Below are 230686 nucleotides of genomic sequence, written 5' to 3'. Positions count from 1 at the left end.
TGCAGATTATCATGTACATACAGAATTCAGTGACGATTCTGTTTATCCAATGGAAGATGTGATCCGAGATGCTGTACAGATGGGAATGGAAGAAATCTGTATCACAGATCATGTAGATTACGGAGTAAAAAAAGACTGGGATCAGGGGGAGATCAGCTACCGGATGGGTGAACCCATAGCCAATGTAGATTATCCCAGATATATGGAAAAAATTCAGCAGATGAAAGAGAACTGGGGAGATAAAATCCGGATACGCATCGGCATGGAATTTGGAGTACAGAGGCATACGGTTCCAGAATTTGAAAGTCTTTTTCAAAGATATCCCTTTGACTTTATTATCCTGTCCATTCATCAGGTAGAAGATAAAGAATTCTGGACCCAGGATTTTCAGAAAGGAAAGACTCAGGAGGAGTATAACCTGGGATATTATGAGGAACTTCTGGCTGTAATAAAGAAGTACAAAAATTACAGCGTACTGGGCCATATGGACCTGATCGCAAGGTACGATGAGGCGGGAATCTACCCTTTTGAAAAAATAAAACCCATAGTAGAAAAAATTCTGAGGATTGTCATTGCTGAGGGAAAGGGGATTGAGATTAATACTTCTTCTCACAGATACGGGCTGCAGGATACCATGCCTTCCACAGACATCCTGAAGCTTTATCGTGACCTGGGCGGAAAAATCCTGACCATCGGCAGTGACAGCCACAGACCGGAACAGCTTGGCGCATATATCAAAGAGACAAAAGAGCTTCTGAGGGACCTGGGATTTCGGTATTTCTGCACTTATGAAGGCATGAGTCCCATTTACCACAGTCTGTAATGTCCGACTCTTTTTAGAAATAAACTATCTGGGTGAGGAGCAGGAGAAGATAAAAATGGAATGACAGAAATACTTTTCGATGTTATAATTTTTTTAGAAAGGGGGCAAAAGGATGGAGTTGAGAAGTGTACGGCATGATAAAGCTTTGCGTTTGGCAGAGCAGAAAATACTTTGTTCCAGGCTTGCCCGCTATGTGAAAGAATTGTATATCTATGGCAGTGCCGCCCGTGGAGCAGAAAAATGGAACAGTGATATTGATCTTCTGCTTGTTCTTGATCCTGAGAAAAAAGGAAATCGTGAAATCAAAAGAGAAATCATATATTTAAAAGGCAGCATAACAGAAGAAGATATAGATGCGCCAGAGATAGATCTGAAGGTTGTGTTTGGAGATGATTGGAAAAAAAGCAGCCAGACTTATTATAGAAATATTTTGCAGGAAGGAAAACAAATATGGCAAAAGATCTGAAGACATATTATGATTTCGCAGATAATAATTTTAATTTTTTAATAGCAGCATATGAACAGGGTTTAGTAGGAAATGCCATGGGAGCAATGGCACAGGAAACATGCGAAAAATATTTAAAACATATCATTGAAGAGTATATTGTTCCAAATGATTCCAACGAAAATGCAAAAAAGACAGAGTTATTAAGGACCCATAACTTAACAAAACTTTCTAAATATATTTTAAGCTATCTGCCGGATATAAAATTAGACCGTCAGTCCTTGAACCTTGTTAATGGATTGTATTTTACTACAAGATATCCGGGAGATGAAAGCATTGTAGTAGAAAAAGAAGATATTGAGGAGTATGTGGAAGCTGTAAAAAAATGCAAAAAAGCAGTGGATGAGTTCATTCAGAGCAGAGAATAGCTGAAAAGTGAAAAGCATTGACAATAAATTTATATTCCGTTACTCTGTACATAGAGTTGCCGGCGGCTCTCACTATTGATAAAGGAGAGTTTATTATGAATCATTTAAGATTTAAAGGGCACCACTATGAAATCGGTTTTCGGTGGGGTTCTCTGCTGGCAGGTTACGGAAATTATATTTTAGATCAGGTGCCTTTTCCTATTACAGAAGAGAGGATAGCTTTTGGAAGGCAGTGCCGTCCCGTTTATGAGAAGTTTTTCCCGGAAATACTGGAAGAAATCCGGGGACTTTCAGAAGGGCAGAAAAGCAGCTCTGAAAAGATTCAGGCAGTGTTGTTCAGTATGTATGCCATGCCTCCGGCAGAACACTGTTCCTGCTTTGCGGTATCCAGCAAGGAGCAGTTATTCCTTGGACGGAACAGTGATTTTCTGACGGAAATTGAAGAATTCAATAAAAATGTGGTTTACGATTTTACCTCAGATTCCTATGGATTTAACGGTAATACAACGGCCTTCCTGGAAATGGAAGACGGAATAAATGAAAGGGGACTGGCTGTGGGCATGACCTCTGTATTTTCAAAACATATACAGCCAGGAATGAATTCCGGCATGCTCCTTCGCTTTTTCCTGGAAAAATGCAGTACTGTAGATGAAGTTATAAAATGGCTGTACAAAATTCCTATTGCTTCAGCACAGACCTTTACAGTAGCTGACCTGACGGGAGATATCTCTGTGATTGAGTGCTGTGCAGATGGTATCCATATACGGAAACCAGAAGAGGAGCGGCCTTATGTATGCACGGTCAACCGTTTTCATTCGCCGGAGCTGGAAAAATGGAATACAGGGGAAGTGGACGATTGGCTTTCTTCGCAGAGATATGAGACCATGGAGAAAACTTTAAGCCGGGAAGCTCCGCAGATGGATATTTCTATTGCAAAAGAACTTTTGTCAGGGAAAAAAGGTTTTATCTGTCAGTATGACAGAGACACAGGAAAGGATACGGTCTGGTCTGTAATCTATGACCTGAAGCATCACAAAATATACAGGGCAGAAGGAAATCCGGCAAGATGCGTATACCAGGAAGATCAAAGGGTAGTGTTTCAACCCAACAAACAATAGACAGCACCTTTGGCAAACTGCCTGTTGTTATGAAAGATGTATTGTAGGCTGCTGTCAGGGCAGCGTAAAGAGAGGGCTATCAGTATTTGACTGATAGTCTTCTTTTACTATGGCACTGATTATTTGTGAGAGGAAGCTTGAAAATTACGGGGAATAGGATTGAAATAAACTGCGGCCTGGTCGCATGGCTTTTTTCGGAAAAGAAATCAGAAAAAGAAACATGACATACTGTTGTCACGGATATCATGGTATACTTTAGGAAAACAGCAGAGAATCAGGATTTGGGAAAAGAGGTGAGAGCATGAAAATTGACCGTATGATCGGGATTCTGTCAATCCTGCTCCAGCAGGAAAAGGTTACGGCTCCATATCTGGCGGAAAAGTTTGAGGTATCCAGACGGACGATAAATCGAGATATAGAGGATTTATGCAGGGCAGGCATACCTGTTCAGACTGTCCAGGGGCCAAAGGGCGGGATTTCCATAATGGAAGGCTATAAATTAGACAATACCCTGCTGACCTCTTCGGATATGCAGGAAATCCTGGCAGGACTGCGGAGCCTGGACAGCGTCAGCGGAACAAAACATTTTGCCCAGCTCATGGAAAAACTGTCGGCAGGCTCTTCTGCCCTTATACCGGGAGGGCAGAACATCCTGATCGACCTATCCTCCTGGTACAAGGATTCGCTGACTCCTAAAATCGCAGAGATACGAAAAGCCATGGACCACTGCCGGCTGCTGTGTTTCCGTTACTTTGCTCCAAAAGGAGAGACCAGAAGATGTATAGAGCCCTATTACCTGATCTTCCAATGGGCAAGCTGGTATGTGTGGGGATATTGTCAAGACCGGAAGGACTACCGGCTGTTTAAACTGAATCGTATGGAAAGCCTGGAGATAAAAGAAGAATTCCAGAAACGTTCTGCACCTCTGCCAGACCTTCGCAATGAAAGAATATTTCCAGGGGGCATCCAGGTAAAGGCTCTTTTTGAACCTTCCTGCAAATGGCGGCTGGTGGAAGAGTTTGGCCCAGGGTGTTTCGCGGAGCAGCCAGACGGAAGACTGCTGTTTCGGGCAGATTATACAGATAAAGAAAATCTTGTTACCTGGCTCCTCACTTTCCGGGAGCAGGTGGTTTTGCTGGAGCCTGAGGAAATCCGCAGTGAAATCCTGGATTCTTTAAAAGGTATGCTGAAGAAATATAGAACTGGATTCGATACCATGTAGGAGGAAAAGCAATGGCGTTTGATTACAAAAAGGAATACAAAGAATTTTATCTGCCCCCGAAGAAACCTCAGATCATAGAAATTCCACCTATGAATTTTCTGGCGGTCCACGGCCAGGGAAATCCTAATGAAGAGGGCGGTGCCTATAAAAAATCCATTGGACTTCTCTATGGAGTGGCCTATACCATTAAGATGAGTAAAATGGGCAGCCATAAGATGGCAGGTTATTTTGATTATGTGGTTCCACCTCTGGAAGGCTTCTGGTGGCAGGAAGGCAAAGAGGGAATCGATTATACAAGAAAGGAAGATTTTCAATGGATTTCTCTGATCCGGCTGCCAGAATTTGTTACAGAAGAGGAATTTCAATGGGCATTAAAAGAGGCCGAAGAAAAGAAGAAACAGGATTTTTCAAAGGTAGAATTCTTTACCTATGACGAGGGGCTATGTGTTCAGTGTATGCACATAGGCCCCTATGACAATGAACCCGAGACCCTTGAAAAAATGAAGGACCATGCCCGGGAACAAGGATATGAGCCGGACTTTTCCCAGGGGAGATTTCACCATGAGATTTATCTCAGCGACGTGCGCAGGTGTAAGCCTGAGAACCTGAAAACCGTCATCCGGCAGCCAGTTTTAAAATCAGTACAGTGAAAAAAGATTTATTTCACAGGTGTCAGGGCTGCAAAAGCAGCGATAAATTCCAGTACGGTAAAAAGCAGAAACCAGAATCCGGTAAAAGCCCAGATGCAGTACTTCTTTGGAATGGGATTTGCTTTCAGCCATGCCCGGATAGAATCTTTCTTTTTATAAAGGAATATGCAGGCGATTACCGTGAAGACTCCCATTGTGCCGTAGCTTATGAGATTGGCCGCCGCTTCCGGCAGGCCTTCGGTGAACCGGCTAAGCAAGTCGGAAAATACCAGGTTGTTCAGGATATGTAAGAGAATCGACCAGACGATGGAATATTCCATAGCCAGATAGCCGAAAATCAATCCTGCTGCAGCAGCAAAAAATATCTGAGCCAGGTTTCCATGCATGATGCCGAAGAGCAGGGATGAGAAAAGTATGGCAAAGAAGGAGCCGTACTTTTCCAGTCTCCGCATAACAAAGCCCCGGTATATAAGTTCTTCTGCCACGGGTCCGGCAATTCCTACATATAAAAACATAGACAGAGTGGATGAAGTTCCTGTAGCTGCCGCCGCAGACTCTGCCATGGAATAGCCAAACAGATGGAAGAGCTCCTCCATTCCTACGGAGGCAATGGAAGAAAGAAGCTGCACCATCATAAATACAGAGAGAAGCCCCAGGAAAACCAGCGGCCTTATTTTCTTTTTGGAACGGAAAATTTCCCGGTGAGTACCGGCTTTTCTTTCCCATAGGAAGTAGAGGACTACACCTACCAGGACCCCTGCAATACTGGAGACGCCGGAGGAGCCGATACGTTCCATAAAGGAGGCTTCGGCCTGGGCGGTAGGCTCCAGATCAGGAAACTGAAGGAGAAATCCTACACTCTGAAAAATTGTAAAGAGTAAGACTACTCCTATAAGGATCAGATTATAAAATAATACCCGCCGGGCCACTTTTCCAGTTTCTTTTTTAACCATCTTTCTCTGGATTTTTTCGTCTGAATTTTTCAGATCTAAATTTTCATTCATAAACATACTCCCTTCATTCTTTTGAGATAAGGATAAAGGAAAAATTTTGTCCTCAGTATTTTTTTGTTGTGAACTGCCAGAATTTTGTTGTGAATGACAAGAGGCTGTATTTAAAAGGACCTCCAGACGAAAGGTTTTTTCTTCTGCCTGGGATAAAATCTCTGTATGAATGCCGCCCTGGTACTTTTCTGCCGTCTGTCGGATATTGGAAAGGCCAATTCCCTGATGATACTGGGGATTTTTAGAAGTTTTGCCTTCTTTTGGAAGAGAAAACTCTTCCGGTACAGGATTTTCAAAAACCAGGCAGAGAAGACTGCCCTGGTTTTGGATCCCAATATGAATCCAGGGAGCAGAAAGTCCGGTCTCTTCCAGAGATTCCAGAGCATTGTCCAGGGCATTGGCAAAAATTGTGCAGATATCTATGGGCTGAAGGACAGCCTTTGGAGAAATCTTTCCGTCGGCTGTAATGGAAAATCCTTTTTCAGCGGCAATGCGGGCTTTTTCCCAGCAGATGGCATCTGCCAGAGGATTCCCAAGAGATATCTCTCCGGCCTTTTTGGACAAACCGGCGTTCAGCTTTTCAAGGTAAGCTTCCAATTCTTCTTTTTCTCCTCTGGAAAGAAGGTCCTGGATACAAAACAGGTGATTTTTCATGTCATGGCGGATACGGCGTACCATATCCTGTTCCTGCTGGCGGGCCTGGAAATAGCGAAGCTCTGCCTGAAGATAATACTCATTTTCCAGAGCTTTTTGCTCATAGTATCTTTTCTGGTTTCCCTGGAGGACCAGAAATAAGATGGAGAGATCCAGGAGAAGAGTGCTGATTCCTCCTGCCAGAAGAAAGGTCAATCCCTCTTCCTGAACTGTAAAAATATCACGGAAGGAAAGCAGCATAATGACCAGGACCAGAAGAAAAAGACCGGAGCAATTCAGGAGCCGCTTTTCCCATGGACTTAAGGTACGGCTGCCTCCGTTTTCTTCCAATTGTTTTCGCCATTTTTTGCCTGCAAAATAGAAAACAAGCAGCAGGATCCACACAAGAATATCTTCCAGTGGATACCATTCAGAGGTTGTCTCCAAGTCATAGTGTCCTGTAAGAAGCGGGATAAGAACAAGAAATAAAAATATGGAAAAAACAAATCCAAGTATGGGAAATAACAGAAAGATGCCCCGGATGCGTCTGGTTTCCCTGGTAAGGAATATATAGATAAAGAACAGGAAAATTACAGTCAGCAAGAGAAAGCCGTCCGTAATACCGAAGACTTTATCCAATATTCCATAAAAAAAGGATATGAAAATTGTGATACCCCAGAAAAGCTGCCGATTTTTTGAGGAAGAAAACCCTTTTTCCAGATAAATGTATCGGGCAAAAAGGCAGAGAATTAAAATAAGCTGTATAAGCCCCAGAGCACTGCTGAAAATTTTCAATATAATCATAATCCCTCCTCCTTGGTTTTCCAGGCGGCTCTTCCGGCCATACTGTGGATAATAGCCTCTTTTAAGGCTTCTCTGCGGTTGCGGCTGACAGGAAGGACTGCCTGATCTTCCATAGTTACAGCCTTGCCTGTGTAAGAAATTATTTTTTGAAGATTCACCACATAACTGCGGTGGATCTGACAGAACATGGAAGAAGGGAGGAGAGGGAGAATCTCTTTCAGCTTTTTGCGGATTAAATGGGATTCATTTGCCGTGACAAGAGAAAGATAAATATTTTCACTTTTTATATAGAGAATATCCCCTATAGGCAGAAATAATTCTCTGCCGTCTTTTGTAACCAGGATTCGCTTTTGGTCCTGAGTTTCTGCCTCCAGATCAGTCAGGGCCCGATAGAGACGGTCCTGTTCCACAGGCTTTGCAAGGAAACGGAAGGCATTCAGTTCATAGCCGTCCATAGCCAGGTCCCGGTGGCTGGTGAGAAAAATCACCGGAAGGTTCCGGTTCAGCAGTCGGAGCCTTCTGGTGGTTTCCATACCGTCTATTCCAGGCATTTCAATATCCATAAAGACACAGAAAAAACCATAAGGATCTGCACAGACAGCTTCCAGTAAGGCTTCACCTGAAGAAAAAACTTCTATCAGAACATCAAGGCTGCGGTAGTACCTGTCCAGCTCTTCTTTTATTTGTCTTTGAAAAATAAGGTCATCATCGCATACCGCTATTTTCATTTTCTTTCCCTCATACTGTACTTGTCGGTTAACTTTGTGTTCATCATTGTATCACAGCAAGAGACAAAAGAAAACTATCTCAAAAGCATTTCATAGGTAAAGCCTTTCACAGCTTTTTTAAGAAGCAGCCAGGCCAGTCCTATACATAAAAAGCTCAGAATCAGAAGAATCCAGGCGTTGAGAAGCATTACTCCCGTAAACTGTCCTGCTATGAGCAGGAGCACCGGCATGATCAGGAAAACTGCTCCCTGCTGAGACTCTTCCATGGTCCGGGCCTTGGCAGAACCTCTTACGATAAGAGTCACTGCTATGAGAGAAACTCCGGGAGAGAGGAGAGCCAGGAGGATCAGCCAGTTTATCTTTGGCAAAAGAAAACTTCCAAAAAGAAACAGGATTTCCGCTTCTACCACGATGGTCATGACAAGAAAGGAAAATAAGGATACCAGCATACTCAGAAGAAAGGAGGCCAGGACCTTGGAGCGGAAAATCTGATGTAGAGTCAGGGGGCTGTAGAGCAGAGTTTCCAGAGTATGTTTTTCTTTTTCGCCTACAAAGGAGCTGGCCGCCATGATGGAAGAGGCCATAATAGGGATGATGAGAAAAAACACGGGAAGTATATAGTTAAAAATCAAGTCCATCAGGAGCAGGGATGTACTGTCCGAACCTGGGGATACGGGCAGCAGTTTCAGCATCGCCTGAATGTCCGGATCATCGGGCACAAAATAAGCGCTAAGTACAAAAACGCTGGGAAGAAATATAGTAAGGACCAGAGGCACGATCAGAAGAGAAATAAAAAGACGGCGGTTACTGGCAACACTCTGAAAATCCTTTTTAATAACGGCCTGCATAGCTTTGTTCATTTCCGCTCCTCCTTGTTGTTGGCAGTCAGTGAAAAATAGATATCTTCTAAAGAGGGAAATTTTGTTTCTACAGAATAAATGTCCCCGCCGCTTTCCACGATCTGGCGGATGAGAATTGGGACCTCTTCCTTAGATAAAATTTCTTTTTCGTATCTCATCTCTCCGATTTTGCGAAAAGCTGCAGTTTCCGGGATATTTGCAGCAGAGATCTGAAGAAGGGCTCCCTGCCGGACCTGTTTTTGCAGCTCTTCCAGAGTACCCAGGGCCAATAGTTTTCCCTCTTCAATAAGTCCGTACCGGGTGCAGAGTTCCTGGGCATATCGGAGCTGGTGAGTACAGAGAAAAACTGTGGTACCTTCTTCCCGGGCAAGATTCCGGATGAGAGAATTTACGCTCTGGGCGCTTTCCGGGTCAAGGCCGGAAGTGGGTTCGTCCAGAAAGAGGACCTGAGGATCATGGATAAGAGCTCTGGCCAGGGACAGTCTCTGACGCATACCTGTGGAATAGGTGGCCAGAGGCTGCTTGGCTGCCTCCCAAAGGCCAAGACGCTCAAGAAGATTCCGGGCCCGGTCTTTTCCCTCCTGGGGAGAAAGATTAAAAACCGAGGCGTAAAACAGCAGATTTTCCAGGCCCGTAAGATGGTCGTACATCTGGGCGTGCTCCGTAACTACGCCTGTCAGGGAATGAGTTTTCTCAGGTTCTTTGGAAGGATCATATCCCATGACCAGGCAGGACCCTTCTGTAGGGGTAAGAATCCCGGTAAGAAGTTTTACGGTAGTGGTTTTTCCAGCTCCGTTTGGCCCTAAAAATCCAAAGACCTCTCCGGCCCCAAGGGAAAGGCTCATGTGACATAAGGCCTGTTTTCCTCCGGGATAGGTTTTTGAAAGATTGTCTGAAAGAATCCTTTCCATATTAATTTTCCTCCTATTTTTCCTTTAGCTTCTGGATCATTTCCAAAAAACATGGCTCCTCTAAAAGTGAAGCAAAGGCAGGATTATCTGCCAAAGCCTGAACGATGCTGCTGCGGATGACAGCTTCATTTCTCGGGGGATAATCGCCCAGAACCGAGGTCTGCCGGAACCATTCATCCAGCAGATAGAAATATTTGTCCCCATGGAGCTTCAGAGGATAGATTTCCCCTGCAGCCAGACGGGTATACCTATTTAACGTCTCCAGTGCCTTTTCTTTTTCACCTGCAATAAGGAAGCCCTGGGCCATGGTAATATAGCAGGAAAGCAGGAACCCCGGATGCAGTTCATCCAGATGAAAAGAATCACAGAGATTCTGAAGCCTTCTGCAGCTTTCTTTTACAGCTTCGGGATTATCTGAACACAGGCTGATATAAGATGACATTTGATTTACAAGGGACAGAAGAGCTCTGTAAATACCAATCTGCAAGACTCGTTTGGCTTCTTTTACATTTCCACTCATCTGCCATGCAGAAGCCAGAAGAGGTTCAAAAGGACCAGTTATCTCTGCGTCTGACAGATTGGGGGAAAGAAGGTCCAGGACCTCTTTGGGACGGCGGCAAAGGAGCAGGCAATAAGCTTCCATCTGCACTGCACCGCTTATAAGGCCGGGCTCTTCAGCCTGGGTTTTCACATTCTTAAAAAGTTCTGTGGCTTCTCTGAGGAGAGCGTTTTTAATCTCCTGGGAAGGTGTCAGATTTATATGATTGACCCAGAGAACACCGATCTGGAAGAGAAAAGGATAGCAGGAACTGTATCTTCTGATATATTCTCTGCACTGCTCCAGAACTTCTGAAAAAGGAAGGACGGTGAAAGCTTCTGACAGGCGGCAGTAGATCTGGCGTATTTCTTCCCGGCTAAGCTGAGGTTCATATCCCATAAGCTCATCGATGGTAATATCAAAAAAAGAGGCCAGTCGGGGAAGAAGCTGGATGTCGGGATAGGCAGCTTCGGTTTCCCATTTGGAGACGGCGGCTTTTGAAACACCCAGAAACCGGGCCAGCTCTTCCTGTGTAATTTCTCTTTGACGGCGGTTTTCTATCAGAACCTGGCCAAGATGTATTTCTTTCATAGGCTTTACCCCCGAATTTTCTTATCTTTTGCAATATATTTTACATGGAAACTCCAGCAGCTGCAATGGAGCAGAATTCAATTTTGGTAGAAAAAATCAACTGACAGGAAACTTCAGAAGAAAAATCGGCGGAAAAGGTATTGTATTATAATAGGATAATTTTGAAATACAATAATTATTTATCGAAAAACAATAAAAATATCTTGTAAAACAGCAGAGAGTGTGATATCCTAATGAAGGAATCAGAAAGAATCATAAGGAGGAATAAAGTATGAAGTGGAATGACGACAAAAGCCTGCTCCTTACCAGAGTCTGTGTATGGCTCAGTGCTGTAGCCCTGGTACTTCTCTGTGTAAGCGCACCCTGGCTTTTTTCCTGGTTTATTCAGAAGAGGCTGATCCTGCCGCCTCAGAGCAGGGATTACTTCCTGGTGACTACCTATACAGTAGCGGTTCCGGCAGCCATCGCTCTCTATATGATGAACCGGCTTCTGGCAAATATTCGGAAGGAGGAAGTATTTACAGAGAAGAATACCAGATACCTTCGGGGAATGTCCTGGTGCTGTCTGGCTGCAGGCCTGATTTTCCTGGTAAGCAGCTTTTATTATCTCCCTTTCTTTGCACTCTGTGCCGCCGCTGTATTTATGGCTCTGATCCTGCGGGTGATCAAAAATGTCTTTGCCCAGGCGGAAGAGATCAAGAAAGAAAACGACTATACTATATAGAGAGGAAGGATGGCTATGCCTATTATCGTAAATCTGGATGTTATGATGGCAAAAAGGAAAGTCAGTGCCGGCGATCTGGCGAAAGCCATAGGGATTACTCCGGCCAATCTTTCCATATTAAAGAACGGCAAAGCAAAAGCAGTGAGGTTTACGACTCTGGAGGCTTTGTGCCGGGAACTGAACTGTCAGCCGGGAGATATTCTGGAATATGTTCCGGAAGAAGGGAGTGACTGAATATGGAAAATCAGGAAACAAGAAGCACTGTGAACAAAGAGATGCTTTTTCTGGAGGAAGTAAAACCTGTGGTGGAAAAGCTTCCTGCTGACCGATGGGATAAGATTTTTGCAGGGATTTACCTTCTTCTGGGAATCATTATGTGGAACTGTCTGGGCATGGAAAATTTCACCAGAGGACTGTCTATGTTTTCTGTATTGTATGTAGTTACGGTTCTGGTTTACCTCAGACTGAAAAAGATACCAATGACCGGAGAAAAGATTTTTTGGACACTGATCCTTCTGGGAATCAGTCTTCCTTATAGCTTTTACAGTATCTTTGATTTTGGTCAGACCCTGATGATCTTTGTTACAGCCGCATACTGGACACTGGCTGTAACGGAGGGCCTGCTGTGGAAAGGAAGGACCTCTTCCTGGGTTCTGCTGGATGGATGGAACGGTCTGATCGCCCTTCCTGTTCTGAATTTTTTCTGCCAGATCCGGCTGATCTTCCAATCCTTTTCCAATAAAAAGGAAGATAAGAAAGACTGGAGAATGGTCCTTCTGGGGGTGGTCATATCCATTCCGGCCCTGCTGATCATTATCCCGATCCTGTCCCAGGCAGATATGGGATTCCGGAATCTGGTTTCCGGTGTGCTGGAAGCCTTAGGAGAAGATATGTGGGCTTTTTTGGGACGATGTATTGTAGGAATCCTTCTGGGATCTCTTATGTTCGGCACACTCTATGGAGGCGTTTATAAGCGGCATGTAGGGGAAGAGGAATGTATCAGATTTCATGAAGAATCTGGCAGGGTTTTCCGGTTTGTACCTGATACGGCGGTCCTTACTTTTGGGGTTATGGTTTCAGCAGTCTATGTCCTGTTCATAAGTCTTCAGACAAAATATCTGTTTTCCGCCTTTTTCGGCATCCTGCCAGAGGCCTACACTTATTCAGAGTACGCCCGTCAGGGATTCTTTGAACTCTGTGTCATTGCCCTTTTAAATGCCAGTTTTCTCATTGCCATGAACGGCTGTGCGAAAACTCCCCGGAAAGACAGCAGAGGACTGATACTGGAAAATCTGATCCTGGGGGCCTTAACCCTTCTCCTTCTTACTACAGCGGCCAGTAAGCTGGGTATGTATATAGTTGCCTATGGATTCACAGTGAAGAGATGTATTTCTCTGGTCTTTTTGATCTGGCTTTTCCTGGTTTTCATTCTGGTCCTCTGTTACCAGAAAAAAGAAATCCCTCTGGTGCGGTGGTCTGTTTTTACAGGAGCGGTACTGTTTACTCTTCTGTGTGTACTGCCTGTGGAACAGCTTGTAGCTCTGATTCCTTATCATCCGGTTTCATAATGGAATTTTACAGAGCTGTGCTTGTTTCCAGGAGAAAAAAGAGCTAATATGGAACCATAACCAGAAAATTATCTTTTTAGGAGTCTTTTATAATTGTATTTTTTTAAGTACAATTTTTGAAAAAGAATTTTAGAAAGTGTTGACTGAAGAAAGGAAAAGTGATAGGAAAGGAGAAAAACTGTAAGTTTTCTACGTATAAATATGAAGAATAATCGAGTGAAGATCAAGATCCAGCAAATATATGCAGGTCTGAGGCCTTCTGAACAGAAGGTGGCAGATTATATCCTGGAATACGAGGGAAAGGCCAGCAAGCTGCTGATGGAGACCCTGGCACAGGAAACCGGGGTCAGTCAGCCTACAGTCATACGTTTTGTAAAAGCGGCTGGATACGAGGGTTTTAAGGACTTTAAGTATGCCCTTGTACAGGAAGAAGCAAAGGAACAGCCTGAAGACAGTGATAAAATCAGCCTGTATGGTTTTCAACTGTCGAAAAAAGACCAGCTGGAGGATGTTCCGGGAAAGATAGTGACCACCTCTATAGATATGCTGGAAGAAACGCTGAAAAATATTTCCATGAAAGAATATAAAAGGGCTGTGGAAGCAGTTCTGGGGGCAGAGAATATTGTGATATACAGCGTGGAAAACTCTGTATGCACCGCCAATGACCTGCTGACAAAGCTTACCTATCTGGGACTGAACTGCAGGATTTACGGAGATTATTATCTTCAGAATGTCAGTGCAGTTAATCTCACCATAAAGGACCTGGCTATCGGGATTTCTTATTCCGGATGTTCCAGACATACAGTAGAAATGCTGGCACTGGCCCAAAAGGCAGGAGCCACGACCCTGGCGCTGACTAATTTTGAAAATTCTCTTCTGGCAAAATATGCAGACATTGTCCTATGTGCCAGCAACCGGCAGTTTCTATATGGAGATACTATATTTTCCAGGATTACCCAGATTGCTCTGGTTGACATGATTTATGCAGGAGTCCTGAACAGGGATTATGACAGATGCTCCAAAAAACTGAATAAGACCAGTTCTATTGTGAACAAAAGGGCTTATGGAGAAAATGAAGAAGTCTTGTAGAAAATCTACAGGGCTTCTTTTTTGCTTTTACCTGGCCTTTACATAGAGTTCACTCTGGCTTGATTGAAAGCCGTTTTTTTTTCACTTTATAATACAAACTGCCAGGGGGAAAAAACCTGGTCACAAAACGAAATACTTCACTCTCTTTGGGAGTGTCAGGTGGAAACATAGTGGTCAGTGAAGAAAGGAGAAAAGTATCTATGCTGGAACTGAGACATATTAAGAAATCATATGACAATGTAACAATTCTGGAAGACATTAATCTGAAAATACAGGACGGTGAGATCGTATCTATCCTGGGACCTTCCGGATGCGGAAAAACAACTTTACTGAATCTGGTGCTGGGACTTACTCCGGCAGACCAGGGACAGATTCTTTTTGACGGAAAAGATATTACCAAAGTACCTATGGAAGAGAGAGGATTTAATATTGTATTTCAGGACTATGCTCTGTTTCCAAATCTGAACGTATACAAAAATATTACTTATGGACTGCGGAATAAACCGGATATTTCCACAAAAGAAGAAGTTGATGAATTTATCGAACTTCTTGGATTGAAAGAACATCTGAATAAAAAAATCGACCAGCTTTCCGGAGGTCAGAAACAGCGTGTGGCTCTGGCAAGGACTATGGTAATGAAACCAAAGATCCTGCTTCTGGATGAGCCCTTAAGCGCACTGGACGGTGTGATCAAAGAATCTATTAAAGAAAAGATCAAAGAAATCGCCAGAGACTTCCATTTGACTACTATTATTGTAACCCATGATCCTGAAGAGGCTCTTACCTTGTCCGATAAGGTGCTGATCGTAAACCAGGGACATATTTCTCAGTATGGAGCGCCGGAAGAGATCATTACAGCTCCTTCCAATAACTTTGTTAAGGAATTTATCCTGAATCAGCTGGAAATCAAGAGCAACAATATTTTCGCCCTGTTTCATCAGGATCTGACCAGAAACGCACAGGCGGTATAAGAAAATGATCAGAAAAGAAAGAGAAATAAAAGTAATTTATGTTTTGGTACTTGCTATTTTTGCAGTATTTCTTGCCATTCCCATAGTAAGGCTCCTGCTGGAGTCTTTCCTGGGAGAGGCGGGAGCAGGAATCAGCAACTATGTGGAGGTCCTGACAGGACGAGGCTTTCTGCAGGCTCTGGGAAACAGTGTGGCAGTCTCCATTTCCAGTGCTTTGATTGCCACTATACTTGCTTTTTTTATGGCTTATAGTATACAGTATACAAATTTGCCTGGAAAATTTAAAGCAATAATCCGCACTCTGGCAGTGCTGCCCATGCTTCTTCCTACGATTACTTATGGTTTTGCCATTATTTATTCCTTTGGAAAGCAGGGACTGCTTACGAAACTTTTCGACAGACAGCTATTTGACATCTATGGATTTAACGGACTGCTTTTCGGATATGTGATTTATACCCTGCCTATATCCTTTATGCTGATTTTGAATACCATGGGATTTATTGACAAGAAGTTTATGATCGTATCCAGAGTCATGGGAGATAAGCCTGTTCAGACCTTCTGGCAGACTATTATCCGCCCGCTTCTGGGAACTCTGGCGGCCTCGATGGTACAGTGCTTCTTCCTCTGTTTTACAGACTACGGTATTCCTGCCTCTGTAGGGGGAGAATACGAGGTGGTGGCTACGGTCCTCTATAATGAAATGCTGGGAAGTATCCCTAATTTTAACCGAGGTGCAGTAGTAGCCATGATGATGCTGATCCCTTCGGTTGTGAGTATTGCTCTTCTGAAATATCTGGAGCGGTACAATGTGAGATATACAAAGATTTCTCAGATTGAAATGAAGAAAAACAGACTGAGAGACGGAATCTGCGGTGCAGGCTCAGCATTTATCATCCTGTGTATCCTGGCAATCTTTGCAGTAATCTTTGTGGTGCCTCTGGTTCAGGAATGGCCATACCAGATCAGCTTTACCCTGGAACATGTACAGGCGGTGCTCAATGATCAGAGCCTTTTCGGAGTATATCAGAATTCCCTTTTTGTAGCTTTCTGTACAGCTCTTCTGGGACTGCTGGTTACCTATGGAGCGGCTCTTGCAACAGCCCGAAGCGGACTGAACAGCAAACTGAAAGGTGTCATAGACGCCATAGCTTTGATCACAAATACAATCCCCGGAATGGTTATCGGTATTGCCTTTATGTTTATCTTTTCAGGAACAGCTCTTCAGAATACATTCTTCCTCATCATTTTATGTAATGTGGTACATTTTTTCTCTACCCCTTATCTGATGATGCGGAATTCTCTGTCCAAGCTGAACAGTTCCTGGGAGACTACAGCTTCCTTAATGGGAGACACCTGGATCAAAACTATCGTAAGAATTGTTACGCCTAATATGACCTCTACAATCTTAGAGGTATTCAGCTACTATTTTGTAAACGCCATGGTAACCGTCAGTGCCGTAATCTTTATCGCAGGTGCCAGGACCATGGTTATCACGACTAAGATCAAAGAACTGCAGTATTATACCAAGTTTAACGAAGTGTTTGTACTGTCCCTGTTTATCCTGGGAACAAACTTGATTGTCAAAGGAATTCTGGGATATGTAATAAAAAGAAAAGAAGGAAAAAAGGAGAAATAAAAATATGAAAGCGAAAAAAGTATCAGTAATTCTTATGGCAGCGGCAAAGACCTGACAAAGCCTGAGTACAAAGATCTGATATCTGTAACAGATATTAAAAGTTCATCAACAGCATGGCTGCTGATCCAGGCTCTGGTAAGTGAATATGGAGATGACGGAGCCAAAGAAGTTCTGTCCGGCATCTACGAAAACGCAGGCCCTCATATTGAATCCTCCGGCTCTGCTCCTCTGAAAAAGGTTCGTGCAGGAGAGGTAGCTGCAGGCTTCGGTCTCCGTCAGCAGGCAGTTGCAGACAAAGCAGAGGGACTTCCTGTAGACTTTGTAGACCCGACAGAAGGAAATTTTTCACTTACAGAGTCTGTAGCAGTAGTGGATAAAGGAGAAGACACCAATCCTCTGGCTCAGGAGATGGCAGAATGCATCATTACCAAGGGAAGAGCGGAACTTCAGAAATACTATCCAAACGCGATTTATGAAGGTGAGACCACCGATGAAGCCAATAGCTCTGCAAATCCCAAGACTTTCCCAGAACCACTTACTCTGGATCTTCTGGAAAAACACCAGGAACTGTCTGAGAGCTGCAAATAATTTTTGAAAGCTGTCACATTATGTACAATCAAGAATATTTATACATTTTATGCGAATCTGTCGAGAATAGCTTAAAAATTTAAAATGTGATATAAGGAGAAGAAAAAAATGCCAAACTATAAACTGCTGACACCGGGTCCTCTGACTACTACGGATACGGTAAAAAAAGAAATGCTTTTTGACCACTGCACATGGGATGATGACTATAAGAAAATCACCCTTTCTATACGGGAAAAACTGTTGAAGCTTGCACATGTCAGCGAACCGGAATACACAGTAGTCCTTATGCAGGGAAGCGGGACTTTCGGTGTGGAGTCAGTGCTTACCAGTGTCATCGGAAAAGAGGATACCCTTCTCATCGCGGCAAACGGAGCTTATGGAGAGAGAATGGGAGATATTGCAGAGCATGCGGGAATTTCTTATCTGATGTATAAGGAAGAGTATGATCAGATTCCTTCCGGAGAAAAAATCGGAGAAATCCTGAAAGAACATCCGGAGATCACCCATGTCTCTATGGTGCACAGTGAGACCACCTCTGGTATTTTAAATGATATTGCATCTGTTGGAAAAGTGGTAAAGGCAGCGGGAAAAACCTTTATTGTAGATGCCATGTCCAGCTTTGGCGGAGTCGATATTCCTGTCGGAGAGCTGGGAATTGATTTCATTATCAGCAGCGCTAATAAATGTATTCAGGGCGTTCCGGGATTTTCCTTTATTATCTGCAACAGGGAAAAACTCATGGAAAGCAAAGGAAAGGCCAGAAGCCTGTCTCTGGACCTTTACGACCAGTGGGAAACTATGAATAAAGATGGAAAATGGAGATTTACCTCTCCTACCCATGTGGTTCTGGCTTTCGCCCAGGCCTTAAAGGAAATGGAAGAAGAGGGAGGCATTCCTGCCAGAGCGAAACGCTATGAGGAAAATAACAGGCTGCTGATCCAGAAGATGGCCCAGATGGGGATTTATCCGTACATCGGCAGTGAGCATCAGGGACCTATCATTACCACATTCCTGTATCCAGAACATCATAATTTCTCTTTCCAGGAAATGTACCAGTATATTAAGGACAGAGGCTATGCCATTTATCCGGGAAAGGTAACCGATGCAGACACCTTCCGCATTGGAAATATCGGTGAAATCTACAAAGAAGATATAGAGAAACTCTGCAGCATCATCAAAGAATTTTTGGAGGAGAAATAAGGTTATGAAATTCGATGGAATTATTTTTGACTGGGCAGGAACAACAGTGGATTACGGATGTTTTGCTCCTGTAAAAGCGTTTATTGAGGCCTTTGAGCAGTTTGGCATTACCCCTACCCTGGAAGAAGTAAGAAAACCTATGGGAATGCTGAAGATCGATCACGTAAGGACTATGCTGTCCATGGACCGGATCTCCAGACTCTGGGAAGAAAAACAGGGTAGAAAATGGACAGAGGAAGACGTCCAGAGGGTTTACGAACTCAGTGAGAGCAAGATCCTGGAAATCGTACATAACTATGCAGAGCCCAAGCCTTATGTAGTAGAAACTGTAAAAAAATTAAGAGAGATGGGGCTGAAGATCGGTTCCACTACAGGCTACACCGATGAAATGATGGCCCTGGTAGTGCCAAAGGCTGCAGAGCTGGGATATTCTCCCGACTGCTGGTTCAGCCCGGACTCTACAAATAAAAAGGGCAGACCCTACCCCTACATGATCTTTCGGAACATGGAAAAGCTGGAGTTAAAGGATGTATCCAGAGTCATGAAAGTGGGAGACACAGTTTCCGATATCCTGGAGGGAAAGAACGCAGGACTGGTAACTGTGGGAATCCTGGAGGGAAGTTCTGTGATGGGACTGACTCAGGAAGAATACGAGGCACTGTCACCGGAAGAGCGGGAAGCAGCAGATAAAAAAGCAGAGCAGACCTATCTGGAAGCAGGAGCTGATTACGTAGTGAGAGATGTGCGGGGAGTCCTGGATTTCATAAAATAAACCATCGGGGGAAATTATACGAAAACAAAGAAAAATAATTCTTGCAGTCCTTTTTGCAAATCAGTATGATAGAGTGATGAGATACTGTAAAGGAGGACTGCAAGAATCATGAAAGAAAAAGCAAGCAACAGAATCCACTATTATGAAAATCCCCAGGGACCGGTGATCGGTACCTGCAGCGATAAGGTCATCCAGAAGGATGGCCTGTATTTCCGTGATATTAACGGAGATGGAAAATTAAATACATATAAAGACTGGAGAAAAACTCCCCAAGAGAGAGCCCAGGCTCTGGCAGAAGAACTGTCTGCAGAGGAAAAAATCGGTCTTCTTTTCCTGAATTCCTGGAAGATGGGAATGGAGCAGGAGGATAAAGATTTTGTAGATGAGACAGGGCTTCTGGATGAAAAACCGGTGGAGAAAGGCTCCTCTATTTTCGCTACAGCTTCCACAGTGGGAACCACAGAAACGATCAAAGACTGGAAGGTACGTACCTTTATTTTAAGAAGCAATCCAAAGCCAGATGAGCTGGCAGACTGGATCAACGAGATGAACAGCCTGGCAGAAGAAGGGGAACATTTTATTCCGGTCATGGTGGTATCTAACTCCAGAAATGAGAACGGCGAGGTAGTCTTTGGCATGAATGATGCCTCCGGTGTATTTGCCGCCTGGCCTGGAACCATGGGGATCGCCGCTGCAGTAAAAGGAGACGGGCTCCATATTATTGATGATTTTGCTGACTGTATCCGGAGAGAATGGGATGCAGTTGGTATGAAAAAAGGATATATGTATATGGCGGACTGTGCCACAGACCCCAGATGGCAGAGAACTTACGGTACTTTCGGAGAGGATTCCAAGCTGATCAAAGAGATTTTTGAGCGGCTGATCCCCGGAGTACAGGGAAGCCAGGAAGGACTGACTCCAGATGGCGTGGCTATGACGGTGAAACATTTCCCGGGAGGAAGCGCCAGGGAGAATGGCTTTGACCCTCATTATCGTCAGGGACAGTGGAATGTTTATCAGACAGAAAACAGCCTGGAGACTTACCACATTCCTCCTTTTGAGGCAGCCATTGAGAAAAATGCCGCTTCTATCATGCCTTACTATGCGAAACCTTCCAGAGAGAAGAGTGCAGACCAGTATGACCTTCAGGGAAATCCTATTGAATGGAAACCAGTGGGATTTGCCTTTAACGATTATTTTATCCAGGAACTTCTGAAAAAGCAGATGGGATTTAAGGGCTATATCAACAGTGATTCCGGAATTGTTCAGAACATGGCCTGGGGCGTGGAAGAGCTGGAAGTCTGCGAAAGAGTGGCGCTGGCCGTTCATGCTGGAGTAGATATTATCAGCGGCTCTTATGATATCGAGGCTGCAAAGGAAGCCTACAGAAGAGGAAAAGAAGGCTATTATACCACTCAGGGACATAAGGTTCCGGAAGGCTATACAGTAGAGCAGGTGACTCTTTCCGACCAGGCTTTGACCCAGGCGGCAGCTCATACTCTCAAAGAGAAATTCGAGCTGGGTCTTTTTGAAAATCCATACAGAAATCCTGAGAAAGCAGTGGAAATAGTAGCTACAAAGAAGGACTGGGACAATGCGGCAGATGTACACAGAAAGTCAGTGGTTCTTCTGAAAAATCAGGAAGTCCTGCCTCTGACCGAGGAAAAAACAGCAGGCAAAAAGGTATATGCACAGTGCTTTAACAAGAAGGAAGAGGACGGCATAAACGCTACAAAAGAGCTGAAGAAAATGCTGGAAAAAGAGAAGGGGATCACTCTTACAGATAAGCCGGAAGAGGCAGATTATGCCCTGCTGTTCCTTACCCCAAGCTCAGGAGAATACTTTAATGCCACTCCCGGATATCTGGAGCTGGAAATCTGCGACGGCAAAGAAGTATGTGACGTAGATGAGGAGGGAAGACCTGCCCAGACTACCCATAAAGAGACCACTCTTTTCGGGGCAGGAAGGATTCCTGAAATCGCGAAAGCGGTCCATGACAGAGGCGGAAAAGTGATCGCCAATATTAACTTTACTCTGGCCTGGGAGGTAGGAAGCGTAGAACCATATACAGACAGTCTTCTGGCTGGTTTCGACACTTATCCATGGGCTGTGCTGGATGTGATCTTCGGCAGATTTTCACCGACGGGAAAGATGCCTATCACCCTGCCAAAGGACGATTCTGTTCTTGCAATAAATGCAGAAGGCGTATGTATTTCACCAAATGATGTTCCAGGCTATGACAAGGATAAATACATGCCTGAGAACATGAAAGATGAGAATGGAAAGGCCTATGCCTACAGAGACAGCACAGGAAATTACTATGAGCTGAACTTTGGCCTGCATTATTAAAAAAACTGTTGACAAAATCCTGTTCAGGGCATAGAATGATACCAACAAAAGCAAAACCGTTGAGAAAGAGGAGTAAGCTTTAAAAGAAATCACAGAGAGCGGCAGGTGGTGAGATTGCCGTATGGATTTTTCTGCTGAATGGACTTTCGAGGGCAGTCCGAAATGAAAAGAGTAGGCGCTGCCGGGAACCGAACCCGTTATCAATCAGGAGCGTATGTTAGTACGTGAGAAAGTGGGCGAACTGCCAAATTGAGTGGTACCGCGATAATAAAGATTTTTATTACCGTCTCAAGTCGTAAATTGACTTGAGGCGGTTTCTTTGTTTTACAGATCAGTTTGGAGAACTTTTCTCTAAAACAAAAAAGTTCCTCAGGGACTTTATATACCGGGATTTGCTTTTGAAATCATGAATAAAGGAGACAGAAAAAATGAAAAAAAGAGTATTAGCAGTGATTTTAGGGGCAATGATGACAACAGCAGGACTGACAGGCTGCGGTGGAGACACAGGAAGTTCTGAAAGCGCCAGTGAAGGCCAGGAGATGTACACCATAGGAATTTCCCAGTTTGCAGAGCATGGTTCTCTGGACAACTGCAGAGAAGGCTTTATCCAGGGTCTGGAAGAAGAGGGGCTTGTAGAAGGAGAAAATCTGGTGATTAAGGTAAACAATGCAGATTCTGATACAGCAACTGCCGCTCAGATTGCTGATACCTTTGTAGCAGATAAGGTAGATCTGATCTGCGCTATCGCTACTCCAAGCGCTCAGGCAGCTTATAACTCCGCCAGAAATTCAGAGATTCCTGTAGTCTATACGGCAGTGACCAATCCAGAAGAAGCCCAGCTTGCAGATGATGAGGGAATGCCTGTAGGCGCAGTAACCGGAACCAGCGACCAGCTTCCCGTACAGGCCCAGCTGGAAATGATAAGAGAGCTTCTTCCGGAGGCCAAGACCATTGGTATTCTCTATACTACCAGCGAAGCCAACTCTGCCTATAGTATCAGCCAGTATGAAAAATACGCCGAAGAATATGGTTTTACTCTGGAGACCGCAGGCGTTACCAATACCTCAGAGGTTTCTCTGGCAGCGGCCAGTCTTTTGGACAAAGTAGACTGCCTTACAAATCTGACAGACAATACAGTAGTCAGTGCTCTTCCTACAGTCCTGGATCAGGCTAACGAGAAAAACATTCCGGTATTTGGCAGTGAGATTGAACAGGTGAAACTGGGATGTCTGGCAGCCGAAGGCCTGGACTATGTGAACCTTGGAGTTGAAACAGGAAAAATGGCAGCCCAGATTTTAAAAGGCGAGGCACAGGCAGAAGACATGGAATATGAGCTTCTCACAGACAGCAGCCTGTATATCAACCAGGCAGTGGCTGAAAACCTGGGAATCACCATTCCGGATGAAATGCTTGAAAATGCAGAAGAGACCTTTACGGAAATCTCTCAGGAATAGCCGGCAGGCAGAAATTTAAGGAGGCATCGAAATGGATTTTGCATTAAGTATATTGGAACAGGGGCTGATCTACGGGATCCTGGCCCTGGGCATTTACATTACCTATAAGATCCTGGATTTTCCAGATCTGACTGTAGATGGAAGCTTTCCCCTGGGGTCGGCGGTGACAGCAGCCCTTCTTACAAAAGGAGTGAATCCCTACCTTTCACTTTTGATTTCTTTCCTGGCAGGAGTCCTGGCAGGAACCTGTACTGGACTGATCCACGTAAAAGGTAAGGTGAGGGATCTTCTCTCCGGAATCATTATGATGACGGCTCTGTATACAGTAAATCTGGTAATCGCAGGAAGCAATAATGTACCTCTTTTCGCCCAGGAAACCATATTCAGCAACTCTTTCCTGGAAGGCATTACAGGAGGAAATATTCCGGATTATACGGTGATATTTCTGATCCTTCTGGTAGCGGTGGTCAGCAAACTCCTTCTGGATTTTTACCTGAAAACCAGATCTGGCTACCTTTTGCGGGCAGTAGGGGATAATGAGGTTTTAGTGACTTCTCTGGCAAAGGATAAGGGGAATGTAAAAATCCTGGGACTGGCTATTTCCAATGGTCTGGTAGCCCTGGCAGGCTCTGTATTCTGCCAGCAGCAGGGAGTCTTTGATATCTCCTCAGGCACTGGTTCCATGGTCATCGGACTTGCCAGTGTTATAGTGGGAACCAGCCTCTACCGGGTTTTTACAAAGCTGAAACCCTTCCGGAAAAAAAGCTATATCAAGGTGACTACCTTTGTATTTCTGGGAGCAGTTTTATATAAAGCCTGTACAGGTCTGGCTATCCGGTACTTTATGCCCCAGTCTATGAAGATGATCTCAGCCCTGTTCCTGCTGGCAGTGCTTCTTCTCATGCTGGTATTTGATAATATGGATAAAAAGAAGGTGAAGAAAAATGCTTGAGCTGCGTCATATTCATAAATATTATAATCCGGGAACCATTAGCGAGATGTGCCTTTTCCAGGATTTTAATCTGGAGATACAGAAGGGAGAATTCGTTTCTGTAGTAGGCAGCAACGGCTCGGGAAAAACTTCTATGCTGAACCTTATCTGTGGCAGCATCGGCCTGGATGAGGGACAGATTTTAATAGATGGGAAGGACATTACAAGGCAGAAAGAATATAAACGGCTGAAACGGATAGGCCGGGTTTATCAGAATCCTGCCATGGGTACCTGTCCGGAAATGACCATACTGGAAAATCTTTCCATGGCAGACTGTAAAGGAGGATTTTTCGGTCTTCAGAGAGGTACAGATAAGAAACGGATTCCTTATTATCAGGAACTCCTTTCTCAGCTGGGACTGGGGCTGGAGGATAAACTCTATGCAAAGGTAGGAACCCTCTCCGGCGGACAGCGTCAGGCTATGTCCTTACTTATGTCTGCCATGACGCCTATTGATTTTTTGATTCTGGATGAGCATACAGCAGCTCTTGACCCCAAGACGGCGGATCTGATCATGGAGCTGACAGAAAAAATTGTACGGGAGAAAGAACTGACTACCATTATGGTGACCCATAATCTGCGGTATGCTGTGGAATATGGAGACAGACTTCTGATGATGCATCAGGGAAAAACAGTCATGGACATTTCCGGAGAGAAAAAGAAAAACCTCCAGGTGGAGGATATTTTGGATAAATTTAATACCATCAGTATCGAGTGCGGAAACTGAAAGGATTTTGTATAAAATCACGAATCTGAAATACTGGCTTGAAACCAACCATATATTGTGCTAACATTATTGAGGTTAACAAAATCTAGTGGAGGTTGAGCACATGACAACAGAAGAGTGGCTGGGCAGTGAGAACCAGCTGGGAATGGACATCTGGACCAGAAAATACCGAAACAACGGCGAGGATTTTGAAAGCTGGGTCCAGAGGATCAGCGGCGGAAATGAAGAAATAGGGAAGTATATTAAAGAAAAGAAATTTTTATTTGGGGGAAGAATTTTATCTAACAGAGGACTGAACAAACAGGGAAGGAAGGTTACTTATTCCAACTGTTATGTGATCGCTCCTCCTGAAGATAATATTGAAAGTATATTTGACTGCGCAAAAAAACTGGCACGGACTTACAGTTACGGCGGAGGCTGCGGAATCGATATTTCCAAGTTGAGCCCAAGGGGAGCCAAGATCAATAATGCAGCAAAGGAGACCAGCGGAGCCGTATCCTTTATGGAACTGTATTCTCTGGTAACAGGGCTTATCGGACAAAACGGCAGGAGAGGAGCTTTGATGATTTCTATCGACTGCTCCCATCCAGATGTGCCGGAGTTTATTGAACTGAAAACCGACCTGGAGAAGGTGACAAAAGCAAATATTTCCATCAGAGTCCATGAGGATTTTATGGAGGCTGTTAAGAAAAATCAGGAGTATACCCTTCATTATACCAGGGAAACTACCGGAGAAGTCATTGAGAAGAAAGTAAATGCCAGAGAACTTTTCCGCAGGATTACAGAGACAAACTGGGATTATGCAGAGCCGGGAGCTTTGTTCTGGGACAGGATCACAAGCTGGAATCTTTTAAGCAATACGAAAGAGTTTTCCTATGCAGGAGTGAATCCATGTGCAGAAGAGCCGCTTCCTGCAGGAGGCAGCTGTCTTCTGGGAAGTGTGAACCTGGCAGAATTTGTTCAGAATCCTTTTACGGAGGAAGCATTTTTTGATTTTGAAGGGTTAAAAGAGTGTGTGGGCGCTTCTGTCCGTGCATTAAATGAGGTTCTGGAGGAGGGCCTTCCTCTTCATCCTCTGGAGGAGCAGAGGGAAAGCGTAGAGCAGTGGAGACAGATCGGTCTGGGCATTATGGGACTGGCTGACGCCCTTCTGAAGCTGGGTCTGACTTACGGAGAAGAGGATGCTGTGGGAATGTGTGATAAGATCGGCTTTGCCATGGCAGACACAGCCATTGCAGCTTCTGCAAAACTGGCAAAAGAAAAGGGAGCTTTTCCAAAGTGCAATGTAGATGAAATCATGTCTACACCTTTCTTCCTGGCAAATACTACAGAGAAAACCAGAGAACTGGTGAATAAATATGGTCTGAGAAACTCTCAGCTTCTTACCATTGCCCCTACAGGCACACTTTCTACCATGCTGGGAATTTCCGGAGGGATTGAGCCTGTATATGCCAATTACTATGTGCGCAAGACAGAATCTCTCCATGGCACCGATGTATACTACAAGGTTTACACAAAGATAGTAGAAGACTATATGAAGCAGCATAATCTGAAAGAAGACAAAGAACTGCCGGACTACTTTGTTACAGCTATGACATTGGATTACCGTCAGAGGATTGATATGCAGTCCATATGGCAGAAACACATCGATGCTTCTATCAGCTCTACGGTAAACGTACCCAACAGCTTTACAGTAGAGGAGACGGAAAGCCTTTATCTTTACGCCTATGAGCAGGGGCTGAAAGGCATCACCATTTTCCGTGACGGCTGTAAGAGAGTTGGCATCCTGAATACAGAGCAGAAGGAAGAAAAGAAAGAAAAGAAAATAACTGCCGGGGAAGGCCTGAAGAGAGGCGAAATCCTTCTGGTAACTGATGACGTGGTAGGCAAGAAGAGAAAATTGATGACCGGCTGTGGAAGCCTTCACTGTATTGCTCTTTTTGACCCTCATACAGGAGCTCTTTTGGAAACCTATCTGAGCAAAGGATCTACCGGGGGCTGCAATAACTTCATGGTAGGACTTTCCAGAATGATCTCGATCAGCGCAAGAGGCGGCATCGACATCGAAACGATTGTAGACCAGTTAAATTCCAGCGGTTCTTGTCCTTCCTATACTGCAAGGAGAGTGACCAGAAAGGATACCAGCAAGGGAGCATGCTGTCCTATGGCTGTAGGAAATGCCCTTATGGATATGTACAAGGAAATGCAGGAAGAGCTGAGTCAGAAGGAACAGGGAAAGGATTCCATTAAGCCTAAAAAAGCTCCAAAACCTAAGGCAGTAACTCCTGTGGAGGAAACAGATAAGATGTACTGTCCAGAATGCGGAGAACCTCTGGTTTTTGAGGAAGGCTGCAATATCTGCAAAAACTGCGGATGGAGCAAATGCCACTAACAGGAGGAGAGAAAATGCGGCTGGAAAAAGTACAGAAGGTTTTGAAAGAAAAGAAATTTCCATATAAATATGCGGAGGAAGACGGCTGCGGAAGCATAAATTTTGAATACAGGGGAGTCGTATATCATATCTGGGAATTTCAGGACAACGGCCAATGGGGAGCTGAGACGAATGTCCGTATAGTCGGACGTCATGAGGATATTCTGGGAGACTATGAAGAAGAGATCATAAAGCTGATCAGCGGCTGGAATTAGACCAGGGAAAGCAGGCAGAGCATGAAAGAAAATAAGTATGATAATTCGGTGTTTTTTCAGAAATACAGTGAGATGAGCCGTTCAAAATACGGCCTTCAGGGAGCCGGGGAATGGCAGGAATTCCAGAAGATGATGCCGGATTTTTCAGACAAAGAGGTGCTGGATCTGGGCTGCGGCTATGGATGGCACTGTGCCTATGCAGCGGAAAAAGGCGCCAAGAGAGTGCTTGGGATAGACCTTTCTGAAAAAATGCTTCAGAAAGCCGAGAAAATCAACAGTCACCAAAAGATTACCTATAAAAGAGGAGCCATGGAAGACTTGGAACTTCCGGAGAGTTCTTTTGACATTGTGCTCAGTTCTCTGGCCTTTCACTACGTCAAAGATTTTCCGGCCCTTGTAAAGAAGATCAGCAGCTGGCTGAGACCGGAGGGAATCTTTATTTTTTCTGTGGAGCATCCGGTATTTACTGCTTATGGATCCCAGGATTGGTATTATGATGATAGGGGAGAAATCATTCACTTTCCTGTAGATAATTATTACTATGAGGGAAAACGGGAAGCACTGTTCCTGGGAGAAAAGGTTATAAAATATCACAGAACCCTGACTACCTACGTAAATTCCTTACTGCAAAACGGATTTATGCTGGAAGGTCTGGTGGAGCCTGCTCCACCGGAAAATATGCTGGAGCTTCCGGGGATGAAAGACGAAATGCGCCGGCCCATGATGCTGCTGGTCCGGACAGTAAAACAAAAATAGATTTTTATATAACAAGGAGTGTCCAATGTCACCAGAGATGATGTTGAACACTCCCTTTTCATTTCTAAAAACTTTACAGTTTAATACCACCGTATCATAAATGACAAGATTCTGGAAGACAGCTCTTACAGAAAAAATTAACAAGTGTCTTGTCACATGTAAAAACATGGTGTATAATTTCTGTTAAAATTGTGTTAACAGGAGGGACAGGGATGGAGTCCATAAAAGAAGAAATAGAGAAGTTGAAGAAGGAAAAAAGAGCCATTATCCTAGCTCATTATTATGTGCCTGGAGAGGTTCAGGAAATCGCCGATTATATAGGAGATTCCTATTTCCTGAGTAAAAAAGCCAGGGAGACAGAAGCAGAAATGATTCTTTTTGCAGGTGTGTCTTTTATGGGAGAAAGCGCCAAAATTCTGAATCCGGAAAGAACTGTGCTGCTTCCAGATGCCCAGGCAGACTGTCCTATGGCTCACATGGCTTCCAGGGAGAAGATCAGGGAAATGCGGGAAAAGTATGAGGAACTGGCTGTGGTCTGCTACATTAATTCCACTGCAGAACTTAAAACGATGTCCGATGTATGTGTCACTTCTTCCAATGCTGTAGACATTGTAAAAAAACTGCCAAATAAAAATATTTTCTTTATACCTGACGGCAATCTGGGGGCTTATGTGGCAGCTCAGGTGCCTGAAAAAAATATTATAGTCAATGAGGGATATTGCCCTGTGCACAGAGAAATCCAGGAAGAGGATGTAAAAAATGCAAGGAAAGAACATCCTAAGGCCTCTGTACTGGTACATCCGGAATGTGTTTCAGAAGTGGTCCGTACTGCGGACTTTGTGGGGAGCACTTCGGAGATTATCCAATATGCCTGCCAGTCAGAAGAAAAAGAATTCCTGATAGGTACAGAGGAAGGCGTGCTCTGGGATTTGGAGAAAAAATGTCCCGAAAAAGCCTTCTATCCGGTAAAACCAGGCCAGTGCTGTCTGGATATGAAAAAAGTTACCCTGGAGAAGGTAAGAGATGCTCTGAAAGAAGAAAAATACCAGGTTTCCCTGGAGCCGGAGACCATGGAAAAGGCCAGAAGACCTCTGGACAAAATGCTGGAACTGGGAAAATAGGAGGAAAAACATGGAGACGAAAAATGCAGATATACTGATTGTTGGAACAGGAGCCAGCGGACTTTTTGCCGCTCTCCATATTCCAGAGAATCTTCAGGTGCTGATGATCACCAAAGGTCAGGTGAAAGAAAGCGATTCTTTTCTGGCCCAGGGGGGAATCTGTGTGCTGAGAGACGAAGAGGATTATGATAGCTTTATGGAAGACACTTTAAAGGCAGGCCATTATGAAAACCGCCGTGAATCTGTGGACATTATGATCCGCTCTTCCAGGAATGTGATCCGGGAGCTGATTGAATACGGAGTGGACTTTGCCAGAAAAGACGGGGAGCTGGATTATACCAGAGAGGGCTGCCACTCTAAACCCAGAATTCTCTTCCACGAGGATATTACAGGAGAAGAAATCACCAGCAAGCTGTTAAAAGCAGTGCAGGCCCTGCCTAATGTGGAAATACTGGAGCAGGTTACTATGCTGGATATGATCGAAAAAGAGAATACCTGCCTGGGGATCATAGCGAAAACGGAAGAAGGAGAACATCTGGGAATTCAGGCCCGATATACCATTTTTGCAACGGGAGGAATCGGCGGGCTCTACCGTCATTCTACAAATTATCCACATCTGACAGGAGATGCACTTGCTGTTGCCATGCGCCATGGGGTAGAATTAGAACATATTGATTATATCCAGATTCATCCTACCACGCTGTATTCTCAGAAGCCTGGACGGAGATTCCTGATTTCTGAATCTGTGCGGGGAGAAGGGGCTAAGCTTTATAATGCCAAGGGAGAACGTTTTGCCAATGAGGTGCTGCCCAGAGATCTGCTTACCGCCAAGATACAGGAACAGATGAAAAAGGACGGGAAGCCCTATGTATGGCTGGATATGACCGTTCTGGGAGAAAAGGTGATCCTGAACCATTTCCCTCACATCTATGAAAGATGTCTGGAAGAAGGCTATGATGTGACAAAAGACTGGATACCGGTAGTTCCAGCCCAGCATTACTTTATGGGAGGCATCCATGTGGACAGCAGCAGCAAAACTACCATGGAACATCTTTATGCTGTGGGAGAGACCAGCTGCAATGGTGTCCACGGAGCTAATCGCCTGGCGAGCAACTCTCTTTTAGAGAGTCTGGTATTTGCCCAACGGGCGGCCCAGGATATTGGAGAAAAATGGCAGTCTGAAGGGGAACAGGAAAAGGACTTTGCTGAACTTCTTCAGAAAACAGAAAAATGTATCTGCAAACAGGAGAAAAACCTGGCAGATACCTATAAACAGGAAGTATTAGGAGAAATTGAAAGGGAGAGACAGGCAAAATGAATGAGATAACTATGAAATTAAATGCAGACCGTCTGATCCGGATGGCCCTTGAGGAGGACATTACCAGTGAGGACATTACCACTAATTCGGTTATGAGAAAGAAAGAGACAGGAGAGGTCCAGCTTCTGTGCAAAGAAGATGGAGTCATTGCCGGACTCTGGGTTTTTGAGCGGGTATTCACCCTTCTGGATGAGAACACAGAGACAGAATTCTATGTAAAAGACGGCGATAAAGTGAAAAAAGGACAGCTGCTGGGAATGGTGAGAGGAGATATCCGGGTTCTTCTTTCCGGAGAACGGACTGCACTGAATTATCTTCAAAGAATGAGCGGCATTGCTACCTACACCAGACAGATTGCCGATATGCTGGAAGGAAGCAAAACAAAACTATTGGATACCAGGAAAACTACTCCCAATATGCGTATTTTCGAGAAATATGCGGTAAAAACAGGAGGAGGCTACAACCACAGATATAATCTGTCTGACGGTATTTTACTGAAAGATAATCATATCGGAGCAGCAGGAAGCGTGAAAAAGGCTGTGGAGATGGCAAAAGAGTATGCTCCTTTTGTAAGGAAGATTGAGGTAGAGACCGAAAATCTGGATATGGTAAAGGAGGCTCTGGAGGCAGGGGCAGATATTATTATGCTGGACAATATGTCTCCGGAAATGATGAGAGAAGCGGTAGAACTTATAGACGGCAGGGCCCAGACCGAGTGTTCAGGCAATGTAACAAGAGAAAACATTGAAAAACTGGTTTCCATAGGAGTAGATTATATTTCCAGCGGGGCTCTGACCCATTCTGCGCCGATTTTAGACCTTTCCTTAAAGAACCTTCATGTAGTATAATAGAGACAGAAAATCAGGCGTACATAGATTTCATAAAAAGTATTCCTGGATATAGGAGGAGATGACAGGTCAGATGGCAGGAGAAAAACGGAGACAGGAAATTTTAAGATACATAGAAGAAAGCGAAAAGCCGGTATCCGGGCAGAAACTGGCAGAAATCTTTCATGTGAGCAGACAGGTGATCGTCCAGGATATCGCCCTGCTGAGAGCCGGTGATAAAGAAATTTTCTCCACCAACAGAGGATATATCTGCAGGGAAAAGAAAAGAGCAGTGAGGATTTTCCGGGTTTTCCATTCAGATGAACGGATAGAAGAAGAATTGAACCTGATTGTGGACTGGGGCGGAAAGGTAGAAGATGTATTTGTAGACCACGAAGTCTATGGAGAGCTTCGGGCGCCTCTCAATATCAGTTCCAGAATGCAGGTCCGGAAATTTCTGGAAGAAATCCGAAGCGGGAAATCCCGTCCCCTGAAGAATATTACCTCTGGATATCACTGTCATACTGTCTGGGCAGACAGCGAGGAAGTACTGGACAGAATTCAGGAAAGCCTGAAAGAGGCAGGAATCTTAAGCAGGTAAGCCTGACAGTTTTGCATTTCTTGCTTTACTGAGAAAGGAGAAGGATTATGGGAAAAAGGGTGATCACTATCAGCCGTGAATTTGGCAGTGGAGGAAGAACTATCGGAAAGAAAACTGCAGATCGTCTTGGAATTCCCTATTATGACAAGGAATTGATCAGGAAGATTGCAGAGGAAACAGGATTCTGCCAGGAGTTCGTGGAAAAACAGGGAGAGGAGGCGTCAAGCTCTAACTGGTTTTTCTACAGTCTTACTCAGGGTCAGGCCATGGGACCAAACGGAATGTCCATGGCAGACTATCTCTGGTCTGTCCAGTATGATATCATCCGGAAGTTGGCGGAGAAGGAACCATGTGTGATCGTAGGCAGATGTGGAGACTATGTATTGGAGGACAGAGAGGACTGCCTCCATGTATTTGTCCATGCGCCTTTGGAATTTAAGAAGGAAAGGATCATCCGCCTCTATGGGGAAAGAGAAGAGAAACCAGAGAAAAGGCTGGAGGAAAAAGATAAAAAGCGAAAGCTTTACTACCAGCATTATACAGGGAGAACCTGGGGGATGGTTCAGAACTATCACCTGTGTCTGGACAGCAGCCTGATCGGGATTGACAATTGCGTGGACATTATAGAAAAACTGGCGAAAGGAATTTAGACAAAAACATGACAGATGTAGTGATCAGAATGGCAAAGCCCCAGGAGGCCCAGCTTCTGGCAGAAATAGAAGGAATCTGCTTTCCTCCTCTGGAGGCGGCTTCCCCCGCCCAGATTGAAGAGAGAATGAAGGCTTTTCCGGAAAATTTTGTGGTGGCAGAGGCAGAAGGGCAACCTATAGGATTCATTAATGGAGGCACGACAGATAAACCATGTCTTCCTGATGAGATGTATCATGATGTAAGTCTTCACAATTCCCAGGGGGCCTATCAGACAGTGTTTGGCCTGAATGTACTCCCTGCATACAGACATCAGGGAATCGCAGGAAAACTGGTGGAGTATTTTGCAGAGCTGGCCCGGAAAAGGGGAAAGAAAGGTGTGATCCTTACCTGTAAGGAAAGGCTGATCGGTTTTTATGAAAGCCATGGATTTCAGTGCTTCGGTGTGGCGGATTCTTCCCACGGAGGAGCCAGATGGTATGAAATGAGAAGGATATTCTAAAGAAACAAAAGCCGGACAGGCTTGGGGAAAACGATAAATTTTCCCACAGACCTGCCCGGTTTTTGTTTGTAAAAATTTAGAATTCACGGGTGATATTTTTCAGCCACTTATAGCTTTTGTAATGCCGGTATACAAAGGGAAGCTTTACAAATTCATCTGTGCAGATGAGAAAATATACCCACATAGGCGGCAGCTTAAGAATAAAAGCGGAAAGAAAGCCCAGGGGAACTGCATATACCCACATGTCAATAAAGTCACAGATAAATCCCCATCGAGAATCTCCTCCAGCCCGGAAAATACCGCTGATGACAGCAGAATTCATAGCCTGTCCTATAACATAATACATGTTTATAAAAAGCATGATATTCAAATATCCCTGGGATACAGCACTCAGATCAGACATATTCATAAACACAGGACGGAGAAGAAAGATCAGGATACCTCCGGCATTGGCAATACCAAAGCAGAGCACGGTTCCCAGATTTCTAGCTACCACTACTACGGCGTTTGCCGCTACCATGTCGCTTCCCAGGTGTCCCATGATCACCGAGTACATAGAAAAGGCGACTCCCCAGGACACTTCTATTGTTGGGGAACAACGGATCAGACTAAGATTGTCCCGGGGAGGATTGTAATTTTAAAGAAAACGTGATACCCTGATGTTGATAATTAAAGAAAGCAGGAAAAATCGATGCGTTACAAAAAACCACAGTTTTATGACAGCTTCCATTGTATTGCAGGCAGATGTCCGGATACCTGCTGTGCAGGATGGCAGATTTTGATAGATGAAGAATCTCTGGAAAAATATAGCAGTGTAGAAGGCCGCTTCGGCACCCGGCTTTTAAACTCAATTGATTGGTATCAGGGGGCTTTTGAACAGTATAATAAAAGATGCAGTTTTTTGAATGATGAGAATCTGTGTGAGCTCTATCAGGAACTGGGCCCAGAGGCTTTGTGCCAGACCTGTCGGATGTATCCCAGACATGTGGAAGAATTTGAGGACCTGAGAGAATATTCCCTTTCTCTTTCCTGTCCGGAGGCGGCCAGGATCATGTTGTCTACAGAAGAAAAAACAAAATTTATAGAGACAGAAGATACTTTGGAAGAGGAAGAGGATTATGAGGATTTTGATCTGCTGCTGTTTGACAGGCTGGAAGAAGCCAGAGACCTTATTTTTTCCATGATCCAGAACAGAACTTTGTATTTTTCTAAAAGGATGGCCGTTCTTCTGAGATTTTCATATGAAATACAGGAAGTCCTGGATAAGGGGGAACTTTTTGAACTGAATCTGGAAGACTGTATGAACAGAGCTCTGGAGAAAGAAGAGTGGGAGAGTCTTGAGGCCAGATTTAATAATATGAAGGATATGGCTAAAGATTTGGAAAAACTGGAAGTGCTCCGGGAAGACTGGGGGAAAGAGCTTGCAAATCTCCAGCACCGGCTTTATGATAAAGGAGAAGTGGCTTATAAGGAGATTCAGAAAGAATTCTTTGAAAACTTGAAATATGCAGGGAAGGAACAGGTCTGGGATATATGGGGAGAACAGATACTGGTCTTCTTTGTCTATACCTATTTCTGTGGAGGGGTATATGACGATATGATTTATACGAAGGCTGTTCTGGCAGTTTTCTCTGTACTGTGGATCAGGGAGATTATCATGGAGAGATGTTATGAACAGGGAAGGCTTCCGGAACTGGAACTAGTCTGCCAGGCTGCCTGGCAGTTTGCCAGAGAAATTGAGCATTCAGATGAGAATCTGAATCTTCTGGAAGAGTTTTTTGACGGCTCTGAACGTTATATGCCGGAGAATCTCATACCGGGTATAGTTTATCATTTATAAAAAGGAGAAAATCTATGAGCGAAGAAAAACCTTATTGGGAAGGGAAAAAGTATTCTTTTTTCAGTCATAAAGAATGTGAATATTTTCCATGTCATAAAACGAATGACCCGGAAAACTTTAACTGTCTGTTCTGCTACTGTCCTCTGTATGCTCTGGGAGATAAGTGCGGAGGAAACTTTAAATATACAGAAAAGGGCGTAAAGGATTGTACAGACTGCCTTCTGCCCCACAAAAGAAAAAATTTCGGTTATATCATGAGTAAATATAAGGAGATTATGGAGCTGGCGAAGGCAAATCATGAAAAGTAATCTAAGCTTACCTATGATTTATATCTTTGATAAGAGGGATTATCTGAGATAGATCCTCACATACATAGTCGCAAAATGGCAGGAGTTCTTCGGTATAAGGTGTCAGATCCGGTACCATACAGGAGATGCCTCCCGCAGCTCTTGCGGCTTTCAGACCATTGATGCTGTCTTCTACGATCAGGCAGTTTTCAGGCGGTATCTGGAGGGCTCGGGCGGCTTTCAGGAAAATATCAGGTTCCGGCTTGCAGGCAGCTACCTCGTTGCCACATACAGAGGCAGTGATAAAAGAAGTGATTCCGGCCAGTTCCCAGTAATGGGAAGCAGTATTGCGGTCTGTAGAGGTAGCCACAGCAGCAGGAAGTCCTTCTTCTTTTAAGAAAGCCAAAAGTTCTTTCAGGCCCTTCTTTTCCGGAATAGAATACTTATCAATATATTCTTTGGTATACTGGCTGCGGATCTGACGTCCCCTGTTATAGTCTACTGTGCCATGGTACCATTTTTCGAATAGGGCAGCACTTCTGTCCCGGGAACTTCCTCTCATCTGGCGCAGATGTTCTTCTGTGATAGTAAACCCCATTTCTCTGCCAGCTTTCATCCATCCCTCTTTCATCAGTCGTTCTGTGTCAAAAAGAACACCATCCATATCAAAAATAACAGCCTTTATCATTGAAATTTCTTTCCTTTCGTCATATATATTTTTCCAGTTTGTTTCAAAATTCATTTTACCATGGAAAAAAAGGAAAGTCTATTGGCGAAAAAGGAAGTGACGGGAGCAGAAGAACATGGTAAAATACCGAAATAGGAATCTAACAGGAAGAAATATGCAGATTTGGAGTTAATGAAATGAAAATCATTATATCACCGGCAAAGAAGATGAATAGGAAAGAAGAGGAGCTTGACAGGCTTACCAGACCTGTATTTTACGAAGAGGCCTGCTGTTTAAGAGAAAAGATGAAGACTATGGATTTCGGCTCTCTGAAAACTCTCTGGAACTGTAACGATAAAATCGCAGAGGAGAACCTGGAACGTCTGAGGCTTTATGAGATGGATAAGAATCTGACAGGGGCGGTGATCGCCTATGAAGGAATCCAGTATCAGTATATGGCGCCTCAGGTGTTTACAGAGCGTCAATGGGAGTATATAAAAGGACATCTGCGGATTCTGTCCGGACTCTATGGACTTCTGGGACCCCAGGACGGGGTAATCCCCTATCGGCTGGAAATGCAGGCAAAGCTGCAGATAGGAGAACACAAAGACCTGTATAGCTTTTGGGGAGACAGATTGTATCGGGAGCTGACAAGAGAGGACCGGACAATCCTGAATCTGGCATCTAAGGAGTACAGCAAAGCCATAGAAAAATATCTGGAGAAAGATGTTCGGTATATCACCTGCATTTTCGGGGAACATATTCAGGGAAAGATCAAAGTAAAAGCCACGAAAGCAAAAATGGCCAGAGGAGAAATGGTCCGCTGGCTTTCAGAAAATCAGATCGAAGAGCCGGAAGAAATTAAAAATTTCCATAGCTTAAACTATGTATTCCGGGAAGAATATTCCTCTGAGAGAGAGTTTGTCTTCCTGGAAAAGGAGGAAGTTCAATGAAAAAGGAAACAGAAGTAAGAGAAATCATAGAATACTATGCCGGTCAGAAAGAGGCAAAATCCCAGGAAAACCTTACAGCTATGCTTCGGGAAATCCAGGAGACAGAAGGATGGATCCCTGCAGAGGCTTGCAGCATAGCAGCAGAAAAGATAGGAATCAAAGAAAGTATGCTGGCCTGTATCATAAAACTGTACCCCAGTTTAAAATCTGCACCCTATGTCCATGAGATTCTTTTGTGCACAGGGGAACGATGCCAAAGAAAAGACAGTCTGGAGCTTCTGGCAGCTGTAAAAGAAAAGCTGCAGACAGATAAAGAGGGATTATCTAAAGATAAAAGGATTCTTCTGACCACTCGGAATTGTCTGAAAAAGTGCAGCACTTCTCCTAATATTTACGTGGATAAAGTCCATTATCCCAATATGACAAAAGACAAACTATTGAAACTGATCGATAAATTGAGACAGGAGTAGGAAGATGAATTATCAAGGAATATTATTTGACCTGGATGGAACCCTGACAGCCTCAGGAGAGGGGATTACGAAATCTGTACAATATGCCCTGGAGAAAATGGGAAAGCCGGAGCTTGGAGAAGATCTGAAGAAACTGGAAGTTTTTGTTGGCCCGCCTCTTCTGGAACAGTTTATGGTGTATGCCGGGTTTTGTGAGGAGGAGGCAAAAGAAGCCGTTCGGTATTACCGGGAACGGTATAATGTCACAGGAATTTTTGAAAATAAGCCATATCCCGGAATAGAGGAATTGCTGGGAGCTCTGAAAAAGCAGGGACTTATTCTGGCGGTGGCCTCTTCTAAGCCGGCTCCAATGGTAAAGATCGTTTTAGAGCATTTTCATCTGGATACATATTTTGACGTTATCAGAGGCAGCGATATCAGCCGGCCCAAAATGACAAAGGCAGAGGTAATCCTTCAGGTATTGGGGGAAATGGGATATGGGGATAAAAAAGATCAGGTCATTATGGTAGGTGACCGGCATTACGATGTTCTTGGCGCAAAAGAGACTGGACTTTCCTGCATTGGAGTGACTTATGGGTACGGGACCCGGGAAGAGCTTTTAGAGGCAGGAGCTATACAGACAGCGGACAGTGCCTGGGAACTGGAGAAAATCCTGCTGCATCGTCCGGCAGGCGACCAGAAAAATCCCGAAGAATGAGCCATCGGGGGATCTGACTGAAAAATCAATGGAAAAAGGCTGGTGTAATTTGCAGACAGAAAAATCTGTGGAAATTACACCAGCCTTAGCTGTTCTAATAAAAAATGTTTTTTCGGAATGGACCTAAAAAGACTCTGTTTCGGAAGTTTTCTTCAAAGCCGGGGAAACCTGTGCCAGAATGATCGCTCCGAACATCAGTAAACAGCCTGCAATTTCCCTGGGAGTAAGAGCCTGTCCAAGGAGGATCCAGCCAGCCAGTACAGAAACTACAGATTCCAGGCTGAGGATCAGAGAAGCGATGGTAGGGTCGGTGCCTTTCTGACCGATGATCTGCAGGGTGTAGGCAATTCCGCTGGAAAATACACCGCCGTAAACAATGGGCAGCCAGGCAGCCAGGATTTCTGAGAGAGACGGCTTCTCAAAAAGAAACATCAGCACAGAGGAAAGGAGAGCGCTTACAAAAAACTGTATGCAGGACAGTTTCACTCCGCTGACCCTGTCCGTAAAATGGTCGATCACCAGTATGTGCAGGGCAAAACAAAGAGAGCAGAGCAGGACCAGCAGATCTCCCTGTCCCAGAGAAAAACTGCCCTGCATACACAGCAGATACAGCCCTGCAAGGGCAATGGCTACACTGATCCATATCTGAAAAGAAACCTGTTTTTTAAGGAATATTCCCAATATGGGTACTAAAATAATATATAAAGCAGTAATAAACCCGGCTTTTGCTACAGTAGTATACTGAATCCCGACCTGTTGGAGGGTGGTAGAAAGAAACAGCATAAAGCCGCAGAGTACACCGCCTATGAGCACATCTTGGGGCCGGTCCACAGTATGTCCGTGGGTTCGGTCCGCCTTTTTTCTCCCTCCGAAAAGAAATACACAGGGAACCAGTACAATACCGCCCAGTAAAGAACGGACGGCATTAAAAGTATAGGGACCGATGTAGTCCATGGCCACGCTCTGGGCTACAAAGGCGACTCCCCATATAAGAGCTGTTAAAAACAGCAGGATAAAATTTTTAGAATGTTTCGCTGACATAATATAAGTCTCCAAAATGGTGTAATAAATTTTTCAGGGCTGTCACATTAAATATTCACGATTTTTGTTTAATGGGGCAGCCCTGAGATTGTAATCTTACTTCAGCATTTTGTGATATTCCTGGAGAGATTTTAAAGGTGAAGCCTCTTTATTCAGCACTGCGTGGATTCCTTTGGCGCTGGCCAGAGCCGCAGACATAGTAGTGATATATGGAATTCGTTTATTAATCGCAGTTTTCCGCAGATAAGAGTCATCATATTTACTCTGTTTGCCAGCAGGTGTATTGACGATCAGATCGATCTGTCCGTTCACCATGGCATCATAGATATTGGGACGGCCCTCCTGGAGTTTCTTCAATGCTTTGCATGGAACGCCGTTTTCATTGAAGTAACCGGCGCATCCTTCTGTAGAAACAATTTCAAATCCCAGCTCATGAAGCTGTCTGGCTACGGTAAGAGCGTCGGGACGGTCTTTTTTGTTTACGCTGACAAGAGCAGTTCCGCCCAGAGGAAGCTTGGCATTTGCAGCTTCTTCCGCCTTGTAATAGGCCATTCCGAAGGATTCTCCCAGACCCAGAACTTCTCCTGTGGAACGCATTTCCGGCCCAAGAAGAGGGTCTACCTCCGGGAACATATTAAATGGGAAGACGGCTTCCTTAACTCCATAGTAAGGATGCTCTTTTTCTTCGTATTTTGTCACATCAGGACGAGTGCCGGTAAGTTCGTAGGTCATTAATTTTGTTGCAATATTTGCCATATTGATATTGCAGACTTTGGATACCAGAGGAACTGTACGAGAGGCTCTTGGGTTGGCTTCCAGAACATAGACTTTGCCTTCACAGATAGCATACTGCATGTTCATCAGTCCCACAACGCCCATTTCGCAGGCAATGGCAGTGGTATATTTCCGGATCAGGTCTTTGTGCTCTTCTGAAATCTCTACGGAAGGAATTACACAGGCAGAGTCTCCGGAGTGGATGCCGGCCTGCTCAATGTGCTGCATAACTGTAGGAACAAAAGCGTGTGCACCGTCAGAGATGGCGTCGGTTTCACATTCCAGAGCATTCTGAAGGAATTTATCCATAAGGATGGGACGTTCCGGTGTTACATTAATAGCAGCGGCCATGTAGTCTTTCAGCATATCGTCGTCATAGACTACCTCCATACCTCTTCCTCCAAGGACATAGGAAGGACGCACCATCATAGGATAACCGATGCGGTGGGCGATCTCCAAAGCTTCCTCTACATTTACTGCCATTCCGGATTCCGGCATAGGAATCTCCAGTTTCTGCATCATAGCATTGAACTGGTCTCTGTCCTCAGCCATGTCGATAACTGCCGGAGAGGTTCCCAGAATATGCGCTCCTCGTTTTTCCAGCTCTGCTGCAATATTCAGAGGCGTCTGTCCGCCGAACTGAACGATAATGCCCAGAGGTTTTTCTTTGTTATAGATAGACATAACATCTTCTACAGTAAGAGGCTCAAAGTAGAGTTTATCTGAAGTATCATAGTCTGTAGATACGGTTTCCGGATTACAGTTTACCATGATGGTCTCAAAGCCCAGCTCACGGAGAGTAAAGGCTGCGTGAACACAGCAGTAATCGAACTCGATACCCTGGCCGATACGGTTTGGACCGCCGCCCAGAACCATAACTTTACGTCCTTCGGAAACTGTGGCTTTGTCTTCTCCGATATAGGTAGAGTAATAGTAGGAAGCAGGCTCCTTTACAGCACTTACAGGAACTGCATCCCAGCGCTGGGAAAGTCCCAGTGATTCTCTCCGTTTAAACAGTTCCCATTCCTCTGTGTGAAGGAGCTGAGCCAGATATTTGTCGGAGAATCCGTCTTTCTTTGCCCGGATCAGCAGCTGGTCAGGCAGTTCTTTATCCTGGTATTTCAGAATTTCTTCTTCCAGGTCTACCAGCTCTTTCATCTGCTCCAGGAACCACATTTTGATATGAGTCATATCGTGGAGTTTTTCAAGAGAAGCCCCTTTCCGGATGGCTTCGTACAGAAGAAACTGGCGTTCGCTGGTAGGCTCTGCCAGTCTCCGGTACAGCTCATCCAGGGAAAGGCTGTTAAAATCTGAGGCAAAGCCCAGTCCGTAGCGGCCTTTTTCCAGAGAGCGGATGGCTTTCTGAAGAGCCTCTTTGTAGTTTTTACCGATGGACATTACTTCGCCTACGGCTTTCATCTGTGTGCCGAGCTTATCCTGGGAACCTTTAAATTTCTCAAAGGCCCAGCGGGCAAACTTGATAACCACGTAATCCCCTGAGGGTTTGTATTTGTCCAGAGTTCCCTCTTTCCAGTAAGGAATCTCATCAAGTGTCAGACCGGCGGCCAGAAGGGCAGATACATAGGCGATAGGGAAGCCTGTAGCCTTGCTGGCAAGGGCAGAGGAGCGGGAAGTTCTGGGATTGATCTCAATGATAATGATACGTCCGCTCTTGGGGTCGTGGGCAAACTGTACGTTGGTACCGCCGATAACGCCGATGGATTCTACAATAGCATGAGCCTGCTTTTCCAGCTCATCCTGGACTTCCTGGGAGATCGTCAGCATAGGAGCGGCACAGAAAGAGTCTCCTGTATGAACACCCATAGGGTCAATGTTTTCAATAAAGCAGACAGAAATCTTCTGCCCCTTTGCGTCACGGACAACCTCTACTTCCAGCTCTTCCCAGCCGATAACAGATTCTTCGATGAGAATCTGGTTTACCATAGAAGCAGCGATACCTCTGGCAGCTACTTTACGCAGCTCTTCTTCGTTGTAGACGATTCCGCCTCCGGTTCCACCCATAGTATAGGCAGGACGGATTACACAGGGATAGCCAAGCTGGCCGGCAATCTTCACGGCTTCTTCTACAGAATAAGCAGGAGCGCTCCGGGCCATTTCAATGCCCAGTTTATTCATGGTATTCTTAAATTCGATACGGTCTTCCCCCCGGCTGATGGCATCGACCTGAACACCGATGACTTCTACGTTATATTTGTCCAGTACGCCGGCATGATATAATTCTTCACAGAGATTCAGGCCGGATTGCCCGCCCAGATTTGGAAGAAGGGCATCAGGCCGTTCTTTTGCGATGATCTCTGTCAGGCGGTCTACATTCAGAGGCTCGATATAAGTTACATCTGCAGTAGAGGGATCGGTCATAATGGTGGCCGGATTGGAATTGACCAGCACAATTTCATAGCCAAGGCTCTTTAAGGCTTTGCAGGCCTGGGTGCCAGAATAGTCGAATTCGCAGGCCTGTCCGATAATGATTGGGCCGGAACCGATGATCAAGACTTTGTGGATATCATTTCTCTTTGGCATAAAATCCTCCTAATATATAAAATTTTTGTAAAACCTATTCACAATGCAAGTATATCACAGTGACAGAAGGAGAAGCAATAAAAGAAGAAATAAAAATCAACCAGAAAGGTTTTCCTTTACCATGACAGAACTTTTTGATATACTGGCCTAAACGTTAATAATTTTCCGATAAATTTTAGAAATTGTTGGAAAAATCATACCAAGGAGGACAGATATGATTGAGGTAAAGAATCTTACCAAGTACTATAAAGGAAGCCATCAGGCAGCGGTGAAAGACGCTTCCCTTACTGCAATGCCCGGTGAAATTACTATACTTCTGGGACCTAATGGTGCTGGAAAGTCTACAACGATCAAGAGTATTGTAAATCTTCTGAGCTATAAAGGGGAAATTCTCATCTGCGGCTGCCCAAACAACAGCCTGGAAGCAAAACAACAATTTGGCTATATTCCGGAGGTTCCGGTACTCTATGACCTTCTTACTGTAGATGAGAGTATTGAATTTATTGGAAAGGCATATCGCCTGGAGAACTATAAAGAGACGGGAGAAAAATATCTGGAGCAGTTTCAGCTGACAGAACAGAGAAATAAACTTGCAAAAGAGCTGAGTAAAGGTATGAAGCAGAAACTGAGCATGATCCTGGCCCTGCTGACGGAGCCCAAGGCGCTCCTGGTAGACGAGCCTATGGTAGGACTTGACCCTGCCAGTATCGAAGAAGTGCTGCAGCTTCTGGTAGAGCTGAAAAATCAGGGCACCTCTATATTGATCAGCACCCATATCATTGATGTGGTCAATGATATCTGGGACTGCGCCTATATTATGAATCACGGGGAGATCATCCGCCGGATCCACAGAGGCGAGGAAGGCAGCGAAACACTGAAACAGATTTTCTTTGAAGCTACAGCGGAGGAAGAATAAATGAGGTCACTGCTATTTCTATCTTTTTTAAAAATGAAGGGAGCAGTCCGGAATCAATTCCGAACCCCGGCTTCTGCACTGATCACGATTTTATTGATCCTTCTTTACGGCGGCCTGGTGATCATGGCTTTTGCTGCATCTTCAGACAATCCAATGGCAAAAGGAACTCTGGACACAAATTCAGCCCTTCTTATAGGCATCGGTATGACCGCTCTTTTTGCTTTTACGGTTATGCTGAACAAAAGAAAGGCTCTGGTATTTGACACAGATGCGTACTACCTTTTCGCTGGTCCCTATACCAGAAAACAGGTGAACGGCTATATCATGCTCCAGTCTCTCAGACAGGGAGTGCTCTACAGCCTTTTAGGATGCTACATGATCGCCATGTTTTCCATGACGGGATATTTTACCATACCCTATTTTCTGGTATGTTTTGTAGTTTTGACCCTGATGCTTTTCTTCTTTCTTCTCCTCACAGATTACATTTATATGTGGGGACTGGTGGACGCAAAATATAAAAAATGGAATTATCTGCCTTTGGCTGTGGCCGTGGTCTGTACGGCGCTGGTATTTTTCTGGTCTGTGTATCAGTCAAACTACGATTTGAAAAACGGATTTTTTATATTTGCAGCCAGCCGGGAATTTTATCTGGTTCCTTTCTTTGGATGGGCGAAGTGGGCCATAGATGGCTATCTCCACAGTCAGTATCTTTTTACCCTTGGAGGAACCGGACTTCTTCTTGCCTGCTGTCTGATCATTGTGGTATTCTTTTTAAGATTTGACAAAGACATTACAGAGCAGGCAGTAGCAGATGCAGAGGAAGCCAGTGCCTTCTTGAGAAGAGCCAAAGAAAACGGCGGAAGGGCAAGGATTGAGGATGGAAAAGTAAAAAGGGTGAAAGGAGAATTTGCACCCGGAGCGAAAGCCATTCTTTCCAAAAACATGCTGATCATGCGAAAAACAGGCAATTTTCTGAGAAAGCAGGACGCAGCAGTTATTGTGATGTATTTCGTGATCAGTCTGATCGTTCTTCCAGATAACGTTTTTTATATGTTCTGCTATATGATGATCATCTGGCTGTTTACCCTGATCCAGGACTCTGATCTTCTCCGGGATTTGAACAACTATCAGATTTACCTGATTCCGGACAGTCCCTTAAAGAAACTGGTCTATGCCATGATCCCGGCCTATCTGAAAATCGGCATTATCATGAGCGTTTCTGTAATTTTTGCAGGGATCTTTACCAGAATGGCGCCGTTGGATATTTTTCAGTATCTGATCATGCTTCTGGGCTACAGTCTGATCTTTGTGGCGGGAACAGTGCTGTCTGTAAGGATTTTAAGGAGCCGGGCCAATGTGATGCTGGAATCCTTCCTGCGTATGCTGATCATCCTTGTGGCGGCAGTGCCTTCCCTGATCCTTGGAATGCTGATCATTCTACTGACAGGCATGTACCGGGAGCCTGCTCTGATGATGGCTGTCTTTACCGTGATCAGCCTGGTTATGAATATTTTGGTATCTTTGGTGATCATAATTGCATGCCAGGGCATGATGAACGGAAGAGAAGTATAAAAGAAAAGAGGAAAAAGAGATGTTAAATTCCAAAGAAGAGATCCGCATAGAGCAGGCTGTGGTACATATTATGGACCCTGGACTTGGAATGCCGGTGCTGTCTGATACGCTTCTGGACCTTGGCTCCGATCTGGCAGATTTCCTGAAAGCCCATATTTACAAGATCGATACCAGCGACGATGTGAAAAACTGCAGTTTTTTGGAAGACTCCCAGATTTTTCTCCTGGTGGAAGAGTGGGAACAGGAGAAATTCCTGGAGATTTCCCAAAAGATCGCAGGCCAGCTTTATCCTATTATGAATCAGAATATCGATATTCCCGGAGCAGACTTGCTGGTGGCAGAGTACAGCGTAGAAAAGCACAGATATCTGGCTCTTTTGAAAATGAATTATAAAACTTCCTATACCCATCTGACCAATTCAGACCCCTGGGGAAACAATAACGATATCATCCAGCAAAAGGCCATTCTCCCAGGAGAGACTCAGAAGCTTACAGAGGCGGCTCTTATTGACCTGGATTCTCCCCAGTATCTGCGGGTGGCGGAGAAAAAATATGAGGTAAATGGGGTAAAGACCAATTATTTTTCCAAAATGTTCCTGAAATGTTCCGCCTCTCTTTCCTCTAAGTCCAAGTTATCTATTGTAAGCAAGGCTGTGGCGGATGTACAGAAAAAATACTTTAGTGAGTCAGAGCAGTTTGAAGTACAGATGGAGACAAAAAGCATTCTGAATCGGGAATTTGCAGAGCAGGGAGGCTTCCAGGTTCCGGAGGTGGTAGATAAGATTTTCAAAGACCATCCGGATATGAAGGAAGAAGTCCATGAAAAGCTGGAAAAATATCATTTGAATGAAGCTGCGGTAGAACCCCAGAATCCGGCCACTACCAAGAAATATATGACTCAGCGTCTTCTGACAGACACTGGCATTGAACTGAAGATTCCTATGGAAGAATATAATAATAAGGACAGGATTGAATTTATAACCAATGCAGATGGGACCATTTCTCTTCTGATAAAAAATATCGGAAGTATTGAAAGCAGATAAAGAGACGTGTTATAATGGGATTCGTCTAAAATTACAAGAAGAGGTAAAGAAAAATGGAAAGAGAAAGATTTTCTTCCCGCATTGGTTTTATCCTGATTTCCGCAGGATGTGCCATTGGTCTGGGAAATGTCTGGCGTTTCCCTTACATCACAGGTAAGTATGGCGGTGCGGCTTTTGTGCTGATCTACCTGTTTTTTCTGATTGTAATGGGCCTTCCTATTATGGTCATGGAATTTTCAGTGGGACGTGCCAGTCAGAAAAGTATTGCCCTGTCTTTTAATGTTCTGGAAAAGAAGGGAACAAAGTGGCATCTCTACCGTTACGTGGGAATCGCAGGAAATTATCTGCTGATGATGTTCTATACGACTATCGGCGGATGGATGCTGGTTTATTTCTTTAAGATGCTGAAGGGAGACTTTGTAGGGCTGGATGCAGAGGGAGTCAGCCAGACTTTCACGAATCTTACTACAGACCTGCCGACTATGCTGATCTGGATGCTGATCATCGTGGTCCTGGGATTTCTTGTGTGCTCTATGGGCCTTCAGAGCGGTGTGGAGAGGATTAATAAGTCTATGATGGTGGTCCTTTTTCTCCTGATGGTGGTGCTGGCTGTGAATTCCAGTCTTCTGCCTGGAGCTTCTGAAGGACTGAAGTTCTATCTTCTTCCTGACTTTGGAAAGTTGACAGATTACCCCATATCAGAGGTTATATTTGCAGCTATGGGCCAGGCCTTTTTTACATTGAGCTGCGGTATCGGCGCCCTGGCTATTTTCGGAAGTTATATTGGCAAGGAGAGAAAGCTTACAGGAGAAGCCATAAATATCCTGATACTGGATACTTGTGTTGCTCTGATCGCAGGACTGATTATTTTCCCTGCATGCTCTGCCTATGGGATTGATCCGGGAGAGGGACCGGGCCTGGTTTTTGTCACCCTTCCAAATGTATTTAATCATATGACAGGGGGCAGGATCTGGGGCTCCATGTTCTTCCTGTTTATGACATTTGCGGCGCTGACTACGATTATTGCTGTATTTCAGAATATTATTTCCTGTGCCACAGATCTCTGGGGCTGGAGTCTTAAGAAAGCTACGATCATCAATGGAATTGCCATTGCAGTGCTTTCTCTGCCCTGCATCTTTGGCTTTACTATCTGGAGCGACTTTACCATACTGGGCAAGAACATACTGGATTTCGAAGACTTCCTGGTAAGCAATAATATCCTGCCTTTAGGCTCACTGGTTTATCTGCTGTTCTGCGTTACCAAATGTGGATGGGGATGGGATAACTTTATCAAAGAGGCCAATACAGGAAAGGGCATCAGTTTTCCAAAAAAACTGAAGGTTTATTTTAAATTTATCCTGCCTATCATTATCCTGTATATCTTCTTCCAGGGATACTGGAGTCTTTTACAGACTTTGTGACAGGGTAAGGAAAATCTAAGGATTATCTTACATAAGAAAAGCGGAGACTGCCTTATAAAACTTTACTTTGGTTTTATGAGGCAGCCTCTTTTTTACAGAACATTTGAATTTCAGAAAATTTTCTTGAAATTATATACTTTTCCCGGTATACTAAAGAAAAGCGTCAGAAATTGCATTTGTGTGTGATGCAGCAGGACACTAAAGTAAGATAAAGGAGCTTGAAAAATGAAGAGAATATTGCTGAAATTAAGCGGAGAAGCTCTGGCAGGACCGAAAAAAACGGGCTTTGACGAGGATACAGTGATGGAAGTGGCAAAGCAGGTGAAGGTCCTGGTGGACGAAGGTATCCAGGTAGGGATCGTCATCGGAGGCGGAAATTTCTGGAGAGGACGGACCAGTGAGAATATTGACCGTACCAAGGCAGATCAGATCGGAATGCTTGCTACAGTCATGAATTGTATCTACGTTTCAGAAATCTTTCGTGCCGCAGGTATGAAGACCAGTGTGCTTACACCTTTTGAATGTGGTTCTTTTACAAAGCTTTTTTCAAAAGACAGGGCAAATAAATATTTTGAGCGGAATATGGTGGTGTTCATGGCCGGAGGAACCGGACATCCCTATTTCTCCACAGATACGGCAACTGTTCTTCGGGCTATTGAGATAGAGGCGGATACAATTTTCCTGGCAAAAGCTGTGGACGGCGTATATGACAGCGATCCGAAGCTGAATCCTGAGGCAAAGAAATATGATGAGATCAGTATTCAGGAAGTCATTGACAAGAAGCTGGCGGTTATGGATATGACGGCATCCATTATGTGTATGGAAAATAAAATGCCTATGCTGGTGTTTGGCCTTAACGAGGAAAACAGCATTGTAAATACTGCCCATGGCAGCTTCACCGGTACAAAGGTGCTGGTATAGCAGTTCTTTGGAGGGGAAGGTTCTGGAAAGAGTAATAAAGATCAGGAGGAAATGATTATGGCAACAGATGAGAGAATACAGAAATATGAAGACAAAATGCAGAAAACTCTGGATGGACTTGTAAAGGAGTTTTCAACCATCCGTGCAGGAAGAGCAAATCCGCATATTTTAGATAAAATTACCGTAGACTATTATGGAAGTCCTACACCTCTTCAGCAGGTAGCCAATATTATGGTGCCGGAGGCAAGGATGATTCAGATACAGCCATGGGAATCTTCCCTTATCAAGGAAATTCAGAAAGCCATTCTGGCATCTGACCTGGGACTGAATCCGAACAATGACGGAAAAGTAATCCGTTTAGTCCTGCCGGAACTTACAGAGGAGCGCAGGAAAGAGCTGGTAAAAGATGTGAAGAAAAAAGGAGAGGCTGCAAAAGTAGCTGTCCGCAACGTTCGGAGAGATGCTAATGATACCTTTAAAAAACTGGCAAAACAGGACGTATCGGAAGATGAGATCAAGGAGCTGGAAGGAAAAATCCAGAAGTCTACAGACAAATATGTAAAAGAAATTGATAAAGCAGTGGAAGAAAAATCCAAAGAGATCATGACTGTATAAAAAACAGTAGAAGGGGCACATACAAAGAATGGGTATTGTGCCTCTTTTATGCGTAGGAGGAGAAAATTATGGTGGTTCCCAGACATGTGGCTATTATTTTGGACGGAAACGGACGCTGGGCTAAGGCGAAAGGAATGCCTCGAAGCTATGGCCATATTAAAGGATGTGATAACCTGGAAAAGGTCTGTACCGTAGCAAAGGAACTCGGAATTAAATATCTTACAGTATATGCATTTTCTACAGAGAACTGGAAGCGTTCAAAAGAGGAAGTAGACGGGCTGATGAAGCTGTTCCGGAATTATATGAAAAAGTGCATTAAGATTTCCAGGGACAATAAAATGCGGGTGCGGGTTATCGGAGACCCAAGAGCCTTCGACCAGGATCTTCAGGATAAGATTCGGGAATTGGAGGAATATTCCAGTCAGTTTGATGAGCTGTATTTCCAGATTGCTCTCAATTATGGAAGCAGGGATGAGATTACAAGAGCCGTCCGGCATATGGCAGAGGACGTAAAAGAAGGGAAGCTGGCTCCTGAGGCTATTACCGAGGATACGGTTTCAGGGTATCTTGATACCAGAGGCCTGCCGGACCCGGATCTGCTCATCCGCACCAGCGGGGAGGAGCGTTTGTCTAACTTCCTTATGTGGCAGCTGGCCTACACAGAATTTTACTTTACGGATGTTGCGTGGCCGGATTTCGACAGAGGGGAATTTGTGAAAGCCATAGAGAAATACAATAAGAGAGACCGCAGATTTGGCGGTGTAAAGGAGGACTGACATGTTCTGGACAAGGCTTTTTAGCGGTATTATCCTGGTGATCATAGCTGCCGCTTCTATAGCGGCAGGGGATGTGGTGCTTTTTACTGTACTGCTGGCGGTTTCCATCATCGGGATGAGTGAACTTTACCGGGTTATGGGAGTTCATCAAAAGGGATTCGGCCCTCTGGAAATCGCAGGATATGCGGGAGCCGTAGGATATTATCTTACTCTGTTATGGCGTCAGGGAGAAGAGGTTTCTCTTGTAATCCTGCTTTTTGCCCTGGTGCTGATCATGTGTGTCTATGTGTTTACTTATCCCAAGTACCAGGCAGAGCAGATCATGGCTGCTACGTTTGGAATTATATATGTGGCAGTAATGCTGTCCTACATCTACAAGACCAGAAACCTGGAAGGAGGCGTATGGCTGGTAGTTCTGATTTTTTTAAGCTCCTGGGGCAGCGATACCTGTGCCTATTGCGTGGGAAGACTCATAGGCAGACACAAGATGGCTCCTGTGTTAAGTCCTAAAAAATCTGTAGAAGGAGCTGTGGGAGGCGTGGCAGGCGCTGCCCTCTTAGGGGCAGTGTATGCTTTGATCATTGCCGGTGTAAATCCAGCCCAGGGACATACGCCTTGGATGTATGCCCTAATCTGTGCTATAGGGGCGCTGATCTCTATGGTAGGGGATTTGGCTGCTTCCGCTATTAAACGCAACAAAGATATTAAAGATTACGGAACACTGATCCCCGGTCACGGCGGAATCCTGGATCGGTTTGACAGTGTGATTTTTACCGCGCCATTTATTTATTTTCTGGCGAAGGTACTGATTTAAAGGGGATAAAATTATGACAAAGATCGCAGTATTGGGTTCTACTGGCTCTATTGGAACCCAGACTCTGGATATTGTAAGTAAAAATGAAGATCTGCAGGTGGCAGGACTTGCCGCAGGAAAGAATATTGAACTTCTGGAGCAGCAGATCAGGACCTTTAAACCCAGGCTTGCTGCAGTAGGAGATCCGGCTCTTGCAAAGGAGCTGGCAGTCCAGGTAAAAGATACGGACTGCAGGGTAGTCGGCGGTATGGAAGGACTGATCGAACTGGCAGTTATGGAAGAGACCGACATTTTGGTGACAGCTATTGTGGGAATGATCGGCATCCGTCCGACTATAGAAGCAATCTGTGCCAGGAAGGATATTGCTCTGGCAAACAAGGAGACATTGGTTACTGCAGGACATATCATCATGCCTCTGGCAGAGAAAAAAGGGGTAAAAATTTATCCTGTGGACAGTGAACACAGTGCCATTTACCAGTGCCTTCATGGAGAAAAATCAGAGAGTATCCAGAAGCTCCTGATCACAGCCTCAGGAGGACCTTTCCGGGGAAAGAAACGGGATGAGCTGGAAAATGTCCGGGTGGAAGATGCTCTGAAACATCCTAACTGGGCTATGGGACATAAGATTACCATTGATTCCGCAACTCTGGTAAATAAAGGTCTGGAGGTGATGGAGGCAAAGTGGCTCTTTGGCGTGGATCTGGATCAGATTCAGGTGGTGGTCCAGCCTCAGAGTGTGATCCATTCCATGGTAGAATTTACAGATGGCAGCGTTATGGCCCAGCTTGGCACGCCGGATATGCGTCTGCCGATTCAGTATGCTCTGTACCGGGGAGAGAGAAGATTCCTGGACGATGAGAGGCTGGACTTTACAAAATTGGGCTCCATTACTTTTGAAGCTCCTGACACAGAGACCTTTAAAGGACTGCCTCTTGCCATAAAAGCTTCAAAAGAAGGGGGCTCTATGCCCACTGTGTTTAATGCAGCCAACGAAAAAGCTGTGGCACTGTTTCTTGAACGAAAAATCGCTTTTCTGGATATTTACAGGATTATTGAGGAAGCTATGGAGAGACATAAAGTGGTTGCGGATCCGGGGATAGAAGAAATCCTGAATATTGAGCAGGAAATTTACAGGTGGATCGAAGGCAGGTGGTAAATTGAGGATTCTTATTGCGATTTTAGTATTTTCTGTAATTGTGATTTTCCATGAGCTGGGACATTTTCTACTGGCTAAGAGAAACGGTATTACAGTTACAGAATTTTCTCTGGGTATGGGGCCAAGACTCCTTTCTACGGTAAAGGGGGAGACCCGATACTCTCTGAAGCTCTTTCCTATTGGAGGCTCCTGCATGATGGTAGGAGAGGATGACGATGACAACAGCCAGGGGTCTTTTAACCGGGCCTCTGTCTGGGCAAGGATTTCCGTGGTGGCTGCAGGGCCGATCTTCAACTTTATTCTGGCCTTTATCTTTGCCATGATCATTACCAGCGTCATTGGCTATGATCCATCCAGGGTCCTTCAGGTAGAGGAAGGCTCTCCGGCCCAGGAGGCAGGGCTTCAGGAAGGAGATGTGATCACAAAATTTCAGGGGAAACACATTTCCATCGGAAGAGATCTGGAATTATATTTGACCCTTCACGGACTTCAAGATGAAAATATTACCCTTACCTATGAGCGGGATGGGGAAGAACATGAGATTTCCTATACTGCAGACAGTCAGACCAGCTACCTGCTGGGATTTTATTATATGCCGGAAGGGGAGCCGGAGATTACCCAGGTAATGGTGGACGGCTCCATGATGGATGCCGGTGTTCAGGCAGGAGATATTGTCCGGGAGATTAATGGAGTAGAAATCAAAACCAGCCAGGATCTGCAGGATTATATCAGTGAGAATCCTCTGGATGGTTCGGAGATTACCCTTGGCATTGAGCGAAACGGAGAAATCCGCCAGATATCCGTGACGCCCAGGATGACGAAACAGGTGGACACCGGGTTTGTCTATAATTTATACCGGGAAAAAACCAATTTCCTGGGAGTGATCAAATACAGTGCTGTAGAAGTGCGGTACTGGATCACCAGCACCGTTGAAAGCCTTGCAATGCTGATAAAAGGCCAGTTCACTGTCAACGATCTGTCAGGCCCTGTGGGAATCATTGATGTGATCGGAGACTCTTATGAGGAGGCTAAGTCAGAGGGAACTGTAATGGTGTGGATGCAGATGCTCTACTGGGCAATCCTCCTCTCAGCCAATTTAGGTGTGATGAACCTTCTGCCTATTCCGGCACTGGACGGAGGAAGACTTGTTTTTCTCATCATCGAAGCCATACGGAAGAAACGGATCAATCCCAATGTGGAAGGAATGGTGCATTTCGCAGGCTTTGTCCTCTTGATGCTTTTGATGGTTTTCGTTATGTTCAACGATATTCGCAGAATCTAAAAATTTTGTAAAATTTTCACAGAAATTTATTGTGAAATCTGTAGGAAATGTGAATTGACGAATCAAAGAATGCCCCTTTATAATGTCCCTATAATAAAAGAGCGGATATTATAGGATAGTGTGTAACTGAAAAGGCATGAACTATCTGTTTTTGAGTATACAAAATACTCAGACAGAAAAGTTTATGCCTTCTTTTTTTACCCATTCTTTCCAGTATTAGTATCCGGAATGAAAGGAGAATGAAATGAAGGACAAGATTTTTGGCGTATTGCAGAGAGTGGGCAGGAGTTTTATGCTTCCTATCGCCATTCTGCCAGTGGCTGGGCTTTTGCTGGGAATCGGAAGCTCTCTGACTAACGCAACCACCATTGAAACCTATGGACTGGAAGGGATTTTAGGGGATGGAACCCTTCTGAATGCCTTGCTGACTATTATGAGCCAGGCAGGAAATGTAATTTTTGACAATCTACCCCTGATTTTTGCAGTAGGCGTTGCCATTGGAATGGCAAAAAAAGAAAAAGAAGTAGCGGCCCTGGCCTCTATGATTTCTTTTTTTGTCATGCATACTACCATTTCCGCTGTGCTTCAGGTACAGGGGCAGATTCTGGAAGACGGTTCTATTGCATCTTCCGTACTGCCTGGAACCATTGCAGAGGTCTGCGGTATTCCTACTTTGCAGATGGGTGTTTTCGGAGGCATTATCGTAGGCCTGGGAGTGGCGGCTCTCCATAACCGCTTTTACAAGATCCAGCTGCCCAATGCCCTTTCCTTTTTTGGTGGTTCCAGATTTGTGCCCATTATTTCTACGGTAGTTTATCTCTTTGTGGGTATTGCTATGTATTTTGTATGGCCGGTGGTGCAGAATGGGATCTACGCCCTGGGAGGACTGGTTACAGGAACCGGCTATCTGGGAACGCTGATCTTCGGTATTATTAAGAGAGCTTTGATTCCATTTGGACTCCATCACGTATTTTATCTTCCTTTCTGGCAGACAGCCGTGGGAGGAACTATGGAAGTGGCAGGACAGCTGGTACAGGGAGGACAGAATATTTTCTTTGCTCAGCTGGCAGATCCAAGTACTGTACATTTTAGTGCAGATGCTACCAGATACTTCTCCGGAGAGTTTATTTTCATGATCTTCGGTCTTCCGGGAGCGGCACTTGCCATGTACCGCTGTGCGAAACCAGAGAAGAAAAAACAGGCGGGAGGTCTTCTTCTCTCTGCGGCTCTGACCTGTATGCTTACAGGAATCACTGAGCCTCTGGAGTTTTCTTTCCTTTTTGTGGCGCCGATCCTCTTTGTAGTCCAGGTAATATTGGCCGGTGCAGCTTATATGATCGCACACATTTTAAATATTGCCGTGGGACTTACCTTTTCCGGCGGCTTTATCGATCTGTTTATCTTCGGAATCCTCCAGGGAAATGAGAAGACCGACTGGATGCGGATCATACCGGTGGGAATTATTTACTTTATTTTGTACTTTGTGATTTTCTCTTTCCTGATCAAAAAACTGGATCTGAAAACTCCGGGAAGAGAGGATACAGAGGAGACAAAATTATACACAAAAGCAGACTATAAGGCCAGACAGGAGGGAGGCAGCCAGAGTTCCGGACAGGCTCTGAGCCTGGAAGATGAAAAGAGTATGCTGATCACCAGAGGGTTAGGCGGCAAGAAAAATATTTCCGATGTGGATTGCTGCGCTACAAGACTGAGGTGTACAGTTGTTGATCCGGAGAAAGTAAATGAGTCCATTTTGAAGCAGACAGGACCATCCGGCATTATTAAAAAAGGCCAGGGAATCCAGATCATCTATGGACCCTCTGTGTCCGTGATCAAGTCCAATCTGGAAGAATATTTGGCAGGAGCCCCTGAGGAAGAAGCATTTTATGAAGAGGCAGCTTCCACAGAGCCAGTATCACAACCTGTGGAAAAGGAAGAAGGTCAAGAGAAAGAGTTCCCTAAGAAATCAGGAGCTGTAAGAAAGCTCTGTTCACCTTTTAATGGGAGAGCTGCATCTATTACAGAGACTCCCGATGAAGCTTTCGCAGAAAAAATGATGGGAGACGGCTATGTGGTATTTCCAAGTGAAGGCGTGGTCTATGCTCCGGAAGATTGTGAGATAAGCTTTGTCTTTCCGTCTAAACACGCACTAGGCCTGCGAACCGAAGATGGTCTGGAATATCTGCTCCATATCGGTGTGGATACAGTAAAATTAGAAGGAAAAGGTTTTGAAGTCTTTGTTCAGGAAAATGACAAAGTGAAAAAAGGTGACAAACTCATGGAGTTTGATATAGAATATATAAAAGAGCATGCAAAATCCGAAGCCTGCATAGGAGTCTTCACCAGCCTGGAAGAGGGACAGGAGATTGTGATGAAGGCAGAGGGAGAAATAAGAGCTTTGGATGAAATCGCAGAGATCACAGGTTTTTAAGCCTAAGCTGCCGTAGCCTGGTTCTGGATATAGAGTATGGAAAAGAAAGGGAGCTGCATGGAATGTTTCGGATCATAAAAGTACTGAATAATAACAGCATTCTCGTACTGAGCAATGAGACAAAAAGAGAATATATACTTATGGGCAGCGGCATTGGCTTCGGAAAAATGCCCGGCCAGCAGATAGAATCTGTTAAGGGAGCAAAAGTCTATTCTCTGGTGACCAGAAAGAAAAAACAGTCTGCCTTGAAAGCGGTGAACGCTATTGAGCCGGTATTTCTGGAGATTTCCGGACAGATTATTGACCTGGCGGAAGAAGAGTTTTCTCAGGTGAACCGGGATATTCTTCTGGCTATGGCAGACCATATTGCCCTGGCAGCTAAACGTGCCAGGGAAAACATGCAGTTTCCCAATCCTTTTACCAAAGATATCCAAATGCTTTTCTCCAAAGAATTCCAGGTAGCACTGAAGGGACGGGAGATTATTCAGTCAAAAGCAGGGGTGACAATCTCTGAGGATGAAGTGGGACTGATTGCCCTTCACATCCATGCAGGGCTGTCAGACGAAATGGTTTCGGAAACTCTGGAGACTACCAGGATCATAGATAAATGTATTTCGATTATTGAGGAGCATTTTCACATGGATGTTCCAAAAGATTCTCTGGCCTATGCGCGTATGATGAGCCATCTGTATTATATGGCTGCCAGAGCCAGAAAAAATGAGCCTTTGAAGATTGATATGAACGATTATATCTACGAGAAATATCCCCGCACGGGAAAGGCTGCGGAGCTGGTATGTGCCTATATGGGAAAAGAGATGAAGAAAGAAATCCAGAAAGAGGAGATTGGATTTCTGGCGATACATATACAGAGGATTCTGGGAGAATAAGACCTGTAATAGAATTCTGAGTTTTTAAAATTATTCTTGAATTTCATAATAAAAGTGATATACTAAAAACATGCAGATATAGTTCATTGGTAGAACGTCAGCTTCCCAAGCTGAAGAGGCGGGTTCGATTCCCGTTATCTGCTTGTTTTTATGTGCAAAATTAAGAATGACAACAATCAGCAAAGCAATGCCTATGATTAATTTTAATTATGAGAGCATGTCCCTAGTTTTCTAAGTAACTATACTATTCAATATCATATCCCAAAAACGCCTGGCCGAATCCGGAAGCAAAGCCTTTTTGCGGCAGACCAAGGCAATCTGAGAGTATAGTGTTTTTTCTTTTAAAGTTTTGACTGCTATTTTCGGTTCAGATGGAGAAGAAAAGAATTCTGGTATTCCAGAGGCTGGGAGAAGTCCAACTCCCATTCCCATGTAGGCCAAAGCCAGAGTCGTCTGAGCATCGTCATTGCAGCAGATGATCCGGGGAGATATCCCTTCAGCTTCAAAGCGCATTTTCAGCATTTTTTCCCAGCGGCGGTAAAAAATAAATGGAACATTTTCCAATTCCCTTAGAGTAAGAGACTCTTTTTCAGGGTCAGGAAAGAAAGAGGGGATTCCCACAGCCAGAAATGGCTCTTTTTTTATGTATAGAATATTCAGTTCAGATTTTGGAAAAGGTGTTCTGACCAGAGCCAGGTCCAGCTGACCGTTTTGAAGCTGGTCCAGAAGCTGATAGGTATTAGCACTGTATATTTCATACCGGATATTGGGATACTTTTCCCAGAAGCTTTGTACCCATTGAGGAAAAAGCTGATCTTTTACAGAGGAAATTACTCCGATGCGCAGGGTGCCTGCCGCGCCTTCCTGGAAATCGGCCATTTCTGTTACAGCAGCATCGCACATACCCAGTATCCGAAGAGCCCGCTCGTAGAAATGGTGGCCAGCTTCGGTAAGATGGAGGCGTTTTCCTTCCCGGGTGAAAAGGGGACATCTCAGCTCTTCTTCCAAAAGCTTCAGCTGAGCGGTAAGCGGGGGCTGAGTCATATTTAAACGTTTGGCGGCACCGGTGAGAGTGCCTTCTTCTACAATAGCGGTAAAGTACCGAAGCTGACGGATATCCATAAAAACCTCCTGTATACTGATATCTAAATTCCCCAAATATTAAAAGTATAGAAATTCTGATATTATATGTTTTTTATATAATAATACCATAAAATTAATATTTTTCAAATAAGGATAGAAGAGATATACTGGTACAGAAAGAGAGAAAGGAGGTTGTGTGAAAATGAAATATTTGAAGGTCTATTTAAAAGATTATAAGAGAGACAGTATTCTGGCCCCGTTGTTTAAAATGCTGGAAGCTATGTTCGATCTGCTGGTTCCTGTAGTAGTGGCGCATATTATCAATGTAGGTATTGTCAATCAGGACCGGGGTGACATTTTAATGTGCTGCGGCATCCTGGTACTCATGGCTATAGTGGGATTATGCTGCAGCTTTACAGCTCAGTATTTTGCAGCCAGAGCGGCCATTGGAAGTGCTACGGGACTGAGACACATGCTGTTCGCTCATATTCAGAAACTGGGATTTTCTGAGATGGACACCATAGGGTCCAGCACTCTGATCACCAGAATGACCAGTGATATCAACCAGGTGCAGAACGGACTAAATCTGTTCCTGCGGCTTTTTCTGCGAAGCCCCTTTATTGTCTTTGGAGCAATGGTCATGGCCTTTACCATTAATGTGAGGCTGGCCCTTATTTTTGTGGTGACCATTCCGGTTCTTTCCGTGATCATTTTTGGACTGATGGGTCTCACTTCACCCCTATACAAAAAAGTACAGGGAAAGCTGGATGTGATCACTGGAAATGCCAGGGAAAACCTGTCCGGCGTCCGGGTGATCCGGGCTTTTGGCCGGGAAAAAGAGGAATCAGAAAAGTTTTCCCAGGCTAACCACGAGCTGGTAAAAGAGCAGCTTTTTGTGGGAAGGATTTCTGCATTGATGAATCCTCTGACCTATTCTGTCGTAAATATAGGGATTATTGCCATTCTCTGGGCCGGTTCCCGCTCTGTAGAAAGCGGCGTGCTGATGAGCGGAGATATTGTGGCTCTGGTAAACTATATGAGCCAGATTTTGGTGGAGCTGGTGAAGCTGGCAAATCTGATCGTTACCATAAGCCGGGCTATGGCCAGCCTGGGCCGTGTGGAACAGGTCCTTGATACGAAAACTGTCATGGAGTTTCCGGAGAGTACAAAAAGAGGGGAAACTATCAGTCCAAATAAAACAGAGGAAGCAGTGTCCTTTGCCCATGTCAGCCTTTCTTATGCTCAGGCAGGGGAGGAAAGTCTCAGCGATATCAGCTTTTCTGTAAAGAGAGGTGAGACTATTGGTATTATCGGAGGAACGGGCAGCGGAAAATCCAGTCTGGTTCATCTGATCCCAAGGTTTTACGATGCTACTTCCGGTCAGATATTCCTTCTGGGCCGACCTATTCAGAAATGGGACAGGGAGGAGCTCCGGAAGAAAGTGGGAATCGTTATGCAGAAAGTACAGGTGTTTTCCGGAACTATCCGGTCCAACCTTCTTATGGGAAATGAAGGTGCCTCGGAAGAAGAGATGTGGCAGGCTTTGAGAATCGCACAGGCAGAAGAATTTGTCAGGAAAAAAAGTGACGGTTTGGACGAGACTGTGGAACAAGGGGGGAGAAATCTCTCAGGAGGACAGCGGCAGCGGCTGACCATTGCCAGAGCCCTTGTAAGAAGACCGGAAATCCTGATCTTGGATGACAGCTCCAGCGCACTGGACTATGCCACAGATGCAGCTCTTCGGAAAGACCTGAAGAGTCTGCCTTCAGATGTTACGGTCTTTTTGGTTTCTCAGCGTACATCCAGCATCCGCCATGCAGATCATATCCTGGTACTGGAAGATGGCAAAGCAGCAGGCTGGGGGACCCATGAAGAACTTTTGGAATCCTGCGAAATCTACAGAGAAATCTATGAAAGCCAGTATGGGAAAGGGGGAAGGGCGGTATGAAACAGAAAAAAACATTTGTCCGAGTACTACGCCGTATCCGGCCCTACAGTTTTTTCGTAATCCTCAGTATTCTCTGTGGGGCGGTCAGCGTAGCTGCCCAGCTTCTGGTGCCGATTTTCTGCGGTGATGCGATTGACTACATGCTGGGAATCGGAAGAGTAGATTTTGAAGCTATTGAAAGACTGATCCTTTCTATCATAGGGGTAACTGCCCTTTCTGCTGTCGCCCAGTGGGTTCTGGCCGCCTGCAACAACCGGGTGACGTTTTGCGTGTCCAGAGATTTGAGAAATGAGGCAGTAGAGAAAATACAAAAACTTCCTCTGTCTTATCTGGACGCTCATCCTTCCGGAGATCTGGTCAGCAGGATCATTGCCGATGTAGATACCTTTGCTGATGGTCTTTTAATGGGATTTACCCAGTTCTTTACCGGAATCCTGACGATCCTGGGAAGCCTGGGGATTATGCTTTTTTTGAATCCCGGGATTACGGCTATAGTTGTGCTTTTAACGCCTTTAAGCCTTTTTGTGGCAGGTTTTATTGCAAAGAAAACCTATAAATATTTTGGAATACAGGCAAAAGTCCGGGGAGAGCAGACAGCACTGATCAATGAAATGGTGGAAGGGCAAAAGGTGGTTCAGGCTTTCGGATATGAAGACAAGAGTCTGGAGGAATTTGACCATGTCAATGAACGGCTTCGGGAAGTCAGTGTGAAAGCTGTATTTTTTTCCAGCCTTACAAATCCCAGTACAAGACTGGTAAATAACATTGTTTATGCAGGCGTGGGCCTTGCCAGTGCTATGATCGCTATATCCGGCGGAATTACAGTTGGTGAGCTCAGTATATTTTTAAGCTATGCCAGCCAGTATGCTAAGCCCTTTAATGAAATTTCGGGAGTAGTTGCCGAGATGCAGAATGCTCTGGCCTGCGCGGCCCGTATTTTTGAATTAACAGATGTGCCCGATGAAGTGCCGGACAGAGAAGGAGCGGCAGAATTCCAGAGTAAGGGACAGCTCAGCCTTTCTCATGTGTTTTTCAGCTATGACCCGGACAAGCCTCTGATCGAAGATTTAAACCTGGAGGTAAAGCAGGGACAGAGGATTGCCATTGTGGGACCTACAGGCTGCGGCAAAACCACCCTTATCAATCTTCTTATGCGATTTTATGACGTTCAGGAGGGAAGCATAAAAATCGATGGGAGAGATATCCGGGATATGACACGCCATTCCCTGCGTCAGAATTTCGGTATGGTCCTTCAGGACACCTGGCTGAAAGCGGGAACTATCCGGGAGAATATTGCATATGGAAAACCAGAGGCATCCATGGAAGAAGTGGTAGAGGCTGCCAGGGCTGCTCATGCTCACAGCTTTATACGAAGATTGCCTGAGGGGTATGATACGGTCATCAATGAAAACGGGGGAAATCTCAGTCAGGGACAGAAGCAGCTTCTGTGCATTGCCAGAGTCATGCTCTGTCTGCCGCCTATGCTGATCCTGGACGAAGCCACCAGTAATATTGACACCAGGACAGAAATACGTATACAGGAAGCCTTTGCCAGGATGATGAAAGGACGTACCAGTTTTCTGGTAGCCCACCGCCTTTCTACAATACGGGAAGCAGATGTGATCCTTGTGATGAAAGATGGACATATATTAGAAAAAGGTACTCACGAGTCCCTTATGGCTGAACATGGATTCTATGAAAAGCTTTATAACAGCCAGTTTGGAGGATGAGAAAAAGAGAAGGCCTTTCGGGAAGTATGAGGGGATACTTTCCCGGAGGCCTTCCTTTTTTGTTATGCAGAATGGAGACAGTATTTCAGACCAGCTCTGCAATCCTGGAGACACCCACAAAAATTTCCTGAATCTCATACCAGGTGGGATAATCTACTACACCAGTGGCAGGAAGATTAAAGACTCTCTGAAACTCCCGTACCGCATTTTGTGTAGCCTCTCCGTAAATGCCATCGGCTGCTATGGCAGGCAGAGCAGGATAAGAACCGGCAATGGTGTTGAGCTGTTCCTGAATCTGCCGGACTTTATTGCCGGAAGAACCAATGTCCAGAGGAGCCCCCGGCCAGGAAGCCGGAATCCCGGAAATTTCTTCGGCAGTGTTGATATACATGTTGTCTCCGTAAAAATCCCGAAGGATTTCAATGGCAGTATAGCCCTGGTCTCCAAGATATTTGGAACCCCACTGAGTCATCCACCCAGGGCATTGGACTCTCTGACCGTCACAGTACTGGGTAAGAATAGGCTGTCGAACCCCAGGCCGTGAGAGGTAGTTGTCAAAAAGCTCGTCAACAACTTCAGAAATACTTTCAAAAAGATTTCGCCCATACATCCATTTGTGATCAAAGGCAGTAGAAGAGGTAATGGTAAAATCATAACCTTTATTTCTGTACCATTCAGTATAGACACGATTCAAAGTAAAAGACATAATGGCCAGTACATTTGCCCGGATGGTATCTTTTGGCCAGGTGGCATAGATTTCGCTGCATGCCACATTTTTGATGTAATCTCTGTAACGTACGAAATAATTTTGTGCGGAGGTATTGTCCGGAGTACCGTCATGAACCACCACAGTTTCCGGAATTACTACCCGGCTGAGAACGATCTCGCCGGAAGTGTCCATAGGTTTTATTTCATCTTCTGGAATTTTTTCTGGATAATTGCCAAAAAGTGTATGGGCAGGAATTACAATATCCTGGAAATTTTCCCCGGGAGCGGCAGGCCGGAGAAAGGCCTGCTGGGTAGCAGTGGAATCAGGGAGGATTTCTGCACCGGAAATTTCCAGGTCTTCATATCCTTCTTTGGAAATGCGGAAAGTATACTCTGCATAAGGCTGATACTCAGAGGGGGCCATGCTGTATTCCAGAGGGGGAGCGGGCAGAATCAGCTCTGGAATCTGTCCGCTGGAATCTGTATTTACCTCCTCGATCACAGAGTCAGGATCTCCACTGTAAGAAATGGAGACCGAGGCATCATCTATGGGCTGGTTCCTGTCTGCTGTAAGTACGGAAAGCCGGAGCTTGCCCTGATCTGTGCGCTCAACTGTCTGAGCTGCTTTCAGTGAGAAAACATTCATAAGAAACCTCGGAAAATGTCATTGATTTATTATATGAGGCAGAAAAGAATTTGTGCCTTTTATGAGAGGCAAATTATTAAGAGGATTTCCCTGAAAGTGTTGAAAAAAAGTAGAAACAGCGATAAAATATCAGTAAATTCAGAAAATCGTAAATACACAGGAGGATATTACATGGCAAAATATGTAATGGCATTGGATGCAGGGACTACCAGTAACAGATGTATTCTGTTCAATAAAAAAGGGGAAATCATAAGCTTTGCTCAGAAAGAATTTACCCAGTATTTTCCAAAACCAGGCTGGGTAGAACATGACGCCAATGAGATATGGTCTAATCAGCTTGGGGTGGCTGTAGAGGCTATGCAGAAAGCAGGCGCAGAGGCAGCGGATATTGTAGCTATAGGAATTACAAATCAAAGAGAAACTGCAATTGTATGGGATAAAAATACAGGAGAGCCTATCTATCACGCCATTGTATGGCAGTGCAGGAGGACTTCTGAATACTGTGATTCTCTTAAGGAGAAGGGGCTTACAGAAGAATATCGGAAAAAAACTGGTCTGATCATTGACGCCTATTTCTCAGGAACAAAAGTAAAATGGATTTTGGACCATGTAGACGGGGCCAGAGAAAGGGCCAGAAAAGGAGAACTCCTTTTTGGAACTGTAGAGACCTGGCTGATCTGGAAGATGACTAAGGGAGAAGCGCATGTTACAGATTATTCCAATGCTTCCAGGACCATGCTTTTTAATATTAATACTCTGGATTGGGATGATGATATCCTGAAAGAGCTGGATATCCCCAGAGAGATGCTGCCTCAGGTGAAGCCTTCCAGCTGCATATACGGCACAGCGGACAGCAGCTTTTTGGGCGGTCCCATTCCTATTGGCGGAGCAGCAGGAGACCAGCAGTCCGCTCTTTTTGGACAGACTTGTTTCGAAAAAGGAGACGCAAAGAATACTTATGGTACAGGCTGCTTCCTTCTGATGAATACAGGCGAGAGGCCGGTATTTTCTGAAAACGGGCTGGTTACTACCATTGCCTGGGGATTGGACGGGAAGATTACCTATGCACTGGAAGGCTCTGTTTTCGTGGCAGGAGCTGTGATCCAGTGGCTCAGAGATGAGCTGCGGCTCATTGACTCTGCAGAAGACTCTGAGTATATGGCCAGGAAGGTAAAAGATACCCACGGCTGTTATGTAGTGCCGGCATTTACCGGACTGGGAGCGCCTTATTGGGATCAGTATGCCAGAGGAACTATTGTAGGACTGACCAGAGGAGTAAATAAATGTCACATTATCCGGGCTACCCTGGAGTCTCTGGCTTATCAGGTCCACGATGTTATCGAGGCTATGAGAGCAGATTCCGGCATTGAACTGAATTCTCTGAAAGTAGACGGTGGGGCCAGCGCCAATAACTTCATCATGCAGGCTCAGGCAGATATGATCCAGGTTCCTGTAAAGCGTCCGGTATGTGTAGAGACTACAGCTATGGGGGCCGCTTACCTGGCAGGCCTGGCAGTTGGTTACTGGAACAGTCCCAAGGAGATTATCAGCAACTGGGAGATTGACCGTGCGTTTATGCCGGAGATTTCTGTGGAAGAACGGGATAAAAAGGCAAAGGGATGGAAAAAAGCAGTAAAATGCGCCTTCGGATGGGCAAAAGAAGAGGATGATTGATATGAAGATCAGAAATATGAGAGTAAACCATCTGAAAAATCCCTTGGGATATGAGTGTGAATATCCGGTCTTTTCCTGGATTGTACAAAATGCAAAAGGAAAGCGGCAGGAAAAGGCCAGAATGGAAATCGCCATGGATCGGGAAATGAAAAAGGTGGTTTACGACAGCGGCTGGAAACGGGAGATCAACAGCCGGGGTTTCTGCCCAAATGTGCAGATCAGCCCCAGGACCAGATATTACTGGCGGATAAAAGTTCTCACAGACAGAAGAGAAAAGCTCACCAGTCCGGTGTCCTGGTTCGAGACGGGAAAGATGGAGGAGCTGTGGCAGGGGCAGTGGATCAGTGCGGATTTTAACAAAAAGAATCCGGATATCCATCCTCTTTTTCAGAAAAAGTTTCAGGTACCGGAAGATCTGGCGGAAGCCAGAATTTACATCTGCGGACTGGGTCTTTTTGAGGCCTGGGTAAATGGTGAAAAAGTGTCAGAGGAATATCTTGCTCCTTTTTATACAGACTATCACAACTGGATACAATATGTGACCTATGATATTACCCCTTTGCTGAAAAAAGGCGGGGAAAACGCTTTAGGCGTGGCCCTGGGAAACGGCTGGTATAAAGGCAGATTCAGCTATGAAAAAGACATGAGCAGTCTTTACGGAAAAAATTTCCAGCTTCTGGCAGAGATACGTCTGGAAACAGAAAAAGGAAAAGAAATCGTGGTATCTACAGATGAGACCTGGGAATGTGCCCCTTCTCCTGTAAAGGAAAGCGGAATTTATGATGGAGAAGTTTATGACGCCAGATTAGAGACAGATCATTTTGGTACGGTTTCCTGCACCCTGCCCTGTCAGGCTGTAAAGGGTCCTGGAATCCAGGTTCCTTTGAAGGACAGGCTCAGTCCTCCGCTCCTGATTACAGAGAGGATTCAGGAGCCCAGGAAGATTTTGACTCCGGCAGGAGAGACAGTACTGGATTTTGGCCAGGAGATTACCGGGTGGGTGGAATTTCTCTGTCAGGAAGAGGAGGGCAGAGAAGTAAAACTCCAGTACGGAGAAGTCCTTCAGGACGGCTGCTTCTACAGGGAGAATCTTCGCACTGCAAAAGCAGAGATGACCTATATTTCCTCCGGAGAAAAGAGATGGGTGCGGTCTCATTTTACTTTTTATGGTTTTCGATATGTGAAAGTAACAGGAATGACGGAAGTAGAACCACGGAATTTCGCAGCCTGTGTGATTCATTCCGCTATTGAAAGAACAGGGAATATCCAGACTTCCTCTGAAAAAGTGAACCGGCTTTTTGAAAATACTGTCTGGGGCCAGAGGGGGAATTTCCTGGATGTACCTACAGATTGTCCACAGAGAGACGAGCGGCTGGGATGGACAGGAGATGCCCAGGCTTTCTGTGCTACGGCTTCTTTCCACATGGAAACGCCGGCTTTCTATAGAAAGTATCTTTATGATATGAAACTGGATCAGAAAGCTTATAAGGGTGGGGTTCCCCATGTTGTGCCTGACGTGCTGGGACAGGTGCAAAGGATCAAGAATAACGGCGAGAATCCAGAAATCCAGGATGGAGAATGGACTACATATGGTTCCTGTGCCTGGGGAGACGCGGCCTGTATCATCCCCTGGACTTTGTATAAGTTTTATGGAGATGAGATTCTTCTGGCAGAACAATATCCAGTTATGAGAGACTGGGTAGATTATATTCTCAGGGTTGATGAAGAACAGTGCGGAGGAAAACGGCTTTGGAGCACAGGTTTTCATTTTGCTGACTGGCTTGCCTTGGATAATCCGGACAAAACCAGCAGCTTCGGAGGAACGGACAATACTTATGTGGCAACGGCTTTTTACTATTATTCCGCTTTGTTGACGGCTAAAGCGGCCTATGTCCTGGGAATACGCCAGGATGCCAGGGACTACAGGCAGCTTGCCAGGGAGATTAAAAATGCTTTCCGCAGAGAATATTTTAGTGATAGGGGAGAACTTACTGTAAGAACCCAGACTGCCATGGTACTGGCCCTTTATTTTGGACTGGCCCCAAAGAACAGCAGAAAAAAGATTGCCGGAGAGTTAAAAAAGAACATCCGGGACCATGGCATGCACCTTACTACAGGTTTTGTGGGCACCTGTTATCTGTGCCTTGTACTTTCCGAGTGTGGAATGGACCAGGAGGCATACAGCCTGCTTCTTCAGGAAGAGTATCCTGGATGGCTCTATGAAGTGAATATGGGGGCTACTACAGTATGGGAAAGATGGAACTCTATTCTTCCCGATGGACATATCAGCGACACTGGGATGAACAGTCTGAACCACTATGCCTATGGAGTGATCGCAGAGTGGATGTACCGCTGTATGTGCGGTCTGAATCCGGTAGAAAAGAATCCTGGATTCCGAAGAGCAGTGATCGCACCAAAGCCAGACAGGAGACTGCGTTTTGCAAGATGTTCTTATGATTCAGCCAGCGGCCTTTATGAGTCCGGATGGGAATGGAAAAAAGAAGGCATTCTTTTCCAGATAAGAGTTCCTTTTGATGCCAAAGCCAGATTTATCCTTCCCTATTCCGGGAAAAAAGCATATCTCAACGGCAGACGGAACTCCAGTCTGGAAAGAACAGGAAAGCTCCTTCTGGAACCGGGATATTATGAAATTTTTCTTTCCGCCGGAAGGAGATAACAGAAATACAGAAGGTGACACAAAGATGTTTGGAGAAAACCATGCACATATATTTATGAATGCTCTGGACTATCGTCAGGCAGTGAAAGACCATGAAAAGGCTCCTGATGAAAAACTGATCAGAGAGCATCTAAAAGCCTATCAGGAAAAAAATGTGTCTTTTGTGAGAGACGGCGGAGATTATCTCCGCGTCTCTCAAAGAGCCAGAGAAATCGCCCCAGAGTATGGGATTGATTACAGAACTCCTGTTTTTGCAATCCATAAGAAAGGGCATTATGGGGGAATCGTAGGCAGGGCTTTCGAAACCATGAAAGAATATACGGCTCTGGTCAGAGAGGTTAAGAGAGAGGTTGGTGATTTCATTAAGATCATGACCACTGGTATCATGGACTTTGATACAGATGGTTCTATAACAGGCACCGCTCTTTCTTTTGAGGAAGTCAGAGAAATGGTCCATATTGCCCACGAAGAGGGATTCTCGGTCATGTCCCATACTAATGGGGCAAAGGCCGTAAAAGAAGCGGCCATGGCAGGCGTAGACAGCATTGAACATGGCAATTATGCAGACGAAGAGGCTGTGAAGATCATGGCAGAGCAGGGAACAATCTGGGTCCCCACGATCACTGTAGTGAAAAATCTCATTGGAAAAGGTCGTTTTTCCGACCAGGTTCTTTTACAGATCTGGGAAAAGGGAAAGACGAATATAAGAAAAGGTTATGAGGCAGGGGTGGAACTTGCCCTGGGCAGTGATGCAGGAGCCTATCTGGTTCCCCATGGGCAGGGAATCTTGGATGAGTGGGCCTGTTTCAAGGAAATCCTGGGAGACAAAGAGGATTTAAAGGAACGTCTTTTAAGGGGAGAAAACCTTATTCAGGGAAAATTCCGGAAAGTTTAAAAAATTAAAAAAATTTTTTTGAAAAAAGTATTGACGAATCCAAAAATCTCTGCTATACTTTCACTTGTCGCTGAGGAGTGCTGAAAACGACAGACAAGCGGGAGTGCTGGAATTGGCAGACAGGCAAGACTAAGGATCTTGTGGGTGTATGCTCGTGTGGGTTCAAGTCCCATCTCCCGCAGTAAGAAATCCCCTTATTTTTAAGGGGATTTTTCTTATGTATAAACATAAGGTGATCAAAAAAGTAATCAACAGAGTAATCCGTTACAAATTTAAACTTAAAAATATATAGGAGGAAATCTTGTATATGTAGCTAAAGAGTTAATACAAGAGCAGAAACAATTTTGTAGTCTTGCTTTTGCATTAGCTCTTTATTTATTCACAGATATTGCCGAAACAAAGGAGGAATCAGGATGCTGACTATAGGCTGTCATTTATCCTCTGCCAAAGGATACAGAGCCATGGCAGAGGATGCAGAAAAAATACAGGCCAACACTTTTCAGTTTTTCACCAGAAACCCCAGAGGAGGAAAGGCTAAGACAATTGATCCGGAAGATGTAAAGGCTTTTCATGCAAAAGCTTCTGAACTGGGAATCCAGAAGATACTGGCCCACGCTCCTTATACCCTGAATGCCTGTTCACCGGATGAGAAGGTCCGGGAATTTGCTTACCTTACAATGACAGATGATCTGAAGAGAATGGAATATACCCCTGGAAACTGCTATAACTTTCATCCGGGAAGCCATGTGAAACAGGGGGCCGAAAAGGGAATCCAGCTGATTGCGGATATGCTGAATCAGATTCTCTGTCCTGAGCAGAGCACTACGGTGCTTCTGGAGACCATGGCAGGAAAGGGCAGTGAAATCGGGAGAAACTTTCAAGAGATTCGGGAGATCCTGGACCGGGTAGAGCTACAGGAAAAAATGGGGGTATGCCTGGATACCTGCCATGTCTATGATGGAGGCTACGACATTGTAAATAATCTGGAAGGAGTTCTGGATGAATTCGACAAAGTAATCGGCCTTACACGGCTTAAGGCCATCCATTTAAACGACAGTATGTACGGACTGGGGAGCCATAAGGACCGTCATGCCAGAATAGGTGAAGGAAAAATCGGAAAAGAAGCTATGGTCAGGATTATCAACCATCCAGCCCTTAGAAATCTTCCTTTTTATCTGGAGACTCCAAATGACCTTAGCGGTTATGCAGCAGAAATCAACTTCCTGCGCAGTGCATGGAAAGAATCGTGAGAAAAATCAGAAATCCACATTTGTTGGAACTTTTTGAAAAGAAAAGAAGGAAATCTGCGGGAAAACGGTAATATAATTATCAGAGGATATGACTCGAGAGAGGACGGTGACCTGTGGATGAATATTCGTGAAGAAATGGAAGCCAAAGAGTTGGAATTTCTCAGCCCTTATGCTGCCTGCAGCGTGAATTCCCGGGGAAGAGACAAGGAGGAGACAGAATGTGATATTCGGACCGCTTATCAAAGAGATCGTGACCGGATACTCCACAGCAAATCTTTCCGGAGAATGAAAGATAAGACTCAGGTCTTTCTGGCGGCCCAGGGAGATCACTATCGGAACCGGCTGACACATACTCTGGAAGTTTCGCAGATTGCCAGGACGATTGCAAAGGCTCTGTATCTGAATGTGGATCTGGTAGAGGCCATTGCTCTTGGCCACGACCTTGGGCATACGCCTTTTGGGCACGCCGGTGAAAAGGTATTGGATCGGGTCTGCCCTCTGGGTTTTTCCCACGTCAGCCAAAGCCTCAGGGTAGTGGAAAGACTGGAAAAAAGTGGGAGAGGACTGAACCTGACCTGGGAGGTACGGGACGGGATCATTAACCACAGGACCAGCGGAAAGCCTCATACTCTAGAAGGACAGGTTGTTCGATACAGTGATAAGATTTCTTACATACATCATGATATGGATGATGCTCAGCGGGCAGGGATTATTTCGGAAGATAATATTCCCATTACTCTTCGGATGCTTTTGGGAGAGAATACCAAAGAACGGCTGAATACCTTTGTCCATGACATTGTGGAGCACAGCAGGGGGAAAGAAAGGATTTCCATGTCCCCGGAGATTGAAGAGGGACTTCGGGATCTTAGAAGTCTGATGTTTCAGGATGTTTATCTGAATCCTGTGGCGAAAAGCGAAGAAAAAAAGGCAGAACACGTAATTGAGGAATTATATACATATTACAGGAAATTTCCGGAAAAAATGTCAGAAGAATACCAGTGGCTCATGGAAGAGGGCGAGCCTGAAGAACGGGTGGTCTGCGACTATATTTCAGGTATGACTGACCAGTATTCCCTGGAAAAATTCAAAGATATTTTTATTCCGAAAGGATGGAGAGGACGGGTAAAGAGATAGTGGAAAAGAGGGATCAAAATGTATTATTCGGATGATGTTATTGAAGAAGTCCGCATGAAAAACGATATTGTAGATGTGATCTCCGGATATGTAAAGCTCCAGCGAAAGGGCAGCTCCTATTTTGGCCTTTGTCCTTTTCATAACGAGAAATCGCCTTCTTTTTCCGTAAGTCCGGGAAAACAGATGTATTACTGTTTTGGCTGCGGTGCAGGAGGCAATGTATTCACTTTTTTGATGGAATACGAAAATTTTACTTTTGTGGAAGCAGTTAAATATCTGGCTGACCGGGCGGGAGTCCGTCTGCCACAGGCAGAGTATTCGCCTGAGGCCAGAAGGGCGGCAGACTTGAAATCCAGACTTCTGGAAATCAATAAGAAGGCAGCCGCATTCTATTATTATCAACTGAAAAGTGAAAAGGGAATACAGGGAATGGAATACCTGAAAAGGAGAGAGCTTTCCGATGAGACTATTAAAAAGTTTGGACTGGGATGTTCTCCCCGGTATTCCGGAGCCCTGTATAAATATCTGAAAGGCCAGGGATATTCAGATGAACTGCTGAAAGAATCCGGACTTTTTAATATAGATGAACGCCGTGGGATGCAGGACCGGTTCTGGAACCGGGTCATGTTTCCCATTATGGATGTGAACAGCCGGGTTATTGGCTTTGGCGGACGGGTTATGGGTCAGGGAGAACCTAAATATCTGAACTCGCCGGAAACAAAGATTTTCGATAAAAGCCGGAACCTGTACGGACTGAATGTAGCCAGAACTTCCAGAAAGCCCTATTTGATCATCTGTGAGGGGTATATGGATGTGATTTCTATGCACCAGGCAGGTTTTACCAATGCGGTGGCTTCTCTGGGCACGGCTTTAACATCGGGACATGCCAGTTTGATGAGCCGGTACACCAAAGAAGTTCTGCTTACCTATGACAGTGACGAGGCAGGACAGAAGGCGGCTCTGAGGGGAATTCCTATTCTGAGAGCGGCAGGAATCCGTCCCAGAGTGGTAAACCTGGCTCCTTACAAAGACCCAGATGAATTTATAAAGGCAGAGGGCCGTGAGGCTTTTGAGAAACGCCTGGAAGAAGCGATGAACTATTTCCTTTTCCAGGTAAAGGTACTGGAGAAAAAATATAATCTGTCAGACCCTGAGGAAAAGACGCAGTTCTTCAGAGAAATCGCGGGTATGCTCCTGGAATTTCCAGAAGAACTGGAGCGGAACAACTACATGGAAACGATTTCCCGAATTTATCAGATCCAATTTGAGGATCTGCGGAAAATGGTAAACCATATGGCTCTGGCTCCCCAAAAGTCCTCTGATACTGTTCGGAGAGAAGGACCAAGGAAAAAGAAGGAAAATAAGGAAGATGGAGGACAGACTGCACAGAAACTCATGCTTACCTGGCTGACCTCCTATCCTAAAATGTTTGATACTATAGCGGGATACATCGGGCCGGAGGACTTTACTACCCCCCTATATCATCAAGTGGCGGAGATTGTCTTCGCCCAACATGAAGAGGGGGAGGTAAATCCTGCAAAACTGCTCAACCAGTTTTCTGACCCGGAAGAACAGAGAGAAGTAACCTCCCTGTTTCATGCCTCTCTCCACCTGGAAAGTCAGGAGGAGGCCAAACGGGCGGTGCTGGAGACTGTATGCAGACTGAAAAGAGACAGCATTGCATGGCAGAACCAGCATCTGGCCCCTACAGACCTTACAGGACTGCAGAAGATCGTGGAGGCGAGAAAAAGACTGGAGGACCTGGAAAGAGGCAGAGTGACACTGCATATTTCCTTTGATTGAGGATACCATATAATTAAGAATTGAGAGGATGGAACATTTATGGAAATGAACATGGCAAAATTCAGCGAGAAACTGGCAGAGCTTATCGAGCTGGCAAAGAAAAAGAAAAACGTACTGGAATACCAGGAAATCAATGACTTTTTCAAGGATTTTCCTCTGGATGCAGAGCATATGGACAAGGTTTTTGACTACCTGGAGGCCAATGGCGTGGATGTGCTGAGGATTCAAGACAATGATATGGATGACTTGATCATGAGTGATGAAGAAGAAATGAACCTCAGTGAAGAGGACGAGGTAGATATGGAAAATATCGACCTGTCTGTGCCGGAAGGAGTCAGCATTGAAGATCCGGTGCGTATGTATCTGAAAGAAATTGGAAAAGTTCCTCTTCTCACAGCTGAGGAAGAAATCAGCCTGGCCAAAAGAATGGAGAACGGCGATGAAAGTGCCAAAAAACGTCTGGCAGAGGCTAATCTCCGTCTGGTAGTCAGCATTGCCAAAAGATATGTGGGAAGAGGTATGCTGTTCTTAGACTTGATTCAGGAGGGAAATCTTGGACTGATCAAAGCTGTGGAAAAATTTGATTATCGGAAAGGATATAAATTCTCTACCTATGCTACCTGGTGGATCCGTCAGGCCATTACCAGAGCTATAGCAGATCAGGCCAGAACTATCCGTATCCCTGTGCATATGGTGGAAACCATCAACAAACTGATTCGGGTATCCAGACAGCTTCTTCAGGAGTTGGGAAGAGAGCCTCAGCCGGAAGAAATTGCAGAGGAAATGAATATGTCTGTGGATCGTGTCAGAGAAATCCTGAAAATTTCTCAGGAGCCAGTTTCACTGGAAACACCTATTGGTGAAGAAGAAGACAGCCATCTGGGAGATTTTATCCAGGATGATAATGTGCCGGTACCTGCAGACGCTGCTGCCTTTACTCTGCTGAAAGAACAGCTTGTAGAGGTGTTGGGAACTCTTACAGAAAGAGAACAGAAAGTTCTCCGCCTTCGTTTCGGTCTGGATGACGGAAGAGCCAGAACTTTGGAAGAAGTAGGAAAAGAATTTAATGTTACCAGAGAGCGTATCCGCCAGATTGAGGCTAAGGCCCTTAGAAAGCTCCGTCATCCCAGCCGCAGCCGGAAACTGAAAGATTATCTGGATTAAAGGAGAAATATGAGAGAATTGCAGATATCCCGGCGGCTGAAAGCTGTCGCAGCTCTGGTGAGCCCCGGACTGGTGCTGGCAGATGTAGGCTGCGACCACGGATATATTCCTATATATTTAATACAGAAAGGACAGATACCAAGAGCCATTGCCATGGATATCAACCAAGGTCCTCTTTTGCGGGCCAGGGAGCATATCCGGGAATGGGGACTGGAAGCTTACATAGAGACCAGACTTTCCGACGGGCTGAAAGCTTTAGAACCTGGAGAGGCCCAGTGTCTGGTGATCGCAGGAATGGGAGGCCCTCTTATGGAGAGAATCCTTACGCAAGGAGCCCCGGTCCTGAAAGATATGAAAGAACTGATCCTCCAGCCTCAGTCAGAAATCGGCCATTTCCGCCAGTTTCTGGCTGAAAATGGTTATAGGATCATTGAAGAAGATATGGTTGAGGAAGAGAAAAAATATTATCCTATGATGAAAGCTGTCCAGGGGAGTATGAATTATACAAAAAAAGCAGAATATCTCTATGGGAAGAAACTTCTGGAAAAGAGGCACCCTGTTTTAAGAGAGTTCCTGGAAAAAGAGGACCGGGCCTCCAGAGAACTTTTAAAAAAGCTTACCCAGGTAGAGACCTCCTCGGCAGAGAAAAGGAAAGAGGAGCTGCAGGAGGAAATAAGAGACAGAAAGGAGGCACTGGCATACTATGAAATGTAAAGATGTTATCAGAAAGATTGAAGAGAAGTATCCGGTATCTTTTGCTGAAGAGTGGGATAATCCCGGACTTCTTGTGGGAGATCCGGAGAAAGAAGTAAAGAGGGTCTTTCTGGCTCTGGATGTGACCGATGAAAGCCTTGAGGCAGCTGTGAAAGCTGGAGCAGACATGATGATTACCCATCATCCGCTGATTTTTTCAGGAATTAAGAAGGTCACTGCCGATAATTTTATCAGCCGCCGGATCATAGGATTGATAGAGAACGGAATTTCCTATTATGCCATGCATACGAATTTTGATGTACTGGGAATGGCAGATTTAAGTGCAGATTACCTGGAGCTTAAGGACCGTGAAATTCTGGAGGTTACTTATGACCGGGAAGGCAGACAGGAAGGCCTGGGAAGAGTGGGAAACCTGGCAGAGGCCCAGACCCTGGAAGCCTTTGGCAGATTTGTAAAAGAAAAATTTCAGCTGCCCTTTGTGAAGGTATATGGCGACTTAAATAAGAAGGTGGAAAGGGTTGCTGTATGTACCGGTTCGGGGAAAAGTCTTATGCCTTCTGTACTCCATTCTCAGGCAGATGTATATGTTACAGCGGACATGGATTATCATTCCTCTATAGATGCAGTTTCCCAGGGAATATGCGTAATAGACGCCGGCCACTATGGAACAGAGTATATTTTTATGGATTATATGGAAGAAGAACTGGGACAAATGCTACCGGAATTAGAGGTAGAAAAAATGAGGGTGCAGCACCCTTGCAAAGCCATATAGTTACTGGATATTTGACAGGAAAGGAGAGGCACAGTGAAAGAAAGAATGATTACCGTTAAGATTCTGGGAAAACAGAGAGAGTATCCTTATGGAACTCCCTACAGTAAAATTGCTGAAGACTACCGGGGAATCACCAGACATCCCATCGTGCTGGTAATGAAGGATAAGAAGCTCTGTGAGCTCCATAAAAAACTGAAAAAAGACGGAGAGCTGGAATTTATTACTACAAAGGATGAAATTGGCCATCAGACTTATAAAAGGAGCACTTCTCTGCTTTTGCTGAAAGCCCTTTATCATGTGGCCGGACATGGAAAGATCCGGAAAGTTGTGCTGCACTTTTCCGTCAGCTCCGGATATTACTATACTATAGATGGAGATGTAAAAATTACGCCAGAGTTTCTTGCAGATGTAAAAGCTTATATGATGGAGCTGGCAGAAAGGCAGATTCCCATACGAAAGAGAAGTGTAGGAACCAGTGAGGCTATTGAAATATTCCATCGTCATCATATGTATGACAAAGAAAAACTCTTCCATTTCCGCCGTGGTTCCAGGGTAAATATCTATAGTCTGGAAGAGTTCGAAGATTATTTTTATGGCTATATGGTAAACCATACCGGTTATCTGAAATATTTTGAATTATATCCCTTTGACGAAGGTTTGGTGCTCCAGCTTCCTGATAAAGATGAACCTGAGAAGGTTCCTCCTTTTAAGCCATGGATAAAACTTTTCCAGGTGCAGAAGGAGTCTGGAAACTGGGGAGAAATGATCGGAGCAGATGCAGTAGGGGATTTAAACGAACAGATCAGCCAGAAAGGCGCCAATGAGCTGATACTCATTGCAGAAGCCCTTCAGGAGGCAAAAATCTCACAGATAGCAGACAGGATTGCCAATGACAGAAGCAAAAAATTCATTATGATCGCGGGACCTTCTTCCTCAGGAAAGACCACTTTTTCTCATAGATTATCTATACAGCTATCCGCCCATGGTCTGAAACCTCATCCCATAGCAGTGGATAACTATTTTGTAAACAGAGAAGATACACCCCTGGATGAAGAAGGAAATTATAACTTTGAGTGTCTGGAAGCCATTGACGTAAAACAGTTTAACGAAGATATGACCGCTCTTTTAAGAGGTGAACAGGTTTCCATGCCCTCTTTTAATTTTAAAACAGGAATGAGGGAATATCGGGGAGATTCTCTTCGTCTGGGGCCTGAGGATGTGCTGGTAATTGAGGGGATTCATTGCCTTAATGATAAGCTGAGTTTTAGTCTTCCCGATGAGAGCAAATTCCGTATTTATATCAGCGCCCTTACCCAGATTAACATTGATGAGCATAACCGGATTCCAACTACGGACGGCAGACTGATCCGTCGGATTGTCCGGGATGCCAGGACAAGGGGAGCCTCTGCAAAGGCTACGATTGCTATGTGGAATTCCGTAAGGAGAGGAGAAGAAGAAAATATTTTTCCTTATCAAGAGTCTGCAGATGTCATGTTTAATTCTGCCCTGATCTATGAGCTGGCCGTATTAAAGCTGTATGCAGAACCCCTTCTCTTTTCCATTCAGCCTGGAGAACCGGAATATAACGAAGCAAAACGACTTCTGAAGTTCCTGGATTATTTCGTCAGTGTGCCCAGTGAAGCTATTCCACACAATTCCATTTTGCGGGAATTTGTAGGCGGAGGCTGCTTTGACGTATAAACAACATTTGCTGTAATTTTTATTTTTAAATAGCCGGAGCCGCTGTTTGCGGACTCCGGCTATTTAAAAACAAATATGTTATTTCAGACTCCATCCGGCGCTCTGCCTTTGCAGTTCCACCATGTGACGAAAGAGACCGTCCCGGCTCATCAGTTCTGTCGGGGCACCTTCCTCCACTACCTGACCGTCGGAGAGAACGATGATCTTGTCCGCTGCCTCCACGGTGCGCATCCGATGGGCGATGACCAGAACCGTCTTTCCTGCAAGCAGGCGGGAGAGAGCTTCCTGTACCTTTGTCTCATTCTCCACATCCAGACTTGCCGTAGCTTCGTCAAGGAGAAGGATAGGCGCGTCCTTCAGGAGAGCCCGTGCGATGGAGATGCGCTGGCGCTCGCCGCCGGAGAGCCTGGCGCCGTTCTCGCCGATAGGCGTATCATAGCCTTGTGGAAGATGCCGGACAAACTCTTCACAGTTGGCAGCCTGGGCCGCGGCAAGTACTTCCGCGTCCGTAGCGCCCCGTTTTCCCAGACGTATATTTTCCATGACAGTATCATCAAAGAGGATCACATCTTGGAATACCATGGAGTAATCGGTAAGGAGCACCTCCGGATCTACTTTTGAGATGTCTATACCGCCTACGAGGATTTTGCCGCCTGTGATGTCCCAGAGCCTTGCGGCAAGTCTGGCACAGGTGCTCTTGCCTGAACCAGAAGGTCCCACCAGCGCAGTGACTTCCCCCTCTTTTGCAGTAAAACTTACATCATGGAGAACTTCTTTCTCATCATAAGCAAAATGTACATGTTCAAATACGATATCGTGCCCATTCGGAGTAAATTTGCTGTTCCCGTTGGCAGCAGGGGTTTCGTAGAGCTCTGTGATCCGATCAGCGGATACCTGTGATATGATCATTTCTGCGATCAGGGCAAGACTCTGATCAAAGGGCGCGTAGATACGGGTGATGACTAGCAGGAATAAAAACAACAGCATGAAATTAATCTCACCTGAGAGGATCAGACCGGCTCCGGTCAGGATGGTCGTTGCCACGCCCAGACGCATAATCACGCTGGCGGCATTGACAAATATGCCTGTGCCGAGCTCGCCCCGGGTCATGATCCTTTCGTGCTCATCGATTTTCTGATTCAGGCGATCCAGATAGAGCTCTTCCTGGTTGGTAGCGCGGATTTCCCGAACATTTTCCAGCGCCTCCTGGATTCCGTCCGATACCCGGAGAGCGGCTTTTTTTGTCCGTTCAGAGGCACGGGCCGCAATTTTCCGGCTTCCAAACAGAAGCCCGAAAGCTGCCGGTACGCCCCACAGGCAGGCAATGGCAAGCCGCCAGTCATAGACGAACAGGCATACGGCAATCAGCGATGTAGAAATATAAGCGCCGTACAGATATCCGAGGACGTGGGACCACACATGCTCCATCCGGTTCACGTCCCCCAGCAGGGTCTCGGTCAGGTCTGCCAGATCCCGCTTCCCGAAGTATCCGAGGGGCAGCTTGCGGAGCCGCTCTGCCATGCTGAGACGAGTTGCCTTTACCTCATTGTATACCAGACCGTAGGTAGCCTGGTACTGCTGCAGATGGGTGAGAAATGATAAAACCAGGAACAGGACAGTCAGGGCGATGGGGAATACCACAGTCGGCAGGTTTTTTTCTTCCGTCAAGGTTTCCATGAAGGACCCTGTGAGAAGATAAAGGATTCCCATCCCTCCCATGACAACAAGATTGACGATGACAGTCCAGAACGCTCCCCTTTTTGTGTTTCGCAGTCCCTGGTCGGTGAGTGCGTATTTTCTCTGAAATTTTTTGCTGAACATTTATTCGTCCTCCTTTTCGCTGGAAATTTTCCACCGGACAGCCTTGTTATAGTCTGCCCACATCCTGGCGTACAGGCCGTTGGCAGCCACAAGTTCCTTATGGGAACCCTGCTCTGCGATGCAGCCCCTATCCAGGACGATAATCTGGTCAGCACCCACCACGGTGGACAGACGGTGGGCAATCATGATCACGGTGCGGCCCTTCGTTAGTGTGGCGAAAGCTTTCTGGATCAGGACTTCGTTCTCCGGGTCGGCAAAGGCTGTGGCCTCATCGAGGACGATGATAGGCGCATCTTTTAAGATGGCTCTGGCAAGGGCGATCCGCTGTTGTTCACCGCCGGAGAGATAGGTGCCCTCCGTGCCGATCAATGTATCCATTCCTTCTGGAAGTTTATCGAGGATATCCTGGCATTGGGCTGCCATGAGAGCGTTTTTCACCTGTTCTCTTGAGGCGCCCGGTCTTGCCGCCCGGACGTTTTCCAGGATTGATGCTTTAAATAGGCGATTGTTCTGGAAAACAAACGCCACATGGTCCATCAGCACATGGGGATCGATCTGTCTAACATCCACACCGCCTACATTAACAGAGCCGGAGGAAACGTCCCAGAAGCGGGGGATCAGGCTGGCCGCTGTAGTTTTGCCGCCGCCGGAGGGCCCTACCAGAGCGATGGTCTGCCCAGATTCAGCTGTGAATGAGACGTGGGAGAGAGCGGGCGTTGTGGCTCCGTCATAGGTAAAGCTGACATCCATAAACTCAACTTTGCTGCCGTGGGGTTCCATGGGATTGGCAGGATTTTTCAGAGTTGGGGATTCCATCACTTTGTTGATCCGGCCAAGTGCCGCACTGGCAAGCATAATTCCAGAGGAGGCGAACATGATCCTTGCCAGTGCAGTGGAGATGATAGCGGAGAACACTGCGTAGAATACAAAATCTGTGATAAAACCAGCAAAACTTCCATCCGCCAGAGCCTCCGGAGCCAAAAACAGCGCCACCGGGACAAGAAATACAAAAGCGCCTTCAGTGAAGGTCAGATTGACGGATTGGGGTTTACTGCACACATGAGAATTATAATGTTCAGCAAAGTAACTGTATTCTTCAATGGAAGCCTGGAATGCCTTGAAGGAATAGACAGTCTGCTGGAAAATCTTAACTACTGGAATGCCCCGGACATATTCTGTCCCCGACTTGTTCATGCGATCCAGTGCGGCTTGGTATTGAGCCATGAAACTTGCATTTTTCCCACCCATCATAGAGGCCATAGAGATGATGGAGATTACAGCCGCTAACAGGCAGGCCAGACCCATCCGCCAGTCGAACAGGAACATCAGAATCACCATGGAAATAAACAGAACGATGGTGCCCACGATGTCCGCCAAGTTGTGTGCAAGCAGGGTCTCTGTGTCGGCTGCCGCTGCGTCAAGACGTCCCCGGATCAGACCGGAGGCATTGGCGTCAAAATAGCCAAGCGGTGCTTTCATTACATGGGCAATCCCCTTTTTTCGGATATTGGAGGCAGTGCGGAAAGCCGCCAGGTGGGTGCACATCAGACCTGCGAAATACAGGGCAATTCCCGCAAACGCAAAAACAAAAGCCATCCATCCATACCTGGTGATGCCGTGAGCCTGCGTCCAGTCCGGGGCAACGGCGATTAGATCTCTGGCTGCAAGCCAGATACAGATATAAGGAACCATTGAGAGCAGCATGGATACTGCTGAAAAGGTCAGACCAAGAAAGGTCAGGCCCTTGCGGCTTCCCGCATAATCCAGCAGGACCGCCACATCACTTTTCTTTTTTCCTTTCATTAGTTTTCCTCCTTAAAAGATAAAATTTAATAGTTAGATAAAGCTAACTATTGAGCAAAAAACAAAGGAAATAATTCCCGCTGTGGATAGAAATATATCATCTGTCAATGTCGGTAAACGAAGCAGGAGAAGCAGCGTCAATGTATACTAACGCTGCTCTTCCATTAGTTTTATCCATCCGGCAGTATAAAAATCCCGGAATTGCTCGATATCCCGGTGTGCCTGTTCCCGGGGCATATTGTGGATTGCAATCTCAAAGAGACCGTTGAACATTCCACTGGCGATGATATGACAGAGAGATTTCTTTAACTCCGGGACTTTCCGTCCTGTCCTTCGGAGCACTTCCATATATTTCAGTGTGTATTCCACTTCGATTTCTACCATGTTGTGAATGAAGTGTTCATAGGAAGTTCCCTCCGCCCTGCAAAGCAGTAGCCTGACTGGCTCCCGGTGCTCACAAATATAATCCACCATCCAGTCTACATAGTATTTGGAAGCTTCCCCCATGCTGTTGGACTGCTCTTCTTCCGGCAATTCAGCAAAGCCTGTCTGGGCTTCCATGAACCTGCCCATGAGGGCGGCAGCATGGGGTTCCACAATGGATGCGAACAGAGCTTCCTTACTGGAAAAATAGCCATAAAAGGCGCCTGTAGTCACGCCTGCATTCTTTACAATCTGGCGCAGAGAAGCGCCAAGAAACCCCTTTTCGGAAAATTCCTCTAAAGCAGCCTGCTGGATATTTTCCAGTGTGGATGATGTCCTTTCGTCCATAAAAACCTCCATATAACAGTGATATATAACAATGCTATAATATATCTGATATGAAATTTTGTCAATATAAAAAAGATACTGATATTTGTTCTTAAGATTCCGCCGGAGACCTTCAAGGTGTATATCAGTCTGGACGGAGAAATAAAAAAACCTGAAAAAATAGTTGACAGTGCTGGAATAGAATGGTATATAATTCTTACATGGGTTAGTAATAACTAACTTATATAAGACAGAACTAACTGCACATAAACGGAATTGATTCCCACCAGACAGATGAGAGTAGAACTCCTATCCGGTTGCAATGATTACGGGGGAGGACTCTTTCCCAGACTGAACAAGAAATAAAAATAGGAGAAAAGTATGAAATCAGTAAAGAAAATCAGAAAGATTTTTGTCGGCCTGCTTGCAGCCCTTGTGCTGACGGTGATGGGAGCAGGAATCGGAGCGGTTCCGGTCCGGGCAGCCAGCGGCAATATTTACACCTGTGTGATCCATCCCTGCTATGCCCATCCGGTCACCGGCGTGATCGAAGATTCCGGCGGGGAGGCGTCCTATGCCACAGGTCAGGGCATGGTAGACGGCGCTGTCTATACCACCGGTATTTTGGAGTTGACGGACAGCGGGGAATACTACCTGACGATCCGCATGAGCCTGATGGACTACACGTCAAACCACAGCTTCTGGGTACAGAATGTGGGGGATTCCAACTGGTCCAGCCCTGCCATCGGCGTGACGGGCAATGGGACAGATGACAACGGTGCTACAGCAGATATCTGTATGCAGGTGCCAAGTGAGAATTGTGTGGTCCGAGGCTCTATGTATGTGGAACCTATGGGAAGGGATGTGATCTTCTACCTGTATCCCAGTGATTACACGGCAGGAAATAATACAAATATGAATGCGACGATTGTAACAGAAGCATCTGGAAGCGGCGGCACATCTACATACAGCGGCTCTGGCAGCACGAGTACAGAAAGCGGAACAAGCGGCTCTGGCAGCACGAATACCCAAAGTGAGAGCACTGGAAATGGCAATGCCAGCCTGTCCGGCTCCTCTCTCCAGAGTGACTCCGAATTATTATCCTCCGACTCTTCGGATACTGAGCCCGTAGACAACAGTACGGAAGCGCCGGCACTGTCCAGTTCCATTGATGAAGCGGCCCAGCCCACGCCGTCTACCGATGCAGAACTCAGCGATGCCCAGGGATTAAGTCTATCCACGGCAGCGGACACAGTAGAAGAGGCGGAAGATATGGCAGGTTCCAGTGGGGGCAGTGTTTTTGTTATGGGAACTGCGGTTACAGTATCCGGGCTGATTTTGATGGGGACAGCTGCTGTGATCGTTTATTTCTTCCGGAAGAACTGGAGAAGATGGGGCGGAGGTTACGATGATGATGAAGCATAGATGGATGGATGTAAAAAAGAGAATCCCGTCCCTTACCGTATGCACGGTTCTTTCCTGCAGCCTTCTGGCAGGATGTGTAGATCAAAGCGGCGGGGAAACAGGAGATAACGCCTCTGAAAGTAGCAAAGCCTCCCCCCAGATGGAAAGTGTGGAGACTATGCTGGAGATCACAGACCCGGAGGAAAAAGCTGCTGTGGAAGCCGCGAAAGCAAAGGTAAAGGGGATGGCAGAAGAACCGAGGATCATTGCCACATCTCCGTCCACAGCGGAAATCTGCGACCAGCTGGAGCTGGACCTGGTTGGCGTATGCTCCAGTTCTATCTCGGAGATTCCGGAAAGGTATGAGGAAGCGGAGAAGGTCGGAACCGCCATGGCCCCGGATATGGAGATCGTAGCATCCCTGGATCCAGACTGGATTCTGAGCCCGGCTACCCTTCAGGCTGATCTGCAGCCCAAATATGAAGCTATTGATACAGACTGGGCGTTCTTAAATCTGCGCAGCGTACAAGGGATGTACCGTTCCATTCAAGAATTGGGTGAGATCTTTGGAAGGGAAGAACAGGCACAGAAAATGGTGGATGAATTCACGAAGTTTTATGAAGATTACAAGAATACAAATGAAGGGAAAGATGCACCGAAAGTGCTGATCCTCATGGGACTTCCCGGAAGTTATATCATTGCAACTGAGAATTCTTATGTGGGAAGTCTGGTGGAACTGGCAGGCGGCCAGAATGTTTATGCCGGAACAGATCAAGAATTTCTGACCGTAAATACGGAGGATATGAAGACAAAAGAACCGGACGTGATCCTGCGGGCGGCTCACGCTCTGCCGGATCAGATTGTTGAAATGTTCAATGAGGAATTTGAGACAAACGATATCTGGCAGCATTTTGATGCTGTAAAAAACGGGTGTGTGTATGACCTGACCTACGAATACTTTGGGATGAGCGCCGACTTTGATTACCCGGAGGCTTTAGAGGAACTGCAGCCTATGCTTTATCCGGAGAGCGAAGCAGACGAAGAAAAAGCAAAAGAGAACAGTGAGAATGCCGCAAAGGCGGCGGAAGAGAGCGAAGCTTCCGAAAAGGTAGACGAAGAGACACTACAGGAAATCACGAAGTAAGGAGGATAAGCCATGAGTGAAGACAAAGACTTAAGACAGGACGGCGGCCTTACGTATCCGGCAGTTTTCGATGGCAGGGTGGAGCAGGAAGATTTTGGAAGGCAGGATCGGAGCAGGAAGAAACGGAAGACAGCCCGGGCAGCGGTATCTTTTTTTGTTACAGGAATCCTGCTGGCAGTGCTGATCCTATTGTCTGTTAATATTGGAAGCCTGAAGGTCTCACCATCGGAATTATTCCGTGGACTGTTCATCGAACGGATCGACGACGTGGCAGCCATCTATGACCTGCGTTTTCCGAGAATCGTGATCTCTCTATTTGCAGGGGCGGCAGTAGCGGTCTCAGGAGTCCTTTTTCAGGCAGTGTTAAAGAACCCGCTGGCGGATCCGGGGATCATCGGCATCTCCAGCGGTGCGGGATTTACAGCTGTTTTGATCACGGCCTTCCTCCCAGCCCTTTACTTTTTTACTCCTCTGTTGGCATTCGCAGGAGGTGTGCTGGCTTTTTTCCTGGTATACAGTCTGTCTTGGAAAGGCGGATTAAGCCCGCTGCGTATTATTTTGACCGGCGTGGCAGTGAGCGCCATGTTCACCGGACTATCGGATGCCCTGAACTCCATGAGCGGTGGAAATTCCTCCGGAGTGGCTTCTATCGTAGAGGGAAATATCACACAGAAGACATGGGAGGACGTACAGACGCTCCTTCCCTATGTGATCGCCGGGCTGATCCTTGCGCTGCTGTTTACAAAGATATGCAACCTGATGTCCCTGGAAGATAAGACAGCCAGGAGCCTGGGTGTCAACGTAAACCTGATGCGTATCCTGATTTCCCTTGTTGCGGTTCTCCTGGCAAGCATTTCCACAGCAGTGGTGGGCGCCATCAGCTTTCTGGGGCTTATTGTACCCCATATCGGAAGGCTGCTGGTGGGAAGTGACCACCGGGCGCTGGTGCCCTTTTCCATGCTGGCGGGAGCCTTTACCTTTCTGCTGGCGGATACCATTGGTCGGACTGTGGCAGCACCCTACGAAGTGTCGGCGTCCATTATCATGAGCGTGATCGGCGGACCGTTCTTTATCATTTTATTAAGGAGGTCGAAGAAGTATGCAGCCTGATATGAACCAAGTGCAAAAAAACATTACAGATGTTCGGAAAACGGCGATGAGAGCAGACAAGCCTGCCATGGAAGTCAGGGATTTGTCTTTTTCCTATGGAAAGAATAAGGTTCTAAAAGGCATTTCCTTTACCATAGAAGGTGGAAAGATCACTACGATTATGGGAGCAAATGGATGCGGAAAGTCTACCCTGTTTAACCTGATGACCAAAAACCTGTATCCCCGGAAAGGGAATATCTTTCTCCACGGAAGAAATATCCAGAATTTTGGTCTGAAAGATTTTGCAAAAAGAGTGTCCATTGTCCATCAGTATAATTCTTCGGCAGATGACATTACAGTAGAACGGCTGGTATCCTTTGGGCGTACGCCTCATATGAAAATGATGCAGGGGCGCAGTGATGAAGATGAAAAGCTGATCGAGTGGGCCATGGAAGTGACCAATGTAGAGAAGTACCGAGACCGGGAAGTAAGCCGCCTTTCAGGCGGACAGCGTCAGCGCGTATGGATTGCCATGGCACTGGCGCAGAATACTAAGATCTTGTTTCTGGACGAACCGACCACCTATCTGGACATCCGTTATCAGATCGAGATCCTGGAGCTGGTGAAGAAACTTAATGAAGAATATGGAATCACCATTATCATGGTACTCCATGATATTAATCAGGCGATTCATTTTTCTGACCGTATCATCGGCTTGAAAGACGGACAGGTGGCTGCACAGGGTTCACCGGCTGAAGTGGTCACACCGGAATGCATCCGGACACTGTATGGGATTTCCCTGGGAGTGACGATCATTGAAGGAAAGAAATTTGTCCTGACCGTGTAACGATAGCCGTCTTAGTCTTGTAAGTGGCAGATTTCAAGTGTGCATGTGGCGAGGCTATGAATATTACTGCAGCGGTCAGAATCAGAAAAACAGGAGTGAAACAAAATGAAGAATATGAATCCGTTCCGGATCCTCTGGATCATACTGGGCTTTATATGCCTGGGACTTGGAGTAATTGGCATCATCCTGCCGATTCTCCCTACCGTGCCCTTTTTCATGGCCACGGTATTCTGCTTTGCGAAAAGTTCAAAGCGGCTTCATGGCTGGTTCATCGGAACGAATCTTTATAAGAAACATCTGGACAGCTTTGTGAAGCAGCGGGCCATGACTATGGGGACGAAACTGCGGATCGTAGGGACCGTGACCGTGGTGATGGCGGTTGGCTTTCTGATGATGAGCAAGGTTCCGGTGGGACAGATTTGTCTGGCTGTTGTGTGGGTATGCCATCTGTTGTATTTCTTTCTGCGGGTAAAGACCGTTAAGCAGGAAGAAGCACAGGCAGCAGATTAGAGGAAGTGCAGGATGATCAGGAAAAAAGTCTCTGCAGGGCAGTTTATGCTCTCGCAGGGACTTTTTGCCGCTATTCTTCCTTCTCTGCCTTTTGCTGGGCGGCATAATCACTGAGAAGAGGCGGAAGGGAAGAGCGTATGACCAGAGAGATATACAGGATATTTTTATCATTGTTCCTCAGAGTGGGATTTGTGATCCCGTCCATCAGAAGGCCTGCAAAGGCTTCCGTATAAAACCGGCTGAGAAAATCTCTGTAATCGGAAGGTATGGACAGTTCCATCTGCTGGATAGTTTTATCTATAACAGAAGAGGTGATCCCATAAAGGTCATTGAAGAAGAAACGTTTCAGTTCTCCCTGTCCTAAAGAGTTACAGATGTTGTTCAGCAGCTTTTCATTCTCCTCGATATAATTCATAACAAACCGGACAGCCTCTTCGTAATCAGACATCAGATCAAAATGTTTTACCACATCAATAGCTTCCTGTTCTAAAGTCCATTTCAAAAGATCGTTGATATCCTCAAAATGATAATAAAAAGTATTTCTGTTCAATCCGCAGTCCTCGGTGATTTCCCGGACAGTGATATTCGAGAAGGATTTCCTGCGGATAAGCTTTTTCAGAGATTCTGCAAGGATTTACCTGGTATAAAAGGTGGTAGCGTTATGTTTCATGGGATCATCCATACTCCTTTATCAGCAATATTGTTTTTTTATTTTAGCGGCTGAAAAATAAAAAGTCAATCATTCAGCTAAACATATTCAGTCATTTGCCTAAATTTTAGACATCTGCTGAAAAGTGTTGCTTTTCTTTCCTGGATTTTTTTCATAAAATGCAGAACAGATGAAAAAAAGGAGGCCTTAAAAAATGAATATATGCATAAGCAGAGAATTTGGCAGCGGAGGACATGAGATCGGAAAGATACTTGCCGAGCAGCTTGGATATTCCTTTTATGACCGCAGGCTGCTGGAAGGTGCGGCGGAGAAAAGCAGGATTCCCATAGATCATCTGGAAAGGGCAGATGAGCAGAAAGCCAATCCCTGGATACACAGAATATGGTATGAGGCAGAGGATGAAAATCTCCGTGGACTTCCGGCCAATGATATTTTATTTCAGATACAGAAGGACTATATCCTGAACCGGGCAAGGGAAGGAAATGCAGTTTTTGTAGGCAGATGCGGAGACTTTATTCTAAAAGAGGCAGATATCCCCTGTGTTTGTATTTTTATCACTGCCCCATATGCCTGCCGTGTAATGCGAAAAAAAGAGCTGCTCCATTTATCCGCAAAGGAGACAGAGACACTGATAAGGAAAACAGATAAACGGAGAAAAGCCTACTACAATTATTACACAGACGGGGGCTGGGGAAAACCAGATAATTATGACTTTTGCATCAACAGCAGCCGTGGAATCCATGAAACGGTCAGAGTACTGGAGAAGCTTCTGGAAGAACTGTCCCGGGAAGGTGAGAAAAATGAGTGAAAAGGCAGAGAAAGGTATACCGTCATGAAAAAATTTTATCAGAAAATCGTGGAGCATCCCAAAAGCATCCTTACCCTGTTTATCCTGGCAGCAGTTTTTGTGGTACTGCTTTTTACCATGAAATCCGTCTCTCTCCCGGTTTTCCTGGTGCTGGCTATCGAGACGGCAGTGTGGATCAATGTGTCGATTCCATACTTTAAGGATTCTACGGTATTCTACATTTCCTACCTGATCATCAGTTCTATCCAATTAGGAGCTACCGTGGATTATGCGATCCTGACTACGGAACGCTATATGGAGTTCAGACAGACCATGGATAAGAAAAAGGCAGTTTCTGAAACCATCGCAGCGGTGACTACATCTTTGCTTACTTCCGGTATTGTGCTGGCTGTGGTGGGATACCTGATGGGGGCAATTTCTTCTCACGGGATCCTTTCCCAGCTCGGGACCTTCCTGGGAAACGGAAGTATGCTGTCCCTGACCATTGTACTTTTTGTACTGCCGGGACTGCTGTACTTATTTGACAGGTTCATAGAGATAACTACCCTGCACACAAACTTTTATCAGAAAAGGAGACATCATCATGAATCGAAATAAAAAAAGCAGATACACAAAAAAATCTATTACAGCGGCTGTATGTTTTTCCATGGTTCTTGGAAACACCCTGCCGGTCATTGCTGCAGAAAATCCCCAAAAGGAAGAAAATGTCTATGCATCCCTGGAAGAAGACGGAACAGTATCCGGCGTCTATGTGGTCAATGAATATGATCTGGAAAAAGATACCAGAATCACAGACTATGGCGATTATACAGAAGTAACCAACCTGACTACCGAGGATAAAATAGAGGAGACAGCCGACGGATATACAGTAGAAGGCAAAAAAGGGAAATTCTATTATCAGGGGAATCTGGAGACAAAAGAACTGCCCTGGAAGATCCAGATTTCCTATTACCTGAACGGTGAGAAGAAAAATCCGAAAGAACTGGCCGGAGAGAGCGGAAATCTGGAAATCCGGATTTCCGTAAAGAAAAATGAAAAAGTAAAGGGAGACTATTTTGAAGATTATCTGCTTCAGGCCACAGTTACACTGGACTCCGAAAAGTGCAAAAATATCCAGGCAGAGGGGGCTACTCTGGCAAATGTGGGAGCAGATAAACAGATCCTATACAACATTATGGCGGGGCAGGAAAAAGAAATTTCCATTACATCAGAGGTTACTGACTTTGAAATGGATGGGATCTCTTTCCAGGGAGTGCCGATGTCCTTTGCCATTGATACAGACAGTCTGGATATGTCGGCTCTCTATGAGCAGACAGATGAGCTGAAAGAAGCGGTATCCCAGCTTGATGAAGGGGCCGGTTCACTGAAAGAAGGTACCGGAGAACTGGCGGAAGGAAGCAGCCAGCTTCTGGATGCCACAGGCAGCCTGGCCCAAGGTGCAGTCAGCCTTAAAACAGGCACAGACGGGGCGGCTTCGGGAAGTTCTGCTCTTGTCCAGGGAAGCCAGGAGCTGGAGACCGGTATCGGCGCTTATCTGAATGGCGTTTCTTCGGCAGCTTCCGGAAGTAAATCTCTGATCCAGGGAGCAGACAGCCTGAAAGAAGGCGTCCCTGTTCTGGAAGCCGGCGCAGGTCAATTAGCAGAAGGGACCAGGACCTATACAGAAGGAACCGAGAGCTATATAGACGGCGTCCAGGCTTATATCAGCGGCGTGGACCAGCTGAAGGAAGGGGTCGGACAGCTGGCCGGACTGAAAAACCTGGGAGAAGTCTCCCAGGGGGTAACTGCTTTAAAAGACAGTTCTCAGCAGCTTACAGATGGGGCAGCGGCTCTGTCTGATGGGCTGGAGGCCCTTCAGTCCCAGCTCCGGCTTCTGGAAGACTCCCGGGAAGGCGAGCAGCTGCAGGAAATGCTGGGCAGTCTTCAGGAGGCAGCCCAGGCTATGGATAGTGTCCAGGCAAAGGCCGGAGAAATGTTTTCTCTGTATCATGAGGCGGCGGGAGAACTGCAGGAAGCAGGAAATATTCTTTCTCAGGCAGAAAGCGAACTCCAGTCCCAGGCAGATAGTGCCAGTGACAGTATAAGCCAGGCTGGGGCATCTCTCCAGTCCCAGGTAGATTCGGCAAACGCTCAGATCAGCCAGGCAAACAGCCAGATAGAGACAGCGGCAGACAGTGCCAATGCCCAGATTGATGCAGCCATAGCCGCTGTCTGGAATTCCATAGGCAGCGGCGCCATAGATCCGGATACAGGAAGCGCCCTTATTGCCGGCCTGGATGGAAGCAGGGTCAGTGTGCAGGGGGCAGATACTGTGGCTGTGGATATTCCTGCACCGGAGATTTCTATAAGCAATGACAGCTCTTCGGCGCTGGCATCCATTGCCTCCAGATTAGAAGAGATCCAGGCAGGAGAAACCGGATCCCTGAACAGTATGGCGGAAGAACTAAACAAAGCAGCCGAAGCAGGGGAAAGCCTTCAATCTTTCCAGACAGGAGACCTGTCACAGCTTACGGAAAGTATACAGGCTTTGACAGAAGGGGCCCGGCAGCTGGAAACAGGGCTGGAGCAGATGAACCAGGGGTTAACTTCCATGGAGACACAGACCGCTTCTCTTCCTGCAGGAGCAGAAGGAATCGACAGCCTTTTAAAAGGATTTGAGGAATTGACTGCTCAGAATCAGCTCCTGAAGGAAGGGGGAGAAGCCCTGAAATCTTCTTCCGCAGCGCTGAATCAGGGAGCAGAAGAAGTAAGCGGCGGGATCACCCGGTTAAACACCGGGATCTCTGCCCTGGCAAAGGGCGCCCGCCAGCTTGACGCAGGATTAGAAGAACTGGAAGAGAAAGGTACAGATATCCAGACAGGAAGCAGCAGTCTTACAGAAGGGACCCAGGCTCTTTTGGAAGGCCTTACCCAGCTTCAGGAAGGGGTAAACACTTTATCTTCCGGAGCCTCTGTTTTTGAAACGGGTATTTCCAGCCTGGCAGAAGGTTCCCAGGATCTGGACGAGGGAGCCGGAGAAATGAAAGACGGCACTGAAGAATTTAAAACAGAAACTGCAGATATAGACACAGAAATCGAAAATAAGGTGGAGGAAATGGTACAGGAATTTTCCGGCGAAGACTATGTTCCGGTTTCCTTTGTATCTGAGAAAAATACCAATGTAGAGGCTGTCCAGTTTGCCTTCCAGACCGATCCCATCCAGATAGAAGAGGAAGAGTCCCAGGAGGAAGCCCCTGAAGAAACCACCGGCTTCTGGGAAAAAATCAGAGGATTATTTGAATAATTCCGAAAAAACTAGAAATCGGACGTATATCCAGAGAAATTATCCTAACCTGCGGCAGCCTGGGGTGTTACAATACTGATTATAGTAAGACGAACACGGAAATGTGCTGTTCAGGAAAGGAGAAGGCTATGTGAAAGGGGCAGAAAGCGGCATGTCTGCTCTGGCCAAAGCCATGGGAATGGCAGGAGGGACCAACCCGGCAGAGCTTTTAAGAGATAAGCTGATCAGCAAAGGCTTTGACGCATTTATCTATGAAAGCCCTGTGGACAAAATGAAGAAACAGATCGAAGCCGGGGAGAAACCGGATATCAATATTTACTTTGCCGGTAAGAACGCCATTGCAGACTTTGTAAAAGACATGGACCTGGTAATCACCCTCTGTGATATTAACGAGGGAAGGCCCAGCTTCGGACTTTCCAAAGGCGGCGGAGAAATCCCCTGGTATGTCTTTGAAATCCCGGTAGTAGCTGTAAGCTGCGGACAGCCCACCATGCTGGCAGATATTCCCCAGGTACGGACTTACATCAATGCCTACGACACAAAAGACAGTACCTTCGATGCACTGGTAGAAAACCTGATGACAGGAGAAGAAGCTTTTAAGGGGCAGGATCCTATCGACAGCTTCTGCGGACTCTTTGACGCACGTCTGTAAAAACAGAGGGATAGATTATTGTTTACTGAATAATGATAAAAGATGAAAAGCGCCTCACCGCTGGACTTATTTCCGGTGGCGAGGCGTTTGCTACGGCTGAGTTTCCGATTTCTTCATTTCTGGCCGCAGTATTTAACCAGCTGGTACGGTTATACAGAAAGAAATCTGATTTTAAACCGTAATTTTCGATGGTCGAAACGGCTACACAGGGAAAATACGATTTTAAGCCGGAAATTTAGGGTAGTTGGGACGGTTACACAGAAGAAAATCCGATTAAGAACCGTCCCCATATGCCTACAAGGACGGTTACATGAATGAAAATAGATTCTGAACCGTTTCTCCCATTAAAATATAGCTGAGAATAGAGAAGAACAGAAGATTCCGATTGTAGTCAAAAGGAAAAAGAGCTATAATAATCTCCGAATTACAGAGGGGCCTGCAGGCCCCGGATAGGAGAAATCATGAATTACGAAGAAGCAAGAGTATATTTGGAGGAAGCCTCTAAATACGGAAGTGTACTTGGCTTAGACAATATGCGCCATCTTATGGAGCGTCTGGGAAATCCTCAGGACAGTCTGAAATTTATCCATATTTCAGGAACCAACGGAAAGGGTTCTGTCCTGGCTTATCTTTCTACTATACTGACAGAAGCGGGATACCGGGTAGGACGGTATATTTCCCCTACTTTGTTTTCCTACAGAGAGCGGATACAGGTAAACGGAGAGCGGATCGGAAAAGAAGCCCTGGCGAAACATGTGACAGCTATTGCAGAAGCTATTAAAGATATGGAGGAACATCATCTTACAAATCCAACGCCTTTTGAAATAGAAACCGCCCTTTCTTTCCTGTATTTCCAGGAGAAAAAATGTGATCTGGTGGTCCTGGAAACCGGTCTTGGAGGAGCCCTGGATGCCACCAATATCATTAAGACGCCGGTAATGGAAGTGATCACCCCCATCAGTATGGATCACATGGCCTTTCTGGGAGATACTTTGGAGGAAATTGCCGCACAGAAAGCCGGGATCATCAAGCCTTATACAAAGGTGGTATCCGGTCCCCAGAAAGCCGGAGCCAGGAAAGTTCTGGAAGAAAGGGCAAAGGAGCAAGGGGCTTCCATGGAATTCCTGGATATGGAAGAAGTAAAGGATATTCATTACGGGTATGAAAAACAGAGCTTTACCTGGAGAGACTTTGATCAGGTAGAGATTTCTCTGGCAGGAAGCTATCAGATCCTGAATGCCGCTCTTGCCCTTCAGTCTGTGACTATGCTTCAGGAGCTTGGCTATTCGGTTTCCAGAGAGAATATCTATGAAGGGTTCAGAAAGACCCATTGGAGAGGGCGTTTCACCCTGATCTCCAAAGAGCCGGTAGTGATCATGGACGGGGCTCATAATCCGGGAGCAGCCAGAGAATTGGAACATTCTCTGAAGCTTTATTTTCCGCACCGGCATATCCGGTATATTTTCGGTATATTTCAGGACAAGGATTACAAACAGGTTATCCAGATCACAGCCCCGCTGGCAGACCATATCATAACAGTGCAGACTCCAGATAATCCCAGAGCCCTTCCGGCAGAAGAACTGAAGGAAGCAGTGGCCTGTGTGAATCCTTCTGTGGAAGCGGCAAAAAGTATTGAACAGGCAGTGGAGAAAACTCTGGAAGAAGCAAAACCGGAAGATGTGGTGATCATTTTCGGCTCCCTTTCCTTCTTAGGAGAGGCAGAAAGGAATGTGAAGAAATGGAAAGAAAAACAGGACGGATTGCAGTAATTTCCGATACCCACGGACTTCTGCGGCTAGAAGTGGCTGAAATTTTAAAGACCTGCGACGCAGTCATTCATGGCGGAGACATCAATACCCCCGGGATTCTGGAAGAAATCCGCAGGATCAATCCTTCCCTGTATGTGGTCCGGGGGAATAATGATAAGGAATGGGCCGAAAAACTGCCTAAAGAGCTTTCTTTTTCTCTTTTTGGCAAAAGCATTTATATGGTCCACAATAAAAAACATATCCCAAAAGATCTGGAGAAAAAAGATTTTGTGATCTACGGACATTCCCATAAATACGAGGCCTATGTGCAGGAAGGCGTCCAGTATCTGAACCCGGGAAGCTGCGGTCCCAGAAGATTTCACCAGCCGGTGACCATGGCGGTGCTGATTATAGAAGCAGAAAGCTTCCATATAGAAAAGATGGATATCCTTCCCAGAGTGGAACAGGAAAAAGTACCGGAACTTTCCCAGAAAGATATGGAAAAGCTGATAAAAGGAATCTTAAAAGAACTGGAAAAGGGAACCACCGTAGCTTCCATGGCAAAGAAATTTCAGGTTTCAAAGGAGTTTGCGGAACAGGTATGCAGGATTTCTGTAACTCACCCGGGAGTGACCGCCCATGGGATCATGGATAAGATGGAAGTAAATAAGATCGTATCAAAAAGAGGCAAAAACAGTTAGGAGGAAGGCTATTGATTTCCAGAAAATCCTCTCTTGAAAAAGAACTGGAGACGGTTTTAAAACAGGAACAAAGATATATAGACAAGTATAAAGAGAAAAAGGAATCTTTTCTGAACCAGAAGCTGGCCCAGAAGATTCCCGATGGACTTCAGGAGAAGCTGGACGCAGCATTTAGCAAGGCTTTTTTCCTGGTCTTTGACAAGGGAACCGGGATCATAGAAAAAACCTACAAAAAAGAAGATCTGGAGCATGGGTACAAGGTTAACGCTTATTCGGCGGAAATCCGGGAGAACAAAAACACCTTACGGACTTTTAAGAAAGGCGCTGCCGCCTCCTCCAGAAAAAATCTTCTTTTGTCTACAGCAGAGGGGGTAGGCTTAGGGGTACTGGGGATCGGTCTGCCGGATATTCCCCTTTTTACAGGAATGATCCTGAAAAGCATTTATGAAGTGGCCCTGCACTATGGATACGCCTACGATACAGAAGAAGAACGGTACTTTATCCTGAAACTGATCCAGGTATCTTTGCTGTATGGAGAGGAACTGGTTCAGGAAAATCAAAAGACAGATCTTTTTATGGAAATGAAGAAACTTCCAGAAGGATACGATATGAAGAAGCAGGTCAAAGACACCTCTTCCATGCTTTCCGGAGAGCTTTTGTATATGAAATTCCTTCAGGGAATCCCAGTGGTGGGAGCGGCAGGAGGAATTTACGATACCGTATATCTCCAGAGGATCATGAAATATGTAAAAATCAAGTATCAAAAACGATTTTTACTGGACAAAGCAAGAAAACGTTTACCATAACTATTTTATGTAAATTAGAAAGAGTTATAAACACCACAGCAGCAATGCTTATATAGAAAAATGAGAGTATTGATATAATTTGGGGCAATCATTTTATGAAAAAACATCTCTATGTGATCGGCGGCACCATGGGAGCCGGCAAGACTACAGTCTGCAATATTTTAAAGAAAAAATTGAAAAACAGCGTTTTCCTGGACGGGGACTGGTGCTGGAATATGGAGCCTTTTCAGGTGACAGAGGAGACTAAGGCAATGGTAATGGATAACATTACCCATATACTGAATAATTTCCTTGCCTGTTCGGCCTACGACCATGTGATTTTCTGCTGGGTTCTTCATGAGCAGGAAATCCTGGACACACTTTTATCCAGATTGGTCTGCCGGAATGCAGAAGTTCATCTGTATTCCCTGATCCTTGATGAGAAAAGTCTGGAAAAAAGACTGAATAAAGATATATGCCAGGGACTGCGGCAAAAAGATATCTTAGAACGGAGCATAGAAAGGATTCCTCTCTATGAAAAATTGAACACAAAGAAAATACATGTTTCCAGACAAACACCGGAGGAGACAGCAGCCGCAATCCTGAGGGATACAGGGATAGAAGACAATGAAAAAGAAGAGGAAAAGAAAATGGAAAACATAAATAAAAAGGAAAGTGCATTTCCCGAAGATTTGGAAAGTCTGAAAAAAGAGCTGGAAGCTTACCGGAAAATGCACAGAGGCGTCAAGCAGGAGTATGACTCCATTGTACGGCAGATGGAAAAACAGAAAGAAGCCGGCAGGGCCAAGTCCGCCACCTACCGTCAGCTTATGGGGCGGAAGCTGACCTACGGCACTATGCTGGATCTATATAAATTATACGATTTGGAGGACTGAACACATTTATGCTCCATACAGTAATATATCTGTATAATAACGTCCTTCTCTAACTTCTGTCACAAGGGTCCCCTGATATTTCTCCACCCGGGATTCTACATTTTTCATTCCAATACCGTAGGGCGGCTTCTGTTTAACTTTGCAGGGATTGTCTATGTGGAGGAGGAGATTGCCTTCCTGATAGATCAGAGACAGCCGGATCTCTGGGACCGGAGCGCCAGGCGCCAGAAAGTCTAAAGCGGAGGTTATCCCATTATCCAGTAGATTCCCTAATATGGTCACCGTATCGGAAAAGTCCAGGAACACACTGTTTTCCGGTACGGTAAGCTGGGTAAGGCAGCAGATATTTTTCTGTCTGGCTTCCTGGAGCTTCAGGTTCAGCACTGCATCCAGGCAGGGATTTCCGGTCATAACAAAGTTTTCGTAGTCTTTCAGTTCTTTCTGGGAAGTTTCCAGGTAGTTTTCCAACTCCTGGCCTTTTCCCTGGGCATAGAGAGAAGCAGCGGTCCGCAGATGGTTTTTCATATCGTGACGGAGCCTGCGGATCTCTCCTGTGGTGTGGAGATATTCCCGGTAATATTTTTCCTGGTATTCTAACTGCTGTCGGGTAAGAGCGGCCTCTCTGGCCTTTGCCCCATAGAGATAGAACCTTTTATACAGGGCAAAAAGGCAGTAATTTAGTCCCAGAAGGAGGAGCATAAGCCCCAGGTGAAGAAACATTTTCCGGTTATATTCTATGGAGGAAGAGATCACCAGGGGCAAAGAACCCAATGCAATCAGCAATAGGGCTCCAGAAATGCCAAACAGGAATCCCCAAAGGGTCGGAGAAAGAAAGATGTTTTCTTCAAAGCTGCCGCAAAGCTTCTGGCAGAGAAAAAGGATCAGCCAAAGAAAGATATGATAGAATAGCTGAAGCTGGTAAAAGGGCAGATAATAGTTCAATCCATGATGAAGGAGATTGGTAAGGTCATTCAGACAAAACAGATAGAAGACGGTCAGTGTAAAAAGGGAAAAAGCGAAGAAAAGCTTTTTCTGCCGGCTGCCGGAATAGGAGAACAGCAGGAACAGACAGAGGGGCACCTCTGTCATAGTCAGCTCATAGAACCGGGAACCCTGGATGGAAATAAGATCAAAAAGAATAAGCAGAAGAATTCCTCCCAGAAGCAGGGCTCCCTGTACCCATTTCAGATAGGGTCCCGGTTTTCCGAAAATGCGGTTTAAAAGCGATGTAAAAACACAAAGAGTTACTGCGTATAGAAAAATATCGAAAATAAAGTTTAATGCCAGAGCTGCAAATGGAAAATTCATTGTCCCCACCTTCCTTTCAGATACTGCAGGTGTTTTTCTTTTGATTCTTTCCGGAAGCTTTTGCTTACAGGAATCTCCTCACCGTTTCTGAGAATAATGGATGTATCCCTGGAAGCCCGGATATATTCCGGATTTACCACATAGGATTTGTGACACTGGAAAAATCCTCCGGGGGTAAGCTGTTCTTTCAGTTTTTCCAGTTTTCCGTAGAAAGTATATTCTCCCAATACCGTATGAAGATGGACTTTCCGGAGATCTCCTTCCAGATATAAAATTTCACCCCAGGGGATCTCATACATGGTCTGCCGGATGCGGAAGGTAAGCCGCCGGTCATGGAGACGGAGAAAGTCTGCGGCTTCCCTCAGGACTTTTGAAAAAGCTTCTTTTTTCACTGGCTTGATCAGAAAGCGGAAGGGCAGTACCTGAAATACTTCGTAGACATATTCTTTGTAATCTGTCACAAAAACGATCAGGGCTTTCTGATCTCTTTTCCGGATTTGGGCGCATGTCTGGATTCCGTCTATTCCCGGCAGGGAAATATCCATAAAATACAGAGAAAAATAGTCCTTGTCTTCTTTTATATGGGCCAGCAGTTCTTCCCCGGAAGAAAAAATTTTCCACTCCAGGTCTGCCGGATATTCTTCCAGATAGCTTTCCAGAAGGGACTGGTTTTTTATATCATCTTCGCAAATCGCAATTTTCATAATCTTTCCTCATCTGGCTTATATTATATAAACAGGCCAGAATTTTCTCAATAGGATTCTTGAATTACTTCTGACAACATTTCCGCTGATTCTTACATTTTGATAAATTTCCTGCTTTTTCTCTGTATACTGAAAGAAAAAGGAGGTTTTATCACATATGAAATCAAAAAATTCTATCGGAAAATGGACCCTGGCTGCACTGCTGGGATATGAGCTTACTCTTTTGGCGATATCTGTGACTCCTGCGGCAGGAAAAGGCACCAGCTTTGGAAAGCCCGGCATGTGGCAGAATATGATCCTCATCGCCGCTTTTTATCTGATACCTCTGGTTTTCTATTGTCTTCATATAGAAGCTATGCGGTATATATTGGCTGCAGTGATAATTTTCTGGACCGTTCCCCTTCCCTTTTTCATACTGATATCCGGGGGCTCTTTCTTCTACTACAGACTTCAGGGAGATTCCTTTCATTCCCTGCTGTTTCTGGCTGCCATGAGCATTGCCCTGGTAAGCCTGCTGCTCCAGATCCTCTGGTGCGTGAACTGTCTTGGAAAAAGAAAAAAACAGGAATTCACATGAATTTAATAGAATTTTAATCATATCGCCCTTTTTCAGTGACATTTTTATTTTATAATAGGGAAGTCAATGGAAAGGAATGAAGGGTAAGAATGAGTAAAAATATGAAGCGAAAAAGAAACAGAAGGAGAAAAAAATATCCTATACTGGAAATAGGAATTTTTCTGGTGCTGGTCCTGCTGATCGTGATTTTATTTCTGACACAACAGATAAATAAAGAAAAGGAAGCGGATTTAGCTGCCAGTGAAACACAGACCGAAGAGAATACAGAAGAAGAGAAAGAGCCGGAAAAGGTGGATCTGTCCGGTTTATACAGCACCAGTGCCATACTGATAGACCTGGATACGGGAGAAGTTCTAACTCAAAGAAATCCCGGCCAGATCATTTATCCGGCTTCTCTTACAAAGATGATGACGGTAATGGTGGCTCTGGAAAATATTCCGGATACCAGCGCTTCCGCAACTTTAAGTGAAGACATCTTTCCTCCATTATATGAAGAAGGGGCTTCCATGGCAGGTTTTGAACCGGGAGAAACTGCCACCTATCAGGACCTGCTGTATGGTGCGATCCTGCCCTCGGGAGGAGAGTGCTGCGTAGCTCTGGCCCAGAATATTGCAGGCTCTGAAGCAGCTTTTGTTGAAAAGATGAATGAAAAGGCTGCAGCTCTTGGTTTGAAACACACACATTTTACAAACACTACAGGACTGCAGGATATTAACCACTATTCCAGTGTGGAAGATATGGCATTGATCCTTCAGGAAGCATTGAAAAATCAGACTTTCCGTGAGATCTTTACCACAAAGACATATAGCGTGGCACCTACAAACCTGCACACCCAGGGCTTTACTTTCCACAATTCTATGTTTGAGACCATGGAAAAAGCCGGGATACAGGATTCCTACATACAGGGAGGAAAGACTGGATTTACTTCTGACGCCGGCCTGTGTCTGGCAAGTCTGGGAGAGGTAAACGGAAAGTCTTATGTATTGGTTACCGCCCACGCAGATGGAAGCCATGATACGGATCCGTATCATATTATGGACGCCGTATCTGTTTACGGACAGCTTGCAGAACTGACACAGCCGGATACCATCACTTCTGAAGATGAGACAGAGTCTGAAGAATAAGATCTACACAATAGTCTGTACCCAGGCCGGTATCCAATGTAAGATGATAGTTTGGAGAAAATCCCCAGGGCTGCCGGGTGTAATAACGATAGTTATCCCGGCGGCGCCTGTCCTCCAGACGGATTTCCTGTTCTGCTTCTTTTTGAGAAAGATTTCCAGATTCCATCAGTCCCTTTACTCTTGTTTCAAAAGAACTGCCTAAAAATACCCGAAGGCAGTGAGGGTGATCTTTCAGAACATAGTCAGAACATCTGCCGATAATCACGCAGTTTTCTTCCTCTGCCAGTTTTTGAATCGCCTGGGATTCCGCCTGGAAGATTTCGTCCTTTGGGGCAGGGGTATCCGGAGAATAGGCGTACATCTGATTAACCAGATCATAGAGGAGACTGTTTGTCATTTTTTCCTCCCGGTCTTTAATAAATTTTCTGGAATAGCCGGTAGTACCGGCGATCATTTCAATAATTTCCCCGTCATAAAACTTATATCCCAGTTTTTCAGCCAGTTTTTGTCCAATTTCATGTCCGCCGCAGCCATACTGACGGCCAATGGCGATGGTCCAGTGATTTTCCGGTTCCTGGAGGCTTTCTGCTTCTTTTTTCTCAAATAATTCCGGATAGAGGATGGCAGGCAGAAAGGCAAGAAGCCGTCCAAAAAGTCTGGCAATAAAGCCTACTAAAAGAGCTGCGATAATAGTGCCTTCCCGGACACCCTGAAGCCTGTGAAAAAAGAACAGGGACAGGATTCCTGCGATAATGGTCATGGAAGCGTCAAAGGCTACTTTTGTGTTGCCGAAATTTGTTTTCCAGGTAAGAACGATGGCACGGACAAAGGACTCTCCGGGAAGCATGACCACATCTGCCAGCACCTCCATATAGACTCCAAATCCCAGGATTACACATCCGATGAGCAGAGAAACAAGTTTTACCGGATACAGTTCCGGATTCATGGCTCCTAACATGAAAGTGGTGAGGTCGATAAAGTACCCGAAAATAATAGATACCGGTATCTGCAGAAAATGCTCCAGCTTAAAATTTTTCCGCAGTATGATAAGCTGGAGAAAAATCAGCAGAAGACTGAAAAATATGGTAAATTCTCCAAGAGTAAAAGGAAAATTCAGGCTAAGTACATAAGGGATCGAAGAAATGGGGGAGGTTCCCAGATCTGCCTTTGTGATAAAACTTACCCCGAAAGAATTGATAAATAATCCGATAAGGAAAATAATATAGCGCTTAATTTTTTCTGTCATGTGTGTTTCCCTCCAATGTTTCCATATTCTGATAGATCTTTTCAAACGTTTTCAAAAAGCTTCTCCGTTCTTCTCCGGAAATTCCGGCGAATGCCTGAGCTTCCAGCTCTTCGAATCTTTTTTCTGTAGCTGCCGCCATTTCTTTTCCACGATCCGTGAGAAAAATGTGCCAGGAACGCCGGTTGCCGTTCAGATTTTTTCGCTGGATCATCCCTTTTTCTTCCATGCCGTTGAGGATTGTTGTAAGCGAAGCCGGTTCGATGTGACAGGCTGCGGCGATTTCTTTCTGGGCCGCCCCGTCTTTTTCACGTAGAAAATCCAGAACTTTAGGCTGTCCTAAAGTCAGGCCGGTATCTTTCAGAGAAAGAAACAATTTTTTCTGCAGGATCACATGATTGACCATCAGCATGTAATGATAAGAAAGATTCATACACAAACTCCTTTCACAATAGTTAGAATGCTAAATATTAGTAAGCTAATAATATATCTTAGAAGGAAATTACAGATTTGTCAATGGAAAAGGTAAAAAAGTAAAATCCGGATATCCTATTGAAAAGCAAGGCGGTTCAGGTTATGCTATATAATAAAGAATTTACCCAATGCATTTTATCAGAGGAGGAATCCATTTTATGAAAGATTTAAGTTTGACTCAGAAATTTTTTATCTGCACAGTAAATGAAAAAGGGAACTTTTCCAGTTATGACCAGGTGCCGGTAGCATGTCTTATAGCCGCAGGGGTGCTGGAGATGTATATGGGAAAATGCATTACTATAGAAAGGAAGAGATTGTCTATTACAGAAAAATTGCCGGAATCTATGCGTTATTTAAAATCTCTTTACGATATGATCGAACAGGAAACAGCCAATCGGGGAAAACCGGTAAAAGCAGAAAAGATCGTAGAAAAGTATACAGGAGCTTTTACGGACAAAAAACTTCGGGAACTTACGGATTCCCTTGTCCAGTCTATGGATGAGGACACCCGTTCATTGGAAAAAATGGGGAAAGGCAAGTACAGGCCCAAGAGAGAACTCCTTTTTGATGTGGCAGATAACCTTCGCACAGAACTGCTGAGAAATGACCTGCCTTCCAAAGACGCCATTGTTTTCGCTGATCTTCTGGATCGGGCCGGCCATTTAAAAGAATACCTTTCTAAGTATGAAATGAAAGAATTAAAAAAACGTCTCCATGAAATCCGTAAAAATAAAGAGGAGTCTGCTGTTAAGAAAACCATACGTCAGATCGATGAGCTGGTGGATACTCTGGTATCCGCAGGCAGTGTTTTTTCAGATGTTTGATCTGCGAGAAGCATTAAAAGTTAAATTAACAGCCTCGGAGGAATATAACCTATGAAAATCGGTATTATATGTGCAGGAGATGAGGAGCTTTCCCCCTTTCTGCCATTGATAAAAGATTGTAAAACAGTGGATAAAGCCATGTTGAAATTTCATATCGGGCGAATTGCCGGAATGGAAGTCGTTGCTTTGTTTTCCGGAGTGTGTAAGGTAAACGCTGCCATAGGATCACAGCTTTTAATAGATGTGTTTGGTGTGGATATGATTATCAATTCAGGAACAGCAGGGGGAATGGAACCGGACCTTGAAATATTCGATACCGTAATTTCTACAGAAGTTTGTTATCACGATGTGGCACAGGACATTTTGACAGAATTTCATCCATGGATGGAATCTGTGTTTTTTGCAGCAGATTCTAAACTGATAAGTTTGTCCAGAACTGCTGTTGAAAAAATTAAACCAGCCGGGAAAGTGATTTGGGGGCGGATGGCAACAGGAGAGTCTTTTATAACCGACGAAGGGCGGCTAAGCATCAATCAAGAATTTTCACCTTTGACAGTTGATATGGAAACCGCAAGTATTGCTCATGTGTGCTATGTAAATCGTATCCCCTTTCTCTCAATCCGCTGCATCACAGATACTCCAGAACACAGAGGCTTGGATAACTTTGATGAGAACTGTGCCAAAGCCTCAGTTATCGCAAAGGACATCACAGTTGCTTTGTTAACGGAAATCAAAAACGTATATTGCGAGTAAATGATATTCGCCACATAAGAATGCTAAAACACCTGCGGTCGGCGGAAATGCCTGTACAGCAGTGTCAATGACCGCAGGATGCTTATCCATACTCTTCGATCCGCTTCTACGGCTTCTGCCTTTTCAGGATCGCTGATCAAGATTTTCTTCATATCTAAAATTTCCCTTGTAACCTTTTAGGGCTGTTCCCTGTCTAACAGTTAAACAGACATATAAATGTCTATGAGAAGGAGGCAGAAATGGATGAAAGATTAAACCTGGTCCGAAGGGCTGTCCGGAGAAAACCGGGAGCTTTTGAAACGTTGATGGAACAGGAAAAAGAGTATCTTTATAAAATGGCTTTTCTTTATTGCAGGGAAGAGCAGATGGCCCTGGATACAGTAGCAGAAACTGTTGCAAAAGCCTATGTAGGTATCGGCAAACTTAAAAAGCCGGAATATTTCCGGACCTGGCTGACCAGGATCCTGATCAATGAGGCTTTAAGAGCAAAGGAAAAATCCGGAAACTGGCTGCCCTGGGAGGCGGCCGAACTGCAAAAAGAGAATTCTATGGCTCCGATCAGAGAGTATTCCAGGGAAGAAATCATGGATCTGAGAGGTGCATTGCAAAGACTCCCTGAGGATTTCAGGGAACTGGTCCTGATGAAATATTTTTATGAATTCTCTATTAAAGAAATTTCCCAGATTACAGGCAGCAGCGAGGGAGCAGTCCGGACACGTTTATGCCGAATACGGAAGTTGCTGAAAAAAGATTTAGAAGGTCCGGTCCGGCAGGAATCAGCGCCTATGTCCGGACCGCTGCCCGGGAAGATGAAATGAAAAGGAAAGGAAAAAAGAAATGAAGAAAATCGAATTAGATTCTATAGCGATTCCCCAGGCCCTTGATCTGGCCGTGGAAAAAGGAATCCAAAAGGGAAAAGAAGAGTTGAAGAGAAAAAAAAGAAGAAAAATCCTTTTCAATACTTCTGCCGCCGCTGCGGTACTTCTTGTCTTTGCCGGATATTGCAGGGCCAACCCGGCGTTTGCAAAAGAGCTTCCTCTGATAGGCGGGATTTTTCAGGAGCTTCAGGATAAAAGCCGGATTACCGGAGACTGGTCCCAAAATGGGGAAAATCTCAGTGAGCATTTGGAAACACCGGAAAAAAGTGAAGAAGAAATCCTTCAGGAAATGTATGAGAAATATGGGGATGAAGCCGGAAATATTCGTATCCTTCCTGTAGAAGTATATTGTGACGGAACCAGCCTGTATCTGACCTTAAGACTGGAAAATCTGGAAGAAAAAGGCTTTGGAGAACTGCTGAAGCAGGAAGATACCGGAGAATATGCAGACATGCAGATAAACGGAAACCTTCAATATAAGGATATGGAGCAGAACTTTTCTGTCTGGATGACTGTAACCCAAAAGGACAGCCGTCTGGTAGAAGGCATGGTCCAGATACCATTTGACCAGCCTGTGGAAACCAAAGAAGACAGTAGCTTCCAGATGGAGATCCGCCTCCTGGCCTGGAACGATTCCTCCAGAACAGCCCAGCCGGAAGCATTTGCAGATATGCAGGACGCCCGGTACTGTCTGATCGGTCAGCAGGTATGGAATCTGGAAATTCCTGTTTCTATAGATGGAACCAGAACTCAGAGATATACGGTGGAGCAGACAGGAGAGAAAGGCTTTGGCCTGGAAGAAATCCTGGTAAGTCCTTATGACATCAAAGTAAAGCAGATCCGTCCTCAGATGGACGGCCAGGAAAAAGATACCTTTTATCTGGAATGTCTGAAAAACCTGAAGGAAGTTACCGGTATTGACGGATATGCCACTTATGAGGAAGATAAGCACCTTGGTCTGAAGCTCCCTCTGGACAGTACATTGCTGGCCTTTGACCAGGATGGGGTCCCCCTGGAATGGACGGCTTCTTCTGGTATGGAAGGATATGATGTGTTCAGTACAAAGCAGAAAAAGATTACCAGGCTGTATCTGTATCAGCTTCCGGCTTTCGGCGGATATACGGTAATGAAGGATCAGGAAAATGCCAGGAAGCTGGCCCTGTTCAGCTATGAGCTGGAAATCCGGGAGGAGCCTTAAATGGCGTTGACATTTGAAGTGACAGCTTGAAAAAATTTTCATTCTGATATAGTATATTCTTTAGATGAATTTACGGAGGCGAATGAAAATGAATACAAAATTTAACCATGACAGCGCTTTAGAGCTGCTGAGGGAATATAATAAGGAGCCTTTTCATATTCTTCACGGCCTGACGGTAGGAGCCTGTATGAAATGGTTTGCCGGGGAGCTGGGCTATGGAGATGATCAGGATTTCTGGGAAATCTGCGGGATCCTTCACGACATTGATTTTGAAATGTATCCGGAAGAACACTGCAAGAAAGCAGTAGAGCTTCTGGAAAAGGCCGGGGCGGAGCCGGAAGTGATCCATGCAGTATGCAGCCACGGCTATGGAGAATGTTCTGATGTAAAGCCGGAGCATGAGATGGAAAAAGTGCTCTTTGCCTGTGACGAGCTTACCGGACTGATCGGAGCAGCAGTGAAAATGCGTCCTTCCAAAAGCGTTATGGATCTGGAAGTGAAAAGCCTGAAGAAAAAATTCAAGGATAAACGTTTTGCAGCAGGATGCTCCAGGGAGATCATTACAAAAGGGGCAGAACAGTTAGGGTGGAGCCTGGAAGAACTGATGGAGAAGACCATCCTGGCTATGCGTTCCTGTGAGGAAAATATAAACTGTGAATTGGATAATTTAGGCTTATGAGTAATGTACTGACCCAGACCATTGTTTATGTGGTGCTTTTATTTGCCGGATATGGTTTTAAAAAAGCCGGTATCTTTAAGGTGGAGGATACGGATTTTCTGAAAAAAGTGATTCTCTATCTTACCATGCCGGCTATGGCGGTAAACGGGCTGAAGGATCTGGAACTTCAGCCCTCTTTTCTGTGGTGTTTTCTGGTAGGCTTCGGCACCAGCACCATACTTATGCTGGTAGGAATGGCGGCAACAAGAAAGAAAGCTCCGGAAGAAAAAGTGATGTATCTTTTTAACTTGAACACTTATAATATCGGAAACTTTGCCATCCCTTTTCTTACCGGTCTGCTCTCTACAGATGGGTTTGCTGCCCTCTGCCTTTTTGATATCGGCGTTGCAATCTATCTTTACGGAATTGACTACAGCCTGGCAGAGGCTGTGAAAGGGGGAAAGAGCAGATTTTCTCTGAAATTTCTTTTGAAAAAGATTTTTACTTCTCCTATTACGGATATGTATCTGCTGATGATCCTGCTGGCGGCTCTCCATCTGCGGCTGCCGGAACCTGTGCTGAAGCTGGCTTCTGTTATGGGAAATGCCAACGCTTTTCTGGCTATGCTCAGTATCGGTATCCTTTTTGAACTGAAACTGGACAGAAAAAACCTCCGTGAGATGGTGAAGTTTTTTGCCCTGCGGTATGGGACCATACTTGTTATTATGGCTGGCGTTATTCTCTTTATCCCATTTTCGCCGGATATACGTCAGGCCATCTGCGTACTTCTGGCGGCTCCTGTGGCCAGTATTGCACCTCTTCTTACCCAGAATGCAGGAGGGGACGGAGCCAAAGCGGCTCAGATCAATTCCATCAGTATCCTTTTGGGGATTGCAGGGATGATGATTGTTTACGCTCTGGTGTAAAAAGCGCTTGCCCTGGAGTGTACTCAAAGTGATATAAAAAAAAGAGAATATTTACAAAGGAGCAGAAAACATGGATAAAAAAGATTTGCAGAACCTTCTGGAACAGGTTGCCCGGGGCAGCGTTAAACCGGAAGAAGCCCTGTTACAGATAAAAGTAGAACCATATAAAGACCTGGGATTTGCAAAAGTGGACACTCACAGAGGAATTCGTCAGGGGATGGCAGAGGTCATTTATGGAGCTGGAAAGACCAAGGAACAGATTTTAAAAATCGCCCAGACTATGGTTCTGGATCATGAAAAAACGGTTCTGATTACCAGAATGAGCCAGGAGGCGGCAGATTATGTAGGAAAAGAAATGGATCTTCACTATGACAGCCATTCCAGGACCGGAGTTATCGGAGAAATGCCAACACCAGATGGAGTAGGGAGAATCGTGGTAGCTACGGGAGGTACCAGCGATATTCCTGTAGCAGAGGAAGCTGCCCTTACAGCTGAAATTTACGGCAATGAAGTTCTCCGTCTTTATGATGTGGGAGTTGCGGGAATGCACCGTCTGATGGATCATGTAGAAGATATTATGAGCGCCAGAGTGATCATCGCCATCGCAGGTATGGAAGGCGCTCTTGCCAGCGTCATCGGCGGTATGGCGGACTGCCCGGTAATTGCAGTGCCTACCAGCGTAGGATATGGAGCAAACTTCGGAGGACTTTCCGCGCTTCTTTCTATGCTGAATTCCTGTGCCAGCGGGATCAGCGTAGTAAATATTGATAATGGCTTCGGTGCCGGATATCTGGCAAGTATGATCAATCACCTGGAGGGAAAGAGAAAAGAATGAAAACTCTATATATAGACTGTCAGATGGGAGCAGCAGGAGATATGCTTATGGGCGCCCTTCTGGAGCTGGTTCCTGACAGAGAAAAATTTCTTAAAAAATTCAATCAGGCAGGAATCCCGGGAGTCCGCATCGAGGCTCAGAAGTCTGTAAAATGCGGGATCACCGGCACCCATATGGAAGTCCTGATAAATGGGGAAGAAGAGGAAAGCCTGGATCTGTCCAGTGAAGAGGGCAATGCTCACAGCGGACACAGCCACGTACATTTTCACGGCCATGATCATCATGATCATCATACACATCAAGAACACACACATCATCATACGCACCAGAAAGAAGCCATGGATGGAGAGAAGCCTGTCCATGAGCATCATGAGCACGTTCACGGACATCACAGCCATTTTCCCATGGAAGATATTACCGGGATCATTGATGGACTTCATGTAGACAATAAGGTAAAAGAAGATGTGAAAAACATTTATCAGATCATTGCCCAGGCAGAGAGCCAGGTCCACGGGCGGCCGGTCGCAGAGGTTCATTTCCATGAGGTAGGGGCCATGGACGCAGTGGCGGATATTACCGGCTGTGCCATGCTCTTTCATGAGCTGGGAGCTGAGCAGATCATCGTATCCCCTGTTACCACCGGTTACGGACAGGTATGGTGCGCGCATGGGATCCTTCCTGTTCCTGCTCCGGCTACAGCCCTGATCCTTCAGGGAATTCCTTGCCAGGCAGGCAAGATCGAAGGGGAGCTTTGCACCCCTACAGGAGGAGCTTTGCTGAAATACTTTGCCACAGAATACGGCCGTATGCCTCAGATGGTTATGGAAAAGATCGGATACGGCATGGGAAAGAAAGACTTTCAAGCCGCCAACTGTATCCGGGCCATTCTGGGAGAAGCCTAGAAAAAAGTATAAAAGGAGAAGCCTATGTGCGGACGGTATCACATGGATGAAGAAATGACAGAGGAAATCCGGCGGATGGTAAAGATCCTGGAATCCCGGCTGAATACCGGCTCCAGGGACATTTATCCTTCTATGGAAGCCCCTGTAATATTGAAAAATGAGGGCGGAGGGCTGAAAGCCGCTTCCATGGCCTGGGGATTCCCCGGAAGAGATAAAAAACAGCTTCTTATCAATGCCAGGTCAGAGACTGCTTTGGAGCGACCCTCTTTTTCAAGGGCTGTTTCTCACAGAAGATGTGTGCTCCCTGCCAGATGGTTCTATGAGTGGAATCCGGAGAAAGAAAAGGCCGAATTTTTCAGGAAGGACGGATCCCTTCTGTATATGGCAGGATTTTATGAACTGTTTCAAGAAGTTCCAAGATTTATCATTCTTACGACTCAGGCAAATCCGTCTGTCCGTCCGGTCCACCATCGCATGCCTCTGATCCTAGAGAAAGAGGAGCTGGAAGAATGGATATGGGAAAATTGTTCAATGGAAAAATTCCTGAAAAAAACTCCCGGACTTCTGGAGTGCAGACAGGAATACCGTCAGGAGAGACTGTTTTTTTTATAAGAGAACCTCTAAAAGGGAGAAGCTTCGTATATGGAAGCTGCTCCTTTTTTTATGATCTGCCGGGAGTATCTGGGATGGATAAGGCTTTACAAGGATTTAATTTGACAAAGAAATATCGCAATGCTACATTAAATTTGATATACAGGCCGTGCTTGTGATTATAGCATGACAACCCGGATATACCATTACAGAAAGTATATGGAGGAGAAAAGGGATTATGGGTAAAGGTGAAAACGACTTCGACAAACGGTATAGATTCTGGATGAAATTCGGGCCTATTGTTCTTTTTGGTCCTATTTTCCTGTTTATTTTCGGTGCTGCTATATTTTTTACTATCTTGAATACTAAAGTGATTGCCATGGGCAATGCAGGCTTTATAAGAACTGCAGGCTTTCGGATCATAATAGGGATTTTGGCCATAGCCACAGTGATTTTCTGTGTCAGAGGACTATTCAAACCTGGGAAAAAAAGCATAAAAGGAATCCTCGGACGGATTTCAGGCATCGTTATCTGTCCGTTGGCGGCTTTCTTTTTTGTCCGACCAGTGATTCTGGATATCCCTTATTTAGACCACCCGAAAATTACATATTTAGACGGCCTTAAATTTGATAATGATTATACCGGAGATGGTCCTGCCAGATATTATCTGAGAGGCAGAGGGATTGACGGGGGCACACATAATTTTTCTCTGGGTGAAGGAGCATATGATGAGGGAACCGAACTGTGGTCTGAAAATTATGAATTGCGGGCGAAGGTTACATATCTTCCTTATACGGAAACGGTTATAGCCCTCCAGTATCTTCCTGGTCTGGACGAAGAGGCTGAATATCGGTTTCCTCCTTCCGCCAACCTTCCAGATGATTGGGAGAGTTTTTCTATTCAGATTAATGATAACGTCTATTCCTTACCTGCGCCTTTATCCGATTTTTTGAAGAATGGTTGGATGATATCCGATGAGGATGCCGGACTGCAGCTGCCCGGAAGGGACGACTACAAAGGATATGATAGTTCATGGATTACATTGACCAATACAAAAGAACAGAGTATAGATGTTATTGTCTACAATACCCAAGAGCAGACGATAGACATTACGCAAGGCATTGTGGGCAGAGTATCTGTGATTTATGGAAATTATGAGTTTGCCGGAACAGAGCTGCGGATTCCAGGAGGGCTGATGCTGGGATGGTCTACAAGGGATGATGTTCTGCAGCTGTACGGCATGCCAGATGAAAGCTACGAAACGAGAAATTTAACTTACAGAAAAGAGGATGTTACCTCGCCTTATTGGACGCTAAGTTTTAATGAAGCCGGTTTTTTGGATAAGATTATGGTAAAGAATCAGATAGATGATTAGCAGACTCTAAACATAAGAACACCTTTACAGGAATACCGGCAACCAAGGATAAATTTCCAGAATAACCCTGTTGCTTACACAAACATATGTTCTTATAATAAACTCAGAAGGAGGTGGAACATATGTTTGAAAACAGGGTTATTTTTCATGTAGACGTAAATGCCGCTTATCTCAGCTGGGAGGCAGTATACAGACTCCGGCACCTGGGCGCAAAAGAAGATCTTCGCAGCCAGGCAGCTGGGGTGGCGGGAGATACGGCTATGCGCCATGGGATTATTCTGGCAAAATCCATTCCCACAAAAAAATACGGGATCCGCACAGGAGAAAGTATTTTAGAAGCCAAAAGAAAATGCCCTTCTCTGATCCTTGTGCAGCCCCATTATCAGCTTTATGAAAAAGCTTCAAAAGCATTTATAGAAATACTGAAAGAATTTTCTCCGGCAGTGGAGCAGTACAGTATAGATGAAGCTTTTATGGATATGACCGGAACTCAGACTTTATGGCACAGTCCCGAAGCAGCGGCAGAGACAGTCCGAAAAAGAATTCGGGACGAGCTGGGATTTACAGTAAATATCGGAATCTCCTCCAATAAAGTCCTTGCAAAAATGGCCTCAGATTTTGAAAAGCCTGATAAAGTCCATACACTGTTTCCAGGAGAAATAGGAACCAAACTCTGGCCTTTGCCTGTATCGGATCTGTTTTTTGCAGGATCAAAAACTGTAGGAAAACTGGAAAGCCTGGGAATTTATACCATCCGTGAACTGGCCCGCACGGATCCTGAAATATTGAAGTCTCACTTAAAAAAGTATGGAGAAATTCTCTGGGCTTTTGCCAACGGAATAGACACTTCTCCGGTAGAGCCAGAGCCGGAAGCCAACAAAGGCTATGGAAACAGCCTGACCCTTCCTTTTGATGTGACAGATATTCGGCAGGCCCGTCTGGCTCTTCTTGGACTTTCAGAAACTCTGGGAGCCCGTATGAAGAAAGATCAGGTCATGGCTCAGGTGTTTACCCTCTCCATAAAAACCTGGGATTTTCACTGTTATTCCCATCAGAAGAAATTTTCTGATCCTACGGATCTTACAGAAGAAATTTATAAAAGGGCAGTTCTGCTGTTCCGGCAGATATGGAAGGGAGAACCTATTCGCCATCTGGGAATCCGGGGCAGTTGTCTTACGAGAAAAGATATGCCGGTACAGGAAAGCCTTTTTCAGGGAGAAGCCTATGAAAAAAGACGGAGGGCAGAGATGACCGTAGACCGTATCCGCCAGCGGTATGGGGCAGACGCAGTCAAAAGGGCTGCCTTTCTGGATACTCCCATAGACCATATGTCCGGCGGTATTTCCAGAGAAAAAAGAACAGTTCTGTATAAGCTGCCAGCAGAAAGGTATGATAGATGAATTTTGGAACAGGCGGAAAAGTCTATGAAAAAGACGAGGGAGTTCTTTTGGATTCGGAACTTCTTCCGGCAGCGGTAAAATGCTGGTTTACAGTTCAGGGGAAAGGAATGCCTCTATCTATGAAAATTCAAAATGAAGATGGACAGATCCAGACTATCGGCCCCATTTTTACAGATACCTTTCAAAAGCTCCGGTATGGAGGCATTCCACTTTGGAAATACCAGTGCCGGGTCTGTCAAAAAGGAAGAGAAAAATCCTTCTGTCTGTATTTTTATCCGGAAGAGGGGAAGTGGAGAGTGGGGAAATAAAACTTTTCCACTTAACCTGTCAAAATCTGAGGCCGCAGTTGCTGTTTATTCTCGCCTTATAATTGGATTTATGATACAATTCTGTCAGTGAAGCATCTAACAGAGCAGGAAAAAAGCAGTTTACATAGAACAGGAACCGTTCTGAAAACGATGGCTTTCAGAGAATACAGGAGGCAGAAATTATGAGTAATAAATGGTATAAAAAAGGCAGTGAACTTCTCAGGGAGATCGTAGAAACCAGTCTTCCTAAAGAGCTGTGCAGTCTATGGTATATCGGACAGATGGGAATGATCCTGAAGTGGAAGGGAATTGTCCTGTGCATAGATCCGGTGCTGGGAGCAATGCCGGGAGAAGACGGAGAGGACCGGAGAAATTATCCGATTCCTTTTCTGCCGGAAGAGCTTCGGGCAGACTATGTGTTCTGCACCCATGACCATGGGGATCATATGCACCAGGAAACCCTGGTAAAACTGGCTAAGAGAAATCCACAGATGAAGATTGTCCTTCCGCTGCCTTTGGTGGAGCAGGCTCTTTCTTTTGGGATTTCTAAAGACCAGCTTTTAGGCTTATGTCAGGATCAAAAGATTACTCTGGAAGAGGGAATCCAGGTGAATCCGGCGGCTACTGCTCATGAATCCTATCAGTTTGACCAGGAAGGACACAGTCTGACTCTGGGATATGAGATCCGTCTTGGAGACCGTGGGTTTTTCCACAGCGGGGATACGATCGTAACCCGGGAGCTGATAGACAAACTTCAGAAATCCCATGGCATAGACGCAGCCATGATCCCCATAAACGGCAGAGATCTGGAAAGAAATGAACGGGATATTGTAGGAAACATGAACAGCCGGGAAGCCTGCTGGTTTGCCAGTGCTATCGGAGCTGATCTGACCATTCCTCTTCACTATGACATGATTGGAGGAAATGAAGAAAATCCTCTGATCTTTGCTGACTATATGGAGCGGCATTATCCGAAGAAGAAGTATCATATTTTCCGTCTGGGAGAGAGGTATATCCTGTAACAGCTGCGGACCGGAGACATAGCATATATACCGAATAATACCGCCTGCGAAAAACCTGGCAGATTTCCACTGCCAGTTGCGAAAAAAGTTTTTTCGTATACTTACATATAGAAAACTCACAACGGAAGGATGTATATAAAATGACAAAGGAAGAACTTGCTCTGGAAGTAATTGAACGTTTAAAGAAAGAATATCCTCTGGCCCAGTGTACTTTGGACTATGATCAGGCCTGGAAGCTGCTGGTAAGTGTACGGCTGGCCGCTCAGTGTACAGACGCAAGAGTAAATGTGGTGGTTGAGGATCTTTATGCAAAATATCCGGATGTGGCAGCTCTGGCAGAAGCTCCGGTGGAAGAGATTGAAAAGATCGTCCGGCCCTGCGGCCTGGGTAAGAGCAAGGCCAGGGATATCAGCGCCTGTATGAAGATTCTCCGGAATCAGTATCAGGGAAAAGTGCCGGATGATTTTAATGCTTTATTGAAGCTTCCGGGGGTTGGAAGAAAAAGTGCCAATCTGATCATGGGAGATGTGTTTGGAAAGCCGGCAATTGTTACCGATACCCATTGTATCCGTCTGGTCAACCGGATCGGGCTTGTAGACGGGATCAGAGAGCCGAAAAAAGTGGAAATGGCTCTATGGAAGATCATTCCTCCGGAAGAGGGCAGTGATTTCTGCCACCGTCTGGTTTACCATGGAAGAGATGTCTGCACAGCCAGAACATCACCATTTTGCGAGAAGTGCTGCCTGAAAGATATCTGCCAGAAAAACGGAGTGGAGAGTAAGAAGTAACGACAGGCAGAAAAGGCCTTCTATCATACATATCAGGAATAGTTCATGATAAAAGACAGGTATTAGACAGGGTAAAAAAATTATAGGATAATGAAGAAAAGAGAAGAAGGCAGACTGATGCCGAAAGCAAGCAGGAAAAGATGAACAGGAGGCAGCGCTATGATAGAGAAAATAAAATTAAATAACGGAATTGAAATGCCTATGGAAGGTTTCGGAGTTTTTCAGATACCGGAAGAAGACTGTGAACCGGTGGTCAGGAATGCTATTGCAGAAGGATACCGGCTGATCGATACGGCAAGCTCGTATCAGAATGAAGAAGCAGTGGGCAGAGGGATCAGAAACAGCGGTATACCAAGGGAAGAACTGTTTATTACTACAAAAGCATATATCCAGCAGATGGGATACGATAATACAAGGACTGCTTTTGAAGAATCTTTGAAAAAACTGGGGCTGGAATATCTGGATCTTTATCTTATCCACATGCCCTTTGGAGATTATTACGGCTCCTGGCGTGCTATGGAGGAACTATATAAGGAGGGAAAGATCCGGGCTATTGGTGTTTGCAATTTCTATCCGGATCGTTTGCTGGATCTATGCTATAATGTGGAAATCAAGCTGCAGATCAATCAGATCGAGAGGCATCCTCATTATCAGAGAAAAGAAGATCTTGAGATCATGGGTGAACTGGGGATACAGGCTCAGGCATGGGCACCTTTTGCAGAAGGTATGAAAGGGATGTTCGACGAACCGATCCTGAAAGAAATCGCAGAAAAATACGGAAAGACTCCGGCACAGATCATCCTGCGGTGGAATGTACAGCAGGGAGTGATCGCTATCCCGAAATCTGTGCATAAGGAGCGCATGAGAGAAAATCTGAATATCTGGGATTTTAAACTGGAGGAAGCGGACATGATGCGGATTGCCCAGCTGGACAAAGATTGCCCGTCCATGCTGGATACACGGAAAATAAGCGAAGTCAAACAGGTATACGACTATTTAAACAACCCTGTATTGACAAGTTTGTAAATAAAATTTGCAAAAGTACAGAACAAATTACAGATGAAAAAAAGGAGGAAGCAGCAGATGAAAATTGTAATTTTACAGGGAAGTCCGAATAAAAAGGGATCCACAAATATTTTAGTGGAGAATTTCAGCCAGGGGGCGGAAGCAGCCGGCCATAGCATCAGAAGATTTGATCTTGCAGATATGGATATCCGTCCATGTACCGGATGCGTTTCATGCGGATATGAGGGCCCCTGCATCTTGCATGACGAGAATCAGAAAATAAAGAAGGCGGTCCTGGACGCTGATATGATCGTCTTTGCGACCCCGCTTTATTATTATGGAATGTCAGCACAGCTTAAAATCGTGATCGACCGTTTCTGTTCCTATAACAGCAGTATTACAAGGAAACATATGAAATCGGCCCTTCTTACTGTTGCATGGAACAGCGATAACTGGACATTTGATGCACTGGAAAGTCATTACCAAACACTGGTCAGATATCTGGATTTCCAGGACCAGGGTATGGTCCTTGGACGAGGGTGCGGGACTCCATCAATGACCAGGCACAGCCAGTATCCGGAAATGGCGTATAAACTGGGAAACCGGCTATGATTATTGTTTATTAAAGATCGGCTGACAATTAGTCCTGGCAATATCAAAAACTTTCTGGAGGAGTTTCGTCGCTGTTCCCCGATTCTCTATAAGACTGTCCAGTGAAATGATCTCGCAGGTATGATCCGGTTTTATGCGATAGGTGAGGAGGGCTGTGATTTCTCCATGAGAGAATACAGCCAAGCCATCTGATTTTGTCATATCAATTTTCTCACCGCATACCACCATATCCGTAGAATACCAATGCTTCATTAAAAACTCATTAATTACAGACCGATTCTCCAATGTAATTGGAGTAATCTCCATATTCCTCACCCAAACTTTCACTCTGTATTTTATCTGGTGTCTTTATGGATATATTTATATAAAGGCTCCAGATACTTCTCATCTACCCAGGAGCATTTCTTCCCCATTGCCTCTTTCAGAGCCAGTTCCCAGGGCTCGCATTGTTCCGCAGGTTTCTTGGACACTACTTTCATCAGCATAGAACAGAGAAATTTATCTTTTACGGTCATGATCTCTTCGTTCCATGCACCCCGGCCGTAGAAGAGAGGGATTCCCTCCAATGCCCCAGAAAGGTGCCTTTTCTTCAACTCCTCAAGAGTCTTCTGGTCATAGGGAGACGCCCCTACTGCAAAGACCGCCGTCTTTTTTCCACTGAGAAGAGCGGCGTTTTTCTTCAGAAAAGAGAGACCGGCAATGGAAGAGGCATAGATTCCTCCGCAGAGAATAATCGTATCTGCAGAAGTGACCATCTGAGATTTGGCCTGGTCAACGGAAACAGGGGCAGTGTCCAGGGCTTTTCCCAGAAGCTGGGCATATTCCCTGGCTGCGCCATACTTTGATTTGTAAATGATCAGAATATTTTCCATAGGTTTTTCTCCTTTTGATGGTCCGGAAAGCTATAGAATACCGGATAATTATACTGTTCTATATAGACAGTTTACCGGGAAGCCCCCTGAAAAGTCAATACAATTTCCAATATATCCTCATGAAGTCTGGCTTCAATTTTCCCTCCCATTGCCTGGGTCAGTTCTCTGGCTATGGAAAGTCCAAGTCCGGCATGAGAACTTTTTGAAGCATTTCTGGAAGGATCGCCTCTGTAAAAACGGACAAACATCTGATCCGGATCAATAGATCCCGGATCTTTTACTTTATTGGAAAAGGTCAGCGTATTTCCCTTTTGAACAATAAAAAGGGTGCCAAGGCCGTAAGAAAGGGAATTGGAAACGAGATTTCCCAGAACCCGCTTCAGCTGGCTGCTGTCTCCCTGGATCTGAATGGCCTCTTCCTGAAAATCCAGGGAAGGCTCCCGGTTCTGTTCCTGAAATTTTCCGTAAAATCCTGTAAGAACCTCACAGACAAGAGGAAACAGGGAAACCGGCTCCATTTGGAGAGAAATTTCCTGGCTTGTCAATTTTGTATAAAGGAAAAGCTGGTCTAAAAGCTGTTCCAGATCTTTCAGTCTGCCCCGGACAATCCGGCAGTATTCTTTTCTTTTATCCGGGTCTTCTGTTTTTTCCGCCATCTGCATATAGCCGGAGGCTCCGGTGAGGGGTGTCCGGATATCGTGGGAAACACTGGCAATGGTATATTTTAGTTCTTCCTCCGCTTCCCGGGCCTGAAGCACCAGTTTCTGCTGAGAATCGATATAAGTATTTACCAGGCGGCAAAGGAACAGAATATTTCTGTCCCTGACAGAGCAGGTAAGCCTTTGATTGCTTCCCGGCTCCAGATCTTTTAATTGTTCGGATAGTCCCCTCACCTGCCGTCTGTAGAGGAGAAGCGCGGTGATAGAAAGGAAAAATAATATGGCAAATAGGATGATCAATGCTGTTTTTAACATAGGCATATTCCTCTTAACAGATATCTTTTTTGCTCAGTACCTTTTTGGAGAGCCAGATGTAGATCAGGGTCCATAAAAGACTGGCAAACACAGACAAAAGCAGGTTTGTACCCAGACCGTTCTGGCTCACTGCAAGGGACAACAGGGATCCTGTGCCGGAGCTGCCGCTGATATAAGGGGACATCATCACCAGATAAGGCGGGAAAAACTGCGCCACATGGATTCCGAAGAGTCCGGCAATGGTTTCTAAAACACCTGCCACGGCTCCAAGACCGCAGAGGATAGAAAGAATACTGGCTACTGCAGCATTCCGGATAAGCATGCACAAAAGCATGTTCTGAGCGGTCAGAGGGATCAGCGCCACCCAGCCGATCAACAGCATAAGAGCCATTTTCAAAGGGTCTCCCAGAGGATTGGGAAATCCGAAGATCATAAACAGGATTATGCTGGCAGCCGTAAGAGCCAGTATAAACATAGCGTTAATGGCGCAGTGGGTAACAATTTTGCTCACGATATAGTATCCCCTGTCCGGATAGTAGGAAAAGATATTTTTTCCAAAGCCGGAAGCAAAGTCGTCACAGGTACTGAGGGAGCAGAAGATTGCGCTGAAGCAGACCATAAGACCTCCGGAAAAAAGAAGATTGCTGACAAAATCTGCTATGGTGGAACTGAGAAAAGAAGCTGCGTCAGCCTGATCTTCCGCAGTGAATTCAAATCCGTTTTCCGTTGCAAAAGACAGAAGATTCTGATCGGTTACCAGTTTCATTGTGATCAGAGCGATCAGAATAAATCCTAAAAATGAAGCTAGAGTAATATAAACACTTTTATCTCTGAATAGTCTGCGGAATTCCATACGTGTAAGATTAAGCATGGCGTCTGCCCCCTTTCTTTGAAGAACCGGTTTTACTTTCTTTTCCCATCAGATCCAGAAAATATCCTTCCAGATCCTGCTGATGGCCATAGATGGCAAATACCGAAATGCCTGCGGAGGTCATAACTGTGGTGATCTGGCCGGAGTCCGCTTTCTGATAGATACGGATCTCCCCTTCCGGACGTACTTCATAATTCCGGATTCTCAGTTTTTCTTCCAGAAGTACAGCGGCCATTTTACTGTCCGAAGTTTTCAGATAGAGATAATCCTTACACTCCGCAGACAGTTCTTCTTTGGAAATTTCTTTCACCAGACAGCCGTCTTTAATAATCCCATAGCGGGTGGCCATTTTGGAAAGCTCTCCTAAAATATGGGAGCTGACCAGAATGGTCACTCCTTTCTTCTGGTTCAGATCTACCAGCAGAGAGCGGAGCTGGTTCATTCCTTCCGGATCAAGACCGTTAATAGGTTCATCCAGGATCAGAAGATCCGGGCCTCCCAGAAGTGCCATGGCGATTCCCAGCCGCTGCTTCATTCCCATAGAATAGCGTTTTACCAGCTTTTTATTATCCGGGTTTAATCCAGTGAGAGTGAGAAGTTCCCGGATTTCTTTATCCGGATCGACAATGCCCATAAGGCTGGCCTTTAAATACATATTTTCATAGGCGCTTCTGCCAGGCTCCAGTCCCGGAGACTCAATGAGAACGCCTATACGTTTCCGAACGCTTTCCTGGCTCAGAGACTGGCCGAATACTCGGATACTTCCCTGGGTAGGAAAAGCCAGTCCACAGAGCATTTTTAATGTGGTGGACTTGCCGGAACCGTTCCTTCCGATAAAGCCGTAAATATCTCCCTGTTTCACATGCATATCCATAGAAGAGACAGCGGCTTTATCGCCATACATCTTTGTGAGATTCTGTGTGACAATCAAATCTTTCATCATTTATCCTCCTGTCAGCTTTTGAAAAGCCTCTTGTTCTTTTCTGAGTCCAGTATCTCACAGAGAATTTCAAAAAGCGCAAAGAAAAGTTTAAGAAAAGTTTAAGATTAAAGAACAGAAAAAAGGATATTCTAAAATCAGTCTTTTAATTTGAACCCGATTCCCCATACTGTTTGAATATAGGCGTCTGTAGCTGTATCTTTCAGCTTGGAACGGATATTGCTGATGTGGACGTTAATGGTTTTATCCTCAACAAAATAATCCTGGTTCCACACAGATTCAAAGATTTCCTGTTTTGTAAAAACTTTTTTGGGATATTTCATCAGAAGGGTTATAATGCCCAGTTCATGAGCGGTGAGATCAATCCTTTCTCCCTTAACCAGGAAATTTCTGGCCTGCTCATCCAGCTCCCAGTCTTTATATCGGAGGGAAGAAGGAGCAGGAGAGGGAGCTGCGGCCTTATGCCTCAGTTGTACCTGTATCCTGGCCAGGAGCTCTTCCAGTTCAAAGGGCTTTGTCAGATAATCGTCTGCTCCTGTGGAAAGAAGATTTACTTTATCTTCCAGCGCAGTCTTTGCAGATAGCACGATAACTGGGACCTGAGAAGAAGAACGGATATAGGCAATAAGTTCTTCCCCGCTTAGCCCCGGTATCATAAGATCCAAAAGAATCAGGTCGAATTTTTCCATGTCGAAAAGCAGCCGGCCTTCGGTTCCGGAAAAGGCCTGGCGGCAGTCGAAGTCTTTTTCGGTAAGATATTCATAGATCAGGCTGTTGATGGTAGCGTCATCTTCTACAATTAAAACACGTGTCATATGTACAGTCTCCAATTCTGCCGCAAAAGCGGCGGGATAAAGCCATTATAGCATATAGGGAAGGTGAGAGAAATGTATCCACCATATTTTTCTTTCAGAAAAGTTGCAGGGGCAGGTACGACTGGATTGCATCATACCTGCCCCTGCTGGGAGTATCTATTAAACTTTACTGTTCTTTACCTCTTCTTTAATCCTGCCAAGTTCCTCCGGAGAAAGATTGCCAGCTTTCATAATATCTTCATCGCTGACAGTCCCCAGTTTAAGTAAATTAACGACCACATTTTGAATGCCCTTCTGAATACCCTGTTCTTCTACATAATCTGATAAGTTGCACATTAATCCCACCTCCTTCGCCAGATCACTGTGCATTTGAATATGATAGTCCTTCTCCAGCCTTTTTTTCTTAATATGATAAGGAATTTCTGTTGAAAGCAAAGTATTTATCATACCGATAAATAAGTCTTCAGAAGATATTTTTTCATTTAGAGCTATGATAATCACAGAAATTTTGTCATAGGCCTGGGGATGATCCGGCAGACCGGGCAGAAGGTCCCTTTTTCGGAAGGAATACTCGGAAATAGCATTCCCAATCTTTTTAGGAGCATTCATACAAAGCCAGATAGAATAGACCTTTCGGATACTGTCATAATCAGAAGCGGTAAAATCAACGCTAGACTGTGCGGAAATCATTCTGGCACTGTAAAAAATTCCTCTTGTTACGATTTCATAGCCGGGATAAAAAGACTTCTGAGCTTCCACATTAATAATCATTTGTACCTTGTTTCCCTGAGGAACAGATACCCGAAAACGGATATCAAAGTAAACAGTTCCTTCTTCGGGAATTTTGTCTTCGTTAGGCATGCCGGAAATTTTTTCAGCCCTATTGTAGGCTGGTTCAGAATCTTCGAGAGATTCTTTACTATTACCGGGGTATACCGATATAGAAGAAATCTCCGGTGTTCCCTCAATATGCGGGATAATCTGCCTTATAGATAAATCCGTAAATTCTTTTACAGTACGCTTTAGTATCCAGGCAAGAATCTGCTTCTGGCTCAGTACACGTTTGCACTGGGTATCGTACTGTATTTTTTCTTTTGCATACGATAATTCCTTGGACAATTCATTATTCATATGCATTTTCTCCTTTATGAAACAATTATAAAGGGTTCGGAAGAGACTTGCAATGAAGAATTGGCAGAAAATGATCCTTCTTTCTTCTATTGAGTTTGTGACAGCTCTTTATCTGACAGTCTTTCTTCTCGCTGTTATACGCAGCACAAAGCTGGATTTCAGCTATCTCGGTCTGAATTTTTTCCTTCTGTCAGGAAGCATGCATGTGTGATTCTGGAGTCTGCTCCTGATTCTTGGAAAGATCAGGATAGAAGAAAGTGTCCTGCTGCCACCGAAGCATTTTGCTGTTATCATGGCGATTCCAGGCATCAGTTTCCTGGTCCTGGTTTTCTTTCTGCTCAGGATCAATTCCTATCCTGACACTTTATTTTATCTGGAGTTTTCTCTGATCACCGCCTTTATTTTCATTAATATGGCAACGGCTTTTATTTACAGCCAGTTTTGCAACCTGCTCCAACGGAATACAGACATTCTTCTTCAACAGCAGATAAAGCTTTCAGAACAGTATTATGAAGATCTGTCTCTTTCTCAGCAGCGGCTGAAAGGCATACGCCATGATATGAAAAATCATCTCCAGTCTCTTAGCTGGATAGCTGCAAGGATCACTCCTAAGTCCAGGGAAACTGAAGAGCTGCAGGAATATCTGGGACAGCTGATACAGGATATCGGAGAAGCGTCTCAGATCCTGTCTACAGGAAATATGGGAATGGACGCCATTTTATCTCTGAAAATCGGTCAGGCAAAAGAGCAGAAGATAACCGTCCACAGCAAAATTTCTGTTCCAAAAGAAATGAGTTTGGCAACAGAAGACAGTATCATTATATTGGGAAATCTTCTGGACAACGCCATAAAAGCATGCAGGGAAAATCCGGAAGAAAAAAGATGGATCTGTCTGGATATCCATTACATTCCCCATTCTCTTTTTATACGGGTAACAAATCCTTTGCCTTTATTGCCGGAAACATCAGAAGGCCATGAAAAAAACAGTGGATTCGGCTTGAAAAATGTCCGCACTGCAGTAAAAAACTATCATGGCGTACTTGAGATCCAGGAGGAAAAAGAGTGTTTTACAGTTAAGATCCTTTTATATGATTTGTAATTTTCTTGACAGGCATTGTATAATAAATTAGAAATTGAATGATCGAGGAGGAATGAATGATGAAAGTATTGCTGATTAACGGAAGCCCCAATGCAAAGGGCTGTACTTATACTGCTTTAACGGAAGTGGCCTCTACTCTCGAAGCAGAGGGTATTGAAACAGAACTGATTCATGTGGGACATAAGGATATACGGGGCTGCATCGGCTGCAGAAAATGTCATACCACGGGAAAATGTGTCTTTGACGACCTGGTAAATGAGACTGCTTCAAAATTTGAGGAAAGCGACGGGATCGTCATCGGCTCTCCCGTTTATTATGCCTCTGCCAATGGTACTCTGATTTCCTTTCTGGACCGCCTTTTCTACAGCACAAGCTTTGACAAGAGCATGAAAGTCGGCGCATCTGTAGTATCTGCCAGAAGAGGGGGATGTACCGCAACCTTCGACGAGCTGAATAAATATTTTACAATTTCCAATATGCCCATTGCCTCCAGCCAGTACTGGAACCAGGTGCATGGCAACACTTCGGAAGAAGTTAAGCAAGATATTGAGGGATGTCAGATCATGCGGACATTGGGAAGAAATATGGCTTTTCTTATTAAGAGCATTGCTCTTGGAAAAGAAAAATATGGTCTTCCTGAGAAAGAACCCTTTACACCTACCAACTTTATCCGGTAAGTCAGCTGTCAACTGTAAAAACAGCCCTCTGTGTGCAGGTTATGATACCTGGGTCCGCAGAGGGCTTTGTTATTATTTTCAGATTTTCTTTTCAATAATACTGCTTGCAATGATTAGGACCAATGGCTGTATCAGGATAATTACTCCTACAATTATGGCAGAAACCATATAATTTAAAGTAATAAATATCAACATAGCAATGCCCAGAAGCATTAAGGTGATCATATTGGTGATATTTCCGGCTTTTTCCTTTATGGCAATATTACGCTCATCTAACACATTAATCCGATAAGAAGAATCCGTATGGAGCATTCTGCGGTGGAGAAGCTGTGTATGGGTAACCGAAAATACACATGTAAAAAGGATTGCCAAAGCCATATCTGCTCCAGGTGGAAATTCCGTAAATGCCATCAGCAGAATAAGCAGTAATGCAACAATATAGCCGAAATACCAGAACTTTTCTTTCATGACTCTTCCTCCTCATAAATAAAGATGTCTTCTATGCTCATATGAAAATATCTGGCAATTTTAAAGGCCAGCAAAATGGAGGGGTTATATCGCCCATTTTCTAAAGATCCTATGGTTTGACGAGATACTTCAAGAGCAGAAGCTAACTCTTCTTGTTTGATTCCTCTTTGTTTTCGTAATTCTTCCAGCCGGTTTTTCACGGGATTTTCTCCTTTATGGAAAGCTAACTTTCCTTTCTTGATTCTATCTTATGGTATCTTGAAGAAAATGACAAGTATACTTTCCATAAAAGCAATAGAAGGGCAATAGAAGGAGAGATTTGTGAAGCAGGTGAAATTGACAATCCCGACTATATGAGATAAAATTGTGAAAACATAAAACCTGTCTGGCACTTAAATAAAATCTTTATCAGAAAATATGAGAATTAAGGCATTAGACATAGGAAATGTAAGGCTAAACTGTAGGCCCGAATTTGGGCGGTACGGTTAAAAAGGGAGAAATATAGAATTCAACTGTATTATTTCAGTGTGAAGTACGGTTGAAAATGAGAAAATGTAAAATACAACCGTATAGCAGTCATACAATGTACGGTTGTATAAAGGAAATGCGAAATATAACCGTACAACGACCATTTAGAGTACGGTTACAAAAAGAAAATGCGAAATACAGCCGTACAACGATCATTCAATGTACGGTTACAAAATAAGAAATGTGAAATAGAACCGTATACTCTGTCTCAGACATATATGGTTAGAAAGGACTTTTTTATGTATCTAAATTATTATATCCAGCAGCTCCGTCTGCTGATCTACACGGTGCCGGTTATGCTCATTGCCATAACGGTTCACGAGTTTGCTCATGGCTGGGTGTCTTACAAGCTGGGAGATCCAACTCCCAAGTATGAAGGACGGTTAAGTCTCAATCCCCTCAGACATCTGGATCTTATCGGAACTTTGTGTCTTTTATTCTTTCATATGGGCTGGGCAAAGCCTGTAAGGATCAATACCGCCTATTACCGGAATAAGCGGCAGGGAATTATATGGGTTTCTCTTGCAGGACCTGTTGCCAACTTTCTCACGGCTTTTCTTTCTCTGCTGATCTGCGGCGCTCTTATACGCTTCGGAAATTCAGGGAACAGTGCTGTGACTATAGGGGTTATGCTGTGTTATTATTCTGCAGTGATCAATATTGGCCTGGGCGTTTTTAACCTGATTCCAATCCCTCCTCTGGATGGTTCTAATGTGGTAGAGCAAATGTATCCGAGAGTTCTGTATTTTTACCAGAGGATCCGCCCATACTGTACATTGATCCTCCTTATTCTTTTAGCTACAGGAGCGCTGTCAAGGCCGCTGAATACGGCGAATAACGGAATTTTTGCAGCTATGTGGAATATTGTCAGTGCGCTTTTTTCTTTGGGGACAGGAGGAAGTTCCGGCGGAGGTGTACCTCAGAGCGGAGGATATATTTAACATTGCCCTACATACAGAGAGGGAACCATTTTATCCAGGACAGAGATGAGCTTTTTGTCCTGGATTTTCTTTTATTCCTTAAAGGGGCTTGACGAGGGTGTAGTTTGTGAGAAAGACTTTGGAAAGATGAAGAAACCTTAAGGTTTATACTGAAAAACTTTCTGGCTATTCTGAATAAACTGCAGATATTTTAAAATAAGATTATATAATGAAAAAAGAAGGATAGAAAGCAATGGTGAAGATCTATGAAAAAGAGATATTTGCTTATGGCTGGAACAGCAGCTGCTGCATTATGGTGCGGACTGAGAAATAAAAAGTATCCTCTGGCGGTGGGGTATCCACTTATCAATAAATTTATTGTACCAGGATTTTTCCTTTCTCCTTATATATTAAATATAGCAAACCGACGGTTAGCTTCTATGGAGCTGCCGGCTTCTCCACGAGGAATAGAGAAGATGACAAAATGGATTGAATCGGGAGATGGCGGGAAGATACGGCTTACTATTTACAGACCGGAGGCAATGGAAAATAACATGCCCTGTCTGGTCTATTTTCACGGAGGAGGTTTCTGTCTGGAAGATGCTCCATATATCCATGAGCATATGGGAAAATATGCGGCAAAAGCAGAATGTACAGTTATTTTTGTCCATTACAGGACATCAGAGAAATATCCTTTTCCGATTCCTTTTACAGACTGCTGGGAGGGCCTTGAATATGTTCGCCAAAATTCCGGGAATCTGCATATTGACAGGAGACGGATTGCAGTGGGCGGCGACAGTGCAGGCGGTGCTCTTGCGGCTGCCTGTACACTCAGAAGCAGGGATGAAGGGAAGCTTAACATTTGCTTTCAGATGCTGATCTATCCTGTGCTTGATGCACGTATGAAGACAGAGTCTATGAAAAAATATACGGACAGTCCAGTCTGGAACGCCCCTTTGTCGAGAAAAATGTGGGAACTGTATTTAAAAAACGGAACTTTCGGAAAGAGGTATTATGCATTTCCCGCTGAGGCAGAGGACTTTCACGATCTTCCGCCGGCATATATCGAGGTGGAGCAGTATGACTGCCTCCATGATGAAGGCGTTGATTATTGGAGGAATCTGAAAAAAACTGGAATCACTGCGGAATTACAGGATGTGAAAGGCACGTTCCACGGTTTTGACGTATTTACGGAAACAGAAATCACAAAAAAGATGCTGGAGATTCGGTGCAGAGCTTTGCACAGAGCATTACGAAATACAATGAAAGGAAAGGGCGAATGATTTACAAAGACTTTAAAGAACTCAGCCTTTCACGTCTGGGAATGGGAAATATGAGACTGCCTACGAAGCTGGGCCAGATCAATCAGAAAAAGGCACAGGAAATCATAGATTACGCTATGGAGCAATGTCACCATGATCTTAAGCGGTATGAGTACGATGGACCAGATCCGTGATAATGTGGCGACAGGATATCAGTCAAAACTGGCAGTACCATGTACAGCATGCCGTTATAGCTGCGACGGATGTCCGGTGAAAATTGATATTCCAGCCTGGCTGAACCTTTATAATGAACGGTCTCTTAGAAAGGATAAGAAGCGTTGGGAGGAGGCAGTGAAAGCTCAGAATGGACCGGATACTTGTATTGGATGCGGTCAATGCACTTCTCACTGCCCACAGAATATTGACGTACCTGGGTATATGAAAAAACTGGCAGCAGGAAAGTATTGAAACAAATTAAAATAATAACAGGTTCCGTTTTCAGGAAGTGAGATAGGAAATAAATCAGGAGAATATCAGCGAATCAATTTTGCTGCTCCCTCAAACTCCCGTACCAGTTCCAGAAATCTATCTTTATTTTCCGGAAGCCATTCTTCAAAACTTTTATGGCTTTTTTGAATATCTCTTCCCAGTTCCACTAAGAATTCCGGGATTACTTCTTCCGGCAGAATACCGGCCTCTTCCCCAATCCTGGAACCGGGCTTCTTTGCCTGTCCATTGATAAACAGGCGGAAGGCCGGAAGAGTTTCTCCCTCCACTTTTTTTCGGCATCCCATGAATCCAAGAGAGGAAGCCTGATGAGTCCCGCAGCCGGAAGGGCAGCCGGAGATATGGATTCTGGGAAGCAGACCGTCGGGGAAGTTTTCTTTTCTCACTCTTTCGATGCAATGAGCCAAAAGCCACTGAGAGCAGCCTATCCCCCGCTGGCAGATAGGGACTCCTATACAGCTTGTGCTGGTTTCAAAGAGATTTTCACCGCCGCTGCCTGTGGCTTCAAGGATTCTGGGAACCTCCTTTGCCGTAAGGTGGAGAATGTATATGGTGCCATCGGGAGAAAGCCGGAGCTCCGTATCCGGAATATTTCTCAGCACTTCACAGAGCACCATAAGGTTCTTCTGGGTAAGGCAGCCGCCTATGGGGTGATAGGATACAGCATAAAGTCCAGGCTGTTTTTGAGGAAAGATCCTGGAGCCTTCGATTTCTCCATCCCCGGATTTTAATGTCGAATGGGAATAGAAGACCGGCCAGGGAATTTCTTCTTTTCTCGCCTCTTCCAGACAGCATAGATACTCTTTTTTGATTCCTTCTTCGCCAAGTGTGTCCTGGAGATAGCGACTTCTGGATTTTCCACGATTCTTATAATCTCCATACTTTGTAAACAGGCGGATCATGGCGCTGACATAAAGACTCACCTCTTGAGGTTTTCCATTTTTTTCCACCAGAACGCCCATTTTCGGATTGGGTCCCAAACCTCCGGCGCAGTACACAGAAAAAGTTCCCTCTGGGTTTGCCGTAAAGCCCAGATCTCTCATGTTGGCATGAGTGGTATTCTCCTCTGTATTTGAAAAGGCCACTTTTAATTTCCTGGGAAGATGAAGTTCCGTCATGCGGCTGATAAGGTAATCACTGACAGTCTCTGCATAAGGCAGCACGTCAAAAGCCTCCCGGCTGTCTGCACCGGATAGGGGGCTGGACATTACGTTTCTGGGATTGTCCCCGCCTCCTCCAATAGTAATGATTCCCTTCTGCAGAGCTTCCCGCATTAGAGAGACCACCTGGGAAGCAGACAGATTGTGTACCTGTATAGTCTGGCAGGTAGTGATCTTCATAAGTTCAAGAGGATATTCCCTTGTTTTTTCTCCCAGAAAGGCCAGATGCTCTTTGGAAATCCTGCCGCCGGGAAACCGGAGGCGGAGCATGTAGTTTTTCTCCCTCTGAGCATAGCAGCCAAACCTTCCGGAAATTCCCTTAAAGGTTTTCCGGTCAATTTCTCCGGCCTCAAAGGCCCGGAGCCTTTCTTCAAACAGTTCTGTTTCCTTTATAAATTGCTGAATCAATTCTTCACTGATCATAACCAATCGCTCCTTTAATGCTATTTCTAGTTTTCACAGATTTTCCCAGATTATACATTTACAGGAGAAGGGGTCCTGTACTTCTTTTAAAAGACGTGATAAAATTATGGACAGTACGAAAATTCTTTTCTATAAAACATTTGATAAACAGCATTTTTCAGAAATTCAGCCAGAAGCAGGACATATCCCAGAAAGGAGAGGCCAGATGGCAAAAAAGAACAAACCTCAAAACAGGATTTCTCAGAGATTGATTCCTCAGAAAGAATATCTACTGCTGGAAGATTTTGCCGGTATTGAGATTGAATCCGGTGAAAATATAAAGCCCATTGACCAGGTCAATGGTTTTCAGATACGTCCGGGATTTTATGAGATCAATGGGGCTTCTGCCCTGCCTGACGGTGTCAACTTTACACTTATTACCTATTCCGGAACCTCCTGTGAGCTTCTCCTGTTTCACAGAAAGGCCCAGGTTCCCTATGCCCGGATACCATTTCCGGATAATTACCGGGTAGGAAATGTATATTCTATGTTTGTTTTTGGCTTAAAGGCCGATGAGTTTGAATATGCATATTCCATAGAGGGCCCCTATGACCCTTCGAAGGGACTGCTTTTTGACAAAGAGAAATATCTTCTGGATCCCTATGCAAAGGCAGTCACCGGTCAGAGTGAATGGGGAAAACAGCTTGCAGGCGGAGCTTTTTATAAAGCAAGAGTAGTCCATAACAACTTCCATTGGGAGATTCCCAAGAGAAAGAACACGGTATCAAAACTTCAGGACTGTATTATTTATGAAATGCATGTCCGTGGCTTTACCCGCCATGAAAGTTCTGGAGTAAAGCACCCGGAGACCTTTGAAGGCATTCGGGAAAAAATACCCTATCTGTTGGATCTGGGAATCAATGCAGTAGAGCTCATGCCGGTATTTGAATTTGATGAAACCCGGAATATGCGTACTGTGAATGGCCGTCAGCTCCTGGACTACTGGGGCTATAATCCGGTATGTTTTTTTGCCCCCAATACCAGCTATGCTTCAGAGCAGGAGTATAACCGGGAAGGTACAGAGCTGAAAAATCTTATCAAAGATCTTCATAAAAACGGGATCAAGGTAATCCTGGATGTGGTATTCAATCATACGGCAGAGGGGAATGAAGAAGGACCTTTCTTTTCCTTTAAGGGGTTTGACAATAACATTTACTATATGCTTACCCCTGACGGAAAATACTATAATTTCAGCGGCTGCGGCAATACCCTGAACTGCAATCACCCTATGGTAAGAGACATGATCCTGAACTGTCTCCGCTACTGGACCACCAGCTATCATATCGACGGCTTTCGGTTCGATCTGGCTTCTATACTTGGAAGAAGCGAGGACTCTTCTCCTATGAGCCGTCCTCCTCTTCTGGAAAGACTGGCCTATGATCCAATCCTGTACAGTACAGATCTGATCGCTGAGGCCTGGGATGCAGGAGGTCTCTATCAGGTGGGAAGTTTCCCCTCCTGGAACCGTTGGGCAGAGTGGAACGGAAAATACCGGGATGATCTCAGAAGCTTTCTTAAAGGAGACGAAGGACTGGCAGGAGCGGCGGCCATGCGGATCCTGGGTTCCCCGGATCTCTATCCCAGAGAAAAGCGAGGAGATAATGCCTCGGTAAACTTTATCACCTGCCATGACGGCTTTACTTTGTATGACCTGTATTCTTACAATCAAAAGCATAATGAGGATAATGGCTGGGATAACACCGACGGAGCCAATGACAACAGGAGCTGGAACTGCGGAGAAGAGGGGGAGACAGAAAATCCTGAAATTCTCCGGCTACGCCGGCAGCTTATTAAAAATGCCTGTGCAGTGCTGATGTGCAGCAGAGGCACGCCTATGTTTCTGGCAGGAGATGAATTTGGCAATACGCAGTTTGGAAACAATAATCCATACTGTCAGGACAACGAAATTTCCTGGCTGAACTGGGAGCAGTTAAGGGAAAATCAGGAGATTTTTGAATTCTTTAAATTTATGATACATTTTCGGAAAGATCATACTATCCTGAGGAAAGATACCCGTCCAAGCTCTGCAGGCTTTCCCTTTTTCAGTCTTCACGGCACCGCTCCCTGGCAGAAAGAATACGATGGGGATACCAGGACCATAGGCGTGATGTTTGCAGGCCGGGAAGAGGATGGAAGAGAAGATATCCTGTACCTGGGAGTCAATGCTTACTGGGAGCAGGTAACGTTGGAACTGCCCAGGCTTCCTCAGGGGTTCTGCTGGATGCCGGTTCTGGATACTTCCAGAGGCAAAGCAGCCCTGATACAGGGAGATGAGATGCTGGATCAGAATATCTATGTTATGAATCCCCGAAGCGTATGTATTTACATCGGGAAAAAATTATAAATGTTGCTTCTATAGGGCAGTCTGGAGGACTTTCCTGATAAAAAAAGAATGGAATATGTTGTGCAGGAATGGGGAGCCAAAATCCGGTGCAAAATATTCCATTCTTTCTTTTATTCCTGCGAGCAGTCAGCCAATCGGACATGCTCGCATCAGGGGCTTTGACTAATTCTCCAGTGCCGTATAGGGGGCCAGCTCCAGCCGGACAAAGTATCCTCTGTCATGGCCGCATACCGGACACTTTTCAGGCACTGCCGTACCATTGTAAATATGCCCGCATTTTAGACACATCCAGGAAGTCTTTACATCAGACACAAAAAGCTTATTCTGTTCCAGAAGTTCTGCAAACAGGCCGAAGCGGTCTCCATGGGTTTTTTCTACAGCACCCACCATATGGAAAGAAGCGGCAATTTCAGGAAACCCTTCTTCTCTGGCCTTTTCTTCAAAAGCTTTATAGACGTCCTCATGTTCTTCAAATTCATTATGCTGGGCAAAACGAAGGAGCCTGGCCACATCTCTGGAAATATCCACCGGGTAAGAACCATCAATAGATATACTGGTTTCTGCTGCCTGGGAGAGATGGTTATAGAAAATTTCTGCATGTTCCCTTTCCTGATTGGCGGTAAAAGTAAAGACTGCTTCAATAACTCCAAGGCCTTCTTTTTTCGCCTGAGAAGCAGCCATAGTATAACGATTCCGGGCCTGGCTTTCTCCGGCAAAAGCCCGCATGAGATTTTCTTTGGTCATACTGTTTTCAAATGAAATAGACATGATAGATTCCTCCTTTTCACCTAGTCTGTCCCTGCATTAGAAAATTTATCCATGAAATCTCACTTTTCCTGTTTTTCCACATAGGATAAACAAAAAAGGATTTTATCACATGGACTATAGTTCTTATCAGCAGGTTACAGGAGTTATCCAGGAGATCCGGCGGGGAAATTCCTGCTGCGATCTGCTTATTTCTATCAGGACAGATAACGAGACCGTAAATTTTATGGTGTCCGGCGACACGAAGATCGTAGATAATACAAGGCTGCGGAGAGGGATACGGGTGGCTGCTTTTTATGACGCCAATCTGCCCGCCCCAGACCACACCCCAGAGGATCGTTGTCCTGTGTCCTTTTGCATAAGTGCCGGTCAGGACACAGAAAAAAACAGTCCATAGAACTGCAGCTGCCGGATTCCCTGTCCGCTGATAAAATGGAGGAGAGGAATCCGGATCAGCAGAGCTCCTATGGAAAATTCTTTTTCCCTATTGACCTGTAGTGAACTCTAAGAACTATAATAGCAGAGACACGAAAAGTGTGGACAATGGTTACAAAGAAAAGTGTGTAAAGGAGAGAAGAGATTATGGAATATAGAAAACTTCCCCATGGGAAGGAAATGATCAGTGTTCTGGGACTGGGCAGCAGTTCTATCGGCGGAGCAGGAGAAAAAGAAATTGCCCAGGCAGCGGAAATGGCCGTAGAAAATGGCATTAACTATTTTGACCTGGCTTCCGGAGATGACAAACCTTTTCCAGTTTATGGACAGGTCTTTTCCGGCTTAAGGGACAAGGTTTATTATCAGATCCATTTTGGTGCTGATTACACCACGGGAGAATATGGCTGGACTACCAGCCTGGATAAGATTAAAAAATCCATTGACTGGCAATTAAAATCTTTAAAAACCGATTACATTGATTTTGGATTTATTCATTGTATAGATGAAGAAGCAGATTTGAACAAATACATAAAAAGCGGAGTGCTGGACTACCTAAAAGAGTTAAAAGACCAGGGAACGGTCCGTCATATCGGTCTTTCCTCCCATACGCCTCCTGTGGCAGAAAAAATCCTGGATATGGGGCTGGCAGATATGATGATGTTCAGTATCAATCCTGCTTATGATTATCAGAAAGGGGATTATGGCATTGGAGAGGTAGACCAGCGGATGGAACTGTACCGCAGGTGTGAAAAAGAAGGCATCGGAATTTCAGTAATGAAAGCCTTTGCCGGAGGTCAGCTCCTGAGCGATAAAACTTCTCCTTTCGGTAAGGCACTGACTGAATATCAATGTATCCAGTATGCTCTGGACAGACCGGGAGTCCTTACAGTTCTTCCCGGAATCCGAAACTGTGAGGATTTAAAAAGGATCCTGGGATTTTTCCAGGCCTCTCCTGAGGAAAAGGACTATGCTGTAATCGGCAGCTTTGCTCCCCAGGCAGCAGAGGGCGTCTGCGTATACTGCAACCACTGCCAGCCCTGTCCAAAAGGTCTGAATGTAGGACTGATCAATAAGTATTATGATCTGGCAAAAGCCGGGGATACCCTGGCAGCAAATCACTATGAAAAGCTGGAGGTAAAAGCTTCCGTCTGTATCCAGTGCGGCCACTGTGATTCCAGATGTCCTTTCCATGTAAAACAGGGAGCACGGATGAAAGAAATCGTCCAGTATTTTGGTGCATAGTTTTTAGCTATATATTCCCATTCATTTTGAGTATTGGATAATTTTTATTTATAGTGATAGAGTTTAAACAGAAGAAAATATTGCTGAATAAGGAGAAATGTAAAAATGGAACGAATTGAAAATCAAACCTTTGATATGGAAAGAGCCCTCTATGGAAGTCATGAGATATCTGTAAAAAATTGCTCCTTTGACGGCCCGGCAGATGGAGAAAGCGCATTAAAGGAGAGTAGTGATATAAATGTGGAACACTGTTTCTGCAATCTGCGCTATCCCTTCTGGCATGACCACCGGCTGAAGATCACAGATTCAGAAATGACCCCCCTGTGCCGGGCAGCTCTGTGGTATTCAGACCATATAGAAATCACCGGCACAAAACTTCATGGCATCAAGGCTTTAAGAGAATGCAGCGATATTATCATGAAAGATTGCCACATTGTTTCACCGGAGTTTGGCTGGTCCGTAAAGAATCTGAAAATGGAGGACTGCAGTGCGGAAAGTGAATATTTCATGATGCGGTCTCAAAATCTTCAGTTTTGCAGGCTGAAAATGACAGGAAAGTATTCTTTCCAATATATCGAAGACGCTGTATTTGAAGACTGTGAACTGGACACCAAGGACGCCTTCTGGCATGCCAAAAATGTGCTTGTGAAAAACAGTGTGGTGAAAGGAGAATATCTGGCCTGGTACAGCGATGGTCTGACCCTGGAAAACTGCAAGATCATCGGTACACAGCCTTTGTGCTACTGCAAAAATCTGAAACTGATCAACTGTGAAATGGTGGATACAGACTTGAGTTTTGAAAAGTCTCAGGTGGATGCAGTTATCACCACTCCTGTGATCAGCATTAAAAACCCTCTTTCCGGATGCATTCAGGTTCCGGAGGTTGGAGAGATCATTCGGGATGACGAAAACTCCAAATGTGAGATTATCCTCACAAAATAATTGACTTGAAGTTTACTCCAGGGATTATAATAATACCGGGCTGTTTATTTTATGAGACAGTCCTAAGAATATGAAAAACAGAAAAAGGAGGCAAAATTATGATTTACAAAGAGTTTCAGGATCTGAAATTATCTGCTCTTGGAATGGGCGCTATGCGTCTCCCGGTGATGGACGGAGATGATTCCAAAATCGATGAGGCAGCGGCAAAAGAAATGGTTGCCTATGCCATGGAGCAGGGGGTAAATTATTACGATACTGCATGGGGCTATCATGACGGAAATTCCGAGCTGGTAATGGGAAGAGCTTTAAAAGAATACCCAAGAGACAGCTTTTATCTGGCTACCAAATTCCCCGGCTATGATCTTGCCAATATGGATAAGGTGGAAGAAATCTTTGAGAAACAGCTGGAAAAATGTCAGGTAGAATACTTTGACTTCTATCTGTTCCACAATGTATGTGAGATGAACATTGACGCATATCTGGATGAAAGCCATGGAATTTATGCGTATCTGATGAAACAGAAAGAGAATGGAAGGATCCGTCATCTGGGATTTTCTGCCCATGGCAGCTATGACGTTATGAAGCGTTTTCTGGATAAATACGGAAAGAGCATGGAATTCTGCCAGATTCAGTTAAATTACTTAGACTGGAGCTTCCAGGATGCCAAGGCAAAAATAGAGCTGCTAAAAAAACATAACATTCCTGTATGGGTTATGGAGCCTTTAAGAGGCGGACGACTGGCTAATCTCACCAAGGAAGAAGAGGCCAAACTGAAAGCTATGCGTCCTGAAGAGGGAACCCCTGCCTGGGCTTTCCGTTTCCTGCAGTCCATTCCAGAGGTTACTGTAGTCCTGTCCGGTATGTCCAACATGGAGCAGATGAAAGACAATATACATACTTTCCAGGAAGAGAAACCTCTGTCAGAGGAAGAAATGAAAAATCTCCTGGCTATGGCAGATGAAATGGTGCAGAAGATTGTCCTTCCATGTACTGCCTGTCATTACTGTGTCAGCCACTGTCCTCAGGAGTTGGATATCCCGACTCTGCTGGCCCTTTATAATGAGCACTGCTTTACCAAAGGCGGATTTATTGCGCCTATGGCTCTGTCTTCCTATCCGGAAGATAAACTGCCAAGTGCCTGTGTAGGCTGCAGAAGCTGTGAAGAAGTCTGTCCGCAGCAGATCAAAGTATCAGAAGCCATGGCAGACTTTGCAGAAAAACTGAATATGTAAAAAATAGAAAATCAGGAAGGCGGCACTGGCTGCCGGCTAGTTGAAATTTTTTTAAATAAGGATTCATGTCAACGGATTTTGGAGGAAATTCTTCCAGAATCCGTTTTTTTTTCCAACTGGTTCATAAGGAAATCTTCCATCCGCCCTGTTACACTGTAGCCGTAACGAAAAAGCAGCAGGGGTTTCCCCTGACAGAAAGGAGCGGAATAAAATGACACATAAGGTTTTGATCGTTACTACAGTCAGCGGATTTTTATGGCAGTTTGAAAAAAACACCGTAGAGATTTTAAAAAGCCAGAATGCAGAGATCCATTATGCGTCAAACTTTGAAAATCCGGCTTATGCTTTTGATCAGAAATACTTTGAAGAGAATAGAATCCAGATCCATCCGATATCCATCCAGAAGTCTCCATACCGTCTTAAAGATAATTTCAGCGCATGGAAAAGTCTTATGGAAATCATTGAGAAAGAAGAAATCGATACCCTCCACTGCCATACCCCTGTAGGAGCAGTGCTGGGAAGACTGGCGGCCAGGTTTTCCAAAAGACAGGTAAAGGTGATTTATACCGCCCACGGATTTCATTTTTATAAAGGAGCAGGCCTGAAAAACTGGCTGCTCTATTATCAGGCAGAGCGGTTTCTCGCCAGGTATACGGATATCCTTGTGACCATTAACCGGGAAGATGAAAAACGGGCCAGAGGTTTCTCTCTGAAAGATTCGGGCTGGGTAATGAAAATCCCCGGCGTAGGGGTTGACCGTGATAAATTCCGGGTACGATTTGAAAAAAGACAGGAGGCCAGAGCAGCTCTTGGTGTAAAAGGGGAGGAACTGTGTCTGCTTACCGCCGCCCTGTTAGACAAAGAGAAAAATTATCAGACAGTATTGCATGCTTTAGCACAGATAAAAGACATGGCTTTTCGGTATTATATCTGCGGGGAAGGACCTTACCGGAAAGCTTTAGAAGAACAGACTGCCAGTCTGGGGCTGAAGGAAAAAGTAGTTTTTCTGGGATTCCGCCGGGACCTGGATTTTCTCCTTCAGGGAGTAGATATCTTCCTTTTCCCTTCTCTCCGGGAGGGCCTTGGCATGGCGGCTTTGGAGGCTATGGCCTGCGGCGTACCTGTCGTAGGCGCAGACAACCGGGGAACCAGGGAATATATCCGCCACGGAGAAAACGGCCTTCTGTGCCAGCCCAGAAATGCCGGGGATTTTGCAGCAGCTATCCGTATTCTGGCCCAAAATCCTTCTCTGAGAAATAAAATGGCTGTCCGGGCAAGAAAGGACAGCTGGAGATTTGGAGCAGAAGAGAGCCGGCTCTATATGGAGCAGGTATACCGTATTGCATGGAAAGGAGAGGATCATCCTGGATACAAAAGTAAAAATCAGCGTAATCATGAGCCTTTACAATCCCCGGCCTTTCCCCTGGCTGAAAGCAGCGGTGGATTCCGTTTTGAATCAGAGTTTTGAAAATTTTGAGTTTCTTATCTACGATGACGGTTCCGATGAAGAGTGCCGAAAGGCCATTCAGGAAATCGGGAAGCAGGATGCCCGGATCCATATCCTGAGAGGAGAAGAAAACCGGGGAATCGCCTATGGTCTGAACCAGTGTATCCTAAGAGCAAAAGGCCAGTATCTGGCCCGCATGGATGGAGATGATCTTTCCCTTCTCAGGCGTCTGGAGGTTCAGGCAGCCTTTCTGGACGCCAATCCTGCTTATGATTATGTGGGAGCAGCGGCAGCCCTTCTGGAAGGAGAAAAGCTGTGGGGCACCCGGCAGATGGCTGCTGCTCCTCAAAAAGAAGACTTTCTTTCCTTTTCCCCCTATATCCATCCTTCGGTGATGTTCCGGAGAGAGGTCTTTGAAAAATATGGCCTTTATGATACCTCAGACCTCTGCCGCAGATGCGAAGACTATGAGCTGTTTATGCGGCTTCACTCCAGAGGAAGCTATGGATATAATCTGAAGGAAATCCTCCTTCATTATCGGGAAGAAAAAGAAAGTTATAAAAAAAGAACCTTCATAAGCCGCCGAAAAGAGGCCAGGCTGCGCAGGCAGAAATTTCCTGCGCTGGGCCTGACCGGACTTCGGGCGGAATGCTATAAATACAAGCCCTATGGAACAGCCGTAATCCCTAAAAGTATTTATTGGCAGTTAAAAAGAGGCAAAGCATCTGCCTTTTTATGAAGCAAGCGTTATTACAAGGTCCTGGAATCTTTCTGATTTTGTCCTTATATCCTCTTCTGTAACACCGTAGTAGGACTTGATGTCTTTCACGATATTCATTAAATGGGGCATTTCTTCCGGATCCCCCGTAACTGAGCAGCCGAGACATTCCCAGTGTTTTTCTATGTCGATCTGAATCTGCCCTTGAGGGAGGTTTATTTCGTAAATATGATAATCCATCGGAAAAAGTGCTTCCGGAATCTCATTTATCTTTTTCTGCCGCAGCTCCAGTTTTTCCCCAAAAGCTTTCTGTAAAGCCGGATCCTGGTAATCAGAAGGCAGAATACTGTCCAGAGAGGGGAGGTCTGCCTCTTCCAGGAGCCTGGGGCAGTGTTTCATGATCAGGGCCTCTTTTAAGTTCCCTTTCTGCTGGTGACAGATGCGGTTCTCTTTAGAAAGCTCTATGCCATGATATTTTTCCATGATATATGCGATAACCTGGTCCAAAGTATGAGGATTGGCAGTGATGCTGTTTTCTATTTCTTCTTTTCTTTTTTTAAAAAAGGCCCGCCCTTCAAGTTCCTGGGGAGAAACGTCCCTGTCCGTTACTCCTTTGATGTAAATACTTGTAGGACCATCTGCTCTGATCGTACTGCTGCCGGCAGCAGCTTTTACAAAATCCTGAAATATTTTCCGGCTGTTCTCATCCACTTTATGGGAAAATTCCGGATGCCACTGAACCGCCCACAGGAATCTGGATCCCGGCTTCCATACTGCCTCTACAAGACCGTCAGGGGCATAAGCCATTGGCTGAAGGCCAGGGGCAAGATTTCGGATTCCCTGGTGATGACAGCTGTTTACCGGAAGTGAGTCTTTCTTCAGAAGTCTCTGTAAAGGCGTGCCCTTTATCAGATCTACAAGATGCGCAGGCTGGTCATAGGGCGCCGGCTGGCGGTGGCACACAGAAGAGGGGAATTGCGCTGGAAGATCCTGATAGAGATTTCCTCCCAGCAAGGCATTGAACAATTGTAACCCCCGGCAGATTCCCAGGGCAGGCTTATCCTCTTCAAGAATTATCGGCAGCAGTGCAGCCTCCATTTCGTCCCGCTCCGGACAGCATTCCCCGCATTTTTCAAAAACTGCTTCCCGGTAAACAGCAGGAGACACATCATGACCTCCGGTAAAAAGGAAGCCGTCAAAATAATTTACAAGTTTCTCTAGAGCTTCCCTGTCCGAGGTAAGAGGCAGCATAACAGGAATCCCTCCTGCCTCCTCAATCCCCTTCATATAGCCGGGAAGCATCCAGTAGCTTTCTCTTTCTCTATCCACCAGCGGGATAATACCGATCAATGGTTTTTTCATTTTACTTTTTCTCCTTCCTATCGAATAAGCCTGTATCTTTCATGACTGGTATGATCTGTAAAAGCGAATTTCTTTTTGACTTATTGTAACACAGTCGAAAAAGCAGGTGAATACTTATGCTCAGATCAATAGAAAAACTTTTAACTCTTTCACAAAATCAGCACCTCACACATTGGATCAACAGTACAGCAATCTCAGCAGCCAGCAGGATAATCAGCGCAAAAAGGGACCTTGGCAAGGTCCCAACTATGCCTGCCAGTAAAAGCATGATCCCATTTCGAATGGGGTAAAACCATTCCAGGAGAACAGAAAAAAACTGCGCTTTGCATGGCGAAGAAAACCGCAGCCACAATGGTCTGAAGGGTAATGCCTCCGTAAAGTTCACAATTCACACATTCTGCCGTGTTTCTGTTTTTTCAGGTATCATTTCGCCCTTTCTGGAAAAAGTAAAAGAAAAGCCAGAATGGAGCAGAAGTACATGAAACAGACCTTATTTGTAATACAGGAACTGGTATCCAGAGAAATGAAGCGAAAATACAGCCGGTCCAAGCTGGGGATTTTGTGGAGCGTTTTAAACCCCTTATTATCAATGGCCGTTCTTTCTCTGGTATTTTCTACCATGTTCCGAAAATCCATTGAAAATTATCCGGTATATTATCTCACAGGTTTTCTGATCTGGAGCTTTTTTACCACAGCTACCAACACAGCTATGACTTCTCTGGCTGACAACCAGGCTTTGCTCCTTCAGATCCGCCTTCCCAGAGAAATTTTTCCTTTCTCCCGGGTATGTACGGCCTTTATGAATTTTCTCTATTCCCTGGGGGCCTATGTGATGATCCTTGCTGTTTTTCGGATCTCACTGGGCATTTCTGTCCTTTTCTTCCCTCTGGTCATGGTCCTGTTATTTTTCTTCTCTCTGGGTGTTGGGTATATTCTGTCGGTCCTCTATGTGTTTTTTGGGGATATCCGTCATCTTTACTCTGTATTTCTCACTCTGCTTATGTATCTCTCCGCTCTTTTTTATCCTCTGGAGCTGCTGCCTGAGGGAGTGCAGGCTTTTATCCGGTTAAATCCCATTTATCAGTTTATCTATGCCGCCAGGTCCTGCGTCATGTACCGGGAAATTCCCTCCGCCTGTCTCTGGGTGAAAATGAGCCTATGGAGTTTTTTGTTCTATCTTGCAGGAATATATATCTTCCGAAAAGCAAAGACTAAAATCACATTGAAACTTTGAAACTCCAGGAGGAAACATATGGAAAAGGGCAGACCGGTAATCTCTGTAAAAAATGTCAGTATGGAATTCCAGGTACCTTTGGAGGGCAGTTCCAGTCTGAAAGAATATCTTATTAAAGTCTTTACAGGGAAAAACTCCAGCCGCACCCTAAAGGCTCTGAAAAATATCTGGCTGGACGTTTATGAAGGAGAAATCCTGGGGGTCATAGGCACCAATGGCTCCGGGAAAAGCACTTTGCTGAAGATTATTTCAGGAGCCATTACCCCTACCAGAGGCAGGGTGGAAACAGTGGAAGAGAACATTCAGCTTCTCACTTTAGGCACTGGTTTTGACCGGGAGCTGACGGCCAGGGAAAATGTATATCTAAACGGCGCACTCCTTGGATACAGCCGCAGTTTTCTGAAAGAAAAGTATCCGGATATTGTCCGTTTTGCTGAGCTGGAAGGCTTTATGGAACAGAAAGTAAAAAATTTCTCTTCAGGCATGGTATCAAGGCTGGGATTTGCAATCGCCACGGCTTCCGATAAACCGGGAATTCTGATTTTAGATGAAGTCCTCAGTGTAGGAGATGTATTTTTCAAGGAAAAAAGTACCGCCAGGATCCGGGAACTGATGGAAAAAGGACGGGCAGTCCTCATTGTTTCTCATTCTACAGATACTATTCTCCAAAACTGCACCAGAGCTCTCTGGATCGAAAAAGGGATACAGAAGCTTACCGGAAATCCTAAAGAGGTCTGCCAGGCCTATCTGGACTATGGGAGGAAACGAGGTGAAAGGAAATGAAAGCCCGTATTTACAAGGTTCTTGTAAACCGTGTGCCTGCTATCCGCAGAAAATATCAGGAAGCCAGAAAAGAAGCGGTTACCAGAGGCGCCAGGCTCCTTCTCTTTGGGAAGCTTCTTTGGTGGAATCTGGAATATTATCTTTCAGGGGGAAGGACACAGAAGACAGAAATCTGCTTTACAGAAAAGAAAAAACTGCTCTTTGAAGAATCGAAAAACTTTACTGGCATGTCCGGGGAACAGCTTGTAAAAGAGCTGTCTGGGTATGACGTGATTTCTTTTGATGTCTTTGACACCCTTCTCCTCCGACCCTTTTCCGCTCCTGAAGACCTGTTCTATCTGATAGGAACAGAACTCCATTATCCAGATTTTCCGGTACTCCGGGTATTGGCAGAAGATCAGGCCCGGAAACGAAAAGCAGAAAAAACAGGGACCGGGGAAGTCACCTTAAAAGAAATCTGGGAATGTCTGGAACCCCTTACAGGAATCCCTGTGGAGACAGGAATGGCTGTGGAAATGAGCACTGAGGAAAAGTATTGTCAGGGGAATCTATACTTTCTGCCTGTCCTGGATAGTTTGAAAAAAGTTCAGAAAGTCCTTCTGGCAGTCAGTGACATGTATCTGGAGAAAAGCTTTATCCAAAAGCTTCTGGAGAAATATTATGGTCCTGTCTTCCATAGGGTTTTGATTTCCCAGGAGGAAGGCTGTTCCAAGGCAAATGGAAAGCTTTATGAAAAAGTCCGGGAAACTGCTAAAGAAATTTGGGCTGAACAAACAGGCTCTGCTGAAGGCTGCTGGCGGCTGGCTCATGTGGGCGATAACCCTCACTCCGATATCTTCATGGCTAAGAAACGGCAGATAGATGCCTTTCTCTATCCAAATCCTCAGGACACTGGAAATCCTTACCGGCCCTTTGACATGTCCAGGATTACGGGGGGCATCTACCGGGGACTGGTAAATATCCGGTTTCATACAGGGGCAGGGAAGTATTCCGTCTTCTATGAACTTGGCTATACTTACGGAGGCCTGGCGGCTTTAGGTTTCTGTCAGTTTATCCACAGGAAAGTACAGGAGTGGGAAAGATGCCGGATCTGTTTTCTGGCCAGGGATGGAGACGTCTTAAAACAGGTCTATGACCAACTTTATCCCGGATCCTCCACCTGTTACCTGCTCTGGTCCAGAAATGTCTCCGCAAGGCTGGGGGCAGAGCGATTTCCTTTTGATTTTTTTCAACGCTTTCTCTTTCAGAAAATCAATCAGGGATATTCTCTGGAAAGGATTTTCGCCAGCATGAGACTTTCTGTGCTAAGGGAGGATGCCTGCCGTTATCTGCACTGCTCAAAGGACAGCGTCCTTACGGAAAAGAAAGCCCTTGGCTGCCGGGATTTCCTTCTAAAACAGTGGAAGAGGGTGCTGGAGGTTTATAAAGAAGAACAGGCTCTGGCAGGAGAGTATCTGAGGACACTGCTCCTTTCTCCAGAAGAATATGTACAAAATTATGGGCTGGAGCAGAGAAAAATTATCCTGGCAGATATCGGCTGGGCCGGCAGCGGCCCTCTGGGACTGGAATATGTCCTTCACAAAACCTGTGGCCCTTCCTGGAAAGTCCACACCCTTTTAGCAGGCAGCAGCGGTGCTCCCAGTCCGGACAGGGACAGCTCCCAGGGCTTTTTCTTTGAAAATCAGATGGACAGTTATTTTTTCTCCCAGAGCCACAACCGGGACCTTTGGAAATTCCACGACCTGCATAAGAAGCACAACCTGTATCTGGAACTTTTGTTTACCTCACCTTCTCCCAGTTTCCAGGGATTTGAAAAAACAGAGAACGGCAATATAAATTTTCTATTTGCCCCAAAGGAAAGCCATGAAAAGGAAGTTCGTGAAATCCAGAAGGGCATTCTGGACTTTGTTGCAGATTACCAGAAATATTTCGGAGATTTTACTGCAAAGGGCCAGGGAAACATTTCCGGAAGGGACGCCTATGCTCCTCTTGTTCTTTTCCTGAAAGATACAGCTTTCCAGAAAAAACTGGAAAAAGCTTTTTTGTGGGATATCCGTGAAAATGTAGAATGAAACAGCAAAGGGCAGGTATGAAGAAATGAGAAAAGGACACACTATCTTAAAAGCAGTCAGCTTTATCTCCAGGCTGCTTCTGGTATTTCTCTATTTTTGCGCCGCCGCCCAGGTAATGAAAGAAATCTGGAGAGAACGGTTTCTGGCCATTACACTTCTGTATGTGGCGGTACTGGAGATTTTCCAGGCTCTTATGGAAGCTGGAAACGTAAGCCAGAGAAGGATCCTGGATCTGGTATATGGACAATTTTTCGCAGCCCTCTGCACGAATATCCTTTTCGGCACTCTGTTGTGGACTATTTCCGCCCAGCCTGGGATCAGTCTTTTCTGGGAATTTTCTATTCTTACCCTGCTGGAAGCTTTTACCGGGATTTTATGGGCGGCCTTCTCCTTTACCCTGTATCTGAGAAAACAGACCCGGAACCAGGCTCTCTATGTCTACGGAGATGGAGAAGACTGGCAGAGAACGGTAAAAGAAAACAACAGCAGAAACGGCTATTTCTGTATCAGCAAAGCAGTTTCTTACCGGAAAGGACTGGACTTCATCGAGCATATCCTTCCCGAATACCAGGCTCTTTTTCTGGGAAAGCTTCCCGACAGTGACCGGAACCGGCTCCTGAAGCTGGGAATCTGTACAGACCGGGAATGTTTTGCGGTTCCCGGAATCCCGGACATCTATTTACAGAACTCCCGGATCATCCGTCTTCATGACAAGGTGCTGTTCCGAAGCGGGAGAGGACATCTCACAAAGGAACAGGAACGGGTGAAGCGGGCAGAAGATATTATCTGCGTCCTTCTGCTGTTAATCCCGGCGCTTCCTTTAATGGGACTGATCAGCCTGTGCATTAAAGCAGAAGACGGAGGACCGGTATTCTATCGGCAGGAGAGAGTGACCAGGAATGGAAAATCATTCTTCATGCTAAAATTCCGCAGCATGGTCCCGGAAGCGGAAAAAGAGGGCCCCAGGCTGGCTGCCAGAAATGACGCCAGGGTCACCAGAACGGGGAAGATCCTCAGGAATCTTCATCTGGATGAACTGCCTCAGCTTTTTAACGTACTGGCCGGAGATATGTCCATGGTAGGTCCCAGGCCGGAGAGGAGGGAATTTATTGAAGACTATTCCCGTATCCTTCCTGAATTTAAGGAGCGCCTCCGGGTAAAAGGCGGACTGACAGGATACGCCCAGATTTACGGGAAATACAGTACCGGGCCGGAAGACAAGCTGAAGTATGATCTCATCTACATTTATAATTATTCCCTCCGCCTGGATATCCGACTGCTGTTTCTTACCATCCGCATCTTTTTTCAGAAAGAAAACGCCCAGGGAGTGGAGGAATCAAATTTGTAAAGGAGCGTATGTTCTATGGAAAATATCAGATTACTGGACTGTACCCTCAGGGATGGAGGATACATCAACCAATGGGGGTTTGGAGAAAAGACTATCCGAAGCATTGCATCCCGGCTTACAGAGGCAGGGACCGATATCATAGAAGTGGGATTTTTACGGAACTGTACCTGGGACAAAGACAAAACTCTGTTTCCATCTATAAAGAAATTGAAGAAAATCCTTCCTGCCAATTCAGGCAGCACCAGATTTGCGGCCATGGCGCTCCATAATCAGTACGATGTAGAAAAACTGGAGCCCTGTGACGGAAGTATTGATATCATTCGGGTGACCTTTCATGATTATGATATCGAAGAGGGACTTGTTTTCTGTGAAAAGGTTAAGGAGAAAGGCTATCAGCTTTTTGTGAATCCCATCAATATCATGGGATATTCAGACCGGCAGCTTCTAAAGCTGCTGGAAAAGGTAAACCGGCTTCATCCCTACGGCTTTTCCATTGTGGATACCTTCGGCTCCATGACCGGAAGGGAACTGACCAGGATCTATTCTCTCTGTGAAAACAATCTGGAAAAAGACATTGTCCTTGGCCTCCATCTCCACGAAAATATGGCCCAGTCCTTCTCTCTGGCTCAGTCTTTTCTGAAAATGCGGGAGCAGGCAAGAAGCTGCGTCCTGGACGCCTCTTTAAACGGCATGGGGCGGGTTCCCGGAAATCTTTGTATAGAACTGATCATGGACTATCTGAACAAACATTTCGGGAAGTCCTATGACATAGACCCGGTGCTGGACGCCATTGAAGAATATATCTCTCCTATCAAAAAACAGGAACCCTGGGGATATATGGCAGAATATTTTCTTTCTGCCAAGTACAATCTCCATCGGAATTATGCAGAATATCTCCTTACGAAAGGTGCTCTTTCCTCCCGGGATATGCACCGTATCCTTCAGATGATACCGGAAGAGAAAAAAAGCGCCTTTGACCAGAACTATATAGAATACCTGTACCACCAGTATGAAAACCACACCGTTTCTGATGAAAAGACCCTGGATGCTCTGCGGAAAGCTTTCCGAGATAAAAAAGCACTTCTTCTGGCCCCTGGCCCCGGCCTTAAAGAATACCGGAAGCAGGTGGAAGATTATCAAAGAGCCCATAGGCCTGTTCCTATCTCTGTAAATTTCTTTTACGACCATCAGGAAGAAGGATATGCCTTTTTCAGTAATTCCAAACGGTTTCAGGAATATCGTTCTCTGAGAAAACCAGGGGTTCAGGTAATCCTTACTTCCAACATTACCACAGGTATCCGGCCAGACGACCATGTGATCAATCTCTACCGTCTGTCCCAGGAAGAAACAGAACGGGGAAACAGTGGTATCCTGCTTCTTCGGCTTCTTCTCCTTCTGGGGGTAAGAGAGGGGGCTCTGGCGGGCTTTGACGGCTATATTGAAGGAGAAGAAAACTATCTGGAAGGATACTTCGGCAGGTTTGCCAGCGCCCCTCTGGGTGATAACCGGAAGATTGCCCGGGAACTGAAAAAGCTTGGCGGAAAGATGCGGCTTACTTTTGTAACTCCTTCCGCTTATGAGGAGGAAATGTAGATGAGGGCAGAGTTTATTGACTGGACTAAAATCCGGTATCTGATCCTGGATGTAGACGGTACCATGACTGACGGAGGCGTCTATCTGGACAGCCAGGGCAATGAAACGAAAAAATTTTCCATTAAAGATGGAGCCGGGATCCTTTTGGCCCGGCAGGGAGGCATTCAGCCAGTGATCCTTACCGGCAGGGAAAGCCTCTGTGTAACCCAAAGGGCCCGGGAGCTTCAGATTCCCTATGTCTTCCAAAATGTAAAAAAGAAGAAGGAGTTTCTCCGGGAATTTTTCCGGGAGAGGCAGGTCAGCCGGGAAGAAGCTGCCTATATAGGTGACGACTTAAATGATCTGGGCGCCATGAGCCTTACTGCAGTCACCGCCTGTCCCCGGGATGCTGTAAAAGAAGTCCAGGACTCCTGTACCTGTGTTTTAAACAGCAGAGGCGGAGAAGGGGCTGTAAGAGAGTTTGCGGAGCTGCTCCTGAAGAAAAAAGGGAACCTGGAAGAATGTAAGGAAGCCCTCTGGGGACAGGAGGCGAGAACAGAATGAAAGACTGGTTCTATGAAAAATTTGTAAGAAAAAATCCCAGGGTGCAAAGGGCCTATGAAACCTATGTTCAGGGACACCTGGAAGAACACCAGAGAAGCCGGTTTAAACACTGGCTGATACTCCTTGCCCTGTCCTGGAAATACCGGAGAAGCCAGATAAACAGACTCCATACTCTGACCCTGGCAAAACTGAAAGATAACAAAGCAAAAATCCGGATGGAGTGGATCCCCGGAGCCTGCTGCTACAATCTCTATGTCTCTCAGGACGGCCTTCACTACAGGTTCCAGGAAAAGACACGAAATCATCTTTGTGAAGTAGAAAATCTGAAGCAGGACCAGATGTATTTTTTTAAGTTCAAGGTCTCTATGGACGGCAGCAGGTACAGCGATTTTTCCCAGGTTCTCACCGTATCCACAGTGCAGAACCAAGAACTCTTTTTCATGAAAAAACTGGCCTTAAAAGGAGAAGGGATTTTCTCTGATGCTTCTGGAAAACACTCGAAAAAATCCAGAAAAGCCGGAACTTTGGAGGGCAGCAGGGATTTCCGGGGAAGCTTTCCCCAAGAGGGAATCGCGGAGATTTCCTGGACCCCAGTTTCCGGGGCCCTCCATTATAATCTCTATCGATCAGAAGAGGGCGGGAGCTACCGGTTCCTCATACAGACCAGGGAGACTGGTTATGCGGATAAAGAGCTTAAAAGCGGAACCGCCTATTCTTATCTGCTGAAATATACAAAAAACGGAAAAACCTATCAGGAATTTCCCAGAAGACTGAAACTTACGGCACCAGGTGAAAAGTTCACGAAGAAAAACAGCGGGAGGCTTTTTGAAAAGGGGGCGGAATCCCAGGCTTCCAACCGGGTTTCTGTAATGAACTTTGCCAAAGGCCTGATGCCTTATGATGTAATCTCCTTTGATGTCTTTGATACTCTGCTTTTCCGTCCCTTCTCTAATCCCTCAGATCTGTTCATGCTTGTGGGAGAGAAGCTGGACATTATGAATTTTACAGAAATCCGCATACGGGCAGAAGAAGAGGCCAGGAGGAAAAATCAGCTTCTCCGGGGCAACCGTGAAGTTACCCTCAAAGAAATCTATGAACTGGTGGCCCAGGAGACCGGCATAGATCCAAAGGCAGGAGCGGATCTGGAATTTTCTCTGGAACACGAGCTCTGCTATCCCAACTCTTATATGCAGGAAGTTTTTTATATCCTGGCCGCTCAAGGAAAGACCCTGGTGGCCCTGTCCGATATGTATCTGCCCAGGGAACTCCTTTCTCGTCTCCTTTCCGCCAAAGGCTATGAAGATTTTGACCGTGTTATGGTGTCTTGTGACTATAACTGTTCCAAAGGAAACGGCGGCCTGTATGAGGTGCTAAAAGAACAGTATCCGGGAAAGATGGTCCATATAGGGGACAACCGGCTTTCCGATATAGAAAGGGCAAAGGAAAAAGGACTGGATACCCGATTCTACCAGAATGTAAATGAAGCAGGCAATATTTTCCGGGCCAGGGACATGTCACGGCTGACAGGTTCTGCCTACCGAGGGATCGTCAATGCAAAGCTGCACAGCGGCGCCAGACAGTACAGTCCTTATTATGAAGTAGGATTTGTCTATACGGGAATCTACGTTATGGGATTCTGTCAGTGGATCTTTCGCTATATCCAGGAGCACAAAATCGAAAAAGTATTGTTTCTGGCCCGGGAGGGGGACCTGTATCAGAAGGTCTTTCAGTCCATGTATCCGGAGATTCCCACGGAATATGTCCTCTGGTCCAGGATTGGAGTGGTAAAGACCATTGTAGGAAAAAACCGGCATCCTTACCTTCTTCAGATCATTCACCACAAGGCCAATGCCCTTTACAAGTCAAAAATCGGAACTCTTTTTGAACAGACTGGCATTGGTGTGCTGAAAAAATACCTTTCCGATTACCGGATAAAAGAGGAGGAGTTTCTGACTCCTGAAAATGAAAAGATCGTCCGACAGCTTCTGATAGACCATTGGGAAGAGCTTGAGAACTGTTATGTCCGGGATCAAGAGCGGATCCGGCAGTATCTCACCAGAAAAACCGGCTCCGCCCGGTCTGTAGCTGTAGTAGATGTAGGCTGGTCAGGAAATAATGTCCTACAGGTAAAATATCTTCTGGAACAAGTATATAAGCTGGACTGTCAGGTTCACTGTCTCCTGGCTGCCGCCAGAAATGTAAACGACACTTATATGGCGGCTATGATCCAGAAAGAAGAAGTAAAGACCTATATCTTTTCCAATATGTATAATAAAGGCCTTCATGACGCTCACCAGGAAGAGAATAACCGGCTGAACTCCTTTTTCTTTGAAATCCTCACCCAATCCTGTACTCCTACCTTTCTGGGATTTGATAGGGAGGGACGGTTCCTCTATGACATTCCTGAAGTAGAGAATTATAAGAAAAATCAGGAAATCCATCAGGGGGCTCTGGATTTTGTAAAGGAATATCAGCAGCACTTCCGAAACTTCCCCTATATGCTGGATATTTCCGGCCATGACGCCTATATGCCCTTCCAGTATTTTTCCAGAAATCTCCTCTGGATAAAGAAGTATTTCAGCGGCTATATCTTTGGGCGGGATCTTTTCGCCACCCAGGAAAAGGCAGTTATGGAATCTGTGGAAGAAGTTATGAAAAAAGCCGGAATTTGGGAGGGAAGATCATGATTTTATATCAGGCGCTGTCATCTTATCAGATTTTAGAATGTATCATCCACCGCCAGGTCTTTTACCGGGATAAAAAAGCGGTGCTGCTCCTGGGCAATTATATCACCGAACGGATGCCCTGGTACCAGGAGCTGGAAAGCCGGGGATTTTTTGACCAGATATTTCTTTTCCGTTTTGGAGGGTACAAAGGTACAGAAGAGGAGATCCTCGGCCAGATAGAAAAAGAATACCAGAAGACTATCCCCTATGCTCCGGAAGAATTTGAAAAACTTTTGATCGCAGGAATCCACACTTACCTTCAGGTCTGGCTGATTTCCAAAGAGATTTCTTTTGAGATGTTTGAGGACGGAAGCGGAGCCTTAAGCCGCCCCTGGGTCTTGGCAGATATCCACAAGAAATCTTCTCCTGCCAGATATGGGCTTATAGAGAAATATCATCTCTATGACCATAAAAGTCCCTGGATCACCAGAAAATATTATGATGAAAAAGCACAGCTTCCGGGATTTCAGGACGAAAAAGCACAAGATTTTCAGGTCCTGGAAAACTTTCTGAGGCTGTCCCCGGAAATCCAGGAAAATATCCGCAGGCTTTTTCGTCTGCCCTCCAAAAAAGGAGATTGTGCCCAGGTGCTTCTTCTGACTCAGCAGTTTGCCAATCTGGGCCAGCTAACTTTAGGTGAGCAGAAGGGCATCTACCAGCATGTATTTGACTATTATTTACGGGGGAAGCAGGTGCTCATAAAGCCCCATCCCGATGATATCCTCTATTATCCCAGGCTCTTTCCCCATTGTGAGGTCCTGAAGGAGCCTTTTCCCTCGGAGCTTTTGCCATTTGTTTTTGAAAAGCTTCCGGAAATATTGTCCACAGTCAGCTCCACAGGGGTAAACCAGATCCGCCGGGAATTTTCAGATACCCTGATTTTTAATGGGCTCTATGAACAGACCTTTCACTGGGACGGCTCTTACTATACTGCCCTTGGGCTGGGAGCGTATCTGGGTGCAGAGGGAATCCTGTGCCGGGGAGCCAATAAGGTCCAGCTTGAAAATCTGGCAAAAATCCACTGGCCCGAAAATAAAAAGCTGAAAATCTCCCAAAACCGGGAAGAGCTTACAGGAAAAGTCCTTTGTATACAAGATGATTTTGAAGAATGCCAAGAAAGCAGGAAGGAACCGGAAAACGGCGAGGATATCTGGAAACTGGAGGTTGAACTACTGGGAGTCCTCTATCTGAACTCCCGAAAAAATTACCAGATGTACCAGCCGGGAGAAAAAGAAAAGTTTTTCCAGATGGTACCTGTCTCCATTCGGGAAGGCAGCAGCGCACACACCCTATATTTTTATCCAGCCAGGGAAGAGGTGAGAAAAATGGCAGAGAGATTTATAAGCTCCCAGAGTCAGGAAGATACTTCCGTACCGGTTTCCATAGAAGAGCTTACGGACAGCCAGATACAGATCCGTATGCTGGAAGGTATCCTGGCAGCTACGGAAAAAAGACTGACAGAATATATAAAAACAGAAAAAGAACTGCGAAGAGAGCTGGAGCTGGTAACACAGGGAAAACAGTTCCAATAGGACCGGACATCTTGTTAAACTATGATCCAGAAAGGGGAAATACCATGGAGACAGTAGGAATCATTCCTGCCAGATACGGCTCTTCCAGGCTTCCGGGGAAGCCATTAATGGACATTAATGGAAAACCTATGATCCAGCATGTTTATGAGCGGGCGAGAAAAGCGGAAAATCTGCAGAAAATATGGGTGGCCACAGACAGTATGGAAATTCTCCGGGTCTGTGAAAAACGGCAGATTCCTGTAATCCTCACAAAGGATACCCACCGGTGCGCCGCCCATCGGCTTGGGGAAGCTGCAGAACAGATAAAGGCTGATTTTTATGTACAGATCAACGGGGACGAACCTTTGATATCCTGGGAAAATATTGCTGCGGCAGTACCGGAAAGATTTCCAGACGAGGCAGAGTTCGGCACCAACATCATTATGCCGGTGACCAGTCCCCAAGAGGTTCTGGATTCTTCCAATATCAAAGTCGTCTTTGACAGCAGCTACAAGGCGCTGTATATGTCCAGAACACCTATTCCCTGTCCCTTCGGCACTCTGGACTGCATCTACTACAAACATGTGGGAATCATCGGATACAGCCGGCAGATGCTGGATTTTTATAAAAACTCTTCTCCCGGTCAGCTGGAACGGACAGAGGGCATTGATACCCTCCGGTTTCTGGATTACGGAAAGCCTCTTTATCTGATACCGGTAGCCAAAGGAGAAAGTCTCTCTGTAGATACCTTAAAGGACCTGGAAGAGGTGCGGAAAAGGTCGAAAAACCGGGAACTCAGTTGAATTTTCTCCCGTTATGTGCTAAATTATCCTTCATAGGAATTGGGAAATTATGGAAATTTAGCACAGGGGGAATACATAAATGGTACGTGAATATCTGGAACAGAATGTGTATGAAGCTCTGATGGACCGTTTTAAACTTCTCTTTGAAGAATTTGACAACATCTATGTTTCCTTTTCCGGAGGAAAGGACAGCGGTCTGCTTTTAAATCTGGTACTGGACTATCGGAATAAATACTATCCCGAAAAATCCATTGGCGTTTTTCATCAGGACTTTGAAGCCCAGTATACAGTGACTACAGAGTATATCGAAAGAACCTTTGAAAAGATCAAAGATCAGGTAGAACCTTATTGGGTCTGCCTTCCCATGGCTACCCGGACGGCTCTCAGCAGTTATGAAATGTTCTGGTATCCCTGGGATGACAAAAAGCAGGAGCTCTGGGTGCGGGAAATGCCCAAACATGATTATGTGATCAATCTGGAAAACAACCCTATCCGGACCTACCGCTATAAAATGCACCAGGAAGATCTCGACTATAACTGTTTTCTGAATTGGGTAGGGGACACTCCTGTAATGCTTTTAAAAACCCGATTAAAGTGCGTGATATTCGAAAATCCTGTTTCCCTGCTGATCTGGGTGATACTTTGGTTAGTCTCCATGAGCTTCCGCTGAGCATTCATGATCCGGGTCACGTTCAGGTACTGGACAATAGTGGTGTTCGTATGCTTTTTAAATTCCCTGCAGAGATAATAGGGGCTGAGATAAAAAGTCCGGGAAAGCTGTTCCAGACTGATCTCTTTATCAAAATTCGTGTGGATAAAATGGAGCACTTCTCCGATCCTGTCCAGTTTTTTTACCCGTTCCGGCTTTTCCAGCTTCCTGGCAATCTGCAGGAGAAGTCCGTTTAGCTGGGTTGCCATATATTCATCAGAAAAAACCTCTGGCTTTTGCTGTTCCTCCAGAATATTTCCCAGTATTCTGTGTATGAAGGTTTCTTCCTGCCTGTCTGGTCTGTAAACACCTACTCCCGCTTCAACAGTTTTTCTCAGTTCTTCGGACAGAACCTCTCCACTTTGAAAATACAGCACCAGTCTTTTAAAGGGCATATTTTGATCTCCAAAGGAGCGATGCATGATATATGGTGCAAAAATCATAAACTGGCCTGGATACATCTCATACATTTCATCCTGGACCATATGAAATCGCCGTCCGCTTTCCAGATAATAAAGTTCAAAATATTCGTGATAGTGGGACTTGGCCATATTATCATTCACTCCCTGTATCCGTTCACAGGCAATCTTTTTCCCCTGGGCCATCATAATCCCTGCCTGGTCGATCATCTTTTTCCTCCCATATAAAGCAAGAAATGTAAAAAAGAGAAAGAAAATACGCAATTTTTGTATAGTTTCCTGGGTGTTAATTCAATATTATATTATCATAAAACCAGTTTTAAAGCAAAAAGAAGGAGGAAAACTCTATGAAAGTGTGTTTGAAGGCAGCTTCCGTAACACAGCAGGATTCTTATTTTACGGTACAGACCGACAGTGTACCTATCCGTATCTGGTTTGTTACTGACCAGATACTGCGTATCCGGGCAGGGTTTGACGGTGATTTTTCAGAAGAATCCTATAGTCTGGTTACTACCGCCTGGGAAGACCGTATGGATGATTTTATGAAAGGATACAGAAAGCGTATCACTGCGGCTCAGGCTGTTTTGACTGAAGAGGAAAATCAGGCAGTGCTCCAGGGGAAAGAGCTGAAAGTTATCGTGGAAAAAGAACCTTTCCGTATCTGTGTTTATGATAAGGAAGGCACTCAGCTTCACGCAGATATTGTAGATCTGGCCTATATGGAGGACAGCAATCACCGGAGGATACATACCTGCGAGATCAGCCCTGAAGATTGTTTCTATGGCTTTGGCGAGAAGAGCGGGGAATTTAACAAGGCACAGAAATTCATGGGGATGAGTCCCAAGGACGCCATGGGCTATAATCCCAAAGAGACAGACTCACTGTATAAGCATATTCCATTTTACATCAAGCTGAACCGGAATACCCAAAAGGCCGTAGGCTATTTCTATCACAACACCTATGAATGTGACTTTGATATGGGAAGGGAAAAGAGCAATTACTGGAAGATGCACAGCCGTTACCGGACAGACGGAGGAGATATCGATCTGTTCCTGATCACCGGTCCTTCCATACGGCAGGTTGTTGAAAGGTACACAGACCTTACAGGAAAATCTGCAATGCTCCCAAAATCTGCCCTGGGATATCTGGGCTCTTCCATGTATTATCCGGAGTTAGAAGCAGACTGTGATGATGCCATTACAGAATTTATCGATACAACTAAGGAAGAAGGAATTCCTGTAGACGGATTCCAGCTTTCCTCAGGATACTGTGCCGTTGACACGGAAGAAGGGATCAAGCGCTGCACATTTACCTGGAATAAAAAGCGTTTTAAAGACCCCAAGGACTTTTTTGCCCAGATGAAGAAAAGAGGGGTATGTGTATCCCCCAATGTGAAACCGGGAATGCTTCTGGTCCATCCGAAACTGGAAGAGATGAAAGAAAAAGATATGTTCATCAAGGCCAGTGAAAGCGATGAGCCGGGAATCGGAACCTGGTGGGGCGGCAAAGGCATGTTCGTAGATTTTACAAAGGCTTCCACAAGAGAAAACTGGAAAGCTCTTTTGAAAGAAAATGTTCTGGAATACGGCACCAGCTCTGTATGGAATGATAACTGCGAGTATGACAGCCTCATTGATAAGGACTGCCGCTGCAGCTTTGAAGGAAAGGGCGGCACTATCGGCCAGCTGAAATCTGTAATGTCCAATATCATGTGTCATATTACCGGGGAAGCAATCCATGAGACTTTTGGAAATACACGGCCTTACATTGTATGCCGTTCCGGACACTGCGGCATCCAGCGCTATGCCCAGACCTGGGCAGGGGACAACCTTACCTGCTGGGACTCTCTGAAATATAATATAGCCACTATTCTGGGTATGAGCTTAAGCGGTGTAGCCAACCAGGGCTGCGACATCGGCGGATTCTATGGTCCGGCGCCAGAGGCAGAACTTCTGGTAAGGTGGATCCAGAACGGAATCTTTCAGCCCAGATTTTCTATTCACTCAACTAATACAGACAATACAGTCACAGAACCCTGGATGTACAGTGACTGTACGGACTATATCCGTGAGGCCATCCGTTTTCGATATTGTCTCTTCCCCTATCTCTATTCCCTTATGGAGAGGGCCCATGAGACAGGTCTTCCTATTATGGAGCCAATGTGCAGCGCCTTCCAGAATGACCCGGCCTGCTATGAGGAAGGAGTAGACTTTATGCTGGGAGACTCTCTTCTGGTAGCCAACGTGGTAGAAAAAGGCGCCAAAACCAGAAAAGTCTATTTCCCTAAAGAAAACCGTTTCTTTGATTTCTACACAAGAATGCCTTACGAAGGCGGAGAGACCGCAGAACTGGATGTGGACCTTAGCAGTATTCCTCTGTTTGTCAGAAGCGGAGCCATTATCCCTATGGCTCTGAATCAAATGGATAATTTCGCTACTCAGAGGGTTACAGGCCTTTCCATCCTCTGTGAGGCAGGACGTGACGGAGCCTTTACTTTATATGAAGACGACGGCGTTACTATGGAATATGAAAAGGGCGCATTCCTGAAGACTTTTATTACCATGAAAGCAGGAGAGCAGACCACCCTTTCCTTCCGCAACGAAGGGGCTTATCAGACTGCTGTAGAGGATATGCAGATTGATATGATTCACAGAGAAAAATCTCCTTACTGGGTAACCGTAAACGGAAAAGAAGTTCCTCATTTCCTTCACAGGCAAAAATTCGAAGGAGCTGATTTTGGCTGGTATTACAGCCAGAGACTGAAATCTGTTCAGATCAAATACCCCAATCCCAAAAAGGATTATGAGGTAGTAGTTTCCTTTGAACAGTTTGACCTGATCGGAATGTAAACTCCTTCCATAAAGGGCATAGGGCCTGCAGGAACCGCCATATTTCTGATATGAGCCGGTCCGGCAGGCCCTAATTGACTTCTAGTTGGTTTTTTCTCTCAGTACCACTGCCTTGGAAGCAGAGCGCCTTCTGGCGTCGCTTAATTTGGCATAGTGTTTTTTCGTTGTATTTACGTCTGCATGGCCCAAAACATCGGCTACCAGATAAATATCCCCGGTCTCTCTGTAAAGAGCCGTTCCGTAGGTGCTGCGGAGCTTGTGAGGGGTGATAGTCTTAGCAGAGACTGCAGAAGCATATTTCTTTACCATTTTTTCTACAGCATCTACACTGATCCTTTTTCTCTGTCCGGAGAGGAAGAGAGCATCCTCATGGCCGGAGAGGGGAGTAATGGCATTTCTGGAAATCTCCAGATAGTCTTTCAGCGCCTTTTCAACCTCTTCCCCGAAATAGACGATCATTTCATTTCCTCCCTTTCGGAGTATCCGTATTCCATTATTTTTAAAATCAATGTCAGAAATGTTCAGACCTACCAGTTCAGAAACACGAACACCCGTTCCCAGCAGGAGAGTGACAATGGCAATGTCCCGATACTTTTGTTTATTATAGTGATAAAGTTTCACCCCTGTAAGCTGATTTCCATAATTTTCTATATAATCCAGAAGACTGGCCACCTCATCAGGGTCCAGCTGGATAATGGCTTTTTCCTTAATTTTAGGCATGTCTACAAGTCGGACCGGGTTAGACCGTATTAACTGCCTTTTGCACAGATAATCGTAAAAGCTTCGCAGACAAGACATTTTTCTGGCAATCCCGGTGCGGGAATTGGTTTCCAGCTTGTTGTCAGGAGCCTTATAGGCCTTAAGGTATTCCTGAAATTCTTCAAAATCCACAGGCTGAAGACTGGAAAGATCCTGGATGGAAATATCAGCCATAGGTTTGGACATTAAAGCCGGATTTGTTTCCTGAAGAAACCGGAAGAAAACACGCAGGTCATAAGCATAGGACAAACGGGTTTTGTCTGAAGTGGTCGGTTCCTTGGCCCGGAAATAATCCTTGACATAAGGAGGAAGTTCCTGAAGAAATTCCCGAAGTTTTACTGTATTTTCAATTTTTTCCTGTTCCCGATAGGTCATTGGCTTTGCCATAAAATCCCTCCAAAAATCCTTGTTTTGAGAGTAGTTTATCACAGATTCCGGAAAAAAGCCATACTTTTTCGGATAAATCTGTATTTGTCCGCTAAACTAATCTTTAAATACAAATGGCCTTTTCCAGTCCTCCTTCTCTTGTTCCGGCAAGTCCAGACTGGAAAAAACCATATTTTTCATAAGTCAAATTATTGTAAAGCTATATACGGTCCTTTTTATGCTTAAAGGTATTCTCATCAAGTATAATTGTAAATGGACCCTCGTTTACAAGAGACACGCTCATTTTTGCTCCGAAAACGCCGGTCTGGACCACTGGCACAGTCTCCTGTATCTTTTTGATCATATATTCATAGAGTTCCTGGGCCATCTGAGGCTCCCCTGCCTCTACAAAACTAGGTCGATTTCCTTTTCTGCAGTTGGCGTACAGCGTAAACTGTGAAACCAGCAGAACCTCCCCCTTTACATCCGCCAGGGAAAGGTTTGTCTTCCCATCGCTGTCTTCAAATATCCTGAGGTTTACCATCTTTTTAATGTATTGATCTGCGATTTCCCGGGTATCCTCCTGGCCGATGCCTGCAAGAACCAGAAATCCTTTTCCGATCTTTCCCACACATGTTCCATCTACTTCCACAGAAGCGCTGCTGACTTTCTGGATCACCAGTTTCATTTTTTATCCCCTTTTCTTCGTCGTATTTTCCAGGGCCGGTCCAGTCACGACTTATCTCCTCGGGAGAAATTCATGCCGCTTTCCCTGATATCTCCATAGTATACCACAAAGCAACGAACCAAGGGAATATTTATATTTATTTGGCCACCGCCGGCAATAAAATGATTTCTTTTTTTCAGCATCTGTGGTATGATGCTTAAGGCTTCACAAAACCTGCATCTGAAAGGAACTGAAATTTTATGAAATTACAGAAATTATTAAGCCTTACCAGAAAGGCTGTTGATGAATTTAATCTGATTGATTCCGGCGATAAAATCGCTGTAGGGGTTTCCGGAGGCAAAGACAGTCTTACCATGCTCTATGCCCTTCACGGACTGATGCGCTTCTACCCCAATCCTTTTACCATAGAGGTGATCACTGTGGACCTGGGGCATCCAGGTTTTCAGGCAGATAAAATCGAAAATCTCTGCCGGGAGCTGAATGTACCCTTTCATCTGGTAAAGACAGAGATTGCACCTATCATTTTTCAGGAGAGAAAAGAAAGCAATCCCTGCTCTCTATGCGCAAAAATGAGAAAAGGAGCTCTCAATGCCAAAGCCAAAGAACTGGGCTGCAACAAAGTAGCCTATGCTCACCACAAGGACGATGTAGTAGAGACTATGCTGCTCTCTCTCATCTATGAGGGCAGGTTTCATACTTTTTCACCTAAAACCTATCTGGACCGGATGGACCTTACAGTTATCCGTCCTCTCCTCTTTGTAGACGAAGCAGATGTAATCGGCTTTAAAAACAAATATGGCATTGAAATCGAAAAAAGCCCCTGTCCCGTAGATGGCTATACGAAAAGACAGTATGCCAAGGAGCTTCTCCATGATATTTCAAAAGAGAATCCCGGAACCAAGGAACGGATGTTTACTGCGATCCTTAACAGTAATATTAACGGATGGCATTCCCTGGGAAATGGCTGAGCCCCTATTTTTTATAGAAGACAAAAACTGTGCCCCGGAAGAATCCTCTTCCGGGGCCTTTGAATATCGTGACTAATTTTTACTTTCCTGAATTTTTTGCTTATCTTTCACTTCAATAGCCTTCAGGATCATCTCTACGCAGCCTTCGATTCCCAGGATACCGCTGTCCAGACAAAGGTGATAGCTGTCTGCATCTCCCCATTTTTTACTGGTGTAGTAATTATAGTAGCTGCCTCTCTGTTTGTCGGTTTTCTGTATCCGGTCTTTAGCTGTAGCCGCTGAGAGCTCGTACTTTCTGGAAATCCTGTCAATCCTCTTATCCAGATCTGCATGGATATACACACTGATCGCATTGGGATTATCCGCCAGAGCATAGTCTGCACATCTTCCTACCATAACGCAGGATTCCTCACTGGCAATTTTCTTAATAGCATCAAACTGGGCTAAAAACACCTTATGATTAATAGGCATATCTGTAAAAGCCGCCGAGGAATAACCAAAGGAATAGGTATCCATAACCAGTGAATACAGAAAACTGTTGGTGGGTTTTTCATCATGGTGTTCAAATAATTCCTGGCATATTCCGCTGTCCTTGGCCGCACGATCCAGCAGCTCCTTATCGTAGCATTTGACACCCATTTTTTCAGCCAGCCGAAGCCCTATTTCCCGTCCGCCGCTGCCATACTGGCGGGCAATTGTAACTATTGTATTTGCTGCCATACCATACACTCCTCTCCTAATGCTTTTTCTATATTATAATCCATTTTGAGTAAAATGTATAGATAATTTAAAAATTTTACATAGTAAATCTAACAGTTTCAAATTTTAAAGAGTTCCCCTTAATTTTACTAATAATTTTTCAAAATATTCCGGTAAAGGAGCAGTAAATTCCATATATTCTGATGTAGTAGGATGCACAAAACCTAAGACCATAGCATGAAGCGTCTGCCCCTGTAGAAAGGGGAAGGGACATTTTTTTGGTCCATAGAGCTGGTCTCCTAAGAGAGGATGGCCGATGCTGGAAAGATGTACCCGGATCTGATGAGTCCGCCCAGTTTCCAGCTGACATTCAATATAAGTATAACTGCCGAACCGCTCAAGAACCTTAAAGTGAGTCACCGCCTCCTTGCCTCCCCGGACATGAACAGCCATTTTCTTCCGTTCCACCGGATGACGCCCAATGGCTCCTTCTACAGTTCCATTGTCTTTTTTGATATTTCCATGGACAATCGCTCTGTATTTTCGGGTAATGCTGTGAACCCTCAGCTGCTCTGCCAGGCTCTGATGTGCCGTGTCAGTCTTGCAGACTACTAAAGCCCCTGTAGTATCCATATCGATTCTGTGGACAATTCCAGGCCTGAGCACGCCGTTAATCCCTGAAAGATTATCTTTGCAGTGGTACATCAGGGCATTTACAAGGGTCCCGCTGTAGTGACCGGCACTGGGATGTACGACCATCCCTTTTGGTTTATTTACCACCAGAAGCTGCTGATCTTCATAGAGAATATCCAGTGGAATATTCTCCGGTTCAATATCCGGTTCCTGATTCTCCGGAAGAAAAACCACGATTTCATCATCTTCTGTTACTTTCTGGCTGGCTTTTGCCGGCTTTCCATTAACCGTAATATTCCCTTCTTTGAATTGTTTTTGTAAAAAAGAGCGGGAGTAATCCTCCATTACTTCCGCCAGAAATTTATCGACTCTTTCCCCTGTCCAGGAAAGGTCTGCCTGTAAACAAAGCCTTTTCATTTTTCTCTCTTCCATTTTAAAAACTGAAAATCCTCATCTTTATAGTAAAAAAATACAAGAATCAGGAGCAGGATCATACTGGTGGTCACATAAATATCTGCCACGTTGAATACTGGAAAATCAATCAGTGAAAAATAAATAAAATCCACCACATAATTCAGACGAACCCGGTCAATAAGGTTCCCAATACCACCTGCAGTAATCATACCGCACAGAATCTTTAGTGGGATATATTTTTTTTCTCCAGGAATCTTCCATAGCACATAGCAGACACAGAGTAGGATAATCGTTGTCAGCAGCAGGAGAAAAATTCTCTGGTCCTGGAATATTCCAAAAGCTGCACCCGTATTTTCCAGATAATGAAGACATAAAACTCCGGAAATCAGCTGGATATCTGCCTGGTCCTTTAGATTTGCAACGGCCAAAGCCTTAGTCCACTGATCAAAAGCCACTAATATCCCTGTGGAAATAAGGAAAATCCCAAAGTCCAGCAGTCGTTTTTTTCCTGTATTCATGGTCATAGTACCTCCCGGTTTTCCAGCCGGATGCTTTCAATGGCCTCCAGCAGTTCTTCATCTGTCACTCCGGTATCCACCACAGCATATCCCGGTTTTTCCATGAGAACAAATTTAATATGTCCTTTTTCCATCTTTTTATCAGATTTCGTAGTATCAAGGATATCCTTTGCAGACAGTCCTTCAACTGCCAGAGGAAGGCCAAATAATTTCATCTGCTCTGCTGTCTCAAGGTACTCTTCATTGGAGAGCAGTCCCTTTTTTCTGGAAAGCCAGGCAGAAGCCATACATCCCACAGCTACACACTGACCATGAGGCATAGTAAAGTCTTTCAGTTTTTCTACTGCATGTCCCACTGTATGTCCCATATTCAGCACTGCCCGCTCCCCTTTTTCCGTAGGGTCATTTTCCACCACAGTTTTTTTGATCACACAGCTCTGATAAATCATCTCCTGACAGGTCTTATCCTCTCTGGAAAGGATTTCCCCACTGTGTTCTGTAAGCCAGCTGCTGTACTCCCGGCTGCGGATCAGACCATGTTTAATAACCTCACCCATGCCGCAGGCAAATTCTCTGTCAGAAAGAGTCTTTAATGTGGCAACATTCATATACACCAGCAGTGGCTGATGAAAAGCACCTACCATATTTTTATACTGTTTGAAATCAACTCCTGTTTTCCCGCCTATGCTGCTGTCTACCTGGGCCAAAAGGGTGGTTGGAATCTGAATAAAATCAATCCCACGAAGATAGGTGGCAGCGCTGAAACCAGTCATATCGCCTACAACGCCTCCTCCCAGAGCAGCCAGAAGATCTTTCCTGTCAAAATGATTATTTATAAGAAACTCATAGATTCCCTGTATTTCTTCCAGGTTTTTATTTTCTTCTCCGGCAGGAAGGATATAAGAGTAAATCTCTCTCCCTGTTTTTTCCAGCTCTTTCTTTACCGTCTCCAGGTAGAGTGGAGCCACATGACTGTCTGTCACGATACAGAGCCTTTTTCCACGGTTCTCCAGGCTTTCAACTTCTCTGCTCAGACCAGAAAAGTCACTATAAAAGGTAATCGGATAAGTAAAATCTCCCTCTCTTTTTACCAGCAGTCTCTGTTCTGTCATATCCTGTTCCTCCCATTCAGACATAACGGTATAAAATTACATGATACCGGTTCTTCTTTGTTTTATTGGTCACAGACCCAAATTGAAATTTTCCTTTTCCCCGGACGGATACAATATCTCCGTCCTTGATCCCATAGCCGTTAGAAACCACGCTCTTCCCATTTACAAAAACCTTTCCTCCTTCTATCAGTCCCAGAATGCTGCTTCTGGAACTGCCAAAAGCCAGAGCAATTACACTGTCCAGCCGTGGAGAAGCTACGGTTCCTGAGATTTCTTCTCTTTTAGGTGAAGGAAGAGGCTCTTCCTGGGAAAGTCTCCTGGCCTGCACAGAAGTATGACGGATACGCACAAGCTCCTCTGTGAGAAAGTCCGCCATAGATTCGCAGCAGAAAATATAACCGCAGCTGTCGTCCAGAAGGATATCTCCTGTTTTGCTCCTCTCAATGCCCAGATTCAAAATAGCCCCCAAATAGTCCCTGTGAGTCAGCTCCTCAGAAAATTTCCTGTTCAGAGGCTGGACCTTTATACATGCAATAGGATATGCCTGCTCATAAGAAAGAGCATCAGGGACGAATGCCGCCATCTGACGCTCCGCTGACTCATAGCCTCCGAAGGTTTTTACCTGGACTCCTGTATCTCGAAAGGAAAGGCTGTGAAGTATATTCTGCTGGTTCAGGTCGAGAAAATCGGAAAAGGTAAGAATGCCTCTGTAATAGGCCTTCTTACCCAGTTCCATCATACGTTTTTCAAATAATTGGTCCTTTTCCATAGCTGTTTTTTAAAATCCTTCATACATAGATGCTGACCCGGCTATATCATTTAAGATTTCCTGAGAGTCTCCGGTTATGTCCACACCTTCTGGAGTTAGAATAAAGATATAAGAAGACACTTTCTTGATATTTCCTTCAATAGCGTAGCTTGCTCCGGCAGTGAAATCAATAATATGCTGAGCCAATGTAATATCCAAACCCTCCAGGTTCAGGATAACTGTGCAGTTATCAAGAAGGGCATCTACAATCTCTGTAGACTCGTCAAATTTCTTTGGTTTGATCACACATACTTCATTAGAAGAACCTGCCGATGAACCGGATGTTTTCTTCTTAACACTATACATAGGCGTCACCTTACTTGAAGAATTCTGGGTTTTTGGCTGCTTTACGGTTTTTGTTGCTGCTGATGTTTTCTTCTCTTTCTTTTCTTTTTTAGTATTCTTTACAGGCGGAAGATCATCGTCCAGATCATCATCATAATCATCTTCCAGTTTTTTAAAGAATCTTTTCTTTGGCTTTTCGTCTTCGAAATCGTCATCTGCTTCATCTAAGAAATCGTCATCATCATAATCATCATTCACCTTAACTGCATCCAAAAATTTATCTAAAAAACTCATATTCCAATCTCCATTTCCTATTCTTCTATATTATAATTTCTTTCTCCGAAAATGCCTGTTCCTCTTTCTCCGAAAATGCCTGTTCCTACACGTACGTGGGTGGCACCTTCTTCGATGGCGACTTCATAATCACCAGTCATGCCCATGCTGAGGACATTCATAGTAACATTATCAAAGTTTTTCTCTCCAATGTCAACACTTAATTTTCTTAAATTTCTGAAAACGCCCCGGTTTTCCTCTGGATCATCCACGTAAGGAGCAATTGTCATAAGCCCCTTTACTTTTATTCCGGGAAGTTTTGCGACTTCCTGAACAAGGGAAGGGGTCTCCTCTACAGAGACACCGAACTTGCTCTCTTCACCGGCTACATTAACCTCGATAAGTATATCTGCAGTAATCCCATGTTTTACAGCCTCTTTGCTGATTTCTGAGGCCAGCCTGAGACTGTCTACAGAATGGATCATACAGGCTTTATCTATCACATATTTTACCTTATTTCTCTGCAGATGGCCGATCATATGCCAACGGATATCTTTCGGCAAAACTTCCTCCTTGGCCGTCAGCTCCTGGACCTTATTCTCACCGAAATCGCGAACTCCTATGGGGAGCAGTTCTTCGATCATTGACACCGGCTTAGTCTTACTCACTGCGATCAGTGTTACCTCATCTCGGTTTCTGCCGGCTCTTCTGCAGGCAGCTTCTACTTTTTCTTCTACAGTTCTGTAATTATCACAGACGCTCATTTTCTCTACTTCCTTTCTCTGTCAGTACATTAATTAGAACCGGAATACAAAATTTCTTCCTCGCTCACAGTGCTTCCGTCACGGGCGATATAATCAAAAGCTCTCAGCCCATAGGAAGTACCTTCTTCCACTATGCAATATTCCTCATTCTGATCCAGTATTTTAATCTGCCGGAAAACGGCATATCCCTGGTTGATATTATAAGCACCCTGAAGATTATCTACCTGTCCTACAGTAAAGGTTTCCCCGGAGTCTGGCTTGATCAGTATGTCTCCCTCATTCAGGGTATCCTTATCTACATAGCACAGGCCACCGGAGGTATCTTGGGTATTTTCAGTTATCTCATTTCCCTGAGCATCCACCTGTCTGTATATGGTAGCATCTATAAATTCTGAAGAAGAAGAGTCTCCTGAGCCTATCTGTTTTAAAAATCCCTGGGTGTCTCCATTATCTCCCTGGGTCAGGAAATCCAGTGGAACCGTATAAAATTCTTTTTCCACAATAGAGCTTACCGGAATTTTCAATCCGCTCTGAGTATTAATAACCAGCTCTACTTCCAAAAAACGGTCTCCTGCATAGCGGGTCATTCCATTTATCAGTTCAATTTTTGCCACCTTCTGGCTGCCAATATTCACAATAGATAGAGAACCGTTCTGGCTCTCCCCGTCTTTGACAAATTTTACCTGTATGGATTCCCTTCCTGCCAGAGCAGCAGCCATCTGGTCTGTAAGAGGTACCATCAATGTCCAGTTTTCGCTGGTAATCAGCTTATAAACCGAATCTCCAGTCTGTATCTCATTGCCAGTAATCAGGTTTTCCTTCTGATAAGCCATCTGATTAAAGTCTTCCTCCACCAGACTATCCGCGGTTTTATTCTCATATCCGTCTGTTGAATATACCACAATTCCCGCCTCTGGCGCCGTATATACATCCTGATTTCCAATCGAAATGCTGTTTCCTGTAACTGCACTTCCGGCTACAGAATCCGTGTTTTCCCCTTCCTCTGAAGAAGCAGTCTGGCTGTCTTCGGATGTCTGTGTAGCTTGGGAAGTTTCCGCCTTTGCGGCCTGAAGTATCGTTCCCCTTACCTGATATTTATAACTGTAAGTATCGTAAAAATTATTACTGTTGTAAGCATAGGAAAACTGCTCCGCACTGGAACGAACCTCTTCCATTTGTTCGTCCGAAAGGGCCACAGCTGTATTTTCCTGCTGTTCATTTGAAATACTGTATACGGAGCCGTCCTTACGTACCTGCATGCCTTCGGTAGCATAATATTCGATATATCCGGAATTTTCTGCAGTAATCACCTCTTCGCTGCGCAGTGCCAGAGCAGTGCAGACAGGATTCTTAGTCAGCGGGCCTGTAGTAACCTGATAAGTAGTTACATGGCTGGATGTAGCATAAAGTACCACAGTAATGATCATGTATAAAAGCAGAGCTCCAAACATGATAGTGCTAATATTAAACGTCAGCAATTTTCCAATAGATGTAAAAAAATTTTTGACAGTTCCTGAGAACTTTTTCTTGCCTGACAATAGAATTCTCCTTTTTTATTCTCTAGATGTTCTATAGACTATCTTACATTTTACCATTTTCAATAAAGAATCACAATAGAATTTTTTCGTATAAAACCATGGTCTGTGGAAATAATACACAGTGATAAAGGAGGCAGCAAAATATGAACAGTAAATTTTTAGACTATACCGCTCTGATCATAACAATTATTGGTGCGGTTAACTGGGGGCTTATCGGCTTCTTCCGATTCAATTTGGTAACTTTTTTATTTGGCGATATGACCTGGATTTCCAGGATCATTTATGCGCTGGTAGGAATCTGCGGTCTGTATCTCCTTAGCCTTTTTGGAAGGATTTCATCATTTTCTGAAAATAATTAAGACCGCAACAAAGCCGCCCCAAACGGGGCGGCTTTCAACCGTGTTTACATATGAAATCGAAGCGGTTTATAAGGAAATCAAAACCATGTTCTGTGCACTTTCCGGTAAGTCCTCTTTATTCTTTGAAAGACTTACAATAAAGGAAACTCCGTATTTCTTTCCCATTGTATCCAGACGATCCAGAACCTCTCCAAGTTCCCCATCCTCAGCTTTTGAAATCTTTAAAAAGCTGTCCAGAAACATCTTTTCAAGGTCATTATCCTGAGACACTACACCGGATATGAACCCGAGAAACTCGCTGCTATTCTGGATGTCATATTCTGACATATCAATGAGACGTACCTTATTATTCAACTCATACATGTGCTTTCTGCTTTTATCCAGATAAACAAATGTACCGCTTGCTTCCTTTACCTCTTTATTTACTTTGTCCAGAAGTTCTTTTGTTTTTCCTTTACCTTTTTCTCCTACAATTAACTGAACCATCGCAATTTCCTCCTTAGCCGCACGTAATATGTATTTTTACTAAAAACGTGGTTATCGTTGAGATAATTATAGTGCATATCATTCAAAAATACAATGGTAAAATCAAAATTTCCAGCATTTTTTCTTATAGCAGGAAATTAGCGGGTACCTAGTCTCTGTACAGATATTCAGCCACCCAGTTTTTCCATCATCTGTTCCATTCTTTCATAGAGATTCACCTGACTGTCTGTATTCAGCACAATGACTACATATGGATTGCCATAATTGTCCTGGACCAGAAGAGCTGCATAGTTGTTTTCCGCCGCTGCATTCATCTTTCCCCCCAAAACAGTTACTCCTCTGGGAGATGAAGCAGTACCTGTCACATAAAGGTTGTCTGAACTCAGCCATTGCTGTTTTTGCTCACCATCTGCCCGGCTGTAGTCCAGGGTATAACTGGACAATCCAAGAGTGTTTGTAAGGTCAGGATGTTCCAGTATTGCGTTGAGAAGAAGATAGGTATCATAAACTGTGGTATATTGCCCTTCCTCATCGGTTCCCGCAGGATCTGTATAACTGGTGTTTGTCATACCCAGTTCTTTTGCCTTATTATTCATGCTCTCTACAAAAGCAGACGCACTTCCCGACGCAGCTCTCGCCAAGGCCAGGCAAGCATCTTCTGCTGAATATACAGCAGCCGCATTTAGCAGCTGTCGCCCACTGATTACATTCCCTACAGACAGGCCACAGGTACGGTCAGCTCCATAGGAGATATCCTCCTGCTCAATCGTAACGCTGGAGTCCATGTCAAGTGTTTCGTAGGCTATCAGGACTGTCATAAGCTGGGCCAGTCTTCCTGCTGACTTCTGTTGATAAATATTCTGAGAAAAAGGAATCTCGCCATTTCGTATATCAAAAAGGCCTGCCATCTCTCCCTCCTGGGCATCTACTCCATCCAGAGCATTATTACTGGCTCCTACACATAGATTCTCAGCTATGCCTTCTGCCACCGTGGAAGATTCCTGTACAGAAGTTCCGAATATACGGGCGCTTCTGGAATAGGGCAGAGGCTCGTTAATCTGTCCTCCACGGGTAAAGAGCACAAGGGCAATGATTCCCACAAGGAAGAAACCTGCAAGGACTCCTATCAGAATAAGAGTTTTCCTGACCTTTTTATTATTTATACATTTCACGCCAGTCCATCTCTCCTCTTCCCAAAGAGCGAATCATCATCTCGGCAGTTGCCAGATTTGTTGCCAGGGGAATGTTATGGGTATCACACAAATGAAAAATCCTTTTTACATCGGGATCATGCTTCTGAGGCGCCAGAGGTTCTCTCAGATAAATGACCAAGTCCATCTCATTTTGTTCGATCAATGCTCCCAGCTGCTGTTCTCCTCCCAGATGTCCTGCCAGAAATTTATGGACCGTCAGATTAGAGGCCTCCTCTATCAGCCTGCCGGTGGTTCCCGTAGCATAAAGTGTATTTCTGGATAAAATATTCCTGTAGGCAATGCAAAAATTCTGCATCAATTTCTTCTTTGAATTGTGTGCGATCAATCCGATGTTCATGATTCATCAACCTCCCTGTATTTTTTATATCTTTGAAGCCCCACATTAAGCACCAGTCCCATTCCGATATACAGACTGACCATGGAGGTCAGTCCATAGCTGACAAAGGGAAGAGGAGTACCTGTGTTAGGCAGGATATTTGTGACAACTCCTATATTGATAAAGCTCTGTATTCCGATAAGGGCTCCCATGCCGCAGCATATAAGCTTTCCCGACAGGTCCTTTGCTCTTAAACTTATCCTTATGCATTCAAAAATAATGAACAGCAGAAGCAGGATAATAGCCGCACAGCCAATAAAGCCAAGCTCCTCCCCTGCCACAGAAAAGATAAAGTCTGTCTGGTTCTCAGATACAAAATTTCCATTATTTGCAGAGGAGACCTCATTGTTATTCAGGCCCTTTCCTGTAAGCTGTCCGGAACCAATAGCCATTACAGAGTTTTCCTGCTGAAGGACGGAATCTGAATATTCATCTTCTTCAGAATTCAGAAAGGACATGATCCTGTTTCTCTGATAGTCCGGTATCAGTGACTGATTGGGCTGCATAATAATAAACAGAAACACGATCACAAGCGGAATGACCACCAAAAGCCCTCCTCCGATGATCTTATAACTCAGTCCCGCCATATAAATAATCATACAAAACAGTATAACAATTGTAAGTGTATTTTTCAAGTCTGGCTGGATGTAGATCAGGGCCAGAGGAACTGCCAGAAGGATAATAGATTTTACAATTGTCCTCAGTGTATTTAAATCCTCCTCATGCTCCATAAAAAATCGGGCAAAGAACAGGATAATGACGATCTTTGCCAGCTCTGTAGGCTGGAAGGTGAAGCCTCCGATGCTGATCCAGCGGGTAGCTCCGTTTGCATCGTTTCCGAAAAGCCGGACTGCAAGAAGAAGTAAAATATTCAGGAAATAGATCACCCAGGAAAAATTAAGTATCCAGCTGAAGTCCATCAAAGAAACGACCACCATAGCTGCCAGTCCCAGGATCAATCCCATGAGCTGTCGGTTCTGAAGGGATGCATCTGCACTTCCTACGAGGAGTACGCCTATGGTACTCAAAACAACAAGAGCGATTACCAATCTGAAATCATAGTCACGTAATTTATATAGTCTAATCATGAAAACACCTTTTTCTTATGGTTGCTTATCGATTTATTGCTTAGTTATTATCTCCAGAAGGACATTCCCGGAGAGGATTTTTCTATATCACTCTGGAGAGGGATCTTTATCAGAAGCGTACTGCGGTCTTTTACATAACGGATTTCTACCTTTTTATCCTGAACAGTAAAATACTTATCCACAGCTCTTATCATATCGTTTTTCAGCATGGTCATCATTTGCGGCGTACAGTCAAGCCTTTCTGATGTAAGAAGAAGCCTGAGGCGGTCTTTTGCAATAAGGCCGGAACGTCTGCCTGGAAATCTCATAATACCCATGCCTCCCTCTTATGATCTTCTGAAAATTTGAGACAGTCTTTTCATAACTCCTGTTTTTCCCTGAAAATCTATGAGAGGCACTGCCTCTCCGGAAATCCTTCGGCAGATATTTTCAAAGGCCTGTCCTGAAGGAGAATTTTTTCCGCACAGAGGTTCTCCCTGATTGGTGGCTACCACTACTGCCTCATCATCTGGTATGGCTCCCAGAAGGTCTACAGCAAGGATTTCTGTCACATCTTCTACGGACATCATTTCTCCCCGTTTCACCATATCCATACGCAGACGATTGATGATCAGCTGTATCTTTGGCATTTCATTTGCCTGAAGAAGGCCGATGATCCTGTCAGCGTCCCGGATAGCAGAAACTTCAGGTGTTGTAACTACAATAGCGCTGTTGGCCCCGGCAATGGCATTTTTAAATCCCTGTTCAATTCCTGCAGGGCAGTCCAGCAGGATATAGTCAAATTCTTCCGAAAGGTCCTCTGTAAGTTTTACCATCTGTTCCGGGGTAATGGCAGTCTTGTCTTTTGTCTGGGCTGAAGGAAGAAGATACAGGGTATCACACTGCTTATCTCTTATCAGGGCCTGCTTCATCCGGCAGCTGCCTTCGATCACATCGATCAGATTATAGACAATCCTGTTTTCCAGCCCCAGGACCACATCTAAGTTTCTAAGGCCGATGTCAGTATCTACTACTACCACTTTTTTATTCATTTTTGCAAGCCCCAGCCCCAGATTTGCCGTTACCGTGGTTTTTCCTACTCCGCCCTTTCCGGACGTTACTACAATAATCTCACTCATACCTCATCCTCCTGATATTTTCCTTTTATGCATCTCTGGTATTTTTTAATCCGTCTGTGCGGTGGATATGTTATCTGTGTTTGCAGTACCGGAAACAATTTCCGATTCATCTTCCAGATTGTACATATAGCTGAAAATATCATTTGCAACAGATATCGCATTTCCGGAACTGTATCCGTAAGAAATACGAACAGCCATGGCAACTTCCGGGTCCTCATAAGGAGCAAATCCGATAAATAAACCATGGGAAGGCCGTGATAAATCTTCCTGCGCAGTACCGGTCTTTCCTGCCACGGCAACATCCAGGGAGCTTAAAATAGGATTTCTTGTAGCCACTCCCCGCATACCTTCATGAACAGTGCTCCAGGTACTGTCTGAAACATCCAGATCACCTTTTATTTCCGGTGAGTAATCTTCCAGAACATTGCCGTCTGCGTCAGTAACTTTATCAAAAAGGGTCAGATCATAACTGGTCCCCCGGCTTGCAATAGTGGTTACATACCTGGCAAGCTGCGATGTGGTATACTGGGCATTACTCTGTCCGATAGCAGAACGGACTACATCTGCATCTGCCAGCTGAGGCTCTGATTCTTCTATTTCCAAACCTGTTTTTTCATTCAGGCGGAACATTTTAGCATATTTGTTCAAAGTTTCCAAACCAAGTGAATCTGAAAATTCACCGTTGGAATCTGTTCCCAGGTCATAAGCAACCTGTCCGAAGAAATCGTTACAGGAGTTTGCGATACCGCTTACAACACTCATATAGCCATGTCCATAAATATTGGCACAGTTCACAAAATCTGATGAATTTGGAAAATGGAAGGCGCCGTCACAGACCACACCATAATTACTGTCAACGATTCCCTCTTCAATACCTGCTATAGCGGTGACAACTTTAAAAGTTGAACCGGGGGCTCTTGTCTCCTGGGTGGCCTTATTATATAAGGGCCGTGACAGGTCTTCCAAAAGATGGTTATAGTAGTCTGAATCCATATTATTGGCCAGACGGTTATTGTCATATCCAGGATAGGTAACACAGGCCAGCGTCTCTCCGGTCTTAGGATCTGTAACCACTGCTGAACCATAACAGGGATCCAGAGCCAGTTGAGCCGGTGTAATTTCCAGACTGGTGATCTTCTGGATCATAAAGTCATATGCTCTCAGAGAACCGGATGCAAGGGAATTGTAGGTATTCTCATCCTGTTCCAGCACTCCCTGATCATAGAGAAGCATACAAAGCTGTGTGCCGGAGATCATGTCGGACTGGAGCATATATTTATAAATAATCTTTGAAAATCCCTCATCATCACTGAGAGATTCTGTCAGATATTCTGACAGGGCCGTATATACTTCTGAAGAAGACAGATACTCTCCTTCCGCAGAAAACCTGGAAATATCAATCCAGTTTTCTCCTGCAGCATAGGTAAGGAACTCTTTTAAACTGATGGTTCCGTTCTGCCATGCCTTATATACAGAGTCAGAAACGTCAATGGCGCCTTCAGATAGAATTCCGGTATCCTGTATTAAAAAATCACTGACGATATACTGCTGGTACTCCTGCATCTCCTCAGACAAGTCCTGGAAAGCAGTCGGATTTTCACTGGTCAGCTCTGAGCTGATCTCCGAAAACACCTGTGACTGTCGCTGCTGGAAGAGGCTGTACACCGTCTGTTCCAGGGTAGTTGCATCTTCTGCAGAAAAATGTCCGATATCCAATACGCTGTTTTCAATCAGCGCATAATATACATCGTAAATGGGGGTTTTGATTTCTGCAGTATCCATTCCCTCTACATATTCAAAAGTCTTTGTATTAACAATATTCTCCACAAGGATTCCGGCGATTTTCTGTTCCAGAACGTCATAGACCACCTTCTGCAGATCCTTGTCAATGGACAGATACACATCATTTCCTGCCACCGGGTCTACTTTGGAATTCTCATTTATATCCAAAATCTTACCCAGCCGGTCTACGACCACTTCCTCTGAGCCATCCTGTCCCCGAAGCTGAGTCTCCATGAGCTGTTCCACCCCGGATTTTCCGATGATCGCATCGGTGGAATAGTCATCATATCCCTCTTCTTCCAACGCCTCCAGCTCTTCTGCAGAAGCTTTTCCGGTATATCCGATGATATTTGCGAAATATTCCGCATCGTCATAAACGCGGATGGAATCCTCTTCAATATCCACACCCTGAAGGCTGTCCTTCCGCTCCATGATCTCTGCCACAGTATCTTCACTGACATTTGTGGCAATGGTCACAGGGATATATTTCTGGTAACTGTTAGTAGATAGAATATAGCGGATTTTTACCACTTCCAGAGTCTCCTCTGGAGTAAAACTTTCAGGGAGCTCATGATCAGAAAGTTCCTGAGCAGTGTAGGGGCTCTTATTGTTTACCAAGGCGAATCTTTCTTCACTGCACATATAATCCATCAGCTCTTGAGCAGTAGCATTGAGCTCATCCTCTTCCAGGCTGTCAATTTCTGCTTCCCCATATACGTCTGCTTTAAATCGGTTTAATGTAAACCCGCTGGCAGTATATACGTATTCTCCGTTATCATCCAGATCGATATAGAAACTGATGTCTGTGCTTTCTTCGTGCTTCTGAAGAATCTGCAGCAGTTCATAGGCCACATGGTTCAGCGTAAGATTTTGCTCTCTGGTAGTATCATAAGTTCCGTTATCTTCCAGAGTGACTGAATAGGAAAGCTGATTATAGGCAAGAAGCTGTCCGTTTCTGTCTCTGATATTCCCTCTTGTACTTTTGATGGTCCTTTCTCTGGTAATACTCAGATTAAAATTATCTGCATATTCCTGTCCATGTATGATCTGGAGAGAAAACAGTCTCTGCAGAAGAATGGCAAAAAGTCCGATGAATAAAAGAGTCAGTACCGTAGTTCTTCTAAGCCCTATACGTTTAATGAATTTTTTTATTTTCTTAACCAAAAGGAATCTCTCTCTTTCATTTCCAGTGCTGTAAGTTTTTTGTTAAGTATAAAAAGCAGTTTGTACAAAATCACTGTGATCAGTACCGTATAGATTGCCTCCGGGATAATGATTCTCCGAATGTAAAAAAACATATCCGTCCTGCCCCGAAGGAGAAATTGGAATCCATATACGGCCAAGCCGTAAAGAACGTCCCCCACTGCCACTAAAAACATGGGAACGCGGATTTCCTCGTCATAAAAAATCTTCATGCAGCATCCGGCACCATATCCTATGCAAAGATAGATCAGTGCATAAAAGCCCAGAAGATTTCCATAAAAGATATCTTTCAGAATTCCGCAGAGGAAACCGGTCCACATCCCGGCAACCTTCCCCCGCATAAATCCGAATGAAATCGTAACTATCAGCAGCAGATTCGGCACGATAGAGCCAATAGCCAGCCCCTGAAAGACAGTTGTCTGTAAAATAAAGCAGACCAGGATCACCAGGAGATAAACAAGTTTTCGCCTAATTCTCATTTACGAATCCCCTTTCTGCTGCTTTAATTCTTTGATTACCAGGACTTCACGAATATGTTCAAAATCCACAACCGGTGTAAGGGTTCCTGTTTTTGTAAGGTTATTCGGGTCTTCTTCTACCTCGCTGACATAACCGATCAGGATACCCGGGAGAAATTTTTCGCTCACGTCAGATGTAACGATCTTTTCGCCCTCCTGTATCCGGTCTTCGTCATCCTTCAGGTGGATAAACTGAAGTTTTCCTTCGTTAATAAGCCTGAGGTCTCCTGCCACGATACATCTGTCTGAGGTACTTACCGTCATTGCACTGACATTGCTGGAATCATCAATAATGGATCTGACCGTAGCCCAGTTATTTCCTACTTCTGTCACAATACCTACTAGTCCGCCTCCTGCGATTACATTACAGTCCACCTGGACTCCATTATCGGTTCCCCGGTTAATAGTAAAGGTAGAAAACCAATTTTCATCGTCCATGGCAATGACCTGAGCCGCTACCTTATCATACTCACTGTACTGCTGATCCAGGGAATAGAGTTCCTGAAGGCGATCCAGTTCATCCAGGTCCTGCGTAAGCTGACTGTTCTGTTCCGTAAGCTGGTTCACCTTCTCCTGGAGCTGCTGATTTTCTTCCACCAGCTGCTGTTTACTCTGTAGGCCTGCAGTAGCTCCGTCAAGAGCCTTTCCAATACTGTTGATCCCGTTCTGGAAAGGTATGATGGCATAGCCTATTACATTCTTTACAGGGCCCACAGGCAGATTTACCGTAGCCGCCAGAGCCATCAGACTGATGCAGATCAGAATCATGATGACCAGAATATGTTTGCTTTTTATCACCCAGTTAAATTTTTTCTTCATTCTCAAAACCTCAGCTTTATACTTGTTATCTCACCCATTTTCTCAATGTACGGTTTCCCATGATCTCTTTCAGTCCACAGACTGTACAAAATTCAAAGTAATCGGAAAGCCGGATTTTCTGCCCTGTCTCCTGTTTCAGAAACCATTCCATATCCGGGATCCTGCTGGTACCTCCAGCCACAAAGATTCCCTGGTCCTCGATATTATGGCGTATCTGAGGAGGTATTCTCTCAAGAAAGAACTGAATCTCTTCACATATCTTTCTTACAGGAGCCAGGATAGTCTCATGAATCACATCGGAAGGAACGATTTCCTCTCTGGGAAGGCCGCTGAGACTGTCTACCCCAACAATCTTTCTGGCTTCCATAATATCCTCGCCAAGATAAGCCAGAGAGAATTTCAGACGGCGGGCTGTCCGGTTTCCAATGTGGAGATTATAACGTCTCCGTACTTCATTGACAATTCCGTCATTAAGCTGTTTTCCTCCGATGTCCAGCATCTTGCTCACCACTACCCGTCCCTGTTCGATTACGGATATTTCCGTACTCTGGGCTCCCATGTTAACGATCATAGTGCCTTTTGTATGAAGGATCGGTATTCCTAAAGCCACTGCATCTGCAATGGTTTTGTCTACCATATAAATTTTATTTTTTCTGTTGGAATTTCCAATGGTATAATAGGCTCTCCTGTCGATTTCAGAAAGATCGGAAGGTATAGCAAGATAGAGGCTGTACCCTAACAGAGCCTGGGCATCTGTCTTTTCCAGCAAAGCCTTTAAGACCATCTCTGTATGATTGATATCTGCGATTTTTCCCCCAAGGACAGGAGAAATCACAGACACATTAGACGGATTCTTCTCAAAAATCTCATATGCGTCATTTCCCACAGCCAGGATCTGGTCCTGATTGCGTATGGCTATCATGTTTTTTTCCGCTATAATAGTATCCTGGTGCTGGGAATATATTTTCACAGCGCTGCTTCCCAGGTCTACTCCAAACGCTTTATGCAACGGCATCTTCATGCTCCCCTTTTTCTATCATTAAAAAATCCCCCGTTGGCGAAAACTCAGGAATCTATGATCACCAATGATAATATGATCGATCAAAGGTATTCCCAGAATATCCCCTGCTCTGGACACCCGTTGTGTAAAATCCAGGTCTGCCCGGCTGGGAGCCGGATCTCCGCTGGGATGATTATGTACCAGCAGGATTCCCACTGCATGGTAGGAAACTGCCGCCAGAAAAATCTCTCTGGGGTTTACCAGAGAACTGTTTACCGTGCCTTTAAAAACCATTTCCTCCCCCAGAAGATGGTTCTTTGTATCCAGCATCATGCAGATCAACATCTCCTGTTCTTCATGACGAAGTCTCTCCATATAATATTCTGCTATCGTCTCAGGCTGATTAAAGGAAAGCCCTTTTCTGGCTGTAGCCGTGGCGATTCTTTTGGACAGTTCCCCGATACATTTAATCTGAACTGCCTTTACTTTTCCCACGCCCTTTACAGACTGGAGCTGAGTCAGACTTAGCTGATACAGTCCCAGAAGGCCTTCTTTGTCTCTGGAAAGATTTAAGATTTCATCTGCCATAGCCACAGAAGGACATCCCTTTGTACCTGTACGCAGCAGCACAGCTAAAAGCTCCCCGTCACTCAGGGAGCCGGCTCCTAAACGCAGGCACTTCTCATAGGGTCTGTCCTCTTTTGCCATATCCATTATTTTCTTCATTTTTTCGCTGCGATACTCTCTTCGGCATATAGTTTTCGCAGGTTCATTGTAGCACAGTTTGAAAATGATGTATATGCCTTAAAATAAATTTCTGATTTTTTTCACAATTGCTTCTCCTGTTTTCAGGCCGTCCATGGCTGCGGAAGTTATGCCTCCTGCATAGCCAGCGCCTTCTCCGCAGGGATAAATGCCTTCCACATTACATTGGAAACTGTCATCTCTTGGAATCCTCACTGGTGAGGAAGTACGGCTCTCCACACCGGTAAGAACCATGTCCTTCCGGTCAAAGCCGGGAATGATCTCTCCGAAAGCCTGAATCCCCTCTATCAGTGTCTCGCTGATCTGATCAGGAAAAAGTTTTCGGAGATTGGAAAAACTCCATGCCCCCTTGGTACAGGGCGTCACCTGACCAAGGACTGAGGAGTCCTGATTCTGGCAGAAGTCTCCGTAAAGCTGAAGAGGAATCTTTCCCTGCCCCAGATTCCAGGCTTTCTCTTCCAGCTCCCGCTGAAACTCCACACCAGCCAAAGGTCCCGAACCGGGAAAGTCTTCCGGAGTTACCGTTACGATCAGAGCGCTGTTGGCATTTCGGCTGCCTCTGTCGTGATAACTCATACCGTTAACTGCCAGTCTTCCCGGCTCTGAGGAAGCATTGACTACATAGCCTCCAGGGCACATGCAGAAACTGTAAATCCCTCGTCCGTTTTTTCCCCGGTGGGTAAGCTTATAGGACGCAGCCCCTAGATTTCCCGGTTCTTCTTTGCCATACTGGTAAAGGTTGATCATGGTCTGGGGATGTTCTGCTCTAAGTCCTACAGCAAAAGCCTTGGGCTCCATATTGATATTTCTTTTTTTCAACAGGGAAAAAGTATCTCTGGCACTGTGGCCTACTGCCAGGACTACGAAAGGCGAAAGGATTTCTTCCTGTCCGTTGACCACTACACCCCGGACTTTTCCTTCTTCTATAAGCAAATCCGTTACTTTGCTCCGGAACCGAACCTCTCCCTGGTGTTCTTCAATATAATTCCGGATATTCTTTACGATTTCTACAAGCTGGTCTGTTCCCAGATGAGGCTTCTGCACATATAAAATCTCTTCCGGGGCACCTGCTCGCACAAAAATATTCAGCACCTCAGTATTCCTTCCCTGGCTGTCCTTTACCAGGGTATTCAACTTTCCGTCAGAAAAAGTTCCTGCTCCTCCTTCTCCAAACTGCACATTACTCTCTGTGTCCAGGTCTCCTTTTTCCCAAAAGCAGCTTACCTTTTCCAGACGTTTATCTGCATCATCTCCCCGTTCCAAAACAATGGGACGCAGCCCTGCGCGTGCAAGATAATAAGCGCAGAAAAGGCCAGCCGGACCGCTGCCTACGATTACTGGCCGGCAGGATTCCAGGTTTTTCATGCTGAGACCTTCCGGTGCTGTCAGATATAAAAATTTTTTCTTTTTAGTTAACATAACGTTATTACTGTTAACTTTTTTCAAAACCTTACTTTCTTTTTTCACTGACGCATCAATCGTGTATACAAAATACAGTTCTGGTTTTTTTCTGGCATCCAGAGACTGCTTCCGGATTTTCCAGGACTGAAGTTCCTGGGGAGATATTTTTAAAGTTTTTAATATTTTTTTCTCCAGATCTTCTCTGGTATGGGAAACAGGCAGTTTTATCTGCTGTAAAGTCAGCATGAGCTCAACTCCTCTCCTGTAAAGTTTTTCTGATATTCCGAGCAGCGCTTCTCCCTGCCAGGGCTCCTGTAGTCCAGGCCCACTGCAGATTGTAGCCTCCACAGATACCGTCTGTATCCAGAATCTCTCCTGCCAGATACAGCCCCGGCACCTTTCTGGATTCCAAAGTGTCCGAATAGACCTCTGAAAGAGGCACGCCTCCAGAACATACCTGAGCCTGCTCATAGGATTTTCCGCCAGTAATCTCTATCGGAAATTCCTTGATTTTTTCCGCCAGCTTTGAGATATCCGGCTTTCCCGTCATCAGCGCCTCTGCCAGTTTCTCCGGCAGAAGACCTATCAGAAGTTGTTTTACAGACTTATAAGGGCATTGTTCCTGTCTGGCTCTGAGGAAAGCCGCCAATCCCTCCCGGTCAAAGTCCGGAAGAAAATCCAGAAGAAGGGTTACCTTAAGCCCCTCTTCTCTCAGACGCACTGCTCTGCCGCTGACCTGAAACACGGGAATGCCTGAAACTCCATAATCCGTAAGCTGGATTTCTCCCTGGGCCTGGTCAAAAATATGGTTCTCCGCCAAAAGAGAAACTCTCCCTTCTGTGCGGACTCCTGCCCATTTAGAAAACCAGTTTCCTTTTCCCTTTAAAGGGACCAACGCCGGCAGAGGCGGTATAAGGCTGTGGCCCAAATTTTTTGCCAGTTCATATCCGCTGCCGTCTGCTCCCTGTATGGCTGAGGCCCGTGAGCCTGCAGCCAGGATTACTTTGTCTGCCGGATAGCTCCAGGTCTCCGTAACCACCAGGAACCCTTCTCCTTCTTTTTTGATATCTTTTACATGCTCTTTGCATTTAATCTTTACCTTTCGGTATCTGGCTTCCATTTCCAGCAGATCCCGCACACTGGATGCCTGCATACTGGCCGGATAGAGATAGCCTTCTCTGTTTTTCGTATAGACGCCGATCTGAGAGAAAAAGCGAATAGTATCCTGGAAAGAAAATCCCTGGAGGATCTCCCAGGCCAGATTCCCTGAAAGGCTGTGATAGCAGGAAGGCTCTTGGCAGGTATTGGTGAGATTACATCTTCCATTTCCTGTAGCTAAAAGTTTCTTTCCTGTTTTTTCATTATGTTCCAGAAGAGTGACCTCTCCTCCTTCTCTGGCCGCCATAATAGCCGCCATCAGTCCGGAAGCGCCTCCTCCGATGATACAGATTTTTTTTCTTTCCATAGAAGCTCCTATTATTCAGGAAGAGTTACCAGTTTCTTATCCACAAGCTTCTGAAGAGACATGAGGATTCCCAGCTTGGCGTGATACCAGGTCAGTCCTCCCTGGAAATATACCGTATAAGGAGGCTTGATCGGGCCGTCTGCCGACAGTTCAATGGAAGAACCTGAAACAAAGGCTCCTGCTGCCATGATCACATCACTATCGTAGCCAGGCATAGCCCAGGGTTCCGGCTCTACATAGCTGTCCACCGGAGCCGCTGCCTGGATTCCCTTACAAAATTCAATAACCCCTTCCGGTGTTCCGAAAGTCACTGCCTGGATAATATCATGACGATCTTCTTTACTGTCCGGAGTCACTGCAAATCCAAGTCTTTCGTATATATTCGCCGCAAAAATAGCTCCCTTTAAAGCTCCGGCAGTCACAGAAGGAGCCAGGAAAAAGCCCTGATAAAAGGCTGAATTCACGCCCAGACTGGCGCCTACTTCCTTGCCAAGGCCTGGACAGGTAAGCCTGTAAGCAGCGTTTTCCACATATTCTTCTTTTCCTGCAATATAGCCTCCAATAGGAGCCAGGCCGCCGCCAGGGTTTTTAATAAGGGAACCCACCACTAAGTCGGCCCCAACGTCGCTGGGTTCCAGCCTTTCTACAAATTCTCCGTAGCAGTTGTCTACCATACAGATCACATCTGATTTGATCCCCTTAATAAAGGAAATCAGCTCTCCAATCTGCTCTACGGAAAAGGTAGGACGGGTCAGATACCCTTTGGATCTCTGGATTTCCACCAGTTTTGTGTTTTCATTAATAGCTGCCCGGATTCCATCATAATCAAAGGTTCCGTCTTCCAGAAGCTCTACCTGACGGTAAGTCACGCCATACTCTGCCAGAGAGCCTTTCGATGGCCGTATACCGATAACCTCCTCCAAAGTATCATAGGGCTTTCCTACTGGAGAGAGAAGCTCGTCTCCAGGACGGAGATTTCCTGCCAGAGCCACTGCCAGAGCATGGGTGCCGCAGGCCAGAAGAGGCCGCACCAAGGCAGACTCTGTGTGAAAAGTATCTGCATATACAGCTTCTAAAGTATCTCTTCCCATATCATTATATCCGTATCCCGTAGAAGGATACAGGCAGGCTTCACTGACTTTATTTTTCTGCATGGCATGGAGTACCTTAAGCTGGTTGTACTCCGCAGTTTTATCAATTTCGTCAAAGCGGCTTTTCAGTTCTTTTTCTATTTTGTCTCCATAAGCCAGCACCTGAGAACTGATGCCCAGTTCCCGGTACATTGCTTCCATTTCACCCATTACAGAATCCCTCTTTTCTTACAGTTTTCCAATATATATTCTAAAATTTTCTTATCATCATAATCAAAATCCGGCTTATTCACCCAGATCACATCCTTCTCCCTGCGGAACCAGGTAAGCTGGCGTTTGGCAAAATGCCGGGTATCTCTTTTCAGCACATAAACGGCTTCTTCCAGAGAATATTCTCCTTCCAGATAAGCCAGGATTTCTTTATAGCCCAGTCCCTGCATGGATACCATATCCCTGGTATATCCCATCTGTGCCAGACGGCGGACTTCTTCTACCAGCCCTTCATCCAGCATCTGGTCCACCCGCCGGTCAATCTTCTCATACAGTCTTTCCCGGTGGTCATTTAAGACAAAGTAGGCCGTATTATAGGGAGAAACCTTTTCTCCTTCTCTTTCATTATGAAGAGAAATCTTTTCCCCGGTCAGTTCGTAATATTCCAGCGCCCGGATAACCCGTTTAATATTATTGGGATGGATTTTTTCGGCAGATTCCGGGTCCCGCTGGGCCAAAAGTTCATGGAGATATTCCCCTCCCTTTTCCTGGGCAAGGTTTTCCAATCTTTCTCTTACAGAGGATTTTTCCGTATCCTGAGAAAAGTCAATATCCTTTACCACTGCCTGAATATAAAATCCCGTTCCTCCTGTAAGGATAGGGATTTTCCCTTTGGAATAGATTTCTTTCATAGCTTCTTGGGCCATTTCCTGAAAACGGACTACATGAAATTCTTCATCCGGCTCCAGGACATCGATAAGATAATGGGGGATACCCTCCATCTCTTCCTTTTTTATCTTGGCGGAACCGATATCCATGTGCTTATATACCTGCATAGAATCTGCAGAAATAATCTCACCCTCCACTGCCCTTGCCAAAGCAATGGAAAGGCTGGTTTTTCCTACTGCTGTAGGGCCTGTGAGAACGATCAAAGGCTTTTTCAAAAAAATCACCTACACAATTCTTTTAAATTTCTTTTCCAACTCGTATTTTGTCATAGATATGATCGTGGGCCTTCCATGGGGACAGTGATAAGGATTTTTCAGTCCCAGCAGCTCGTCTATAAGTCTGTCCGCCTCTTCAAAGGAAAGGGTGTTATTTCCTTTTACCGCCGCTTTGCATGCAGCCGTGGCGATCCTGCCCGCAATAATATCCAAAGGCTGTCTGGTATTTTCATTTTCCAGGCTGTCCAGAATCTCTACGAAAAGTTCCTGAACGGAAATCCCGTATATATTTGCGGGAACTCCGTGAATACTGTACTCTCTGCCGCCAAATTCTTCAATCTCAAATCCGAATCTTCTAAACACCTCCATATGGGTCTTTAAAAGCATATCTTCCTGGAGGTTCAGAGAAATTACCTGAGGAGGAGACACCATCTGGGTAGTCACCTCCCGGCTTTCAAATTCTTTCATAAACCTCTCATAAAGAACCTTTTCATGGGCAGCATGCTGGTCAATAATATAAAACTTGTTGTCAAATTCTACCAGCCAGTAGGTCTCAAAAAGCTGACCGATGATCCTGTGCCGGGTCCTGGCTTTTTTCGATAACAGACGGTCATCGAAAAGCTCCATCTGCTGAGGGGCCGGCTGAGCCTTTTTCAGTTTTTCCTCAGAAGTCAGTAAAGCTTCTTTCAGAGAGGGGGTCGGCTTCTCCAGCGTTTTAGAGATTTCCGGAGCCGAATCAGCAGGAGGAATCGGAGGCACCGTGGCAATCCGGATTCCTGAGCTGGTCCTCTCCTCTTTTGTATTTGGAGAAATTCTTTCTTGTTCCTCTTTATCAGAAGTTCCGTAAGAATTTCTTTCTTCCCTTATCTGCTGGGATAAAGCTGCCTGTTTTTTTCGAAATCCCGTTTCAAAAGGCTCCGGTGCAGGGCTCTTTATCTGGTTCTTTTTTTCTGCTTTCTGAGCCTCTCTCTTCTCCTTCTGGCTTTCCAGCTCCACCTGAGGAATCATTTCTCGTCGGGACAAAGTCTGGGTGATCATATCATAAGTAGCGTTGTACACAGCCCCCTGGTTCTGAAACCGGACTTCCATCTTTGTTGGATGGACGTTTACATCAATCTCCTCTCCGGAAATGGTATATTGAAGACACACAAAGGGATACTTGTGCTGCATCATATAAGGCTTATAAGCCTCTTCAATGGCTTTCATCAGGATTTTGCTCTTTACGTATCTTCCGTTAATATAATAATTTTCAAAATTTCGATTTCCTCTGGAAATCACTGGTTTTCCAATAAATCCCTCTATCAAAATTCCCGGACGTTCAAACCGGACTTCCAGCAGCTCTCTGGTAATATCTCTGCCGTATATCCCATAGATGACGTCTTTCAGGTTGGAATTTCCTGAGCTGTGGAGACGCATCTGTCCATTTACCATATATTTAAAGGAAATGTCCTGATGAGAAAGAGCAAGCTGTTCCATATAGGCACTGACATAACCGGCCTCTGTCATAGCTGTTTTTAAAAATTTGGCTCTGGCAGGGGTATTAAAGAACAGGTTCCGTACCAGCATGGTAGTGCCATTTGGGGCGCCGATCTCTTCCAGAGATTTTTCTCTGCCCCCTTCTATAAGGTACCGAACGCCTGTCATGGCCTCCGAAGTCTTAGTGATCACTTCCATCTGAGACACGGCAGAAATGCTGGAAAGAGCCTCTCCCCGAAATCCCAGAGAAGAAATCTGAAGCAGGTCCTCCACCTTCTGGATTTTACTGGTAGCATGACGAAGAAAAGCCATAGGTACCTGGTCTTTAGGAATACCATTGCCGTTGTCTGTAACACGGATAAAGGAAATACCGCCTTCCTTGATTTCCACAGTTACTGCCGTGGCTCCTGCGTCAATGGCATTTTCCACCAGCTCTTTTACCACGGAAGCTGGCCGCTCAACCACTTCTCCTGCTGCTATTTTATCAATTGTATTCTGGTCTAATACTGCAATTTCTTTCACAATTTATCACCATCTGTTTTTCAGCTTATTCTGGAGCCGGTACAGTACATTTAAAGCATCTACCGGACGCAGCTCATCAATTTTAATAGATTTCAGCTCCTCTAATACATCGTCATCCTTTACCGTATCAAAAAGAGAAATCTGTTCCATGTCTACCTCGTCATAGTGAACCGGCTGTTTGAGCTTCGTTTTCTTTCCCTCCGAGGCAATATCTTTCACCGTAGCGGTGATATCCGCACTGACCAGTTCTTCCACCAATTCCTTGGCTCTGTTAATAACTGAATCTGGAACTCCCGCCAATTTAGCCACCTGGATACCGTAACTTTTATCTGCACCGCCTTTGACGATCTTACGCAGGAACACAATGTCATCTCCCCGCTCTTTCACGGCGATGCAGTAGTTGTTTACTCCCGGCAGCTTTCCTTCCAGTTCCGTCAGCTCATGATAGTGAGTGGCAAAAAGAGTCTTGGCGCCTAAAAGCTTTGGATTGCTGATGTGTTCGATTACAGCCCATGCAATGGACAGACCGTCAAAAGTGCTGGTGCCTCTTCCAATTTCATCCAGGATCAGCAGGCTTTTTGCAGTGGCATTCCGCAGGATATTGGCTACCTCTGTCATCTCCACCATAAAAGTACTCTGACCACTGGCAAGATCATCAGAAGCTCCTACTCTGGTAAAAATCCGGTCTACAATACCGATATTTGCCTTACTGGCCGGTACAAAAGAACCAATCTGCGCCATCAAAACAATCAGTGCCGTCTGACGCATATAAGTGGACTTTCCTGCCATATTGGGGCCTGTAATCACAGATATCCGGTTCTTTCCGTTATCCAGATAAGTGTCATTAGGAATGAACATGTCATTGGTGATCATCTTCTCCACTACCGGGTGGCGTCCGTCCTTTATGTCGATAATGCCTTTCGTATTAATCTTTGGCCGGACATATTGATTCCTGGAGGCCACCAATGCCAAAGAAAGATAGGCATCCAGCTTTGCAATAGCCCGGGCAGTTTTTTGGATACGTTCCACTTCCCCGGCAATCATATTTCTTATCTCAGCAAACCGGTCATATTCCAGAGCATAAAGCTTGTCTTCCGCCCCCAGGATCATATCCTCCAGTTCCTTTAGCCGGGGAGTAATATACCGCTCAGCATTGGTCAAAGTCTGTTTTCTCGTATAATAATCCGGGACCATATCCTTAAAAGAGTTGGTCACTTCCAGATAATAGCCAAAAACTTTGTTGAATTTAATCCGCAGGTTTTTAATTCCTGTTTTCTCTCTTTCCTCTGCCTCCAGTTCAGCCAGCCATGTTTTTCCCTTGGTCTTGGCCTGACGGAAATCATCAATTTGATGATCATAGCCGTCTTTGATGATCCCGCCCTCTTTCATAGCCAAAGGAGGATCTTCTACAATAGCCTTATCCAGGACCTGGTACAGATCCTGGAGCTCGTCCATATCTTCATAGACTTTCTGCAGCTCCTCGCTCTGAAACTGGGCCAGAAGCCTGCGGATATGGGGAATCATCCCTATAGAAGTCTTAAAAGCGATCAGATCCCTGGGATTGGCAGACTGATAACTGACCCGGCTGATCAGACGCTCCAGGTCATAAACCGGCCCCAGATATTCCCGTATTTCTTCCCGGTCCATTTCCTGACGATTAATTTCCTCTACGGCATCCAGACGCCGGTTGATCGCCTCCTGCTCGATCAAAGGCTGCTCAATAAAAGACCGAAGCATCCTGGCTCCCATGGCGGTTTTGGTTTTATCCAGCACCCAGAGAAGAGACCCTCTTTTTTCTTTTTCCCGCATAGTCTCTGTCAGCTCCAGGTTTCTCCTGGTAGAGCTGTCGATCAACATATACTTATCCGTGATATAAGGCGTGATCTCCCGCATATGCTCCAGAGAAGTCTTCTGAGTCTCCAGAAGATAAGTGAGGAGAGCCCCTGCCGCAATCACTGCACAGTCATAGTCCTTCAATCCAAGCCCTTCCAGCGTACCCACATGAAAATGTTCCTTTAGCGTCCTGTCACACAGGTCATCATCAAAATACCAGTTATCCAGAGCCGACACAGATATATGGAGCCGGTTTCTCAGCTCTTCCAAATCCACGCCGCTCATGCAGAAAGCCTCGTTGCAGATTATTTCCGCCGGGGAAAATTTGTAGATTTCATCCAGAAGATTCCGAAGCTTCTCTACTTCTGTAACCATAAACGCTCCTGTGGTCACATCTGCAAAAGCAATCCCAAAGCGGTTGGAGATATAGGCTACAGACATAATATAATTATTCTTTGTCTCGTCCAGTGCCTGGGTGTAGAGATTTGTTCCCGGAGTAACTACCCGGATCACTTCCCGCTTTACAATGCCCTTGGCTTTTTTAGGGTCTTCCACCTGCTCGCAGATAGCTACCTTGTAGCCTTTCTCCACCAGCCGGTTAATATAATTGTCTGCAGCATGAAAGGGGACGCCGCACATGGGCGCCCTCTCGGCCAAACCACAGTCCTTTCCCGTCAGGGTTAACTCCAGCTCCTGGGATACGGTTTCTGCATCCTCGAAAAACATTTCATAGAAATCGCCCAGACGATAAAATAAAATACAGTCCTTATATTCTTCTTTTGTCTTTATATAGTGCTGCATCATGGGGGAAACCACAGATACATCCACTTCTTTTATTGAAATTCCCATTCTGCCTCTTTATCCTACTTTCCTGCCCATATAATAAAATCCTCTGCACTCCAGAAGCTCTACCTGACAAAGCTGGCCGATAAGAGAAGTATCTCCTGGAAAATGTACTAGCAGATTGTTTGAGAGCCTTCCTGTAACCAGATGGGGATCCTGGTTGTTCTGCTCTTCTACCAGTACTTCCTGGACAGTTCCCCTGTCTCTGGAGGACATCTCTCTTCCGATTTCCTGTACTTTCTTTAGCAGCCGGTCAAAACGGTCTTTTACCACCTCTTCCGGCACCTGGTCTTCCATCACTGCTGCGGGAGTACCTGTTCTCTTGGAATAGATAAAGGTAAAGGCGCTGTCATAGCGGACTTTCTCAACTACATCCATAGTCTCCAAAAAGTCTTCCTCAGTCTCCCCGGGAAATCCCACAATAATATCTGTAGTAAGGGAAATATCCGGCATAGCCTCACGAATCTTTCTCACCAGCTCCAAATACCTTTCCTTATCATACCGCCGGTTCATCAGCTTCAATATTCGGCTGCTTCCTGACTGGAGCGGCAGATGAATATGGCGGCAGATTTTTTTGCTGTTTTTCATCACCTCAATAAGCTCGTCGGATAAGTCCTTAGGATGAGAGGTCATAAACCGAATCCGCTTCAATCCTTGGATTTTTTCCACTTCCTGAAGAAGCTGTGCGAAAGTCATAGGCTCTTCCAGGTTTTTTCCATAAGAATTTACATTTTGTCCCAGAAGCATAACTTCCACCACCCCGTCTGCTACCAGACGTTCAATCTCCCGGATAATATCCCTGGGATTCCTGCTCCGCTCCCGTCCTCTTACATAGGGAACAATACAGTAGCTGCAGAAATTGTTGCAGCCAAACATGATATTTACCCCGGATTTGAAAGGATATTTTCGCTCTGTGGGCAAATCCTCCACGATCTTGTCTGTATCTTTCCAAATGTCGATGACCATACGGTCAGACAAAAGAGCCGAAACTACCAGCTCCGCAAATTTATAGATATTGTGAGTACCGAAGATCAAGTTTACAAAAGAATAGCTTTTTTTCAGCTTTTCCACTACCTGGGGCTCCTGCATCATACAGCCGCAGAGAGCGATCATCATATGGGGGTTTTTCTTTTTCAGACTGTGTAGATAGCCTAGCCTTCCATAGACGCGCAAGTTGGCATTTTCCCGGACCGTACAGGTATTGTAGATAACAAAGTCTGCATTCTCATCTTCTGTCTCCACATAGCCGATACGCTCCAGTACACCAGCCAGTTTTTCTGAATCTCTTGCATTCATCTGACAGCCGAAAGTCACTGTGCAGGCAGTTAATGGACGTCCCAGTTCCTGTTCCTTTTCCTGGACAAGCTGCCGGGCCTTCTTCATAAACCAGTACTGCCTTTCCGGCTCCTTTATAGGCGGCTCCTGGGTCAGATCCATGTTTTCTATGAGCTGATCTATTTCTGTAGTAAACACTATTTCTTTATTTTCCATTTTATTTCAAAGTCCTTTCCGGGCATTATCTAATTAGTATATATTAACAATTTAACTTTTTCAACTAAATTTGTCAAATAGAAAAGACAGCCCCAAATGGAGCTGTCCATCAGCAAATAATTCTTTTCTCCGTAATTACTTTATCTGGAAAGATATCTGTATCTTCCGCCGGCACTTCCTCCACAATCTGAAACTCAAAAGCAAGGGCTGCCGTCTTGTGTTTTCTGTGTCCTGCAAGATATCGGTCATAAAATCCCTGCCCATAACCGGCCCGGTGGCGGTTCTCATCAAAGGCCACCCCGGGAACGATAAGGAAAGCGTCTTCCTCTGCTGCTTCCGGACAGTCTTCCGGCTCCGGTATCTGAAAATAGCCGGGCTTTAGCTGAGAAAAGTCCTCCAGATAATAATATTTCATCTCATGAGGGCCTGTTACCTTTGGCACTGCCACCCGTTTTCCATTCTCCCAGGCTTTTCGGATGATCTCCCTGGTGGATGCCTCTTTATTATAATCTACATAGGCATATACACAGGAGGCTTCTTTGAATTCGGGAAGGCTGACTACCTTCTCAAAGATAGACATGCTGAGTCTGTCTGCCTCTTCCTGTGTCACTTCTTTACGTTTTGCAAAGACATATTTTCTAATTTCCTTTTTTGAGGCCATATTTTTCTCCTAAATTTGTTATACTTCCATCTTTTTCCTGAATATCAATATTGTCAAGCTGTGCCCGGAGGTTCATGCGGATCACCGCAATATATTCTGTTCTCAGCTTTTTCTGTTCTTCTTTTTCTTCAGGGGTAAGTCCCTCTGTTTTAGCCTTTCTGGCCAGTTCGTTGATTCTGTCAATGGTTTTCTGATCCATGTATCTGCGTACTCCTTTATCTATAAATTTTCAAACATTTTGTGAAGGGCATCTCTCTCTTTTCTGTCTGCCAGAAACAGAGTTCCATAATTTCTTCCCTCCATGATCTTATGTATCACATGAAAATCTGCTCCATTTGCAATAACCATATCCGCTCCCGCACCGGTAGCGATCCTGGCTGCGGAAAGCTTGGTAGCCATGCCTCCGGTACCCACACTGCTGCCGGAACTTTCCTTTCCCATTTTCATAAAATGGTCGTCAATCTTTTCTACTACGTCAATAAACTCCGCATCCGGATTCAAATGGGGGTCGTCTGTAAAGAGACCGTCAATGTCTGACAAAAGGATCAGCATATCCGCATCTGTCAGTGCTGCCACCAGGGCAGAAAGGGTATCGTTGTCTCCGAAAGTATTTACAAACTCAATCTCATCTGTAGACACGGTGTCATTTTCATTGACAATGGGAATAGCCCCCATATGCAGAAGGCTCTGGAGAGTATTTCTGGCGTTATCTCTTGTTTTGGGATTGATCATGGTATACTTTGTCAGCAGTACCTGAGCTGCCGTCTGATTATACTCTGCAAATAGCTTCTGATAGATCATCATCAGCCTGGCCTGACCAATGGCTGCACAGGCCTGTTTCTGGGCTAATGCGGAAGGGCGCTCATGGATTCCCATAACTGCTCTTCCCACCGCAATGGCTCCGGAAGATACCACAATGACGTCCTTCCCCTGATTGTGAAGGTCTGCCAGCTCTCTGACCAAAATCTCCATTTTGATCAGATCCAGGCGGCCAGTCTCCTTATGAGTCAGAGAAGAAGAGCCTATTTTTATCACAACTCTTTTCTTATCTTTCAGTTTTTCACGAATATTCATCTGTCCGCACCTCATGAAATGTTGTTCTTCCTAACGGTTCCACCCTGTACAGGGCTGAACTGATACGGTAAATCATACACTATTTTTCCCGGTTCGTCTATACTTTCAGTATCTTGTTTTTTTCGTCGATTGATCACTGAAGGATAAATTGTGAAAAAACTGCGAACTTTTCCTCAGCATTCTTGTATTTTGTTAAAGTGCATGCTACTATTTTTGTTATGAAATTATGTATATTTTTTTCAAAATTATTACGATACGAGAACAGATATGGCTTATAGAAAAAATCACAAAACTTTTTCAGTGCACAGTCATGATGGGATCTGTAGTCTTTCTGTCTGCTGCTGCATTCCAGAAAATTTCAGACGGACAGACAAATAAAGCAGAGAACATATCTAAAGAAGGGGCTGAAGCTAAAACAGCCGCAGAAACTGAAGTCAATGAAGAAACCGAAGAACCTTTTATCAACATTCTTGAAGCAGAAAGTTCTGAGATGACTATCACATGGGACGCCGCCTTTTCAAGAAGATAATCCGTATATTCTTACGATTTTAAGTGACGCTTACGGAGAACTTGAGCTTTTAGGCGATCTGGTCGCTACAGCGGACCAGGCCCATACAGCACTGTCAGACCAGGAGACAGTGGAATCATCTGTGCATATACAGTAGGCTTGGAATTTCTCACATCTTCAGCTTGAGTAGTTCTCTAAAAAACTGTAAAGTTCCTGGTCTCCTGACAGCGTCTTTCCCAGAAGAACTTCCGCCTGAAGCTCCTGGGGCAGGGTTTCCAGGGGGATATTGGTATGCTCAAAAACCTCCCCGCTTTCTTTGTCATATACCGTAATACAGCCGTTTTCCACTTTCAGCAGAAATTCCTGGTCAGACCCATTGCTTTCTTCTTCCTCCTGACGCAAAACAATCTGTTCCGGTCCATAGGCAGTGATCCGATAACGGTTTCGTAAAAGGCTGCCTTCCTCATAAGTCTCAAATACCAGTTCCTGATCTTTAGAAGAAACAAGGGTGGATACCTGCTGTCTTTCCTGGGCGCTGCTCTCCTGAAGTTTAGACATCTCCTGCCTCAGATCCGCCACCTGATAGCTCAGAAAAAAACCTACCCCCAGAAAAAGAAAGGCAAGAAATAAGCCGATACCATAAACAATTCTTCTCATACAGAATCCTCCTTATCCGATTCCTGAAATATTTTTGTTTATAGTATCGACTGATTTTTCTACTTTATACATTTATCTTGTGATCCCCAGGGTTTCCAGGATCTCTCTCTGCCTGTTTTCCATGAGAACAGCCTCCTCTGCCTCCATATGGTCATAGCCCATCAGATGCAGAAGGCTGTGAGTAATAAGAAAAGCATACTCTCTTAACTGGGAATGTCCATAAGCCTCCGCCTGCTCTTTCAGTTTCGGCACAGAGATCATAATATCCCCCAGGATCAACTCTCCTGTATCCGGATTAAAACAGGACTCGTCCTCCTCGGCATGAGAGAAATCCCCTGGCCGGCCATATTCCAGCATAGGAAAAGAAAGCACATCCGTCTCCCGGTCTATATCCCGGAACTCCCGATTGGTCCTGCGGATCTCTTCATTGTCCGTAAGCACCAAGTTCACTTCTGCCTCATAGGGACAGTTTTCATGATCCAGGGTCCCTTCCATGACTTTTTTTCCAGTTTCCTCCAGGTCAAAATCAAACTCTTTCTGATAGTCTGCATCCATATCCAGATTCAGCGTCATATCTTATCTCCTTCTGTCTTTTCTTACATATTTTTCTTTCTTCTCAGGTTTCTGTTTCTTCTCGTAATCATCATAGGCCTGTACGATTTTCTGTACCAGAGGATGTCTCACTACGTCTTTGCTGGTAAGCTGGCAGAAAGCAATGTCTTCTACCTTTCTGAGCACCTGGATGGCTACATCAAGTCCTGATTTTGCATCATGAGGCAAGTCTTTCTGAGACTGGTCTCCGGTGATCACGACTTTGGAGCCAAAACCGATTCTGGTAAGGAACATTTTCATCTGGGCCGGAGTGGTGTTCTGGGCTTCGTCCAGGATAATAAAAGCATTATCTAAAGTCCGTCCCCTCATATAGGCCAAAGGCGCCACTTCGATCAGCCCTTTCTCCATATTTTTAGAGAAACTGTCTGCTCCCATGATTTCATAGAGGGCGTCGTAAAGAGGCCGGAGATAAGGGTCTACTTTGCTCTGCAGGTCCCCCGGGAGAAATCCCAGTTTTTCTCCTGCCTCAATAGCCGGACGGGTAAGGATGATCCTTCCTACCTCGTCGTTTTTAAAAGCTGTAATGGCCATGGCCATAGCCAGGTAAGTTTTTCCCGTTCCTGCAGGCCCCAGTCCAAAGACGATCATTTTCTTTCGTATCTCATCTACATAGGCTTTCTGTCCCAGGGTCTTAGGCTTGATGGGCCTGCCGTTTAAAGTATGACAGATATAATCCTTATCTATCTCTGTAATAGCGGAAGTTCTTTCCTCCGCCGCCAGAGACAGGGCATAATTTACGTTTTGTTCTGTAATCGTGTTTCCTCTCTTTGACAGTTCCAAAAGCTGGGTAAAGATTTTTACCGCCTGGCGGCAGGCATGCTCCGGTCCCAGAATCTTCAGCTGCCCGTCTCTGGAGATTACCGTCACCCCCAAGGTCCTCTCCATTTTTTTTACATATTCATCAAACTGTCCGAAAACATTCCTCTCATGTTCCGCAGGAAATTCCATCCTCTCTTCACAAATATTACTCATTCTCCTGTGTGTTCCTTTCTGTAGGCTGTTCTAATATTTCAGTAAGAGTTTTCTGCTCATTCTTCTCGATTACTGTCAGGGTTCCTCTGGCAGTGCAGGTTTTGCCCTGTGTTCCTATTTTAACATGATTCTCAGAGATTTGAACCCCTTTTTCCTCTAAAGTTCTTAAAAGGCTGTTCAGGTCTTCCTGGGCTTTTTCTCTGGCTTCTGTCTGAGAATAGGTGAAAGTCTTTTCTTCATAAGCATAATCTGTCACACTTCCATAGTAAACAGGCAGCCGAAAATTTTCTGTCAGTTTTACCTGTTTCAGTTCCGTGACTGTATCATAATCTTCCCAGGCACTTTTTCTTTTCAGGCGGAGATAATAATCTCCAACCTGCAGCAGGATTCCCTTTCTCTGTTCCCCTGTGTACACCGGTTCTTTATAATCCATGGAAAATTCCTGATAGTATTCCAGGTCATGCTGGATATAAATATCCGCATCTGCCTGGGTATATTCATACCCTATGATTTCCCCGCTGTCATTTTTAATATCCAGCCTTCCGCTTACCAGTATCTCTCCGGCAGTGCAGGTATCTCCCTGCTTTTTCAGCGGCGTTCCCTTCCTGGTAACCATAGATACAATAATCCCCTCTGTCTGAGCAGTCAGATCTACTGGCACCCCCTCTCCTGTCTCCCTTTCTTCCAGAGAACCGTTCTCCTTTATCTCCAGGATCAGCCTGCTGCCGGAAATCTTAGCAGATACCCAGGTGATATCCGGGAATTCTTCTCTCATCCGGGCAGCTATATAAGAGCAGTCCAGATTCTTTTTCAGTACGCCATGACGGACATTCAGTTCTTCCAGATAATTCAGGATGCTCTGGGTGCTGTTATATACATTTCCTTCCACATGGATGTTCCAGATATGTCTGGACAAAAGAAAAAGAAGACATAACCCCAGAAAAAAGCCCAGAAAAAATGCCTTTCTCTTTTTATTTCTGTAAAAAAAGAAGGGCAGTCCATACTTTCCGATGATTTTTATTTTCACATGAGACTTCCGGCAGATTCCCCGGATATGCCGGAAACCTTCTACGGTCATATTCATCTCATAGGCATTGTCTCTGCTCACCAGATTCCAGACAGGGATTTTATGATAGGCACAGAGATTCAGGAACCGCTCCGGGGATTCTCCCCAAAAGCGGATACGCACATAGCCTTTTCGATAGGATTCCAATTTCTGCAAGCTCCAGCCTCCTTTACAGAAAAATAATTCTGCAGATATTTCCCGTAATCTTCATTTCCACATCTGTGTAATAGGCGATAGCCAGTCTGGTGCCTTCAATCTGGATCTTATTTTCTTTAGAAAGGACCAGGATACAGGTATCCTGATATTTTCGGATACATTTATAATTTTCAATAAATACTTCTCTGGACCCGGTAAGGGTCAGCACAGATTCTCGGTATGACAGGTCTCTGGGAATATCCAGAGAATCTCCGATCCTGCCTGTAAAATCCCCCAGCCTTCTCTTCAACAGTTCCGTCCCCCTGCCTATAGTCCTTACCACAGCTTATGACAGATTCTATGAAAAAATTACTTCATAAAGATAAGACTGAACCAAAGTATCTCCGTAGGGCTCAGGGTAAAATCCATGGAATACCTGTCTGCCAGCTCACTGACGATAATGCCATGGCTTTCCAGACAGGGATGCATCTTCTCCGGAAATCTGCAAGGTCCCTCAGGGTAGGCGCAGTGTTCACAAATATCACAGGATTCTGTAGAAAGAGCGATACACTCCGTTCCCTGGCTTCTGATGAACTTCTCAATAGAAGCTGTAATCTCTTCATGTTCTCCCCTGGTAGCCAAAGTCTCTTCTAAATTTATTACATCTGACACTGAGGCAATAGTGGAAAAAAGAAAGCACTCTTTATAGGTAAGACACTTTTCTCTGCACTCCTCCACAGTTCCCACTGCCGGTGGGCAGGCCCAGGTAGTATCATATCTTTCACATTCATTCTGGCAGATCCACCTTACTCTTTCAGAAAACTCTATGTCCTCTGGAGAAAAAAAAGCGTACTGATACACCGGGTACTGGCAGATAAATTCTTCGATCTGTTCATGACTGATCATCTGTCTTTTCCTCCTCTTCAGTTTTTTTCGGTTTCCGCTCCTTTCCTCTAAAAGAAACCGTTTCCAGACAATATACATTTACCGCCTGAAGCATATCCGGGGAAAAGGAAAGTTCTGCCTCCGGGGCCATATGCTCCATGATCCTGGAAAGTCCATGTTCTTTCTCTTCCCTATTTTCTAAAAGCCGGATCTTTCCTGTCCCTGTAATACTCTGATAAGCATAAGAATAACTGCAGGTGTAAGTTCCCCGGATCACGCCCTGCTCCAGATCCAGTTCAAACCCCACGTCTTCCCTGGCGGCAAAGGCCTGGACTTTTCTCCCTTCTTTTGCCGAATGGATATAAAATCTCAGAGGTTCTCCTTCTTCCCATGAATATCCGTAATTTACCGGGACAATATAGATCCCATCCTGGTCCATGGTGCCGATCCGCAGCACTTTTGCCTGCTCCAGGATTTCCATAAGCCGTTTTTTCTCCTGTATCTCTCTTTTTGCAAGCCGCATTTTTCTCACAAGATTTACTCCCTTTCTATGTGTATTTTACTTCCGCCTTCTCCTGCCCTTGAGGGCTCTACGATAAGCCTTACCGGAATCCGGGCTTTGATCTCTTCCACATGGCTGATCACCCCTACGCTCCGCTTCCGGTCCCGGATCTTCTCCAGGGCTTCCATAACGATCTCCAGATACTTCTCATCCAGGGTTCCAAAGCCTTCATCCAGGAAAAACAGTTCCATAGGAGCTGCTCCTTTCATCTGGATCTGGGAAGAAAGGGCCAGAGCCAGGGCCAGAGAAGCCATAAAAGTCTCGCCTCCTGATAAAGTGGAAGCCGGACGGGTGGCGCCGCCGTTTTTATAATCCCGGATAATAAACATACCGCTTTGGTCTGTCTCCAGTCCCAGACTGTTTCCGGTCATTTCTTTCAACTTCTCATCTGCCTCTCTGGATACATACTCCATATAATACCGGGCTACATATTCTACAAATTTCTTTCCCCGGAAAAGTCCTTCCAGCTCCTGTAAAAGATCCAGCTTGTGACGGATCTGTCCCATCTTTTCTTCCAGAGCCTCTTTTTCTTTCCAGGCTTTCTCAGTCTGCTCTCTTTCTTTCCGCAGACCTCCCAGGATCCGGTTTGTCTCGACCTGACGGTTTTCCAGATCCTGTACTCCCTTTTTTCGCTCCTCCATCTGGGCCTCGGATATCTTTGCTCCCTTTGACCGGGCTTTTACAGAATCCATCTGGGATTTCACAGACAGAACCTTATTCTGAAAAGCTTCCAGTTTTTCCCGGAGAGTTTCCAGCTCCTCCCTTTCCATCCGCTGGGCCTGGATCCAGGAAATACTCTCTACTTCCTCCTCTGCCATACTCTCTTTCAGAGCTACTTCCCGTTTCCGGACTTCTTTTTCTCCTTCTGTTGCCAGAGCCTGGCCTGAGGCCAGTTCCTGTCCGATACGTTTTTCTCTTTCCTGAAAAAGCTGCCATTGCTCCTCCTGCTCTTTTATATAGGTTTCCAGCGTTTGTTTTTCTCTGAGAAGGCTTTCCTTTTTCTCTTCCAGCCCTTCTGCAGCTCCTGTCTTTTCCCGGATCTGCTCCTTCTTCTCCTGAAGCTCTTTTTCCATTCTCAAAAGTTCTGCTTCCAGCCTGGTCTTTTCGTTCTGTTCCTCCTGAATAATCCTGGATCCCTTTTCCCTGCTTTTTCTTCTGGCCTCAATGGCAGTCTCTAATTTTTCCAGATATTCCTGACACCTTTCCCTGCGCTGATTTTTCTCCTGAAGTTCCTGATAAATGCCGGGGAAATCTTCTTTTGAAACTTTCCGGGGCAGGCTTTCAAACCCTTTTTCCAGGTCCACTATTTCCTCCTGCAGCTTATCCAGCTCCTTCTGCTTTCTGGTCCCTTCTCCTCCAAGGCTCTCTATTCGGGCCTTTTTCCCTGCAATGGACTTTTCCAGCTCAAGGATCCTGTTCTGGATTTCTGTTTCTGTTTTCTTTTCAGTTTCTGTCTTTTCTGTCAGTTTCTCTCTTTCCTGCTCTCTGACAGAAAGGTTCTTTTTCTCCTCCTCCAGATCCATATGAAGAAACTCCCGGTTCAGCCGTCCCTCCTCCTCTTTGCGGACTTTCTCCTGCTGCCGGTTATTCTCCAGAAGAGTCTTAAACCGGGTAATGTTTCCGGAAATCTCCTGAAGCCTTCTTTCTGCCTGTTCTCTCTTTTCCTCAGGATTTTCCTGGTCCTCCATAGAAGAGGAAAGGCTTTCATGGTGTATGCTGCCGCAGACCGGACATGGCTGTCCTTCCTTTAAATCTCTGGCCAGTATGTAAGCCAGATTCTTCCGGTAGGCTTCATCTGCCCGGGCCTTTTCCTCCATAGCCAGGTTCTTCACTTCCTGGGCTCTCTGAAGCTCCTGCATAAGTTTCTCTTCCTGGGCTGCCAGTTCCTTTTTCTGCTCTTCCAGGGCCTTTTTCCTGACCTGTTCTTCTTCTACACGGAAAAGCTTCTCTTTAAAGCTTTCCAGATGAGCAAGCCCTGCCAGAGCAGCCTCATCCTCTTTTCTCTTTTCCTGGGCTTCTAAAAGCCGGGACGCTGCCTGGGCCTTCTCCTCAGCCAGTTTCTGCTGATCTCCATTTTCTTTTTCCTGCCGGGCCAAAAGCTGTCCCAGTTCCTCTTTTTTTCTCTTCTCTTCCTCTTTTCTTCTTCCCAGTTCCAGCCAGAGCCGGTACCCCTCCTGGATCGTCTCCTGCTCCTGGACTGTTACTTTAACCTTATTCAGAGCAAAAGCAGCCTTTTCTCTTTCTTCTTCGTACAGCTTCAGATCGTTCTCCAGTTTTTCCAGCTTGGCCTGGTCTTCCTGTAATTGGCGGTTTCGGTCTTCCAGGGCTTTTTTCTTATTCTGTGATTCCGCTTCCAGGGTTTTCAGTCCTGCCAGAAGGGCGATTCCCTCTTCCAGCCGGATCCTTTGGATTTCCAGGGCAGGGAGATCTTTCTGTTTTTTCTCCTGGGCCGTTTTTACCTGTTCTTCCAGAACTGCTTTTTCCTGCTCCAGTTTTTTCTGTTCCCCCAAAAGCTGCTCCAGTTTTTCTCTCCGCTCTGTCAAGTTCTCCTGTCCCTGAAGGAAATCCTGCAGGACCTTCCAAAGCCGCTCTGCTTTCTGTGCCTGTCCGATCCGTTCTTCTGCCAGAAGCATTTCTCCCTGCTGTCCTTCCAGCAGCCGGGCTTCTTTTTCCAGACTGTCGTACTCTTTCTGGGCTTCAAACCGGACTTTCTCTTCTTCCAGTTTTTTTCTGGACTCCTGAAGCTTCAGGGCATCCTTCTGGAACTGTTCCTGGCAGGTCTTTTCTTTCTCCTTCAGCTCCCGGACTTTCTCCCGGGTGATTTCTCCATATCTGGAAAGGGCCCCAAGCTGCTCCTTCTCCTGCCCCTGCCACTGCTGGACTTTCCCCCGGATGATCTGGACCAGAGATTCCCCGTATTTTTCCAGATGGAACAATCTCTCCAGCATTTTATTCCGTTCCATACCGTCCAGCTTGAGGAACTCGGAAAATTTTCCCTGAGGAAGGACTACGGTCCGGAAAAAATCTTCTTTTGACAGGCCGATAATTTCTCTGCATTTTTCATTTACAGATCCCACCTTATCCGCCAGCACTTCTTCTCTGTCTTCCAGGATTTCCAGAAAACGGGCGCCGTCGCTGCGGATGCTGCCTTCTTTTGAACGCTTAAATCCTCTGGTCACCCGGTAGGTATGGATTTCCTTTGTCTTTACAGAAAAAATATAGTCTACCAACGCTTTGTCTGTACTCACATGGATAAAATTCGTGCTGTTTCTGGCTGTGGTTCCGTATAAAGCCAGGGTGATCCCGTCCAGGATACTGCTTTTCCCGCTTCCCGTCGGCCCGAAGATCCCGAAAAGCCCTTCCCCGGTCAGTTCCTGAAAGTCAATTTCCTGAGGCTCCAGAAAGCTGTTCAGTCCTTTAATCTTTATCCAGATCGGTCTCATATTCCCTCTCCTTTTCTATGATCTCTGTGAGAGTCTCCAAAAGTTCCGCTTCCGGTTCTACGCCTTTTCTCTCCGCATAATATTCGGTAAAAAGCTCCTGAAAACTCTTTTCCAGAAAGTTTCCCTTCTCTTCCTCCCTGTCCCGGGAAGGAAAAAGAGGAACCACTTCCAGAATATCTTCTTTGTATTTCTTCAGTTCTTTGATCTGCTCTTCTCTTATAAAGCTGTCCGTATGGATATGGAGATAAACATAGCAGGGCCTGTCCTGATTTTCCATACACTTTTCCAAAGCTGCCTGGTAGTCCCCGCATACCCATTTTTCAATAGGCTTTGGATTGTCAAAATACAGATCTTCTGTCTCCGGCTTCTGGCCCGGGTGCAAAGTCACCAGAAGACATTCCTTTGCCACCGTAGTTTCCTGGAGCCGGTAAGGGAGAGGAGATCCGCTGTATCGGATCCTGCCCTGACTCCCCACAGCCTTCTGTGGCCGGTGCACATGGCCAAGCGCCACATAATCTGCCTCTTCCGGAAAAGTCTCCATAGGAAGGAGATAACTGTTCCCCAGGCTCAGACTCTGCTCTGATCCGTCCTTGATACAGCCAAGAGTAAAAACATGAGCCATCAGGATATTTATAGTGTCTTTTGCAAACCACCGGGCTCTTTTGGCAAAAAGCTCCTGCATTTTCTGGGCATAGGTAACTGCTCTTTCCTGGTCTTCTTCCTGGTCCCGGTAGAGTACCTCGTTCAGGGTCCTTTCACTGGCATAGGGCACGCAGGCAACTACTGCCTGCTCTCCCCCTTTTTCAAAAGAAAAGACTCCCTCATCCAGGGACTCTATCTGAAACTTTCCATACTGTCCCGATTCAATCTTTGAGCGGGGCGTTCCATAGATCAGGATCCCGTGTTCTCTTACCAAAGGGATCACCGCCTCCAGCCTTGATGGCTGATCATGATTCCCTGCAATCAGGACCACCAGTCTTTCCCCTCCATTGCTCAGATCCTTCAAAGTCTGGTAGAGAAGAGCTTCCGCTCCCGCAGAAGGATGGCCGTTGTCAAAAATATCTCCGGCCACACAGACCATATCCGCCTGCCCTTCTTCGGCCATAGCCACCAGCTGCTCCATAACAATTTTCTGTTCTTCCAGACGGCTCCTTCCTTCCAGAAGCTTTCCCAAATGCCAGTCCGCTGTATGTAAAATTTTCATAATTTCTGCCCTCGGCTTCCTATCACATAAGATTCTTTTCCTATTCTACCATTGGCGGCCATAGAAAAAAAGTCTGATTTTCTCTTGAAGTTCAAAATATTTCCTGCTATAATATGTTCCGCAAAAAGCTGACAATACGTATGTCTTACATAAACAATAGAAATAAGTCTTTCAGGCGTAGTCTATGTGTATAGACTGCGTTTTTGTTTGTCTAAAAAACAAAGGAGGACTTAAATTATGCCAAAAACAAAATTTCAGGAATTTCTGCGGGCAACGAGCCAAGCGGGCGTGCCCCAGCAGGACCATTTGGCGACTGCCGCAGGAGTCAAATCCTGTAGCAAACTACAGGATTTGACTTATGGAGTGCTGATGACCTTTTTCATGGTCATCGCCATGGAGCTTTATAATGCAGGGCTGAGAGACGAAGGGCTGACTTACAGTGCCCTGCCCAATGCTTTGTCAGAAATGCGTTTTATGTTTCCCATCTGCTTTGTCATGGGGTTTTTCTTCATTGACCGTCTGGCTCCTAAAATCGCTTTTAAAATGGCGGTTCCGGGAAAAGATAATCCCCTGCTGGTCACTACCGTAAGGGCCTGTGTAACCGTTGCCTTTATGTGTCCGATCATGAGCCTCTGGGCCACTTTTATCTTCAAACATCCCGGGATCCATTTCCTTCCTGTATGGCTCCAGACCGTTGCCTGCAACTTCCCTATGGCTCTTATCTGGCAGGTATTTTACTGCGGGCCCCTGGTACGCTTCCTGTTCCGTAAGATTTTTCGGGTTCGAAAGGAAGGTTGAGACAGAAAAAGCAGCCTCTTGATTGCAAAATATGAATAATCTATAATAATGTCAAATTATTATAGATTGGTGGTGAAAAGCTTATGAAAAAAATAGGCTTATGGATCTTTGAGGTGATTCGTATAGTTGTATGCGTTGTATTACTATTCGCAAGCTGCCTGGCAATGCTCCTTGCTATCGCTTTAAAAGACAGTCCTTATATGATTTACGACATTTCAGAAAAAATAGAGGACAATATTGCCATTATTAGCGATAATATTCCTTGGCCGTCCATTTTACCTGACAGCACAAAGATTTTAAAGTTGCGCTATTATCAGCATACTTTTGATGCAGAATGGAGCTATATATCTGTTACAGTTCAGGTTCCGGCTGATGAGACCATCGATAGTTCTGCCATGCCTGACGGATACCAAATTTCTCACAATGAAATCCAAGGAGAAAATCGGCTGATTCAATTTTCTTATCACTGTTCCGCATCTGCTATGGGAAGCCTCTATGATTGGATTGTGCAAAACAGCAAACGGATTTATGATATAAAAGAAATTATTCTATCGTTTCTTCCGGCTATCGGCCTATTATTGGCTGCTATATTGGTTGTGATTCCTTATGGAAAAATTCACAGATATTTTAAAAATCGAAAAAATCCACCACAAAGACAATAACAAAATATCTAAAAACATCCTTTAGATGATACTTTTCCAAGCCATTGAGTATCTTTATCTATACTTTATAAGAATTTATAAAAAGTTTAAATCCTTTGGTCAGTTTAAAGGTTGAATTATTATTATGATTTGTTATTCTATAAACAAAAAGCGAGGAGGTAATTTTGTGAAAAAATATGTTCTCTTAAGCATCATAACTTGTTTTACTCTACCATTTACTTCTAGCTGTTCATTTTTCAATCCTTCTTCCGATATAGAAGTTTCTGCGCCAAATGCGGACACTACTGAATCGGACAATGCAGCATCGGAAGGCGAAACTACGCCTTCATCTGACGTGGAAGATTCCTCATACGCTGATTCCTCCGTAAATGCTGATGAAGCAGAGACTACCCCGGATATCCAGACTACCGTAGGTTATGTCCTTTCCGTTGATGAAAATACAATGTATGCAGACTTAAAAAACACTGGCAGCAGACTTTATCCTGGAGAAGGAGAAGATCGTAAGGTAGCATTTGATATATCGAATGCAGAGCAAGTTCAAACCAATATCTCAGAGTTCAATCCTGCCACAGATAATCTAATCAGCCCGGGAACCCAAGTAACTATCAAATACTACGTTGTTATCTGTTTGTGATCCGATTTCAGACCCTATATCTGTTGACAGCCAAGTAGCTATCGCCTACTATACAAAGCAAGACATTAATTATGCTATATATGTTGGGTCCATGTCTTAAATTTATTACGGCCTCGCTCCTGTTTAGAAAATCTTCAGAATTCCTCCGGCAAATCTTTCTTGTTCCTTCTGGGATTAAATGCTATAATGAGGAGACGAAATTTTATACAGGAAAGTGAGCTGAAAAGATATGAGAATGGAATTATTTTCCATAGGACCATTTACCATATACAGTTATGGGCTGATGATCGCTGTGGGAATTCTGGTATGCATTGCTATGGGAATGTACCGTGCAAAGAAGCGTGGAATGAGTGATGACGCAGTTCTGACCATCGCCATTATCGGCGTGCTCTCCGGCTTTATCGGAGCAAAACTGCTTTATGTAATTGTAGAGTTTGATCAGTTTATAGTAGATCCTATGTCCGTTATGGGCGGCGAGGGCTTTGTGGTCTATGGAGGAATCATTGTAGGTGTTCTCTCCGCAGTTATTTACTGCCGGCAGAAAAAACTGGTATTCCTGGAGTACTTTGATCTACTTGCTCCCTCCATCGCCGTTGCTCAGGGATTCGGACGGATCGGCTGCTTTCTGGCAGGCTGCTGTTATGGCAGGGAAACAGATTCCTTCCTGGGTGTGGTCTTTCCGGAACACAGCATGGCTCCCTCAGGGGTAAAGCTGCTGCCCACTCAGCTTTTCTCTTCGGCAGGGGATTTTCTGATCATGGCCATTCTTCTCCTCTACAGCAGAAAGACACGGCCAAAAGGCAGAACCGGAGCTCTTTATCTGATTCTTTATGGTATCGGACGGTTCCTCATTGAGTTTTTGCGGGCAGATGACCGGGGAACTGTGGGAAGCCTGTCTACCTCTCAATTTATCTCCATTGGGATTGTAGCTGTGGGACTGATCCTGTTTTTTAGCAGCAAGCTCTTCCACAGGGCAGAAAAAGCGGTCACCACTTCCCCTGAAGAATAGTAAAAATCTCCCGCCGGGAACACAGCGAAAACTGTGAGCCTGACGGGAGAAATTTTATATTATATCCAAATATTTGCTTAATCCATAAATAATCCCATTGCTGTCATTGTCCAAAGTGATAAATCCTGCCGCATTTTTTACTCTTTCTTCCCCGTTTTCCATTGCAATACTGTATTCATATCCAGACAGCATTTCCAAGTCATTCATATCGTCTCCAAAAACTGCAATCTCCTTCTTGGAAAATCCCAGACTTTTTCTTATATTTTCGATACTGTTATATTTACTGGCTCTGGTGCTGGAACCGGTGTGATACTATCTACAAGATTTTTATAATAGATCAAAATTTTTATAACCTTCTTCATATATTCCGGAATTATCCATCTGATTTCCCGGTCCTCGATTCCCCAGTGCTTTCTGGCAGATTTTTCTGTGATGCCTGACCTATAGCATTTTATTTTCTACAAAACATTCATACAAATATGAAGGATTTTCATAATATACGCTGCTGTTATAATCATCTATTTTTTCACTGATAAAAGAATTATACACCATCTGTAGCGCTTCAATAACATCTATATGTTTTTCCTGGGCAACGTTTTTAATTAATCTCTTATAAACTTTTCCAATATCCCAATGGGTTGGTATCGCATATTTACAATCACCCACATTGTCAAAGATTCCTGTTGGAATATGGGCCTCCTCTATAAAATCATCGCTGACCCGTTCAATATTATCGCTGTGGTAAATATCTGCTAAATCATATATTTTTTCCAGCCTTTTTTTACCCAATAACTGAACGACTGTGGCTCTCTTATTTTTTGTCTTTCTGGCAATATAGTCTATCAGGCTGCATGTAAAAAACAGATCATTATCCTTCCGGTCTTCTCTTCCCTGATTCTCCATAACCTATTTAACCTCCTCATAGCCCCTGTATTTTAAACATTGTAATGCTTCTTTAGTACAGAAGTTACCCTCAGTGTACAAGGGGCCAAACGCCCCTTGTACACTGAGGGTAATCTGATGTGTAGGATATTTAAACTTTGCTAATACCCAGAATTGTTCTCTTGTAATGACACCATCCATATAATCCGAGACATAGTTATAAATTTGGTCATTTGCCATTGCGCCAATCAGAAAAAATACTTCTCCCCCGCTTTCAGCTTTTCTTCGAACTGCCCATAAAAGTCCTCGGTAAAGTCCCAGGGTGCCAGGTAGAAGTTCTTCAGGATATACATAGATACATTTTTGGCCCCCTCCGGCTCCTGGAACTGTTCCAGAATTTTCTCTACTTTTTTCAAAAAATTATGCCATTCCAGGACATAAGCCTCGTATTTTTTCAGTTCCGGAGTATCCAGCCATTTGCTTACTTTTACTTTGGTCTTCGGCTGTTTCGAACATTCGTGAACCTGGAGAAAATAATGAAATCCCTCCTCCTCATAGATCCGTCCCAGAGGGAACATCCGGCAGAATCCAGGTCGATGGGGATGAATGCTGCATCTTCCTTCCGGATCAAGAAAACTGCACCGTTCTGCCTCGCCGGCCATTTTCAGATTGGGAAGTATGATCCCGTCCACCACGTTTAACTCCAGGGCATAGGTCAGAAGCTCCTGAAAACTCTGGCCCAGTCCCGCTTCCAGGCGGAATACATCATAGGGGTCCAGAACCACCGATTTCCCCATTTCTTTGCAGCAGTCACAGCATCCACGGCAATCGTCGCAGCCGGCTTTTACCATATCTCTGGATGTGTACAGCTTTCCGTCGGAAACTTCCGCCAGATCGATCTCTCTCAACATATATGTATTCTCCTCTGTCTTAATATTCTGTCCTGATCTCCTCCCTGGAGATTCCGTAAGTCTTCATAAATTCTTCCAGATCTTTGTCGCTGCGGATGCAGCAGATATCCTGGAATTTTCCTGTTTCCTGATCTTTAAATCCGGCAGTCTTTTCTCCCGTACAGATACTGGAACGTATTACCGGAATCTGTCTGTTCCGGTCAAAGGACAGCCGCTTTTCTTTTTTCTTAAAGAACATATTCCTTTTCCTCTCTCGGATAGAATAAACCGGGCTTAACCCTCAAAAATTCATACCCTGTATTTCCAATAATACAGACCTTCTGTCTCCACCACTTTATCCAGCAGATCTTTCAGGGATTCGCTCTCATTGTATACTGCAATGCTGAGGACTCCTCCTGTAATGCTGATGATGGAATTTTCTTTTCCCAGAAGAATATCTACCTGCCCCTTTTTCTTCATAATGACTCTTTTTAAGATCTTCACCAGAAGATCGCATCGTTTCTCTTTCAGCCAGCCGTTTCTTTTCGGTTTTAAAGGGGGATACTCCTCTACATATACTTCAAAGGGATAATAACAGATAACCTTTAAAATAATGGCAATAGCTTTATCGCAGAATTCCTGAAGCTGTTTATCCTGAAGGAAATAACTTTCCACCTCTTCAAAAATACTGTTGCCATGTTCTGCCACATGGTAGGGAAGAAAATCGATCACCCGATAGTCCTCCGAAAACAGAGAGTTCAGTTTTTCACTTCTTTTTACCCTGCTCATACTCCTCTTCCTCCTCCATGCTTGCTAAGAACATCTCATAAAAATCGTCTTCCCCGTCCAGTTTCGGAGAATTCTCTCCTCCGCCATTGGTACTTCTCTTCATCTCCGCATAAAATTCTTCTCCTGCAGTGACCAGTTCCATCTCATAGATCTCATAGCCTAATTCCCGGCATTTCCTGCAAAAAGCTCCCAGTGGATTCTCTGCCTTTCTGGTCTCCAGAAGCTCCTTTCTAAGTTTTTCATCGCTCATAGCCTGTCTCTGCAGTTTATCTAATAATTCAATCGTATTCATATCCTCTGCTCCCTTCCAGCTATACAGACGTCATTTCCTGTCCGCAAAAATATTTGTTCTTCCACTTTGGTATCATTATATAACACCCCCGGCAAAATTCCTAGCAAAAATGCAGCGTCCAAAGAAGTCTTTTTGTTCTTCTTTGAACGCTGCATTTCATAATGGGCTGAATCCTCATACCTTTATCCGGTCTGCGATTTCTTTACCAATTGCCAGTCTCTTATCCCGGGCGCCAATGATCACGCAGTCCTTATGATTCTGGATCACCTGAACCTGACTGCCCTCCTGAATCTGGTAACGCTTCATAAATTCCAGCACCTCAGGTATTCCGAATATCCATTTAATGGTGTAGCTTTCACCACGCTTTGTCTGCGACAATGCCTGCATAAGAATACCTCCCTCCGTTGTCAAGGCTGTTATCTTTCCTATATTCTAAAATGTCCCTTCACAGTTAGTCAACAGTAAATAACTTTTGAAAAGATACATTCTCCTTACGGATAGGATTGCCCAAATTTATGATTTTATAAACATTCGTAAACATACAATTCATGAAGTGCCCGGGTGGCACAGATATACTCTGCCTGGATCAGCAGAGGCGTCTTCTTCTTTCTGGCCAGCACAAATACCTGATCGAACTCCAGGCCTTTTGCCAGATAAAAGGTGGTAACGGTCAATCCTTTTTTAAAAGAAGAACTGTTTCTGTCCACATAAAAGGCCGGGATTTCTTTTTCCCTCAGATCCTTATAAACCTCCAGGGCTTCTTCCTCGCTCATTGTCAGCAGAGCGGCTGTCTCATAGCCCTTGGAACCCAGGGCCAGATTTTTGAAAATTTCCTCCACAGCCTCCTCTTTTCCATCCAGTTTTTTCTCCTCCACTTCTTTCCCGTGGCGCTGAAAGATCTCCATATCCCGAATACCTGCAGTCCTATTGGCATATTCAGCAATCTCCACTGTATTCCGGTAGCTTTTGTTCAGGATGATCTTCTGCATATCCTTTCCGAAAATCCCCGGCAGAAATTCCAGAACATCGTGGTTCCGTTCCTCCATGGTCTGGGCCCGGTCTCCCAATATGGTCATTCTGCAGTTAAACATCTGCCGTAGGATCAGATACTGGAGATAGGAATAATCCTGCATCTCATCTATGACCAGATGTTTGATATTTCTATGATCCCGGACCCTGCAGAGTTTGTACTTCAGATACAAAAGAGGATATACATCCTCGTAGGCCAGCACCCGCTTTTCCTGGGGGACATCAGGAAGCATGGGATAGCCGTTTTCTTCCAGAAATTTATTATAGATCTTATATAAGTCCCTGGTCACATAAAGTTTCTGAAATTTTTTGGCGATAGTATCCAGATCTTCTTCTGAAAGAGTACAGTCATGAAAAGTTTCATATTCGTCTATAAAATATTCCATAACTGCATCCATCCTGGACAAAAGAGGAATATCCTGAAACTTAAAGTAAAACAGATGAATCAGTTCATTTTCCGTAAGTTTTAATCCTCTGAACTCCACTTCTTTAAAGGCCATCAGCTCGTCTTCCAGTAATGCAAGAAATCCCTCCGCCTGAGACACAAAAGTCTCTGACTGTTTTTCTTCCAGCCTTCTTTTCTCTTCCTTCGTCAGTCCCTGTAATTCCAGCTCTATCTGATCATACCGGTCATGACAGTCTCTGATCGCATCCCGCAGTTCACGGTAAGCAAAAAGATCAAAACTCATTTCCTGGATATTTTCTTCTCCCAGTTCCGGAAGGATATGGGAAATATAGTCTGAAAACACACTGTTTGGAGACAGGATCAAAATATCCGACGATTTCAGATTTTTCCGATCATGGTACAGCAGATATGCGATCCGATGAAGCGCAATAGAAGTTTTCCCGGATCCTGCTGCTCCCTGGATCACCATTATCCGGTCTTTCGTATTCCGGATAATGGCATTTTGCTCTTTCTGAATGGTCCGGACAATGTTTTTCAGCTGCACATCTCCATTGCCGCCCAATTCTGCCTTCAGGATCTCGTCATCAATCTTCATATCACTTTGAAATTCGTAAATCATCCGGCCACCCCGGATCTTATACTGCCATTTAGAGGTAATCTCCCCTTCCATAAGACCGAGAGGGGCCTCATAGGAAGCAGGTCCCTTGTCAAAATCATAAAACAAACCGCTTACCGGCGCCCGCCAGTCATAAATCAGGGGCATGTGTCCTGCTTTCTGAGAAAAATTTCCGATTCCTATATAAAACTTTTCTGACTCCTCCTCCCCCTCATAGCGAAAATCTACTCTTCCGAAAAAAGGAGAATCCAGCATTTTCTCCAGCCTGTGAAGATAAGCCTGCTGCTCCTGGTTTGCATTGACCTGATGGAGAAGTGCCTGCTGGTTATCGAAATCCTCATAGCCGTACTGGTCCATCTCTGTATAGTTTTCCCAGTAATACTCATGCATCCCCTCAATATCTTTCTGTCCCTGGAGAATGGATTCTCTCACTTCTCCAATCCTCTCCTTCAGTTGTCCGGTTACTTTATCTAAATATCTTTTTCCTTCACTCATGTATTCACCTTCTGTTGCCGTCAAATCTATTACAAATGAAACCATACCCTCGTGTACAAGGGCCCAAACGCCTCTGCGTATCTGTTTATTATATCCTATTTTCGTAAGATTTCCAACCTCATGTTATTCCTTTGCCCTGTTATGGCAAAAAAAGTTCTCCCTGTCTGTCCTGGGAGAACTTTTCTTATGCTCACAGCGAGGCATCCCCTCACTTATGTACCTGTAAACCCACTATCTGTCTTTAATCTAAAAATGTTTTATAGTCCTCGTAGTTTTTCGCCAGCAGTTCCGGTGTATTCAGACTATAAGGGCATTTCTTCATGCATTGACCGCAGTGCTTGCATTCCTCTATTTTTTTCATTTTTTCCTGCCATTCTGCAGACAGCCAGGAAGCCTGAGGAGATCTTCTCAGCAGCAGTCCCATTCTGGCACAGTTGTTGATCTCAATCCCCGCAGGACAGGGCATACAATATCCGCAGCCTCTGCAGAAGTCTCCTGAAAGTTCCTTTCTGTCTTTTTCCATTACTTCTTTCAGCTCCCCTGTTAGGCTTGGCGGACAGACCTGGTAAGATAAGAATTCATCCAGCTCGCTTTCTCTTTGTATTCCCCAGATAGGAGCCACATGGTCAAACTGGGCCTGTGCCATAAAAGCGTATGCGCAGGCGGAATTCTGGATCAGTCCTCCTGACAAGGCCTTCATAGCGATGAATCCCATATCTGCTTTTTTACAAGCGTCAACCAGTTCCAAATCAGTTTCTGCAGCCAGATAAGAAAATGGAAACTGAAGAGTTTCATAAAGTCCTGACTCTATCGCTTCTTTTGCCAGGGGAATCCGATGGTTGGTAATACCGATATGTCTGATCTTTCCCTGACGCTTTGCCTCCAGGGCTGCTTCGTAAAGTCCTGTACCATCTCCAGGTCTGGGACAGAAATCCGGATTGTGAAACTGATAGATGTCAATATAATCTGTCTGGAGCATCCGAAGACTTTCCTCCAAATCCTTCTTTAATCCCTCTCCGGTTTTAGCGGCAGTCTTGGTGCTGATGATCAGTTTATCCCTTATATAGGAAAATGCAGCTCCTATCTTTTCCTCGCTGTCTGTATAAGCTCTTGCCGTATCAAAATAATTGATTCCGTTATAGAATGCTTTCTGCAGGATATAAACTGCTTCTGCCTTGGTGATCCGCTGGATTGGCAGCGCTCCAAAGCCGTTTTTGTTTACTTCAATCCCTGTTTTTCCTAAAATGACTTTATCCATGATGTCTCCCTTCCGGAAATCTTAGTCTTCATAATCCAGACATGCTCTCTCAGTAGTATAAGGCCGTACATAGGTATCTGCCACCTTTACATGTTCAGGATGAGAACCGTATACCTTAATGTCCTCTGCTTTTTCCAGAGTCGTTACCAATGCCATATCATGGGTAGCAGAAGGAAGAGGCTCTGAAACAAAGTCTACAGTAAGAAGCCCTGGCACCTTGCCTACCAGGCTTTTCAGATTTTCTGCCATTGCTTTCTTTAATTCTGGTTTTTTGCTCTCCTCAACTTCTGGTTTAAATTTCCACATTACAATATGATGTACCATATGTATTCTCTCCTATCTTTTTGACTTTTCTATTATTTTAATATAAAGGAAAGGGGCCTGTCAATAAACCTGTTTCCTGGTTTATCCAGTCCCCTGTTATAATCTTTCTTATCTTTGCAGGTTTGTATCCCCGGATTTCATGATCTTCAGGATATCTGCCTCATTCACCACATTAAAATCGTGCTGGATCATCAATTTCAATACACTGGCTGTAATAGAAAAATCTATGGTTTTCTGTGGAGAAAAGCCACGGGCCAGACTGTGGAGCAGACCTCCTGCAAAGGCATCTCCGGCTCCCACAGCTTCCAGGCTGTGAACCCTGTGAACCGGGCTTTCATAGAATTTCCCGTCTTTCAAATAAATTCCCATCCAGTCTCCGTCTTCCACAGTCCTCATATTCCGGAGAACGCTGGCCACTGCCCTGCAGTTGGGATACTGGCGAAGGATTTCCTCCATTCCCTGCTTATAAGTATGGATTTGGTCAATCCCGTGGGCCATGTCCCCATCAAAGGCATGAATACCCAAAGCAGACTCAAAGTCTTCATCGTTAGCAATACACAGCGTCACATAATTCATCAATTCCTTCATAACCTTCTGAGCCTTCTGGGTACTCCACATTTTTCCCCGGTAATTCAGATCGCAGACCACTTCAATAGAATGGGCCTTACAGTATTTTACAGCCTCCAGCACCGCCTTTTCAATATTCTCACTTACCGCAGGCGTAACTCCGGAAAAATAAAAAATATCCACATCCTTTAAAAGCTCTTCCCAGTGAAACTCTTCCGTACCAGCCTGGGCAAAGGAACTGTATGCCCGGTCATAGACTACATTGGTAGGTCGGATATTGGTGCCTTTCTCAAAATAATAGATTCCAAGACGCTCTCCGCCTTTCAGGATTTTTGAAGTATCCACTCCAAAGCGGCGGATCTCATTATGGGCGGCCAGTCCTACTGGATTATCCGGCAATTTTGTCACAAAATCTACAGGATCTTCCATCATGGCAAGAGACACGGCTACGTTCGCCTCCGCTCCTCCATAGCTGGCCTCAAAATCCTGAGCCTGAAGAATCCTTAAGTTCTCCGGGGTCTTCAGCCGCAGCATAATTTCTCCAAAAGTCAGTATCTTCATATCAGCTGTCCTCCTGTTTATTTCGAAAACTCATGATCAACATCTGCAGACGATTCTCAATATTTGCAAAACTCACATCTGGATCATAATCCAAAGGCAGTATGCTGGCATCTGGATACAGTTCCTTTAATTTCTTTATAATTCCCCGGCCTACCACATGATTCGGCAGGCAGCCAAATGGCTGAAGGATTATAAAGGCCCTGCATCCATTTTTAGCATGGTGAAGGATTTCTCCTGGAATCAGGACTCCCTCTCCTGCATCAAAAGTATGGTGGATAATAGGATCGCTGTCCTTTACCAGATCCTGCATACGGCAGGCCGGCGTGTAAAGAGGACTCTTCCTGGCAATCTTATCTGTCACATCATGGGCCAGGTTAAAAGCCACATCTGCTGTCCGCAGCCATACTTTCTGAGGAACTGGTTTATCCAGATGATATTCCCGGATCTGGGCATCCTGATAGAAATAAGTCTTTCTGATAACATCTGTCATTCTGGCCTCAATAATCTCGAATCCGTTCTTTTCCAGATAAGCTTCAATATCATGGTTTGCCCCCGGATGGAAATTCAGCAGATATTCACCTACGATCAGTACTCTGGGTTTAGGATGAGACCGGTCATATTCTACCTGATTCATAATGTCTATAGCTTTCTCAAAGCCATGTCTGGCTCCCATTATCCCATGTTTTTCCAGACCATCTATTACCTGGTCCAAAGCTTTTTCAAAAGCCTTATCTGCACTTCCCGGAACTTTCTCATAAGGCCGTATCTTCCGCAGAAGCTCCTCAAGGACATCAATCATAGGCATGGCGAATGCAATCCTGACAGAAGTGAGGAGATTCATTCGGAATCCGGGATGAAGGTTATGAGAATCTTTGTCATCATTGGTCAGTATCGGTACATGGGAATATCCCGCATCATCCAGAGCTTTCCTTAAAAGAGCGCTGTAATGGGTAAGGCGGCAGTCTCCCACATATTTCGCCATAGCGATAGCCACTTCTTTGTCATCATACTTTCCGCTTTTCAATGCAGCTAATGCTTCTCCGATAACAATCTGGGCAGGGAAACAGATATCATTATGTACATATTGTTTTCCCAGACGGATTGCCTCTTCTCTTCCCAGCTCCAGAGGTTCTGTGCGGATTCCCTGTCCGGCAAAAGCTGCAGCCATCACCCTGCTGAAGGCATGAGAGGTATTTGGAATCAGCGCTATTTTTTCTTTTCTGGACGTTTTCGTATATTTTACAGGATAAGGATCCGGCAGTTCATGAACTGTCAGCTTCTTTCTTCTGTTCCTCTGCATAGCCACCGTCTCTGTGAAAGAACGGATACGGATACGGAGAGGTCCCTGTATATCGCTCTCATCCAGCTTCAGGATCAGCGGCGTTTTTCCCGAAATATCTTTCATCAGACGGATGATCTCATCAGAAAGATAGGCATCATGGCCGCAGCCAAAGCTTACGATCTGCACATATTCCAGATAGTCTTTTTCTGCTGTCAAAATAGCAGAGGAAAGCATTCTGGCATGAAAATTATTTACAACATCCAGCCGGCTTTTCTTTAATTCTCCATGGTCTGCTCCTGGGAGAGAATCTGCGGTGAGCACAGGGATTCCCATTTTCGTAAACATATCCGGCAAGTCATGATTTACCAACGCGTCATTCTGATAAGGTCTGGAAGCCAGAACTACCGCATAGGTTCCTTTTTCCTGAACCATCCGGCACACTTCTTCTCCTGCATGCAGAAGTTCCTGACGGAAAGATGTCTGAGCTTCATCTCCTGCCTCTATGGCCTTTCGCGTCTGTTCCGGTGATATCTGGAAAGTCTCCTCCATATACTTTGTCAGCTGTCTTTCCCGATCACCATAAGTATACCAGTGGAATAATGGCGCATCAAAAGGTATATTCCAACGTTTTTCAGGGTTATCTGAATTTCTGACAACAATAGGATACCCCTTTACCACTGCACACATAGACTGGCTGGTGTCCTCTGTATTCTCTGATTCTACCGTTGTAATGGAGGGCATAAAAATCCTGTCTACTCCGCTTTTAGCCAGACTGCGGATATGTCCGTGGACAAGTTTGGCCGGAAAGCATACCGTATCTGAAGTCACCGCAGACAGCCCTTCTTCATATATCTTCCTTGTACTGGCAGGAGATACTTTGACTTTGAATCCCAGGGCTTTCCAAAAAGTTCCCCAGAACGGCATAGTCTCCCAGAAAGAAAGGACTCTTGGAATTCCAATGGTAATCTCTCTGTTTGTTTCAGGTTCCGGGTAAGGATATTTTTTCATAAGAAGCTCTTCCCGGAGTTTAAAAAGATTTGGCACCTCTTTCAGCGCCTGCTTTTTCTCCCTGATTTTCGCCTGAACCTCTTTGTCCTTAGGGTCTCCCAGAACCTCTCCTCTCTCACAGCGGTTATTGGTGATCCAGGAGTTTCCATTAGAAAAACGGACAATGGTTCTTTTACAATGGTTGGTACAGAAGGGACAGGGAGAATTAGATTCCTGGGTATAAGAAAAGTCATCCATTGCTTCAAGGCCGATAAACGTTTTCTTCTCCCCCTGTTCATGAAATCTTTCCTTTGTAATCAATGCTGCCCCGATAGCTCCCATGATTCCCGGATATGGGGCTCTTACCACATTCCGCCCCAGATACTGTTCCATGGCCCTCAGCACTGCATCATTCTGAAAAGTTCCTCCCTGAACAACGATCTTGTTCCCCAGACTGTCCAGGTTAGAAACACGGATCACCTTCGTAAATACATTTTCTATAATAGAACGGCAAAGACCTGCCATAATGTCTCCAGGCAGTCTGCCATTTCGCTGTTCGGTGATGATGCTGCTGTTCATAAACACCGTACACCGGCTGCCCAATTCTGCAGGATTCTCCGATGCAAATGCGGCTTCAGCGATTTTCCCCACCGGAATATGCAGCGATGCTGCAAAATTCTCCAGAAAAGAACCGCATCCCGAGGAGCATGCTTCGTTGAGCACAATGTTGGTGATAATTCCATTATCCAGCCAGATGGCCTTCATATCCTGTCCGCCAATATCCAGTATAAATGTAGCGTTCTCTACATACTTTCTGGCTGCCCGGGCGTGAGCTACCGTTTCTACCACATGGCATTCTGTCTCAAAGGCTTTTGAAAAAAGCTGTTCTCCATATCCAGTAGTGCCGGCGGCGATAATATCCAGTTGTACTCCTTTTTCTTTATACTTTTCTCTCATGGAAATCAGCGCGTCTTTGGCTACCAGGAGTGGGTCACCCTCGTTAGGCGCATAAAAGGAATCCAGGATATTTTCCTCTTCATCCATAAGCACAAATTTTGTGGTAGTGCTTCCGGAATCAATTCCCAGATAGACATGAAGAGTCTCCCCTTCCTGAAGTTCAGGTGTTGCTATGGCCGGAAGCTTATGGCGCTCTATAAATTCCCTGTACTCTTTTTTTTCAACAAAAAAAGGCCTTCCTTTCTTACCCACTGAAAGCTCTTTTCTGTGTTTGATCTCTCCCAGCCTGTCTTCCAGTTCTTCAATTCTGTAAATTTCTTTTCGATCCTGAAACATGGTGTTCAAGGAAAGAGCTGCACCGTAAGCAATAATGATCTCCGGTCTTTCAGGTCGGATGATCTCGTCCCGGGTCAGGTTCAGCCTCTGGGCAAAAACCTGGATAAGCACAGGATTAAAAGTCATAGGACCGCCTTCAAAGGCTACTGGTTTCTCAATATCCAGCCCCTGGGCCAGTCCTCCGATTGTCTGTTTTGCAATGGCATGGAAAGCAGAAAGAGCCAGGTCAGATTTTGCGATTCCCTGGTTAAGCAGCGGCTGAATATCCGTCTTGGCATATACGCCGCATCTTCCGGAAATATCATAAACGCAGGAGCCCTTTTGAGCCAGGGCATTAAACTGCTCCACAGGAACCTTAACAATCGATGCTACCTCGTCAATAAAAGCGCCGGTACCTCCTGCACAGCTTCCGTTCATACGCATATCAGAAACCGCAAGATTCCCGTCTTCCTGGTTTCTTCGGAAAAAAATAATTTTCGCATCCTGTCCGCCAAGCTCTATGGCAGTTCTGACATTTGGATATTTCTCGCACAAAACCACAGAGTTGGCTACAACTTCCTGGATAAAAGGAACATTCAGAGCCTCTGCCACAGGCTTTGCCCCTGACCCGGTCATAGCCACACGTACCGGTCTGTCATGAAACTGTTCTTTCAGACGTCCCAAAGCAGCCTGAACGCTCTGCACCTGACTGGAATTATGTCTCTTATAACTGGAATATAGTATTTCTTTGCTGTCCTTATCTGCTGCAACCAGCTTCGTAGTGGTAGAGCCTACATCAATCCCCACAAGAAGCTCCGGCTGCCTGTTTTCTTTTTCTGGAATCATTACTAACACTCCCTATATCTTTTGTTACATATAATGAGGTAAGGGTTCAAAAGTAATTTGCCCCTATGATACCGCCTTTTGTTTTTGGCATCATATAATTTAATCCATAGTATATTAGTTTACCAGATTATGGACAGAAATGTAAGATACTTTTATTTATTATTAATAATACTTTTTTATTGCTTATATTCTTCATCTCTCCTGCATAGTTACCGCAACAAAGTCACCTGGGACTTTTACGCATCCTTTTTTATTTCCTCAATATTTTTTCCATGCTCTTTCCTTTTGCCAGTTCATCCACCAGTTTATCCAGATATCGTATTTTCTGCATAAGCGGGTCCTCTATCTCTTCTACCCGCACACCGCATACCACTCCTTTTATCAAAGCTGCATTGGGATTTATACAGGGCGCCTCTTCAAAGAACGTCTTCAAGTCCACATTTTTCTTGATCTGGCCTTCCAGCTCTTCCCGGCTATACCCGGTAAGCCAGGAAACAATCTCATCCACTTCTTCTTTAGTCCGATTCTTTCTCTCTGCCTTTTGAATATACAGAGGATAAACTTTCGCAAAACTCATGGAAAAAATTTTATGAGCTTCCATGGGTCTTCCTCCCTTCCGTTATTACTTTGCCTGGCGACATTATATCACAAAGCAACGAGCTGAGTGAATATTTAAGATTGTTAAAATCATCTGGAATACTTTACATTTTTCGAAAGCCGGAAGAGTCAAAATATTTTCTGTAAGAAGCAGGTGTAAAGTCCATTTCCTTTTTAAAAGCCCGTATAAAATGAGAGGCTCCTGAATAACCGCATCTGGCGCCGATATCTTCTATGGACAGCCGGGTTTCCATGATCAGTTCCGTAGCTTTCCTAATCCTGAGAGCTGTAAGATATTGATGAGGAGACTGTCCTGTCTGCTTTCGGAAGATTCTTGAAAAATGATACTTACTTAAAGATACATTATCTGCAATATTTTCCACGGTTATCCCATCCTTATAATGTTCCTGCATGTAACTGACCGCTTGAATGACAGCAGGGTCCATAGAAACCGGTTCGTTCTCAGCCAGGATTCCAAGAAGATTATGGAGCAGATAAGAAAGTCTGTGCTCTTCCGGCTGAGTTTTAGACAATTCTTCCAGAATTTCGGCAAACACAACACCCGTACCAGATTTATGGCCAAAAAGGGGGCCTGTTCTCTCATAAAGCAATTCTAGATATTCCTGGGAACAGTTGCCGGTAAAATGAAAAAATTGAAAGGAAACTTGTTCTTTCGCATAGTAGCAATGATATTTCATACAATCGAGAAGGACAATATCTCCTTCTTGGGCTATAAAAATCTGCTCTTCATATTGGAAATAAAGTCTGCCTGAAAGAATACGAAAAGCCAGAAAAAGTTTTAGCCCTTCCCTTTGTATCTGATAAGGTGGAGCGCACGTGTATTCGCCTCCCCACAATACGGAGAACAGATATCTCCGTGCAAAATCTGAAGGTGCGTAAAAATAAAGCCCCTTTTTGCTCAAAATTCCCTGTTCATTGGGTATGACAACTTTTTTCTCTATTTCTTCCAATTCCATATCCTTCCTCCATGGGTAGTTCTAACATAGCACAAAATGTATATTAACAGGCAAATTTCAACAGTGCCAGACTGGTTTTTTTGTTATATTATACATTATATCAGAAAAAATCAAAGTTTAAAATTAAAGCACAAAATTATTATAATATACCGTAGAAAGGAGTATGTTTATGACATCAAAAGAAAGAGTTCTGGCAGCCTTCGCCCACAAAGAGCCAGACAAAGTACCTGTAGATTTTGGGGGCATGAGCTGTTCCATGATCAACGCTTCTGTATTAAACAGTCTAAGGGACTACTATGGGCTGGAATATCGTCCTCCAAAGATTAATGATATGTCTACCATGACTGCCTATGTAGAGCCTGACCTTGCAGACTGTCTGGGCTGTGATATACAACAGCTTTACAATTATGGAGATACTTATGGACATACGAATACAGATTGGAAGGAATGGGTTTATCAGGGAATTCCTGTGCTGATTCCTGCTGATGCCTCTGTGACTGACGATGGTCAGGGAGGCTATTACGTATATCCTAAAGGAGATACATCCTGTCCTCCCTCTGGGCATATGACTGCAAATGGCTACTATTTTGACAATCTCACGCGTTCCCCGGAATTTGATGAAGACCATGCAGATCCAGCAGATAATGTGGAGGATTATATGCTGGTCTCCGATGTTCAGATTTCCTATCACAAAAAAGTTCTGGATAGCGTAAAGAATAACCAAAGGGCCATACAGGTGGCACCAGGTTATTTTGGTCTGGGAGATGCCAATAATATTCCCGGTCCAAATTTAAAAAATCCAAAAGGTATCCGAAGCATTGAGGAATGGTATACTGCACCCCTTCTCTATCCGGAATACGTAAAAGAAATTTTTGAGCAGGGTACAGATATCGTAATTGAGAATCTAAAAAAATATTGGGATTCTTTTGGCAGTGATATTGACATAATGTATATCTGTGGTACAGATTTCGGTACCCAGAAAGGGCCTTTAATTAACCCGGAAATTTTTAAAGAACTCTATATGCCTTATTATAAAAAGGTAAATAACTGGGTCCATGAAAATACTACCTGGAAAACCCTAAAACATTGCTGTGGAGGGATTTTTCCTATCCTGCCATATCTCATTGAAGGGGGATTTGATGCCATTAATCCAGTTCAATGCTCTGCTGAAGGAATGGAGCCAAAAAGGCTGAAGGAAACTTATGGAAAAGACATTCTTTTCTGGGGTGGGGGCGTGGACACTCAAAAGGTACTTCCCTTCGGAAAACCAGAGGATGTTCGGGAACAGGTATTAGAACGTCTGGACATATTTTCTAAAGATGGCGGATATATTTTCAATACTATCCATAATATTCAGGCAAACGTTCCTATTGAAAATATTGCGGCCATGATTGAGGCCATCAAAGAATTTAACGGAGATAAATAGTTAAAAAACACCGCTGTTATCCCGGGTATGCCTGGGTATAACAACGGTGTTTCTCTGTCTAAAAAAACTTATAGCATCTGGTCTTTCTTTTCCAGAATTGCCTCTGCAGCCGCGCATGCAGGGCAGTCGCAGTATTTGGCTCCTGCCGCTTTAATTTCCTTTCCGTGGGCCTCTATCTGTTTTGCCTTCTCTGCTCCGAACACCTTAGCTCCTGCTTCTGATCCTGCAAAAGCAATCAGACCATCTACAGGCATAATGTCCATTTCCAGCTCTGCAATCAGTTTTTTCGTCTGCTCCGCTTCCTGGTCTGTTCCTGCTGCCTTCAGCCAGTTTTCACAGGCCGTCTTTGCCTCTGCACAGCAGGAAGGAGCACTCATCAGCTCTTTTACTTTTTCACTTACATACTCTCTTACGCTCTGTTCCATAATACGCATCCTTTCTTCTTATATACTTATATATCAACAGGCATTGTTCCAGGCGCCATGCCCTTCCCCGCCTGCTGCAGACATTTTTCCTGGTGTTCCATAGCATCATAGAAACGAAGCTTTTCCTAGTCCGGCCTTCTCCCTAACTGCCAAAATGCCACAGCGCTTGCTGCTGCTACATTTAAAGAGTCCACGTTATGAGACATGGGAATCTTTACTGTATAATCACAGTCTGCAATAGTAGAGGAAATTAGTCCATCACCTTCTGTTCCCAAAACTACTGCCAGTTTTTCTTCCCTCATAAGTGCCGGATCATCAATACTCACTGAGTCTTCCCTGAGAGCCATAGCTGCTGTCTTAAATCCCATTTTACGAAGGAGGGAAATTCCCGGTTCCGGCCAGGAAAAGTCCCCCTCAAGAAAAGTCCATGGAACCTGAAAAACTGTTCCCATACTGACTCTGGCGGCTCTCCGGTATAAAGGATTGCTGCATCCGCTGGTCAGGAGCACTGCATCCATATACAGAGCTGCGGCAGAACGGAAAATTGCCCCTACATTTGTAGGGTTTACTACATTTTCCAATATAACGATCCTCTTTGCTTCTCTGCATATTTCCTCTGGATTTGGAAGTTTTGGCCGCCTCATCGCACATAGCATACCTCTGGTAAGTTTGAATCCGGTAAGCTGGGTCAGCACGTCAAATTCCGCTGTATATACAGGAATCTGAGAACATCTCTCCAAAATTTCTCTGGCCTGGGTTTCCAGATGCCGTTTTTCCACAAGAAAAGAAAGTGGAACGCAGCCTCCATTTAAAGCCCGCTCTATGACTTTAGGACTTTCTGCAATGAAAATCCCCTTTTCCGGTTCATGACGGTTCAAAAGCTGGTTCTCCGTCAGCCTGGCATAAACATCCAGTTCAGGAGCGTTGAAATCTTTTATTTCCATAATCTGTAACATCATAACTTTCCAACGGCGCTGTGATGATCAAAATCCTTCTTACAGCTCATTCAGCATCTGAGCCGGATTGTCTGCCGCCTTTACCTTTCCGAAAGCTTTCTGGATCACGCCTTCTTCATCGATCAGATAGGTGGTGCGCACCACTCCCATGGTCTTCTTTCCATACATATTTTTCTCTTTCCAAACATCATAGGCCTGGATGCAGGTAAGATCCGGATCTGACAATAAAGTAAAGGGCAGATGATATTTTTCTTCAAATTTCTTATGGGAAGCTACACTGTCCTTGCTTACCCCGATCACTACCGCACCTTTTTCTAAAAACTGAGGATAAAGTTCCCCGAAGCCGCAAGCCTGCTTTGTGCAGCCGGCAGTATTGTCTTTTGGATAGAAGTAAAGAATTACCTTCTTCCCTTTATATTCCTCCAGCCTGTGTATATCGCCATTCTGGTCCGGCAGTTCAAAAGCCGGCGCCTTGGTTCCGATTTCCAGCATAATTTATCCTCCTCATAGTATCATGTTCTTGCTCATTATAACCTGCTTTTCCTATAATAGCAATGGAATCTCTTCCGTCTAGGATAATTTCTGCTTACGGATTTTGATCTGCTTTTTCTGATATTCTCTGTATTCTTTTAGCTCTCTGTGCAGCTCTTTCCTCAGCTCCCGCCTGGACATGCCCTGATATTTTTCTTTTACCCGCTCTTTCATGCGTTTTGGTTTTTCTGTTTCAATATCTTTTAAGATCCACTCTACAGCTTCCTCTGGGGTAATTTTGTTTTTTTCCATGACATATCTGGTATAGAGATTTAATATATGATATCCTCTTTCATCCAGGTCACTTACCGCAGCCCGGGCAGCTTTCAGTTCCCGGCTTCCTCCGGTGATCAAAATCATATGATTTCTGTTTTTATCTGCAACGATCTTCCATATGATGTGAGAAACTCCATAAGGCAGCTTCCCGTTTTCACTTTCAAAGATCAGTCCCACTCTGGCCCCGGTGGTATATACCAGGCTCTGATCCTGATAATCCGAAATTTTCCTGCATTCTACATTTTCATACTGGCCGAATTTTTCTGCGCAATTTATGCAGCTGTTTTTCCTGTCATCATAAAAAATAACGAACTTGTCCAAAGACCTTCCACCTTTCTTATTCTTTTTCTTCCATTACACTCATATAAGCCGGACGTATGATCTTGTCCATATCAATGAGTTCCTCGATCCTGTGGGCGCTCCAGCCCACGATCCTTGCCACGGCAAATAAAGGCGTATAAAGCTCCTGCGGGATTCCAAGCATGTCATAGACAAATCCACTGTAGAAATCTACATTTGGGCTGACCCCTTTATAAATATGCCGTTTTTCTGCGATAATCTCCGGCGCCAGTTTTTCGATGGCCTGATACAGATTCATATCCTCTTCCCGGTCTTTTTCCACAGCAAGCTTTTCTACATACTCTTTCAGTATTCTTTCCCGGGGATCTGAAACAGAATAAACTGCATGGCCCATACCGTAGATCAGACCTTTTTTGTCAAAGACTTCCTTGTCCAGGATCTTTCCCAGATAATTTTTTATCATGTCCATATCCTTCCAGTCTGACACATTTTCCCGGATATTCTCCACCATCTCCATTACTTTGATATTGGCTCCTCCATGCTTAGGCCCCTTCAGAGAAGACATGGCAGCTGCCACAGCAGAATAGATATCCGAGCCTGAGGAAGTCACTACCCTTGTAGTAAAGGTGGAATTGTTTCCTCCTCCGTGTTCCATGTGAAGGATCAGCGCAACATCCAGCACCTTAGCCTCCAGTTCTGTGTAAGAAGCATCGGGGCGCAGAATCCGCAGGAAGTTCTCGGCAGTAGACAGTTTTGGATCCGGGCGGTGGATATACATACTGCCGTTATTGTCATAATGGTTATAGGCATGATAGCCGTATACCGCCAGCAGAGGGAATTCTGCGATCAACTGAACCGCCTGACGGATATTGTCTTCCAGGGTATTCGCCTGTATACCGCTGTCATAAGCGGCCAGGGTCAGGATACTTCTCGTCATGGTATTCATAATATCCTTTGTAGGAGCCTTCATGATCACATCTCTGGTGAAGTTCTGGGGCAGTTCTCTGGCTTCTCCTAAAATTTCAGAAAAACGCTCTGTTTCCTGGCTGTCCGGATACTCTCCGAATAGTAAAAGATATGCGATTTTTTCAAATCCATACTCTTCTTTTGAAATTGAACGAATCAATGTGTGAATATTATAGCCCCTGTACCATAATTCCCCGTCACAGGGAACTTTCTTTCCATCCTGGTCTTTAAAAGAGACAATTTTAGAAATCCTCGTAAGCCCTGTCAGGACCCCTTTTCCGTTTTTATCGCGAAGCCCGCAGTTTACCCCGTATTTTTCATACAGATTTTTGGGGATTTTATCATTTGAAATACAGGTTTCCTGTTTGCTCTGTGCATAAACACTCAGTTTATTCTGATCCATTTGCCTATCTCCTTTCAGTTATTTATAAATATTTTATTTTTAAACTATTTACTTAAAAAAGATAGGGGTGTCGGTAAAACATCCCTTTCTTTTTCTTACAAAAATTTACTGATATTATGGTTCATTTTCTGTGCTACCGCAGCCAGTGTCTTTTTTTCCTCTTCCGTCACTCCGTCAAATACGATATTCCTGATCTTTCGGTAAATTTCTTCAAGCTTTACAATGATAATCTGAGCGTCCTCTGTCAGATAATTATGGGTACATCTTCTGTCCTCCAGATCCTGCTCCATTCTTACGTATCCTTTTTTCTGGAGCCGGCTCAGAGACTGGGAAATATGTCCTCTTGTAAACATATTCATCTTCATGATATCTTTAGACGTATTCAGTTCCTTTGCATGTTTCAGATAGATCAAAATCTGCATATCGATTTTCTGCAGTCCATAGGTTGTTTCAATAGGAGCCATCTCCTTTTCCATCAGTCTACGGAATTGCATCCCATATAACAGAGTATCAAGTGAATAATTCATGGTTTCCTCTAATTTATTTTAATTATAAATATTTTACTATTAAAGTATATATCCTGTCACACTTCTGTGTCAAGAGTTTTTCCCTATCTGTTCCCGGGCTTTCTATCTCTTCTTGGTCTCCGCAAAAACCGCTGCCTCTTTTATCCAGCCCATCAGTTCTTCATCAACTTCCCCTTTTTCATGAATCACGACATGATGAGTCCACCGGTTTGGATAAGGCTCTGTGGCAATATCGATCCTGGGAGATTCTTCCCTATGCTCCAGACCAAAGGTCACAACCATATAAGGGTCCGGAAGCTGAGCCGCTTTCCGCACCCTGGCAAAAGATACACAGGCAAAAAGACGTTTCTTATAAAAGGTGATCTGGGTTTTCTGGACTTTCACCGTTACATTGTCAATTTCTCTTTGGATCGCTTCTTCCAGCTTTTCATACAGAGGAAGGGCCCCCTGATGTTTTTCAAAAAATAAAAATATATTTGTATCCATACCATATGCTCCCATACCTTTTTCTATATCCTATCACATCTTTCCTGGTCTGTCCTGTGCTTTTATCTTTTTTTATCTTCAGGCCCTTCCCCTCGGTTCCTGCCTGGAAAAGGGCCTGAAACATTTATTCCATAGTAGCAGTCATTTCCCGGACATCCGCTCTGGAAATCCCGAAACTTCCGAAGGGGCGCATGGCCAGTGCTATAAGCTTCATAGGGTTGTCGTCAGCCGCCACACGGTTTGAACCGATCTTACCGCACTTTATGCATCTGTGGATGATGGCCCATTCCCCGTTTTTCCTGACCCATACCCCGATAGGCTCCATCCGTCCATGACACCGTGACTCCCGGTCACCAGGCTCATTATCCAGGTGAATGCTGTAAAGGCAGTTAGGGCAGTGATTCCTGTGGTTGCTGCCGGCACCTGCTGACACTACCGGCCAGCCGCATACTTTGCAGATAAAAGAATCTGTACAGGGATGTGTCTTATAATATTTCTTGTCATATTTTCGCTTCTTATTTTCTCTGTTCATGGAATTTTCCTCCTATCTCTCCATGACCGCCCATCATCCTTGTCAGTTCTTCCATCCGTTCCACCGGGAAAGGCGGGGAAGATAAAGGCTTTGAGGCAATAGACAGTACTTTGATCAGATTATCTCTCTCGTTCATTCTGGCAGATATCATTTCTCCACAGAAACTGCATCTTGAAATAATTTCCCATTGATCATCTTCTCTGATCCAGACGCTGACTGGCTCCAGTATGCCCCCGCATGGATTTCCCTCCCTGTCTGTCTCATGGATACCTGACAGACAGTTAGGACAATGTTCCAGATGTTCTTTCTCCGGTTCTTCAAAAGAAGTCCAGCCGCAGTTCGGGCATTGATATCTTTTCCTGTTTTCTTTCATAGAACTTATCCTCATAAATCAAAATTACATTTCATGTGTCAATTAAAGTTATTGATAAGAACAGATCCGAAATTTTTTGCACAAAAGAAAACGGATAACCCTTTTACTCTGAGTTATCCGCACATACCTATCCTGCGTTTCCTTATTCCTGGAGGCAGCAATCCAAACAAGCATACAAGCAGATCTATTTGGAAACTGCCCCAAGGGCCTTAAACTTAATTCCAAATGAACCTGTAAATTTTCTGTATCACAAAAAAACTGCCTGAAAGCTCAAAGCCAGCCTGATGAATCTATCCGCAAATAGGTACAACAAAAAAACCCATCGTAATCATATAGATGAGAACCGATTTATTGTCCTTACCATTAGCGAATAGCCGACATCAAGCCACCTCCCTTACATTTGCTTTTTTTATGATAGCACAAAGGATTCTTCCGGGCAAGTCCTAATTTTTACTTTTCCATTGTATCCATCATACTCCGCTTTATCTTTGCCTTTCCTGAAGTTCTGAGATAAAATACCTTTATTCTATTACAAAGGAGAATACTCTATGACACCATCAGAAAAAATTTATTTCATGAAATTTCGATTCATTATCAGCCTCAACTGGTGCAGATTGTCTGTGATCAAAATCTAAAGGACTATCTCCGGGAAAAAGGCAACGTTTCCGCTGCGGGGAAACGGAAGTTGACAGCAACCGGTGGATCTGGGATAAACTGGCTCCATATAAATCCATTATTTACGGAGCTCTCGGGGACCGGGCATAGCGTTTTACTCCAGTTCAAAAGCTCCCGTATACAACTGATAATACTGTCCTTTCTTTTCCAGCAGCTCCTGGTGATTTCCTTTCTCGATGATCCGCCCGTGATCCAGTACAATGATCACATCGGAATTTTTCACCGTGGACAGACGGTGAGCAATAACAAAAACAGTCCTTCCCTTCATCAGGGCGTCCATTCCCCGCTGTACGATAGCCTCTGTACGGGTATCAATAGAAGAAGTAGCCTCATCCAGGATCATGACCGGCGGGTCTGCCACAGCCGCTCTGGCAATGGACAGAAGCTGCCGCTGTCCCTGGGACAGGTTTGCGCCATTTTCTGTGAGAAGGGTATCATAGCCTTCCGGAAGCCTGGTGATAAAATCATCCGCTCCCGCCAGCTTTGCTGCGGCAATGCACTCTTCATCTGCAGCGTCCAGTTTTCCATACCGGATATTCTCCATCACCGAACCGGTGAACAGATTGGTATCCTGAAGTACAATCCCCAGGGAACGGCGGAGATCGCTTTTCCTGATCTTGTTAATGTTAATCCCGTCATAGCGGATCTTGCCGTCAGCGATATCGTAAAAACGGTTGAGCAGGTTTGTGATAGTCGTTTTGCCTGCGCCGGTGGCTCCTACAAAAGCTACCTTCTGCCCCGGTTTCGCATAGAGAGAAATATCATGAAGTACGGTCTTTCCAGGTTCATATCCAAAGTCTACCTTATGCAGCCTCACGTCCCCCTCCAGTTTGGTATAAGTTACTGTGCCGGCTTCCCGATGGGGATGTTTCCAGGCCCACAGTCCGGTCCGCTCCTTGGATTCCTCAAATAGCACTTCTCCCTCTCCGGATTGCTGATCATCTGCCCCCGCCTGACTCTTGCAGGATTTTTCCCGGACATTGACCAAAGTCACATACCCCTGATCCTGTTCTGACTCCTGATCCAGCAGGCTGAAGATCCTTTCTGTGCCGGCGATTCCCATAACTACCGCATTCACCTGATGGGATACCTGGCCGATATTTCCTGCAAATTGTTTCGTCATGTTCAGGAAGGGCACTACAATACTGATTCCAATGGGAATACCGGATATACTCACATTTTGGACGTTCAGAGTAAGAAGAAGCCCTCCTGTAATAGCTACCAATACATAAAGGATATTTCCGATATTATTCAAAATAGGGCCCAGTATATTAGCATACTGGTTTGCCTTTCTGGATTCTTCAAAAAGGACATCATTATAACGGTCAAAGTCTGCTTCACTTTCTTCTTCGTGGCAGAAAACTTTGATGACTTTCTGTCCGTACATCATTTCTTCTACAAAGCCTTCCACTTTTCCCAGGGCATTCTGCTGCTTAATGAAAAATTTCGCCGAACCGCCCCCTACCTTCTTGATGAGTACAGTCATTACCGCTACCCCAAGGACCACTACTAGGGTCAGCCAGAGACAATAATACACCATGATCCCGAAGATGGTAAGCACCGTTACGCCGGATATAAGAAGGTGGGGAAAGCTCTGGGAGATCATCTGGCGGAGCGTGTCGATATCATTGGTATAATAACTCATAATATCCCCGTGATCATTGGTATCAAAATATTTAACGGGAAGGCGCTGCATTTTTCCAAACATCTTTTCCCGCATTTTTTTCAGCGTTCCCTGGGTCATAATCGCCATCAGCTGATTAAAAGTAAAGCCTGCTGCCAGAGAGAGAATATAAAAAACTGCCAGTATAGAAACCAGTCTCAGGATCTGGCCGCCCACTGCGCCCCAGTCTCCTTTCTGCCAGTTCTTCTCAATAACAGCGATAATATTCTGCATAAAGACAGAGGGTATAGAACTTACCACTGCATTAAATACTATGCAGGCAATCGTTGCCGGCAGCATAACCGGGTAAAAACCCAGCATGGTTTTCAACAGTCTTACAATCGTATTTTTCTTTTTATTCTCCAAGCTGGTTTCCCTCCTTATTCTGGGAGGTATAGATCTCCCTGTATATTTCATTGGACGCCAGCAGCTCCTTATGAGTTCCTATGGCATTGATCTCTCCGCCCTCCATCACAATGATCCGGTCTGCGTCCTCTACAGAAGCTGTCCGCTGGGCGATAATGATCTTGGTGGTCTCCGGGATGTAATCTTTCATTGCCTTCCGGATCCTGGCGTCTGTCCTGGTATCCACCGCACTGGTGGAGTCATCCAGAATCAGGATTTTGGGCTTTTTCAGAAGAGCTCTGGCAATACAGAGCCGCTGCTTCTGGCCGCCGGATACATTGGCTCCGCCCTGTTCTATGTAAGTGTCGTATCCATCAGGGAACTGGGAAATAAACTCATCGGCACAGGCCATCTTACAGGCCTGGACCAGTTCCTCGTCTGTAGCCTCCTTATTCCCCCAGCGGAGATTTTCCCGGATCGTCCCGGAAAAAAGAATATTTTTCTGGAGAACCACCGCTACCTGATTCCGCAGAGTATCCAGGTCATAATCTCTTACGTCCACCCCTCCTACCTTCACAGCTCCTTCCGTCACATCATACAGGCGGGAGATCAGCTGGATCAGGGAAGATTTGGAAGAGCCTGTGCCTCCGATAATGCCAATGGTCTCTCCGGAACGGATATCCAGATCAATGTTCTTTAAAACCCGCCGCTTTGCCTCCTTTGAATACTTAAAGCTCACATGTTCAAAGGAGATGGAGCCATCTTTCACTTCATATACAGGGGCTTCCGGATTGGATAAAGAACTTTTTTCCTCCAGCACTTCTGCGATTCTCTTTCCTGATTCCACAGCCATTGTGATCATGACAAACACCATGGACAGCATCATCAGACTGTTCAACATCATAAAACTATAGGTCAGCAACGCAGAAAGCTGTCCCACATCCAGATCCAGCCCTCTGGAGGTAATGATAGTGTAAGAGCCGAAAGACAGCACAAAGGTCATAACTGTATAGATGCAGAACTGCATCAGAGGATTATTCAGGGCAAGGATACGCTCTGCCCTGGTAAAATCTGTACATACGTCCTCAGCCGCCCGGTTAAACTTTTCCTGCTCGTAGTCTTCCCGGACAAAAGACTTCACCACCCGCATGGCTTTGATGTTCTCCTGAATAGAGCTGTTCAGCCTGTCATATTTTTTAAACACTTTCCGGAAGAGGGGCATAGTCTTATAAATAACCAGTGACAGACCAAAGGCCAGCACGGGAACCACGAAAAGAAAGATCCACGCCATCCTGCCGCCCATGACAAATGCCATCACAAAAGCAAAGATCAGCATCAGCGGCGAGCGGATCGCTGTCCGGATGATCATCATATAAGCATTCTGTACATTGGTGATATCTGTAGTCATCCTTGTGACCAGAGAAGAGGTCATAAACTTATCAATATTCTCAAAAGAATATCCCTGGATACTGTAGAACATATCCTTCCGCAGATTTCTCGCCAGGCCGCAGGAGGCTGTGGCACAGGTGGATCCGGCCAGACCTCCGAACAAAAGGGACAACATGGCCATACAGACCAGAATCCCTCCATACCCCAGGATCACCCCCATATCGCAGCCGCCTTTCACTTCATTGACCAGCCGCGCAATGATAAAAGGAATGGTACATTCCATCAGCACTTCCCCGCTTACCAGCAGAGGCGTGGCAATGGAAGCTCTTTTGTATTCCCTGATACTTTTCGCCAGTTGTCTTACCATTTTTCTTTTCCTTTCTGTAAAAAAAGAGCAGTGGTATCCGCCGGACTTACGTGATAACACTGCTCGCTTCTTTCATTATATTCTTCTCTTATCTGGAAAGTCAATCTGCTTTTCCCACTTTACTGCCGCCTCCTTTCCCCGGTGAGCGAGGCCCACATACCAGACCTGACCGGTCATGTCTGCACTGTAATTTTTCTCCTTGATCTGTCCGATAGCTTTCAGCGCCAGGTCTTCCAGGTTCTCCGACTTATCTCTGGTATATTTAAATTCCAGGATCATACTGGGACATCCCCATTTTCTGGAATACAGCAGGATATCTCCTCTTCCTCTGCCACTCTCCCGATTGCTTCTCACCTGGTAAGTTCCACGCAGAAAAACACACATCCCCAGCCTCATCATATGGTAGCTGTTTTCGTCTTTCAGATTGTAATAAGAGGGAATTTCCAGCAGGATCCTTTTATATTCTCGGGAAAAGCGCTCCATATCTCCTGTCTGGAGATAATACAGCATTTTGTCTATTTTTCCCTCCTCCACCTGTAAATAAGAGGCCGTCAAATCCTGAAATCCTTTCCAAACTTCCAGATTCGGTACCCGGACTTTATACAGATCTTCCCGGATCTCCTCCTCTATGGTCACCATACCTGCGTTCAGCAGAAGTCCCCAGAAAGCCGTCTCATTCTGGTTTTCGTAATAAGCCCCTGCCGCATCTGCATTCACTGTAACCTGGCCCCGTTCCAGCAGCTCCTCATAGGACTGGAAAAAAAGCTGTCCCTGTTCACGAAGGGCATTCTTCAAAATACTGTTTTCACTGGTATTGACCCAGTAAGACTCCAGTTTTTTTCTGGCCCCGTAACAGGATATGGACCAGGGATTATAAAGTTCCGTATCCCCTATTTTGTAGCCATCGTACATTTCCTTTACCTGCCCGGAAAACTCCGCTTCACAGTAATCCAGAAGTTCTCGTACTTCTTCCTCTGTAAAACCAAAGCAATCCTTATATTCCGGGTCTTTTACAGTACATACCATCAGATTATTCAGACCGGAAAAAATGTTCTCCTTTGCCACTCTCTGAACACCGGTAAGCATGGCTTTTTCCAGGGAAGAGTTTCCTTTCAGTGAAAAGCTCAACATCCCTGAAAGAATTTCTCTTACCTGTCCATAATATCCTCTGGAATTTGCATACATAAAAGGCGTATCATATTCGTCCAGAAGGAGGAACACTTTCTTTCCATAGTATTCTTCCAGAATACCGCACAAATCCTTAAGTCCATGGCAAAGACAGCTCCTTTGCTCCTCAGCCCCCTGTTTTTCACTAAGGGACCGGTAATTCTGAAAAAACATCTCTTTCTTTCTCTGGGACAGTTTGCCGCTTTTTGTCAGATCCATGTATCTGTCATATTCCTCCAGAAAAAGATCTGAAAGCTGTCTTATCATTTCCTGGGAATTCTCTGCCTTTACATTCAAAAAGGAGAGAAAAATCACCGGATATTGATTTATCCAGTCCGCATATACGCTTTTCTCAATCTTTGTTTCCGCAAACAGCCGGGCAGAGTTTCTGGTACAGTCCAGAAATTCTCTGAGCATAGTCATATTCAGGGTCTTGCCAAACCGTCTTGGTCTTGTCACCAAAGTCGCCTGATACCAGGAATCCAGAAATTCCTCAATAAACTGTGTTTTATCTACATAATAGGCATTTCTTTCACGAAGAAAGCGGAAGTCCTGAACGCCAATGGCAAGCCGCTTTTTCTTTGCAGAATAATCATAGGTTCCCTCCGGTTCGCACATCAGATCTGCATACTGCACTTCCCGGCCCGGTTCTCCCTTGCTTCTCCCGAAAAGTTCGTCTAAAGTACATCCCAAAACATCGCTGATATGCTCCAGGGTTTCCAGATCCGGTGATCGGTTGCCTCTTTCATAATTCGTATAAGTAGAACGTGATATCCCCAGCTTTTCTGCCATCTGGGCCTGGGTATATCCCCGCAGATTCCGAACTCTTGTCAGGTATTCATAAAATCTGGTTTTCATAGCGAAAATCACTTCCCTGCTTTTTCTCTATTATAGCCCAGGATGTTTCAAATCGCAACATTAATATACTTATTATATTCTGACTTCGGAAATGGGATTTCTATTTTCTCCGTTTTGCGTAAACATTACTGTTTACCTGCCATTCCCCGTTTTCCAGAACTGTTACATTCTGCCAATGGAAAGTTTCTGCCTGTATATCAGAAAAGATCCATTTCTGGAAGGGATCATCCAGGACTGTTCCTATCAGTTTTCCACCGTCTTGTACAAAACGAAGACGAGTCATATACTTTTCGCAGGTATATGTCATATCATAACATTTTTCCTTGGCATTAAACATTCGGATCGCCATTCCATATTCTCCATCTGGCTGGGGATCCGACTTCATAGTTTCCCTGGAAGGACATATAAACAGATCCTCAATTCCTGCACCATTCCAAACCCTCCGGAAGATCCACTCTCCTTTTACACTTCTGAGAGCATCTGTATGATAGCCGTCATGATACTCAAAGTCCCAGTCCCCGATCAGCGGAGCAAACCAGTCATACGCATCTGGAATCTTACCTGTTTTCTCACTTAACAAAGCTTCTATAAAACTATCCATAAGAATCTCCTTTCCAACACAGTATCTGCTCAATGTTCAGAACACCTGTTTTTTATCTTTGTTTCCGTTCTGTAAAATCCCAAAAGCAAAAAGATCACGCCTATAGCGATTCCCCGGAAAATATCCGGAGCAATCTCCTGAGCATAATCCCAATGCTCCTGTGCACTTCTGGAAGCTGGCGTATTATATCTGGATCCTGAGATTCTGTCCGTTACCGGGTATTTCTTTAAGAGGAAACGCACAGACACCTTGTTCGGTACACCTCCTGGAATGCCACCGGTTCAAATTATCTGCTCTACAACTTAGGATTTGCTATTATCTTATATATCTTTTATTTATATTTAAAATTAGTATTGATACTATTATTGTTACAATTAAAGTTATACAACAACTTAACAAACTATAATTAAATACAAATATTGCAGATAACCCATTTATTAAACAATGAGTTAATATACAAGGAAATACACCTTTCGATACCTTTCTTATTGTTGCCAAAGCATAGCATAAGGTTAAACACATTATTCCAAAAAGAAAATAGTTCATATTTGCATTTGCTGTTCCTATTATAAAAAATATTGGTAAATGCCATAACCACCAAATAATAGAAGTAAAGATTGTTGCTATATGAAATCCAAATTTCTTTTCCAATTCAGGTTGTAAAATCATTCTCCATCCAACTTCTTCATTTCCACCACCAAATAACATCATTGGTAAAATTACTATAAGCATAAATATAGGAGCACCAAATTTAAATCCATTTATTGCACACCCCAAAACATAATAAATCAATACAAATAAAATTACTAAAATATAAGTCCAAATATTATGTTTTATATCAAATATCTTTTTTAACCATTCTTTTAAATTCTTAACTTTGTTATTTCTCTTTAGTGATATATAAGAGGCAATAGTTGGAGAGAATCCCCCGATAATGTGCATAATCCTTAAAAATATATTATTTATTGTCAAGTTAAATATTTGACTAATTAAAGCACAACCACCCCAAAATATTAGCATTATAACAAATGTTATTATTAAAAATTCTTTCACTAACTTTTTATTCATAAATACTCCTATCATCTCTACAAATTGTAATTGAACAAAATCGCTGCGCGATGGCCTGCCAAGGCTGTGGCATAGCGATTTTCTGTTTTCTATAACAAAAGCAGTAGAAAGCAAGTCCTAAAAGTAGTATTGTTAAGTCACCACAAC

General features: G+C 44.9%; 217 protein-coding genes, 2 tRNA genes, 5 pseudogenes and 1 other annotated feature (1 of these 225 cut by a window edge). Of the genes and pseudogenes, 123 read left to right on the top strand and 101 right to left on the bottom strand.

Features of this window, described 5'->3' with window-relative positions:
• The 6 genes from B5G00_RS03005 to B5G00_RS02980 all read left to right on the top strand — a co-directional run.
• Positions 1-823: the 3' portion of a histidinol-phosphatase HisJ family protein gene (locus B5G00_RS03005; RefSeq protein ID WP_087268262.1), read on the top strand. Its footprint begins 5 nt before the window's first position; the window shows 823 of its 828 coding nt (coding positions 6-828); its start codon lies off the left edge, out of view; it ends in the stop codon at positions 821-823.
• 112 nt (positions 824-935) lie between these two features.
• The gene (locus B5G00_RS03000) at positions 936-1289 is read left to right on the top strand and encodes a nucleotidyltransferase family protein (protein WP_087268259.1); all 354 of its coding nucleotides are present in this window, start codon (positions 936-938) and stop codon (positions 1287-1289) included.
• Entirely contained in the window at positions 1274-1696 is a 423-nt protein-coding gene (locus tag B5G00_RS02995; RefSeq protein ID WP_087268256.1) for a HEPN domain-containing protein, read from the top strand. Before B5G00_RS03000 ends, B5G00_RS02995 begins: the two co-directional genes overlap by 16 nt.
• A gap of 95 nt (positions 1697-1791) precedes the next feature.
• Entirely contained in the window at positions 1792-2814 is a 1023-nt protein-coding gene (locus B5G00_RS02990) for a C45 family autoproteolytic acyltransferase/hydolase (RefSeq protein WP_087268254.1), read from the top strand.
• A gap of 301 nt (positions 2815-3115) precedes the next feature.
• Positions 3116-4036, top strand: coding sequence for a helix-turn-helix transcriptional regulator (locus tag B5G00_RS02985; protein WP_087268251.1), 921 nt, complete (start codon positions 3116-3118; stop codon positions 4034-4036).
• Positions 4037-4047: 11 nt separating this feature from the next.
• Positions 4048-4686, top strand: coding sequence for a GyrI-like domain-containing protein (locus B5G00_RS02980; RefSeq protein WP_087268247.1), 639 nt, complete (start codon positions 4048-4050; stop codon positions 4684-4686).
• A gap of 8 nt (positions 4687-4694) precedes the next feature.
• Here B5G00_RS02980 and B5G00_RS02975 read toward each other — a convergent pair whose 3' ends face one another.
• The 5 genes from B5G00_RS02975 to B5G00_RS02955 all read right to left on the bottom strand — a co-directional run bounded on the left by B5G00_RS02975 (position 4695) and on the right by B5G00_RS02955 (position 10755).
• Positions 4695-7127, bottom strand: coding sequence for a CPBP family glutamic-type intramembrane protease (locus B5G00_RS02975; RefSeq protein ID WP_087268244.1), 2433 nt, complete (start codon positions 7125-7127; stop codon positions 4695-4697).
• Positions 7124-7855, bottom strand: a complete 732-nt coding sequence (locus tag B5G00_RS02970; protein WP_087268240.1) for a LytR/AlgR family response regulator transcription factor — start codon at positions 7853-7855, stop codon at positions 7124-7126. The genes B5G00_RS02975 and B5G00_RS02970 overlap by 4 nt, the downstream gene beginning before the upstream one ends.
• Positions 7856-7929: 74 nt before the next feature.
• A complete protein-coding gene (locus B5G00_RS02965) occupies positions 7930-8715 on the bottom strand; it encodes an ABC transporter permease (RefSeq protein ID WP_087268237.1) in 786 nt (261 codons plus the stop codon).
• Positions 8712-9626: an ABC transporter ATP-binding protein gene (locus B5G00_RS02960; RefSeq protein ID WP_087268234.1), complete on the bottom strand. Its 915-nt coding sequence runs from the start codon at positions 9624-9626 to the stop codon at positions 8712-8714. The genes B5G00_RS02965 and B5G00_RS02960 overlap by 4 nt, the downstream gene beginning before the upstream one ends.
• Before the next feature lie 13 nt (positions 9627-9639).
• On the bottom strand, positions 9640-10755 hold the full coding sequence (locus tag B5G00_RS02955) for a helix-turn-helix domain-containing protein (RefSeq protein ID WP_087268231.1): 1116 nt from the start codon (positions 10753-10755) through the stop codon (positions 9640-9642).
• Between the two features lie 271 nt (positions 10756-11026).
• On the opposite strand from B5G00_RS02955, the gene B5G00_RS02950 reads away from it, so the two are divergent.
• The 23 genes and pseudogenes from B5G00_RS02950 to B5G00_RS02845 all read left to right on the top strand — a co-directional run bounded on the left by B5G00_RS02950 (position 11027) and on the right by B5G00_RS02845 (position 33243).
• Positions 11027-11479 carry a DUF2975 domain-containing protein gene (locus B5G00_RS02950; protein WP_087268228.1) on the top strand — a complete coding sequence of 151 codons (453 nt, stop codon included), beginning with the start codon at positions 11027-11029 and terminating at the stop codon, positions 11477-11479.
• A gap of 15 nt (positions 11480-11494) precedes the next feature.
• Complete coding sequence (locus tag B5G00_RS02945) at positions 11495-11713, top strand: helix-turn-helix domain-containing protein (protein WP_087268225.1); 219 nt, start codon at positions 11495-11497, stop codon at positions 11711-11713.
• A gap of 2 nt (positions 11714-11715) precedes the next feature.
• Positions 11716-13047: a DUF4153 domain-containing protein gene (locus B5G00_RS02940; protein WP_087268222.1), complete on the top strand. Its 1332-nt coding sequence runs from the start codon at positions 11716-11718 to the stop codon at positions 13045-13047.
• A 216-nt stretch (positions 13048-13263) separates the two neighbouring features.
• Positions 13264-14136, top strand: a complete 873-nt coding sequence (locus B5G00_RS02935) for a MurR/RpiR family transcriptional regulator (protein ID WP_242971257.1) — start codon at positions 13264-13266, stop codon at positions 14134-14136.
• A gap of 200 nt (positions 14137-14336) precedes the next feature.
• Entirely contained in the window at positions 14337-15107 is a 771-nt protein-coding gene (locus B5G00_RS02930; protein WP_087268216.1) for an ABC transporter ATP-binding protein, read from the top strand.
• Between the two features lie 4 nt (positions 15108-15111).
• The gene (locus B5G00_RS02925; protein WP_242971256.1) at positions 15112-16743 is read left to right on the top strand and encodes an ABC transporter permease subunit; all 1632 of its coding nucleotides are present in this window, start codon (positions 15112-15114) and stop codon (positions 16741-16743) included.
• 21 nt (positions 16744-16764) lie between these two features.
• Positions 16765-17100 (top strand): annotated as a pseudogene (locus B5G00_RS19745) (ABC transporter substrate-binding protein); the annotation flags it as partial.
• A gap of 12 nt (positions 17101-17112) precedes the next feature.
• On the top strand, positions 17113-17331 hold the full coding sequence (locus tag B5G00_RS19570; protein WP_330396300.1) for a hypothetical protein: 219 nt from the start codon (positions 17113-17115) through the stop codon (positions 17329-17331).
• 108 nt (positions 17332-17439) lie between these two features.
• A complete protein-coding gene (gene phnW, locus B5G00_RS02920) occupies positions 17440-18531 on the top strand; it encodes a 2-aminoethylphosphonate--pyruvate transaminase (protein ID WP_087268213.1) in 1092 nt (363 codons plus the stop codon).
• 4 nt (positions 18532-18535) lie between these two features.
• Positions 18536-19303 (top strand): phosphonoacetaldehyde hydrolase, encoded by a 768-nt coding sequence (gene phnX, locus B5G00_RS02915; protein WP_087268210.1) that lies wholly within the window; start codon positions 18536-18538, stop codon positions 19301-19303.
• A 108-nt stretch (positions 19304-19411) separates the two neighbouring features.
• Positions 19412-21652 (top strand): glycoside hydrolase family 3 protein, encoded by a 2241-nt coding sequence (locus B5G00_RS02910; protein WP_206423769.1) that lies wholly within the window; start codon positions 19412-19414, stop codon positions 21650-21652.
• 50 nt (positions 21653-21702) lie between these two features.
• Positions 21703-21946: a binding site (T-box leader), on the top strand.
• A gap of 134 nt (positions 21947-22080) precedes the next feature.
• A complete protein-coding gene (locus B5G00_RS02900; RefSeq protein WP_087268204.1) occupies positions 22081-23106 on the top strand; it encodes an ABC transporter substrate-binding protein in 1026 nt (341 codons plus the stop codon).
• 31 nt (positions 23107-23137) lie between these two features.
• Positions 23138-24058 (top strand): ABC transporter permease, encoded by a 921-nt coding sequence (locus B5G00_RS02895; protein WP_087268201.1) that lies wholly within the window; start codon positions 23138-23140, stop codon positions 24056-24058.
• Positions 24051-24824 (top strand): ABC transporter ATP-binding protein, encoded by a 774-nt coding sequence (locus B5G00_RS02890; protein ID WP_087268198.1) that lies wholly within the window; start codon positions 24051-24053, stop codon positions 24822-24824. Before B5G00_RS02895 ends, B5G00_RS02890 begins: the two co-directional genes overlap by 8 nt.
• Before the next feature lie 103 nt (positions 24825-24927).
• Positions 24928-27216, top strand: a complete 2289-nt coding sequence (locus B5G00_RS02885; RefSeq protein WP_087268195.1) for an adenosylcobalamin-dependent ribonucleoside-diphosphate reductase — start codon at positions 24928-24930, stop codon at positions 27214-27216.
• A gap of 14 nt (positions 27217-27230) precedes the next feature.
• Positions 27231-27470: a kinase gene (locus tag B5G00_RS02880; protein WP_087268192.1), complete on the top strand. Its 240-nt coding sequence runs from the start codon at positions 27231-27233 to the stop codon at positions 27468-27470.
• 21 nt (positions 27471-27491) lie between these two features.
• Positions 27492-28226 carry a class I SAM-dependent methyltransferase gene (locus B5G00_RS02875; protein ID WP_087268189.1) on the top strand — a complete coding sequence of 245 codons (735 nt, stop codon included), beginning with the start codon at positions 27492-27494 and terminating at the stop codon, positions 28224-28226.
• 212 nt (positions 28227-28438) lie between these two features.
• Positions 28439-29347: a quinolinate synthase NadA gene (gene nadA / locus B5G00_RS02870; protein ID WP_087268186.1), complete on the top strand. Its 909-nt coding sequence runs from the start codon at positions 28439-28441 to the stop codon at positions 29345-29347.
• Between the two features lie 10 nt (positions 29348-29357).
• Complete coding sequence (locus B5G00_RS02865) at positions 29358-30665, top strand: L-aspartate oxidase (protein ID WP_087268183.1); 1308 nt, start codon at positions 29358-29360, stop codon at positions 30663-30665.
• Positions 30662-31513, top strand: a complete 852-nt coding sequence (gene nadC / locus B5G00_RS02860) for a carboxylating nicotinate-nucleotide diphosphorylase (protein WP_087268180.1) — start codon at positions 30662-30664, stop codon at positions 31511-31513. The genes B5G00_RS02865 and nadC overlap by 4 nt, the downstream gene beginning before the upstream one ends.
• Positions 31514-31586: 73 nt before the next feature.
• Entirely contained in the window at positions 31587-32093 is a 507-nt protein-coding gene (locus B5G00_RS02855) for a transcription repressor NadR (protein ID WP_087268520.1), read from the top strand.
• 47 nt (positions 32094-32140) lie between these two features.
• Complete coding sequence (locus B5G00_RS02850; protein WP_087268178.1) at positions 32141-32743, top strand: cytidylate kinase-like family protein; 603 nt, start codon at positions 32141-32143, stop codon at positions 32741-32743.
• An 8-nt stretch (positions 32744-32751) separates the two neighbouring features.
• A complete protein-coding gene (locus tag B5G00_RS02845) occupies positions 32752-33243 on the top strand; it encodes a GNAT family N-acetyltransferase (protein ID WP_087268175.1) in 492 nt (163 codons plus the stop codon).
• 76 nt (positions 33244-33319) lie between these two features.
• On the opposite strand, the pseudogene B5G00_RS02840 reads toward B5G00_RS02845, so the two are convergent.
• Positions 33320-33826: pseudogene (locus tag B5G00_RS02840) on the bottom strand (MATE family efflux transporter); the annotation flags it as partial.
• 108 nt (positions 33827-33934) lie between these two features.
• Here B5G00_RS02840 and fliB point away from each other — a divergent pair.
• Together fliB and B5G00_RS02830 are read left to right on the top strand one after the other, a co-directional pair.
• Entirely contained in the window at positions 33935-35083 is a 1149-nt protein-coding gene (fliB, locus tag B5G00_RS02835) for a flagellin lysine-N-methylase (protein ID WP_087268172.1), read from the top strand.
• Positions 35084-35097: 14 nt separating this feature from the next.
• The gene (locus tag B5G00_RS02830; RefSeq protein ID WP_087268167.1) at positions 35098-35391 is read left to right on the top strand and encodes a cysteine-rich small domain-containing protein; all 294 of its coding nucleotides are present in this window, start codon (positions 35098-35100) and stop codon (positions 35389-35391) included.
• A gap of 7 nt (positions 35392-35398) precedes the next feature.
• On the opposite strand, the gene B5G00_RS02825 is transcribed toward B5G00_RS02830, so the two are convergent.
• Positions 35399-36058 carry an HAD family hydrolase gene (locus tag B5G00_RS02825; protein ID WP_087268165.1) on the bottom strand — a complete coding sequence of 220 codons (660 nt, stop codon included), beginning with the start codon at positions 36056-36058 and terminating at the stop codon, positions 35399-35401.
• 176 nt (positions 36059-36234) lie between these two features.
• Between B5G00_RS02825 and yaaA the strand changes: the two genes are divergently transcribed.
• From yaaA to B5G00_RS02810, 3 genes are read left to right on the top strand one after another with little or no spacing between them, the layout of a single operon-like run.
• Positions 36235-36990, top strand: coding sequence for a peroxide stress protein YaaA (yaaA, locus tag B5G00_RS02820; protein WP_087268162.1), 756 nt, complete (start codon positions 36235-36237; stop codon positions 36988-36990).
• Positions 36987-37460, top strand: coding sequence for an NADH-quinone oxidoreductase subunit NuoE family protein (locus B5G00_RS02815; RefSeq protein ID WP_087268159.1), 474 nt, complete (start codon positions 36987-36989; stop codon positions 37458-37460). The genes yaaA and B5G00_RS02815 overlap by 4 nt, the downstream gene beginning before the upstream one ends.
• 4 nt (positions 37461-37464) lie before the next feature.
• Positions 37465-38157: an HAD-IA family hydrolase gene (locus B5G00_RS02810; RefSeq protein ID WP_087268156.1), complete on the top strand. Its 693-nt coding sequence runs from the start codon at positions 37465-37467 to the stop codon at positions 38155-38157.
• A 123-nt stretch (positions 38158-38280) separates the two neighbouring features.
• Here the strand turns inward: B5G00_RS02810 and B5G00_RS02805 are convergent, their stop codons facing one another.
• Both B5G00_RS02805 and carB read right to left on the bottom strand, forming a co-directional pair.
• Complete coding sequence (locus B5G00_RS02805; RefSeq protein WP_087268152.1) at positions 38281-39198, bottom strand: DMT family transporter; 918 nt, start codon at positions 39196-39198, stop codon at positions 38281-38283.
• A 96-nt stretch (positions 39199-39294) separates the two neighbouring features.
• Positions 39295-42513: a carbamoyl-phosphate synthase large subunit gene (gene carB, locus B5G00_RS02800; RefSeq protein WP_087268149.1), complete on the bottom strand. Its 3219-nt coding sequence runs from the start codon at positions 42511-42513 to the stop codon at positions 39295-39297.
• Between the two features lie 214 nt (positions 42514-42727).
• Between carB and B5G00_RS02795 the strand changes: the two genes are divergently transcribed.
• The 13 genes from B5G00_RS02795 to B5G00_RS02735 all read left to right on the top strand — a co-directional run bounded on the left by B5G00_RS02795 (position 42728) and on the right by B5G00_RS02735 (position 56489).
• Positions 42728-43429: an ABC transporter ATP-binding protein gene (locus B5G00_RS02795; RefSeq protein WP_087268146.1), complete on the top strand. Its 702-nt coding sequence runs from the start codon at positions 42728-42730 to the stop codon at positions 43427-43429.
• Positions 43430-45001: a putative ABC exporter domain-containing protein gene (locus B5G00_RS02790; RefSeq protein ID WP_087268143.1), complete on the top strand. Its 1572-nt coding sequence runs from the start codon at positions 43430-43432 to the stop codon at positions 44999-45001. It abuts the gene before it with no gap.
• Positions 45002-45020: 19 nt separating this feature from the next.
• Positions 45021-46043, top strand: a complete 1023-nt coding sequence (locus tag B5G00_RS02785) for a nucleoid-associated protein (RefSeq protein ID WP_087268140.1) — start codon at positions 45021-45023, stop codon at positions 46041-46043.
• A 53-nt stretch (positions 46044-46096) separates the two neighbouring features.
• A complete protein-coding gene (locus B5G00_RS02780) occupies positions 46097-47464 on the top strand; it encodes a sodium-dependent transporter (protein ID WP_087268137.1) in 1368 nt (455 codons plus the stop codon).
• 225 nt (positions 47465-47689) lie between these two features.
• On the top strand, positions 47690-48385 hold the full coding sequence (gene pyrH, locus B5G00_RS02775) for a UMP kinase (RefSeq protein WP_087268133.1): 696 nt from the start codon (positions 47690-47692) through the stop codon (positions 48383-48385).
• Between the two features lie 57 nt (positions 48386-48442).
• Positions 48443-49000: a ribosome recycling factor gene (frr, locus tag B5G00_RS02770; protein WP_087268129.1), complete on the top strand. Its 558-nt coding sequence runs from the start codon at positions 48443-48445 to the stop codon at positions 48998-49000.
• 68 nt (positions 49001-49068) lie between these two features.
• On the top strand, positions 49069-49776 hold the full coding sequence (locus B5G00_RS02765) for an isoprenyl transferase (RefSeq protein WP_087268125.1): 708 nt from the start codon (positions 49069-49071) through the stop codon (positions 49774-49776).
• A 1-nt stretch (position 49777) separates the two neighbouring features.
• Complete coding sequence (locus tag B5G00_RS02760) at positions 49778-50590, top strand: phosphatidate cytidylyltransferase (protein ID WP_087268122.1); 813 nt, start codon at positions 49778-49780, stop codon at positions 50588-50590.
• Positions 50591-50603: 13 nt separating this feature from the next.
• Complete coding sequence (locus B5G00_RS02755) at positions 50604-51746, top strand: 1-deoxy-D-xylulose-5-phosphate reductoisomerase (RefSeq protein WP_087268119.1); 1143 nt, start codon at positions 50604-50606, stop codon at positions 51744-51746.
• A 1-nt stretch (position 51747) separates the two neighbouring features.
• Positions 51748-53028: an RIP metalloprotease RseP gene (rseP, locus tag B5G00_RS02750; protein ID WP_087268116.1), complete on the top strand. Its 1281-nt coding sequence runs from the start codon at positions 51748-51750 to the stop codon at positions 53026-53028.
• A gap of 244 nt (positions 53029-53272) precedes the next feature.
• A complete protein-coding gene (locus tag B5G00_RS02745) occupies positions 53273-55459 on the top strand; it encodes a PTS transporter subunit IIABC (protein WP_087268113.1) in 2187 nt (728 codons plus the stop codon).
• Positions 55460-55521: 62 nt separating this feature from the next.
• Positions 55522-56346: a PRD domain-containing protein gene (locus tag B5G00_RS02740; RefSeq protein ID WP_087268112.1), complete on the top strand. Its 825-nt coding sequence runs from the start codon at positions 55522-55524 to the stop codon at positions 56344-56346.
• Between the two features lie 72 nt (positions 56347-56418).
• Positions 56419-56489 (top strand) — tRNA-Gly (locus B5G00_RS02735).
• Between the two features lie 88 nt (positions 56490-56577).
• Here B5G00_RS02735 and B5G00_RS02730 read toward each other — a convergent pair.
• A complete protein-coding gene (locus B5G00_RS02730) occupies positions 56578-57468 on the bottom strand; it encodes a LysR family transcriptional regulator (RefSeq protein ID WP_087268109.1) in 891 nt (296 codons plus the stop codon).
• A 163-nt stretch (positions 57469-57631) separates the two neighbouring features.
• Here B5G00_RS02730 and B5G00_RS02725 point away from each other — a divergent pair, with 163 nt between their 5' ends.
• Together B5G00_RS02725 and B5G00_RS02720 are read left to right on the top strand one after the other, a co-directional pair.
• The gene (locus B5G00_RS02725; RefSeq protein WP_087268106.1) at positions 57632-59377 is read left to right on the top strand and encodes an ABC transporter ATP-binding protein; all 1746 of its coding nucleotides are present in this window, start codon (positions 57632-57634) and stop codon (positions 59375-59377) included.
• Positions 59374-61107 carry an ABC transporter ATP-binding protein gene (locus B5G00_RS02720; RefSeq protein ID WP_087268103.1) on the top strand — a complete coding sequence of 578 codons (1734 nt, stop codon included), beginning with the start codon at positions 59374-59376 and terminating at the stop codon, positions 61105-61107. Before B5G00_RS02725 ends, B5G00_RS02720 begins: the two co-directional genes overlap by 4 nt.
• Positions 61108-61192: 85 nt before the next feature.
• Here B5G00_RS02720 and B5G00_RS02715 read toward each other — a convergent pair whose 3' ends face one another.
• Positions 61193-62461, bottom strand: coding sequence for a peptidoglycan-binding protein (locus tag B5G00_RS02715; protein ID WP_087268100.1), 1269 nt, complete (start codon positions 62459-62461; stop codon positions 61193-61195).
• A 171-nt stretch (positions 62462-62632) separates the two neighbouring features.
• Between B5G00_RS02715 and glpK the strand changes: the two genes are divergently transcribed.
• The 11 genes from glpK (at position 62633) to B5G00_RS02660 (ending at position 76245) form a co-directional block, all read left to right on the top strand.
• Positions 62633-64135 carry a glycerol kinase GlpK gene (glpK, locus tag B5G00_RS02710; protein ID WP_087268097.1) on the top strand — a complete coding sequence of 501 codons (1503 nt, stop codon included), beginning with the start codon at positions 62633-62635 and terminating at the stop codon, positions 64133-64135.
• Between the two features lies 1 nt (position 64136).
• The gene (locus B5G00_RS02705) at positions 64137-66812 is read left to right on the top strand and encodes an alpha-L-rhamnosidase (protein ID WP_162613471.1); all 2676 of its coding nucleotides are present in this window, start codon (positions 64137-64139) and stop codon (positions 66810-66812) included.
• Positions 66813-66837: 25 nt separating this feature from the next.
• A complete protein-coding gene (locus tag B5G00_RS02700) occupies positions 66838-67707 on the top strand; it encodes an amidohydrolase family protein (RefSeq protein ID WP_087268513.1) in 870 nt (289 codons plus the stop codon).
• 97 nt (positions 67708-67804) lie between these two features.
• A tRNA-Leu gene (locus B5G00_RS02695) sits at positions 67805-67888 on the top strand.
• A gap of 232 nt (positions 67889-68120) precedes the next feature.
• Positions 68121-68957 carry a deoxyribonuclease IV gene (locus B5G00_RS02690; RefSeq protein WP_087268091.1) on the top strand — a complete coding sequence of 279 codons (837 nt, stop codon included), beginning with the start codon at positions 68121-68123 and terminating at the stop codon, positions 68955-68957.
• 117 nt (positions 68958-69074) lie between these two features.
• Positions 69075-70091, top strand: a complete 1017-nt coding sequence (locus tag B5G00_RS02685; protein ID WP_087268511.1) for a deoxyguanosinetriphosphate triphosphohydrolase — start codon at positions 69075-69077, stop codon at positions 70089-70091.
• Between the two features lie 18 nt (positions 70092-70109).
• On the top strand, positions 70110-71894 hold the full coding sequence (gene dnaG, locus B5G00_RS02680; RefSeq protein WP_087268088.1) for a DNA primase: 1785 nt from the start codon (positions 70110-70112) through the stop codon (positions 71892-71894).
• Positions 71895-71933: 39 nt separating this feature from the next.
• On the top strand, positions 71934-73058 hold the full coding sequence (gene rpoD, locus B5G00_RS02675; protein ID WP_087268085.1) for an RNA polymerase sigma factor RpoD: 1125 nt from the start codon (positions 71934-71936) through the stop codon (positions 73056-73058).
• 9 nt (positions 73059-73067) lie between these two features.
• Complete coding sequence (locus B5G00_RS02670; protein ID WP_087268083.1) at positions 73068-73772, top strand: tRNA (adenine(22)-N(1))-methyltransferase; 705 nt, start codon at positions 73068-73070, stop codon at positions 73770-73772.
• Entirely contained in the window at positions 73762-74544 is a 783-nt protein-coding gene (locus B5G00_RS02665) for a Nif3-like dinuclear metal center hexameric protein (RefSeq protein WP_087268080.1), read from the top strand. Before B5G00_RS02670 ends, B5G00_RS02665 begins: the two co-directional genes overlap by 11 nt.
• Before the next feature lie 33 nt (positions 74545-74577).
• A complete protein-coding gene (locus tag B5G00_RS02660) occupies positions 74578-76245 on the top strand; it encodes a nucleoside kinase (protein ID WP_087268076.1) in 1668 nt (555 codons plus the stop codon).
• A gap of 78 nt (positions 76246-76323) precedes the next feature.
• Here B5G00_RS02660 and B5G00_RS02655 read toward each other — a convergent pair whose 3' ends face one another.
• The 3 genes from B5G00_RS02655 to B5G00_RS02645 all read right to left on the bottom strand — a co-directional run bounded on the left by B5G00_RS02655 (position 76324) and on the right by B5G00_RS02645 (position 80640).
• Positions 76324-78066, bottom strand: coding sequence for an ABC transporter ATP-binding protein (locus tag B5G00_RS02655; RefSeq protein ID WP_087268075.1), 1743 nt, complete (start codon positions 78064-78066; stop codon positions 76324-76326).
• Positions 78067-79869 carry an ABC transporter ATP-binding protein gene (locus tag B5G00_RS02650; protein WP_087268073.1) on the bottom strand — a complete coding sequence of 601 codons (1803 nt, stop codon included), beginning with the start codon at positions 79867-79869 and terminating at the stop codon, positions 78067-78069.
• Positions 79870-80016: 147 nt separating this feature from the next.
• Positions 80017-80640, bottom strand: a complete 624-nt coding sequence (locus B5G00_RS02645) for a TetR/AcrR family transcriptional regulator (protein WP_087268070.1) — start codon at positions 80638-80640, stop codon at positions 80017-80019.
• 360 nt (positions 80641-81000) lie between these two features.
• Between B5G00_RS02645 and B5G00_RS02640 the strand changes: the two genes are divergently transcribed.
• The 5 genes from B5G00_RS02640 to B5G00_RS02620 all read left to right on the top strand — a co-directional run bounded on the left by B5G00_RS02640 (position 81001) and on the right by B5G00_RS02620 (position 85613).
• On the top strand, positions 81001-82044 hold the full coding sequence (locus tag B5G00_RS02640) for a heme-binding Shp domain-containing protein (RefSeq protein ID WP_087268067.1): 1044 nt from the start codon (positions 81001-81003) through the stop codon (positions 82042-82044).
• The gene (isdE, locus tag B5G00_RS02635) at positions 82028-83167 is read left to right on the top strand and encodes a heme ABC transporter substrate-binding protein IsdE (RefSeq protein WP_087268064.1); all 1140 of its coding nucleotides are present in this window, start codon (positions 82028-82030) and stop codon (positions 83165-83167) included. Before B5G00_RS02640 ends, isdE begins: the two co-directional genes overlap by 17 nt.
• A gap of 12 nt (positions 83168-83179) precedes the next feature.
• Positions 83180-84277, top strand: a complete 1098-nt coding sequence (locus tag B5G00_RS02630; protein ID WP_087268061.1) for a FecCD family ABC transporter permease — start codon at positions 83180-83182, stop codon at positions 84275-84277.
• 46 nt (positions 84278-84323) lie between these two features.
• Positions 84324-85103: an ABC transporter ATP-binding protein gene (locus B5G00_RS02625; RefSeq protein ID WP_242971263.1), complete on the top strand. Its 780-nt coding sequence runs from the start codon at positions 84324-84326 to the stop codon at positions 85101-85103.
• Positions 85104-85208: 105 nt separating this feature from the next.
• Positions 85209-85613, top strand: a complete 405-nt coding sequence (locus B5G00_RS02620) for a YbaN family protein (protein WP_087268058.1) — start codon at positions 85209-85211, stop codon at positions 85611-85613.
• A 70-nt stretch (positions 85614-85683) separates the two neighbouring features.
• Here the strand turns inward: B5G00_RS02620 and B5G00_RS02615 are convergent, their stop codons facing one another.
• A complete protein-coding gene (locus B5G00_RS02615) occupies positions 85684-86220 on the bottom strand; it encodes a TetR/AcrR family transcriptional regulator C-terminal domain-containing protein (protein ID WP_275532357.1) in 537 nt (178 codons plus the stop codon).
• 256 nt (positions 86221-86476) lie between these two features.
• Between B5G00_RS02615 and B5G00_RS02610 the strand changes: the two genes are divergently transcribed.
• From B5G00_RS02610 to B5G00_RS19560, 8 genes are all read left to right on the top strand, one after another.
• Positions 86477-87091, top strand: a complete 615-nt coding sequence (locus B5G00_RS02610) for a cytidylate kinase-like family protein (protein ID WP_087268055.1) — start codon at positions 86477-86479, stop codon at positions 87089-87091.
• A 24-nt stretch (positions 87092-87115) separates the two neighbouring features.
• Positions 87116-87688: an MMPL family transporter gene (locus tag B5G00_RS02605; RefSeq protein WP_087268052.1), complete on the top strand. Its 573-nt coding sequence runs from the start codon at positions 87116-87118 to the stop codon at positions 87686-87688.
• Positions 87675-90374 carry a hypothetical protein gene (locus B5G00_RS02600; RefSeq protein ID WP_087268050.1) on the top strand — a complete coding sequence of 900 codons (2700 nt, stop codon included), beginning with the start codon at positions 87675-87677 and terminating at the stop codon, positions 90372-90374. Before B5G00_RS02605 ends, B5G00_RS02600 begins: the two co-directional genes overlap by 14 nt.
• Before the next feature lie 130 nt (positions 90375-90504).
• The gene (locus B5G00_RS02595) at positions 90505-91026 is read left to right on the top strand and encodes a hypothetical protein (protein WP_330396297.1); all 522 of its coding nucleotides are present in this window, start codon (positions 90505-90507) and stop codon (positions 91024-91026) included.
• A 461-nt stretch (positions 91027-91487) separates the two neighbouring features.
• On the top strand, positions 91488-92795 hold the full coding sequence (locus B5G00_RS02590) for a bifunctional folylpolyglutamate synthase/dihydrofolate synthase (protein ID WP_087268046.1): 1308 nt from the start codon (positions 91488-91490) through the stop codon (positions 92793-92795).
• On the top strand, positions 92765-93475 hold the full coding sequence (locus B5G00_RS19565; RefSeq protein ID WP_087268042.1) for a metallophosphoesterase family protein: 711 nt from the start codon (positions 92765-92767) through the stop codon (positions 93473-93475). Before B5G00_RS02590 ends, B5G00_RS19565 begins: the two co-directional genes overlap by 31 nt.
• Positions 93476-93486: 11 nt before the next feature.
• Positions 93487-94281, top strand: coding sequence for an EcsC family protein (locus B5G00_RS02580; protein WP_087268040.1), 795 nt, complete (start codon positions 93487-93489; stop codon positions 94279-94281).
• Between the two features lie 95 nt (positions 94282-94376).
• A complete protein-coding gene (locus B5G00_RS19560) occupies positions 94377-95156 on the top strand; it encodes an AAA family ATPase (protein WP_087268039.1) in 780 nt (259 codons plus the stop codon).
• A 6-nt stretch (positions 95157-95162) separates the two neighbouring features.
• On the opposite strand, the gene B5G00_RS02570 is transcribed toward B5G00_RS19560, so the two are convergent.
• The gene (locus B5G00_RS02570) at positions 95163-96464 is read right to left on the bottom strand and encodes a sensor histidine kinase (protein WP_087268036.1); all 1302 of its coding nucleotides are present in this window, start codon (positions 96462-96464) and stop codon (positions 95163-95165) included.
• Positions 96461-97168 carry a LytR/AlgR family response regulator transcription factor gene (locus B5G00_RS02565; RefSeq protein WP_087268033.1) on the bottom strand — a complete coding sequence of 236 codons (708 nt, stop codon included), beginning with the start codon at positions 97166-97168 and terminating at the stop codon, positions 96461-96463. Before B5G00_RS02565 ends, B5G00_RS02570 begins: the two co-directional genes overlap by 4 nt.
• A 157-nt stretch (positions 97169-97325) precedes the next feature.
• Between B5G00_RS02565 and B5G00_RS02560 the strand changes: the two genes are divergently transcribed.
• Together B5G00_RS02560 and B5G00_RS02555 are read left to right on the top strand one after the other, a co-directional pair.
• Entirely contained in the window at positions 97326-97745 is a 420-nt protein-coding gene (locus B5G00_RS02560) for a DUF5391 family protein (RefSeq protein ID WP_087268030.1), read from the top strand.
• Between the two features lie 89 nt (positions 97746-97834).
• Positions 97835-98869 (top strand): D-alanyl-D-alanine carboxypeptidase family protein, encoded by a 1035-nt coding sequence (locus B5G00_RS02555; RefSeq protein ID WP_087268027.1) that lies wholly within the window; start codon positions 97835-97837, stop codon positions 98867-98869.
• On the opposite strand, the gene B5G00_RS02550 is transcribed toward B5G00_RS02555, so the two are convergent.
• Both B5G00_RS02550 and B5G00_RS02545 read right to left on the bottom strand, forming a co-directional pair.
• Positions 98835-100115, bottom strand: coding sequence for a cytidylate kinase family protein (locus tag B5G00_RS02550; RefSeq protein WP_087268024.1), 1281 nt, complete (start codon positions 100113-100115; stop codon positions 98835-98837). The genes B5G00_RS02555 and B5G00_RS02550 overlap by 35 nt on opposite strands.
• Positions 100099-100545: a MarR family winged helix-turn-helix transcriptional regulator gene (locus B5G00_RS02545; RefSeq protein ID WP_087268021.1), complete on the bottom strand. Its 447-nt coding sequence runs from the start codon at positions 100543-100545 to the stop codon at positions 100099-100101. The genes B5G00_RS02550 and B5G00_RS02545 overlap by 17 nt, the downstream gene beginning before the upstream one ends.
• A gap of 199 nt (positions 100546-100744) precedes the next feature.
• Here B5G00_RS02545 and B5G00_RS02540 point away from each other — a divergent pair, with 199 nt between their 5' ends.
• From B5G00_RS02540 to B5G00_RS02465, 16 genes are all read left to right on the top strand, one after another.
• Positions 100745-101410: a GPP34 family phosphoprotein gene (locus B5G00_RS02540; protein WP_162613470.1), complete on the top strand. Its 666-nt coding sequence runs from the start codon at positions 100745-100747 to the stop codon at positions 101408-101410.
• Positions 101411-101461: 51 nt separating this feature from the next.
• Positions 101462-102163: a 5'-methylthioadenosine/S-adenosylhomocysteine nucleosidase gene (gene mtnN, locus B5G00_RS02535; protein ID WP_087268016.1), complete on the top strand. Its 702-nt coding sequence runs from the start codon at positions 101462-101464 to the stop codon at positions 102161-102163.
• Positions 102164-102402: 239 nt separating this feature from the next.
• Positions 102403-102981 (top strand): sigma-70 family RNA polymerase sigma factor, encoded by a 579-nt coding sequence (locus B5G00_RS02530; protein ID WP_087268014.1) that lies wholly within the window; start codon positions 102403-102405, stop codon positions 102979-102981.
• A 19-nt stretch (positions 102982-103000) separates the two neighbouring features.
• Positions 103001-104239, top strand: coding sequence for a DUF4179 domain-containing protein (locus B5G00_RS02525; RefSeq protein WP_087268010.1), 1239 nt, complete (start codon positions 103001-103003; stop codon positions 104237-104239).
• Positions 104240-104327: 88 nt separating this feature from the next.
• A complete protein-coding gene (locus B5G00_RS02520; protein ID WP_087268007.1) occupies positions 104328-104918 on the top strand; it encodes an HDIG domain-containing metalloprotein in 591 nt (196 codons plus the stop codon).
• The gene (locus B5G00_RS02515; RefSeq protein WP_087268004.1) at positions 104915-105823 is read left to right on the top strand and encodes an AEC family transporter; all 909 of its coding nucleotides are present in this window, start codon (positions 104915-104917) and stop codon (positions 105821-105823) included. Before B5G00_RS02520 ends, B5G00_RS02515 begins: the two co-directional genes overlap by 4 nt.
• Positions 105824-105893: 70 nt before the next feature.
• Positions 105894-106658 carry a nickel pincer cofactor biosynthesis protein LarB gene (gene larB, locus B5G00_RS02510; protein WP_087268002.1) on the top strand — a complete coding sequence of 255 codons (765 nt, stop codon included), beginning with the start codon at positions 105894-105896 and terminating at the stop codon, positions 106656-106658.
• Positions 106655-107560: a LarC family nickel insertion protein gene (locus B5G00_RS02505; protein ID WP_087268000.1), complete on the top strand. Its 906-nt coding sequence runs from the start codon at positions 106655-106657 to the stop codon at positions 107558-107560. Before larB ends, B5G00_RS02505 begins: the two co-directional genes overlap by 4 nt.
• Positions 107561-107584: 24 nt before the next feature.
• Positions 107585-108172, top strand: a complete 588-nt coding sequence (locus tag B5G00_RS02500) for an SOS response-associated peptidase (protein WP_087267997.1) — start codon at positions 107585-107587, stop codon at positions 108170-108172.
• 217 nt (positions 108173-108389) lie between these two features.
• On the top strand, positions 108390-109526 hold the full coding sequence (locus B5G00_RS02495) for a hypothetical protein (RefSeq protein WP_087267994.1): 1137 nt from the start codon (positions 108390-108392) through the stop codon (positions 109524-109526).
• 122 nt (positions 109527-109648) lie between these two features.
• Positions 109649-110926: a DNA polymerase Y family protein gene (locus tag B5G00_RS02490; RefSeq protein ID WP_087267991.1), complete on the top strand. Its 1278-nt coding sequence runs from the start codon at positions 109649-109651 to the stop codon at positions 110924-110926.
• Positions 110923-111234 carry a hypothetical protein gene (locus B5G00_RS02485; protein WP_087267988.1) on the top strand — a complete coding sequence of 104 codons (312 nt, stop codon included), beginning with the start codon at positions 110923-110925 and terminating at the stop codon, positions 111232-111234. Before B5G00_RS02490 ends, B5G00_RS02485 begins: the two co-directional genes overlap by 4 nt.
• Positions 111235-111416: 182 nt before the next feature.
• On the top strand, positions 111417-112256 hold the full coding sequence (locus B5G00_RS02480; protein WP_087267985.1) for an MBL fold metallo-hydrolase: 840 nt from the start codon (positions 111417-111419) through the stop codon (positions 112254-112256).
• A gap of 140 nt (positions 112257-112396) precedes the next feature.
• Positions 112397-113044, top strand: coding sequence for an endonuclease III domain-containing protein (locus B5G00_RS02475; protein WP_087267983.1), 648 nt, complete (start codon positions 112397-112399; stop codon positions 113042-113044).
• Between the two features lie 159 nt (positions 113045-113203).
• Complete coding sequence (locus B5G00_RS02470) at positions 113204-114070, top strand: aldo/keto reductase (RefSeq protein ID WP_242971255.1); 867 nt, start codon at positions 113204-113206, stop codon at positions 114068-114070.
• Between the two features lie 57 nt (positions 114071-114127).
• Positions 114128-114661 carry a flavodoxin family protein gene (locus tag B5G00_RS02465; protein WP_087267981.1) on the top strand — a complete coding sequence of 178 codons (534 nt, stop codon included), beginning with the start codon at positions 114128-114130 and terminating at the stop codon, positions 114659-114661.
• Here B5G00_RS02465 and B5G00_RS02460 read toward each other — a convergent pair whose 3' ends face one another.
• The 7 genes from B5G00_RS02460 to B5G00_RS02430 all read right to left on the bottom strand — a co-directional run bounded on the left by B5G00_RS02460 (position 114662) and on the right by B5G00_RS02430 (position 120264).
• Complete coding sequence (locus B5G00_RS02460; protein ID WP_087267977.1) at positions 114662-114967, bottom strand: hypothetical protein; 306 nt, start codon at positions 114965-114967, stop codon at positions 114662-114664.
• Positions 114968-114996: 29 nt separating this feature from the next.
• Positions 114997-115533: a flavodoxin family protein gene (locus B5G00_RS02455; protein ID WP_087267973.1), complete on the bottom strand. Its 537-nt coding sequence runs from the start codon at positions 115531-115533 to the stop codon at positions 114997-114999.
• Between the two features lie 71 nt (positions 115534-115604).
• Positions 115605-116507 carry a sensor histidine kinase gene (locus B5G00_RS02450; protein WP_162613469.1) on the bottom strand — a complete coding sequence of 301 codons (903 nt, stop codon included), beginning with the start codon at positions 116505-116507 and terminating at the stop codon, positions 115605-115607.
• 13 nt (positions 116508-116520) lie between these two features.
• Positions 116521-117378 (bottom strand): ABC transporter permease, encoded by an 858-nt coding sequence (locus tag B5G00_RS02445; RefSeq protein ID WP_087267967.1) that lies wholly within the window; start codon positions 117376-117378, stop codon positions 116521-116523.
• Positions 117371-118321: an ATP-binding cassette domain-containing protein gene (locus tag B5G00_RS02440; RefSeq protein WP_087267964.1), complete on the bottom strand. Its 951-nt coding sequence runs from the start codon at positions 118319-118321 to the stop codon at positions 117371-117373. Before B5G00_RS02440 ends, B5G00_RS02445 begins: the two co-directional genes overlap by 8 nt.
• 134 nt (positions 118322-118455) lie before the next feature.
• Positions 118456-119133: a response regulator transcription factor gene (locus B5G00_RS02435; protein ID WP_087267961.1), complete on the bottom strand. Its 678-nt coding sequence runs from the start codon at positions 119131-119133 to the stop codon at positions 118456-118458.
• 159 nt (positions 119134-119292) lie between these two features.
• Positions 119293-120264: a hypothetical protein gene (locus tag B5G00_RS02430; RefSeq protein WP_087267959.1), complete on the bottom strand. Its 972-nt coding sequence runs from the start codon at positions 120262-120264 to the stop codon at positions 119293-119295.
• 52 nt (positions 120265-120316) lie between these two features.
• Here B5G00_RS02430 and B5G00_RS18850 point away from each other — a divergent pair, with 52 nt between their 5' ends.
• The 3 genes from B5G00_RS18850 (at position 120317) to B5G00_RS02420 (ending at position 122040) form a co-directional block, all read left to right on the top strand.
• Positions 120317-120475 carry a hypothetical protein gene (locus B5G00_RS18850; RefSeq protein ID WP_158229610.1) on the top strand — a complete coding sequence of 53 codons (159 nt, stop codon included), beginning with the start codon at positions 120317-120319 and terminating at the stop codon, positions 120473-120475.
• A gap of 81 nt (positions 120476-120556) precedes the next feature.
• Positions 120557-121363 carry a sensor histidine kinase gene (locus tag B5G00_RS02425; RefSeq protein WP_087267956.1) on the top strand — a complete coding sequence of 269 codons (807 nt, stop codon included), beginning with the start codon at positions 120557-120559 and terminating at the stop codon, positions 121361-121363.
• Positions 121364-121422: 59 nt separating this feature from the next.
• Complete coding sequence (locus tag B5G00_RS02420) at positions 121423-122040, top strand: flavodoxin family protein (protein ID WP_087267953.1); 618 nt, start codon at positions 121423-121425, stop codon at positions 122038-122040.
• A 78-nt stretch (positions 122041-122118) separates the two neighbouring features.
• Here the strand turns inward: B5G00_RS02420 and B5G00_RS02415 are convergent, their stop codons facing one another.
• Both B5G00_RS02415 and B5G00_RS02410 read right to left on the bottom strand, forming a co-directional pair.
• Positions 122119-122508 (bottom strand): hypothetical protein, encoded by a 390-nt coding sequence (locus B5G00_RS02415; RefSeq protein WP_087267950.1) that lies wholly within the window; start codon positions 122506-122508, stop codon positions 122119-122121.
• Positions 122505-122708 carry a helix-turn-helix transcriptional regulator gene (locus tag B5G00_RS02410; RefSeq protein ID WP_087267948.1) on the bottom strand — a complete coding sequence of 68 codons (204 nt, stop codon included), beginning with the start codon at positions 122706-122708 and terminating at the stop codon, positions 122505-122507. The genes B5G00_RS02415 and B5G00_RS02410 overlap by 4 nt, the downstream gene beginning before the upstream one ends.
• Before the next feature lie 567 nt (positions 122709-123275).
• Between B5G00_RS02410 and B5G00_RS02405 the strand changes: the two genes are divergently transcribed.
• From B5G00_RS02405 to B5G00_RS02395, 4 genes are all read left to right on the top strand, one after another.
• Positions 123276-123977, top strand: coding sequence for a site-2 protease family protein (locus B5G00_RS02405; protein WP_087267945.1), 702 nt, complete (start codon positions 123276-123278; stop codon positions 123975-123977).
• A gap of 266 nt (positions 123978-124243) precedes the next feature.
• Complete coding sequence (locus tag B5G00_RS02400) at positions 124244-125239, top strand: alpha/beta hydrolase (protein WP_162613468.1); 996 nt, start codon at positions 124244-124246, stop codon at positions 125237-125239.
• Entirely contained in the window at positions 125236-125412 is a 177-nt protein-coding gene (locus B5G00_RS18845) for a hypothetical protein (protein ID WP_158229611.1), read from the top strand. Before B5G00_RS02400 ends, B5G00_RS18845 begins: the two co-directional genes overlap by 4 nt.
• On the top strand, positions 125372-125686 hold the full coding sequence (locus B5G00_RS02395) for a 4Fe-4S dicluster domain-containing protein (protein ID WP_087267939.1): 315 nt from the start codon (positions 125372-125374) through the stop codon (positions 125684-125686). The genes B5G00_RS18845 and B5G00_RS02395 overlap by 41 nt, the downstream gene beginning before the upstream one ends.
• A 65-nt stretch (positions 125687-125751) precedes the next feature.
• On the opposite strand, the gene B5G00_RS02390 is transcribed toward B5G00_RS02395, so the two are convergent.
• Positions 125752-127308, bottom strand: coding sequence for a nitrite/sulfite reductase (locus B5G00_RS02390; RefSeq protein ID WP_087267936.1), 1557 nt, complete (start codon positions 127306-127308; stop codon positions 125752-125754).
• Positions 127309-127513: 205 nt separating this feature from the next.
• Between B5G00_RS02390 and glgX the strand changes: the two genes are divergently transcribed.
• Positions 127514-129691 (top strand): glycogen debranching protein GlgX, encoded by a 2178-nt coding sequence (gene glgX, locus B5G00_RS02385; RefSeq protein ID WP_087268503.1) that lies wholly within the window; start codon positions 127514-127516, stop codon positions 129689-129691.
• A 162-nt stretch (positions 129692-129853) separates the two neighbouring features.
• Here glgX and rbr read toward each other — a convergent pair whose 3' ends face one another.
• Positions 129854-130459 (bottom strand): rubrerythrin, encoded by a 606-nt coding sequence (gene rbr / locus B5G00_RS02380; RefSeq protein WP_087267934.1) that lies wholly within the window; start codon positions 130457-130459, stop codon positions 129854-129856.
• A gap of 109 nt (positions 130460-130568) precedes the next feature.
• Here rbr and B5G00_RS02375 point away from each other — a divergent pair, with 109 nt between their 5' ends.
• The 6 genes from B5G00_RS02375 (at position 130569) to B5G00_RS02350 (ending at position 136493) form a co-directional block, all read left to right on the top strand.
• Positions 130569-130853, top strand: a complete 285-nt coding sequence (locus tag B5G00_RS02375) for a hypothetical protein (RefSeq protein ID WP_087267931.1) — start codon at positions 130569-130571, stop codon at positions 130851-130853.
• 185 nt (positions 130854-131038) lie between these two features.
• The gene (locus B5G00_RS02370; protein ID WP_087267929.1) at positions 131039-132133 is read left to right on the top strand and encodes an aldo/keto reductase; all 1095 of its coding nucleotides are present in this window, start codon (positions 131039-131041) and stop codon (positions 132131-132133) included.
• A 105-nt stretch (positions 132134-132238) separates the two neighbouring features.
• Entirely contained in the window at positions 132239-133075 is an 837-nt protein-coding gene (locus B5G00_RS02365) for a DUF3737 family protein (RefSeq protein WP_087267926.1), read from the top strand.
• A 98-nt stretch (positions 133076-133173) separates the two neighbouring features.
• On the top strand, positions 133174-134307 hold the full coding sequence (locus tag B5G00_RS02360) for an aldo/keto reductase (protein ID WP_087267923.1): 1134 nt from the start codon (positions 133174-133176) through the stop codon (positions 134305-134307).
• Between the two features lie 211 nt (positions 134308-134518).
• Positions 134519-135775, top strand: a complete 1257-nt coding sequence (locus B5G00_RS02355; RefSeq protein ID WP_087267920.1) for a glycosyltransferase family 4 protein — start codon at positions 134519-134521, stop codon at positions 135773-135775.
• Positions 135702-136493 carry a glycosyltransferase family 2 protein gene (locus B5G00_RS02350; protein WP_087267918.1) on the top strand — a complete coding sequence of 264 codons (792 nt, stop codon included), beginning with the start codon at positions 135702-135704 and terminating at the stop codon, positions 136491-136493. The genes B5G00_RS02355 and B5G00_RS02350 overlap by 74 nt, the downstream gene beginning before the upstream one ends.
• Here the strand turns inward: B5G00_RS02350 and B5G00_RS19555 are convergent.
• Entirely contained in the window at positions 136488-137834 is a 1347-nt protein-coding gene (locus B5G00_RS19555) for a gamma-glutamyl-gamma-aminobutyrate hydrolase family protein (protein WP_087267916.1), read from the bottom strand. The genes B5G00_RS02350 and B5G00_RS19555 overlap by 6 nt on opposite strands.
• Positions 137835-138312: 478 nt before the next feature.
• Here B5G00_RS19555 and B5G00_RS02335 point away from each other — a divergent pair, with 478 nt between their 5' ends.
• From B5G00_RS02335 to B5G00_RS19740, 10 genes and pseudogenes are all read left to right on the top strand, one after another.
• A complete protein-coding gene (locus B5G00_RS02335) occupies positions 138313-139068 on the top strand; it encodes an ABC transporter permease (protein ID WP_242971254.1) in 756 nt (251 codons plus the stop codon).
• Positions 139069-139086: 18 nt separating this feature from the next.
• Positions 139087-139851, top strand: coding sequence for an ABC transporter ATP-binding protein (locus B5G00_RS02330; protein ID WP_087267911.1), 765 nt, complete (start codon positions 139087-139089; stop codon positions 139849-139851).
• Positions 139848-141923 (top strand): hypothetical protein, encoded by a 2076-nt coding sequence (locus B5G00_RS02325; RefSeq protein WP_087267909.1) that lies wholly within the window; start codon positions 139848-139850, stop codon positions 141921-141923. The genes B5G00_RS02330 and B5G00_RS02325 overlap by 4 nt, the downstream gene beginning before the upstream one ends.
• A gap of 25 nt (positions 141924-141948) precedes the next feature.
• Positions 141949-143271, top strand: coding sequence for an exopolysaccharide biosynthesis polyprenyl glycosylphosphotransferase (locus tag B5G00_RS02320; protein WP_087267906.1), 1323 nt, complete (start codon positions 141949-141951; stop codon positions 143269-143271).
• 15 nt (positions 143272-143286) lie between these two features.
• Positions 143287-144864, top strand: coding sequence for an aldolase catalytic domain-containing protein (locus tag B5G00_RS02315; protein WP_087267903.1), 1578 nt, complete (start codon positions 143287-143289; stop codon positions 144862-144864).
• The gene (locus B5G00_RS02310) at positions 144865-145407 is read left to right on the top strand and encodes a KdsC family phosphatase (RefSeq protein ID WP_087267900.1); all 543 of its coding nucleotides are present in this window, start codon (positions 144865-144867) and stop codon (positions 145405-145407) included.
• Complete coding sequence (locus B5G00_RS02305) at positions 145404-148094, top strand: HAD family hydrolase (RefSeq protein WP_087267898.1); 2691 nt, start codon at positions 145404-145406, stop codon at positions 148092-148094. Before B5G00_RS02310 ends, B5G00_RS02305 begins: the two co-directional genes overlap by 4 nt.
• Positions 148091-149665: a polysialyltransferase family glycosyltransferase gene (locus B5G00_RS02300; RefSeq protein ID WP_087267895.1), complete on the top strand. Its 1575-nt coding sequence runs from the start codon at positions 148091-148093 to the stop codon at positions 149663-149665. Before B5G00_RS02305 ends, B5G00_RS02300 begins: the two co-directional genes overlap by 4 nt.
• Before the next feature lie 44 nt (positions 149666-149709).
• Positions 149710-150447 (top strand): 3-deoxy-manno-octulosonate cytidylyltransferase, encoded by a 738-nt coding sequence (locus B5G00_RS02295; RefSeq protein ID WP_087267892.1) that lies wholly within the window; start codon positions 149710-149712, stop codon positions 150445-150447.
• A 79-nt stretch (positions 150448-150526) separates the two neighbouring features.
• Positions 150527-150976, top strand: a pseudogene (locus B5G00_RS19740) (phosphoadenosine phosphosulfate reductase); the annotation flags it as partial.
• Between the two features lie 2 nt (positions 150977-150978).
• On the opposite strand, the gene B5G00_RS02285 reads toward B5G00_RS19740, so the two are convergent.
• Positions 150979-151785 carry a helix-turn-helix domain-containing protein gene (locus B5G00_RS02285; protein WP_087267889.1) on the bottom strand — a complete coding sequence of 269 codons (807 nt, stop codon included), beginning with the start codon at positions 151783-151785 and terminating at the stop codon, positions 150979-150981.
• A gap of 137 nt (positions 151786-151922) precedes the next feature.
• Between B5G00_RS02285 and B5G00_RS02280 the strand changes: the two genes are divergently transcribed.
• Positions 151923-154424, top strand: a complete 2502-nt coding sequence (locus B5G00_RS02280; protein WP_087267887.1) for a glycoside hydrolase family 31 protein — start codon at positions 151923-151925, stop codon at positions 154422-154424.
• 81 nt (positions 154425-154505) lie between these two features.
• On the opposite strand, the gene B5G00_RS02275 is transcribed toward B5G00_RS02280, so the two are convergent.
• Together B5G00_RS02275 and dtd are read right to left on the bottom strand one after the other, a co-directional pair.
• The gene (locus B5G00_RS02275) at positions 154506-155570 is read right to left on the bottom strand and encodes a tyrosine-type recombinase/integrase (RefSeq protein ID WP_087267883.1); all 1065 of its coding nucleotides are present in this window, start codon (positions 155568-155570) and stop codon (positions 154506-154508) included.
• Positions 155571-155769: 199 nt separating this feature from the next.
• Entirely contained in the window at positions 155770-156237 is a 468-nt protein-coding gene (gene dtd, locus B5G00_RS02270) for a D-aminoacyl-tRNA deacylase (protein WP_087267880.1), read from the bottom strand.
• Positions 156238-156476: 239 nt separating this feature from the next.
• Between dtd and B5G00_RS02265 the strand changes: the two genes are divergently transcribed.
• The gene (locus B5G00_RS02265; RefSeq protein ID WP_087267876.1) at positions 156477-157205 is read left to right on the top strand and encodes a tRNA lysidine(34) synthetase; all 729 of its coding nucleotides are present in this window, start codon (positions 156477-156479) and stop codon (positions 157203-157205) included.
• 72 nt (positions 157206-157277) lie between these two features.
• On the opposite strand, the gene B5G00_RS02260 is transcribed toward B5G00_RS02265, so the two are convergent.
• The 8 genes from B5G00_RS02260 to B5G00_RS02225 all read right to left on the bottom strand — a co-directional run bounded on the left by B5G00_RS02260 (position 157278) and on the right by B5G00_RS02225 (position 164249).
• On the bottom strand, positions 157278-157925 hold the full coding sequence (locus B5G00_RS02260; protein ID WP_087267874.1) for a cytidylate kinase-like family protein: 648 nt from the start codon (positions 157923-157925) through the stop codon (positions 157278-157280).
• A gap of 105 nt (positions 157926-158030) precedes the next feature.
• The gene (locus B5G00_RS02255) at positions 158031-158954 is read right to left on the bottom strand and encodes an RluA family pseudouridine synthase (protein WP_087268497.1); all 924 of its coding nucleotides are present in this window, start codon (positions 158952-158954) and stop codon (positions 158031-158033) included.
• Positions 158951-159469 (bottom strand): signal peptidase II, encoded by a 519-nt coding sequence (gene lspA, locus B5G00_RS02250; RefSeq protein WP_087268500.1) that lies wholly within the window; start codon positions 159467-159469, stop codon positions 158951-158953. The genes B5G00_RS02255 and lspA overlap by 4 nt, the downstream gene beginning before the upstream one ends.
• Before the next feature lie 2 nt (positions 159470-159471).
• A complete protein-coding gene (aroB, locus tag B5G00_RS02245; RefSeq protein ID WP_087268494.1) occupies positions 159472-160581 on the bottom strand; it encodes a 3-dehydroquinate synthase in 1110 nt (369 codons plus the stop codon).
• A gap of 16 nt (positions 160582-160597) precedes the next feature.
• Positions 160598-161350: a YlmH family RNA-binding protein gene (locus B5G00_RS02240; protein WP_087267871.1), complete on the bottom strand. Its 753-nt coding sequence runs from the start codon at positions 161348-161350 to the stop codon at positions 160598-160600.
• A gap of 9 nt (positions 161351-161359) precedes the next feature.
• A complete protein-coding gene (locus B5G00_RS02235; protein ID WP_087267868.1) occupies positions 161360-161968 on the bottom strand; it encodes a cell division protein SepF in 609 nt (202 codons plus the stop codon).
• A 17-nt stretch (positions 161969-161985) separates the two neighbouring features.
• Positions 161986-162711, bottom strand: coding sequence for a YggS family pyridoxal phosphate-dependent enzyme (locus B5G00_RS02230; RefSeq protein ID WP_087267865.1), 726 nt, complete (start codon positions 162709-162711; stop codon positions 161986-161988).
• Positions 162712-162740: 29 nt separating this feature from the next.
• Entirely contained in the window at positions 162741-164249 is a 1509-nt protein-coding gene (locus B5G00_RS02225) for an HlyD family efflux transporter periplasmic adaptor subunit (protein WP_087267862.1), read from the bottom strand.
• Positions 164250-164392: 143 nt separating this feature from the next.
• Between B5G00_RS02225 and B5G00_RS02220 the strand changes: the two genes are divergently transcribed.
• Complete coding sequence (locus tag B5G00_RS02220) at positions 164393-164608, top strand: DUF378 domain-containing protein (RefSeq protein WP_087267859.1); 216 nt, start codon at positions 164393-164395, stop codon at positions 164606-164608.
• A gap of 66 nt (positions 164609-164674) precedes the next feature.
• Here B5G00_RS02220 and B5G00_RS02215 read toward each other — a convergent pair whose 3' ends face one another.
• From B5G00_RS02215 to B5G00_RS02065, 30 genes are all read right to left on the bottom strand, one after another.
• The gene (locus tag B5G00_RS02215; protein WP_087267857.1) at positions 164675-165094 is read right to left on the bottom strand and encodes a twitching motility protein PilT; all 420 of its coding nucleotides are present in this window, start codon (positions 165092-165094) and stop codon (positions 164675-164677) included.
• Between the two features lie 167 nt (positions 165095-165261).
• The gene (locus B5G00_RS02210; protein WP_087267854.1) at positions 165262-166266 is read right to left on the bottom strand and encodes a D-alanyl-D-alanine carboxypeptidase; all 1005 of its coding nucleotides are present in this window, start codon (positions 166264-166266) and stop codon (positions 165262-165264) included.
• A complete protein-coding gene (locus tag B5G00_RS02205; protein WP_087267851.1) occupies positions 166250-166645 on the bottom strand; it encodes a methylglyoxal synthase in 396 nt (131 codons plus the stop codon). Before B5G00_RS02205 ends, B5G00_RS02210 begins: the two co-directional genes overlap by 17 nt.
• Complete coding sequence (locus B5G00_RS02200) at positions 166642-167772, bottom strand: FtsW/RodA/SpoVE family cell cycle protein (protein WP_087267848.1); 1131 nt, start codon at positions 167770-167772, stop codon at positions 166642-166644. The genes B5G00_RS02205 and B5G00_RS02200 overlap by 4 nt, the downstream gene beginning before the upstream one ends.
• Positions 167773-167819: 47 nt before the next feature.
• Positions 167820-168080: a cell division topological specificity factor MinE gene (locus B5G00_RS02195; protein ID WP_242971253.1), complete on the bottom strand. Its 261-nt coding sequence runs from the start codon at positions 168078-168080 to the stop codon at positions 167820-167822.
• Positions 168081-168098: 18 nt separating this feature from the next.
• A complete protein-coding gene (gene minD / locus B5G00_RS02190; protein ID WP_087267845.1) occupies positions 168099-168890 on the bottom strand; it encodes a septum site-determining protein MinD in 792 nt (263 codons plus the stop codon).
• 45 nt (positions 168891-168935) lie between these two features.
• Positions 168936-171836, bottom strand: coding sequence for a penicillin-binding transpeptidase domain-containing protein (locus B5G00_RS02185; RefSeq protein ID WP_087267843.1), 2901 nt, complete (start codon positions 171834-171836; stop codon positions 168936-168938).
• Positions 171821-172354: a rod shape-determining protein MreD gene (gene mreD / locus B5G00_RS02180; protein WP_087267840.1), complete on the bottom strand. Its 534-nt coding sequence runs from the start codon at positions 172352-172354 to the stop codon at positions 171821-171823. The genes B5G00_RS02185 and mreD overlap by 16 nt, the downstream gene beginning before the upstream one ends.
• Complete coding sequence (mreC, locus tag B5G00_RS02175; protein WP_087267837.1) at positions 172355-173212, bottom strand: rod shape-determining protein MreC; 858 nt, start codon at positions 173210-173212, stop codon at positions 172355-172357.
• 25 nt (positions 173213-173237) lie between these two features.
• Complete coding sequence (locus B5G00_RS02170) at positions 173238-174227, bottom strand: rod shape-determining protein (RefSeq protein ID WP_087267835.1); 990 nt, start codon at positions 174225-174227, stop codon at positions 173238-173240.
• A 24-nt stretch (positions 174228-174251) separates the two neighbouring features.
• Positions 174252-174938 carry a RadC family protein gene (gene radC, locus B5G00_RS02165; protein WP_087267832.1) on the bottom strand — a complete coding sequence of 229 codons (687 nt, stop codon included), beginning with the start codon at positions 174936-174938 and terminating at the stop codon, positions 174252-174254.
• Positions 174939-175016: 78 nt separating this feature from the next.
• Entirely contained in the window at positions 175017-176624 is a 1608-nt protein-coding gene (locus B5G00_RS02160) for an NAD(P)/FAD-dependent oxidoreductase (protein ID WP_087267829.1), read from the bottom strand.
• 4 nt (positions 176625-176628) lie between these two features.
• Entirely contained in the window at positions 176629-177843 is a 1215-nt protein-coding gene (locus B5G00_RS02155; RefSeq protein WP_087267826.1) for an NAD(P)/FAD-dependent oxidoreductase, read from the bottom strand.
• A gap of 11 nt (positions 177844-177854) precedes the next feature.
• Positions 177855-179144 (bottom strand): methionine gamma-lyase family protein, encoded by a 1290-nt coding sequence (locus B5G00_RS02150; protein ID WP_087267823.1) that lies wholly within the window; start codon positions 179142-179144, stop codon positions 177855-177857.
• Entirely contained in the window at positions 179144-180088 is a 945-nt protein-coding gene (miaA, locus tag B5G00_RS02145; RefSeq protein WP_087268488.1) for a tRNA (adenosine(37)-N6)-dimethylallyltransferase MiaA, read from the bottom strand. Before miaA ends, B5G00_RS02150 begins: the two co-directional genes overlap by 1 nt.
• Positions 180089-180097: 9 nt before the next feature.
• Positions 180098-182086, bottom strand: a complete 1989-nt coding sequence (gene mutL / locus B5G00_RS02140; RefSeq protein WP_087267820.1) for a DNA mismatch repair endonuclease MutL — start codon at positions 182084-182086, stop codon at positions 180098-180100.
• Between the two features lie 6 nt (positions 182087-182092).
• Positions 182093-184768, bottom strand: coding sequence for a DNA mismatch repair protein MutS (gene mutS, locus B5G00_RS02135; protein WP_087267817.1), 2676 nt, complete (start codon positions 184766-184768; stop codon positions 182093-182095).
• Between the two features lie 9 nt (positions 184769-184777).
• On the bottom strand, positions 184778-186253 hold the full coding sequence (gene miaB / locus B5G00_RS02130) for a tRNA (N6-isopentenyl adenosine(37)-C2)-methylthiotransferase MiaB (RefSeq protein ID WP_087267814.1): 1476 nt from the start codon (positions 186251-186253) through the stop codon (positions 184778-184780).
• Positions 186254-186362: 109 nt separating this feature from the next.
• Positions 186363-186914: a 5-formyltetrahydrofolate cyclo-ligase gene (locus tag B5G00_RS02125; protein ID WP_087267811.1), complete on the bottom strand. Its 552-nt coding sequence runs from the start codon at positions 186912-186914 to the stop codon at positions 186363-186365.
• Positions 186892-187113, bottom strand: a complete 222-nt coding sequence (locus tag B5G00_RS02120) for a DUF896 domain-containing protein (protein WP_087267809.1) — start codon at positions 187111-187113, stop codon at positions 186892-186894. The genes B5G00_RS02125 and B5G00_RS02120 overlap by 23 nt, the downstream gene beginning before the upstream one ends.
• Before the next feature lie 20 nt (positions 187114-187133).
• The gene (proB, locus tag B5G00_RS02115) at positions 187134-187988 is read right to left on the bottom strand and encodes a glutamate 5-kinase (RefSeq protein ID WP_087268485.1); all 855 of its coding nucleotides are present in this window, start codon (positions 187986-187988) and stop codon (positions 187134-187136) included.
• Positions 187989-188673: 685 nt separating this feature from the next.
• Complete coding sequence (locus B5G00_RS02105) at positions 188674-189153, bottom strand: hypothetical protein (RefSeq protein ID WP_087267803.1); 480 nt, start codon at positions 189151-189153, stop codon at positions 188674-188676.
• 72 nt (positions 189154-189225) lie between these two features.
• Positions 189226-189726: an rRNA maturation RNase YbeY gene (gene ybeY / locus B5G00_RS02100; RefSeq protein ID WP_087267800.1), complete on the bottom strand. Its 501-nt coding sequence runs from the start codon at positions 189724-189726 to the stop codon at positions 189226-189228.
• Positions 189727-189729: 3 nt separating this feature from the next.
• Positions 189730-190737, bottom strand: a complete 1008-nt coding sequence (locus tag B5G00_RS02095) for a PhoH family protein (RefSeq protein WP_087267798.1) — start codon at positions 190735-190737, stop codon at positions 189730-189732.
• Positions 190730-191959, bottom strand: a complete 1230-nt coding sequence (locus B5G00_RS02090) for a sporulation protein YqfD (protein ID WP_087267795.1) — start codon at positions 191957-191959, stop codon at positions 190730-190732. Before B5G00_RS02090 ends, B5G00_RS02095 begins: the two co-directional genes overlap by 8 nt.
• Positions 191960-191972: 13 nt before the next feature.
• Positions 191973-192248, bottom strand: coding sequence for a YabP/YqfC family sporulation protein (locus tag B5G00_RS02085; RefSeq protein WP_087267792.1), 276 nt, complete (start codon positions 192246-192248; stop codon positions 191973-191975).
• A 59-nt stretch (positions 192249-192307) separates the two neighbouring features.
• Entirely contained in the window at positions 192308-192844 is a 537-nt protein-coding gene (locus B5G00_RS02080) for a DUF2284 domain-containing protein (protein WP_087267789.1), read from the bottom strand.
• Positions 192831-193346 (bottom strand): pyridoxamine 5'-phosphate oxidase family protein, encoded by a 516-nt coding sequence (locus B5G00_RS02075; protein ID WP_242971262.1) that lies wholly within the window; start codon positions 193344-193346, stop codon positions 192831-192833. Before B5G00_RS02075 ends, B5G00_RS02080 begins: the two co-directional genes overlap by 14 nt.
• Positions 193347-193360: 14 nt before the next feature.
• Positions 193361-196828: an SbcC/MukB-like Walker B domain-containing protein gene (locus B5G00_RS02070; RefSeq protein ID WP_087267783.1), complete on the bottom strand. Its 3468-nt coding sequence runs from the start codon at positions 196826-196828 to the stop codon at positions 193361-193363.
• A complete protein-coding gene (locus B5G00_RS02065; RefSeq protein WP_087267780.1) occupies positions 196803-198032 on the bottom strand; it encodes an exonuclease SbcCD subunit D in 1230 nt (409 codons plus the stop codon). Before B5G00_RS02065 ends, B5G00_RS02070 begins: the two co-directional genes overlap by 26 nt.
• A gap of 237 nt (positions 198033-198269) precedes the next feature.
• Here B5G00_RS02065 and B5G00_RS02060 point away from each other — a divergent pair, with 237 nt between their 5' ends.
• The 4 genes from B5G00_RS02060 (at position 198270) to B5G00_RS02045 (ending at position 201135) form a co-directional block, all read left to right on the top strand.
• A complete protein-coding gene (locus tag B5G00_RS02060; protein ID WP_140403104.1) occupies positions 198270-198830 on the top strand; it encodes a DUF2798 domain-containing protein in 561 nt (186 codons plus the stop codon).
• A gap of 83 nt (positions 198831-198913) precedes the next feature.
• Entirely contained in the window at positions 198914-199492 is a 579-nt protein-coding gene (locus B5G00_RS02055; RefSeq protein ID WP_087267777.1) for a hypothetical protein, read from the top strand.
• 166 nt (positions 199493-199658) lie between these two features.
• Positions 199659-200126 carry a hypothetical protein gene (locus tag B5G00_RS02050; protein ID WP_087267774.1) on the top strand — a complete coding sequence of 156 codons (468 nt, stop codon included), beginning with the start codon at positions 199659-199661 and terminating at the stop codon, positions 200124-200126.
• 229 nt (positions 200127-200355) lie between these two features.
• On the top strand, positions 200356-201135 hold the full coding sequence (locus B5G00_RS02045; protein ID WP_087267770.1) for a prolipoprotein diacylglyceryl transferase: 780 nt from the start codon (positions 200356-200358) through the stop codon (positions 201133-201135).
• Positions 201136-201189: 54 nt separating this feature from the next.
• Here the strand turns inward: B5G00_RS02045 and B5G00_RS02040 are convergent.
• From B5G00_RS02040 to B5G00_RS01970, 15 genes and pseudogenes are all read right to left on the bottom strand, one after another.
• Positions 201190-201414: pseudogene (locus B5G00_RS02040) on the bottom strand (HAD family hydrolase); the annotation flags it as partial.
• 162 nt (positions 201415-201576) lie between these two features.
• Positions 201577-202038, bottom strand: a complete 462-nt coding sequence (locus B5G00_RS02035; protein WP_087267764.1) for a hypothetical protein — start codon at positions 202036-202038, stop codon at positions 201577-201579.
• Between the two features lie 3 nt (positions 202039-202041).
• Positions 202042-202269: pseudogene (locus B5G00_RS19735) on the bottom strand (DUF3990 domain-containing protein); the annotation flags it as partial.
• The gene (locus tag B5G00_RS02025) at positions 202266-202928 is read right to left on the bottom strand and encodes a YkgJ family cysteine cluster protein (protein ID WP_087267760.1); all 663 of its coding nucleotides are present in this window, start codon (positions 202926-202928) and stop codon (positions 202266-202268) included. The gene B5G00_RS02025 and the pseudogene B5G00_RS19735, both read right to left, overlap by 4 nt.
• Before the next feature lie 19 nt (positions 202929-202947).
• A complete protein-coding gene (locus B5G00_RS02020; protein ID WP_087267757.1) occupies positions 202948-203166 on the bottom strand; it encodes an aspartate dehydrogenase in 219 nt (72 codons plus the stop codon).
• Positions 203167-203216: 50 nt separating this feature from the next.
• Positions 203217-203696, bottom strand: a complete 480-nt coding sequence (locus B5G00_RS02015) for a hypothetical protein (protein WP_087267755.1) — start codon at positions 203694-203696, stop codon at positions 203217-203219.
• Entirely contained in the window at positions 203674-203988 is a 315-nt protein-coding gene (locus B5G00_RS02010; protein ID WP_087267752.1) for a hypothetical protein, read from the bottom strand. Before B5G00_RS02010 ends, B5G00_RS02015 begins: the two co-directional genes overlap by 23 nt.
• Before the next feature lie 174 nt (positions 203989-204162).
• Positions 204163-204375: a FeoA family protein gene (locus tag B5G00_RS02005; RefSeq protein ID WP_087267750.1), complete on the bottom strand. Its 213-nt coding sequence runs from the start codon at positions 204373-204375 to the stop codon at positions 204163-204165.
• Between the two features lie 134 nt (positions 204376-204509).
• Entirely contained in the window at positions 204510-206534 is a 2025-nt protein-coding gene (locus B5G00_RS02000; protein WP_087267748.1) for a HelD family protein, read from the bottom strand.
• Between the two features lie 241 nt (positions 206535-206775).
• Positions 206776-207792: an aldo/keto reductase gene (locus tag B5G00_RS01995; protein ID WP_087267746.1), complete on the bottom strand. Its 1017-nt coding sequence runs from the start codon at positions 207790-207792 to the stop codon at positions 206776-206778.
• Between the two features lie 21 nt (positions 207793-207813).
• Positions 207814-208116 (bottom strand): Dabb family protein, encoded by a 303-nt coding sequence (locus B5G00_RS01990; protein ID WP_087267744.1) that lies wholly within the window; start codon positions 208114-208116, stop codon positions 207814-207816.
• Between the two features lie 108 nt (positions 208117-208224).
• Positions 208225-209244: a sugar kinase gene (locus B5G00_RS01985; protein ID WP_087267741.1), complete on the bottom strand. Its 1020-nt coding sequence runs from the start codon at positions 209242-209244 to the stop codon at positions 208225-208227.
• A gap of 1 nt (position 209245) precedes the next feature.
• Positions 209246-213631 (bottom strand): acyl-CoA dehydratase activase, encoded by a 4386-nt coding sequence (locus tag B5G00_RS01980; protein WP_087267738.1) that lies wholly within the window; start codon positions 213629-213631, stop codon positions 209246-209248.
• 250 nt (positions 213632-213881) lie between these two features.
• Positions 213882-214232 (bottom strand): DUF2200 domain-containing protein, encoded by a 351-nt coding sequence (locus tag B5G00_RS01975; protein ID WP_087267735.1) that lies wholly within the window; start codon positions 214230-214232, stop codon positions 213882-213884.
• 100 nt (positions 214233-214332) lie between these two features.
• On the bottom strand, positions 214333-215205 hold the full coding sequence (locus B5G00_RS01970) for an AraC family transcriptional regulator (RefSeq protein WP_087267732.1): 873 nt from the start codon (positions 215203-215205) through the stop codon (positions 214333-214335).
• 169 nt (positions 215206-215374) lie between these two features.
• Here B5G00_RS01970 and B5G00_RS01965 point away from each other — a divergent pair, with 169 nt between their 5' ends.
• Positions 215375-216631: a uroporphyrinogen decarboxylase family protein gene (locus tag B5G00_RS01965; protein WP_087267727.1), complete on the top strand. Its 1257-nt coding sequence runs from the start codon at positions 215375-215377 to the stop codon at positions 216629-216631.
• Between the two features lie 68 nt (positions 216632-216699).
• On the opposite strand, the gene B5G00_RS01960 is transcribed toward B5G00_RS01965, so the two are convergent.
• From B5G00_RS01960 to B5G00_RS01890, 14 genes are all read right to left on the bottom strand, one after another.
• Positions 216700-217056, bottom strand: a complete 357-nt coding sequence (locus tag B5G00_RS01960; RefSeq protein ID WP_087267724.1) for a molecular chaperone Hsp90 — start codon at positions 217054-217056, stop codon at positions 216700-216702.
• 125 nt (positions 217057-217181) lie between these two features.
• Positions 217182-218012: a TrmH family RNA methyltransferase gene (locus B5G00_RS01955; protein WP_087267721.1), complete on the bottom strand. Its 831-nt coding sequence runs from the start codon at positions 218010-218012 to the stop codon at positions 217182-217184.
• Between the two features lie 39 nt (positions 218013-218051).
• Positions 218052-218504 carry a thioredoxin-dependent thiol peroxidase gene (gene bcp, locus B5G00_RS01950; protein WP_087267718.1) on the bottom strand — a complete coding sequence of 151 codons (453 nt, stop codon included), beginning with the start codon at positions 218502-218504 and terminating at the stop codon, positions 218052-218054.
• A 78-nt stretch (positions 218505-218582) separates the two neighbouring features.
• A complete protein-coding gene (locus B5G00_RS01945; RefSeq protein ID WP_087267715.1) occupies positions 218583-219140 on the bottom strand; it encodes a hypothetical protein in 558 nt (185 codons plus the stop codon).
• A 16-nt stretch (positions 219141-219156) separates the two neighbouring features.
• Positions 219157-220488 carry a citrate/2-methylcitrate synthase gene (locus B5G00_RS01940; RefSeq protein WP_087267712.1) on the bottom strand — a complete coding sequence of 444 codons (1332 nt, stop codon included), beginning with the start codon at positions 220486-220488 and terminating at the stop codon, positions 219157-219159.
• Positions 220489-220583: 95 nt separating this feature from the next.
• Complete coding sequence (locus B5G00_RS01935) at positions 220584-221015, bottom strand: MarR family winged helix-turn-helix transcriptional regulator (protein WP_087267710.1); 432 nt, start codon at positions 221013-221015, stop codon at positions 220584-220586.
• A 102-nt stretch (positions 221016-221117) separates the two neighbouring features.
• Complete coding sequence (locus B5G00_RS01930) at positions 221118-221501, bottom strand: DUF5655 domain-containing protein (protein WP_087267707.1); 384 nt, start codon at positions 221499-221501, stop codon at positions 221118-221120.
• Between the two features lie 124 nt (positions 221502-221625).
• Complete coding sequence (locus tag B5G00_RS01925) at positions 221626-222033, bottom strand: RNHCP domain-containing protein (protein WP_087267704.1); 408 nt, start codon at positions 222031-222033, stop codon at positions 221626-221628.
• Positions 222017-222406 carry an RNHCP domain-containing protein gene (locus tag B5G00_RS01920; RefSeq protein ID WP_162613467.1) on the bottom strand — a complete coding sequence of 130 codons (390 nt, stop codon included), beginning with the start codon at positions 222404-222406 and terminating at the stop codon, positions 222017-222019. Before B5G00_RS01920 ends, B5G00_RS01925 begins: the two co-directional genes overlap by 17 nt.
• Before the next feature lie 769 nt (positions 222407-223175).
• Positions 223176-225161 carry an ABC transporter ATP-binding protein gene (locus tag B5G00_RS01915; protein ID WP_087267698.1) on the bottom strand — a complete coding sequence of 662 codons (1986 nt, stop codon included), beginning with the start codon at positions 225159-225161 and terminating at the stop codon, positions 223176-223178.
• Positions 225100-226845 (bottom strand): ABC transporter ATP-binding protein, encoded by a 1746-nt coding sequence (locus B5G00_RS01910; RefSeq protein WP_087267695.1) that lies wholly within the window; start codon positions 226843-226845, stop codon positions 225100-225102. The genes B5G00_RS01915 and B5G00_RS01910 overlap by 62 nt, the downstream gene beginning before the upstream one ends.
• Positions 226846-226920: 75 nt before the next feature.
• Complete coding sequence (locus tag B5G00_RS01905) at positions 226921-228870, bottom strand: AAA family ATPase (protein WP_087267692.1); 1950 nt, start codon at positions 228868-228870, stop codon at positions 226921-226923.
• Positions 228871-228970: 100 nt separating this feature from the next.
• Positions 228971-229471 carry a hypothetical protein gene (locus B5G00_RS01900; protein ID WP_087267689.1) on the bottom strand — a complete coding sequence of 167 codons (501 nt, stop codon included), beginning with the start codon at positions 229469-229471 and terminating at the stop codon, positions 228971-228973.
• 315 nt (positions 229472-229786) lie between these two features.
• Positions 229787-230539, bottom strand: coding sequence for a type II CAAX endopeptidase family protein (locus tag B5G00_RS01890; RefSeq protein WP_158095866.1), 753 nt, complete (start codon positions 230537-230539; stop codon positions 229787-229789).
• Positions 230540-230686 lie beyond the last annotated feature (147 nt).

The organism is Blautia sp. An46 (assembly GCF_002161645.1).
Classification (GTDB): Bacteria; Bacillota; Clostridia; order Lachnospirales; family Lachnospiraceae; genus Blautia; species Blautia ornithocaccae.
The sequence above is the reverse complement of the archived record's forward strand: the minus strand, read 5'-3'. Positions and strand labels throughout refer to the sequence as shown.

What these genes read in the sequence shown, in the direction of transcription:
- B5G00_RS03000 (WP_087268259.1), top strand. Translation starts at nt 936, where the DNA reads ATGGAGTTGAGAAGTGTACGGCATGATAAAGCTTTGCGTTTGGCAGAG.
- B5G00_RS02995 (WP_087268256.1), top strand. Translation starts at nt 1,274, where the DNA reads ATGGCAAAAGATCTGAAGACATATTATGATTTCGCAGATAATAATTTT.
- B5G00_RS02990 (WP_087268254.1), top strand. Translation starts at nt 1,792, where the DNA reads ATGAATCATTTAAGATTTAAAGGGCACCACTATGAAATCGGTTTTCGG.
- B5G00_RS02985 (WP_087268251.1), top strand. Translation starts at nt 3,116, where the DNA reads ATGAAAATTGACCGTATGATCGGGATTCTGTCAATCCTGCTCCAGCAG.
- B5G00_RS02980 (WP_087268247.1), top strand. Translation starts at nt 4,048, where the DNA reads ATGGCGTTTGATTACAAAAAGGAATACAAAGAATTTTATCTGCCCCCG.
- B5G00_RS02975 (WP_087268244.1), bottom strand. Translation starts at nt 7,127, where the DNA reads ATGATTATATTGAAAATTTTCAGCAGTGCTCTGGGGCTTATACAGCTT.
- B5G00_RS02970 (WP_087268240.1), bottom strand. Translation starts at nt 7,855, where the DNA reads ATGAAAATAGCGGTATGCGATGATGACCTTATTTTTCAAAGACAAATA.
- B5G00_RS02965 (WP_087268237.1), bottom strand. Translation starts at nt 8,715, where the DNA reads ATGAACAAAGCTATGCAGGCCGTTATTAAAAAGGATTTTCAGAGTGTT.
- B5G00_RS02960 (WP_087268234.1), bottom strand. Translation starts at nt 9,626, where the DNA reads ATGGAAAGGATTCTTTCAGACAATCTTTCAAAAACCTATCCCGGAGGA.
- B5G00_RS02955 (WP_087268231.1), bottom strand. Translation starts at nt 10,755, where the DNA reads ATGAAAGAAATACATCTTGGCCAGGTTCTGATAGAAAACCGCCGTCAA.
- B5G00_RS02950 (WP_087268228.1), top strand. Translation starts at nt 11,027, where the DNA reads ATGAAGTGGAATGACGACAAAAGCCTGCTCCTTACCAGAGTCTGTGTA.
- B5G00_RS02945 (WP_087268225.1), top strand. Translation starts at nt 11,495, where the DNA reads ATGCCTATTATCGTAAATCTGGATGTTATGATGGCAAAAAGGAAAGTC.
- B5G00_RS02940 (WP_087268222.1), top strand. Translation starts at nt 11,716, where the DNA reads ATGGAAAATCAGGAAACAAGAAGCACTGTGAACAAAGAGATGCTTTTT.
- B5G00_RS02930 (WP_087268216.1), top strand. Translation starts at nt 14,337, where the DNA reads ATGCTGGAACTGAGACATATTAAGAAATCATATGACAATGTAACAATT.
- B5G00_RS02925 (WP_242971256.1), top strand. Translation starts at nt 15,112, where the DNA reads ATGATCAGAAAAGAAAGAGAAATAAAAGTAATTTATGTTTTGGTACTT.
- phnW (WP_087268213.1), top strand. Translation starts at nt 17,440, where the DNA reads ATGCCAAACTATAAACTGCTGACACCGGGTCCTCTGACTACTACGGAT.
- phnX (WP_087268210.1), top strand. Translation starts at nt 18,536, where the DNA reads ATGAAATTCGATGGAATTATTTTTGACTGGGCAGGAACAACAGTGGAT.
- B5G00_RS02910 (WP_206423769.1), top strand. Translation starts at nt 19,412, where the DNA reads ATGAAAGAAAAAGCAAGCAACAGAATCCACTATTATGAAAATCCCCAG.
- B5G00_RS02900 (WP_087268204.1), top strand. Translation starts at nt 22,081, where the DNA reads ATGAAAAAAAGAGTATTAGCAGTGATTTTAGGGGCAATGATGACAACA.
- B5G00_RS02895 (WP_087268201.1), top strand. Translation starts at nt 23,138, where the DNA reads ATGGATTTTGCATTAAGTATATTGGAACAGGGGCTGATCTACGGGATC.
- B5G00_RS02890 (WP_087268198.1), top strand. Translation starts at nt 24,051, where the DNA reads ATGCTTGAGCTGCGTCATATTCATAAATATTATAATCCGGGAACCATT.
- B5G00_RS02885 (WP_087268195.1), top strand. Translation starts at nt 24,928, where the DNA reads ATGACAACAGAAGAGTGGCTGGGCAGTGAGAACCAGCTGGGAATGGAC.
- B5G00_RS02880 (WP_087268192.1), top strand. Translation starts at nt 27,231, where the DNA reads ATGCGGCTGGAAAAAGTACAGAAGGTTTTGAAAGAAAAGAAATTTCCA.
- B5G00_RS02875 (WP_087268189.1), top strand. Translation starts at nt 27,492, where the DNA reads ATGAAAGAAAATAAGTATGATAATTCGGTGTTTTTTCAGAAATACAGT.
- nadA (WP_087268186.1), top strand. Translation starts at nt 28,439, where the DNA reads ATGGAGTCCATAAAAGAAGAAATAGAGAAGTTGAAGAAGGAAAAAAGA.
- B5G00_RS02865 (WP_087268183.1), top strand. Translation starts at nt 29,358, where the DNA reads ATGGAGACGAAAAATGCAGATATACTGATTGTTGGAACAGGAGCCAGC.
- nadC (WP_087268180.1), top strand. Translation starts at nt 30,662, where the DNA reads ATGAATGAGATAACTATGAAATTAAATGCAGACCGTCTGATCCGGATG.
- B5G00_RS02855 (WP_087268520.1), top strand. Translation starts at nt 31,587, where the DNA reads ATGGCAGGAGAAAAACGGAGACAGGAAATTTTAAGATACATAGAAGAA.
- B5G00_RS02850 (WP_087268178.1), top strand. Translation starts at nt 32,141, where the DNA reads ATGGGAAAAAGGGTGATCACTATCAGCCGTGAATTTGGCAGTGGAGGA.
- B5G00_RS02845 (WP_087268175.1), top strand. Translation starts at nt 32,752, where the DNA reads ATGACAGATGTAGTGATCAGAATGGCAAAGCCCCAGGAGGCCCAGCTT.
- fliB (WP_087268172.1), top strand. Translation starts at nt 33,935, where the DNA reads ATGCGTTACAAAAAACCACAGTTTTATGACAGCTTCCATTGTATTGCA.
- B5G00_RS02830 (WP_087268167.1), top strand. Translation starts at nt 35,098, where the DNA reads ATGAGCGAAGAAAAACCTTATTGGGAAGGGAAAAAGTATTCTTTTTTC.
- B5G00_RS02825 (WP_087268165.1), bottom strand. Translation starts at nt 36,058, where the DNA reads ATGATAAAGGCTGTTATTTTTGATATGGATGGTGTTCTTTTTGACACA.
- yaaA (WP_087268162.1), top strand. Translation starts at nt 36,235, where the DNA reads ATGAAAATCATTATATCACCGGCAAAGAAGATGAATAGGAAAGAAGAG.
- B5G00_RS02815 (WP_087268159.1), top strand. Translation starts at nt 36,987, where the DNA reads ATGAAAAAGGAAACAGAAGTAAGAGAAATCATAGAATACTATGCCGGT.
- B5G00_RS02810 (WP_087268156.1), top strand. Translation starts at nt 37,465, where the DNA reads ATGAATTATCAAGGAATATTATTTGACCTGGATGGAACCCTGACAGCC.
- B5G00_RS02805 (WP_087268152.1), bottom strand. Translation starts at nt 39,198, where the DNA reads ATGTCAGCGAAACATTCTAAAAATTTTATCCTGCTGTTTTTAACAGCT.
- carB (WP_087268149.1), bottom strand. Translation starts at nt 42,513, where the DNA reads ATGCCAAAGAGAAATGATATCCACAAAGTCTTGATCATCGGTTCCGGC.
- B5G00_RS02795 (WP_087268146.1), top strand. Translation starts at nt 42,728, where the DNA reads ATGATTGAGGTAAAGAATCTTACCAAGTACTATAAAGGAAGCCATCAG.
- B5G00_RS02790 (WP_087268143.1), top strand. Translation starts at nt 43,430, where the DNA reads ATGAGGTCACTGCTATTTCTATCTTTTTTAAAAATGAAGGGAGCAGTC.
- B5G00_RS02785 (WP_087268140.1), top strand. Translation starts at nt 45,021, where the DNA reads ATGTTAAATTCCAAAGAAGAGATCCGCATAGAGCAGGCTGTGGTACAT.
- B5G00_RS02780 (WP_087268137.1), top strand. Translation starts at nt 46,097, where the DNA reads ATGGAAAGAGAAAGATTTTCTTCCCGCATTGGTTTTATCCTGATTTCC.
- pyrH (WP_087268133.1), top strand. Translation starts at nt 47,690, where the DNA reads ATGAAGAGAATATTGCTGAAATTAAGCGGAGAAGCTCTGGCAGGACCG.
- frr (WP_087268129.1), top strand. Translation starts at nt 48,443, where the DNA reads ATGGCAACAGATGAGAGAATACAGAAATATGAAGACAAAATGCAGAAA.
- B5G00_RS02765 (WP_087268125.1), top strand. Translation starts at nt 49,069, where the DNA reads ATGGTGGTTCCCAGACATGTGGCTATTATTTTGGACGGAAACGGACGC.
- B5G00_RS02760 (WP_087268122.1), top strand. Translation starts at nt 49,778, where the DNA reads ATGTTCTGGACAAGGCTTTTTAGCGGTATTATCCTGGTGATCATAGCT.
- B5G00_RS02755 (WP_087268119.1), top strand. Translation starts at nt 50,604, where the DNA reads ATGACAAAGATCGCAGTATTGGGTTCTACTGGCTCTATTGGAACCCAG.
- B5G00_RS02745 (WP_087268113.1), top strand. Translation starts at nt 53,273, where the DNA reads ATGAAGGACAAGATTTTTGGCGTATTGCAGAGAGTGGGCAGGAGTTTT.
- B5G00_RS02740 (WP_087268112.1), top strand. Translation starts at nt 55,522, where the DNA reads ATGTTTCGGATCATAAAAGTACTGAATAATAACAGCATTCTCGTACTG.
- B5G00_RS02730 (WP_087268109.1), bottom strand. Translation starts at nt 57,468, where the DNA reads ATGGATATCCGTCAGCTTCGGTACTTTACCGCTATTGTAGAAGAAGGC.
- B5G00_RS02725 (WP_087268106.1), top strand. Translation starts at nt 57,632, where the DNA reads ATGAAATATTTGAAGGTCTATTTAAAAGATTATAAGAGAGACAGTATT.
- B5G00_RS02720 (WP_087268103.1), top strand. Translation starts at nt 59,374, where the DNA reads ATGAAACAGAAAAAAACATTTGTCCGAGTACTACGCCGTATCCGGCCC.
- B5G00_RS02715 (WP_087268100.1), bottom strand. Translation starts at nt 62,461, where the DNA reads ATGAATGTTTTCTCACTGAAAGCAGCTCAGACAGTTGAGCGCACAGAT.
- glpK (WP_087268097.1), top strand. Translation starts at nt 62,633, where the DNA reads ATGGCAAAATATGTAATGGCATTGGATGCAGGGACTACCAGTAACAGA.
- B5G00_RS02705 (WP_162613471.1), top strand. Translation starts at nt 64,137, where the DNA reads ATGAAGATCAGAAATATGAGAGTAAACCATCTGAAAAATCCCTTGGGA.
- B5G00_RS02700 (WP_087268513.1), top strand. Translation starts at nt 66,838, where the DNA reads ATGTTTGGAGAAAACCATGCACATATATTTATGAATGCTCTGGACTAT.
- B5G00_RS02690 (WP_087268091.1), top strand. Translation starts at nt 68,121, where the DNA reads ATGCTGACTATAGGCTGTCATTTATCCTCTGCCAAAGGATACAGAGCC.
- B5G00_RS02685 (WP_087268511.1), top strand. Translation starts at nt 69,075, where the DNA reads ATGAATATTCGTGAAGAAATGGAAGCCAAAGAGTTGGAATTTCTCAGC.
- dnaG (WP_087268088.1), top strand. Translation starts at nt 70,110, where the DNA reads ATGTATTATTCGGATGATGTTATTGAAGAAGTCCGCATGAAAAACGAT.
- rpoD (WP_087268085.1), top strand. Translation starts at nt 71,934, where the DNA reads ATGGAAATGAACATGGCAAAATTCAGCGAGAAACTGGCAGAGCTTATC.
- B5G00_RS02670 (WP_087268083.1), top strand. Translation starts at nt 73,068, where the DNA reads ATGAGAGAATTGCAGATATCCCGGCGGCTGAAAGCTGTCGCAGCTCTG.
- B5G00_RS02665 (WP_087268080.1), top strand. Translation starts at nt 73,762, where the DNA reads ATGAAATGTAAAGATGTTATCAGAAAGATTGAAGAGAAGTATCCGGTA.
- B5G00_RS02655 (WP_087268075.1), bottom strand. Translation starts at nt 78,066, where the DNA reads ATGTTCAGCAAAAAATTTCAGAGAAAATACGCACTCACCGACCAGGGA.
- B5G00_RS02650 (WP_087268073.1), bottom strand. Translation starts at nt 79,869, where the DNA reads ATGAAAGGAAAAAAGAAAAGTGATGTGGCGGTCCTGCTGGATTATGCG.
- B5G00_RS02645 (WP_087268070.1), bottom strand. Translation starts at nt 80,640, where the DNA reads ATGGACGAAAGGACATCATCCACACTGGAAAATATCCAGCAGGCTGCT.
- B5G00_RS02640 (WP_087268067.1), top strand. Translation starts at nt 81,001, where the DNA reads ATGAAATCAGTAAAGAAAATCAGAAAGATTTTTGTCGGCCTGCTTGCA.
- isdE (WP_087268064.1), top strand. Translation starts at nt 82,028, where the DNA reads ATGATGATGAAGCATAGATGGATGGATGTAAAAAAGAGAATCCCGTCC.
- B5G00_RS02630 (WP_087268061.1), top strand. Translation starts at nt 83,180, where the DNA reads ATGAGTGAAGACAAAGACTTAAGACAGGACGGCGGCCTTACGTATCCG.
- B5G00_RS02625 (WP_242971263.1), top strand. Translation starts at nt 84,324, where the DNA reads ATGAGAGCAGACAAGCCTGCCATGGAAGTCAGGGATTTGTCTTTTTCC.
- B5G00_RS02620 (WP_087268058.1), top strand. Translation starts at nt 85,209, where the DNA reads ATGAAGAATATGAATCCGTTCCGGATCCTCTGGATCATACTGGGCTTT.
- B5G00_RS02610 (WP_087268055.1), top strand. Translation starts at nt 86,477, where the DNA reads ATGAATATATGCATAAGCAGAGAATTTGGCAGCGGAGGACATGAGATC.
- B5G00_RS02605 (WP_087268052.1), top strand. Translation starts at nt 87,116, where the DNA reads ATGAAAAAATTTTATCAGAAAATCGTGGAGCATCCCAAAAGCATCCTT.
- B5G00_RS02600 (WP_087268050.1), top strand. Translation starts at nt 87,675, where the DNA reads ATGAATCGAAATAAAAAAAGCAGATACACAAAAAAATCTATTACAGCG.
- B5G00_RS02590 (WP_087268046.1), top strand. Translation starts at nt 91,488, where the DNA reads ATGAATTACGAAGAAGCAAGAGTATATTTGGAGGAAGCCTCTAAATAC.
- B5G00_RS19565 (WP_087268042.1), top strand. Translation starts at nt 92,765, where the DNA reads ATGGAAAGAAAAACAGGACGGATTGCAGTAATTTCCGATACCCACGGA.
- B5G00_RS19560 (WP_087268039.1), top strand. Translation starts at nt 94,377, where the DNA reads ATGAAAAAACATCTCTATGTGATCGGCGGCACCATGGGAGCCGGCAAG.
- B5G00_RS02570 (WP_087268036.1), bottom strand. Translation starts at nt 96,464, where the DNA reads ATGAATTTTCCATTTGCAGCTCTGGCATTAAACTTTATTTTCGATATT.
- B5G00_RS02565 (WP_087268033.1), bottom strand. Translation starts at nt 97,168, where the DNA reads ATGAAAATTGCGATTTGCGAAGATGATATAAAAAACCAGTCCCTTCTG.
- B5G00_RS02560 (WP_087268030.1), top strand. Translation starts at nt 97,326, where the DNA reads ATGAAATCAAAAAATTCTATCGGAAAATGGACCCTGGCTGCACTGCTG.
- B5G00_RS02555 (WP_087268027.1), top strand. Translation starts at nt 97,835, where the DNA reads ATGAGTAAAAATATGAAGCGAAAAAGAAACAGAAGGAGAAAAAAATAT.
- B5G00_RS02550 (WP_087268024.1), bottom strand. Translation starts at nt 100,115, where the DNA reads ATGACAGAAAAAATTAAGCGCTATATTATTTTCCTTATCGGATTATTT.
- B5G00_RS02545 (WP_087268021.1), bottom strand. Translation starts at nt 100,545, where the DNA reads ATGAATCTTTCTTATCATTACATGCTGATGGTCAATCATGTGATCCTG.
- B5G00_RS02540 (WP_162613470.1), top strand. Translation starts at nt 100,745, where the DNA reads ATGAAAGATTTAAGTTTGACTCAGAAATTTTTTATCTGCACAGTAAAT.
- mtnN (WP_087268016.1), top strand. Translation starts at nt 101,462, where the DNA reads ATGAAAATCGGTATTATATGTGCAGGAGATGAGGAGCTTTCCCCCTTT.
- B5G00_RS02530 (WP_087268014.1), top strand. Translation starts at nt 102,403, where the DNA reads ATGGATGAAAGATTAAACCTGGTCCGAAGGGCTGTCCGGAGAAAACCG.
- B5G00_RS02525 (WP_087268010.1), top strand. Translation starts at nt 103,001, where the DNA reads ATGAAGAAAATCGAATTAGATTCTATAGCGATTCCCCAGGCCCTTGAT.
- B5G00_RS02520 (WP_087268007.1), top strand. Translation starts at nt 104,328, where the DNA reads ATGAATACAAAATTTAACCATGACAGCGCTTTAGAGCTGCTGAGGGAA.
- B5G00_RS02515 (WP_087268004.1), top strand. Translation starts at nt 104,915, where the DNA reads ATGAGTAATGTACTGACCCAGACCATTGTTTATGTGGTGCTTTTATTT.
- larB (WP_087268002.1), top strand. Translation starts at nt 105,894, where the DNA reads ATGGATAAAAAAGATTTGCAGAACCTTCTGGAACAGGTTGCCCGGGGC.
- B5G00_RS02505 (WP_087268000.1), top strand. Translation starts at nt 106,655, where the DNA reads ATGAAAACTCTATATATAGACTGTCAGATGGGAGCAGCAGGAGATATG.
- B5G00_RS02500 (WP_087267997.1), top strand. Translation starts at nt 107,585, where the DNA reads ATGTGCGGACGGTATCACATGGATGAAGAAATGACAGAGGAAATCCGG.
- B5G00_RS02495 (WP_087267994.1), top strand. Translation starts at nt 108,390, where the DNA reads ATGGGTAAAGGTGAAAACGACTTCGACAAACGGTATAGATTCTGGATG.
- B5G00_RS02490 (WP_087267991.1), top strand. Translation starts at nt 109,649, where the DNA reads ATGTTTGAAAACAGGGTTATTTTTCATGTAGACGTAAATGCCGCTTAT.
- B5G00_RS02485 (WP_087267988.1), top strand. Translation starts at nt 110,923, where the DNA reads ATGAATTTTGGAACAGGCGGAAAAGTCTATGAAAAAGACGAGGGAGTT.
- B5G00_RS02480 (WP_087267985.1), top strand. Translation starts at nt 111,417, where the DNA reads ATGAGTAATAAATGGTATAAAAAAGGCAGTGAACTTCTCAGGGAGATC.
- B5G00_RS02475 (WP_087267983.1), top strand. Translation starts at nt 112,397, where the DNA reads ATGACAAAGGAAGAACTTGCTCTGGAAGTAATTGAACGTTTAAAGAAA.
- B5G00_RS02470 (WP_242971255.1), top strand. Translation starts at nt 113,204, where the DNA reads ATGATAGAGAAAATAAAATTAAATAACGGAATTGAAATGCCTATGGAA.
- B5G00_RS02465 (WP_087267981.1), top strand. Translation starts at nt 114,128, where the DNA reads ATGAAAATTGTAATTTTACAGGGAAGTCCGAATAAAAAGGGATCCACA.
- B5G00_RS02460 (WP_087267977.1), bottom strand. Translation starts at nt 114,967, where the DNA reads ATGGAGATTACTCCAATTACATTGGAGAATCGGTCTGTAATTAATGAG.
- B5G00_RS02455 (WP_087267973.1), bottom strand. Translation starts at nt 115,533, where the DNA reads ATGGAAAATATTCTGATCATTTACAAATCAAAGTATGGCGCAGCCAGG.
- B5G00_RS02450 (WP_162613469.1), bottom strand. Translation starts at nt 116,507, where the DNA reads ATGTTAAAAACAGCATTGATCATCCTATTTGCCATATTATTTTTCCTT.
- B5G00_RS02445 (WP_087267967.1), bottom strand. Translation starts at nt 117,378, where the DNA reads ATGCTTAATCTTACACGTATGGAATTCCGCAGACTATTCAGAGATAAA.
- B5G00_RS02440 (WP_087267964.1), bottom strand. Translation starts at nt 118,321, where the DNA reads ATGATGAAAGATTTGATTGTCACACAGAATCTCACAAAGATGTATGGC.
- B5G00_RS02435 (WP_087267961.1), bottom strand. Translation starts at nt 119,133, where the DNA reads ATGACACGTGTTTTAATTGTAGAAGATGACGCTACCATCAACAGCCTG.
- B5G00_RS02430 (WP_087267959.1), bottom strand. Translation starts at nt 120,264, where the DNA reads ATGAATAATGAATTGTCCAAGGAATTATCGTATGCAAAAGAAAAAATA.
- B5G00_RS18850 (WP_158229610.1), top strand. Translation starts at nt 120,317, where the DNA reads ATGAAGAATTGGCAGAAAATGATCCTTCTTTCTTCTATTGAGTTTGTG.
- B5G00_RS02425 (WP_087267956.1), top strand. Translation starts at nt 120,557, where the DNA reads ATGGCGATTCCAGGCATCAGTTTCCTGGTCCTGGTTTTCTTTCTGCTC.
- B5G00_RS02420 (WP_087267953.1), top strand. Translation starts at nt 121,423, where the DNA reads ATGAAAGTATTGCTGATTAACGGAAGCCCCAATGCAAAGGGCTGTACT.
- B5G00_RS02415 (WP_087267950.1), bottom strand. Translation starts at nt 122,508, where the DNA reads ATGAAAGAAAAGTTCTGGTATTTCGGCTATATTGTTGCATTACTGCTT.
- B5G00_RS02405 (WP_087267945.1), top strand. Translation starts at nt 123,276, where the DNA reads ATGTATCTAAATTATTATATCCAGCAGCTCCGTCTGCTGATCTACACG.
- B5G00_RS02400 (WP_162613468.1), top strand. Translation starts at nt 124,244, where the DNA reads ATGGCTGGAACAGCAGCTGCTGCATTATGGTGCGGACTGAGAAATAAA.
- B5G00_RS18845 (WP_158229611.1), top strand. Translation starts at nt 125,236, where the DNA reads ATGATTTACAAAGACTTTAAAGAACTCAGCCTTTCACGTCTGGGAATG.
- B5G00_RS02395 (WP_087267939.1), top strand. Translation starts at nt 125,372, where the DNA reads ATGATCTTAAGCGGTATGAGTACGATGGACCAGATCCGTGATAATGTG.
- B5G00_RS02390 (WP_087267936.1), bottom strand. Translation starts at nt 127,308, where the DNA reads ATGATCAGTGAAGAATTGATTCAGCAATTTATAAAGGAAACAGAACTG.
- glgX (WP_087268503.1), top strand. Translation starts at nt 127,514, where the DNA reads ATGGCAAAAAAGAACAAACCTCAAAACAGGATTTCTCAGAGATTGATT.
- rbr (WP_087267934.1), bottom strand. Translation starts at nt 130,459, where the DNA reads ATGTCTATTTCATTTGAAAACAGTATGACCAAAGAAAATCTCATGCGG.
- B5G00_RS02375 (WP_087267931.1), top strand. Translation starts at nt 130,569, where the DNA reads ATGGACTATAGTTCTTATCAGCAGGTTACAGGAGTTATCCAGGAGATC.
- B5G00_RS02370 (WP_087267929.1), top strand. Translation starts at nt 131,039, where the DNA reads ATGGAATATAGAAAACTTCCCCATGGGAAGGAAATGATCAGTGTTCTG.
- B5G00_RS02365 (WP_087267926.1), top strand. Translation starts at nt 132,239, where the DNA reads ATGGAACGAATTGAAAATCAAACCTTTGATATGGAAAGAGCCCTCTAT.
- B5G00_RS02360 (WP_087267923.1), top strand. Translation starts at nt 133,174, where the DNA reads ATGATTTACAAAGAGTTTCAGGATCTGAAATTATCTGCTCTTGGAATG.
- B5G00_RS02355 (WP_087267920.1), top strand. Translation starts at nt 134,519, where the DNA reads ATGACACATAAGGTTTTGATCGTTACTACAGTCAGCGGATTTTTATGG.
- B5G00_RS02350 (WP_087267918.1), top strand. Translation starts at nt 135,702, where the DNA reads ATGAGCCTTTACAATCCCCGGCCTTTCCCCTGGCTGAAAGCAGCGGTG.
- B5G00_RS19555 (WP_087267916.1), bottom strand. Translation starts at nt 137,834, where the DNA reads ATGAAAAAACCATTGATCGGTATTATCCCGCTGGTGGATAGAGAAAGA.
- B5G00_RS02335 (WP_242971254.1), top strand. Translation starts at nt 138,313, where the DNA reads ATGAAACAGACCTTATTTGTAATACAGGAACTGGTATCCAGAGAAATG.
- B5G00_RS02330 (WP_087267911.1), top strand. Translation starts at nt 139,087, where the DNA reads ATGGAAAAGGGCAGACCGGTAATCTCTGTAAAAAATGTCAGTATGGAA.
- B5G00_RS02325 (WP_087267909.1), top strand. Translation starts at nt 139,848, where the DNA reads ATGAAAGCCCGTATTTACAAGGTTCTTGTAAACCGTGTGCCTGCTATC.
- B5G00_RS02320 (WP_087267906.1), top strand. Translation starts at nt 141,949, where the DNA reads ATGAGAAAAGGACACACTATCTTAAAAGCAGTCAGCTTTATCTCCAGG.
- B5G00_RS02315 (WP_087267903.1), top strand. Translation starts at nt 143,287, where the DNA reads ATGGAAAATATCAGATTACTGGACTGTACCCTCAGGGATGGAGGATAC.
- B5G00_RS02310 (WP_087267900.1), top strand. Translation starts at nt 144,865, where the DNA reads ATGAGGGCAGAGTTTATTGACTGGACTAAAATCCGGTATCTGATCCTG.
- B5G00_RS02305 (WP_087267898.1), top strand. Translation starts at nt 145,404, where the DNA reads ATGAAAGACTGGTTCTATGAAAAATTTGTAAGAAAAAATCCCAGGGTG.
- B5G00_RS02300 (WP_087267895.1), top strand. Translation starts at nt 148,091, where the DNA reads ATGATTTTATATCAGGCGCTGTCATCTTATCAGATTTTAGAATGTATC.
- B5G00_RS02295 (WP_087267892.1), top strand. Translation starts at nt 149,710, where the DNA reads ATGGAGACAGTAGGAATCATTCCTGCCAGATACGGCTCTTCCAGGCTT.
- B5G00_RS02285 (WP_087267889.1), bottom strand. Translation starts at nt 151,785, where the DNA reads ATGATCGACCAGGCAGGGATTATGATGGCCCAGGGGAAAAAGATTGCC.
- B5G00_RS02280 (WP_087267887.1), top strand. Translation starts at nt 151,923, where the DNA reads ATGAAAGTGTGTTTGAAGGCAGCTTCCGTAACACAGCAGGATTCTTAT.
- B5G00_RS02275 (WP_087267883.1), bottom strand. Translation starts at nt 155,570, where the DNA reads ATGGCAAAGCCAATGACCTATCGGGAACAGGAAAAAATTGAAAATACA.
- dtd (WP_087267880.1), bottom strand. Translation starts at nt 156,237, where the DNA reads ATGAAACTGGTGATCCAGAAAGTCAGCAGCGCTTCTGTGGAAGTAGAT.
- B5G00_RS02265 (WP_087267876.1), top strand. Translation starts at nt 156,477, where the DNA reads ATGAAATTACAGAAATTATTAAGCCTTACCAGAAAGGCTGTTGATGAA.
- B5G00_RS02260 (WP_087267874.1), bottom strand. Translation starts at nt 157,925, where the DNA reads ATGGCAGCAAATACAATAGTTACAATTGCCCGCCAGTATGGCAGCGGC.
- B5G00_RS02255 (WP_087268497.1), bottom strand. Translation starts at nt 158,954, where the DNA reads ATGAAAAGGCTTTGTTTACAGGCAGACCTTTCCTGGACAGGGGAAAGA.
- lspA (WP_087268500.1), bottom strand. Translation starts at nt 159,469, where the DNA reads ATGAATACAGGAAAAAAACGACTGCTGGACTTTGGGATTTTCCTTATT.
- aroB (WP_087268494.1), bottom strand. Translation starts at nt 160,581, where the DNA reads ATGACAGAACAGAGACTGCTGGTAAAAAGAGAGGGAGATTTTACTTAT.
- B5G00_RS02240 (WP_087267871.1), bottom strand. Translation starts at nt 161,350, where the DNA reads ATGGAAAAGGACCAATTATTTGAAAAACGTATGATGGAACTGGGTAAG.
- B5G00_RS02235 (WP_087267868.1), bottom strand. Translation starts at nt 161,968, where the DNA reads ATGAGTTTTTTAGATAAATTTTTGGATGCAGTTAAGGTGAATGATGAT.
- B5G00_RS02230 (WP_087267865.1), bottom strand. Translation starts at nt 162,711, where the DNA reads ATGAGCGTCTGTGATAATTACAGAACTGTAGAAGAAAAAGTAGAAGCT.
- B5G00_RS02220 (WP_087267859.1), top strand. Translation starts at nt 164,393, where the DNA reads ATGAACAGTAAATTTTTAGACTATACCGCTCTGATCATAACAATTATT.
- B5G00_RS02215 (WP_087267857.1), bottom strand. Translation starts at nt 165,094, where the DNA reads ATGGTTCAGTTAATTGTAGGAGAAAAAGGTAAAGGAAAAACAAAAGAA.
- B5G00_RS02205 (WP_087267851.1), bottom strand. Translation starts at nt 166,645, where the DNA reads ATGAACATCGGATTGATCGCACACAATTCAAAGAAGAAATTGATGCAG.
- B5G00_RS02200 (WP_087267848.1), bottom strand. Translation starts at nt 167,772, where the DNA reads ATGATTAGACTATATAAATTACGTGACTATGATTTCAGATTGGTAATC.
- B5G00_RS02195 (WP_242971253.1), bottom strand. Translation starts at nt 168,080, where the DNA reads ATGAGATTTCCAGGCAGACGTTCCGGCCTTATTGCAAAAGACCGCCTC.
- minD (WP_087267845.1), bottom strand. Translation starts at nt 168,890, where the DNA reads ATGAGTGAGATTATTGTAGTAACGTCCGGAAAGGGCGGAGTAGGAAAA.
- mreD (WP_087267840.1), bottom strand. Translation starts at nt 172,354, where the DNA reads ATGAGAATTAGGCGAAAACTTGTTTATCTCCTGGTGATCCTGGTCTGC.
- mreC (WP_087267837.1), bottom strand. Translation starts at nt 173,212, where the DNA reads ATGAAGAAAAAATTTAACTGGGTGATAAAAAGCAAACATATTCTGGTC.
- B5G00_RS02170 (WP_087267835.1), bottom strand. Translation starts at nt 174,227, where the DNA reads ATGCCGTTGCATAAAGCGTTTGGAGTAGACCTGGGAAGCAGCGCTGTG.
- radC (WP_087267832.1), bottom strand. Translation starts at nt 174,938, where the DNA reads ATGAAGAAAATAATGGATATGGCAAAAGAGGACAGACCCTATGAGAAG.
- B5G00_RS02160 (WP_087267829.1), bottom strand. Translation starts at nt 176,624, where the DNA reads ATGCTGACTTTACAGCAGATAAAACTGCCTGTTTCCCATACCAGAGAA.
- B5G00_RS02155 (WP_087267826.1), bottom strand. Translation starts at nt 177,843, where the DNA reads ATGGAAAGAAAAAAAATCTGTATCATCGGAGGAGGCGCTTCCGGACTG.
- B5G00_RS02150 (WP_087267823.1), bottom strand. Translation starts at nt 179,144, where the DNA reads ATGGGTGAAATGGAAGCAATGTACCGGGAACTGGGCATCAGTTCTCAG.
- mutS (WP_087267817.1), bottom strand. Translation starts at nt 184,768, where the DNA reads ATGGGAATTTCAATAAAAGAAGTGGATGTATCTGTGGTTTCCCCCATG.
- miaB (WP_087267814.1), bottom strand. Translation starts at nt 186,253, where the DNA reads ATGGAAAATAAAGAAATAGTGTTTACTACAGAAATAGATCAGCTCATA.
- B5G00_RS02125 (WP_087267811.1), bottom strand. Translation starts at nt 186,914, where the DNA reads ATGGCCTCAAAAAAGGAAATTAGAAAATATGTCTTTGCAAAACGTAAA.
- B5G00_RS02120 (WP_087267809.1), bottom strand. Translation starts at nt 187,113, where the DNA reads ATGGATCAGAAAACCATTGACAGAATCAACGAACTGGCCAGAAAGGCT.
- proB (WP_087268485.1), bottom strand. Translation starts at nt 187,988, where the DNA reads ATGAATATTCGTGAAAAACTGAAAGATAAGAAAAGAGTTGTGATAAAA.
- B5G00_RS02105 (WP_087267803.1), bottom strand. Translation starts at nt 189,153, where the DNA reads ATGAGAAGAATTGTTTATGGTATCGGCTTATTTCTTGCCTTTCTTTTT.
- ybeY (WP_087267800.1), bottom strand. Translation starts at nt 189,726, where the DNA reads ATGACGCTGAATCTGGATATGGATGCAGACTATCAGAAAGAGTTTGAT.
- B5G00_RS02095 (WP_087267798.1), bottom strand. Translation starts at nt 190,737, where the DNA reads ATGAGTAATATTTGTGAAGAGAGGATGGAATTTCCTGCGGAACATGAG.
- B5G00_RS02080 (WP_087267789.1), bottom strand. Translation starts at nt 192,844, where the DNA reads ATGATCAGTCATGAACAGATCGAAGAATTTATCTGCCAGTACCCGGTG.
- B5G00_RS02075 (WP_242971262.1), bottom strand. Translation starts at nt 193,346, where the DNA reads ATGCGGCTTGCAAAAAGAGAGATACAGGAGAAAAAACGGCTTATGGAA.
- B5G00_RS02070 (WP_087267783.1), bottom strand. Translation starts at nt 196,828, where the DNA reads ATGAGACCGATCTGGATAAAGATTAAAGGACTGAACAGCTTTCTGGAG.
- B5G00_RS02065 (WP_087267780.1), bottom strand. Translation starts at nt 198,032, where the DNA reads ATGAAAATTTTACATACAGCGGACTGGCATTTGGGAAAGCTTCTGGAA.
- B5G00_RS02060 (WP_140403104.1), top strand. Translation starts at nt 198,270, where the DNA reads ATGCCAAAAACAAAATTTCAGGAATTTCTGCGGGCAACGAGCCAAGCG.
- B5G00_RS02055 (WP_087267777.1), top strand. Translation starts at nt 198,914, where the DNA reads ATGAAAAAAATAGGCTTATGGATCTTTGAGGTGATTCGTATAGTTGTA.
- B5G00_RS02045 (WP_087267770.1), top strand. Translation starts at nt 200,356, where the DNA reads ATGAGAATGGAATTATTTTCCATAGGACCATTTACCATATACAGTTAT.
- B5G00_RS02035 (WP_087267764.1), bottom strand. Translation starts at nt 202,038, where the DNA reads ATGGAGAATCAGGGAAGAGAAGACCGGAAGGATAATGATCTGTTTTTT.
- B5G00_RS02025 (WP_087267760.1), bottom strand. Translation starts at nt 202,928, where the DNA reads ATGTTGAGAGAGATCGATCTGGCGGAAGTTTCCGACGGAAAGCTGTAC.
- B5G00_RS02020 (WP_087267757.1), bottom strand. Translation starts at nt 203,166, where the DNA reads ATGTTCTTTAAGAAAAAAGAAAAGCGGCTGTCCTTTGACCGGAACAGA.
- B5G00_RS02015 (WP_087267755.1), bottom strand. Translation starts at nt 203,696, where the DNA reads ATGAGCAGGGTAAAAAGAAGTGAAAAACTGAACTCTCTGTTTTCGGAG.
- B5G00_RS02010 (WP_087267752.1), bottom strand. Translation starts at nt 203,988, where the DNA reads ATGAATACGATTGAATTATTAGATAAACTGCAGAGACAGGCTATGAGC.
- B5G00_RS02005 (WP_087267750.1), bottom strand. Translation starts at nt 204,375, where the DNA reads ATGCAGGCATTGTCGCAGACAAAGCGTGGTGAAAGCTACACCATTAAA.
- B5G00_RS02000 (WP_087267748.1), bottom strand. Translation starts at nt 206,534, where the DNA reads ATGAGTGAAGGAAAAAGATATTTAGATAAAGTAACCGGACAACTGAAG.
- B5G00_RS01995 (WP_087267746.1), bottom strand. Translation starts at nt 207,792, where the DNA reads ATGGATAAAGTCATTTTAGGAAAAACAGGGATTGAAGTAAACAAAAAC.
- B5G00_RS01990 (WP_087267744.1), bottom strand. Translation starts at nt 208,116, where the DNA reads ATGGTACATCATATTGTAATGTGGAAATTTAAACCAGAAGTTGAGGAG.
- B5G00_RS01985 (WP_087267741.1), bottom strand. Translation starts at nt 209,244, where the DNA reads ATGAAGATACTGACTTTTGGAGAAATTATGCTGCGGCTGAAGACCCCG.
- B5G00_RS01980 (WP_087267738.1), bottom strand. Translation starts at nt 213,631, where the DNA reads ATGATTCCAGAAAAAGAAAACAGGCAGCCGGAGCTTCTTGTGGGGATT.
- B5G00_RS01975 (WP_087267735.1), bottom strand. Translation starts at nt 214,232, where the DNA reads ATGGAAGCTCATAAAATTTTTTCCATGAGTTTTGCGAAAGTTTATCCT.
- B5G00_RS01970 (WP_087267732.1), bottom strand. Translation starts at nt 215,205, where the DNA reads ATGGAATTGGAAGAAATAGAGAAAAAAGTTGTCATACCCAATGAACAG.
- B5G00_RS01965 (WP_087267727.1), top strand. Translation starts at nt 215,375, where the DNA reads ATGACATCAAAAGAAAGAGTTCTGGCAGCCTTCGCCCACAAAGAGCCA.
- B5G00_RS01960 (WP_087267724.1), bottom strand. Translation starts at nt 217,056, where the DNA reads ATGGAACAGAGCGTAAGAGAGTATGTAAGTGAAAAAGTAAAAGAGCTG.
- B5G00_RS01955 (WP_087267721.1), bottom strand. Translation starts at nt 218,012, where the DNA reads ATGTTACAGATTATGGAAATAAAAGATTTCAACGCTCCTGAACTGGAT.
- bcp (WP_087267718.1), bottom strand. Translation starts at nt 218,504, where the DNA reads ATGCTGGAAATCGGAACCAAGGCGCCGGCTTTTGAACTGCCGGACCAG.
- B5G00_RS01940 (WP_087267712.1), bottom strand. Translation starts at nt 220,488, where the DNA reads ATGGATCAGAATAAACTGAGTGTTTATGCACAGAGCAAACAGGAAACC.
- B5G00_RS01935 (WP_087267710.1), bottom strand. Translation starts at nt 221,015, where the DNA reads ATGAATTATTCACTTGATACTCTGTTATATGGGATGCAATTCCGTAGA.
- B5G00_RS01930 (WP_087267707.1), bottom strand. Translation starts at nt 221,501, where the DNA reads ATGGATACAAATATATTTTTATTTTTTGAAAAACATCAGGGGGCCCTT.
- B5G00_RS01925 (WP_087267704.1), bottom strand. Translation starts at nt 222,033, where the DNA reads ATGAACAGAGAAAATAAGAAGCGAAAATATGACAAGAAATATTATAAG.
- B5G00_RS01920 (WP_162613467.1), bottom strand. Translation starts at nt 222,406, where the DNA reads ATGAAAGAAAACAGGAAAAGATATCAATGCCCGAACTGCGGCTGGACT.
- B5G00_RS01915 (WP_087267698.1), bottom strand. Translation starts at nt 225,161, where the DNA reads ATGAAATATACAGGGAGATCTATACCTCCCAGAATAAGGAGGGAAACC.
- B5G00_RS01910 (WP_087267695.1), bottom strand. Translation starts at nt 226,845, where the DNA reads ATGGTAAGACAACTGGCGAAAAGTATCAGGGAATACAAAAGAGCTTCC.
- B5G00_RS01905 (WP_087267692.1), bottom strand. Translation starts at nt 228,870, where the DNA reads ATGAAAACCAGATTTTATGAATACCTGACAAGAGTTCGGAATCTGCGG.
- B5G00_RS01900 (WP_087267689.1), bottom strand. Translation starts at nt 229,471, where the DNA reads ATGGATAGTTTTATAGAAGCTTTGTTAAGTGAGAAAACAGGTAAGATT.
- B5G00_RS01890 (WP_158095866.1), bottom strand. Translation starts at nt 230,539, where the DNA reads ATGAATAAAAAGTTAGTGAAAGAATTTTTAATAATAACATTTGTTATA.